Here is a 187,595-nt window from a genome sequence, read left to right as displayed (position 1 = left end):
GGTGGAGTGCGGAATCAACAGGCTCAAACGTCACCGCAGGGTAGCCACTCGGTACGACAAGGTCGCCGCGGCGATCAACGCATGGCTACCCCGCTTCTGAGCCCAACCAACGCGTCGGTGGGGCTGGCCACCGGGTGCTCGTCTTGGTCCTTCGAATCCGTGATGCCTGGGTGTGACTGCGGGGTCTTGTTCGTCGGTCGTATCGGTTTCAATGGACATGTGCCGTCGTCCCGTGATCGGTCGAATGCTGGAAATCGTCAACGCGTGCGCACTAAGCGGCGACCGAGAGCCAGGGGTCAGTCCGCGACCGAGCACCCTCGGTCGACGGTTCGGCTGGAGTTGGTCCCGGTGGGGCCGATCGACGTCAAGCCCGACCCCTGGCAGCGACTCGTGGCCATCGGCAGCATCCTGTCGGTGCTGTTCGTGGCTATCGGCCTGTACATCACCAACGAGGCCAACCGTCAGACCAGCGAGGCCAACCGTGAACAGCAGCGGCTTACCGCGCAGGGGCAGATCACCGACCGGTTCACCAAGGCGGTCGAGCAGCTCGGCCAGTCCAGTCCGGAGAAGGTAGACGTGCGGCTCGGGGCAATCTACGCCTTGGAGCGCATCATGCGCGACTCGGCCGACGATCAGCCCGCCGTCGTCGACATCCTCACCGCGTTCGTCCGGGTCCACTCTCCCGCACCCAAACGGCTCACGCCGCCGTCTCCCTTGACGATCGACATCCAGGCCGCGCTGACTGTACTGGGGCGCCGCGACAGCACCCACGACAACAAGGGTGGTCCGAAAGGACCACTCCGCCGCGTACTCGACCTCGCCAAAACCGATCTGCACAGCGCGAGCCTGGCCGGCGCGAACCTGGCCGACGCGAACCTGACCCGCGCGGACCTGGCCACCGTGAATCTGACCGACGCGTACCTGCACGGCGCGGACCTGCGCGGCGCGGACCTGCGCGGCGCGGACCTGAGAAGTGCGGACCTGAGCGACGCGAACTTGACGTACGCCCGGACCAATGACCGCACCCGGTTGCCCGAAGGGGTGGCGCGGCCGGCACCGTGTGACTGACGACGACCACGGCGTCTCCATATCAGCGGCACGAGCCGGGGCCCACACCAGGGCCGTCAGGCCGGTGCGGAGCCGCCTGGTCGTCCGACATCGCCCTACGCGGCGGCGGGACGCTCCCGGCGGGCAACCTGGGCCAGCGCGCGGACGACGTCGGCGGGTCGCACGGTGACCGGCTCGTCGCCGGCGGCATCGAGCGTGGCGTAGTGCGCCTCCACCATCTTCCGCAGGATCGCTCCCGGCTTCACCGGCCACCCTGCGGCCACCATCCGAGCCGCCCTGGCCCACCTCGCCAGCCACCAGATGGCCGCCCTGCAACGGTACAGCCGGCCCGTCGACGACGTCGCCGCCCTGGCCGAGCACGCCCGCTTCCAACTGTGGCCACCCGCCACCGATCAGACGTCGACGTAGTCCTCGGCGCCGGTCAACCGCAGTGCCCGCTCGTCATGCTCCCGGCACAGGTCGATGTCCTCACCAGCGATCCACCGGTCGCCGAAGATGACCCCGGACCGTGCCACCTGCCAGGTCACCATCGCCGCCTGCGGGCATCCGGCGGCATCGCAGACGGCTTCCGGACCGGGTACACGGCCAGCGGCGAGAGTGATGACCGGAACGGGCGGCATACGCGGCGGCACCTCCGAGCTCTGACGATCGAGCCTCCGAGAATACGAACCGGCCCCGTGATCTTGCCACCCGTCTCTTCGCTGCTCATGGCACGTTGGCAATCGTCACTGCCCGCCTATGCGGCCTCCAGACGTGACCACGGCGCGGTCTATCGAGGACATCACACAAGTTCGCCGCAACCGAGCGGTTAGATCTGCAGCGCGAGCCAAGATCGACTGCACTCGACTGCCGCGACGCGAGCGCTGCCGTGACGACGACGGATGTCCGGGCTTGGGCTTTCGAGGAGGCTGCTCCTATCCTCTCTGTTCACCAATCCGCCGCGGCAGGGAGGCGGCGGTCGTCCCCGCGACGCTGCCGGAGGGCAGGTCGAAGGCCAGCGGGAGGAACAAGTCCCACCGGGGGCGGCCGGAATGCGCCAGAAGGGGGCCGCGGCAACGATCGGCGCGTGGTCCACGCGCAGCTCGCCGGCCCCGCCCCTCGGTACTCGGCGGCAGGACAAAAATGGGTGGCCTCGCCGTCCCGTCCCGCCCTACCTTGTAACTGGATCTTCTTCTCCGACCCACTCACGAGAGGACTTCACTCCGCGTGACGCCGCCTGCTCTTTAGACCTGACACCTTCCCCGTGCATCGGTCGCCGACGTTGCCGTCGGCTCTTTTTCCCATGCCTTCCGTCAGGTCTTCAGAGAGATCATGTCTACGCGTCCTCATATCGTGCTGCCCTGGACCGTTCGGCCCGCGCGCCTTCCCCTGCTCGCGTTCCGTTGCGTCCACTGCCCTTCCGGCCTCGCCGGCACCGGCGACGGGAAGTTCCGCGTCAATGCCAACGGCAAACTCCTCGACATCTGGCTCCTGGTCGTCTGCGTTTCCGGCGACCGCACCAGCACAATCACCGTTCATGATCGCATCCCGGTCCGGTGCCTGGATCCGATCCCGCTGGAGGGCCACTCCGGCAACTCCTCTGCCCTCGTCGCCCGCGTCCTCCTCGACCCGCTGATCACCCGGCGCAACCGGTTCGCCCTGAAGTGGGACTCATGCGGGAAACTGCTCACCCCGCCCCCTCCCGAAAGCCCCTGGTCTGCCCAGGTTTCGGTCACCTTGGACGACCCCGTGCCCCTTCGCCCCGAACGGCTCATCGCCGAAGGGGATGGGCATCAGCCGCGGGGAGATCGCTTGCCGCGTCAAGATCGGCATTCCGCGGAACCGCAGAACTCACCGGGACTTCTCGTGCGTCCTGCTATGAGCCGCCGCCGTGGGCCTGAGCCGCGGCGGGAGGCAAGGTGGCCTTGCCCCGGACTGCATCACGCGGCGGTCCGCGCGCGGTCGCTCATGACCGGCGAACGAAGGTCAGGGCCGGCCCGAAACCGGCGACGAAGGTGAACGCCCGGGTGCATGCATCCGGACGTGCCGAGATGTGCGCACCCGATCACGGCGGCAGCGATGCCGACGACAGCGCGTGAGGGCCGTGGGGCACCGGTCGCCGGGCTCGCTCTCGTGGCACCATGTTGCGCTATGGATCATCAGGGGCAGCTTCGGCGTGCAGCGCTCGCGTTGGGTATCCCGGACGACGAGGTCAGCCGGTTCATCCAGCACCTCCGTTTGTCGATCCGGTTGAGCGGAGGATCCAGCGGTGTTCCGGTCGGGCAGTTCGGTGGGTTGCCCCGGCTGCCGGTGGGCATGGACTGGCCGTCTGACGGGGTCAGTCCGTTGCCGTTCATCTTCTCGGTCGACTGTGCGGCGCTGCCAAGAGTCGACGGCTTCGGCCTGCCGGCAGACGGCTCGCTGCTGTTCTTCATGGACCACGAGCAGGCCGCTGCCACCGGGGAGCGGAGGTACGGGCGAGTCGTGTATGTGCCGGCCGGCACCGATACCGAGGTGGCGGCAGGATCCACCGACGACGCGTTCGTCGACAAGCAGTACGACGTCGGCGCCACGCTGCGCGCGGAGTTCCCCGATTGGTTCGGGGCGGACGAGGACGAGGACGACGAGGACGAGGACGACCTGTCGCCCTTCCAGCAGCAGTTGGCCCGTGACCTCGAGCGTGACCTGCCGCACCTTGACGAACTCTGTGCTCTGGCCAACGATCTCTGGCCGCCTGACAACGGGTACGCCAGCGCCTATATCGGCGGGTATGCCGACGAGGAGGTAATCAAGAGTATTGCGGAGCAGACCCTCGCGTGGCGCGAGAAGACCGGCGAGATCGTCATCCCGGCCGCGAGATGGTATTTCCATGTGGAGAAGGAGACGCACCGGCTGACGATTGAGTGGGTGTCGCTCGCCCGCTTTCCCGTAGATAACGAGTTCTATTACCGGAGTGACGGGAGTTTCGTGATCCGTCATGACGACCTGGCCGCTGGTCGGCTGGACGAGGCGCTTTCCGTGGCTGAGTTGATCCCATAGAACACCGGCGGCGCCGGATGCGGCCACGATCTGCGTTGCCGGCGATGCCGACGTCAGATGCTGGGCATCCGCTATTGCCGAGATGAGTGCGCTGTTCGGGACGTTGCGATAGGGGGGTTGCCCGGCGATGCAGTGGCCGTTGGTGCTCCCTCCGGCCACCGGAGAGTGCTCGTGTGGCTTGTTCGGGTCTGCCGGTTCGCGGGGCGTGGCCCGGGACTGCAAGCGGGCGATGTAAGCGCCCCAGCCGGCGCGGCACCAGTGCCGGTGCAACATAGTCAGATAATCTTTATATTGACGGCTATGTCGAAAGCCATGCGAGAACCGACGTTCTGGATCCTGACCGCGCTGGTCGATCAACCACGGCACGGGTACGGCGTGATCCAGGCGGTCGAGTTACTCTCCGAAGGCCAGGTCAGGTTGCAGGCCGGCACCCTCTACGCGGCGCTGGACCGGTTAGCCGCCCAAGGACTGGTCGCGATCGACAGAGAGGAGATCGTTGAAGGGCGTCCTCGGCGCTACTACCGCCTCACTGACGGCGGCGCGGCGGCACTCGCTGAGGAGACAGCGCGACTGGCCCGCAACGCTAGCATCGCATCGCGGCTGCTGAACGCCTCGCGGCCTGGCCCGGCGTTCGCATGAGCCGCCGCCTCGCCACCCCATATCGTCTGCTGCTGCGCGTCTACCCGAAGGGCTTACGTCGCGGAGAACTGGCAGACACGCTGCTCATGGCTGCCGAGGCCGGACACGTCCGGCCTGGCCCTATTGAGACGCTCAACCTGCTTCGGCAAGGCATGCGGGCCCGACTCGGTCGCCCACTCAGCAGGGGCGTGGTCGTGCTGGCTATCTTCGCCTCAATCTTCTCCGGCTTTCTGAGCGCGTCGCTGGCGAACCGTATTGGTTGGGAGGCGGCGCCGGCGCTACCAAGCGGCGCGGCGTGGACTCAGCTCGCCGAGATGCTCACCCCAGGCTTATCGGCACGATGGTACGAAAGGTCGGACGGCCCCTTCCGCAACAACGGTGGTGAGACCGATGCGGCGTCGGTCAGCTACAGCACCGATCGAACGCCTGCGACCGAGGACGTCGACGCCTATCTAGCCGGCCTGCAGCAACGCCTGGAGGCGGCCGGCTGGACCGTCACCGACACCTACTCGACCAGCCCGACCGACATCGAAACCGGCGCCCGGCGCAACAACTCGCAGGCGTTGATCGCACGCAACGACGCACTCGTGCTGTCGTTCGAGGACTACTTCGACGCAGCGTACGCCGAAGGCGGGCTCAGGGTCTCGATCTACCGGGCGGAACCACGCTGGCTCACCGGTTCGACGCTCGCCGTCGGCCTGCTCGGCATGCTGGCTGGATGGCTGCTAGCCGGCTGGGCCAGCCGCCGTCTCGAGCACCGTCCGTGGGCAGCCCCTCTCGCTGCCACCACCGCCATCGTCGGTCTCGTCTTGCTGATCCCCGCCTGGCTGCTCGGTAGTCTGCAATACCTGGGCATACTGTCAGGCGCGGCCGTGCCTGACTCGCCGTTCTGGCGTGGCCTGGTGCCCACCGACGAATTTGGCGGCATGGCCTACCCCGCCGGGGCGGCGATAACAGCAGCCATCGCCGTGGCCGCGCTCTGCCCGCCCCGGCCTGCACCCGCCACCGACCCCGGCTCAGCAGGCACGGCGAAGACATGACAAAACGTAGCTGCCATCGGACTGTCCCGACGCCGCTCCACAACCGTCCTCGGACCATCGCAATAGTCCACCTTCGGCCAGCTCGCCGACATAATAGGCCGGGCTCCAACTCCGGCAGCACAGACGTGGCGCATCGATTCACCGCACAGTAGACCTGACGCCGACCCCGCCCGGTCTACTACAAAACCAGCGCTGTCACCGCATTCGCAATCTGACCCACGAGGCCAACCTCGACCAAGATCAGGCGTACTGATCCGTCGAGATGCGGATGGGTAGTCACCTGCCGGAGCTTTGCGCGATGCAGCCAAGCGGCCAACGCCAAGACCCAGTCCATATTCAGGCCGGCTGCATATAAAGATGGTCTACCATGTTGCCGTGACGATGCAGGAACCGACGTTCTTCATCCTGACCGCGCTGGTGCGCGCCACCCCGCTGCACGGCTACGGGATCATCCAGGCCGTCGAGCAGTTGTCCGGCGGGCGGGTCAAGCTCAAGGCCGGGACGCTGTACGCGGCGCTCGACCGGCTCAGCACGGAGGGCCTGATCATCGTCGACCGGGAAGAGGCCGTGGGTGGCCGACTGCGCCGCTACTACACGCTGTCCGGCGACGGCCGCGCTGCGCTCGAAGCCGCGGTGGAACGACTCCAGTCGAACGCCCAGGTGGCCGCCTCCCGGCTGCGCGAGGCTTGCGGCTTCATCGGGGGAGTTCAGCGTGCCTGACCTGGAGCACTCTTACCGCCGTCTGCTTCGCGCGTACCCCGGCTTCTACCGTCGCGAACGCGGACTGGAAATCCTCACCACCCTGCTCGACGCGGCCGAGCCGGGGCAGGTCCGGCCGTCGCGCGGCGAGGCGGCCCACCTGCTGGTGAACGGTCTCCGGTACCGGTTCGTGCCACCCACCTGGACCGGCAGGCTCGCGGCCGGCCTCGTGGCAATCTGGGCGGCGGTGGTGCTCAGCGGGGCCGGCGCTCTGGCCGTCTGGGCGTTCGCCAACCCCGAAGCACCCGATCTTGCCGCCTTCAGCGACGATCTGGCCGGCCGGCCGGCCTCGTTCGCCTACGAACTCCCGGGCGACAACCTCCTCGACATGGCCCACGCCTACCGGACGTATGGCGAGTTCCAGAATTTCGCTAAGGAGGGCTGGGACGGCGGGCGGCCGGCGCCAATGGGCCAGAGCCGGGTCTACGAGCAGGTCGCCGAGACACCAACCGTCTTGGCCGAGGCCCACGAGCACATGACGAGTGCGGGCTGGCGAACCGGCGCCCTGAGCCAGGGCGGCGTCAACAGCCAGGCCCGCGTGAACAGCCCGAACGGGGTGTTCTGGGCGTACCAGGACCGGGTGCTGTTGCGCGTGTCCGTTTACGACAACCAGACCGGCATCAAAGTCAGCGCCTATCCGATCGAGCCGAGCGGCGTGCTCGCCGGCACGGTCACCGGGTTCGTCATCGGGCTGATCGTGGCGTGGCAGGGGATGACCTGGATGGCTCACCAGGTCGCCCGGACCCCACGGCCAACCCGGCGGCTGATCCTGCTGCTCGGCCTACCGGCTCTCATCGCCTGCGGCGTGAACACCCTGGACAACGTGCTGAGCATGATCCCGGACCCGAACACCGCCAGTGTGCTGTTCGCCGCCGACTACATGTATCCGCTGGCCAACCAGATCGCCAACCCGCTGGCGGTCAGCATCATCGCGCTCGCGCTGACCGGCAGCCTAAGCCTGATCGCCGGGGCGGCCCGGATGAGCCGGCTTCGACCCATGAACGCAACAGCGTCGACCGGTGAAGTCGCCGAGAACTGAGCCGGATTTCCCGCGGCCCAAGCCGCCGGGAACCTCAGCCAACCGTTTCAACCTGGGTCGCCGTGTGCCCGAGCCGGCAGGCGGTTCAGCCACGGGACGGGCAGATCGATCGATCCCCAATTAATCACGCGAGCCTTCTCGATGCCGCACCTTTCTACTCCAGGCCGGCCGCCCCTCGCACGGGGCTTCACCCAGCCATAGGCGGCCCCGGACAGGTGCCCGCGGTGCCGGCGGGCAGCCTTGGTGAACCCGCGAACGCACCACGTCCGGATCTGCCGCGATGAGGCGCGGTTGCCGCCTGCGCACCCGTTACCGGGCGGGGCCGGTGATCCTGGGCGACATCGGCTGAGCAGGTCCGGATGGATACTCGGATGCGTTGGTCGGCTGTTTAGCTGATCGTTGTTGGATGATGTTGCTGGTGCCCGCCGATGTGTTGCGCCCCCGCCGGCCAGACGAGCACTTCGCCGACGAGGCCGAAGCGGCCCGCCAGGCCGGAATCGATGTCGCGGTGATCGACCACGACGCCTTCGTTCGCGGACAGGCGGACGGGGGCGGCAGTCGACAGGGTTCCCAAGAGTGCGGACGCGGTTTACCGGGGGTGGATGCTGCGAAGTGAGCAGTACGCAGCATTGGTGCGGGCCCTCGCGGGTCGCGGTGTGACCGTGCGGACCAGCCCCGAGCACTACCGGCGGGCACATGAGCTTCCCGGGTGGTACCCGGCGGTCGAAGGCCACACTCCAAGGTCGGTCTGGACTTCCGGCGACGATCGCCGCGGCTTCCTTCACGCGTGCGCGGCCCTTGGCTGCGGACCTGCGTGACTACAGCAAGTCGATGAAGCACTACTGGCATGAGGCGTCGTTCATTCCGGACGTGGCCGATCGCGATGCGGCATGGCGGGTGGCCAGCCGGTTTCGGCAGTTGCGCGGTGACGACTTCGCCGGCGGCTTTGTGCTGCGCCAGTTCGAGTCGTTCGTCGGGGCGGAGGTGCGGACCTGGTGGGTCGAGGGTTCCTGCCGCCTGGTCACCGCGCACCCCGATACCCCGGAGCACCAGCCACCCACAAAACTCGACCTGGCGGCCGTGGAAGCTTCGATGCGGGCCTTGGACCTGCCGTTCGTGACTGCGGATCTCGCGTTACGCGATGATGGTCGGTGGCGAATCGTCGAGATCGGCGACGGCCAGGTCAGCGACCGGCCGCGTAGCACGGCCGCTGCCGAGCTGATCGCGGCCCTGAACACCGAGGACCGCGCGCAGCCGACCCGATCCGGCGGCAACGTCCTCGACGGCGACGTCGGCCTGCATGCCTGGAAGCGGATGCTGGCCCGGCGGGAGTCCACGTGAGCGAACCAACCGCTGTTCCGTCAGTACCAGGTTCGCACATACACCTGCTCACTGACGCACACGACCCAGATCGCAACCAGCGCGACAGGGTCCCGTCGATAGTTTTGGCGGCGACCTGCAGTTCGTCGGTAGAACCGATTCGTCGTATGTCGTCCGGAGCCCAGATAGCAGCCATGATGCGAAGTTCCCCTCATTCGTTCGCGTCCGTTGCGCGACACCCAGTCGAGGTCTTTGACAGCCTGGAGACCTCGTGGGGCGTCTCAACGGTGGGTGAGCAAGGAGGGGCTCGTCACCAGGGCACATTCCCGGCGTCATCGAACAGCCCTCCGGTCGGGCCGTCGTCGGGCAGCGTGGCGAGCCGAATGGCGATCTTGGCGCCTTCTGCGGGCGTACTGGTTCCGTGGAAGCCGTTGAGATCGGTAGCGACGTAGCCGGGGCAGGCGTTGTTGATTTTGATATTGGTGTCACTCAGCTCCTTGGCGTACTGGATGGTGACCGCGTTGAGGAACGTCTTCGACGGTGAGTACGCCCCGCTGATCCCGCCGAGGTCGACACCCGGCGTGGTCTGCAAGGCCAGAGAAGCGACGTGGCTGGACTGGTTGACGATCCGCGGGCGATCGGAGCGGCGCAGCAGCGGCAGCATCGCGTTGATGACCCGGACGACGCCGATCACGTTGGTCTCCACCACCGCCCGCATACTCTCCGGCGTAACGGTCGAGGGCTCCTCCGGCCATACCCCGGCGACGCCGGCATTGTTGACCAGCACGTCAAGCCGCCCGGCACGCTCCTCGATCAGTGCAGCGGCGGCCACAACGCTCGCGTCGTCGGTCACATCGAGGAGCACACCGAACGCATCGACGCCGGCCGCACGCAGCTTCGCCACGGCGTCCTTCCGGCGCTGCTCGTCCCGGGCCCCGATTCCGACGCTCCAGCCCAGCGCGCCGAGCCCGGCCGCGATCTCGTATCCGATTCCCTTGTTCGCGCCGGTGATCAGCGCAATCGTCTGTTCGCTCATGCCGTTGATCGTGACCGGACACCGGCGGGGCACCAACACCGTCTGAGTCACGCAACGATACCCAGCCGATATTGATCCGCCGGTAGTCTGAACGGGTGGAGACGCGGGAGTTGCGGTACTTCGTTGCGGTCGCCGAGGAGTTGCACTTCGGCCGGGCCGCCCGGCGCCTGGGTATCGCCCAGCCGCCGCTGTCGCGGGCGATCACTCAGCTCGAGCAACGACTCGGAGTCGCGTTGCTGGAACGCACCAGCCGCAAAGTCACCCTCACCGAAGCCGGATCAGTGCTGCTGGCCGAAGGCCGGGCGATCCTCGGCGCGCTGGCCGCAGCCGAGCGGCGCACCCAACGTGCCGCGACGAGTCAGCCCTCGCTCGTCCTGGCCACCAAGGCCGGCGCCTCCGGCGAACTGCTGGCAAAGTTGCTCGACGCGTACGCCGCCGAGCCGGGTGCCATCGCCGTCGACCTGCTGCTCTGCGAATCCCAGCCCCAGCAAATGCTGCATGATGGCCAGGCCGACGTGGCACTGCTGCATCAACCCTTCGACTCGACGGCCGAACTCGACACCGAAATTCTGAACACCGAGGGACAGGTCGCCATCCTTCCTGCCTCGCATCCGCTCGCCGACAGATCCCACGTCCGGACGGCGGATGTCAGTTCACTGCCGGACCTCCCGCTTGCCCGCTGGCCCGGCCCCGGCGGCGCCTATCCCGAAGGCCCCGGAGCGGAAGTACGCAACCAGACACAGCTCTTCCAGCTGATCGCGCTTGGCCGCACCACCGTGGTCCTGCCCGAATCCTGCCGCGCCAACCTGCTCGAAGGCCTAGCCGCCGTGCCGGTTCTCGACGCGCCGACCGTGACGACCGTCATCGCCTGGCCGCCACACAGCCGCTCCCGAGCACTCGCCGACCTCGTTCGCGTAGCCACACGCCTCTGAGCCTCTTCAGCAGGCACGACATGGGGGCAAGACCGGTGGCCCGGTCGGAGATGATGTACATCGTCGAGGACGACCAACAGATGTCCTTGGTGCTCGCTAGTGCTGTGTCCACAAACGTTTGCCGGGTCGACGGCGATGAAAAATGTCGTACGGGTGGTGTTGGCTTCGGTTTGTGCCTCGTCGTCGGGATCCCGCCGCGCCTGCGGTGGTGTATCGCACCGCTCGTGTCGCGGTGCGGGTGACGGCGGGGCAGCGGCGGCGGTGTTTCGGGCTGCTGCGCTCGGCCGGTGACGTGTGGGCGTGCGTGGTGGAGGTCAACGCATGGCGGCGTCGCCGTCGGGACGCGCCGCTGGCCGGTTATCAGGAGTTGTGTCGGGAGTTGTCGGCGTCGGGTCCGGGCACGTTCGCGGAGTTGGACTCGACTGGGGCGCGGTCGGTGTTGCGGCGGTTTTCGGATGCGTGGTTCGCGGCGGCGAAACGCCGTAAGGCCGGTGACCTGTCGGCGCGGTCCCCCAGGCGGCGGCGGGGGTTGGTGCCGGTGCGCTGGTACCACGGCACCTTTACCCTCGACGGCCACCGGGTGCGCATCCCCACCGCACGAGGCATCGAGCCGTTGTGGGTGCGCCTGGCCCGTCAGGTGCCGTATCCGGTGGAGCAGGTCCGCTCGATCACCCTGCTGTGCGAGGGCGGCCGGTTGTTCCTCGACGTCACCGCCGAGATTCCGGTCGCGGTGTATCCGGCGGGTGAGGGGCCGGACCCTGCGAGGGCGGCGGGTGTGGACGTGGGAATCATCCACCCCTACGCCGTCGCTGGGCCCGGTGGGGAGGCGCTGTTGGTGTCGGGGCGGGCGATCCGCGCCGAGCACCGCATGCACCTGGCCGACACCAAAGCCCGCCAACGGACCGTCGCCCGACGGGCACCGAAGCCGGGTCAGCGGGGGTCACGGCGGTGGCGCCAGTACCGGGCCCGGGCCCGTCGGGTGGAGGGTCGGCATCGGCGGCGGGTGCGGCAGGCCCAACACGAAGCCGCCCGCACCGTCGTCACCTGGGCCGTCGGCCAGCGGGTCGGGGTGCTGCACGTCGGCGACCCCCGTGGGGTCCTGGACCTGCCGGCGGGGCGGCGGCACAACCTGCGGCTGCGGCAGTGGCAAATCGGCCGGCTTCTGCAGATCCTCACTGACAAGGCCACCCTCGCCGGCATCACCGTCCACCTCGTCGACGAACGCGGGACCTCGTCGACCTGCCCGACATGCCGGCGACGCGTGCCGAAGCCGCGCGGGCGGACCCTGACCTGCCCACACTGCAGATTCTCGGGCCACCGCGATGTGGTCGCGGCGGCCAGCATCGCCACCCGCACCCCGGGCGGCGGACCCACCACCCCCACAGCCGTGCCCGTGCTGCCTGGGGTGGTCACGCACCGTCGAGTCGGCCGGCACCTCCCCGGCGCCGGCCGGTCCCGACGTGACCCCCGCCGCCCACCGGGCGGCGCGAGGGTCGGTTTGGCCCGCTGTGGCCCGCCCCACCAACCATCGATGGGGAGTCGCTCGCCTCTACAGGGAGGATCCACAACAAGCCACTGGAAACCCGGTGAACGTTAGTGGACACAGCACTAGCCAAGTGAGAAGCCGGTCGGCCGCCTGCTCAACGTCTTCTTGTGGGCCGAGAACTGCCCGAGCCGCTTCCGCGTAGGTCGCCAGGACCCAAGTCCCGCGGCGATGCCGTCACCCAGATGACCACTGTGGCAGCTGTTCCTTGGCTGCGGATGAAGTTGACTGCGAGCTGTGTTTTGCCGACGCCGCCGAGACCGGTCAGGACGACTGTCTCCCCGAGCGAAAGTCCTCGAAGAACCCGCTGCGGTCCTCGACGCGGCCCGGTGACCCGGCCCGGGGCCGGCCGAACCGCGCCACGCCCGCTCTGTCGTCCGCCAGCGCTGCCGCGCGGTATCGCTCCTCCCGGGCGGTGCGCACCCGGGAGGCCGGTCATCCGACGGCCGTCGCCTCGTCGCCTCGGACCGCAGCGGCGAGGGCTCCCCGCCTGCGCAGCTGCTCAGGGGCGTCATCGGCGACGACCCGCCCGCCGTCGAGGACGATGACCCGGGCGGCGCGCATGATGGTGGCGAGGCGGTGGGCGATCACCAGGGTGGCCCGGTGGTCTCCGGTGGCTTCCAGGGCGGCGGCCAGGTCGGCCTCGGTGGCGGCGTCCAGGTTGGCGGCGGCCTCGTCGAGGACGAGCACCGGTGCGCCGGTGAGCAGGGCTCGGGCGACGGCGACCCGGGCCCGTTGACCGCCGGACAGTGCCGTTCCCCGCTCGCCGGCCGGCGTGTCCAGACCAACCGGTAGCGCGTCCAGGAACGGTGTGAGCTGCGCGGCGTCGGCGGCGGCACGCACCTCGGCGTCGGTGGCGTCCGGCCGGCCCAGGCGGATGTTGTCGGCGATCGAGCCGGGGAACAGATGGACGTCCTGGGGCACCACGGTGACCGTGCGGCGCAGCTCGGCGTCGCCGAGGTCCCGCAGGTCCACCCCACCGACGGTGATCCGTCCGGCGCTCGGGTCGTGGAAGCGCAGCAGCAGGTGCACGCAGGTCGACTTGCCCACCCCGGAGGCACCCACGAGCGCAACCGTCTCACCGGGCCGGACGGTGAACGAGACGCCCCTCAGCACCGGCCGGTCCGGCAGGTACCCGAAGTGCACGTCATCGAAGACCACCTCGCCCCCGGTCGGTGCGGGTACGGGCCGAGCCGGTGCCGGGACCGGGGAGGGTGCCTGGAGCAGGGCGTCGATCCGGTCGGCTGCGGCGCGCAGGGTTCCGGCTTCCTTCAGCAGCCCGGCCACCTGGCTGGCCGGACCGAGGACCGCCCCGGCGAGGACCAGTGCCACCGGGCCGGCGGCGACGTCGAGCCGCCCCGTGCGGATGCCGTCGAGGACCACCAGCACCGCGCCGACACCGGCGGCGGCGACCAGCGCGTCGATCAGCGCGGTCTCCACGCCGGCTCGGGCGGCGTTGCGCCGCTGGACCCGCCCGAGCCGTCGGGTACGGGCGGCAAGGTGGGCGCGGCGGCGTTCCAACGCCCCGAAAACGGTCAGCTCGCGCAGGCCGTGCACGGTGTCGACGATGTCGGCGGTCAGGTCGGCGGTGGCGGCGCGGACCTGGGTCCCGTGTCCGTCGGCGTGCCGGCGCAGCAGCCAGGGGGTGACCGTGATCAGGGCCGCGGCGGGCAGCACCACGGCGGGCAGCCACGGATCGATCCAGGCCGCCAGGGCGGTGCCCGTGGTGAGGACCACGGTGGCCGTGAGCAGTTGCGCGATGGTGTGCGCGAACAGCCACTCCAGGGTTTCGATGTCGGACAGCGCGACGGTCGCCAGGTCGCCGGAGCGACGTCCGCCGAGGCCGCCCGGGGCGATCCGGGTGATCGCGTCGTACACCCGGGTGCGCAGGTCGGCGAGGACGCGGTAGGCCAGGTCGTGGGAGACGTACATTTCCCACCATGTCGCCACGGTGACGATCGCGACCAGCGCGCCGAGTGCCGCCGTGACCACACCGACCGGGGTGGGGACGCCCGCCACGGCCCGGCCCACCAGGGCGGCGCCGGTCACCGCTGCGGTCAGCCCGGCGAGCTGCCCGAGGAGGTTCGCTGCCAGGGTGCCCCGGAAGGCACGGGGATGCCCGGCGATCGCCGGCAGCAGCCGGCGTAGCGCTCCGGTGCGGCGGCCGTCGGCTGGCCGGTCCGGCGCGGTCATTCGGCCACCTCCTGTGCGGCGACCAGCTCGGCGTACTCGGGGCAGGACGTCAGCAGGATCTCGTGGCGGCCGGCGGCGACGATCCGGCCGCGTTCCAGCAGCACGATCCGGTCGGCGTGCCGCACCGCGGTGAGCCGGTGGGCGATGACCAGGCAGGTCTTTCCGCGGGCGGCAGTGGCCAGGGCGTCGAGGATCTCGGTCTCCTGCTGGACGTCGATGGCGGAGGTCGCCTCGTCGAGGATGAGCACCGGCGTGTCGGCGAGCAGCGCCCGGGCGATGGCCAGGCGTTGCCGCTGCCCGCCGGAGAGGGATCCGCCGCGTTCGCCGACTTGGCTCGCGTACCCCTGCGGCAGTGCCTGGATAAAGTCGTGCGCGCCGGCGGCGCGGGCGGCGGCAACCAGGTCGGCGTCGGTGGCGTCCGGGCGGGCCAGCCGCAGGTTGTCGGCCACCGAACCGTGGAACAGGTACGTCTCCTGCGCCACCACGGTGACCGTGCGGCGCAGCGCCGCCGGGGTCAGGTCGCGCAGGTCGGTCCCGTCGACGGTGATCCGGCCGGCGTCCGGGTCCAGGTGGCGCAGCAGCACGTTGGCCAGGGTGGACTTGCCGGCGCCGGAGCGGCCGACCACCGCGACGGTCTCGCCGGGGTCGAGCCGCAGGGTCACGTCCCGCAGCGCCGGGTCGGGCCGGCCGGGGTAGTGGTGGCCGACCGCGTCGAAGACCACGGCCAGGGCGTGGTCGAACCGGCGGTCGACCTGTCCGGTGTGCACGACGCCGGGCGGGGCGTGCAGCAGCTCGATCAGGCCGTCGACGGCGGTGACGCCGAGGTAGCCGGCGTGCCAGTGCGCGCCCAGGTCGCGTACGGGTCGGAAGCACTCCACCGAGACCAGGAGCACCAGGAACACGGTCGCCGCGTCGGCCCGGCCCGCGTAGGCGGCGACGGCCGCGGCGACGGCCGCGGCGGCGAGACCGGCCTGGATCAGCAGGGCGCTGATCCCGCTCTCGATCAGCGACAGGCGTAGCTGCGCCATCGTGGTGGTGTGCAGGTCGTGGGTGCGTACCAGAATGCGGTCCCGCATCCGGCCGACCGCGCCGAACGCGCGCAGCGTGGCCGCGCCCTGGAGGGTGTCGAGGAAGTCGGCGGCGAGCGCGGTGAACGCCGCCCACCGGCCGTGCCCCCGGCGCAGCAGGGTGGCGTCCCAGATACGGGGGACGGTCAGCACCAGCACCACGGCCGCGCCGAGCAGCCCGGCCGCGACCGGCTCCACGGTGGCGAGCCAGACCACCAGGAGGGCCGGCACGGTGATGGTGACCAGCACCTGCGGCAGGTACCGGCGGTAGTAGGCGTCCAGCCCCTCCACGCCGTCGACGAGGGTGGCCTGCGTGCGGCCGGTGCGCGATCCGGCGAGCCAGGCGGGGCCCAGCTCGGCGAGCCGTGCGACCAGCCGGTCGCGCAGCCGCGCCCGGATCCGGGCACCCGCGGCCGCGCCGGCGACCTCGCGGCACCAGAGCAGCACGGCCCGCGCCGCGATCGTCCCGAGCGCACCGGCCAGCAGCGCGGCGGCGGCGTCGAGGTCCCGGCGGGCCGTCGCCGCCAGCGCGCCGGCGACCAGCAGCGCCTGACCGACGTACGCGGCCGACACGGCCATGCCCAGCGCCGCGCACCCGACGACCGGCCCGGTGACGGCACCGGCCAGCCGGACCAGTTCCCGGTGGGCGATCACCGTTGCTCCAGCGGCTCGTCGGCCAGCGCGCGCACCGTGCCGGTGTGCGCGTCGGCGAGCACCCGCCCGCGTACGCCGAACACGTCGGCGAGCAGCGCCGGCGTGACCACCTCGGCGGGCGGCCCGTCGGCGGCGACCCGGCCGTCGGCGAGCGCCACCACTCGGTCGGTGAACCGGGCGGCGTGGTCCAGCTCGTGCAGCACGGTCACCAAGGTCAGTCCCCGTTCGGCGTGCAGCCGCCGTACCAGGGTCAGCACCTCCAACTGGTGGCGCACGTCGAGGAAGGTGGTCGGCTCGTCGAGCAGCAGCACCGGGGTCCGTTGGGCCAGGGCCAGCGCCAGCCGGACCCGCTGCCGCTCCCCGCCGCTGAGCGTGTCGACCTGCCGGTCGGCCAACCCGGTCACGCCGGTAGCCGCGAGCGCGGCGGACGCTTCGGCGTCCTCCGGTCGCCAGAGCATGCCCAGCGGCCCCCGGTGTGGGTAGCGGCCCTGTGCGACGAGCTGCCGGACGGTTAGCCCGGGCACCGGCGGCAACTGCTGGTGCAGCACCGCCACCTGCCGGGCGACGTCCCGCCGCCGCTGCGCGTACGTCGGGCGGCCGCGCAGCAGCACCCGGCCGCTCTCGGGCCGGTCGGCGCCGGTGAGCAGCCGCAGCAGGGTGGACTTGCCGCAGCCGTTGCGCCCGACGAGCGCGACGGACTCGCCGGCCCGTACGGTCAGCGACACCCCGTCGAGCACCATCCGGTCCCGGTAGCGGTAGCGGGCCTGCTCGACGGTGAAGACCGGCTCGGTCACGACACCTCCACGTGCGGGGAACGACGGGCGACGACGACCAGCGCTGCCGCCCCGAGTAGGGCGGTCACCGCCCCGGCGGGCACCCCGAGCCGCTGCCCCGCCGACCCGGACTGCACCAGCACGGTGAGCGCCTGGGCCACCGCGTCCGCGCCGACGACGGCGGTGGCCCCGAGCAGGGCGGCGGCCGGAAGCGCCCGGCGCAGGTCCGCCCCGCACAGGGCACGGGCGACGTGCGGAACGACCAGCCCGACGAAGGCCAGCGCACCGGCCAGCGCCACCGCACCGGCCGCCAGCGCCACCGCCAGAGCCAGACCGAGCGCGCGCACCGGCCGGGGTGAGAGCCCGAGCGCGGCGGCGTGCCCGTCACCGGCCGCGAGCATGCCCAGCACGGCGGAGCAGAGCCAGGCCAGCAGCAGCGCCGTGACCAGCCACGGCCAGGCGACCCGCACGTGCGCCCAGACCCGCCCGTCGACCGAGCCGACCAGCCAGCGCATCGCGTTGCCGAACCGGCTCGGCTGGCACGCGAGCAGCAGCGTGGTGAGACCGGCAAGCGCCGCCGAGCCGAGCAGCCCGTACGCCGCGACCTGGGCCGGGGAGCCGTCGCGGGCCAACAGCCACATCAGCGAGCCGCCGGCGGCCCCGCCGAGAAGCGCCGCCACCAGCGCCCCGGCGGCCGAGTCGGCGGGGACCAGGCCGAGCTGGAGGCCGCCGAGCACGCCCAGCACCGCGCCGGGGTTGACCCCGGCCAGCTCGGGCGCGGCGAGCGGGTTGCGCAGCACCGCCTGCAGCAACAGTCCGGCCGCGCCGAGGCCGGCACCAGCGAGCAGCGCGGTGACCAGGCGGGGCAGCCGCAACTCGACGAGGATCCGCTGCTCCAGCGGATCCAGCTGTGGCCAGTCGATGCCCCGCCCGACGGCGATCTCGGCGGTGACGGCGAGGACCAGTGCCGAGACCGCCCACCACCACCTCACGACGTGCTCCGGCTACGGACCAGGACCAGGCCGGAGAGGATGCCGACGGCGGCCGTCCACGCACCCAGCGGGGTCTCGGCCGGCGCGAACACGTGCCGAGCGGCCAGGTCGGCGACGGTGGTGAACAGCGCGCCGAACGCCGCCGCCCAGGGCAGCAGGGCCCGGGCATCGGCGTGTGGGCGTACCCGCCGGGCCACGTGCGGGGCGACGAACCCGATCCAGGCGATCGGGCCGCACGGGCCGACGACGACGGCGACCAGGACGGCGGCGAGCCCGAGCACCGCGACGCGTGCCCGCCCGACGCGCAACCCGAGCGCGGCGGCGGCCTCGTCGCCGAGGCGCAGCACACCGAGGGCGGGAAGGACCGCCACGACCAGCGGCGCGCAGAGCAGCAGCCACGGCAGGGTCAGCCGGGCATGGTCCCAGGTGATCCCGGTGAGGCTGCCCACCAGGTAGCGGAAGAGCGTGTCGTACTGCAGCCGGTCGGCGGCGGCCATCACCGCCAGCAGCACCGCCTGCAACGCAGTCGACATCGCCGCGCCGATCAGCAGGACCGCGCCCGGCCCACGGCCGGTCCCGGCCGCGGCCAGGCAGAGCGCGCCGCCGCCGAGGGCCCCGGCCAGCGCCACCACGGGCTGCGCCGCCGCCGGGACCGGAAGCGCCCACACCACCACCACGGCAGCCGCGAGCGCACCGCCGGTGGAGACACCGAGCAACTCGGGTACGGCCAGCGGGTTGCGCAGCGCGGCCTGCATCAGCAGCCCGGCCACCCCGACCGCCGCTCCGCCGAGCAGCGCCAGCAGCAGCCGGGGTACCCGGAGTTCCCAGAGCACCACCCGGGCGACCTCGCCATCGGCGGGCAGGGCGAGGCCGAGGGTCAGCAGGACCGCCGCGGCCAGGCCGATCGGCAACGCGACCACCGCCGACCACCGGCGAACCGTCCCGGTCGGCGTGAGCGCCGTCCCGACCGTGCCGCCGGTGGCCGATGTCGGTGCGGTCACGCCGTGGCCTTGGTGACTGCCTCGTCGAGGATCAGGCCCAACGCCCGGGTGCCACGGCCCGATGCCCACAGCTCCGCGGGCACCTCGTGGGCGCGGCCCTCACGGACCGCGGTGATCCGCTTCCACACCGGGTTCTCGGCGTACTGCGCGCTGACCGTCTTGGCGTCCGGGCCGAAGGTGAACGACTGGATGAACACGATGTCCGGGTCGCGCGTGAGGATCTCCTCGACGCTGTACGCCTGGGCGGTGTCGAAACCACCGCCCTTGCTCGGCCACGGGTAGTCGAAGACCTGGGAGAGCAGGTGACCGAGCAGGTCGTCGGAGGTGTTCACACCGATCGACGTGCCGCCGTACATCGCCAGCGCGGTCGTCTTCCGCAAGCCGCGCTGGTCGGCGGCGGCCCGGGCTGCGGCGAGCCGGTCCCGGAACTTCTGCTCGGCACTCGCCTGCTGTGCGCCCCGGTCGGTGAGCGTGGCGATGTCGCGCAGGTAGCGCACCGAGTCCTCGTAGGTCTTGACCTCCACCAGCCACAGCGGCGCGAACTTCTCGATCGCCGGCCGCAGTTGGTCATGCACCCCGGCCAAGCCGATCACGAGGTCCGGCTTGGTGGTGGCGATCGAAGCGACGTCCTCGTTGCCGAACATGCCGGGCAGCGCCGGCACCGCCGTTCCGGCCGGGCCGAGGTAGTCGGGGCGGGTGAGGAGCTTGGGCGTGGTGGTCGCCGCCGGGGTGAGGCCGAGTTCGACCAGGGCGTCGTCGCACAACCCCGTGAGGCACACGATCCGCTCCGGCTTCGCCTTGAGCGTGACGTTGGTGCCGCGCACGTCGGTGACGCTCAGCCGGTGCGTGACCGGTTCGACGGGCGGGGCGGAAGGAACGTCCGGCGTGGTGGCGGGAGCGGGGTCGGCGCTGCCGCAGCCGGTCAGGACGGCTGCGGCGACGAGGAGAGCGGCGACGGCGTTGCGATGACGTGTCACGGCCTGTACTTCCGATAGCGGATGGACCGACAGACGATAATGGTTTTCATTAATTTTGAGCAAGGCTGCTCCTGTGATCCGCCTGACCGCGGCGGGCGCGGCGGCGGGGTCGGGGTGCGATGGCCATGTCTCTGACGTGTCGGCCGGCTTGTCGGGGCAGCGGTTGACGGGCCGCCCTGGGCGGGGGCGGCCCGCCGCCTCGGGAGCGGTGGATCCGCCCGGCGGCGCCTCAGGTTCGGCGTACGGCCCGGACGACGTCCAGTGGTCCGACCTCGCCGGTCAGGCCCGCCTCGGTCAGCTCGGTGAGCAAGGCATCGGCCGGGATGACGTGCCAGCGGTAGTCGGCGTGGTCCTCGCGCAGCGCGGTGCCGTCGGCGTCGAGGACCCGGTAACGCATCCGCCAGGTCACCGCGTCGGGGCCGGACGGCTCGGCGGAGCCGCCGCCCTCGTAGGTGTGGTGGCCGACCGGAACGGTGCCGAAGACCGAGAACGGGACCGGTGTCGGTTCCGTCGGCGGTTGCAGGTTGAGCACCAGTGGCGCGCCGGGGGCGAGGCGCTCGGCCACCCGGCGCAGGAACGCCCGGCGCCCGTCGGGGTCGAGGTGGCCGATCATGTTCATCGCCAGCACGGCGCCGAGGCGGGCGGGTAGGTCGACACCGAGCGCATCACCGGCGACCACGGTGACCCGGCGCCGCAGGTCGGGTCGGGCGGCCAGGCGGGACAGCAGCACCGCCCGCAGCACCGGTGACGGCTCCACCGCGACCACGTCGCCGTCCGGGACGGCCGCGGCGAGCACCTCCGTGCCGAGGCCAGTGCCGGCGCCCACGTCGAGCAGCGTCGCGTCACCTGCCGCGTCGCGCAGCGCCAGCGCCACCGGCGTACGCAGGGCCTGCCAGGCCGGTTCGCTGAGCAGGTGCAGGTACTCCCCGGAGGTCTGGTACTCGTCGCTCATCCCGCCACCATAGTGGAAACCGTTCCCGTTTCCGTTGTCGGTTGGGGGGCTTGAGGCCCGGGGCGGGTTCCGAGGGCGAAGGCGGTTTAGAAAACGAAAATCAGTGCCGTTAAGCTGTGGCGCGACCCCTCGACGAAGGAGACTCTGATGGCCGTTCCGAAGCGGAAGATGTCGCGGTCGAACACGCGGCACCGACGGGCGCAGTGGAAGGCGAACGTGCCGCAGCTGACGCCGTGTCCGTGCCCGCGCAAGGAGATGGTGGTGCCGCACCGGGCGTGCGTGCACTGCGGGTTGTACAAGGGGCGTCAGGTGGTGGATCAGCCATGACCGGTCGCCTGCCGGTGACGGTGCTGTCCGGGTTCCTCGGCGCGGGCAAGACCAGTCTGCTCAACCACGTGCTGGCCAATCGGGACGGGCTTCGGGTGGCGGTGATCGTCAACGACATGAGCGAGGTGAACATCGACGCCGCGCTGGTGCGCGACGGTGGGTCGTTGTCGCGCACGGAGGAGCGGCTGGTCGAGCTGACCAACGGCTGCATCTGCTGCACGTTGCGCGACGATCTGCTCGACGAGGTTGCCCGGCTGGCGCGACAGGGCCGCTTCGACTATCTGCTGATCGAGTCCAGCGGCATATCCGAGCCGATGCCGGTGGCCGCGACGTTCGCCTTCGGTATGGAGGGCGGGCAGGTCCTCGACGATCTGGCCCGCTTGGACACCACGGTCACGGTGGTCGACGCGGCGGGCGTGCGGGGCATGATCGAGGCGGGGGAGAGCCTGGAGGCCCGTGGGCTGGCCGCCTACGAGGGCGACGATCGTGGCATCGCCGATCTGCTGGTCGACCAGATCGAGTTCGCCGACGTGCTGGTGGTCAACAAGACCGACCTGGTGGCCGCGGACGATCTGGCGGTGGTGCAGGCGCTGCTGACCCGGCTGAACCCGGCCGCCCGGCAGGTGCCCGCCGTGCACGGGCGGGTGCCGCCGCGGGAGATCCTGCACACCGGTCGGTTCGACCTGGAGCGGGCGGAGACCGCACCCGGGTGGGTGGCCGAGCTCAACGGCGGGCACGTGCCGGAGACGGAGGAGTACGGCATCTCCAGCATCGTGTTCCGCGACCACCGGCCGTTTCATCCGCAGCGGCTGTGGGACCTCCTGGCCAGTGGACTGGACGGCTACGGTGTGGTCCGGTCGAAGGGGTTCCTGTGGCTGGCCAGCCGCCCGGACGTCCAGGCGCTGTGGTCGCAGGCCGGGCCGTCCGGGCGGTGCGACCCGGTCGGCGTCCCGGTGGTGGTGTCCGGCGAGTGGCCGGATGATCCCGACGAGCGGGCCGAGGTGGAGTCGCGCTGGCATCCGGTCTTCGGTGACCGGCAGCAGGAACTGGTCCTCATCGGCGTCGGCCTGGACGGCGAGCGCCTGCGGGCGGCGCTGACCGCCTGCCTGCTCACCGACACCGAGATCACCGCCGGACAGGACACCTGGCGGGCCCTTGCCGACCCGTTCCCCGAATGGGACCTGGGCGACCTGCACGACCACGACCATGCCGAACCGGTCCCGGCCTGACGATGCCGAGCACCCTCGACCCGGACGATGTCGCCCGGTGGCGGCGCGACTGGGAAACCATGATGCGCCACTACCAGCCCGGCCGCGACGACCTCCTCGCCGCCGGTCTCACCGCCGTCGAACAGATCCACGGGCGCCCACCGGAGCGGGTGCTCGACGTCGGGGGCGGGCCGGGCACCACCGCCGAGGCGGTCCTGGGACGGTGGCCCGACGCGCACGTCACCGTGCTCGACGTCGACCCGGCCCTCCTGGCCCTGGCCGATGCGGCCCTGCCCCAGGTGCGTACCGTCCGGGCCGACATCAGCTCAGCACGCTGGCTCCCGCCCGCCGGCGGCCCGTACGACCTGGTGCTGGCCCTGATGACCGTGCACTACCTCCCCGAACAGCGGATACACGACTGGTACGCCGAGGCCCGACACCTGTTGCGCCCGGACGGGCTGCTCCTTGTCGCCGACGCCATGCCCGAAGCCCCGGTGTCCCCGCGGCGCCAGGGCTGCGGCACCGACCCGTGGATTGCGTGGTGGACCAGGCTGGCCGAGGAACCGGTGATGGCACCGCTGCTGAACGAGCGGAGGGCCGCGCTGAGCGGCTTGGACCCGGCCGAATTCGTCGCGCCGGCCGACTGGCACGGCGAGACGGCCCGTCGGGCCGGATTCACCCACGCGACGGCGCTCCACCAGCGCGCCGGTCATGCCCTCATGGCGTTCCGCCGATGAGCAGCCCGCCGCCGGAGGGCGCCAACGTGACCGTCGCCTACTGCGACGGACACCGCTGCCGCGCGCTACGCCACCGCAGCCATCTGCGTGTGTCCGAGGGCGAGCCGGAGAATCTCACCGAGGTCCTCCGGCAGGCGGTCCGGGCCAGTCACGGTGGTGTCCTGATCCGGGCCGAGTGCCTCGGCGTCTGTCACCGCGCGCCCGCTCTGCTCCTGCTCGCCGGCAGCCGATCCGCGCAACGGCGCGGACTGCTGATCGGTCCCGTACAGGAGCCCCAGCACATCGATGCGGTCGTCGAACTCATCCGGCGGGCGGACAGTTCCGAGCCCTGATGGGACCGGTGGTCGAAGGTGACCGTTGAGGTGTTCGAGCTCATTCCGGCCGAACGTGCCGGCGCCGCGACCACCGACGCTGCGCGGACGATCGAACCTGCCCGACCAGCCAGCGGCGGCCCGACCTTGACCACCGCAATCCGGGTCGCCGTCGCGATGCCACAGCCCGCCGCCGCGCGTCCGGAAGAAGCGTCGTCGCGATGCCGTGCGGCGAGCGTACGGGCGAGGCAGGGCGTCGATCGCAGCGACGCATAATGGTGGCATCGCAGTCAGAAGGCGAGCGCCAAGGCGCCGCGCAGACGACGGCTGCCAGTACAGGAGGATCCGATCACGGTGACCCAGGCGATGCCGAACGTGACCCGCAACACCCGCCAACGTGGCGAGGTGCTGGCGCTGCTGCGCGAGGTCGAGGGATTCCATTCGGCGCAGCACCTGCATCAGATGCTGCTCGCCCGGAAGGCGCGGGTCGGCCTCACCACCGTGTACCGGACGCTGCAGCTGCTGGTCGAGGCCGGCGAGGTCGACTCCACTCGGCTGCCCGGCGGCGAGCAGTTGTTCCGCCGGTGCAGCCAGAGCAAACACCATCACCACCTGGTCTGCCGCCAGTGCGGACGCACGGTGGAGGTCGCCGGGCCCGCCGTGGAGCGATGGGCCGATCAGTTGGCCGCCCAGCACGGCTTCACCGACGTCGGCCACATGCTGGAGATCTTCGGCCGCTGCGTGGAGTGCTCCCGCTGATCGTTGCCATCATTCGTGAGGCGGCCCGTAGCTCGACCGGATCGGTGCCGTGCGGCTGCCCGCGTTCGGCGGCACGGTCGTGGCCTCGTGCCGAAGCCATCGAGCCGCGGTTCTCATCAGGTCGTCGCGGTGACCCGGCCACTCCTCGTCAGTCGGATCGAGGAGCCGGTCCCACGCGTCGAGGTCGGCGGCGGTGAGCAGGCCGGTGAGCCGCAATCGGCCGACCCGCCTGCCGAGGGCTTCCAGGATGGCCCGCCGGTGCGGGTCCACCGCGACGACCGGCCGCAGACCAACATCCGGGCGATGGCCAGCGCCATCCCGGCGGCGCCGCAGCCGACGTCGCCCGCGAGCCGGTCGCCGGGGGCGACCAGCTCGCGGGCGACCGTCAGGGACCAGGCCCGGTCCCGCCGGACGGCGTCGACCAAGTGCGGTGCCAGCTCGGTCCAGTCGACCGGCGCAACGGTGCTCATCTGCCCTGGGGTCCGCGGCGGGCGTACTTCTGGCGGAACTTCTCGACCCGGCCGGCCGTGTCGAGCAGGCGCTGCTTGCCGGTCCAGAAGGGGTGGCTGGCCGAGGAGATCTGGACGTCGATGACGGGGTAGGTGTTGCCGTCGGTCCACTCGATCGTCTGGTCGCTGGTGGCGGTGGAGCGGGTGAGGAAGGCGAAGTCGGCGCCCTTGTCGCGGTAGACGACGGGGCGGTACTCGGGGTGGATGCCGGGCTTCATGCGGGCTGTACTCCTTCGGTGTCGGTGTCGGTGTCGGTGTCGGTGTCGGTCAGCTCCTCCGCCCCGAGGGGGAAGCAGCCGGCGAAGGGGTCGTGGTAGGTGCGCCAGGTCTCCTCGCCGTCGGCGAGTTCGGCGTCGGTGAGCAGGCATCCGGTGAGGGTGCGGTGCAGGTCGACGGGGTCGATGTCGAGGCCGATGAAGACCAGGTGCTGGTGCCGGTCGCCGTAGTAGGGGTCCCAGTCGAGGGCGGCGGCGAGGCGGCGCTGGTCCTCGACGTGGTCCCAGCGGTCCTCGGGCAGGCTCACCAGCCAGTGCCCGAGGGATCCCATGGCCAGGCCGCCGCCGGCGAACTCCCAGGCCACCACCGTGTCGGGTTGGCTGGCCAGCCAGAAGTGGCCCCGGGAGCGGATGACCTCGGCGTTGACCTCTTCGAGGACGTCGTGCAGGCGCTGCGGGTGGAACGGGCGGCGGGCCCGGAAGACGGCGGAGACGACTCCGCAGTCGGGCTCCGGCTCGTGCGCGCCGAGGAGGTAGCCCTGCAGACCACGGGCAAGCACCCCGGGGGTCTCCGGACGGTGCCGATGGGTGTGGCGCAGCTGGCGGGTCAGCGTGCCGGCGTCGACGAGGTCGCCGTCGACGCGGAGGTGGGTCGCCCATGGTGCCATCCGCTGCAGCAGGATCGACATCCGGCCGGTGTCGAATTCCCCCTCCCGGGACTGTCCCCAGAGCACCAGGGTGTCGGCGTACTCAATCTGGCGGACCACGACGTCGGCCAGCGCGCGGTGGTCGTTCTCGGCGGCCTGGATGCCGAGCGTCGTGAGGTCCTCGGTGCTGGCCAGGCCGTCGAGCAGGTGTTCGGCGTCGAGGACGGTGACGTAGGAGTCGACCCGGATGAGATCGGTGATCGGTGCGCCGTCGACGAGGCAGTGGGCGCAGGCGGCGGCGACCGCCTCTGGCTCCACCACCTCGGGCAGCATCAGCACCAGGTCCCGGCCGGGGTGCGTACGGGTGAGCCGGACGAGGGTGGGCAGCACGTCCTCACGCAGGGTGCAGGAGACGCATCCGTGCCGCAGCGCAACCTGCTCGTCCTCGACGATGCCGGTGCCGGAACGGACGACCCGGCGGACGACGCCGTCACGGATCCCGGTGAGGTCGTGCCGCACCAGCAACAGCGACTCATCGGCGGCGAGGAGCGCGCGGGCGACGGCGAAGGTCACTGCCGGCCAGAACCCGGACAGCACGGTCAGCGACGGGCGGGTGTCCGCGCCGGCCGTCGGCGTGTGGGTCGGGGCCTGTGGTGACGACGACATCGGATTCCTCTCGACTTACTTGAAAACGATTGTCATTCTAAGCGCATGGAAGCCGCCGGAGCGAACGGTGATGTGCGGACTCAGGTGGTCGAGGCGCGGCGCGCAGGCGACGTCCTCAGCGTGGATGTCCACATCCGGCGATTGCGCGCCAAGATCGGCACCGATCTGCCGGTGGTGACGACGCTGCGCGGTGTCGGCTACCGCTTGAGCGCCCACTGCGCCGTCGAGATCGTCGACGACCCGGCGTGGACATGGCCGAACGGCTGATGTAAGACTGAAAATCATTGTCGTTATCGTTACGGCTCAGATCAAGGAGCGACCACTGTGTCCAGACGCTGTGACGTCACCGGCGCGAAGCCCAGCTTCGGCAACGCCGTGTCCCACTCCCACCGGCGCACCCGCCGCCGGTGGAACCCCAACCTGCAGAACCACCGCTACTGGCTGCCCTCGGAGCGGCGTTGGGTCAGCCTCACCCTGACGGCGAAGGCGCTCAAGACCGTGGACCGTAAGGGCATCGAGACTGTCGTCGCCGAGCTGCGCGCCCGGGGAGTGAAGCTCTGATGGCCCGCCAGACCGATGTCCGCCCGATCGTGCGGCTGCGCAGCACCGCCGGTACCGGCTACACGTACGTCACCCGCAAGAACCGCCGCAACGATCCCGACCGCCTGGTCCTGCGCAAGTACGACCCCGTCGTGCGCCGGCACGTCGAGTTCCGCGAGGCCCGCTGATGGCCAAAAAGAGCCTGGTCAACCGGCAGGCGCGCCGGCAGGAACTGGTAGCGAGGCACGCGCAGGCGCGGGCGGAGCTGAAGCGGCTGGTCGCTCACCCGGATACCGACCCGGACGTACGCGCCGAGGCGGTCCGCCGGCTCAGCCGGCTGCCGCGTGACTCCAGTCCGGTGCGGCTGCGGTCCCGGGACCAGATCGACGGCCGCCCGCGTGGGGTGCTGACCCGGTTCGGGCTCTCCCGGGTCCGGTTCCGAGAGTGGCCCTGCGCGGCGAGATGCCGGGAGTGCGCAAGGCGTCGTGGTGATGTCACCACGTGTACCACCGCGTGCAGGTGCGCGATGTGAAAGGGGAGGAATGAATGCGACGGTGAGGGCTCGCGGCTTCGCGGCCCTGGTCGCCGGGGCGGTGGTGGTCGCCGGCACGGTGCTGGCGCCCATGGCTGCGTCGGCGGCGGAGAAGGTGGTGCTGTCCAAGGGGCACACCGACGCGGTCGACGTGCACTACGAGGGTGGGGCACTGTCGTTGAGGGTCAACGACGACACGGTCAGCCCCGCGGTGAAGCGGACCCGGCGGACGTGACGTTCCAGGTCCTGCCGGAGGCGGCCATTGCCGTTCCGGACGATCCCCGTTTCGCCTTCCTCGGGCCGGCCGGCAGCCAGGTCTGGCTGCTGCCGATGACCCAGGACCCGGACCTGCTCTGGCCGGGCTGGAACACCACGACGCTCGACTCCGGGGTGTTCGAGGGAAACACGGTGCGGCTCAGCCTGGTCGACGTGCAGGGACCGGGCGACGTCACGCTGTTCACCCAGGACTCCTTCGGCGGTCCCATCATCAAGTTCCGCGGCGACGACGGGCTGCCCGACGCGATCGACGTCCCGGTGAAGACCCACGCGCACTCGAACTGGGCGTTCAGCGCGCTGGGCAGCTACACGCTGACGTTCCAGGCCGACGCGACACTCACCAACGGCACGACGGTCAGCACCGGGCCGGGCGACTACTCGTTCCTCGTCGGCGAGCTGCCCGGTAACGAACCCGAGGTCAGCCTGTCGATCAGCGGCATGGCCGACGAGTACCAGCCCAACGACACCGTCACGCTCACCGCCGTGCAGACCCCGCAGACCGAGCTGGACCACTACCACTGGTTCAGCAAGTGCCCCGGCGCGGACGACTGGACCGTCATTCCGGGTGAGGCGGGCGCCAGCTACTCGTTCACCGCGACCCGGGAGCTGAACGCCTGCGAGTACGTGGCCAAGCTCCACGACGACGACCACGCGGTCGTCGCGACCAGCGAACCGGCGACCCTGTGGGTGGCGTTCCCGCCGCTGGAGCCGGGCACCTCGCAGACGATCACCGCGTCGATCGACGAGACGCAGGGCTCGCTGGTGATCAGCGTCGACCCGGACGACCGGGCCGTGGTGCTACCACCCGCGCAGCTCAACACCGCCGGCGACCGGTGGGAGAGCAACGGCGAGCTGCGGCCGGTCACGGTGACCGACACCCGCGCCGGTCAGCCGGGATGGAGCGCCTCCGGGCAGATCCCGGCCGACTTCACCGGTCCGGACGGAGCCACGTTCAGCGCCGGCTACCTCGGCTGGACCCCACAGGTCCTGACCCAGGGTGCCGGGCAGGGCGTGGTCGCCGGCCCGGAGGTGGCACCGTACGTCGTCGGCAGCGGCGGCGGCCTCGGCAACAGCGCGGTGCTGGGATCGGCGCCGGGCGGTGCCGGGCGGGGTACCGCACAGCTGGGTGCGGGGCTGCGGCTGAGCCTGCCCACCGAGACGGCCGCGGGAACCTACACCGCAACCCTCACCCTCACCGCGATCTGATCGCCCGAACCCGTCCGGTGGCCGTAAGCCGGCCGCCGGACGGTCGCGGGGCGGTCGGGCCGTTGTCGCGACCCGCCCGCCCCGCCTCTCGTACTTTCACGAACGGAAACCGTCTCCCCCATGCGCCTGCTCGCCGCCATCGCCACCGGCATCGCCCTGCTCGGCGCTGCCCCGGCACCGCCCGCTCCGACGCCTGGCGCATCGTCGGCTCCGTCGGCCGTGACCTGGGGTGCGGCACCGTCGACCGCGAAGGGCCCGAACGGCCGGCCGGCGTTCACCTACAAGCTCGACCCCGGCGCCACCCTGACCGACTACGTCGCGGTCACCAACCACTCGACGCGCCCGCTCACCCTGAACCTCTACGCCAGTGGCGCGTTCACCACCACACAGGGTGGCTTCGACCTCCTGGCTGGTGGCCAGCAACCCACCGATGTCGGCGCCTGGGTCCGCCTGGCTCAACGCAGCGTGGCTATCCCGTCGACGTCCCGCCTGAACGTCCCGTTCACCCCTGACCGTGCCGGCCAACGCCACGGTCACCGAGTTACGAGACGTCCCTTACGACCTTTGTCTGGAGTCGCCGTCTTCTCGTGGATTGGCCGCTTCATCGGTGGTGGGCTGTGGCTGGTAGGGCCTTCGGTCGCTTGGTGGTGTGTTCGGTGCGGTCGGTGTGTTGGTGGTCGGACAGCAGGCCTGCGATGGCGCGGATGGAGGCGTCGAAGTGTTCGCGTCGGCCGTGGTAGCGGGCCAGGATCCGCCAGTTCTTGAGGTGGCCGATGACGTGCTCGACTCGGATGCGCTGTGAGGAGTGCCGTTTTCGAGCCGCGTCGTGGGCGGCGATGACGCTCGGTGGCAGCGACTTCTGGCCTTTCCGTGGTTTGGGTTTTGGGGTGATCACCGCGCCGGCGGTGTCTGTACCGAGTCCTTGGTAGCCGGCGTCGGCGAGGACCTGAACCCCGATCGGCGTGTGGAGAAGCAGGTCGACGAGGCCTGCGGTCCGTGCCTGGGTGATGTCGTGCATAGAGCCCGGCCGGGTCTCGCCGCAGAAGAGCAGCCGACCGGCCGGATCGCAGATCACCAGGGCTTTCATCGTGTTCAGCCGGGCCTTGCCGGATACGAAGCGGTCCCGGCCTGCCCGGCCCTCGACCGGTCGGCGGACCCGCACCTCGGTGGCGTCCATCAACGCCTGCGGGTGGTGGCCCAGGTAGGCCACCACGTCCGCGAGGGTGCGTAGCCGCACGCCGTCGGGCACCCGGCAGCCACGCTCGGCCAGCAGCGGCCGCACCTCGGCGACACTGCGGGTGATCGTCGAGCGGTGCACTCCGAACCAGGCGGCCACCACGTCATGGGTCAACCCGTGCCGTAGATGCACCAGCGTGGCCAACAGGCGATCCCTGAACGCGAACCGGTGTTTCGCCCCAGCGCCAATCCCGCGCCGACGCGCCCGCGCGGCAAGCCGATCGCGGTGCCGGGCCTGCCAGCGCGGCGCCAGCTCCACAACCAGGCCCTCGATCACCAGCCGGGACAGCCCCGTCATCCGACGATTCATCATGATCGCAGCACCAACCATGCCAGGAACAACGACCATCGATACTTAAAGATCCGCAACCGTGCACGAGGTCGTTAGAGCGTGTCCTGCGAATCAACGTAGCCAGAGCATGATCGCGGCGATGACAACCAAGGACCGGTAGTAGACGGCCCGTTTCGCATACCTGGTGGCCAGGTCCCGGAACTGCTTGAGCCGATTAAAGCACCGCTCCACGACGTTCCTGCCCTTGTATGCCTCGGCGTCGAACCCGACAGGGGCGCCCGCCCCGGGAGCCCCGGCGAAGCCGGTGGGCGGCGTGGTCCTTTTTTCAGGAGAGACCAGTCGGATCCCGCGCTTCCTGAGGGCACGGCGGGTGGCGGGGCTGGAGTAAGCCTTGTCGGCCAGCACGCAGTCTGGTCTCTTCCTCGGTCGCCCGGGGCCGGAGGTCTTGACCCTGAACTGGTCAAGCAGTGGCAAGAGCTGGGGGTTGTCCCCGGCCTGCCCGGGCGTGAGCAGCACGACCACGGGCAGACCTCGGGTGTCGGTGGCCAGATGGATCTTGGTGCTCAGTCCGCCGCGCGAGCGGCCGAGGGCCTCCCCGGGTTGCGCGAGACCCTCGATCTCGGCTGCGTGGCAGGCCCCCGTTTTCCGGGCGCCGGCCGCGTGCTGGTGTGCACGCACCACGGTGGAGTCGATCGAGAAGATCCATTCGATCTTCCCGGCGTCGCCCTCACGGGTCTGGACGTGGGCGAGGATGCGGTCCCAGGTTCCGTCGGTGGTCCACCGCCGCAAGCGTTCGTGCAAGGTCTTCCAGGGCCCGTAGCGTTCCGGGACGTCCCTCCAAGGTGCGCCGGTGCGCAGCTGCCATCGGATGCCGTCGACGACCTGCCGGTGGTCGCGCCACTGCCCGCCCTTGCCGGAGGAAGGCAGGAGGGGGCCGATCAGGTCCCACTATTCGTCGGTGAGGTCGTCACGCCCAGTCATGTCGTGCTCTTCCTCAGGAACTGGTGCGTGCGCCTTTTGCCACGGTCCCGCGCTGTACCCGCCAACGCTCCTGCCCCGCGATGGCCTTGTCGCGGGCCTTCCAGGCCCACAGTGCCCCGCCTGCTGCGGCCAGCACCTGGGCGAGGCCGGTAGCGACCAGGGCAGGGCCGGTCCCGGCCCACCCGATGAGCGCGCCGCCGACGAGCAGGCCCAGGGAGGACCCGCCCGAGTGCAGGACGGTCTGCACGGTAAACGCCGCCCTGCGTTCCGCCCCGGTGGTCTGCTCGCTGATCAGAGCGTTCAGGGCCGCGATCCCCCACGGCATGGCCACCCCACCCACCGCTGCCAGTGCGGCGATGACGGCCAGGCTCGGCGCCGCCGTGGGGAGTAGGACGAACGTGGCCCCGAGCACGACCCAGGAGACCACCATCAGCGGCACCCGTGGCAAGCGGTCGATGACCAGCGGGACCAGGAGCGAGGTGATCACGGAGGCGGTCCCGTACCCGCTCATCCCGGCAGCGATCAACGCGCCGGGCTGGCCGTGCTCGACGCCGAGAACGGCCAGGCCCAGGCTGAACCCGAACCAGCAGACCCCGCCGACCCCGGCCATGAGGACCCCTGCGGCGACCTGAGGGTAAGACCGCACCACGTCCAGCGCAGAAACACCCTCGGGCGTCTCGCCCTCCGGGGTCGGCTCGTGCCGGTGGGCTGCGGGTACTGCGAGCATCACCACGGCCGCCAGAGCGACGACGAGGGCCTCGCACCACAGCAGAGGCTGCGCGCCCCACGCGACGACGAGCCAGGCCCCGGCGGGCGGGGCGAGGATCATTGAGACCCGGTGGGCCAGGTCCTGCCAGGCCAACCACCGAGCCGAACCTGTCTGGCCGCCCTGGGCCACGTGCACGTCGGCAAGGTCGGCAACCAAGGCCCGCTGTGCCGGCCCCAGCAGCGCGCCCGCTGCTCCGGTCACCAACCCGGAGGCGCACAACGCGAACACGCCGACCTGCCCAGCCAGTGCCGCCACCGGCACGACGGCCAGACCGGCAGCGTTCACGGCCATCACCGCTGCCAGGGCCCGTCCGGAGATCAGCCGGTCGCGCAGTCCTCGGCCCCACCACCCCACCGTCAGCAGGGGCAGGCCGGCCATCCCACCGACCAGCCCGGTGGCCCAGACCTCGCCAGTCTCGGCCAGTGCGACCAGGGGCAGGGCAACCGCGGTCATGCGGGTCCCGATCCAGGTCACGAACGTGATCACGGTCAGCAGCAGCAGAGATCTTCTCACGTCCTCGATCCTGCGTGGGCAACGTCACCGCAGGTAGAGAACACTCGGCGAAGCCTGCTCATACACTGTGGGCATGACCTCCCGCCTGAGCATCGAGGACCTGACGCTGGCTGAGGCCGTCGCCCGCCACGGCTCGGTCGGTGCGGCCGCGAAGGAGTTGCTGACCACCCAGCCGTCGGCGTCCCGTCGGTTGGCGGCCCTGGAACGCCGACTCGGGACCCGGTTGTTCGACCGTGACACGACAGGGGCTCGGCCTACCCCGGTCGGGAGGGAACTGGCCCGTCAGGCTGCCCGCCTGCTGGCCGAGATCGATGCGCTGCCCGACCAGGTCCTGGCGGCCACCACCGACGCGCCCTCTCTGGCCGTCGGCACGATCCAGGCCCTTGCTCCGATCGTGTTCACCGCCCTGGACGTCGAGCTGCCCGGCGTGACGGTCCATCCCGAGGTCGACCACGGGCCGGTGCTGGTTCAGCAGATCCATGACGGCCTGCTGGACGCCGCGATCATCTCGATCGCCGAGCAGACCAGCCTGCCCCGCGGGCTGCAGCGCACGCTCCTTGGGGTCTCGCCCCTGGTCCTGGTCCTGCCCGAAGGAGCAGCACCCCCGCGGGAAGGAAAGCGGCCGCTGGCAGGTCAAACGGTGCTCTATTCCACGATCAACCTGGCCGGTGAGATTGTCCGAGCCAAGCTCTCCGCCCTCGGAGCCGCTCCACAGCTCGGCCCCACCATCGAGGCCACCCTCCGTATCGCCTGCCACCGCCAGACTCCGGCTCTCGTGCCGCTCCTGGCAGCCCGCTGGTGGGCCAATCCCGGCGATCAGCTATTGCCCTCCCCAGTACCGGGCCAGGTCACGATCTCTCTGATCACCCGGCCACCCCAGCCCGCTGTCCTAACCCAAGCTCTGCCGGGCATCACCGAGGGGATTCTCGGAGCCAGCCCTGATTCACAGGACACGCCCTAGTCGCGGTGCAGGCTACCCGTCAGCCCTCACGCTGGCACGCCCGACACGACGTCCGCGACGTTGCCCTGGTAGCAGGTGGTGGTGGAAATGCTGGGGGCGTTCACCGTCGGGCCGTAGACGATGTACCGCTGGCCCGTCTGCACGTTGCGGCACTGGATCTGGACCCGGTAGCGGCCGGTGTCGCACTGGGCGGTACCCCGGCCGTAGTAGTGGTTGCTCCCCTCGTGGACCCACTCCGCCCACGAGACGCAACCGGTGACACCGACTGTGGGCAGCGGGTCCTCGACGGGGTACACGCCCTCGGCGACGTTGCCGCTGTAGCACTGGGTAGTGGCCGTGCCGGGAGCGTTCACCGCGTAGCCGCCGTAGACGACGTATCCCACGCCTGTCTGCAGGTTGCGGCACTGGAGCTTGACCTTGTAGCGGCCGGTGGCGCACTGCACGTTGCCGCGGCCGTAGTAGTAGCTGTTGCTGCCCTCCTGGACCCACTCCACCCACGTCGTGCAACCGGTGGGGGCGACCTGGACGCCCAGGTCGGAGTGCGCCACCGTGCGGGCCTGGGCCGGGGCGGCCTGGATGGGAGCGGCCTGGACGGGGGAGGCCTGGGCGGGAGTGGCCACGGCGGAAAGGCCGAGAACAGCCGCCGCGACCAGCGGAAGTGAATGCCTGAACAAGTCTGTCTCCTGACGGGGGGCGGGGAATTCGCCGAACGGCAGGGATCATATTAAGAAGCGCTTTGAAGGACGTCTATAGAGCGGCGGAAAAACGCGCTTTTGTCGGCCCACCCCGAACACCGACTGCACACCTTGACGACGGCACTGCGCCGGCTGTCAGCGAGTGCGTCGATACGAATGCCTCCAGGAGACTCCACACGCACATAATCACGATCACGCTGGCCGCGTTGCTGGTGCTTGCCGGCCGTCGTCGCCGACGGGTCGCCTTACCCGAGAACACCGGACCTGCACCGTCCGCCGCGCTCCCCGACGGGACTGACGACGACGCGTACACCGGTCCCGGCCTGATCGGCCGGACGACCGACGACTGGGAAGTCACCGTCGTCAGCGACGATCTCGTACCCGTGGGAAGTCAGGATCTCCGATCAAACCATCATCGTGACCGAACTCGACGGCACCATCGCCATGATCGGGCCCAACGGCACCCTCACCCGCCACCGCGTGCAGACTTCCGACCTGGTCGTACGCAACGGCGGCAGTGGACCGATGGGCCTCGCCCTCGCCGACGACTTCGCCGACACCGGGACCGCCTACGTCTACTACACCTACGATCCGGGCACCGGCCTGACCAACCGCACCGCCGAACTCGCCTTCGACGGCAACGCCTGGGACCGAGCGACGTGTACTTCTCGACCGCATCCCGGGCCACGAGCTCTACAACGGCGGCCGCCTGGCCGTCGGAGTCGATGGCCACCTCTACGCCACGACCGGATGGCGGCACGACAATGACGCAACGCAAGATCTCGACAGCCTCGCCGGGAAGACCTTGCGTTTGACCACCGACGGCCGGGTCCCGGCCGACAACCCCTTCGACGATTCGTACGTGTACTCCTACGGGCACCTCAACCCGCAAGGCCTCGCCGGGGACCCGGCCGGCCAGCACTGGTCGTCCGAACACGGCGAATCCGGCCACGACGAGATCAACCGGATCGTCGCCGACGGCAACTACGGCTGGCCGCTGGTGCAGGGCGACGAACAGCGCGACGGCATGCACGCACCTCATGTCCAATCCGGCAGCAACACCTGGGCGTCCTCCGGCATCGCCTTCGCCGGCGACGACCTGTTCATCGCCGCGCTCAGCGAGCAGATCCTCTACGTTCTGAACAACGCCACCGGCACGCTCGAACCCACCTTCAGCTCCGGAGAACGCGCACGAGCGGTCCTGCCGTACCAAGACGGCGTCTATGTCACCTCGACCAGCACGTCGCCGCGGCCAGACAGCCAGTCCGACGACGCCGACAGGCTGCTCTGGATCCGGCCACGCGGATGAACATCTGGTCGTCGACAGCGCCATGCCCGCCGTCGAACAACGGGGCCCAAGCGTCCCACCGGGCTGATCAAGCACCGGGGTTCCTTACATGACCGACCGGGCTTCCCGTGATACGCGCAAGCGGAGGATCGGGCACCTCGGGACCTTGCCGTGACCGGCCAATCTGACTCGCCCAGGCGGCGGTGGGGGAGTGGCGGCGACACCAGCCACATCATCTGCATGCCCGGCATTACCCGCGGCCAGATCGACGCGTTCGTCGCCGACGTGGCCGTCGTCGCACCACCGAAGTCGATCCCGCAGCCCCGGCTCTCGCCCGAATCGCCCACCAGCATCACTGGGGCACTGACAGTTTCATCTGCCGGCACCGTCCACCGATCCACGGAGCCCGGACCTGCCGCGAGGTGAACGAGATGCCCGACCGCGAGCTGATGCCCGACAGCGCGTCAGCAAGCCGTCCGCTTGACTGGAGCTGCGCATACTGAGAGCAGCGATAGGTGCACGGGCTGTCAATCGGGCTTATGGTCGCTCAACAGACGGAGGTCGACATGCGTTGGCTCATGGTTCTGATCATCGTGTTGGCGGTCGTTGCAGCGGTCTGGCTGTGGCGTCGTTCCCAGCAGAAGGCATCACTCGACGATGGCCAGATTCGTAACCTGCAGGCGTCGACTGAAGCCCGCAGACGACTTGACGAACACCGGAACCCGAGTGACGGCAGCGCAGGCAGCGGCGCGGGCGGGGTCGGTGGTATCTGAGGCATGTAAGGCATCTCCTCGATCAGCAACCCAGGCGGCGGCGATGAGGACCAGGCCGACCCAGTAGGGTCGGACACCGGATCACTGGCGTGCGTCCGCGGGGCGCCCAGGTGTGGGCCTTGGGCGGCCGAAGCGTGTGACCTGCCTCGTCCTGGAAGCAGATCCACGCTCCACGCTCGGCCGCCGCTGTTTTTGCCTGCGGCCACACCTCCCGCCGCCTCGTCGCGTTCGACCGGTCGATGCTTCGGGATCTGCGGGCTGAACCCGATGCGGTGCAACAACAACGACACCCCGCAGGGGGTACCGCTGCCGGAACAGCCGGGCGATCAGCTCCCGCCACCCGGCCCAGGGCCCAGCGCTGGTCCTCGACCCAGCCGTGCGCGGCCGGCCCCTCCTCCAACGCGGTGGCAAGCTGACCCAGTTGCTCTAAGGAACGTCTCGTAGCTTGGTGAACGCGTTGCCCGTGGCCGGGTCGGTGCTCACTCGGGACATCGGCACGACCTGGTGTCCTCTCTCAACCAGGACGTCGACGACGTGGCGGCCCAGCCGCCCGGTTGCTCCCGCCGCCGCGAACCTGGTGATGCTCATGCTGTGTGCCTCTCTTACTCGCTGTAGTCCTGGCCGGGCGGCATGCCGGGGATCGGCTCGGCGATGAGAGCGCCGGGGGTGAAGAAGCCGATGTGGGCGATCGCGATGATGAGCGACCCCATCGCCGTGCCGAGGATCTGCCCGGCGCGCAGCTGTAGCAGGCTGATGGTCGACGGGTGGATCGAACCGTTCTTGAGACCTTGTGCAGGCCTGCGCCGACTTCCGCCATCTCGGGGCCGAACGGGAGAGGGTTGGGCATGCGCGACCGGAGGTTGGTCGTCGTGGGTGTGGACATGCTGTGACTTCCTTGCTCGTGGTGTTGCGTCGTTACGTGCAAGAGATCCCGGCGGCCCGCTTTTTGTGACAGCGGGACCTATGTGACGTAGCCCACCGATCGTCGGTGTCACAAAGCGGCGGGGACCGGGATCGCAGGGGAATCGGCACGGTCGCGAACGAAACAGGCAGGAACCAGCGATGAGCGAACGAAGTGAGCAACCGACGGCCGCAGCTCGTGGCAGTCGCATGGACGCGGCCACCGAGGCGTTCGTCGCTCACCGTAACCTGCTGTTCACTCCCGCCTACGAGATGCTCGGCTCCGCCGTCGCCGAAGACGTCCTGCAGGAGACCTGGCTGCTGTGGGTGGGCGTCGACCTCGGCACGGTGCTGGACCAGCGCGCGTGCCTGATCCGGATCGCCACCAGGCAGGCGCTGAAACGGCTGCGGACGCCGGGCCGGCGCAAGGAGAGTCCCATGCAGCCTGCCCCGTCTGCCGCCAGCAAATCTCAGCGCTGTGGTGGCGGGGTGCGGCTACGGTGTCGGCGTGCGCATCACCGGCCGTGGCGTCGAACCGGTCACCGAGGTGACCTACCAGCGGGCGCGGTCCGGCGGCGGCACCGAGGCGGCCCGGCTAGCGGTCGGACGCCTGGGCGTCGAGGCGTTACCCTCCGGCTGCGACGCGGTGCTGGTCACCGGGGATCTGCAGGGCGTGGCGCCGTCGCCGTGGGGCGGCCCGCCCGTGCTGCTGGGCGTCGCGCTGGCTGACTATCTGCCGGTGTGGGCCGAGCAGGGGCTCATCCCACCGTCGGAGCGCCTCGCCGTGGTCCTCGTCGGGGACCTGTACTCCACCACCCACGCCGACCGGCGCGGCGCCTCCGGCGAGGTCGCCGACGTGTGGTGGGCGCTGGTCGCGGTCGGCTGCCGGCTGGTCGTCGGGGTGGCCGGCAACCACGACGTCATCGCCAGCGACCAGCTGGCCGAACTCGGCCCAGCCGCGGCGCTGCTGGACGGAGGCTGGATCGACCACGGCGGGGTGCGCTTCGCCGGCGTCGGGAGCATCATCGGCGACCCGCGCCGGTCTGGCCGCCGCAGCGAACCCACCCAGCTGGCCCGCATCGGCGCCGCGCTCGCCGCCGATCCCGCCGTGCTCGTCCTGCACGAAGGCCCCCAGGGTGAGGGCAACGACCAGCCCGGCCATCCCGCCATCGGCGCCCATCTGCGCACCCAGGCGCCGGCCCTGACCGTGTGCGGGCACGTGCACTGGGAAACGCCCCTGGCCCGCCTCGGCGCCGGGCACGTGCTCAACGTCGACGGCCGGGCCATCGTGTTGACGCGTGAACCTGACTGACGACCGATCGCAGGTGACACGGCTACCAACGACCGTTTGCCTATTCACAAAGATCCGCACATCGGACCCGGCCTGGGCCTACTCGGCATCACGAGTTCTGTGGGATCTGGCCGGCGGATCGGCGCGGAGCACGTCGACGGCCAGGGCTCGTACTGCGGCTTCGTCCACGTCGACGCCCAGGCCGGGGCCGGTGGGTACTGCGGCCTCCCCGTCGCGTACCTCGACCGTGTGCCCGCCGACGTAGGCGGACTCGATGAACTGTCGGCCGTTGAGGTCGACGGGCGTGTCGATGCCGAACGCCGAGAACAGGTGCAGCGAGGCGGCGAAGCCGAGGTCGGAGTCGGTGAGGCCGGAGCCCATCAGGCGTACCCCGCTGTCCTCGGCGAGGGCGCACATCCGCCGGGACAGGGTGAGGCCGCCGCTGCGCTGCACCTTGGCGATCGCGACATCGACCGCGTCCAGGCGTACGAAGGTGGCGAGGTCGCTGGGGTGGCGCAGGCTCTCGTCGAGCGCGACCGGCACGGGGGAGTGGTCCCGCAGCCGTTGTAGCCCGGTGATCTGGTTGGCCGGCAGCGGCTGCTCGAACGCGGCGACGTCGAGTTCGGCGAGCCGGCGGGCCACCTGTAGTGCCTGGTCGACCTGGTACGCCTGGTTGGCGTCCACCCAGATCGCCGCCTTCGGCGCCGCTCGGCGTACCGCCTCGACGAACGCGAGGTCCTGGTCGATCTCGGCCAGCCCGATCTTGACTTTGAAGGCCGTGTACCCGAGGGCGTGGCCCTCCGTGACGCTGTCGGCGACCGCCTCGGGGGTCTTGGCGGAGATGATCCAGCCGAGTGGGATCCGTCCGACGCGACGTTGCCCCCAGAGCACTCCGAGCGGGACGCCGACCGCCCGTCCGACGAGGTCGTGTAGCGCGATGTCGATCGCGGACTTCGCGATCGGCGCACCGATCGTGAAGCCGCGGTTGATGACCCGGTCGAAGGTTGCCGTGACCGCGTCGAGGTTCCACGCCGGTGCGCCGAGGATCGCGGGCGCGAGGTAGCGATCGATGGTGGTGACGATGCTCTCGGTGGTTTCGTAGGTCCAGGACGGCGTCGGGGTGGCTTCGCCCCAGCCGACGACTCCGTCCGCGGTCACCTTCACCAGCACCCGCCGGCTGGGCTGCCCGACGGTCGCGACGGTCCCTCCGGCGATCTCGAACGAACGGATCGTCGGGAGTTCGACCACAAAGGTCTCCACCCGCTCCACGACGAGACCGTTCAGTGCCCCGGTGTGCTCGGGCCCAAGAGCCGGCATGCCGAATCCCACCTTCCGTGGCATCTATTTGGGAATGAATTCATTCCCACTAGTCGATGGCAATCCGGAGCATACCTGCCCGGCGAGCCGCGTCAAGCAGGGAAAATTCTTGCCGGGAGGGATTGACGGAGGTTTGTCTGCTGCTCAAGAATCCTCAGCCATGACCGACATTGATGGTTTGGATTCATTCCCTCAGGGGACGAAATTCCGAGCCCTGGCGGCCTACCTTCGGCAACAGATCGCCGAAGGTCGGTGGTCGGTCGACGCACGCCTGCCCACCGAGCAGGAGTTCGCCCACACCCACGAGGTGGGGATCAACACGGTCCGCCGCGCGATCAACCTGCTGGTGGACGAGGGGCTGGTACGTCGTCGCCAGGGCTCCGGCACCTACGTGGTGGCGATACCAGCGCAGGTCGGGCGTAGCGCCCGCTTCGTCGGGGTGCTCGTACCGTCCACCTCGTACTTCTACCCACGGGTGATCGAGGGCATCGAGCGGGTGATGACCAGCGCCGGCGTCCGGATCATCCTTTCCAGCTCCGAGTACGACCCGGATCTGGAGGCGCAGCAGATCAACCAACTGCTCGCCGCAGACGTCGACGGCCTGCTGCTCGTGCCCAACCTGCACCTGATCGAGAAGCCCCAGCAGTACGTCGACCAACTGCACCGGCTACCGGTCCCGTACGTGCTCGTGGAACGGAGGCCGCCGGCTCCCGCGCCGGACGACGCGACGCCGTACGTCTGCACCAACCATCTCGGCGGGGGCTACGCCGCGGTACGGCACTTCGTCGAGCTGGGGCACAAGCGGATCGGCCACCTCGGCCGGATCCGGACCGCGACCGCCGACATGGTGGCGGAGGGCTTCGACCGCGCGGTCGCAGACTTCGGCCTGCCTCATCTCCCGGCGGCCGCGGTCCGACGTGAGGAATGGACGTCCGACCAGCTCGCGGCGTACGCACAGATCTGCCGGGACAACGAGATCACCGCGGTGTTCTGCCTCGGCGACCGGGACGCCGCGGGACTGCTGCCCCACGCGCGCCGGCTCGGGCTGACCGTGCCGGACCGGCTGGCGGTGATCGCCTACGACGACGAGGTGGCCGACCTCGGCGAGGTGCCGCTCACCGCCATCTCCCCGCCGAAGACCGAGGTGGGCAAGCTCGCCGCCGAGGTCCTGCTGCGACGCATCGAGCAGGGAGCCTCGGCCCCCGTGCACCAGACCCAACTGCAACCACGCCTGGCGATCCGGGCCTCGTGCGGCGCCGCCCGCGACCGGTAGTCCGTGACCGGCCGAGGGCCAGGCGCACCGTCGAGGCGGTGACCCGAGACCGCTGCCCGCCGGGCGACCAACACAAGGAGATCCACGATGAGGATGCAACGCTTCTCGCCAGGCCGGCGTCTCGTCGCCCTGGCAGGCGTCGCGGCGCTCGCCGCGACGATGATCGGCTGCGGCGCGAGCGACGAGGAGAGCGGCGGCCGGGTGACCATCAGGCTGGGCTACTACGCGGAAGCGGGCGGCCCGGCTGACAAGACGATGCGCTCGCTCGCCGACGAGTTCATGAAGGCGAACTCCGGCATCAAGCTGGAGCTGGAGTCGGCGCCGTACACGGACTTCTTCAAGCGGCTGCGCACCCAACTCGCCGGCGGCAAGGGTCCTGACGTGTGGCTCTCCGACGGGGTGCTGGTGCAGGAGTACGCCGGCCGCAACAGCCTGCGTGACCTCAGCGACTTCGTGAAGACCGTCAACACCGACGACTACTACGGCGTGGACCTCAACCGCGACTCCGACGGCCACATCTACGGCTTCCCGCAGGGCGCGCAGACCCCGGTGCTCTTCTACAACAAGAAGATGTTCGCCGACGCGGGCGTCGCCGAGCCGACCGGAGACTGGACGTACGACGACCTCACCGCGGCCGCGAAGAAGCTGACCCGGGACACCAACGGTGACGGCAAGCCCGACGTGTGGGGGATGCGCGTCTACTCGCCCGGCTTCACCGAGAGTTGGTGGCCGATGGTCAAGGCGTTCGGCGGGGACGTCGTCGCCGACGGGGGGCGGAAGGTCGTCGTCGACAGCCCGCAGAGCCGTGCGGCGCTGGACTGGATGCTGAACGCGATGTACACCGAGAAGGCCGGCCCCGACGTGGTCACGACCAAGGCGCTGGGCAGCCCGCACACGATGTTCGCCAGCAACCGGGTGGCGATGCAGTTCGGCATCTACGCCCGCACCATCCCGGCGAACGCGGCGAAGATCGACCTCGGCGTGGCACCGATGCCGAAGGGCCCGGCGGGCCGCGGCCACGTGGCGATCGCGAACTCCTGGGTGATCAACAAGGCCGCGAACCAGCGGAAGGCCGAGGCCGCCTGGAAATGGATTACCTACTTTGCCTCGGAGAAACCACAGACCACCTGGGCCGGGATCGGCGAGGCGATCCCGATCAACAAGAAGGTGGCCGCGTCCGACGTGTTCCTGAAGCCGGGTACCCCGCCGGCCGACCGGCAGGCATTCCTCGACGCCCTCGCCGACGCCGACGACCTCGGCCTCAACCCGGTGTGGACCGAGTACACCACGGCCGTGGCGAACCAGGTCGACCGGGCGCTCGCCAAGGAGCGGCCCGTCGGTGACGCGCTGACCGAGGCGCAACGGGATGCGCAGCAGATCATCGACCGTTTCTACGCGAAGAAGTGAGTCAGCCCCGCCAGACGGAGGGAGGAGGTGGCGCTGTGACGACCATCGAGGACCGGGTGGAACAGGGGCGTCGCCCCTCCCCCCGGGACGGAAGGAGAACCGGGGATGAACGGCCGGGCTTCGGTCAGCGGGCGTGGGCGACCGTGTTCGCCTTCCCGTACCTGGCACACCTGGTGGTGCTGACCGCGTGGCCCGTACTCGCCCTGCTCTACTTCAGCCTTACCGACTACGACACGCTCTCCCCACCGAGGTGGGTCGGGCTGGACAACTTCCGCCGCCTGCTCGGTGACGAGGCGTTCTGGCGGAGCCTGCTCAACACCGCCTACTTCGCGGTGCTGTTCGTACCCACCCAGACGATCCTCGCGCTGCTGCTCGCGGTCGCGCTGAACCAACGCCTGCGATGGATCTCGCTACTGCGCAGTGCGTACTTCGTGCCGGTCATCTCGTCGTGGGTCGTCGTGGCGTACGTCGCCGACGCGGTCTTCAACCCGCAGTTCGGGATGGCCAACACCGTACTGGGGTGGCTCGGCCTGCCCCAGGCGACCTGGCTGCAGAGTCCGGTGCTCGTCATCCCGACGCTCGCCCTGGTCGCGGTCTGGAAGGGCGTCGGCTACATGATGGTGCTCTTCCTCGCCGGGCTGCAGAACATCCCGGAGGAGCTGTACGAGGCCGCCAAGATCGACGGCGCGTCGGCCTGGCAACGGTTCCGCCGCGTCACCCTCCCCGGGATATCGGGGACGACGTTCCTCGTCCTGGTCCTTTCGACGATCACCACCCTGCAGGCCTTCGAGCAGGTCTACGTGATGACCGGACCGATGCGGGGCCAACCGGCCGGCCAGCCGAACGGGGCGAGCGAGATGACGGTGCTCTTCATGTACCAGCAGGGCTTCGAGTTCTTCAACATGGGCTACGCGTCGGCAGTCGCGTGGGTGCTGTTCGCGCTGATCTTCCTCCTGACGCTGGTCCAGCTCCGCCTGCAGAAGAAGTGGGTGCACTATGCCTGAGACCGGTCGGCGCGGCCGGGTCCGGCGCCGCCAGGACCGACGTGGACACCCGGCCGCGTACCTGTTCGTCGGCCTCGGTGCGGCGATCATGGTCGTTCCGTTCGTCGCCTCCGTGGCCAACTCGCTGAAGAGCTTCGCGCAGTACGTCGCGGTGCCGCCGGTCTGGCTCCCGCACCCGCCCGAGTGGTCCAACTACACGCAGGTGTGGGAACGCGCCCCCTTCGGCCTGTACGCCTGGAACAGCTTCCTCATCGCGAGCCTTTCCGTGGTCGGCAACGTGGTCACCAGCGCGATGGTGGGCCACGCGCTGGCCCGGATGAAACTGCCGGGCAAGGACGTGCTGCTCGCCGCGGCGCTCGGCACCCTGATGCTGCCCACCGTCGTGACGATCATCCCCAACTTCATCCTGTACAAGCACCTCGGTTGGCTCGACACCATGCTGCCGCTGGTGGTGCCGTACTGGCTGGCGACGCCGTTCGGGATCTTCCTGATGCGCCAGACGTTCCTCGCGATCCCCCGCGACTTCGAGGAGGCGGCGGCGCTCGACGGAGCCAACCCGTGGCAGGTGTTCTGGCGGGTCCACATGCCGCTCGCCAAGCCGGCACTCGCGACACTCGGCGTATTCACCTTCATGGCGTCCTGGGGCGCCGTGCTCGAGCCCACGATCTACCTCACCTCGCCGGAGAACTACACCCTGCCCATCGGGGTGATGAGCCTGCAGGGCCAGTTCATGGGCAACGACCAGCTCGTCACCGCCGCCGCGCTGATGTCGCTCCTGCCCATGCTGCTGTTGTTCCTGCTCGCCCAGCGCTACTTCGTTCGCGGCGCGATGGCCAGCGGTCTCAAGGGCTGATCAGCGCTCGCCTGCCGCCCCGTCACCACGAGCGTGGGGACGGTCCGCCCCCGAGCGCCCCTGGCCACCCTCGCCCTACCGACACACCTGTCCTGATCGAAAGGAACGTGCAGTGACCGAAACATGGGGGAATCGACCATTCCGCGTCGGCGTGATCGGGGCGGGCAGCGTCGCCGCCCTGCACCTCGACGCGGCCGCCGGCCTGCCCGAGGTCGAGGTCGCCGCGGTCTGCGACGTACGGCTGCCGGCCGCCGAGCAGCTCGCGGCCCGGTTCGGCGCCCGCGCGTATGCCGACCACGCCGTGATGTTCGCCGCCGGCGGGCTGGACGGAGTGCTGATCACCGCGCCGCACACGCTGCACGCACCGATCACCGTGGACGCCGCCGCAGCCGGACTGCACGTCCTGGTGGAGAAGCCGATGGCCACCAGCGTCGAGGACACCCAGCGGATGATCGACGCCTGCGCGACCCACGGGGTACGCCTTGCCGTGGGCCACGTGCTGCACTTCCTGCCGACGGTCCGCGAGGCGTGGCGGACCCTGCGGTCGGGAAGCCTCGGCCGGCCCGTAGTGATCACCGAGCGGCGTACCGCGCGGTACGAGCGGGGTTCCCGGCCGGACTGGTTCTTCGACCCGACGCTCGCCGGCGGCGGCATCGTGATGAACGTCGGCACACACAGTATCGACAAGGCTCACTGGCTCGGCGACGCGCCCGCCGTCAGCGTGCACGGGTACGTCTGGCACCAGCCGGGCGTCGAGGTCGAAACCGAGTCGGTCGGCCTGCTGGAACTGGCGAACGGGGTACGGGTCATGCTCTCGGTCACCGGGACCGGCCTGCCGTTCCAGGACGAGACCGAGGTGGTGTGCGAGCACGGCGCGCTGCGGTTGTCCCGGCGCGACGGGCTGTGGACGTACCAGGGGGACGACGCGGTGCAGGTGGTCACGCCCGAGCAGGACGACATCGTGGCGGCGTTCCGGGAGCAGTTGGCGGACTTCGTCGCGAGCTGCCGCGACGGGCGGGTGCCGGCGGTCGACGCGGCGTACGGGCAGTCGGTCGTGGCCACCGCGCTCGCGCTGTACGAGTCGGCCGAGCGTGCCGACACCGTGCGGATCCCCGGTCCGACCGTGGAGGTGGCGGCGTGAGCGAGCGGAGCGAGCGAACCATTCGGCTCAGCGGCGTGAGCGGCGTCGACACGGTACCGGCGTGGGCAGCGGGCCGACTCGCGTTCAGCACCCTCGGCTGCTCGGCCGAGCCGGTCGAATCGGTGCTGGAGCTGGCCCGGCGTACCGGCTGCCACGGCGTGGAGCTTCGCTGCGCCGAGGGTGAGCCGGTCGCGCCCGACACCCCGGCCGGCACGCTGCGAGAGACCGGGAAGCGGTTCGCGGACGCGGGTGTCGAGCCGATCTGCGTCGCCTCGTACGTGCGTGTCGCGGCACCGGACGGTGACCCGGTCACCGACCTGCTGCACCACGTCGAGATCGCCGAGCACCTGGGCGCCCGCTACGTGCGGGTCTTCGGCGGCCGGGACGGCCAGGCCGACCCGCATCCGGTGGCGGTGCAGCGGCTCGGCGAGGTGGCCCGGAGGATCGAGGGCGGGCCGGTGACGGTCCTGCTGGAGACCCACGACGTGTTCTGCTCGGCACGCGCCGTCGCGGCGGTGCTCGCCGAGGTCGACTCGCCCGTGGTGGCCGCCCTGTGGGACGCGGTTAACCCGTGGCGGGTGGGGGAGAGCGCCCGCGAGGCGGCCGACGCGCTGGCGCCGTGGCTGCGACACGTACAGCTCAAGGACGTCCGGGCGACCGACGACCTGGCTCCGGTGCTGCCGGGGCATGGCGCGGTCCCGCTGGGCCAGATCCTCAGCGAGCTGGACCGCCTCGACTACCGGGCCTGGCTGTCCCTGGAGTGGGAACGGGCCTGGTTCCCCGAGGCGCCGCCGCTGGCCGACGCGCTCGGCGCGTTCCGGGCGGTACTCGCTGCGCACCGGGCGGCGTGATGACCTCGTTGATCCCGTATCCCGCGGCGGTTCGCCGGCACTCCGGTGCGCTGCGTGTCGCCGGGCCGGTGCCGGTCGTGGCCGTGCCCGAGGCCGAGGGGGTCGCCGACTGGCTCGCGGAGGTGCCCGGGTTCACCCGCGCCGTGCTGTCCGACGCCCCGGTGCGCCTGACCCTCGACGATCGCCTGGCACCGGAGGGCTACCGGCTCACCGTCGACGAGCGCGGTGTGGAGATCACCGGAGGCGCGCCTGCCGGGGTGTTCTACGGCGCCCAGACGCTGCGCCAGCTGCTGCCGGACGGCGCGTCCGGCCGGACCGTCAGCCTTCCGCACCTCGAGGTGGCCGACGCCCCCCGGTTCGGCTGGCGCGGCGTGATGCTCGACGTGGCGCGGCACTTCATGCCCAAGGAGTTCGTGCTGCGCTTCATCGACCTGCTCGCGCTGCACAAGCTCAACGTGCTGCACCTGCACCTCACCGACGACCAGGGCTGGCGGCTGGAGATCCCGCGCTACCCGCGGTTGACCGAGATCGGGGCGTGGCGCGCCGAGACCCTGGTCGGACACGCCCGCCAGACCCCCCGCCGGTACGACGGGCTGCGGCATGGCGGCTACCGGAATGCGGGCCAGTGCTCCGCCCTTCAGGGCGGGGGTGAAGGCCCGCGCTGGGAGGGCCGCCAAGGCCCGAGCAGTGCCTTAACCTGCAGCTTGCTCGCTCTGCTCAGCCACGGGAACCGGCACGATGGCGGCGATCCGACGGCCGTTACGGGTCACGTAGATCGTCCGGTTGCGGACGGCGGTGTCGTTCAGGATCTCGGCCAGGTTTTTCCGCAGGTCGGCCACGCTGATGTCGTTCGTGTCGGTCATGGCGCTGATCGTACTCCGTTGTACACTGCTGTACGTGCAGCTCCGTTACAACTACCGGCTCTACCCGGACGCCGCCCAGCGCGAAGCGCTGGCACGGTCGTTTGGGTGCGCCCGGGTGGTGTTCAACGACGGGCTGCGCCTGCGCCAGCAGGTCCGCGAGGCGGGCGGGAAGTACGTCTCCGACGCCGACCTGTCAAAGCTGGTCATCACCCAGGCCAAGGACACCCCGCAACGGGCGTGGCTGGGCGAGGTGTCCGCCGTGGTGTTGCAGCAGGCCCTGGCGGATCTGAACACCGCGTACCGCAACTTCTTCGCCTCGATCACGGGCAAGCGCAAGGGGCGCACGGTCGCGCCACCACGGTTCCGGTCACGCAAGGACAACCGGCAGGCGATCCGTTTCACCAAGAACTCCCGGTTCAAGGTCCTCGACAACGGCCGCCTGCGCCTGCCAAAGATCGGCGACGTGCATGTGCGCTGGTCGCGGGACCTGCCGTCCGAGCCGTCGTCCGTGACGGTGATCAAGGATGCGGCGGGCCGATACGTCGCCTCGTTCGTCGTGCAGACCAACACGGAGGAGACACTGCCGCCGGTCGACTCCGAGGTGGGTATCGACCTGGGCCTGACGCACTTCGCGGTGCTGTCGGACGGCACGAAGGTCGCCGCGCCGAAGTTCCTGCGTCGCGCCGCGCGCAAACTCAAGCGATTGCAGCAGGACCTCTCCCGCAAGCAGCGCGGGAGTCAGAACCGCAAGAAGGCCGTCGTCAAGGTCGCCCGCGCGCATGCGCGGGTGGCCGACACCCGGCGGGACTGGCAGCACAAGCTCTCGACACGGATCATCCGCGACAACCAAGCGGTGTACGTCGAGGACCTGTGCGTGACCAGTCTCGGCCGCACCAGGCTCGCCAAGTCGGTCCACGACGCCAGGTGGGCCAGCTTCACCGCCATGCTGGAGTACAAGGCCGCCCGGTACGGGCGCGTGTTCGCCAAGGTCGACCGGTTCGCGCCCACGTCGCAGACATGCTCTGCGTGCAGCCGGATCGACGGACCGAAACCGCTGTCCGTCCGGTCGTGGACCCGCCCGTGCGGCGCGGCCCACGACCGGGACATCAACGCGGCCATCAACGTGCTCGCGGCGGGACGCGCCGAGAGCCTAAACGCCTGTGGAGCGCAGGTAAGACCAGCACGGGTGCTGGCACCGCGCCGGGAAGCAGGAATCCGCCCGGACGCCGCGTGTTCCACGCGAAGCGTGGAGGGAATCCCCGTCCTTTAGGGCGGGGAGATCGTCAACACCTCGCCATGGTGATCCTGCGCGGGTTGGCGGAGCTGACGGACGACGAGCTCATCGCGCACATCGAGGCGGTCGGCGAGGTGCTCCCGGTGTTCGGCTTCTACCTTCAGCCCGCGGTCGGCGGTCGGACGCTCGGGTTCGACTTCTGGGCCCGGCTCGCCGAACTGCCCTGCCTGGCGGCGATCAAGATCGCGCCGTTCGACCGGTACCGCACCCTCGACGTGGTCCGGGCGGTCTGCGAGTCCGCACGGGCGGCGGAGATCGCGCTCTACACCGGCAACGACGACAACATCATCGTCGACCTGCTCACCACGTACCGCTTCCCGGTGAGTGGCGGCCAGGTCAGCAAGCGGATCGTGGGTGGGCTGCTCGGCCAGTACGCCGTGTGGACCCGCCGCGCCGTGGAACTGTTCGAGCGGGCCCGCGAGGCGGCACGGACCGGACAGCTCGACGAGGAGCTGCTCACGACGGCCGCGAGGTTGACCGACGCCAACGCGGCCGTCTTCGACGTCGCCAACGGCTTCGCCGGCTGTGTCGCCGGAATCCACGAGGTGCTGCGGCGCCAGGGCCTGCTGGACAAAGTACGGCTGCTCGACGAGCGGGAGCGGCTCTCGCCCGGGCAGGCGGCGGAGCTCGACCGGGTGATCCGGGCGTACCCCGATCTGCAGGACGACGCGTTCGTCGCCGCGCACCTGGACCGCTGGCTCGACACATGGCAGGAGGAGCCGTGAACGTCCCCCACGCCGTCCGCGTGCTCACCGTCGACAGTTGGTCGGAGCCCACGATCACGTGGAACAACCGGCCCACCGCGGGAGCGACCCCGCTAGGCACCCTGCCGGTGACGACACCGGGTGGTAGGCGATCGACGTCACCGGTGCCGTGAACAGCAATCTCAACGACGGCCAGATCACCTTCCGACTCGCCGACGACTCGGTCGCCGACCGGCTGGTGGTCATCGATTCCCGCGAGTACGCCGCGGGCACCGAGCCGTACCTCCTCATCTCCTGAACCCCCCGAGAGGAGCACCCCCGTGTCCCTGATCCGAAGCAAGTCCTGGCGCTCGCGGCTGACGCTGTCTGCCGCCGTGCTGGCCGCTCTGCTGCTGCCGCCCGGGCAGCCCGCCTCCGCCGCCGCGCCCTCGGTCACCATCGATTCGCACACCAGCGGTGCCGCGGTGCCGGCCGGGACCGTCCGCCTGTCGGGCAGCTACACCGACGCGTACGAACTGACCGTCGTGCTCGACGGCCGCAGCACTCCCCGCGTACACACCGTGGACCCGGACGGCGACGACACCGGCACCTGGTACTACGACCTGGACACGACCGGCGTGGACGGTGAGATCGAGGTCGCGGTGCGCGCCAAGCGGACCGACAACCGTTACGGTGTCTGGTCCCCGTTCGTCACCCTGCGGGTGGACAACCCGGCCGCCAACGTCCCGGTCGTGACGGTGACCAGTCCCGATGACGGCGGTACGGTGCGGCAGCCGACACCGGTCCGCGTCTCGGTCGCCGCGCACAACACCGTGCGTGAGGTGTCGGTACGCGTCAACGGCGGAGCCTGGCTGCGGGCGCTCGGGGAGAAGGGCACCTACACCCATCTGTGGGATCCCCGCGAACTCGGTGACGCCATGGTGAGCATCGAGGCCAGGGCGGTCGACGCGTACGGCAACACCGGGTACAGCCCGACCGTCTACGTCGCGGTCGGCGCGGGCGCTGCCGAGCCGGTACGGGTCGGCCCGCAGGACCGGGCGATGTGGATCTGGGAGCGGGCGTCGTACGGCCTGGTCCTGAACCCCGGATCCCGCCGGCTGCTCGCGACGACGGCGCGCGACGCCGACACCTTCGGCTCGCGGCCGATCGCCACGCTCTATGTCGGCGTGGACCGGTACGGCGACCTGGACATGCTCTACGACAAGCGCGCCGAGGTGCGGGACTTCGTGAGCTGGGCCCACGCGCAGGGTTTCACGGTGTACGCCACGATCGCCGGCGGGACCCAACCGCCGTTCCTCGGCGGGCTGGAGCGCTACCACCCCCGCGCGGTCCGGGAGATGGAGAAGATCCTCAACTACAACCTCGCCTCGCGGCCGGCGGAGCGGTTCGACGGGGTCAACGTGGACATCGAGCCCTACATCTATCCCGGGTTCGCGGCTGAGAAGCCGGCGCTGCAACTGCAGTGGCTCGAGATTCTGGAGAAGCTGATCCAGCGCAGGAACGCGGCGGGTTCGCCACTGGCGTTCGGCCCGGCGATCCCGCGCTGGCTGGACGTCAACCCGTGCTGCACCGGCATCACCTGGAAGGGCGCCACCAAACCGCTCAGCGAACACATCCAGGACCTGAGCGACTACATCTCGATCATGGACTACCGGGACACCGCGGAGGGGTCGGTCGGCATCATCGCCCAGGCCCAGTCCGAGATCGCGTACGCCGAGGCGATCGGCAAGCCGAACTCGGTGGTGATCGGGGTGGAAACGCTGGACATCGCCTGGAGCGGCGACCCGGAGACCATCACCTTCCGCGAGGAGGGGCGCGCCGTCGCCGAGCGCGAACTGCGGAAGGTGTACGACGCTTTCGCCGGCAGTCCGGCATTCGGCGGCATCGCGATGCACCACTACGACTCCATCCGCTGGCTCCCGTCGGTGTGGGGGCCCAACGCCGTGTACGCGCCGCTGCCGGCCGACACCGGCCCGCCCGGCGTGGTGAGCTCGCCGCCGACGGCGAACGCCTTCGACCACCAGAGCATCGATCTCGTCTACGGCCGGGCCTTCGACGACACCGAGGTGGAGCACTACAACATCTACCGGTCCACCGATCCGGGCTTCACGCCCGACCCGAAGAACCTCGCCGGGCAGTCGCGCGGCCTGACCTTCACCGACTCCGGCCTGCTGCCGGACACCACCCACCACTACCGGGTCGCCGCCGTGGACGTACACGGCAACGTCGGGCCGGCCTCGCCGGCTGTCTCCGCCACCACCGCCGGCACCCACCTGCGGCCACTGATCGTCTCCGAGCTGACGGTGAGCGCCGCGGGCGGTCCGGCGACCGTGCGGCTCCGGGTGACCGATCTGGTCACCGGGGAGCCGGTGGCGGCGGCCGTGCACGGCCGGTTCACCAAGATGGCGGGCCGGTACGTGACGATGAGCGCGAACTCGGACGGCCAGGCGTCGGGCGTCTCGGAAACGATCGGCTTCCGGGCCGGTGAGGTGGGCTTCCAACCACTGCGGATCACCGCACCCGGCTACTACTGGGCATCCGCCCACGACCGGGCCCGGAACGTGGAGACCAGGTGGCAGACCACGACGCCGTTGGTCGCCGACACCTTCGTACGCGCCGGTGCGTACGCGGACACCGCCTACGGCTCAGCGAGCGAGTTGGAGATCGCCGACCTCCCCGACACGCAGAGTCCGGACGGCGACCGGATGGCCTACCTGAAGGCCGGACTCGGCGGCTACCCGGGCACTGCGACTGTCTCCGCCCGGCTGTACTTCCATGTCGGTTCGGTGTCGCCGGGCGTCGGCGCCGTACCGGTGACGGTGCGGGCGCTGGCCGACGACTCATGGTCGGAGAGCGGCGTGAGCTGGAACAGCCGCCCGTCCAGCGTGGGCGGAAGCGTGCTCGGGACCGTCCGGGTGGATCGCCCCGGCTGGTACTCGGTCGACGTCACCGGCGCGGTCAACGCCAACCTGGCCGACGGAGCCCTGACGCTTCGACTCTCCGACGACCCGACCGCTGGGCGACTGGTCGCCATCGACAGTCGGGAGAGCGACCGGCAGCCGTACCTGATCATCTACTGACACCGGTGGCTCTGGCGCCCATCAACGGTGGACCGTCGTTCCGCGGGCCTCCAAGCGGGTCAGGACATCGGGGTCGTCGAGGTGCGCCAGCGAGACGTCGAGGGTGTGTAGCGCAGGCAGCGACTCCAGCGCCGCCGCTCCCGTGCATTTCCCGGTCAGTACCAGTTCCGACAGGGCCGGGTGGCCGGTCAGCGGGGTCAGCTCCAACGGCCCTCGACGGTAGCCGTGGCCGTCCAGGTCCAGGGACCGCAGGCTGGACAGTGCGTGAAGGCCCTCCAGCGACGTCACGTTGTAGTCGTCGGACTCGCCGCCGGTGTCGATGTCCAGGGTCTGCTCGATCAGCATGTAGATGTCGCTGCCGCCGTCGAACTGCAAGTGGGTGATCGCTGCAGCCTCGGCCGACGGCACCGCGACGGCATGTAACAGCTTCAGTGACGCCTCCAGGCGCGGGCCTGGACCTGGGTAGCCGTCCTCGGGGCCATCGGGGCCGGTCGAATCGATGAGCGCCTTGAGGTCGTCGGCAGCGATCGCGTCATCCAGCAGGGCGTCCAGGACGCCCAGGTGCAGGCCGAGGTCGGCGAAGATGAGGGTCATGATCCCGACCGTATCTTGTTACCCGGCTTGGCTTAGGACGGGGAGCGGGTCGTCGTTCGAGTCAGGCGGGGCTGGTGACGGTTCGGAGGCGGCCGGTGCGGTGGAAGCGGACCAGCCGTCGGGTCAGGACGACGACCATGGCCCACTGCGCCGGCGGGGGCGTATCTGGCTGTCGCGGCGGCTGCCCACCGCCCTGCTGATCGGGGTGCGCATCAACGCGCGCCGGCCGCGCCGCGCCCGGCTGGTCACCGTGAACACGCTGATCACCACGACCGCGCTCGTCGCCATGCTCATCGTCAACACCCGTGTGGAGCACTTCGACCTCGGCTACACGGAGCTCGCCAACCCCCGCAGCGAGCGAATGGACCAGGCCTTGCTCGTTGTCATCGTCGTGCTGTTCATTCTTGCGCTCATCAATGCCGTCGTGAGCAGCTGGACCGCGGTCCTCGATGCCCGGCAGCCGCTGGCCGTCGCGCGGACGCTCGGCGCCACGCCCGCTCAGGCCGGCGTGGGCCTGGCGGTAGCGCAACTGCTTCCCGCCATACCCGGCGTCATCGCGGGGATACCAGCCGGCATCGGTCTTGTCGCGTTCGTCAGCACCGGCGAGGTCCAGTACCCACCCGGTTCCTGGCTGCTCGCCACCGTGCTCGGAGTCCTGCTCGCCTTCGCCGCGCTCACCGCCGTCCCCGCGATGGTTGCCACACGGCGCCCGGTCGTGGACGTACTCCGGTCCGCACCGACCTGACAGCCGTCGACGGCTGTAGTGCCGCTCGCGGCCCTACAGCCGAGCGGAGCAAGACCGCCGTCGGGAGCTTGGCCCCGATGGTGGCCACGACCCGGTCGAACTGGGCTCGGACGGCGTCGGCGTCGGGTTGGTCGAAGATCGTGCCCGTGCAGACCATTCACGTCTCCGAAGCGAAGGCCTCGATGACGCCTTCCGCTGTCTGACGCCCGTCGGAGTCAGCCCAGCAGGTGCATCCCGGTCGCCCAGCACACTCTTGGCATCTGGGGCACCGGAACCGCGATCCGGGAGCGGTTTCCGTGGCGGTGCACGGCATTGCCAGCACATCCGCACCGGCTGTCCGGTCGATTCGATCCCCGTCGGCGGTGTCGATGATGGCGTTGTGCGGCCACAGCACCGGGTACCGGGCACCACACGAACAGACCCGGCTGCCCCAGACGGCCTCGCAGGTGCTGCACCGCGCCTGAAAGGTGTCGCGGTCCCGCACGTGCAGCCGCGCCCCGGGCTCCTGGCAGATCGGGCAGGTGTCGAACCGGCAGAAGGCCACCCCCGCCGCGTCCAGGGCGGCCGTCAGCGCTGCCGGCAGACTCTGACTTTCCCGGCTTCGACTTTGGTGCCCGTCCACCGCCTGCCGGATCAGGTGCGACCGCTCCTCGGGGGTGGGTCGGCGGAGCAGCAGCACCCGCCGGCCGCCCACCGGGCGCAGCCAGTCTGCGGCCGGCAACTCCGGCACCGGACCGGGAAGTGTCACCGGTAGCGGGTATCCGTGGCTGAACCACCGGCCCTGCAGCGTCCACCGGAGGGCCCGCCCCAGCCGCTCCTCGCCCTCGACCTCCAACGGGCTGATCGGCACGAGGCAGGCCGTCGTCCCGAAACCCGCCGGATGCAGCCCCCGACGTACCGGGCGGGGCAGCGACGACCGGGTGGTCCGGAGGCCGGGATAGACGACGACGACCGGACCGGGCAGTGCCGCCAGATCGGCGAGCCAGCCCTGCCGGACAGGTTCGGGGACCCTCGCGCCGAGGTCTCGCGGGTCGGTCACGATTCGGGTCACTTCCGTCCCGCCGGCGTGTACGCCGACCGTGCCGTCCTCGCTCATCGACCACGTCAACTCCTCCGCCGGGCCGCGCAGCCGGAGCCGGGTGCCCGCTGCCGGAGCGGGGGCGTCCGGGTCGTCCGGCCGGTACCCGAGCAGCGCCAGGGCCCGCAGCGACAGTGCGGCGACGTACGTTCGGTAGGCGGCGGGGAAGTCCCGGCTGTCGGCCCGTGCCTGGTCCGTCTCCGCCGCCTGCTGCACCGCCCAACGCTCCCAGAGCTTCCCGACCCGCCGGTACCGGCGATCGTTGGTGAACAGGTTCGTCCACCTGAGCCGCATCGGTAACCGCGCCCGCCGGTCGGCGTGGGTGAGTGCGGGGGAGTGGCGCAGGGCCCGTAGCCGGCCCCGCGCGTTCGCCAGTTCCGCGTGGGTCGCCTCGATGGCGGCGGCCGACGCCGCCTTGTCCGACACCGCCACCGCCACCAGTTCGGCGATCCGTTCCCGCCGCCGCCAGGAGCTGGTGCCGTGCAGCGCGCCCACGAACGCGCTCATGTCGGCGAGGCCCGCGCCGAGCAGGGCCAGTTCGTGGATCCGCCTGGTCAGGTACTCGTCCAACCGGTCCACCAGCTGCGCCGCCACCCGGTTCTCGTAGAAGTCGACGTCCTCGACGTAGCGCAGCGACAGCACTCGCAGCGGATGGATGCGTCCGTGCTCGACCCCGGCCCATTCCTCCGGATGGCCGGCGAGTCGGGCCAGGCCGGCTGGTGGGACCCGGCGGGCGACATCCGCCCGGACCACCTCCTCCGTCCGCGCGAGGCGGTCGTGCGGGCGGAGGCAGACGTGCGCGAGGTTGTCCAGGCCGCGCTGGATCTCCCGGTCGAAGTCGCGCAGCGAGGCCCGCTCGAAGGTGTCCGGGACGAACATGTTCGTCGTCATCCAGGCGCCGACGTCGCCGGCCCGGGTGAGAACCCGCGAGGTGTCGATGACCGAGCCCACCACCAGGGGGTCGGCGGCACCCGTCCGATCGGCCACGTCAGCTCTCCCGGCGGTGCACTTCGTCGTCGAGCAACCGGACGCAGCGAACCGGTTCACCCGCCATCTTGTGCAGGTCCCACGCCGTCCGGATTGCCTCCCGCAGCTTGCCGAGGCCCGTCACGGTGACGTCGTACCGGCCTCGGACGGTACGGAGCACCTTCGTCGCCAGGAAGTGGTCGGCCGCCAGGGACCGCCCGTCCTGGTCGGCGTCGCCGTACTCGGGCTGCTCGCCGGTCGGGTCGCCCTGTCGGGCCGCCACGACCACCGGCGTGAACGTGCGCAGCTGCTTCTCCACGCGGGGGCCGAGGACGGCCCGGCCGTGCTCGTGAAGGTCGCCGGCGAGGTCCGCGACGAACGCCAGGACGGCCTTCTCCTCTTCCCGATGGGTCCGCCTCGCCTGCTTGAAGGCCCGCCGCAGGGCGTCCGTCCCGTACGGCGGCAGGGCGGGCACCGGCCTGCGGTCCAGGCTCAGCCAGGGGCGCTGCGCCGGCAACTCCATCAGGTGCGCCCGGTTGTACGTCTTGTCGGCGAACTCCAACGTGGACTCGTCCTGGTTGGCGGTGCCGATGAACCACACGTTGGGCGGCAGGGCGATGCTCGTGCCGTCGACCAGTTGGCGCGGCGCCCGCCCGTCCCCGCGGGTCACCAGTTGGATCGGCACCCCGTCGTCGTTCTCCAGCTTCGACAGGAGCACGGAGAAGTACTGCTCGGGCCGGGACAGGTTCATCTCGTCCAGCACGATGAAGAACGGCCGGTTCCGGTGCCGTGGTGTCTGGGCCCGATAGAGCGCCTGCAGGAACTCCGTCTCCTCGAACCGTCGCTCGAAGGTGTTGTGGTGGCCGAAGAGGTCGGTGCGGTCACGCCAGCCGGCCTGCACCTCGATCACCGCGCAGTCGGTGCCGAGCGCGCCGGCCAGCGCCCTCGGCAGGGACGTCTTGCCGATGCCGCTCATCCCCTCCAGCAGGTGCAGGCGGCTCATCGCCAGTCCGCCGAGCAGCACGCAGATGTCGTTCAGGCGGTACGCGCGGTCGTGTTCGGCGAACATCGTCGTCTGCAGCGAGCGGGCGAGCACTGCCAGGTCCGGTAGGTCGCCGGACACCTCGCCGGGCTCGTCGAGCGCGGGGTCGTCGTCCATCGCCACGCATCGGGGGAAGAGCGGCGTACCCGGGTCGGGGCGGTCCTGGTACAGGGTGTCGATTGCCGACCGCAACTCCGCGATCCGCCCCTCGTACCCGCGGGTGAGGACCTCGAAGTGCCGTTCGGCGTCCGCGAGCTGCTTCACCTGAAGGTTGTTGATCCGGTCGGCGAGGGCCGCGCCCCGGAGTTCCTGGAGTTCGTAGCTGAGCTGCTCGCGTGCGCTGTTCAACTCGCGATTCTGCTGCTCCAGCCAGCGGAGCCGATCCAGGTCCTCGTCGCCGATCCGGGCGGCGAGCTTGTCCCGCAGCTCGGCATTCCGGACGCGGAGCCGCTCCAGCTCGTCCAGCACGTGCGCGGGATCCGAAGAGCCGATTTTGAGTAGCGCCTGCTCCCGTTCGGCCAGCTGACGATGCAGGTCGGCGACCGCCTCCTGGGCCGCCGCGTACTGGATCCGGAGGATCTGGACCTCCCGGTCGAGCGCGGTCACCTCTGCGGCGGCCCGCGCGGTCACCTCCCTCTCCAGGTCGCGCTCCCGCCGCTCGAGCTGGATCTCCTGTCCCCGCAGGGCGCCCTGGTCGTGCTCGAGCTGCTGCGCCCGGGTCGCGAGCCGCTGGTGTTCCCGGGCGAGTTCGGCGTGGACGCGTTCCGCATCGGCGAGCTGTTCCCGCCGGGTCCGCTCGATCTCGGCGAGAGCCTCGGTCCGCTCCGTCACCCACCGCTCACGCTCGGCGGCCACCTCCGCCGACACGCCCCGACGCAGCTCCGCCAGTTCCGCGTCGAGCGCCGCGCGGGCCCGCTTCGCCTCCGCCACGAAGCCCGCCTCGGCCGCCTTCTCCCGGTCCCGCAGCTGCGCATCCCGTTCGTCGAGCCGCGCCTCCGCCCGGGCCAGCCGGCCACGAATCTCCTCCGCCTCGGCCTGGGCCTGTGCCGCCAGGTCCAGGTCCGTCCGGATGCGCTGCCGGTCCGCCTCGGCCGCCTCCTCCCGTGTCCGCGCCGCTTCCTCCCGTGTCCGTGCCGCCTCCTCCCGCGCCGCGGCGGCCAGGGCACAGCGCCGGTACTCGTCGATCTGCGCAGTGAGTTTGTCGTAGGTGGTCAGCACCGCCTCCGGGGACCGCTGCGCGGGCGTCAGGGCCTCGGTGGCCAGCGCGTCGACGAGCTCGGCGTCGTCCTCCGCGCGGCGCGCGGCGAGCGCCAGATCGGCCTGGACCTCGTCAGCGCGGGGCCGGGACCGGGCCCCGAGGTTGCGGTGCTGCGGCGACCGGGGCTTCTTCCCCATGGGTGTGGTTGTCCTTTCGCGGAGGCCGGGACAGATCGGGCAGGGCGACGCCCAGGTACGCGGCCGAGGTGTGCTGGGCGAGCCCCCAGGCCGCCTCGCCGGTGTCGAGGTTGAGCGGCACCACCTCGGCGTGCGCGCCGCCCCTGTTCCGGTCGGCCGACAGGCGGGTCAGCTCTGTGAGCAGGTTCGGGCGGGCCTCGGCCAGTCGTCGGACGGGATGGTCCGGCCCACCGTGAGCGCCCGAGACCAGCACCGCGGCGAGCAACGCGGGCGTGTTGGCCCGCTCTGGCCTACGGACCGCGTTGCGGAGGTCGTCCGGCTTGATCCTGCTCACCCGGAGGTGCTCACCGAAGGGCATTCCGAGCCGCCGGCAGCAGCGTCCGAGCTGACCGGAGAACTGGGACAGGGACCGGTCCAGCTCGGGTGCGTTCGCCGGTGGCGGATGCCGGGCCACGATGTCGCGCAGGACGACCTCGTGCAGGCGCCAGGCATTGCGGACGGCATCCCCCAGCTCGGTGCAGCCGTCCCCGGCCAGCCGGGCCCGGCCGATGTCCCGCTCCAGCAGGGTCAGCAGTTCGAAGAGATCGCGGTGCTCCCGGACCAGACCGGTGAAGCGGTCCTCCAGGAGTTCGCCGATCCGCCGGCGCAGGGCGATGTCGAGCCGGTCGTACTCCAGCACCACCGCTTCGCTGCGCCGGCCGACGAACCGTTCGACCTGCTCGCGCAGCGCCGGGACCTGTTGCAACCTGGTCGCCACCAGGCGTCGCAGGTAGGTGCTGGACCGGCCGGTGAACGGGCTGAACGCGTCCCAGCTCACGGTCTCCGTACTTGCCGCGTCGTGCTGGTGCGACACGAGTGGAACCGGGATCCACACCGGCACTCCCGAGGTCATCAACGCCACGCGGGAGACCACCCGCTCCGGTGCGGCACGGTCCCACCGCCGGGCCCGACCCCGCGCCTGCTTGGCCCGCTCACCACGCGAGACAGCCTCGACGACCTCCTCGTGGCTGGGCGGGTCGGTGTCCGTCCAGCCCTCCGGCGGCACCGGGAAGGCGGTCACCCGCAACGGCGCGCCGGCGGTCCGTAGCTGCAGGGAGACCTGATGTCGGGCCCGCCAGTCGGCCTGCGCCAGCCGGGGTTGCAGGGTCGACGCCGGCCAGAGCGATCCGGTGGTGGCGTCCTGGTAGACGTACGTGGTGATGGTCCGGGTCGGGTCGGGGAAGCCGTCCCGCAACGCCTGCAGGCCAGTGCCGGTCACCGCGCCGTACCGGTCCAGGTAGGACAGCGCACGCAGGTCCGACCGGACCATCTCCACCAGGTCACCCTGCAGACCGAGCAGCGCCGCCATCTCGCCCACCTCCCGGTAGCCGGACCGGGCCAGCCCGAGCACCGCCGACTGGAAGACGTTCAGCCGCTCCTCGTGCACGAGTGGCGCGACCACCCGGTACCGCAGGGCCGGCCACAGCAGCCAGAGCTGGTCGCCCCGGTACCGGACGTGGTCCGGCAGGACCACCGGGCTGTCAACGCCGAATCCCACCACCGTCCACCCCCTCGCAGAGTTCCCGGAACGCCACCAGCCCCTCGGCCACCGACCGGCCGGGACGTCCTGGCACCTCCGGCGTCGACGAACGTTCCGCCATCGCGGAGTCACCCACCGCGATGAGCAGCCGGCGCTGCCGGCTCATTGCCACGCACATGCGGCTGTCGCTGAGTAGGTGCCCGTACCGCCGGACGGCCTCGGCGGGGTCGGGGGCGGACCTCGGTGGGGGGCTGCTCCGGGTCACCGACAGCAGAACAACGTCGAACTCCATGCCCTGGAAGGCGTCGACGGTGCCCACCCGGAGCCGCTGACGGGGGACGGGCTCGGCGGTGTAGGCCATCGCCGGTACCGGTGCGAACCCTCCCTCGTCGTCCAGGACGGCCAGGCCCGCGTCGACCAGTTCGGTCTCCAGCAGGACCTGCTGCTCACGGTAGAACGTGATCACGCCGAAGGTGAGCTGCCGGGCCTGGTCCCGCCGGGCCAGCTCCCGCAGCTCCCGCACCAGCCGGATCGCCTCCACCCGCCGGGTCCGGCTGAACCCGGTCCGTTCCTCGGCACCCGCCCCCAGCGGGACGTCGATCCAGCCCGCGACCTTCCCGGCCCAGGGGCTCAGGTCGTGGGTCAGCTCATGGGTGGAGGGGTGGGACCGGACCACGTCCGGGCCGCCGTAGAACACCGAGCTGACGAACCGCCCCAGGGCGGGGTGCATGCGGAACTGGGTGTCGAGCCGGATCGTCCGCACCGCGGGTCGCTCGCTCGCGAAGAGGTCGAACCACCGTTCGAAGAGGCTCTGGGACAGCTCGGACCCGTCGAGTGAACGATTGCGGCGCAGCTCCCGCTCCACCTTCTGCTCCAGCATGTGCGGGAGCTGCTTGTGGTCGCCGACCAGGATGATCCGCCGGCGGGCGAAGGCCATCGGGATCATCAGGTCGAGCGGGTTGGCGCGGGCCGCCTCGTCGACGACGACGGTGTCGAAGACCGGCAACGGCGCGTCGAGCACCCGGGACATCTCGCGGGAGTCGGCGTGCTGCACGGTCGAGGCGAGCACCGCGTTGTACCGGGCCAGGGTCCGCTCCACCAGGTCGAGGTCCTCCCGCAGGTCGTCCTGGTACGCGCGAAGCACCTCGGCGGTGCTGTCGGTGGACGCGGCGTGGACCTGGTGCACCGCGTCCGCGACCTCGATCAGCAGGTCCTCGACAGCCGGATCGTGCTGTGGGGCGTGGAGCAGTCCGGTGGCCGCTGCCAGCCGGTCGAGCAGCGCCAACCGCAGGTCCGCCAGGTTGGGGAGGAGGGCCTCCTGGTTCGCGTCCCCGGTGGCGGCCCGCGCCAGCAGGACCCGGGCCGGTTCGTCCAGCACGTCGGTCAGCAGCCGGAGCGCGCTGCGCGCGCGCTCCGGGCCGTCGTCGGCGAAGGAGACCGGGGTGACCCGGATCGACCGGACGACCCGAGCCACCGCGGCCCGTTCCTCGTCCGTCAGTGTCCGGCCGAGCGTGCCGGTCACCTGCAGCTCCGCCAGCGTCCGGTCCAGCCGGCTCCGCAGGCGGGCCGGCAGCTCCGCCCCGGCCAGCCGCTTCGTCTCCGTCAGCAGGTTGGTCAGATCGGGCCCGGCGACGGGCTGCCGGCTGTAGGCGGCCGCGAGCTGACGCAGCCGCACGACCCGGTCCCAGCCGGCCACCTCGGGGCGGTGCCGGTCGAGATGGCGGTCGACCGCGGCCACCGTCTCGTCCCGCCACTGGCGGGTGTTCTGCCGGTCCCGTTCCGGCTTGTTGCTCACCCGGGTCGGCGGCAGGCCGAGCCGCCGGGCCCGGCGCGCCACGTTGTCCACCGCGTCGTGTTGAACGCTGGACAGCAGCGTCCGGTTCACCGCCACCGCCCGGTCACCCAGTTCGTCGAGGCAGCGCAGGAGGTCGGTGATGAAGCGCGTCTTGCCGGTGCCGGGTGGTCCCTGCACGAGCAGGACGTCCGGGGTGCGCAGCGCCATCCGGAGAGCGGCCCGCTGCACCTCCGTCGGTCTCTCGCCGGCAGCCGCGCCGATGACCCGGTTCACCGCCCGGTCGTGTGCCGGGTCGACGCGCGGCTGCGCGCCGGGCCGCGGGCGTCCCTCGATGAGCAGTCGCAGGCCGGGCAGTTCGGCCTGGTCGTTCTCGATCCGCTCGCGTGCGGTGTCCCGCCGCCGTAACCGGGACCGGTCTCCGGACAGCGAGCGGAAGAGGTAGCCCGTCACGGGGGGCGGCTCGTCCCCGGTGACGGTGAGGTCCACGGTCCAGTTTCCCGCCGCCACGCCACGGACCTCGCCGTGCACCCCCACGGTGGCCCGGCCGCGCCCCTCCGCCAGCTCCGGGGGAAGGTCGCCCGCCGCTTCCAGTTCCAGCCGCCCCGGGTACGCGGCCACCGCGCCGAGGAACCGTGCGGCCCGGTCGCCGGGCTGGAGCTCGAACCGCCAGTCGCCTCGGGCGGTCACCTTGCACGACTGGAACTTCGCCCACCGCAGCCGAGTGGCCTCCTCGACCAGGGCCTCCCGCTCGATGTTGTTGTACGCCTGCCACAGGTCGAGGTAGGTGCGTCCGTCGGACTCGAGGCCGAGCAGGGCGGCCCGGATCGCCTCCGACGCGTCCGCCTCCGCGCCACGGTCGACGAACCGTACGTCCACCTCGCTCAGCCGGTGCCAGCGGCCTCGCCCCCGAGCGTCCGCGCCGGTCATGCGGGTGATCCGGAGCACGTTCCCGACCAGCGCGACGTCGGCGACCCAGCGGGTGCCGTGCAGTGTGAACGCGCTCCCGGCGGGCTGGTCCCGGGGCCCGCCGCTGTGCACGATCCGGTCCCGCGCGCCCCCGGCCGTCGGGGGCAGGCAGAACTCCCGTCGCAGCCAGTCCCGCACCTCGTCGAAGCCTGCGGTGCGCGCCCGGGCGGCGACGCGGACCTGCCCGGCGACCCGGTCGTCGACACCGATCTCCAACCGCGGGCCGAGGTCGGCACCGGCGAAGCCGTGGCACTGGAGGTGCGCCTCGCGGTCGGTCGCGTGGGCGACCCAGGCCACGACGGTCTGTCCGGCCGCGGAGATCCAGTCCCGCGCGTCCGGATCCGTCACTTGGGTTCGGAGGGGGCCGTACTGGCGGCCCTGGTGCACCGCCAGGTCGTACGCGGCCGTCGCCGCGGGCAGCCGCACCTCGATCTCGCGGTCCTGGCGATCCTTCTCCGCGAGCGCCTTCAGCCACGGCGGTACCACCGCTCCCATCACCGGGTGGACGCGGATCAGTCGGGTGTCGCCCACCGTCAGTTCGTCAGCGCGCATCGGGCGCCCCGACCGACTGCAGGACCAGGATCCGGTGCGGCCGCAACTCGGTGTCGAAGTGGATCCACCACGGCGCCCGCAGGTGCTCGACCGTGGCGGAGCCGGGAATGAGCTGGAGTCCGTTGCCGCCCTGCGGCGGCACGCGGCGCACCATCGACCGTCCGCAGTTGCGCACCTGGACCTCGGCGCCGCCCTCCCACTCCATCCTGAGCAGCGCCACGGTCGGGTCCTCCGCGTGTCGGACCGCCGTGCGGTTCGTGACCAGGAGCGGCCGGTGCGCCTGCAGCACCAGCGTCAGGTCGTCCTGGGCGAGCAACGGTGGTGGCCCCTCACCCAGGCGGGGAAACTGTTCGAGCACGGTGACCGTCAGCGCGGGCGGGCGGGTGGCCCGGCACCACGGGCAGGTGGGGTGCGCGGCGAGGAAGCTCTGACCGCACGGGCAGACCAGGCAGCGGTCGGCGGCGGCGTGCAGGGCCGCCGACCACTCCCCGGCGCCGGGGCGCGCCCACGGGTCGGTCATCCCCTCCTCGAAGGTACGTCGGAACAGATCCCGCAGGCGCCGGGTGAGCACCCGGTCGGCCGGGTAGCCGAACCGGGTCCGGTTACGATCGTCCGTGGAGTGATCGATCCACGGCACCAGCCCACGCTGGGCGTCGTCCTCCAGCTCGACCTCGCCCTCGTTGACGTAGTCGCCGATCAGCGGGTGATTCATGGTCAGGACCTCGTACGCGAGCACGGCGAACGAGTAGACGTCGCTGAAGACGGTGTTGCCGCTCTGCCCGCGCAGGAGCTCCGGTGCGGTGTAGAAGGGCGTTCCGAGCCGACGGGCCGCCGTACTGCTCTCGGTCTGCAGGTTGTCGGCGTCGATCAGCCGGACTTCGTCGTATCCGAGGTCGGCGGAGACCAGCACGTTACCCGGAGAGACGTCGCTGTAGACGATTCCCCGGTCGTGCAGGGTGGCGAGGACACCGGCGCACCGGGCGAGCAGGACGAGCCGGCGACGTAGGCCACCACCGCCGAGATACCACGCGTCCTCGTCCTGCTGGGGCGGGTCGCACAGCTCCCGCAGCGGAACCATGTCCTCCAACAGTTCCATGACGTAGCCGACATGCGGCGGCGCCAGTTGCTCCAGCGGGCGGCAGAGGGGAATGCCGTCCAGTGGCAGCCACCGAAGGCGGGCGAAGAGCTCGGCCATCCGGTCCCGGCTGGAATCGTCGGGGGCGCACAGCTTCACAGCCAGGCCGCCGTACCGGGTGCGGAAGACCGCCCCTTCGCCGCCGCTTCCCAACTGGTTGTCGAGCAGGAGATCGAGGTGCAGGTTGTTGCTCGCGGCCCGGACACTGCTCGGCCACGCAGCGCCTTGCATGCTCAATCCAGATCCTCCAACCGGACGGCTCTCGGTGCGGTGCGCTGGTGCAGCTGTTCGGTCACCGTCGCGGTCACCCACCGGAACTGCGCCGGGATCTCGTGCACCTGGTCGCTCCGAAGCACGTCGGTGCCGGGAGTGCTGAACTGCGTCAGCACCTCGTCGGCCTCCGAGGTCCGATCGACGCCGATCCCGATGGCCAGCCGCAGTGCCCGGGCACCCCAACGGGTGCCGAGCAGCGCGGTCAGCGGACCCTGCCAGTCGTCTGTGGGCAGCCCGTCGGAGACCAGGACCAGGGTGGGTGGGAAGGCCCGCTTCGGCACGGCGGTCGGGTCATCGAGCAGCGCCCGGGCCAGGTTGAACGCACCACCCATCGGGGTCCTGCCCCGCGGTGTCAACTCGGCCCACTGTGCCTGTGAGGCGCGGACCAGCGGCTGGTGCACGACGGCCTCGTCCCCGCCGAAAGCGATCACCGCGACGTGGATCTCTCCCCGCGCGGAGTTCTCCATGGCGAACGCGTGCAGCATGCTCCGGATACTGCGATTGAGCACGTGGATCTTCTCGCCGTCCATGCTTCCGCTGATGTCGGCGAGGACGATCACTGGCATCGGCCGGGGCGGACGTCGCGACTGGTTCGCCAACACCTGCTGGTCGGCGTCGAGGGTTGAGCCATATGCCGTCAGGTTCTCCGGCGCCACTCCACCGGCTCCTCTCCAAACCGCTCTGTACGTGTGCTCGTCACGCGACCGAGCCAGTCAGGCTCTCAGGCACCTTCCGACAGGTCAATATCTCTTTCCGACCAGAATGGACTGTGTCGGTATCCCGACAGCCAACGGGCTATCTCGAGCGCCTTGGGCGTGCTGCCGCCACGCTGATCCAGGCAGCCAGGGAGCTGGCCCTTTGGCGGTCTTCACCTGTTGCTCGTTCCACATCGCCCTTCCATACTCGGTCGCTTTCCTTTGTTAGCTGGCGACACGATCGTGGGATGCTGTCGTGTGCCGTGGCTGCGGCATGGAGCCGATGACAGGGACGAGTGAACTCTGGTGATCCATCCCGACGACCTGCCCCGGTGGCGGCGCAAGCTCGATCAGATCGAGGCGGCCGTGGACCTCGACGAGGAAGTGAAGCAGCGCTGGGCGGAGGCGGACGAGCTGCGGCCCACCCGGGACGCCGAGGCCCGTGATCTGGTTGCGGAGCTCGTCGCCACCCGGGATTTCGCGGCGTTCCGGGCAGGTTCGGACAAGTGGTCGCGTCGGGAAGGCCCGTACATCGCCTTCTCCGGTTTCGGCCAGATGTGGCTCAACCAGGTCGCCAACAACCTGCCCGATGACCCCGAGGCGCTGGACGTGCTGGTGCGCGCGTTCACCACGCCGGCGACCGTGGATGAGGCGCGCTCCCGGCTCGCCGAGGTCGAGCGGGTGACCCGGGACCTGGCGAGCAAGGGGCAACCGGCCGTCGGGCGGATCCCGTACGTCTTGTCGGTGTTCTGGTCGACGGACGATGTGCAGCCGGGCTGGCCGGTGATGTGGAAGAGCGCGCCGGAGCGGATGTGGGCGCTGGGTTGGCTGCGGACATGGGAGAACGCCGACCGCTACCTGGCGGTGGTTGAAGCGGCACGCGCGTTCTGTCCCGACGATGTCCACCGGTTCGAGCGATTGATGTGGTTCCTGGCCGAGCGCCAGGGGTTCGTGGGAGTCAACCCCGCCGTGCGCGAGATGTGCGACGAGGCCGCCGGCATCATGGCCACCTACGAGGTGGGCGCGCGCTATCCGGACGAGGAACGTTCGAGTCGAGCAGCCGCTCTCGCCGCCCAACTCAAGGGCGAGCTGCACATCGCCGCCAAGGGGCTGCTGGCGGACTTGCGGGCCGCCACGGGACTCGAGCTGGAGACCTCGCAACCGCAGGACCGAATCGCCTCGGACAAGGCGGCTGCGTATCGCGCGGACGCCTACGCCACCTGGTCGCTGCCCGGGGCGGTGTCTGCGGCCGGCCTACGGCTGTGGGCCACGCGCTCGGGGCTTGCGCTCGGCCTGTATGACTGGCGGAACCCGGTCGCCGGCGCGGCGCTTGCCACAGGTCCGCTCCCCTCGGGTCACCGGTTCTTCGAGATCCGGCCCCACCTCACCGGAGACCGGCTCGTTCCGGTCGACGCCGATCCGGGTGGGAGCACGCTCGTGGGGAAGTGGTGGCCCTGGTCCGAGGTTCCCCGGGGCGTCGCCCTGAGGGACGCGATACTCGAGGAGGTGGGTCGGCTCAAGCCGCTGGTGAGGCTGGTCGCCGGTCAGGGAGAGGCCGGGCCGGCGACAACCTCCGAAGGGGAGGACCTGGCGGCGGCGCTCGCCAGGTTCAAGGCTGAGCGCCCCTACCCGAACGACAAGGACGAGTGGCATGCCGAACAGCGACAGCAGTTCGCTGAGGCCCTCTCACCCGAGAACCTGACCATCTTCGACCTGGACCAGTTCCGGCTGCTCGTGAACGGCAAGCGCTACGGCAACCCGGGTCCCCAGTCGGTGCTCAACGCCAGCCTTTCGGGCATGGACTCGGTCGCCCTCGACGCCTTCGCCAACAAACTTCGTGAGATCCTCTTCGGCGACGGGGAGGTCGCCACCCGCATCGACCGAGGCCTGGATTGGACAGACCTCGGCACGAAAGGGCTGGGCGAGAGCGTGCTGCTGAAGCTGTTCGCCGTCACCGACCCCCGGCGCTTCTTGCCGATCTTCCCGCTGACGGGCCCGATGGGGAAGATCGCCATGCTTCGCCGGTTCGGGCTTGCGGAGCCGAACGGCGCGCTGAGCCGCGGCCAGCAGCACGTCGAGGCGAACGACCGGCTGCGGGCAACCCTCGAGCAGTTGCTGCCCGGCGATCCCTGGGGGCAGGGCCAGTTCGCCTACTGGATGCTCAACCACGACGCCGTGGAGCCGGTCGAGGAGGAGGACCGCATCGCCCGGACCGCGCAGGATCTCCTCTTGCCCGAACCGTTCCTGCGCGAGCTCGCTGAACTGCTCCACGAGAAGGGACAACTCATTTTCTACGGCCCTCCGGGCACCGGCAAGACCTACCTGGCGGACCGGCTCGCCGGCGCCTTGCAACAGGACCCGGAAAGGCGGATGCTCGTCCAGTTTCATCCGTCCACCTCGTACGAGGACTTCTTCGAGGGCTACCGGCCCCGCACCGATGACCGGGGACAGTTGACCTACGAGCTTCGCTCCGGGCCGCTTGCGCTGATGGCGGAGAAGGCGGAGAACAACCCCGGCGTGCCGCACTACCTGATCATCGACGAGATCAATCGCGCCAACCTGCCGCGCGTCTTCGGCGAACTGCTGTTCCTGCTGGAGTACCGGAACAAGGCCGTACGCACCGCCTATCGACCCGACGAACCATTCGAGCTGCCGCGCAACCTCTTCTTCATCGGCACCATGAACACCGCTGACAGGTCGATCGCGATGGTGGATGCGGCCCTGCGCCGACGGTTCCATTTCATCCCGTTCATGCCGCACGAGGGAGCGATGCGGTCGGTGCTCGCCGCCTGGTTGAAGAAGAACGGGGAACCGGTGTGGGTCGCCGGACTGGTGGATCAGGTGAACGAGCGGCTCCGGGTCCTGCTGAAGGGGCCGCACCTGCAGGTCGGTCACAGCCACTTCATGAGACAGGGCCTCACCGACGAGCGGCTCGCACGCATCTGGGAGTACGATGTCTACCCCTTCATCGAGGACCAGTTGTACGGCCGGCCCGACCAACTGGAGCAGTTCGCCTGGGCGAAGGTGCACGCCGCGTACGGGCCGTCCTCCGCTTCGGGGAGCGCGGCCGTGGATGCCGCCTCGGACGATTCCGATGAGTCTTCCTTCTGAATCCCAGGTCGCCGGCGTGGTGAGGCTTCGCGAGTACGAGGCCTCGCCGCGGCCCGTGGCTCTCGACGTCGCGGAGGTGTCCCTGCTCCGCGGCCTCCCCGGCGGCCGCCTCGAACTCACCCCGTCGGACGAGCCCGGTTCGTACTTCCTCCAGGCCACCTCCTGGGTGGGCGCCGTGGTCTTGCCTCGGCTGGCCATCCAGATCCTGCCCAAGGTGCGGGACCTGCGGACCGTTCTGACCATGTTCACCTCCGGCGCGGGCCTGGTCGAGTGGGGAACCGACGCGGCGGCGTACGACCGGAGTGACTTCGTCGAAGGCGTCGCGGAACTGGTGCTACGGGCGATCAACGGGGCGACCCGCCGAGGGCTCGTCCACGGCTACCGTGCTGTCGACCAGCGACTCCCGGTGATCCGCGGACGCATGGACGTCCAGCAGTTGGCCGCACGGCCGTGGGACTCCTGGCCGGTGCCGTGCCGCTTCGACGACTTCACCGCGGACATCCCCGAGAACCGGATTCTGCTGGCGGCCGTCCGGCATGTCGTGCGGTGGCCAGTGGGCTCCGTCCTGCGTCGCATGGCTGGTGAGCTGCTCCAGCGCCTCGAAGGAGTGGGTGACTCGCCGGTCGCGCTGACCGAGTACGACCTGATCCGGCGCACACCGCTCAATGAGCACTACCAACCGGCTCTTGCCCTTGCGCGGCTGGTCCTCGAGGGCTTCGGCCTCACCCAGGGCGCGGGTGGACTGACGGCGCAGAGCTTCCTGGTCGACATGAACAGGCTATTCGAGAAGTGGATCGGGGACGAGCTACGCGCAAGGCTCTACCCCACGATCGAGGTCCTCGATCAGATGGACGTTTCCCTGAGCGTCTCCCCACCCGTCACCATGAACCCCGACCTGCTCTTCCTGCGGGGCGCGGAGGTCGTCTTCGTTGCGGACGTCAAGTACAAACTGACCGGGGGCGGTCTGGCACGTACCAGCGACTATTACCAACTGCTGGCCTACACCACGGCCCTGCGACTACCGCGCGGGATGCTCATCTACTGCCGTGCCGACCTCGCTCCGGACCGAGTCATCACAGTGGTCGGGGGAAACCAGCGCCTGCACACCCGTCCCGTGGATCTGAGTGGGTCGCCGGAAATGGTGGCCGAGGCGCTTGACGCGGTCGCGGAGTCGATCAGGAAGCTGGCCTGACGGCCCTTCACGGAACTCGAGATGGCCGTTGACGGCCTGCGTGCGGAGACGAGCCGCCGGTCACGTCTTGGGCCGCAGTGCTCGAAGGATGCCGGATGTTCGTCCAAGCGGGTCGGGCCCACATCTGAATAGGACCGGATCGCGGGGTGGGCGGGCGTCGTCTAGGCTACGCACGTCTATCCCGGCCTCTTCGAGGGAGTCGACCGTGACGCGTTCCGCCGGAAGTCGGACCGAGGAGATCCCGCCCACCGGTGTGGACGTCTCCGTACCGCATTCGGCCCGGGTCTACGACTGGTGGCTCGGTGGAAAGGACAATTTCGCTGTCGACCGGGCGGTGGGCGCCGCGTTGATCGAGGCGATCCCCACCCTGCGGATGATGGCCGCCGAGAACCGGCGGTTCGTCCACCGGGTGGCCCGCTACCTGGTGGCCGAGGCCGGAATCCGCCAGTTTCTCGACATCGGCACCGGCATCCCCACCCGGCCCAACCTGCATGAGGTCGCCCAGGCGCTGGCGCCCGAGACCCGGGTGGTGTACGTGGACAACGATCCCATCGTGCTGGCGCACGCCCGGGCGCTGATGATTAGCAGCGAGGAGGGGCGCAGTGAGTACATCCACGCCGACCTGCGCCGGCCGGAGACGATCCTCGCCGACCGCCTCACTGGCACGCTAGACCTGAGCCGGCCCGTGGCGCTTACGCTCATCGCGGTGCTCATGCTGTTGCGCGACGAGGACGAGCCGGGGGAGAGGCTGCGTACCATAATGCGGGCCTTGCCTTCTGGCAGCTACCTGGCCATCACCCATCCGACGCAGGACTTCAACCCCTCAGAGATGGGCGCGGCGGTGGCCGCCGCCAATCAGGGCCACATGACGCTGGTGCCGCGCACGCGCGCCGAGGTGGAGCGGTTCTTCGACGGGTGGGAGTTGATCGAGCCGGGCATCGTGCCCGTCATGGCGTGGCGGCCCGATGAGGCCAGCTCGGACGACCCGCATGCGGCCTACTATTGGGCCGGCGTCGCCCGCAAGCCCTGACCCTCTGCGTCGGTGGACCCGTTTCGACCACCGTCCCCCACTCACCCCGTGGTCGGCGGTCGGTCGACAGGACGATCGCCGCGGCAGGGCACAGGTCGACAACGGCACCACACTGGCACCGGAGGCGGGCGGTCGCCTTCGACTTCCGCTACCCGTACGGGGCAGCGGTCGCCGGTCGACTTCGCCGCCAGTGAGTAGCGCATCGCGTGGTAGGCGCAGGTGTCCAGCATGTTCTGCGACCGGCACGCGGCGGTCTACGGCAGACGCGCGAGGTACGCGAGCAGCGCCTCACGGCTGTCCGGCAGCCCGTACTCGTCAACGAGCTCGGCGACGTTGCCGAAGTCCTGCCCGTCGATCAGCCAGGGAACGGGTGACCGGCTCAGCACCTCGGCGAGTCGTCGTTGTCGTGGCGTCAACGCCGCAGGGGGCGTCGCCGCCGGCAGCGGCCCATCCGGGAACGCGAGGCGCAACGCCTCTCCCAGCACGGTCAACGACTGGTCGCCGCTGACGGTGTGCAGCCGGCGGAGCAGCGCGTCGAAGGCGCGGTCCGTGTGCTGGGGGCCGAGCTGCCGCAGGGCGAGTCCGGCGTACCCGCCCAGCTCTCCATTGAGGAACGGCACCCACCCCGCGTCCGCCGGCGGGTTCGCCGTGTCATCGGGCGGGGCGGCTGCCCAGGCCAACAGCTCGTCAACGGTCGCCTCGTCGGCCTCCGCACCCAGTACCCGGGCCCGCCCGATCGCGGCGGCCCAGCGGACCAGCGGGTGCGGGTCGGCCAGAAACCGGATGTCCGGCGCGGCGCCGAGCAACCCGGTGGCCACCAGCATGGTGGCCACCGCATCGGGCTCCGGTACGACCTCCGCCCGGTCGGGCTCCAGTCTGGCCGCGGTCGCGTGGGTCAGCGTGGGCAGGCTACCGGTGGCCTCCTCCGGGAACCAGGCGAGGGCGTGCGCCGCCCCGATTCGCACCCCTGGATCAGGGTGGCCCAGCAGGCTACGGAACAGCGGCACCCCGGCCCGTACCGCGTCGTACACCGCCAGTTCGATGTACGACCACAGCCGGTTCTGCTCCTTTGCGGTCAGGGACTGGACGTACGCGTACTCGACGTACTCCTTCTTCGCCTCGTCCTCGCCGGTCCAGGGGGGCGGCTTCGCGGCGAGCAGCTCTCGCCCGCCTTCGGCGGCCCGGCGCTGGTCGGTCACCGGGAAACCGTCCGGCAGGAAGTTCTCGTCGTAGCCGACCGCCAGGGAGGTCAGCAGGGCGAGTATCGCCGCCGGGTCCGGAGTGGCGGGGTCGGCGAGCAGTTCCAGCAGGAACGGCACTGCGTAGGCGCTCGCCTGGAACCGGCTGCCCTGGTGGAAGATGTTGGTGTAGAGGGTACCGAGGGCCTCGTCTCGTTCAGCAGGATCGGGCGATCGCAGGGCGCGGATCTGGCCGGGCAGGTCGTCGGCTGCCCCGTAGGCGTGGCCGAGCCGCCGCCACTCGATGTCGTCAAGGCCTTCGAGCATGCCCTATGTTCCCCGTCGCCCATACCGGCGTGCGGGTGGGGTGTCGCCTCGGACGCCGGGGCAGGTGGGGACGTTCACGGGCGTCGGCCAGGGCGGGCGAACCGGGTATGGCGATGAGAGGCCATCCATTCATCACCACCTGGGCGTCGAGGTGTTCGGCACCGACGAGGTCAACGCCGCCACCACGCGCCTCACAGACGCCGGTCTGATCACTCTGGGGGAGAACAACACCGAGTGCTGCTACGCCCTCCGGGACAAGGTCCGGGTACGCGGCCCTGGCAACGAGCCCTGGGAGGTCCACACCGTCAAGGCCGACTCCCCGCAGTTGGAGAAGACCGCCGGTGCCGGGGATCGAGCGGGAGGTGAGCGCACACAGTCACGGTGGCGGGCATACGGGGTCGAGTGGTTTGCCGTAGTTGTCGCTGAGGTGGGAGCGGAGCGCGTCGCCGAAACCGGTGATGTCACCGGTGCGCAGGGATGCGAGCAGGTGTTGGTGCTCGGCGATGATGGCCTGACACCGTGCGAGTAGGCGTTCTCCGTGGCTGAACAGGAGGAACCGTTGTCGGTCGGCGAGGCGGTCGTTGAGTTCCAGCATGACCTCGTTGCGGCTGGACTCCACGAACGATCGGTGGAACGCGATCGTCAGTTCGATGAAGCGTTCCAGATCGCGTTCCCGGAACGCGCGTTCCTGTTCGACGACCGCCTGCTCGAGACGGTCCGCGAGCATCTCACGCGCTTGGCTTGAGGCGCGTCGAACGGAGGTGACCTCGAGGATGAGACGGGTGTCGGCCAGGTCTTTGATCGCGCGGTCGCTGAGCCCTTGGACCAGGGCGCCGCGCTTGGGGTAGATCGTGATCCACCCTTCGTCCTGCAGCCGGGCCAGGGCGGTGCGGACGGGGGTGCGGCTCACGCCGATCTGTGCGGCCAGCGCCGCCTCCCCGAGCATGGTGCCGCTGGGAAACACGCCGCCGAGAATGTCATCGCGAATCCTGCGGTACGCCTGGTCGGTGGCTGACTCGCCAGCAGCGGACGTCACGTGCGGCCCCTCCCCTCGGAACATCTTGTTTCCGTTTCAGTGCAACTGGCATTCAACCGGCCCAGCATACCGGGCCGCCACCCGACTGGCGGGAACGAGCCTCGGTATCTAGGATACAAGTTGCGTCCTGCTGGAATCCAACGCTGGTGACAGGCGTTGTTCGGGAAGCACCCATCGGACGGGCGCGAGAGGAAGGAGTGCCCGTGAGGCAGCTCATCATCATCGGTTCAGGGCCGGCCGGCTACACCGCTGCGGTCTACGCGGCCCGCGCGAACCTTCACCCGCTGGTCGTCGCCTCCTCGGTCGAGGCGGGCGGTGAGCTGATGAACACCACCGACACCGAACAGGGCACGATCGCCGTCGAGGGGCGCAGCTCCCGGACCGGGCTGCCCGGGGTCTTCGCCGCCGGGGACGTCATCGACCCGCACTATCGGCAGGCGATCACGGCCGCCGGTTCCGGCGCGACAGCAGCACTGGACGCCGAACACTTCCTGGCCTCTTTGCCCGATGCCGTTCTCTCGCGTGCCGTGGAGGCGCATGCGGATGCCTCCAGCCGAGATGAACCGAGCCCGACTCGCGAAACCGCAGTCGTCTAAAGGAAGAGGGAACACCCATGTCCACTGCGCGTCCCGTCACCGACGCATCCTTCCAGGCGGATGTCCTTGCCGCCGACAAGCCGGTCCTGGTCCAGTTCTGGGCCGCATGGTGTCCGCCCTGCCGTGCACTGAGCCCGATCGTGGAGCAGATCGCCGATGAGCACGTCGACAAGCTGCGCGTGTTCAAGCTGAACGTCGACGAGAACCCTGCGACCGCCGCGAAGTACGGCATCACCTCGGTCCCCGTGTTGAAGGTGTTCTCCGCCGGGATGGTCACCAAGGAGATGGTGGGAGCGGCACCGAAGCGGGTCATCGAATCGCAGCTGCTGGGCGACGTTCTCGCCTGATACGTCACGCAGACAAGGAATCACGTGCTAGAACCCCAATGCTCGGCCCGCGCCGACAGCGCCTCCCTCACCCCGGCGGGTCCGACCATCGACGCCGTCCAACGACGCACGATGACAGTGCTCGTCATCGCGCAGATCATCGGCACCGTCGGCGTCGGCGTCGCACCCTCGATCGGCGTGCTGCTGGCAGGAGAGGTTACCGACAACGAAGCCTGGGCAGGACTGGCCCGTACCGCCAGCACACTCGGTGCGGCGCTCCTGGGCCTGCCACTGGGGAACCTCGCCGCGCGCCGCGGACGTCGCGTCGCCCTCAGCGGCGGTTGGTGGATGGCCGCCGCCGGCGCAGCGCTGCTGGTCGCCGCCGCACAGTGGAGCATGGTCGTGCCGCTCTTCATCGGCCTCCTCCTGATCGGGGCCGGCTCCGCGGTGAGCCTCCAATCACGATTCGCTGCGACAGACCTCGCCGAACCCCGACACAAAGCCCGCTCACTCGCCCTGGTCGTCTGGGTGGGGACACTCGGCTCCGTCCTCGGCCCGAACCTCGGCGTGCCCGGCGAACTCGTCGGTGCCGCCACTGGGCTCACCGTCTTCGCCAGCGCGTTCCTCATCGCCGCGGTCTGCCTCGCCCTCGCCGGCGTCGTCGTGTTCGTGTGGCTGCGCCCCGACCCTCTCCTCCTGCTCGAACCGTCTGCGCAGACGCCACGAAGCACTCCCGCGGGCAAGCGCCCCGGCCGCATCCGCCAGGTGCTCATCGAGCTGCGCACGAACCGGCGGGCCCGGGTGGCGATGATCGCGATCCTCACCGCCCAGGTGGTGATGGTCTCGATCATGACCATGACCCCGGTTCACGTCGCCCACCAAGGCGGCTCGATCAGCATCATCGGGATCACGATCAGCCTGCACATCGCCGGAATGTATGCCCTCTCCCCGCTCGTGGGCCTGATCGCCGACCGGCGCGGTCACCGGCTCACGATCAGCACTGGCATCGTCATCTTCCTCGCCTCGCTCGTGATCGGCGCCGTGAAACCCGACGACACCGGGTGGATCATCGTGTCGCTGATCCTGCTCGGCATCGGCTGGTCGTTCGTCAACGTCGCCGGATCCGCACTGTTCAGCACCGCCGTCGCCACCCAGACACGAGCCGCTTCCCAAGGAGGCGTTGACGCGCTCTCGAACCTCTGCGGCGCAACCGCAGCATTCGCCGCCGGCCCCCTGCTCGCTCTCACCAGCTTCTCGGCGCTGTCCATCCTCGCGATGATCACGCTCATCCCACTCACCGTCCTCATGGTCACCCGCGCACTCACCCCGCAGGCATCGTGAGCCCGGCGGTCGCGTGCTGTCGCCAGTCATGAGGTACCGTTGCCAGGCCGCCCTTTGGATTCATCTTGTATCCTAGCGGGGTGACCTCTTCGACAAAGGCCTCACTGCAAGTGATGGAGGCGAAGTATCGCCGTTCACGACGGCTGAACGTCGTGCTGGGCGTGATCGCCGCGTTCCTCGGGGTAGTGGTGGCAGCTCAGTCGCTGCCCGGGCAGAGCCCGACCAGCGCATCGGCACCTGCGACGTCGGCGTCATCGGAACGGTCCGAGGAAGCGACAGACGACCCAGTTTTTGTACGCCGGGACGCCGACGATCCGATGGCGATCGGCGACATCGACGCACCCGTCGTGCTCACCCAGTGGACTGACCTGCGATGCCCGTACTGCGCGGTGTTCAGCAGGGACACCCTGCCCACGCTGATCAAGGAGTACGTCGACACGGGCAAGGTGCGCATCGAGTTCCACGACGTGGCGTTCTTCGGCGAGCAGTCCGAGGACGCGGCGATCGCTGCGCGCGCGGCGGCGAAGCAAGGCAAGTTCATGGAGTTCGTGACGGCCGTGTACGACGCCGCACCGGAGCGCGGGCACCCGGATCTGCCCAGGGAGAAGCTGATCGCGTTCGCCAAGAAGGCGGGTGTGCCCGACATCGACCGGTACGCCGCCGACCTCGACGACCCGAAGCTTCGCGCGGCCGGGCAGGAGAGCACCCGTTCGGCGCAACAGCTTGGCGTCAACAGCGTGCCGTTCTTCGTCGCCGGGACCACCGCGCTGTCGGGTGCGCAGCCACTCGGCGCGTTCCGCGAGTTCCTCGACACGGCGCTGGCGCAGGCGGAGTAGATCTCCATGGAGCTCGGCCTTCTGGGCGCCTTCCTCGGCGGCGTGCTCACGCTGCTGAGCCCGTGCTCGGCGATGTTGCTACCGGCGTTCTTCTCCTATGCGTTCAGCAGCCCCGCCGCGCTTGTCGCCCGCACCGGTGTGTTCTATCTCGGGCTGATCACCACCCTGGTCCCGCTCGGGGTGCTCGCCGGGACCCTCGGAGCGCTCGTGAACCAGCACCGCTTCGTCCTGGTCACCGTCGCCGCGATCGTCGTGATCGTCCTCGGAGTGATCATGCTGCTGAATATCCCGATGCCGTTTGTGCCCGGTCGGAAGGCCGCTGAGGGCACGTCGGTCGCCGCCGTGTACGCGCTCGGAACCGTCTACGGCCTGGCCGGGGTGTGCGCCGGGCCGCTGCTGGGCGCTGTGCTGACCTTCGCCGCCGTCGCCGGTAACGCGCTGTCCGGCGGAATCGTCCTGCTGATCTTCGCCGCGGGCATGGCGCTGCCCCTGTTTGTTCTCGCCCTGCTGTGGGGGCGGCTGCCGTTCGTGAAACGCCTCGTCCGCCCGCGCGCCGTCACCATCGGCCGGTGGTGGAACACCTGGACCGGCATCATCGGCGGCGCGCTCACGGTCGCCGTCGGAATTCTGCTGCTGGCCACCGGCGGCACCACTCTCCTCGGCGGCGTCCTCGGCGCCGCCGACCAGGCCCGCATCGAGGGCGCCGTTCTGCAAGGCGCCAACAGGGTCCCCGACCTCCTCGTCGTCGCCATCGTCATCGCCGCCGCCCTGGCCGCGTGGAGCCTTATGCAGGTGCGCCGCAGACGCGCCAGTACCCGCGACGCCGCCACCACCGTGTCCAGTGCTCGAAAGCACGAGGTGCACGAGGCGTGACTGGCTCTGCGATCCCAGCAACGAGGTGCTGCACGTGTCCGAGAGCGCTGGCGCTTCCCGAGGGAGCTTGAGCTCGGGGGAGAGCTCGTCGGTGCGGGTGTCAACGCTGAGGGTCACCTGCTCAATGCCAAGCGTCGGCCCTCAGCGTCGTTCTCCGCGCATTGTTCGTGCGATCGTCTTGGCGGCGCTCAAGCCGGCGCGGACCGCTCCTTCGATGTGTCCGGCATAAGCGGTCGCGGTCTCCGTCGAGGCCCAGTGGACCCGATCGTGTACCGGCTGCTGGAACACCGCCGCCCCGAACGTGTCCGTCGACGTCCGGTACGCGGGGTGTCGTGGGACCGTGAACCGCTCGCGGCTCCAGTCGACGACGTGGATCTCACGCGCATGGTCTGCCTGCCGCCCGAGCATGCGCGTGAGCTGGTCGCGGAACGCCCGCTCGACAGCAGACCCGTCGGAGCGCGCAAACCGTTGGGCCGGGGCGAACGCGAAGATCGCCGCGGGCGCCGCCTCGGGTCCGCTGTGATCGTGGAACTCGCGGAACGGACCGGCGTAGCTGATCGCTGATCCCGACAGACCCGCGGCCCGCCAGAACGCGTCGTCGTAGACGGCGACGGCTTTGACCGTCCCACCCATCCACACGGCGGTCCGTTCGGCCGTGCCCCGCAGGTCGGCCGGCAGCTCCGGGGTGAAGGTGATCTGCTCCACGGCCAGCGCGGGCGGCACCGCGATGACGACGTGATCGCCGAGCGTGCTACCGCCACGCGCGTCCACCCGAACCCCAGCCGATGTCACCGCCACGGCGGTCACGGGGTCTTCCAGGCGCAGCGTTCCCGGGGGCAGTTGGTCGGCCAGGCGCTGCGCGAGGGCCTGGGCGCCACCTGCGAAACGGAACGCGGCCACATCGATCGGGTTTCCATCCAGGCGCTGCACCCCCGGTTGCATGGTTTCGAACAACGCATCACCGTCCCGGTGCTGCGCGAAGACACCGAGCCCGAGCTGCTCGGCGAGGGACTCGACGAGGGGTTCGTCGGGCCAGAACCAGGTCGCCCCGACATCCACCGTTCCTCGCGAGGTGGCGACACTGCGGACACGCCCGCCTACCCGGTCACGCGCCTCATGGACCAGCACCGTCCGCCCCGCGCGTGACAACGCGTTCGCCGCGGTGAGACCGGCGGCACCAGCGCCAATGACGATCACATCCCGGCGCCCGGGCTCCGCGCTCATCGGTTCTCGCTCGCGTCGAGGACGATGCGGAAGCGCGCCGCTCCCGCACTGATGCGTGCGACCGCTTCGCCGGCCTGCTCCAACGTCATCCGCTCGATCACGGGCCGCACCCCTGTCGTCGTGGCAAACCGCATGGCTTCCTCGGTGTCACGGGCGCTACCGGTGAGGTGGCCGGTGAGGACCTGCCCCTTCAGGACCAGTTGAGCGGCGGGGACGTGGACCGCGCCGCTGTCGACGCCGACGAGGGTGAGCCTGCCGTGGACACGTAACCCGTTCAGCAGCTCTGCGACAGGCTCGGTCGTCGGAGCGGTGCTCACGATGAGGTCCGCGCCACCCAGCTCGGCCAGCGCCGCCCCGGGGGCCTGCGCAGTGCTGTCGATGTAGTGGTGCGCGCCGAGCTGGCGCGCCAGTTCTGCGCGTTCTGCCCCGCGTGCAATCGCGATCGTCCGATATCCCATCTTCGCGGCAAACTGAATCGCGAGGTGCCCGAGGCCGCCGAGACCGAACACGGCAACTGTCCCACCGGCCCGCACGTGGGCATGGCGGACCGCGTTGAAGGTCGTCACGCCAGCGCAGCCCATCGGTGCGGCATCGAAGAGATCCATGCCCTCGGGTACCCGCGCGAGAGCGTCGGCCGGAACGGTGATGCTCTCCGACCATCCGCCGGGGTAAGCCAGGCCGGGTACCTTGCGTCGGGCGCAGTGGACCACGTCGCCGACTCGGCAGAACTCGCAGTGGCCACAGCTGCCGCCGAACCAGCCGACCACGACCCGGTCACCAACGCTCCATCCCTCGACGTCGTCGCCGAGTTCGGCGATCACCCCGGCCACTTCATGGCCGGGCGTGACAGGGAACAGCGTCGAAAATCCCTGCGCCGCCGCTGTACTGATGTCGGCGTGGCACACCCCGCTCGCTGACACCGCCACTCGGACCCAGCCCCGCTCCGGCGACACGGTCTCGATAGCTTCGGGCGTGAGCGCCGCCCCAGCTGCGGCGACCCTCATGGTGATGGCGATGCTGGACAAAATAGTTGCTCCGCTCTCCGCCTCATGCATGTAGAGGGGATTCATGATCCGGGGTTGAAGCCTCATCGACCCTATGCACGCTGAAGCGGTACGGGTAGGTGAGCTGAAGGAATCTGCCCATAATCAAACGCTATGGCCGAAGAGCCTGGAATGGCTGCGGGGTGCGAACCGCAGCGTCATCTCCGGAGCACGACGCTGATCGAGCCCGGCACCAGAGCCCTCACCTGGGCTTTTCTCTCCCGATCAGCCCCCAGTTGGTGGCTCGCGCGCCCGGGCCGGTAGAACAGGGGAGAGTGAAGCGCCTCGGCGAACCCTTGCGTGTAATTGGCACGCACCCCGTTCAAGCATGTCTTAATGCTCGGCGACGACCGCCGCGCAGCGGGCCGAAAGAATGTCCCGTAGCTGAACAACAGGAATCGTTGGCGGTCGGCGAGATTGCCGTTCAGTTCCAGCATGACGAGGCGCCCCGGATCGACGGAAGAACCATGGAAAGCGATTGTCAACTCGACGAAGCCCGTTAGAGCCTCGGCCGATCCCGCCCACGACGCTCCATTCCTCGACCCCCACACAGAGCCCGGCGACGTCAACGTCGCAGGCTCCCGCTCGCCGAGACAGTGATACGCGCCCACCCGCGTTCGGGCGTGGTGGCCGCGACCTGCTCGGGAAGCAGCGGCGCTCCCGCGACGTTGACGTGCACCGTGGTCGGCGGCGCTGGTCATGGTTGCTCCGCTCTCGTACCACGCGGACAACAGGCAGGTCATGGGCTCGACCTGATATAAGCCGAGCGCATGTGTCACGACGACGTCCCGTAGAAGTGACCAGTAAACTGGCGATAAGATGGGGTTATGGCCGAACGTTTGAGCGTCGAGGGTCTGCGATACGCGCAGGCGGTGGCGGAGACGGGCTCGTTCAGTGCGGCCGCGCGCGCGTACGGGGTGACGCAGCCAGCGCTGTCGAACGGTATCGCCAAGCTGGAGGAACGGCTGGGTGAGCGTCTGTTCGAGCGGTCGCCGCGCGGGGTCACCCAGACCCCGTTCGGGTCCCAGATCCTTCCTCTGGTCGAGCGGGCGCTGACGGCGCTCGACGGCATCGCCGCGGAGGCGAAAAGGTGGAACGCACGCGGTGACGAGAGCATCCGCATGGGCGTGTCGCCGCTGATCAACCCGAAGCTCGTCGCCAGCGCCTACAGCGCGGTGTGCTGCCAGGCCGCGTTTCCGAACCCGCGGCAGCTGGTGCTGCGCGAGGCGAACATGGCCGAGCTGAAGGGCGCACTGGTGGCTGGCGAGCTCGATCTCATTTTGGTCCCGTCGGTGGCGCCGCTGCCGCGCTACGAGCACCACATCATCGACTCCGAGCCGGTCGTGCTCGTGGAGTCGATGCCAACCGGTGATGCGCCGGTCGACCTGAAGGAAACTGGAGGCAAGCAACTCATCCTGATGCCGGACACGTGCGGGCTGACCACCTTCACGCGCGACCTGCTCCAGTCGCACGACCTCCCCGTGCATGCCTACCCCGGCGAGGCGTCGAGCTACCGGGTCCTGGAGGAGTGGGCGAACCTCGGCCTGGGTTCGGCGATGATCCCGCAGTCGAAACTGGCCACCCCCGACGCGCGGCATCGGCCGCTGCTGGACGAGGGGACCGAGGTCGAGATCTTCTACGAGGCGGTGTGGGACCCGAACTCCGCTCTGGCCCCGGACCTTCGGATCCTCGCCGACCGGCTGGCGAAGCAGTAGTAGCCATACACATGCGCTATGCCCCCATTCACCGCCGCTCCCTACCGGCACAGCCACGCTGTCCATAACGTGGGGTTGTGGCAGACAGGCTGCCGCACGAACACACGGAGGAGATCGATCGTGGCTTACCTGGAGATCACGCTGAAGATCGACGAGGCGGACCGATCGGCGGCTGCGGGCGTCTACCAGCAGTACAAGCAGCCGTTCCTGGACACCGTCACCGGTGCAACCAGCAAGGAGCTGCTCGTGCGCGACGAGGACGTTCAGGTGCTGCACGGATTCGCCACGACCGCCAACGCGCAGGCCTACCTGTCGACGGAGCTGTTCACCAAGGATGTCGTCGAAGCGCTCTCACCGCTGCTGAAGGCCGAGCCTGAGGTCCGCATCTACGAGACCGCCTGAAAAGGCCACCATGGGAACTCCGGACATGAACTTCACCGGACGCAAGCTGATCGTCGTCGGCGGCAGCAGCGGCATGGGGTACGCCACCGCCGCTCGTGTCGCCGCAGCCGGCGGCGAGGTGGTCGTAATAGGCCGCAACGAGAACAAGCTCGCCACCGCGAAGGAGTCCCTCGCTACGCACGGCGGAGCAGTCCACACCCTCACGGTGGACCTGACCGACACCGCGGCGGTGGAAGGCCTGCGCGAGCAGATCAGTGCTGAGCACGCGGACGCGACGCTGCTGGTGAACGCCGCAGGGGTGTTCGTGCCCAAGCCGTTCCTGGAGCACACCGCCGCGGACTACGACAGCTACCTCGACCTGAACCGCTCGACGTTCTTCATCACCCAGACGGTGGCGGCGAACATGGTCGCCGGTGGCAAGGGCGGGGCGATCGTCAACCTCGGGTCGATGTGGGCGCACCAGGCGGTCGCGGCGACCCCGTCCTCGGCCTACTCGATGGCCAAGGCCGGACTGCACTCCCTGACCCAGCACCTGGGCATGGAGCTGGCACCGCACAAGATCCGCGTGAACGCGATCGCCCCTGCGGTCGTACGCACCCCGATCTACGAGGGCTTCATCCCCAAGGAGGAGGTCGACGAAGCCATCAGCGGCTTCGACTCGTTCCATCCGATCGGCCGCGTCGGAACCCCAGGGGAGATCGCGGACATCGCCGCGTTCCTCCTCTCCGACCGGGCCGGATGGGTGACCGGAGCGGTATGGGACGCCGACGGTGGCGTCATGGCCGGGCGGAACTGACCACGATGGCCAACACCGGGCTGCCGGAGCAGAGCCCGCAGTCATGCTCGCCCCAGAGGTCTCTGCCCCCCTCACCGAGCAGGACTTCACCCTGGTCCGGCAACCGGTGCGCAAACGTGTTCTGAGCTGAGCCATGACGGAGCCGGGCCCGACGATAATCGGAGCCCCGGCCGCGTGGGTTTGCGCTGTTGTCGCTGGTACGGCTACAGGTTCAATGTCCAGCTGTTGATGTAGCCGGTGTCGCGGTAGGCCCAATCCCGCACCTCCAGCCTCCACCAGCCGGCGGCCACCTCCCTGGACAGGTTGACGGTGTAGGTGTGCACGATGTTCACTGCCAGGGTGCTGGCCGCGGAGGCGTTGCCGGGGCAGCCCGAGATGAACATCGTGCTGCTTGCCTCCCCCGGGTTGGGGATGGGCATGTTCGTGCCGTTGGTCTGCGAGCAGCCGAGCGGGCCGTTGACCGTCAGCGCGTACGTCGCGCTCTGCGTGGTCACCGTGCCCGTACCGGTGAGGGTCACGTAGTAGATGCCCGGCGGCTGCCGGCGGTGACCGTCGACGGGCTGATGGTCGCCGTCGCGCCGCTGGGCAGGCCGCTGACGCTGAGGACGACTGTCTGCGCGCCGACGCCTGCATCGGGTCCGTCAGCTCCGGCCCGCGGTGAGCTTCGGTGCCGAGCCGTCTACGACGACGTCGTGAGCGTCGAGCTGGACGCTCCGGCCAAACGCGTGACGGTCGGCTCGGGGACCACCCGCGAAGCGCGGACCCACACGCCGTCGCTGACGCACTGTCGGCGATGACCGGCCAACCACACCCGCTCGTCACGGCGCGCGAGACCTCACCCGGTCCGGCGACAGGGGCCTGCCCTGACCGGCCAATCTGACTCGCCCAGGCGGCGCGATGGGGGAGTGGCCCCATCGCGCCGCAGTGCGGCACGGCAGGTGAACATTCCGCGTCGATGTCCATCCCGTCCAGCGAGACCCTGCGCATCAACGCCTTGTGTCGTAAAGGAAGGGTCACCGGCTCGTGTTCCGGTTGCTCGGCCGACGGACCGACGTGGCAGATGACGGCGAGAAGGGGCTCCCGGCCGTGGCCGGGAGCCCCTGCTGGTCGCTCGCTGGTGGATCAGTAGAGGGTCACGCCATACGCGTTGGCTGCTTCCCGTACGGGCTGGTAGAAGGTGGTGCCGCCGGAGCGGCAGTCACCGCTGCCACCAGAGGTGATGCCGAGCGCCTTGGAGCCGTCGTAGAGCGGGCCGCCGGAGTCGCCCGGCTCGGCGCAGACGGTGGTCTGGATCATGCCACTAACGGTGCCGCCGCCCTTGCCGACGTAGCGGACCGAAACGTTCAACGCGGTGACGGTACCCCTGTGGGTGCCGGTGGTCGACCCGGTGCGCGTGACGGACTCACCGACGAAGGCGTCCGCGACGGCGAACCCGCCGGGGTGGGTGAGCGAGGTGTTGTCGTAGCGCACCAGCGCGTAGTCGTTGCCCGGGAAGCTGGAACCGATGGTCGGGCCGATCAGCGTGGTCTGGCTGGAGTTGGTGTACCAGGTGTTGGCCACGTCCCCGCAGTGCCCGGCGGTCAGGAAGTAGTAGGTGCTGCCGCTGACGACGTTGAAGCCGAGTGAGCAGCGGTACCCGCCGCCGTAGATGGCGTCACCGGCGGACAGCAGGGGGGTGAAGACGCCGGAGGCACGCTCGATCCGGATCGCACCAGCCTTGTCCCCGGCGCTCTGCTTGATCTTCGCGATCTCGGCACGGGAGACGGTGCTGTCGGCGGTCACGACGACGCGGCCGGACGCCTCGTCCACATGCCAGGCGATGCCTTCGACTCCCGACCGTTGCACTGCGTCGTTCACGGCGGCGAGCTGGCTGGCGCTGTAGTCCTAGGGGGAGGCCGCTGCGGCCGTCGCCGGCGCGAAGGCGGCGGTGGCGAGCAGACCGACGCTTACGGCGAGCAGCTTGGATCGGAGGATGTGGCGGCGGGATGGCGAGGGTTTGAGGCTCACTGTCTCCTCCTCGGAGGTGATAGGACCAGGTGGGTGGTGGCCCCGTGATGTGCCGTTAGGTGACGCATCGGCTGGTCACTCGATGTCGTCCTCCTGACACGCCTTCGTCAGTATCGGCGTGCATCAATCAATCCGCAAGATGCATCATCACGAATGAACAAGGTCAAGGCCACCTTCGGTGCCAGGACCAGAATCTGCGGCGCGACCGGGATGAGGGCGGTCGGTGAACTCGTTTACTACGGCGACCAGTCGCGGGCGGAGCGAGATCCGGCCGGAAGTGGTGGCGCGCCTGTGGCGCCTTCGCCGACTTCGTCCGCCTCACCAGGTGACCGATCCTCTGTTGCCCTGCCGGCTTTGCCTGGCTGACCCAAGGGGATGACCAGCACCAGGGTCTGTTGCGAAAGTGGATCTTGGTTGTAGATGATCACATGCTGTGGCGCGTGGAGACCTGACGGATGCGCAGTGGTCGCGGCTGGAGCCGCTGCTGCCGCGCGGTAAGAAGCCGGGGCGGCCGCCGATATGGACCAGGCGGCAGCTGATCGACGGCTTACGGTGGCGTACCCGCGCCAGAACGCCCTGGCGGGACGTGCCCGAGCGATACGGCCCGTGGGACCGGGTGTACGAGCTGTTCAGGCGATGGCAGCGCAACGGGACATGGAAGCGGATGCTGGAACAGCTCCAGACCGAGGCCGACGCGAAGGGCCTGATCACCTGGGACGTCAGCGTGGACTCCACCGTCCCCCGCACCAGGCAGGGCCGACCCCGCAGCAGACCTCACAGGGTGCGCGCCGACGAAGCCTACGGCTCCCGCGCCAACCGCTCCTACCTACGCAGACGCCGGATCGGCTGCACTATTCCCGAGAAGGCCGACCAGGTCCGCAACCGCAAGAAGCGCGGCTCCCACGGCGGGCGACCACCGAAGTTCGACAAGAACGACTACAAAGAGCGCCATGCGGTAGAGTGCGGCATCAACTGGCTGAAACGCCACCGGGCGGTGGCCACGCGATACGACAAACTCGCCGTCCGTTGCGAGGCCACCGTGCTGGTCGCGGCCATCAACGAGTGGCTGTGACCAGCATGGTCGCAACAGACCCTAGTAGACCCACGCCTGCGTCTTCGCCCAGCGGCCCCCGTCAACGGCAGGAATGACAGTGGCGTCCGCCGTGAACACCAACGGTCCGTCGCCCCAGCGGGCGTAGAGGGCGAGCAGTGAGTCGCTCGCCCAGGAGCAGGGGCCGTCCTCGTCGGAATAGCCGGGGACGTCGGAAGGGGCGGAGCGGCCGCACGGGCATGCTCCCCCCGGTGGCGGACAGGGGGTGGGGCGTCCCAGGAGCATGGCCTCCCTTGGCCTGTCTCCCACCGCTGCCCGATTCAGGAGATCCTGGATGTCCGCGAACAGTTCGAAGCCGGCGCAGTCCTCATCGAGCTGCTCGTCCAGGGCCTCTGCGAGCACGCGGTAGCCCTGGCTCTGCCAGTCGGCCTTGTAGTTCGCCGTCAGGAACAGCGTCCGGTGCAGGCTCATGGGCAGCGGCCGGTCGGGGGCGAAGCCGGTGTCACCATCGCTGAGATAGTCCAGATCGGCTGGCGGGTGTGTGGTCCGCAGCTCGTGCAGGGGGACGTCGGCGTGCAGGACGACGTGGTCGGGTTCGGTCTCGATGGACCAGTTCTCGTTACGGAAGAACCACAGCCAGCCGCTTGACGCCAGCCACCCCGCGTCCGCCGCGCCGGGCACTTCGGCGAGATTGATCTGTGCGGTGAATGCCAGCGCGGCTTCCGTGGGACCTGGCGTGTCGCCTGGGCAGGGCTTGAGCCGAGCGGTGGGCCACTGCCATGTCTGAGGCAGGTCCGGCAGACCGCCGATGCGCGAGCTGCCTATGTCTCCAGGCTCCCCTGGGTCGCGGTCGGCAGCCGGGCTGAGCAACCAAGCCGGCCGGACCAGCCCTCGAAGCTTGTCGGTGAGCTGGTCGGCGTCGGCGTCTGACATGTCGGACGCCTCCTGCACGGCTGTGGTCAGCATCGCGTCCAGATCTTCCGGAAGCAGGTGGCGGTTGCCATGCGGACGGGGCGAGGAAGTTGCGGGTCGCGAAACGGGCATGGCATGCAGGCTATAGCCGTCGCCTGCCCCGCCGCGATCGCGATCCACCTCATCACATCGCCGTCTCGCGCCTCCCAACGAGCCCCCGCGACCTGCACTTTCACAACACGCCCTAACCCACGCCCGAACGTCGTCCGCTGCCCCAGCGGTCTCGCCGCTGGCGAGTTCCTCCTCGCCCGGGCGACGGTCGCTGCCGCCAGCTGCCACCCGGAGTGGCGGGCGGTGGTCATGCTGGGAGACATGATCCGGTTCGTGCTCAACGTGCTGTGGCTTGTCTTTGGCGGTGGCTTCGTGCTCGCCGCCGGCTACGGTATCGCCGCGCTGATCTGCTTCGTGCTGGTCATCACGATCCCGTTCGGCGTCGCTTCCCTGCGCCTGGCCGTCTACTCCCTGTGGCCCTTCGGCCGCACCGTCGTGCCCAAGCCAGGCGCTGGGATCGCCTCCGGGCTGGCCAACGTCCTCTGGGTGGTGCTCGCTGGCTGGTGGCTGGCCCTGGCCCACATCATCGCCGGCATCGCGCTCTGCCTCACGATCATCGGCATCCCGTTCGGCATCGCCAACTTCAAGCTCGTCCCGGCCGCGTTCTGGCCCCTTGGCCGCGAGGTTGTCGACGCACCATAGAAGCGGCGACTCTGATCCACGGGGATGGCGGGAACCTGGCAGGGCAAGGGTCCGGCTCGAGCGGTCATGGGGAGAGCCACTCGAGCCGGACGCTGCCAACCTGCACCACGGCACGACCCCGCTGCCAGCGGCAGCGGGGTCGCGTTCCAGGTGGCCAAGCCGCAGCGTCACGCGCAGGAGGTGCGGGCCTCACGAGGCTGCCTCGGTTGCCTGGGGTCAAGGAGTCACCCGGGCGCACGCGGTGCCCCGTGGATGCCGCCGGGTGTTCCTGGTGGTCAGTACAGCGGGCGGAAATCCGGGCCGCTGGCGGTTGTGACCAGCTCCCAGCCAAAGGCTTCCAATGTGAGGTCTGTCCGGGCACCGAAGGCCTTGAACAGTTTGGCGACCGGGCCATCCGGAAGACTGTCGCCGACGGTGGCGAACACCGTGGCTGGGGATGCCCCGAGCTGCTGTGCCACGATCCACGGCAATGCCAAACCCACCAGGAGGTCCCGGCCGTCATTCGGCTCCAAACACCCGGCGAGCCCTGTTGCCAGCAGTGAACGGCGTAGTAGGTCGGAAGAGTTTTGCCTCAGTGCCAGTGTGGCGAGGCGGACGCCGTATCGCCCGAGGGCGAGTGCAGCAGAGGGATCAAGGGAACGGACGAACCCTTGATCCATGCGTCGCGGCGCGCGCGAGAGGATCGCCTCCGCCAGCCGGTCCTGCGTCCCCGGGATCCTCTCCAGGTTGGGCCTCACCGGGCCAGGATGGCAGAACCCGGTCAGTCCGACCACCCCGACGTGACGTGGGCCTGCTCCACAACGTCGGTGAGCATCTCGCCGCCGGAAGCGCTCATCGCTCCCACATCCCCTGACGAAGCAAGGAGACCTCGTCAGTGCTGTCGACAGCAACGCTGACAGCAACCGGCGCGGACGAAATTACCCGGTAAGGGCCGACGCAGGACGCCGGCCTCGAGGCCAGTGACGCCGACGGACCCCGCCCGCCGGACGAAGCGCCCAGAACTCAGACGAGACTCAAGAGGTCGCGCCGGGCTCAGGCGGCGAGCGCCCGCCTCCCCAACGCAAGATCAGTTGGAAGTCCGGACTTTCCTAACGACCTCGTGCGCGCGATCGGCTGGAGTCGCCTCCGCGGGGAATGGCCGCTTCATCGGTGGTGGGCTGTGGCTGGTAGGGCTTTCAGTGGCCTGGCGGTCGGTGGGTCGGTTGTTGCAGCGGAACGCTGGACACCTCGTTGAGGATGTCAGTTCCTCGCCGCGTTTCCATTCGATCAGGGCCGCCGACGATTCCGCGTAGCTGATCGAGCGGCGTCGTTGAGGGGAGGCGGCGGCGTTTCCTACCGGCCCTGAACGGCCGGGTTTCCACGCCGCAACTCTGATGAGGGACCTGTCGCCCAGTGACAAAATGCTACCCGCCCTGACCGATTGGGAGGCCGCCCAGCAGGCGTGGAAGGTCCTGAGCAAGCAGCGCCGCTGCCCGCCGCACCACCCGGATCGTGCAGGCCATCCTCGTCCTCCAAGCCGCCGAAGGCGTCCGCTACCCACGATGACAAGGGCTCATGGTTTCGTGGTCCGGCAATCTCTCCGTAAGGGTTCGCTCAGTTCCCGTGACCTCGTTGGTCATGTGCGGCCACAACAGTCATTGCGTTTCCGGTCGGTCTCCGAGCGAGTGAGAGTCTGTTGTGTCTGCCCTGTGCCGTGCCCTGCGCCACGTCTGGCGTTGCTTCTGCGGCGTACTCGTACTGGTGCTGATGGGGGTGTTGGTTCCGGATTCGGCCTCGGCGCATCCGTTCGGTGCCCCACAGCAGATCGTGGTCGCAGGCGAGGGCGATCACGGTGTGCGGGTCCGCTGGCTTGTTGGCGGTACCGATGACCTGACCCTGCTCGGCATCGCCCTCGGCGTGCTCCCCGAGGACCGGGTGATGCTGGACGGCGCGGTGATCTACGAGGCCTCCGACGCTGAGGCATTGGCTGGGGCTCCCGAGTTCGCCGGGTACCTGACCGAGCGGATCACCGTGACCCAGGACGGGCGGCCCTGCGAGGGCGAGGCCAGCGTGAGTGGCGACCCGGCCTCGGGCGGCGCCGATGTGCTGTTCACCTGCCCCGAACCGGTGAGCACGGTGACCGTGACGTCGCGGATGCTCACCGACCTGCACGAGGCCTACCGGACCCTCGCCAGGGGCCCTGATGGGCAGAAAGCGGTGTACGACGCCACGCACGAGTCGGCGGACTGGGCCATCAGCGCCGGCACGGGCACCGGTTCCCGCCCCGCGTCCGCCCGGACCGTCGCCGCGGTGTCTTCGGGCGGGAGTGCCCTGCAACTGTCGGTCGTCGGGGGCGTCCTGCTGGCCGCCGGAGCGGCCGGGACTTTCTGGTACCGCCGGCGCGGACGAAAGGCCTGAACCATGAACACCACCACCAGCGTCGGCGCCGCAGCGGCACCCCTCGGCTCCGGCCCCGTGGCCCTTCTCGAGGTCGACTTCTTCGGAGCCGCTGACCTCGGCGATCGGCTGATCGAGACGGTGCAGTCGCCGGGTTTCGTGCCGATGGCACTGGTGATCGCCTTCGTGGCTGGGGCTGCGCACGGGCTCGCTCCCGGCCACGGCAAGAGTCTCGCGGCGGCGTACCTGATCGGCTCCCGGGGCCGGGTCCGCGACGCTGCCTGGCTGGGCTTCTCGGTGGCCGTGATGCACTCGGTCTCGGTGCTGGCCATCGCGGTCGCCTGGACCTTCTTCTCCCTCTCCGACCTGGTCAGCCTTGAGCGACTGACCAACGGACTGCAGTTGGCGGCTGGCCTGACCGTCGTCGCCGTCGGGCTCTGGCTGCTGCGACGCCACCTGCGTGGACGCGGCCACAGGCACGGTCACGCGCACGACCACGGACATGGCCACGCGCACGACCACGGACATGGCCACACCAGCACGTCCCGCCCGGGTCTCCTCCTCCTCGGCGTGTCCGGCGGCCTGACGCCCTCGCCGGCGGCCTTCCTCGTGCTGGTGACCGGCATCTTCGCCGGGCGGGCCGGGTTCGCTCTCGTCCTCGTGGTCTGTTTCGGCCTCGGGCTCGCCGCGGTGCTCTTCACCGTCGGCCTCATGGCTCTCACCGGCCGCTCCCTCGTGACGCGTGCCGCCAAGTCCCACGTCCTCCTGCAGTTGGCCACCCGGGTGGCCCCGGTGCTGGCCGCCTGCGGGATCACCCTCATCGGCGTCGGCATCTCCGCCGCCGCCGTAGCCGGCCTACCCGGCACCTGACCTGCTCCCTCGGCCTCCCGGCCAGCTGCCCACCCAACACCAACAGATGACCCCCGAAAAGGAGATGTCGTGACCACACGACTCCATCCGTACGCCCGGAGGTGGCGCCGTCTGACCGCGGCCGCCCTCGGGCTCGCGGTGGCCGGCGGTGCGCTGATGTCGCCCGCCCAGGCCGCTCCGGCCCTGCTCGGCACCAGCAAGGCTGCCACGGTACCGGCGGCCGACGTGCTCGACGTCGCCTTCACCGGCGGCGCCACCACCGACCGCGCCCAGGGCCGCGCCCCCACCACCTGGGGCGCTCCGAGCTACGCCACCGACGCGGCGTTCGGCCACGACCTGCTCAAGGTGGACGGTGTCGACGACGCGGTCTCCTTCGACTTCACCGACCAGTGGAGCAAGTTCTCCACCGGCTTCACCATCGAGTGCGTCTTCCGGGTCGACACCACCATGCCGGTGAGCCCCGAGAGGGACCTCTGCTCCGACAAGGAGGCCGGCGGCTTCTCGATCTACGTCAACGGCGGCAACCTCGGCACGATGGCCCACATCGGCGGCGGCTACAAGTCGCTGCTGGCCCCGATCAGCGGTAACCGCTGGTTCCACGCCGTCTCGGTCTGGGACGGCCGGACCCTGAGCCTCTACCTGAACGGGCAGCTGGCCGGCTCGACCGCGGCCACCGGTGCGCTCACCCCGCCGGCGTCCACCGCGCGCCGATTCGTGATCGGCGCCGACGCCGCCCCGACCGGAGTCGGCCAGTTTGCCCCGCCCGCCTCGTTCGCCGCGAGCAAGGTCTGGAGCACGGGACTGACCAGCGCTCAGGTTGCCGAGCTGGCGTCGGCCTACAACACCAAGCCGCCCGTCCCGGTGGCCGACGTCCTCGACGTCGACTTCGACGACGGCACCCCGAAGGACGACGCGCAGAACCTCGCCGTCACCATCCACGGCAACCCGGTGATCGCGCAGGACACCGCGGTGAAGGCGCGGGTCGCCTCCTTCGACGGCTCCGACGACGCCTACTCCTACGCCTTCGGCGACCAGTGGAGCAAGATCAGCACCAAGGTCTCCATCGAGTGCACCCTGAAGTCCAACGGCACCCTGCCCAACAGCGGTGAGCACTCCGTCTGCTCCGAGAAGGAGGGCGGCGGCTACTCGATCGTGATCTACGGCGACAAGCTGACCTTCACCGCGCACGTCGGTGGCGGCTACAAGTCGGCGCAGACCCAGATCGCCTCCGGCCGTTGGTACCACGCGGTCGGCACCTGGGACGGGCAGACGATCCGGCTGTACGTCGACGGCGTCCTCGCGGCCGAGGCACCGGCCGCCGGCGCGCTCGGGCTGCCCGGTGGCGCCGCCCGCAACGCCTTCTACATCGGCGCCGACGCGGTCAACCAGTTCTGGGCCCCGGCCTCGGTGCTCAACACCCGGATCTACTCCAAGGTGCTGACCCTCGACGAGGTCAAGGCGCTCAACATCGCCGCCTTCGGCGACGTCCGTGACGCGGGTGTTGCCGTCACCTCGACCGTCCCGGCCGAGGGTGCCCACCTCCGCAGCCCGACCGAGTTCAAGATCACCGTCGCCAACCAGGGCAACGCCACCGGCTGGCGGTACCTGCTCGACGGCGCGCCGGTGCAGGTCGGCCAGGAGATCGGCGCCGGCCTGAAGTCCGGCAGCCACACCCTGCAGATCTCGGCGACGGACGTCTTCGGCAAGCCGATCAGCAAGACCGTGAGCTTTACCTCCGACGCCATTCCGACCAGCGGCGGCACCGACGTCGGTCAGGGCAGCGGCCGGGTGACCCTCTCCGCGATCGCCCACAACCCCGACGGCGGCGAGGTCACCACCACCTTCAAGCAGGCCACCCCGAGCGTCCCGACCGGGGGCATCCAGGGTGTCGTCCCGGTGATGCCTTCGACGCTGGACTTCTCCTACAGCGAGGGCAGCCAGATCGGCACCGCACCGCGCCCCGACGGCAAGGCCATCGACAGCCCCTCCACGGGCGACATCCCCTTCCAGCGGTACGACGTCCAGGTGCCGGCGTCGGCCGAGCGCCGCCAGATCCTGTGGAACGGTGTGGTCGACCCCGAGCGCGCGGTCTCGCTGCACGCCTGGAACAGCACCACCCAGGCGTGGACCGAGCTCGCCACCGCCCGTGGCCAGGCCGAGGGTGAGACCGGGCTGAAGGCCGTCGTCCGGCCGGAACTGGTCGACAACGGCGTGATCCACGTCCTGGTCACCGGCCAGGACCCGTTCGCCGACGACCTGGCGCCGCGCGACGCCACCGCCGGCGCCCCGGTCAACCGGGACCACTTCGGGGACCCGTCGACCTACGACTTCTCGCTGGCCCACTTCACCGACACGCAGTACCTCGCCGAGGGCGCTGTCGGTGGCACGTACGACGACTTCGACGGCATCGACGAGCTCAGCGACAAGATGACCATGGAGGAGCAGGCGCTCTGGGCGAAGTCCTACCGGGACACCACCCAGTGGCTGGCCGACAACGCCGCCAAGCGGAAGATCGCCTACACCGCGCACACCGGTGACATCACGGAGAACGACTACTACGACCCGCTGGCCACCGATGCCAACGGCAACCTGCTCCGCCCCGGTCTGGACGAGCAGGTGACCAAGGAGTTCCAGTTCACTGCCGAGGCGCAGCGCACCCTGGACGCGGCTGGACTGGTCAACCAGGTCGTCGCGGGCAACCACGACAACCAGGGCGGTGCCGAGACCGGCCCGGACTCGCGGTTCAACCGGTACTACGGCCCGGAGCGCTACTACGAGGGGTCCAAGCTGTGGCCGGCCGAGTACAGGGCGTCGTACCACGCCTGGGACGAGACCACCGACGCCTCTGGCGCCGTGGTCACCCGCGGCAAGGACAACCAGAACAACTACGTCCTCTTCTCCGCGGGCGGTCTGGACTTCGTCGCGGTGGGCCTCTCCTACGGTGTCACCCAGGCCGAGGCCGACTGGGCCAGCTCGATCTTCCGGCGCTACCACGACCGTAACGGCATCCTGCTGACGCACGCCTACATCGCCCCGTCGGGTAAGCCGGACGGCCGAGGCGCCAACTTCTCCACCGACGGGTCGCGGGCGTTCTCGAGCATCGTCGCGGCCAACCCGAACGTGTTCCTGGTCCTCGCCGGCCACGAGCACGGCGTCGGCACCAACCTCAAGACCGGGGTCGGCGTCACGGTCGAGCACAACGTGGTCGAGCTGCTCGCGGACTACCAGTTCTACAAGATGACCGCCGGCGAGCTGTGGCCGGAGAAGGTCGACGCCAACGGCAACCTCGACCTCGACGGCGACGGCACCGTCGACCACAGGAAGGACGACCTGCTGCAGTTCGGCGCCAGCTTCCTGCGGCTGCTGCAGATCGACGTCGACCGGGCCCAGATGAGCATCGACACCTACTCGCCGATGCTCGACAACTTCGGTGCCACCGAGTACGACGACCGCAAGCGCTACAACGGCGCGGAGGACAATATGGTGCTGCCGATCGACCTGTCGTCACGGAAGACCAGCTTCAGCACCGACGGTCTCGTTCTGGTCACGCCGACCGACACGGTGATCGGTCAGGACACGGTCAAGTCGGGCTGGCCGGCCACGGTGGAGTGGAGCGGCCTGACCGAGCGCGAGCTCTACGCCTGGACCACCACCAGCCGCACCGGCGACGGTGACCAGGTGGGCTCGGTCGACCAGTTCGGCGGCATCTTCATCGCCACCGCCGCCGGCACGGACGCCACCGCGCCAGTGCTGACCGTCCCGGCCTCGACCTCGGTCAAGCAGGGCCAGGCCTTCGATCCGCTGGCCGGGGTCACCGCGGTGGACAACACCGACGGCGACGTGACCGACCGGATCCAGGTGATCGGCACCGTCGACACCGCCACCCCGGGTAGCTACCCGCTGACCTACCTGGTTTCCGACACCAACGGCAACCAGGCGGTCGCCAACCGGGTCGTCACCGTCACCCCGGCCCCGATCGTGGAACTCACCCCGACCTCGGTCCGGGCCAACGACGTGCAGGTCAACTGGAAGCAGACCTTGAAACTGACCGCAGCCGTCACGCCGACCACGGCGACCGGCCCGGTGCAGTTCATGATCGGTGAGGACGTGCTCTGCGAGGCCCCGGTCAAGAAGGGCACCGCCTCCTGCACGGTCAAAATGCTGCCCGGCCCCGGCACGCACAAGGTGCGGGCGGTCTACGGCGGCGACAAGACCCACGCGGCGTCGTACGACGAATTCACCCTGACGGTGGTCGATCCCAAGCGCTGATCGAGGGGTTCAACGGGGGGCACCCCGGAGCGGGGCCGGTCCCATCGGGCCGGCCCCGCTTCACGTCGTACGCCCGGTACTCCGACTTTCTGGCGGGCTCACCCCTCCAGCATGGCGGCAAGTCTCGGTGGTTCGCGGCTCGGCGTCGGGAACGGCGACCCATGCTGCCCAGTGGCTGCTCGGGCGTCGGGGAACTGGTCCGGACGGGCAGGGACCCGCTCGAATTCTGGTGCATCTCCCGGCGGCGAGCAGTGATCGACGACTGGGCCGACCGTGCCGTGCTCACCGCCCTGATCAGGAGTCGGGCGTCTCCTGCTGGCGGACCGCCCGGTCGATGCGGCGGTCGGGTACAACCCACATGATCGCCACGACGACGAAACACGCCAGGGCTAGCCCAACTCCGACATGTCCGCTCCTGTCGATCAGCAGAGCGCTGAGGATCCCCGCGACGTAGAGAACGGGCGAGGCCTTGCCCTTGATGTCAGTGCCGATGGCCCGCCTCAGCACCGACGCCGGTCCCTGCTGCCGAATGATCACCGTCTGGAGCACGAAATATGCGATGGCCGCGCTGAGCAGGTTCAGACCGTAGATGACGACTGGGATCGGCTCGAACCTTGAGTCGTCGACCCAGGCCGTCGTTAACGGGAACAGCGACAGGCAGAACAGTAGCGCCAGGTTCGCCCACAGTGCTCCGCCACTGACCTGCCGTACCAGATGGAACATATGGTGATGGTTGTTCCAGTAGATGCCGACATAGACGAAGGTGAGGAGATACGTCAGCAGCCCGACGCCGGTCGTGCGGACAAGGTCAGAGAGGTCGTGACCTGCCGGGACTTTGAGCTCCAGCACCATGATCGTGATGATGATGGCAAGGACGCCATCACTGAACGCCTCCAGCCGGTTGGTCGGCACCGCACGACCCTCCTTCTTCCTCAGTCACGCGGTCGTGCACCGCGACCTGGTAGGGGACAAGCACAATCACGGCAGGCCCATGAGGCTAGGGCGACCGGCTCGGGGCCGAGCATGCTCGAACTGCCGGACGACCTGTCACGGTTGCAGCCCGGTCAGATCGTCCATCTGTCACCGCCGCGGTCGGCCCGGCTGCCGATGCCTGGGCGATCACGCTACCGCCCGTGCCGTTCTTTGCAGCCGACCGCTTCGATCGCACGGTCTTCTGCCCCGGCACTGACGGACTCGGGATCACCAGAACGGCGATCCGCGGCGAGATCGTCAATCTACCTGGAAACGACCTGTCCGCACTGACCAACCGAACCTTCGACCTCCCGATCAACCCGTACGCTGGCTACATCGATGCGAGCTTCTACCAGCCGGCCCCGACTCGACACGAGCGAGCGGCGTCGCCCGCCAGGTACCGCGTGGAAGATCGGTGACGGGGTCGGTGCGGCGCCCGCCTTCGCCGACCTGTGCCGGTTCTACCGGATGGCCGCCGCCCGTGGCAGCGGTGTTACTCGCCATCACCTGACGCTGCCCTGTAATGCCACCGGTCGGGTGGGCCGGCAGCATCGCTGGCAGGTCGCCATGGAGCACATACCGGTGACCGTGGCCGACCCATCGGAAGGCAGGGAGTCGGCTCGCCGGCCCAGCCGGCGGTCGGGGTGCGGAGAACTTTGCCAACGCCTGCCGTCGATCGGTCCCGTCTCGCTATCCGGGCACCACCCAGACGGCCGTGTCCGGCGGCAGCCAGCCCTCGTCCAACGGGCCGCTGCCGAGCACGACCGTCCCGGCGACCGGAGACTCGATCGGGCGGCCCGACAGGTTGACCACACAGGCGAACGCTCGATGAGACCCCCGGGTGAAGGCGAGGACCCCATCGGGTGCGGGCAGCCACGCGAACGGGCCGTCGCCGAGCGCCGACTGCCCGCGCCGGCAGGCCAACGCGCGACGGTACAGCTCCAGCATGGAGTCGGGGTCGCCGGTCTGCGCCTCGACGGTATGGTCACGCCACCCGCGCGGCTGCGGCAACCACGGCTCGCGCGCCGCATCGGCCGGACTGAAGCCGAACGGCGGCTCCTGGCCCGACCACGGGAGGGGTACCCGGCACCCGTCCCGTCCGAGGTTCTCGCCGTGGGTGCGGAAGAACATCGGGTCTTGGCGCAGCGCGGCGGGAATGTCCTCCACCTCCTCGAGGCCGAGTTCCTCACCCTGGTAGAGGTAAACCGAGCCGGGCAGCGCCAGATTGAGCAGCAGGGCAGCGCGGGCCCGACGCCGGCCGAGCGCCCGATCGGTGGGTGCGCCGAGCTGGCGGTATTGAAGGGTGAACGACGTGTCGGCGCGGCCGTAGCGAGTCACGTGCCGAGGCACGTCGTGATTGGACAGCACCCAGGTGGCCGGGGCGTTGACCGGGGCGTGCAGCGCAAGGGTCTCGTCGATGACCTGGCGCAGCGCGGTCGCGTCCCATGGGCAGCCGAGAAAGGCGAAGTTGAACGCGGTGTGCAGTTCGTCCGGGCTCAGGTACGCGGCGAGCCGTTCGGCGTCCGGCAGCCAGAGTTCACCGATCAGCGCGCGCGGCTCCGGGTAGCTGTCGGCGATCGCGCGCCACGCCCGGTACACGTCGTGCACCTCGTCCCGGTCGGTGTACGGGTGCGGGACCGGAAGGTCGTCCGGGTCGAAGTCGGCGAGCTCGCCGTCCTTCATCAGCAGCGCGGCCGAGTCGATCCGGATGCCGTCCACCCCGCGGTCGAGCCAGAACCGCAGCACGTCCTCGAACTCCTCGCGGACCTTCGGATGCTCCCAGTTGAGGTCGGGCTGCTCGGGTGCGAACAGGTGCAGATACCACTCGCCGGGGCGGCCGTCAGGGTTGACTGTCCGGGTCCAAGCCGGACCTCCGAAGATGGACTGCCAGTCGTTGGGCGGCAGTTCCCCGTCCGCGCCCCGCCCCTCGCGGAACCAGAACAGGTCGCGCGCGGCCGAACCCGGCCCGCTGTGCAGCGCCTCCACGAACCACGGATGCGCGTTCGAGCAGTGGTTCGGCACCACGTCGACGACGATCCGGATACCGAGCGCATGCGCCTCGCGGATCAGGTCCTCGGCCTCGGTCAGGGTGCCGAACACCGGGTCGATGGCCCGGTAGTCGGCGACGTCGTAGCCGGCGTCCGCCTGCGGCGAGGCGTACCAGGGGTTGAACCAGATCGCATCGACGCCGAGGCCGGCCAGGTGGCCCAGGCGCGCGCGGACGCCCGCCAGATCTCCGATGCCGTCACCGTTGCCGTCGGCGAAACTACGCGGGTAGATCTGGTAGATGACGGCGGAACGCCACCATTCGGCGGGCACCGAGCGCGCCTTGTCCGGCTCAGGGGTTTCGATCTCATCCACGGAACGACCTGCTTTCTCGTGCATCCGCCATCCCGTCAGCCCTTCAGCCCGGAGTGCGCGATGCCTTCGACGAAGTGCCGCTGCGCTGCGACGAAGACGATGAGCATGGGCACCACCGACAACGTGGCTGCCGCGAGCTGGGTGCTCCACATCTCTCCGCCGTAGGGGTCCGTGTAGCGGGGCAGGGCCTGGGGCAGGGTGAACAGCTCCGGTGACGTGAGGTACACCGTGGGCTCGAGGTAGAGGTTCCACGAGGCGAGGAACGTGAGGATGGCGACGGCGGACAGGGCGGGCCGCGCGAGGGGCAGGCTGATGCGCCACCAGATCCCCGTATGCCGTAAGCCGTCGAGGCGGGCGGCCTCCTCGAGCTCGACCGGCAGGGCGATGAAGAACTGCCTCATGATGAAGGTCGCCAGGACGCAGGGTGCCGCCAGAGCGGTCACGAGGATCAGCGGCCAGTGGGTGTTGACGAGGCCGGCCTGCTTGAACATCTGGAACAGCGGCACGATGGTGACCTCGCTCGGGACGAGGAGGCCGGTGAGGACGACGATGAACAGGACGTTGCGTCCGGCGAACCGGATTCTGGCGAAGGCGTAGCCCGCGAGACTCGAGACCAGAAGCGTGATGAGGGTTACCGCGGTCGCGATGTAGAGGCTGTTGAAGTACTGCCTCGCGAAGGGCTGGAAGGTGAAGACCTCCGCGTACGCGGCGGTCGTCGGCGAGGCGGTGAACATCGTCGGTGGTGCCTTGAATATCTCGCTCAATGGCTTGAACGACGACGTGACCATCCACACGGTGGGGATGACGAACGGGGTGGCGAGCAGGGCGAGCGAGCCGATGAGGACGGCGCGGCGGACCACGCGGGCGCCGCGGCCGGGTCGGGCGGTGGCGGTGTCAGGCCTCATAGAAGACCCACTTCCGGCGAAGCTGCCACTGGAGCAGCGTGAGGAGCATGACGAAGGTGACGAGCATGAGCGCGAGCGTCGACCCGTAGCCGATGTTGTTGAACTCGAAGGCCTGCTGGAAGACGTAGTAGACGAGCACGGTGGTCGACAGGCCGGGGCCGCCCTCGGTGAGCACCGCGACCTGAGCGAACGCCTGGAGGGCGCCGACGACTGTGATGATCGCGGTGAGCAGGAGGGTCGGCGAGATGAGGGGCAGGGTGATCCGCCGGAAGATCGTCCGGTTCGAGGCTCCGTCGATACGGGCCGCTTCGTGGAGTTCTGACGGCACCCCTTGGAGCGCGGACAGGAACAGGACCATGTTGACGCCGACGCTGCGGATGACCTGCGTGACGATGACGGATGCCATGGCGGTGTCGCCCTGCTGGAGCCAGTTCGGGCCGTCGACGCCGACGAGCGCGAGCAACCCGTTGACCCCACCGTTGTCCTGGAGGAGGAATCCCCACACGAGCGTCCAGGCGACGACCGAGACGACGACTGGGGAGAAGAACATGGTTCGGAAGAGCGCAGCGCCGCGGAAGCGCCGGTTGAGCAGGACCGCGAGGAGGAGCCCGAGGGTGATGTTGAGGACAACGACGCCGAGGGAGAAGACGGCGGTCGCGCCGAGCACGCGGGGTAGCTGCGGGTCCCGGAACAGTTCCGCGTAGTTGTCTCCCCCTACGAACGTGAGCTGACCGGTGAAGATGTTCCACTTGTTGAGGCTGTAGTACACGGCGAGACCGACGGGAACGATGACGAAGGCGAGCACGCCGAGCAACTGCGGTGCGATGAAGAGGTAGCCGACGAGGCCCTCACCTCGCCGGGTGCGCTTGGGACGGCGCCGTGGCGGTGGCCCTGCGGCCGGGGCGGCGTCGTGCTCCGCCCCGGCCGTGAGAAGCGGTCCGGTCGTCACTTGGCGAGGACGGGGTCGAGGGTGGCGCAGACTGATCCGAGCACGGCGGGCACGTCGGCCTTCTCGGTCCAGAGAGCGTCGAGGGCAGCCTTGCCCCTCTTGGCGACCTCGGCCGGGTTCGTGTGGTTCGGCAGGGTGACGGCCCCGCGCAGTTGGTCGACGACGACGGATTGCAGTTGGGCGGCGGAGAGCTTCTTGTTGTTCTCCGCGAGCTTGTCGCCGGTGAGCAGTGAGGCGCGCGGCGGCGGGAAGTACTGCGCGAGGAGGCGGGCGTTCTCGGGGTTGGTCAGGTATGCGAGGAAGTTCGTCGCCTCCTCCACGTGACGGCTGGAGGCGAGGACTCCGACGCCGGCCTGCCCGATCACCGAGTAGGCGCCGGCCGGGCCCTTCGGCAGGGGGAGTACGTCGAAGGCGAAGGAGCCGTCGAGCAGTGACGCGCGGGAAACCTGGGCGACGGTGAAGGCGGCGTCGCCGGCGAAGAAGTCGACCTTCGTCCCCGGCCCCGGCATCGACTTGTCGACGAAGGCCGCGTTGTGGAGGAAGCGCATGGCGTCGGTCATCTGCGGGCTGTCGAAGGTGCACGTCTTTCCGTCCGGCGACCATGCCGAGGCGCCCCAGCCCGTCCAGACGGTCGCCAACATGTTCCACGACGAGTAGTCGAAGTCGCGCACGACGAAGCCCGCCTTGCCGGTCGCCGAATGGACCGCGGCCCCGATCGTCGAGACCCGATCCCACGTGAGGCCCGCGGGGTCGAGCTTCTGCCCTGCGCGGGCGAGAAGGTCCTTGTTGACGTAGAGCGCGAAGGGCGAGTTCGAGAACGGGTAGGCGAACAGCTGACCGTCGGCCGAGAACTCGGCGGTGACGCTGTTGAGGAGGTCGTCGTAGCCCCACTCCGGTGTTGCCTTGAGGTGGTCAGTCAGCGGGACGAGCGCCTTGGCGGAGATGAGGTCCTTCGACAGGTCACCCATCCAGACAAGGTCGGGGGAGTTGCCGCCGGCAATCTGTGTCGTCAGCGTCGAGTTGTAGTCGGCGAAGGGGAGGCTGTCGAAGGTGATCGACTTGATGGCCGGCCGGGAGGCCTTGTAGGACTGCGCGATCGAGTCGAGCAGTGCCAGCTGGTCCTTGTTCGACGTCCAGACCGTCATGCGGAGGTCGACGCTGCCGGGGGCGGCCGACGAGGCCTGCGGCGATGCGGCGGAGCAGCCCGACGCGGCGAGCCCGACGGCTGTCGCGAGTGTGAGGGCGGTGAGAAGCTTCCTTCGGGTGAACATGGTCTTTCTCTTCTCTAGTAGCCGGTGATGTGGGGCCAGTGGATCTCGACGCCCGCCTTGACGAGGCGGGCCTGGAACTCGGCGACGAGGGCCTGGTCGGCGAGGACGGCGGCCGGCAGCACGGATCGTTCGATGCAGAAGGCCGCGAGCTCGCCGGCGGCCTCGCCGACGTTCCACTCGACCGGGTGCAGCCGGTACGCGCCGTTGGTGATGTGCGTCGTGCCGATGTTCTTCGCTGCGGGCAGGAGGTTGGTGGTGCGCAGGGGTACGAGCGCCCCGAGGGGGATCTCGAAGGGCGCGCACTCGACGTCGATGTAGTTGTCGCCCCCGGTGGAGGGGTGAAGGTCGATCCGGTACATCCCGACGCCGACGGACGCCTCGAAGCGCGCGGGATCCGCGTGACCGCGGGCGGCGACGGAGATGTCCTGCTCGACGATGGTCCGGTGGGCGCGGATCCGTCGTGACTCGCGGATGTACGGGGCCTGGGCGAAGCCGTCGTCGGTGCCCACGACGTCGCCGCGAAGGCGCAGACCCGGCCAGCCACGGCCCCCGTCGGGTCGCGGTGCCTCGGTCTGCAGCCAGTAGAAGTACGCCCGGGATTGGGCCTTCGCGGCGGCGAGGTGCTTTTCCCGGTCGGCGACGTCGATGATCGAGCCGCCGACGTAGTCGAGCTGCGGCCAGTTGGCCAGGACGATGTCGCTCTCGTAGAAGCCGGGTCGGAAGTTGCGCCGACAGGCGATCCTGCGGAACTGCCACAGGTCGCGGTCGCCCGGGTCGACGCGCGGGTCGCCGGTCGGGTCCTGCTCGGGGTTGACGTGGAGCGTACGTGCCTCCGGCTCCAGGGTTCGCGGATTCGGGGCGGTGAACGACAGCATCGGCGCTCCCCAGAAGGGCAGCTCGTGCTGGCGCCACTCGTCGTAGTTGGCCGGGCGCTCGATCGTGTGGTCGCCGGGCGCGTGGTCGAACGCGAAGCACCAGGCAATGGCCTGCACGTTGCTCACATCGGCCAGCTCCGGCGCGCTCGGCTCGCCGGTCTCGGTCCGTGACTCGGTGCCGACGACGTACTCGGTGTTGGTCAGTGGGAGCAGATCGCCGGTCTCCGTCGCGTCGAGCACGAAGGGCGCCGCTACGGTGGTGAGCTCTCCGGACCGAAGGTCCTCGACCACGACGGAGCGGACCGCGTCGTCGACGACGACCGCGTCGACCGGGCGTGCCTGCTGCACCAGCACGAGCCGTCCGCTGGAGCGATAGGGCGCGAGCATCTGGTCGATGATCGCGACAGCGACTCTCGGCTCATGGCACAGCGCGCTGACGCGTCCCCGGCCGGGGTTGAGCGCGCGGTCCGTGCGAGCCTCCTCCGACAGGGGGTAGAAGGACCGGTAGTAGGAGCGGATCCCCTCCCGAAGCGAGCGATAGCGGGCGGTGACGCCGAACTGCTCGACCCACACGTGCTCGTCGGGCGGAACGGCCTGGGACGTCAACTGGCCGCCGAGCCACTCATGCTCCTCGGTCAGCACGACGCGCATGCCGCGCTCGAGGGCGGCGAGGGCGGCCGCGACGCCGCCGAGCCCGCCGCCGATGACCGCGACGTCGGCGGTGATGGTCCTCATGCCGGCCGCCGTTCGACGACGGTCTCGCCGGCCTCGAGATCCGCGCTGAGGAGGCGCTGGGTGTCGAGGGCTTCCCACTCCTCAGGCGTTGTTGTGATGAGCTGCTGGAGCAGGGCGAGCGCCTCCGCGGCGACCTGCCTGCGTCGCACGTGGAAACCGGTGAGGGCGCGCTCGCCGATGCGGTGCCCTCGTACTTCGGCGAGAGCGGCGACGGAGACAGCGTTCGGCACGTCGAAGCCCTCGGTGTGCAGGACGTGGACGACGTCCTCGGCGAGGAAGGCGTCCTCGGCGAGGACGAGCGTCGCCCCCGCGTCGCGCACGGTCCCGGCCACGGCGGTCAGGTCCTCGTCGGTGACGAGGGTCGTCCGGAGCCGGCGCGTGGCGGCGGGGGACTGCACGGCCCCGCGCCGGTCGCGCGCCGTGGCGGTCTCGCGGCCGCGGTGGACGTAGACGGCCCGTTCGTGGCCCAGCCCGACCGCCCGGTCAATGAGGTCCACGGTCGGGGCCGCGTAGTCGATCCCGACGTACGGGACCCGAGCGTCTGTCTCGTCCCGGCGTCCCACCGCCACGAAGGGGAAGCGCTCGTCGACGAGTCGATCGAGATCGGCCCCGTCCATCTCCTGGCCGAGGAGGATGCAGCCGTCCGCGAGCCCCAGGCGAGTCCTGCGGTGGAAGAGTTTGCGCCTCCCGTCTTGGACCGGGGAACTGGTGAAGAAGAGGAGGTCGCAGCCGAGCGTCTCGGCGCTGCGCTCGATGCCGTTGAGCAGCGGCCCGTAGAAGTCCATGCTCTCCGGGGAGAGGGCGGGCTCGTACGTGAAAACGCCGATGATCTGGTTGTCCAGGCCCGCGAGGCGCCGCGCCGCCGGGTCGGCGACGTAGGCCGATCGCTCGATCGCCTCCATGACCCGCGCGCGTGTCGCCGCAGGGATGCGCGCGGTGGACCCTTCCCGGTCGTTGAGGACCGTCGACACGGTTGTCTGGCTCACGCCGGCGATGCGGGCGATCTCGCGTTGAGTGATCTTGCGGGACTTGGACGTCATGTGGTCTCCACCGTGATAATCCGTATCTGCACCCAGGGATGGTGAAGATAATCCGTATCAGCGGTGTCGCGCAAGAGTCTTGACGGCGCCATCGCCGGCAGTCCACGATGGCGCCGACTCATCCGCAGATACGCATTATCACTCGGCGTCCGCCGGGGAGAGGAAGGTCGCCATGGCGTCACCACGGCCCCAACAGCCCAGCCTGACCCGGCGCGGGTTCCTCGGAGCGACCCTCGTCGGGGGAGTGCTCCTCATGGTCGAGCCGAGCCCGGTGAGCGCCGCCGCCACCGCGGGTGACATCGTGCTGTCGGCGGCGGGGATCAGCGTCGTCGGGAGTGTCGGTGGGCGGCTCGCGATCCGGGACGGGGCTGGCACCATCCGATCGCAGGGGTCGCGGTTCCAGGTCAAGGACCGGATCACGGGGATCCACACGTCGACCGGCGGCCTCCCGAGCCTCGTCGAAGGCGCGGACGGATCGCCGATGATCCGCATGGACTACACCTTCGGCCCGGCGGCGGGCGGGGTCGCCGTCCACGCCCTCGTGTCGGTGTCGACCGACCGCGCGCACATCGAATGGCACGTCTCGGGCCCCGAGACCCTCGTGCCCGAGGGGTTCCTCTTCAGCCGGGCGATCCTCAGCCCGACGGAGCCGGACGACTACGTCGCGGTGACCGAGTGGGTGCGAGACGGCGGGGGCGGCATCCCCTTCGAGGTGACCTCGGGCGTCGCGCACGTGTCGACGTGGGCGACCCTCCACGGCATGTTTCTCCTCCAGCGGTCCCGACAGGCCTGGACGAACTCGACGTGGATCCACGCGCCAGGAGTCCTCCAGAATGACGGGACATACCGGAGCGAAGCAGACTTCTTCTTCAGTGCGACCCGACCATCGGCGACGGCGACCATCGGTCGTGGTCGCGACCTCGGCATCGAGCTGTGGACAAACCGCGACTTCAACATCTGGCAGGCCGGAGGCGAACCGATGGAGGTGACGGCCCTGGTCGCGAACGGCGGCGCCAGCGACCGGGTCGTCAACCTGATGTGGTGGGTCCGGGACTTCGACGGCGCGCAGCTCGCCACGGATGTCGCGCAGATCACCGTCCCAGCGCGGGCCGCACGGGAGCACACGTTCAGCCTCCCGGCCCCGCCCGCAGGCATCTGCGTCTGTGAGGTCACGGCGTCGTCAGGAGGGGACGAGGCCTTCGCCCGTACGAATCTCGCCGTGCTCGAACCGCACACGTACGAGGCGGGTGCATCGAGCATGTTCGGCATGGCCAACTATCCGTGGCTGCAGCGGCCGTCCGCCGACGCGCTGCTCGACCTGTGGCAAGCCGTCGGGGTCAGTGTCGTCCGCATCTCGTATGCCGGGGGACCGGGCCTGCCGCCGAGCGCCTTCGACGAGCGGGGCATGCGCCACAACATCGAGCTCCAGCCATCCCTGCAGGTCACCGACGAGCAGGCCGCCGCCTGGGCCGCGTCGAGCCTGGCGACGGCGCTCGATGCGGGGGCAGGTTACTTCGAGGTTGGCAACGAGCTCAATCGCCCGTTCAACACCGGGCTGGCGGCGCAGGCCTACATCGACAAGGCGCTACGCCCGGTGGCGGATCGTGCCGCCGCGATCGGGGCGCCGATCAAAATCATGAACAACGGCCTGGCGGGCATGGACAAGCCGTGGCTCGAAAACTTCTACGCAGGCGGTGGCTGGGACCTCATCGACGCCTTCGCCTACCACCCGGGGCGGGGCAACTTCACCCCCGACTACGTGCCGGACGGTGACGACTGGGACGCGGGAAGCACGGGAACCTACTGGAACTTCCTCGGCGGCCTGCGGCAACTCAAGGCACTCATGGCCGAGTACGGCGAGAAGGAGATCTGGCTGACCGAGGCGTACGCGTGCACCCGGCCGAACGCCTGGTGGAACGACACCTACCGGCACGCGGCGGAAAACGTCTTCCTCACCCTCGCGCTCGCCAAGGCGGAAGGGGTACGCGGGGTCTGCTGGTACCAGTTCCACGACAGCGTCCTCGGCAACCCGCAGGTGGCCGATCCGGGCAACGTCGAGTACCACTTCGGCCTGATGAACCGTGACCTCAGCGCAAAGCCGTCGCTCCTGGCCTACGCGAACGCGGCGCGGCTGCTCGACCGGGCCGACTTCATCGGGTGGCTCACGTTCGCCGACCCGAAGACCAAGGGGCTGCTCTTCGACACCCCGGACGGCGAGGCGGCGGTGCTGTGGAACCGCGCCGACGGCTACCTGCTCAACCCCGATCACGACCCGAGCGGGTGGTACTTCCCGGCCCCGGAGGTCTGGGTCGACCCGTGGCCGACAAAGACCGAGATCACGGCCGTCACGAAGGCTGACTCAGTGCGCCAGGTCGACTCCATCGGGCAGGTCACCGAACTGCCGGCGACCGGCCGCACCGTGTCTCTCGTCCTGGATGGCGCACCGCGCGTCTTCTACGGGCTCGCCCTCGTCGGCGCCCGTGACGATGCGGGCACCTGGGTCGCGCCGGGCGTGCTCCGCGTTCCCGAGGAAAGGGCGCGGTGGCGCCGGCAGTTGCGGGGCCAGCCCGGCTGAGGCTGTCCCGGGCTTGCGCGACGCCAGCGGCACCCGCGACAACCCGACGGCCCGGACCGCGAAGGTTCGGGCCGTCGGCCCCTCGGCCAGCGTCCATCCGACCACTTCGCCGGCAACGGCCCGGGTACCCCGCGCGGCCCATCCAGTTTCCGTTCGCCCTGGTCATCCAGGCCGCGCTGGTCCGCTACCAGACCCGCTACCGCCGGCCGGTCGCCGTCTACTACTGCCTCGACGGCAGCGGCTCGATGGGCGACAACGACGGGTGGACCGGGCGCCAACGACGTGCTGTCCGCGTACGCGGCGGCGTCGAGGACGGCCGTGCCGCAGATCGCCCGGGTGATCCAGACCCCTACCGTCCGCCCGGAAACCATCCTCGAGGTGGCCGAGTCGATCGACGCCCAGGCCGGGGCATCGAGGAGGCCGTCCGCTACGGCCAGCAGAAGCGGGCCGAGGTGGTCACCGCCATCGTCACCGCCAACCAGTCGATGTCGGAGTCCTCGCAGAGACTCAGCCGAACCGTGGTCGACCTGGTCACCCGCGCCAAGGAACCGGTGGCGCTGCCCGCCGGGCCCCAGCTTCCGGCGGCGCTGCTGGAACAGGCCCCGGCCGTCGTCCCCGCCCCGCGCTGACCAACGCGTCACCGGCGATCGTCGCAGCCGGCCGAGACCGGTACAACGTCACCGCGTCGGCCTTGAACTGCGCGGGGTAGTGCTTCATCAGCATCTGTCAGTGGGGGGTGATGCCCCAGGAAGCGCTCCACGGCTCGTCCGGCTTGAGCACGATCAGGTCGCGACCTGACCGCAGGGCATCCGGCGGGCAGGTCATCGGCTCCACCGCGATCGACCGCCGGTGGCGGGGCGACGGCACGCTGTCGGCCGTGTACACCTGCCACCAGGCGAACGCAGCGTCGGCCCACACGCTGGTGACCGGCGCGTCTGGGGTGCCGAGCGTGACGGTGTGCCGATCTCGGCTGGCCAGGATGACGTCGCCGAAGGCGGTGCCCAGGCGGGCGGTCCCGATCTGCTTCGGGACGGTGTAGTCGAACTCCGAGCCGGCGACCTTCGCCTCCCCGATCGGCAGATGGCGCGCGTCGAAGAGCAGCCGTGACCGGGCCGGGATGCGTAGCCAGGTCTCGTCGACCGAGACCGGCGGCAGCAGGTAGGGGTGGACGCCCAAGCCGAATGGCGCCGGCTCCGCGGCGTCGTTGGTCGCGGTGTGGGTCACCGTCAGGCCGTCGCCCGCCAGTTCCCACCGGGTGGTCAGGCTGAGGCTCCACGGGTACCCCGGTTGTGCCGGAAGGTCGAAGCCGAGCGTGACGGCGGACGGGGTCTGCTCCAGCAGCCGCCAGGGGGCCCAGCGGACCAGGCCGTGGACGGCGTTGTGGGTCGCCGGTTCGGACAGCGGTAGCCGGTAGGTGTGCCCGCCGAAGGTGTACTGCCCGTCGCGCAGCCGGTTGGGCCAGGGCGCGAGGACTTGACCGGCGCCGGCCGGGCAGATCTCGTCCTCGGCGTACCCGTCGACGACCTCGCGGTCTCCGGCCTGGTAGGTCCGCAGGCCTCCGCCGACCTCCACGATGACGGCGGTCTGGTTGCCGAAGCTGATCGTCCATTGCGATCCCGATGGCGCTTTAGGCATGCGCGAACCTTAACTGACCGGCACTGGTTCGATCATGGCGTCTCGCCTCCGGGGACGGCCATCGGGGCCGGGGTGAAGGGCGCGGTGGCCGCGCTGGTCGGCGGCCGTCCGGTGGGGTCGGTTCCACATTCGACCCTGGTGCGACGGTGGCGTCCCAACTCCTCGTCGTCGGAAATCTCGGGCCGTGAGGTTGTGAACTGGGACACAGCTGCCTATGGTGCTGCTGTAACCGGTTTCAGGGATCGAAGACGTAACGGGTCGGTGGTGGCATGAGCAACAGTCGGCTGACGGTCCGGGAGATCGCTCGGTTGGCCGGGGTCTCGGTCGCGACGGTGTCCCGGGTCTCCAACGGCACCGGGCAGGTGTCCGAGGAGACCCGCCGCCGGGTGCTGCGGGCCATCGAAGAGCACGGCTATCGGCCGGACCATCTCGGCCGGGCCCTGGCGGCACGCCGGCACGGCGCGGTCGGCCTGGTCTTTCCGGGGTTGTCCGGGCCCTACTTCTCCGAGCTGATCCAGGGCTTCGAGTCGGAGGCGGTGAAGACCAGAACCAGCGTCCACATTCTCTGCACCCATCTGCGCGCCGACTCGAAGGCCGAGGTCATCGAGATGGCCCACCGGGTCGACGGCCTGGCGGTGCTCGGCGGAACCGTCTCCCACGACACGATCGAGGAGCTCGCCACCATGCGTCCGATCGTCGTCCTGGCCGGCGACGGGCCCGCCCGAGTGCCGGCCGTGCGGGTGGACAACACCGCTGCGACGGCCGCGCTGACCCGGCACCTGCTTGCCGACCACAGCTTGCGCCGGCTGGAGTTCGTCGGCGACCCGAACGGCTCGCCCGACGTGACCGAGCGCTGGGCGGGATTCCGCCAGGCCCATCGCGACCTGGGGCTGCCGCTGCCCCGGGCTCCTCGTCATCCGCGGCAGCTGCGGCTGCCCCACGAGCACCACACCCACACCCACCGGTTGACGCCACACCCCCAGATCGCGCCACAGCGGCACGAGCCGAGCGGCGTCGGCGACCACCCCAAGGAAGGGAAAGCCATGAAGAAACACTGGAGGTACGCCACAGCCCTGGTGGCTGCCCTTGCGCTGGGCGTGACCGGCTGTGGCCGGGACGACGGCGGCTCGGGTTCCGGTGGCCAGCCCGCCGGCAAGGAGATTGCCGAAGGCAAGGCCAAGGGCGAGATCACGGTCTGGGCCATGGGCGCCGAGGGCGAGAAGCTGACCGCGCTCGCCGCCGAATTCACGAAGGAGAACCCGGAGGCCAAGGTCAACGTCACGTCGTTCCCCTTCGACGCGGCGCACGACAAGATCGCCACCGCCATCGCGGGTCGGCAGACGCCGGACGTCAGCATGATGGGTACGACGTGGATGGGGGAGTTCGCCAAGACGGGTGCGCTCGACCCCACCCCCGACGGGATTGTCGACAAGAGCAAGTTCTTCGAGGGCGCGTGGAACACCACGGTCGTCAACAGCACCTCCTACGGCGTCCCGTGGTATGTCGAGACGCGGCTGATCTTCCACCGCAGCGACCTCGCCGCGAAGGCGGGCGTGCAGAAGCCGACCAACTGGCAGGGGCTCACCGACTTCGCCAAGGGCATGAAGGACAGGGGCGGCGCCAAGTGGGGCATCTACCTGCAACCGGGCGGGACCGGCTCGTGGCAGACGTTCATGCCCTTTGCCTGGCAGGCCGGCGCCGACATCATGCGGGACGGCACGTTCACCCTCGACACCCCGGAGATGCAGAAGGCGCTGGAGTGCTACTCCTCGTTCTTCAAGCAGGGACTCGCGTCGGCGCAGCTCGCCCCCGAAGCCGTGGGACCCGGCTTCATCAAGGGTGAGGTGGGTGCCTTCGTGTCCGGCCCGTGGCACATGGGCATCCTGCGTGAGGACGGCGGCGCGGCGCTCGAGGGCAAGTGGGACGTCGCGCAGATGCCCCGCGAGAAGGCCGGCACCTCCTTCATCGGCGGCTCCGACCTGGTGGTCTACAAGGACTCCAAGAACCGCGACACGGCCTGGAAGTTCGTCCAGTTCCTCACCACGCCCGCGGCGCAGCAGAAGCTGTACGACCTGGTCGGCAGCCTCCCGTCGGTGCAGGAGGCCTGGCAGTCCGGCAAGCTGGCCGACGACCCGCTCCTGAAGGCGTTCGGCCAGCAGCTCAAGGACGCGAAGTCGGCCCCGGCGATCGCCACCTGGGAGCAGGTCGCCGACGTCATCGACGACGGCATCGAGCGGGTGGTCCGCGGTGTCTCCGATCCCGCCACCGCCACCAAGGAGATGCAGGCCAAGGCGTCCTCGATCGGCACCGGGAGCTGAGATGACCTCCGCCACCGCGCGACCCGCGTGCACCGGCGGCAACCGGACGACCACGGGCAGGCGCCGGGAGGGCATCGCGGGTTGGGGCTTCGCGCTCCCGTTCCTGCTCGTGTTCGTGGTGTTCATGGCGGGCCCGGTGCTGGCCTCGCTCGCCATGAGCTTCACCGACCTGCGCAGCGCCGACCTGCGCGACCCCCTCGGGGTCAACCCGGTCGGCCTGGACAACTACGTCAAGCTGTTCGGTGACGACACGTTCCGGCAGGCCGCCATCAACACGGCGTACTTCGTGCTGGTCGGGGTCCCGCTGACGATGGTGCTCGGGCTCGCGGCCGCGGTCGGCCTGGACGCGGGGATCACCAGGTTCCGGACGTTCTTCCGGGTCGGCTACTACCTGCCCGTCGTCACCAGCATCGTGGCCGTTGCCGTCGTCTGGCGCTTCGTGCTCGAGCCGGACGGCGGGCTGGTCAACACGCTGCTGGGCTACGTCGGCATCGACGGCCCGAGCTGGCTGACCGACCCGACGACGGCGATGCCCGCGCTCATCCTGATGGCGGCCTGGCGGAACCTGGGGTACCTGATGGTGATCTTCCTGGCCGGCCTGCAGGCGATTCCCGGGGAGCTGTACGAGGCGGCGGCCATGGACGGCAGCGGCGCGTGGTCGCGGTTCCGCCATGTCACGCTGCCGCTGATGCGGCCCACGCTGCTGTTCGGCGGCGTCATCACCGGCATCGGCTACCTGCAGTTCTTCGAGGAGCCGTTCGTGATGACGCAGGGCGGGCCCCTGGACCGGACGCTGTCGGTGGCCTTCTACGTCTACAACCAGTTCGGCTTCGGCAATTACAGCTACGCCGCGGCCATCAGCTATGTCCTCTTCATCGCCATCCTCGTCCTCACTCTGGTGCAGTTCCGGCTGCTCCGGTCGAAGACGTGAGGGAGCCGTCATGACCACGTCCGTGCACACACCAGCCCCGCCCGCACCGCGCCGTACCGGCAGAAGGCGCCGGGTCGTGGGTGGCGCGCCGGAGGCCCGGGGCCACCTGTGGGTGTACGCCGTCCTCGCCGGTGGGCTCGTACTCCTGGTCGGTCCGTTCGTCTGGATGCTGCTCGGCTCGTTCAAGACCAACGCCGAGGTCCGCCGGGTGCCACCCACCTGGCTGCCCGAGTCCGCAACGCTGGAGAACTACCGGCACCTGTTCACGCAGTTGGACTTCCCGCAGTTCTTCTTCAACAGCACCCTGGTGGCCGTCGCCATCACCCTGGGCAATCTCGTCTTCTGCTCGATGCTCGGCTACGCCCTGGCGAAGCTCCGTTTCCCCGGCAGGCGGGCGGTGTTCGCGCTCGTGCTCGGGATGCTGATGGTGCCGGGCATGGTCACCTTCGTCCCGCTGTTCATGCTGGTCAGCAAGCTCGGCATGGTGAACAGCTATGCCGGGCTCATCCTGCCGTGGCTGGCCCAGCCACTCGGGGTGTTCCTGATGCGACAGTTCATCCTGGGCCTGCCCGACGACCTGATCCAGGCGGCGCGGGTGGACGGTGCCGGGGAGTTCCGGATCTTCGCCCGAGTCATCCTGCCGCTGTGCGGACCGGCCCTGGCCACGCTCGGGATCCTGCAGTTCCTGGCCACCTGGAACAACTTCCTCTGGCCGCTGGTCGTCGCCCAGTCCGAGGAGAAGTACACCCTCCCCGTGGCCCTCGCGCTCTACGCCATCGGGGAGAACAACACCCGCTACGGCCTGCTGATGGCGGGCGCGGTGGTGACCATCCTGCCGATCCTGCTCATCTTCGTGTTGCTGCAGCGCTACTTCGTGCAAGGCATCGCCATGACCGGCCTCAAGTGAGGAGTCTTCCGTGCGACCCAGAAATCGTCTGACCGTCGCCGCGGGGGTGATCATGTCCGTCGGACTGGTCGTCGCCGCCGCCCCCGCGGCCACCGCCGCCCCCTCTCCGGCCACCCGGTCCACCACGGGCCACAACGCTCTCCTGCACCAGTACGCCGCGGACACGTGGCGCTCGTTCGCCGCCCTGGTCGATCCGGCCACCGGCCTGGTCGCCGACAACATCGGCGGTGGCCTCGACCCGGCCGACCGCTCGGCGTACACCTCACCGACCAACATCGGCGCCTACCTGTGGAGCAGCGTTGTCGCCCGGGAGACCCGGCTGATCCCGGCCGACGAGGCACGGGCCCGCATCGCCCAGACCCTGGCCACGCTGGCCCGGCTGGAGATCCATGAGGCATCGGGCATGTACTACAACTGGTACCACCCGTCGACCGGGGCGAAGCTCACCACCTGGCCGGCCGACGGCAGCACCCTGCACCCGTTCCTGTCCAGCGTCGACAACGGCTGGATCGCCACCGCCCTGACGATCGTCAAGGACCAGGTGCCGGAGCTGGCGGCGCCGGCCGACGCGCTGCTGCGCCGGATGGACTTCGGCTACTACTACAACCCGGCCGAGCGGCAGATCCGCGGCGGCTTCTGGGCGGAGCCGCCGCCCGGCTGCTCCGTCGCCGGCAACTACCGCGGCGGCCCCGACGTGTACTACACCTGCCACCACTACGGCGCCTTCAACACCGAGCCGCGCATCGCCAGCTACCTGGGCATCGCCGCCGGCCAGATCCCGCCCCAGCACTACTTCGGCATGTGGCGGACCTTCCCGCCGGAGGGCTGTGACTGGTCGTGGTCCGAGCAGCGGGCGGTCGGCGAGTGGCGCACCTACCTCGGGGTGCGGCTGTTCGAGGGCGCCTACCGCTACCGCGGGATGCAACTGGTGCCCACCTGGGGCGGCTCGATGTTCGAGGCGCTGATGGTGCCGCTGTTCGTGCCCGAGGAGCAGTGGGGCAAGGACAGCTGGGCGATCAACCACCCGACGTACGTCCGGGCGCAGATCGAGCACGGGCTGCGCGAGGCCGGCTACGGCTACTGGGGCTTCTCGCCGTCGAACAACCCGGCCGGCGGGTACCGGGAGTACGGCGTGGACCCGATCGGGATGGACGCCGGCGGGTACAGCTCCGACCAGGAGCGCACCACCGTCGACTACGGGTACGGCGAATGCCGGCCGGCGCAGCCGCTGCCCACGGCGTACGGGCAGGGTGTGGTGACCCCCCACGCCTCGTTCCTCGCGCTGCGCTACGCCGAGGACGACGCCCTGCGGAACCTGGCCAACCTGCGGCGGGACTTCGACGCGTACGGCCCTGGCGGCTTCTACGACGCCGTCAACGTGACCAGTGGGCAGGTGTCGAAGCGCTACCTGGCGCTGGACCAGGGCATGGTCATGGCGGCGCTGGGCAACGCGCTCGCCCAGGACCTGCTTCGTAAGCCGTTCAGCGAGGGCGCCATGAAGCAGCGTGTCGCGCCGCTGATGCGGATGGAGCAGTTCTCCCTGCCGCGCCCGGAGACCCCCTGACGCCGCAGCGAGGCCGTTGACCATCCTGCGGCGCAGGCCGATGCCTGCGCCGCAGGATCGGCCAGCCCGCTTCCCCGTCGGTCGCCTCCGTGCCGGAGGTGACGGTCACCGGTCCGCTCTCCGCGCCGGTCACCGCCGCCGCGCTCCCCGCGACCGGCGAACCCCCGACCGTGCGCCTGCGGGTGGACACGGCCGCCCCCGGCGTACCGCTGCACCGCCCGTGGCAGCCGATGATCGGCAGCGAACGACTGTCCCAGCTGCTCTGCCCCGACCGCTCCGGCGGCCGGGAGATCGGCACCGAACTGCTCGCGGCGCTGCGCCGGGTCCGCGACGAGATCGGCGTCGAGACGCCGGCGTCGATGGATGGATCGGCTGACCTGGCTTAATTGGACGGCAACGCTGTCCCGTGCTCGTGGCCGTACGCCGCCTGTCAGCGCTCGGCCCCACTGCCGCCGACGCGGTGCCTGGCCGGGCGATGCCGCGCCAGTGCTGACGCTTCGGACCTCGACCAGGGTGTTGTGGTCAGAACATCAGTTCCTCGGCCACCAGTGAGCATTCGCGGAGCAGTTCGTCGTCCCGGTGCGGCACGGTGTAGCGGCGTTCGCGGATCAGCGCCAGGAAGTCCTCGGGGAGGGCCACCCGGTGCCGGTGGACGTAGTACGCCAGATCGTCGCGCCACAGCCAGTCGCCGTCGGTGCGGATCGTCGACCCGTTCATGACCTGTCGCGCCGAGTCGAACGGGTCGTCGGCCAGGTCCATCATGTCGATGAGGACGTACCCCGCTCTCAGGTAACGGACGACCTCGTCGACATCCGGCATCTCCTCGGCGGAGACGTTGTCGAAGATGCTCTCCTGAACCAGGCCCAGGCCGACGGGTCCCAGTTCGCGGAACATCCCGGCGAACCGCAACGCCGGCTTACCCATCGGTCCCCCCGCCGGGATAGAAGGTCACCCACTGGCCGCCGGGCCTGATCCGAGGAACCTGCCCCACCGGACCATACCGGTTCACACCGACCGCGTCGGTAGGCGCCATGACCGTCACCCCCAGCGCGTCCGCGACCTGCTGGGCCGGCGGCGGGACACCCGCGTCGGGCCTCACGGTGCCCGAGTGGCAGGACACCAGACGCACCGGCCCGCCGTCGTAGTGCGGATTGCCGCGGATCGCCTCGGCGATCTGGGCCGGGTGGGTGTAGTTCGACGGATGGTCGGCACCGTCTGCCCCGATCAGGCCCGGCAGGAACAGCCCGTTGCGCTCACCATGGACCACGACGTCGTGGTAACCCGGCTCGGGTGCGACGGCGTCGAAGTTCCGCATGGTCCGCTCGTCGTAGCCGATCGCCGTGGCGCCCGGGCGGTGGTAGACCGGGTCGCCACCGGCGAGTTGCGAGTCCGGTGGCCGGGTCGGCTGGTGCGGATGTGTGCCGGGATCTTTCCAGTCCGACCTGCGGCCCATCGAGTCCGTCGTCGCCGGTATTCCCATCAGGGCATCGAGCACCTGTGGAAAGAACACGGCGAACGCCGTGTAACCGGCGAGGGCGGCGCCACCCAGCACCGCGATCGCTGCGATGCCGACGGCGGGGACCGCTCCGTAACAGCCGGCGAGGCCGTCGGCCATGCCGCCACAATCGATGGGTACGCCCTCGGCCAGCACGTTGACAGACACCGCCGCAGACATAGCCTCCCAATCCGAGCGTCGGGATTGAGCCATGCGCATGCGTGTCCACGTACGCTTGTACGACCGCCGCTACGGGTTAGGCTAGGGTAACCCACCACCGTGGACGGAGGGAGCCGTGCCAGACGGGACCGAGCCCACGGAAGCTCGCCTTCCGGTACGCGTGATGACTGTCCTCGGTCTGATCGCGGTGGTCGTCGTCCTCGCCTCGGCTGTCGTCCTGGCCGTGTCCTGGCCGACCACCCCACAACGTTCTCCGGCCCTGCCGATCCGGCTCTACGCATTCGACTCGGCCACCGCGAGCATTGGCGATCTGCCGCAGGAGAGATTCCGGCAGGGACAGATCCCGGCCGCCACGATCGACGAGGGTGTGGCCGCGTCCGTAGCCGCGGAACCCGCGCGGGCGAGTTGGTACGACGCGTTCGGCCACCGGACCAACAGCGTGGACCTGCCGGATCTCGACGGCCTGCGGGCCAGTCCCGTGCCGTTGAGCGCCACCTCCGCGGTACCCGCTGGGACATACCAGTTTGTGTTGGCCACCGTCCGAGGAAACCGGGCGGAGGAGGTGCTCGCCTGGGTGCACGTGGAAATCGAGCGATGACGGAGGAGACGCCGCAGCCGACCAGCGCACCGCCGGAGGGATCCGGGCTCGGCCTCGCACCGCCGCCCCGCCCGGTGGTGCCGGATCCGACCGTGCCGGCGGCGTACCGGCTCGACCGGCTCGGCGCCGCGCTCACGACGGGTGAGGCGCTGCTGGTGATGATCGCCGTAGCGTCGCTGGTCGGCGTCATCCGCGATGACGGCACGGGGGTACGCGTCCTCGGCATGGTCAGCCTCGGGGTTGCCGGCATCTCACTGTTCACCGCCTGCATCGCCGCTGTCGTCGTCGCCGTAACCTCAGCCGCGGGTGGCTCGCCGCGTCGCCGCTTCATGACCTGGGCCATCTGCGGTGGACTGGTGTTCGCCGTGCCCGCCCTCCTGGTTGTGTTCCTCACCCTCCTACAGGTGGGAATCGCCTGGCGGGGCGCGCTGCTGAGCATTCCAACGACCCTTTTCGCGCTGTGGACATTCCGCCGGATGCAGCGCAACCGCAAGCCACCGTGGCGACTGGTCGTGGTCGCCTTCGCCTGGGGCCTGTTCGTCGCCGCGTACTTCGCCCAGATGGTCGAGGGCATCCTGCACGTCGTCATCACGGCAGAGCTTCTGCCGGGCACCGCGGCGATCCTCAGTCACGCGGCCGCCGCCGCGGTCCCGGAGGAGTTGGGCAAGGGTGCGGGGGTCCTCGTGATCGTGCTGCTCGCCTGGCGGCGCGTCGACGGCATGCTCGGTGGCATCGTCATCGGCGCCTGCGTCGGAATCGGCTTCCAGTTCGCCGAGTCGATGTCCTACATGACGGGAGATTTCGGCACCGTGCTCTACCAGCACTGGTACCGGCAGGTCACCGGGCTCCTGGTCAGCCACGCCACCTACACGGGGATCATCGGCGCCGGCATCGGACTCGCCACACAGTTCAACGACTGGCGGCGGCGGGCGGTCTGCGTTGGTAGCGGCTTCCTCGTCGCCATCGCGGCCCACCTGATCTGGGACGTCTTCGCGATGGGGGGCCTGTACTGGGAGTCTGACAATTCCCTGCTTCAGCTGTTCGTGGTGCAGCCGCTGAACCTCGTCGTCCTCAAGGGACCGGCGTTCGCCATCCTGCTGTTTCTCATCATCATCGCGTTGCGTCAAGAAACCAGGTCGCTGCACCAGCACCTCCGGAGGGAGGCCCGCGATTCGCGCGGCGCGATCATCCCGGCCGAGGTGCCCGTACTGGTGAATCCGCCACTGCGCTTCCGGATGCGGCTACAGGCACTCCTGCGTGGCGACCGTCCGGCCTACACCCGGATGAGGCGTCTGCACTCCGCGCAACTGGACCTGGCGTTCGCCCGATTGCGCCGCGACCGGGGTGAACCGCAGCCGCCGGGAGTCGAAGAATCGCTGCGGCAGCGGATTCACGATCTCAAGGCGGAATCCCCTCTGCTCCCGGCCGCCGTCGCGGGCCAGCGGTGACGATCGCATGGCGTGAGCCTTCCCGCATCGGCTGATCTACCGAGCCAGCGCGGTACGGTGCCCGCTGAAGACCAGCCTGCTGGCCGCTGATCTGGCCCGGGCCGGGAGTCTGGCCGTCCTTAGTGGATCTATGTCACACTCCTCGGGTGACGCTGCCTCCGCCGTCTGACGTGCCCCACAACCAGGGTGTGACCCCACCGGAACCCGGCATGGCCGCGCCGCCGTCGGCGCCGCCGAAGCGCAACGGGCTCATCATCGGCGTCATCGCCGGGGTGCTGGCGTTGTGCCTGCTCGGGACCTGCGTGGTCGCGGCCGGCGCGCTCGTCGTCTCCAACATGGGCGACGATGGCCGGCCCACAAACGTCGCGGACGGATCCTCTCCCGTGCCGTCGCCGACGACACCCTCACCGCCGTCCACCGAGGAGACGTATTCCCCGCCTGAGGAGGAGGACCGGACGACCGAGGCGGCTCCGCCACCGCCGCCCGCGAAGATCGGGCAGTGCATCGTCGTCAGCGAAGACGGTGACTTCCTGGGGATTGGCAACTGTAACGGCACGCGTGGCACCTATCGGGTGGTTTCGGTGGACTATGACCGGGGTGCGTGCGCCGATCCCGAGTCTGCGTACATTACGGAAGACGGCTACCGCCTGTGCCTGGAGCTTCACCTGGTGCGCAATTACTGTTACAAATTCCCAAAGGATGATGGCTGGATCGTCGGCGCGTCGAAGTGTAAGGCAAAGGGCACGGTTCACGTTGTCGACATCGTCCCAGGGGCGTCCAACGGCGACAGGTGCACGCGGGACTACCGGTGGAACCACTGGTACCGGTTCACGCACCCCACTGTTGTTTACTGTGTTCTGAAGTATTAGAGGGCGTCCGGTCGCACTTGAAACGCAGCATCGGCAACTTGCTGTTACGGCGTCGACCACCTTTTCGCGAGGATCGAGAACCGGCTCAAGCGCATCCAGTACCGCCCCGACCTGCTCGACTGATTCCTCGCCCGAACCAGCCTGACGCCACCGCTGTTCTCCGTGAGGTCTGGGTCCCTCGGGGGTCTTATCTGGTCTTGGTAGAGAGGGTAGGGTGCGCTTAGTGGGAGACCTGTACGAAATTGTGTTGAGTATCGACTTGCGTGGCGACGTCCCCGACGGGGAGCTTGCCGAGCTGCGGTGGCACGTGGGACAGGGGCCCAGGCCTGGGCAGCTGCTGATCGGCGCGGACGCCTATCTGGAGACCTATCCGCTGGGGGATCCCGACGATCCCGATTGCGAGTGGGAGACCGCCGAACCAGCGCCGATGTTCGGGCAACGGGGCGTGGCCTGGCGAGCGGGAGGCGCGCTCATCGCCGAGTTGGTCAGGCGGGAGCAGCCGGACGGCTGGGCGTTGACTGTGCGCCAGGAACTGCATCCTGACATGTTTTACCAGCTTCGGGCGCTGCTGGAGTGGCTGGGCTTGCGCGCTGTCGATTGCGGTGACGGTGTCGAGTGCTTCGTCGGCTACCTGCGCTTTTGCGAGACGACGGAGATCACGCCTCTTGTTCTGACGAATGGGCGAATCGGCATCCCGGCGGATGTCCAGTCCCATACCCCAGACTGGCAGGGGACCTGAGTGCAAGGTGGGGCGAAAATTCGGGAAGGATTCGTTCGTTGATGAGTGCTCACGGGTGATCTCCCTGGAGACCACCTACTTGTCGCAGGCGTTCCAGCGCATGACGCCGGTGGTCCATCGCCACGTCCTCGACGTCCAGTAGTACCTCGTCGGCGCGTTGCTTGGTTCCACGCCTGCCACCCCGCTGTAGCGAGGGTTGGTGAGGATGACGCGACCGCGCTCTTGGATGTCCTCGGCCCGGTGGCGCTGCCCGGCCGTGCTGCCGGCAGGGGCCTGGGCGGCGGCCCGCGTGCGCCGAGGGTGTAGATCGCGGTCTCGGCTTCGAGGGTCCATGCGCGGTGGTCGCACACAATGATCATGTTGTTGGTGCGCGGGCAGGCGTGGCTGAGTGGGGCGAACCCGCGTCGGGATCGCGGGGGCGATTCGAGACCAACTGTGCGTTGGCGGCGTCAGTGGTCAGGCGGCAGGGGCGTCAGGAGTTGAGGGCTGGCCCATCTGACATTTTACTGTAATGTCAGCCCGCCGGCCGAGGTGCCCAGATCTGGGTAAGCCTCGGCGGGCATCACCAACCGCGCCCACCCGCCGGTCCGGCCTCAGTTGGACCGTGGATTCCGTCGATGCGAGGAGGACAAGAGTGGATGCCGTTACGAGTCCGCCGTCCCCGGTCAACGAAGCGACCCTGAGCTACGCCCCCGGCAGCCCCGAGCGGGCAGAGCTGGAGCGGGAGCTGGCGCGGCAGGAGAGCCGAGCGGTGGAGTTGACCGCCGCGATCGGTGGCCGCCGCCGGATGGGTGGGGGAGCGGAGATCGCGGTGGTGCAGCCGCACGACCACCGCCACGTGCTCGGGGTGCTGCGTAACTCCACCCGGACCGACGCCGAGGACGCCATCGCGGCGGCGGGGGAGGCGGCGCCCGGCTGGCGCGAGCTGTCCCTCGACGACCGCGCCGCGATCCTGCTCAAGGCTGCCGATCTGCTGGCCGGCCCGTGGCGGCAGCGACTGAACGCCGCGACGATGCTGGGCCAGTCGAAGACCGCTGTCCAAGCCGAGATCGACTCCGCGTGCGAGCTGGCCGACTTCTGGCGGTTCAACGTCCACTACGCCCGGCAGATCATGGGCGAACAGCCGGTGGCGAACTCCCGTGGGGTGTGGAACCGCACCGACCATCGCCCCCTGGAGGGCTTCGTCTACGCCGTCACCCCGTTCAACTTCACCGCGATCGCGGGAAACCTGCCGACCGCGCCGGCGCTGATGGGCAACACGGTGCTCTGGAAGCCCGCGCCGACCCAGCAGCTCGCCGCGAGCCTGATCATGGAGTTGCTGGAGGAGGCCGGCCTGCCGCCCGGCGTGATCAACATGTTGCCGGGCGACGGCCTCGACGTCTCGGCAGTGGCGCTCGCCCACCGCGACCTGGCCGGTATCCACTTCACCGGCTCCACCGCGACGTTCCAGCATTTGTGGTCGACGGTGGGGGCGAACCTCGGGGGCTACCGGTCGTACCCCCGGATCGTCGGAGAGACCGGCGGGAAGGGTTTCGTGCTCGCGCACGGCTCGGCCGATCCGGACGTGCTGCGGGTGGCGCTGCTGCGGGGCGCGTTCGAGTACCAGGGGCAGAAGTGCTCGGCTGCCTGCCGGGCGTACGTGGCCCGGTCGGTGTGGGACAGGGTGCGCGAACCGCTGCTCGCCGAGGTGGAGGCACTGACGATGGGCGACGTCACCGACCTCTCCCACTTCATGGGGGCGGTGATCGACGCCCGGGCGTTGAGCCGGCACCGGGCCGCGATCGACCGGGCCCACCGGCGGGACTCGCTGACGGTGCTCGCCGGTGGCGAGGTCGACGATTCGACCGGTTATTTCGTCCGCCCCACCGTCGTGCACAGCGCCGACCCCACCGACGAGATGTTCCGCACGGAGTACTTCGGGCCGATCCTGGCCGTGCACGTCTTCGACGACGACGCTTTCACCGACGCGGTCGACCAGATGGAGTCATTCTCGTCGTACGCGCTGACCGGCGCGGTCGTTGCCCGCGACCGCGCGGCGATCGCCTGGGCCAGCCAACGGCTGCGGTTCGCCGCCGGCAACTTCTACGTCAACGACAAGCCGACCGGGGCGGTGGTCGGGCAGCAGCCGTTCGGCGGCTCCCGTGCCTCGGGCACCAACGACAAGGCGGGCGCGGCGTCGAACCTGACCCGCTGGATCTCGCCGCGGTCGATCAAGGAGACCTTCGACCCGCCGCGCGACCATCGTTACCCCCACATGGGCTCCCGCTGACGGGCCCTACCAGCTGAAAGCCCTCTGGACTGACCTGCTGATCAGGTGTAGCGTCTTTCACACTTCACTAACATGTCACTGACATTCCATTCTCCCCCATTGCGTCATGACCATCGACACGGAGGTGTCAGATGAAGAGGTCACTCCGCTCCCTCGGCGTTGCCACGGCCATCACCGGGATGCTCGCCCTGGCCGCGTGCGGCACGGACACCTCGTCCGCCGGCTCCGGGGCAACCGGCTTCGGCGACTGTGAGGTGACAGCGAACCCCACGGTCCACGAGTTGAAGACCATGACCGAGGGCACCCTCACCGTCGCCGCCTCGCTGCCCTACCCGGCCGGCTACCGGGGCAACACCCTCGAATCGGTCAACGGCGGCTACATGTACTGCCTCGACGCCGAGATCGCCAACCGCGCCGGACTGAGCAAGATCAAGCTGGTGAATGCCTCGTTCGAGGCCCTCGTCACCGCCAAGACCTCGAACTTCGACTTCGCGGTCTGGGACATCTACGACACACCCGAACGGCGCAAGGCCGTCGACTTCTCCACGCCCTACAACACCTATCGCACCGGTGTCCTCGTCAAGACCGGATCCAACCTGACCAAGGAGAGCATCAGGACGGCCACCGTCGGCGTGCTCGCCGGATCCGTTCAGCTCACGTACGTCAACGAGACGCTCAAGCCCAAGCAGGTGCGGGTCTTCGCCTCCAACGACGACCTCTTCAACGCCGTACTGGCCGGGCAGGTCGACGCCGCGCTCAACGACACCGCCACCGTCATGCCCCGGGCGGCCAGCTCGGACGGCAAGCTCGAGGTCATCGGACAGTACCCGGTCGGCGGCGACGTGGCAGCGCTGTTCCCCAAGGGCTCGCAGAACGTCACGGCGGTCAACCAGATCCTCGCCGACATGGAGAAGGACGGCACGCTCGCCGCCATCATGGACAAGTGGCTGAACCCGATCCTCGGCGGCGACCCTGACAAACTGGCCGACTGGAGTGTCTGACCATGAAGGTACAGTCACCCGAGACACGTGACGCCCCGCCGACAACGTCCGGTACCGGCCTCACTCCGACCAGGCCACTGTCGACGACGGCCTACCTCACCGCCGCCGCCGTCCTCACCGTCCTGGCCGCGACCCTGTGCTACCAGCTCGCCACCATGCTGGTCGACGCACCCGCCACCCGGATCCTGCTCGGTGCCGCGCTCCCGGTCGCCGCGCTCGGTTGGCCCCTCTCGCTGGCCTACCGGCGCAGCCGCCGGTCCCGGCAGGACTGGGGGGCCGGTCGGTACGTCGAGGCCCGCCGGGCGGCGGCACATTCCCGCAACGCCGCCATCTCGTCCCTCGGACTCAGCGGCTGCCTGGCCATCGTGGCCGTGCTCGCCCTGATGGTCTTCACCAACGACGGGGCGGTGCAGAAGACGTTCTTCAACGGCGAGTACATGTCGCGCAGCTTCCTCGACATCCTCCGCGCCCTGTGGATCAACATCCAGATCGCGCTCGGCGCCCAGGTCCTCGCCATGGTCTTCGGGCTCGTGCTCGCCATCGGCCGGCAACTGCCGGGCCGGGGCTTCCGCCCGGTCAGGGCGCTGTCCATCGCCTACATCGACGTGTTCCGCGGCATCCCGTCGGTCGTCCTGATCTACCTCGTCTGCTACGGCCTACCGCTGACCGAGGTGCCGTTCCTCAGCGGCGGATCGCTGGTCGTCTACGCCATCGTGGCGTTGGCCATGACGTACAGCGCCTACAACGCGGAGCTGTACCGCGCCGGGATCGAGTCGATCAACCCCGGCCAGAGCTCCGCAGCCCTCTCCATGGGCCTGACCCAGACCGACGTCCAGCGGTTCGTCATCCTGCCGCAGATGGCCCGCAACATCGCCGCGCCCATGCTCAGCACCTTCATCGGCTTGCAGAAGGACACCGCGCTGGTGATCGTCGTCGGCATCATCGACGCGTTCAGCCAGGCCAAGATCTACTCGGCGAACGATTTCAACCTCTCCGCGGTGACCGCCGTGTGCATCGTCTTCGTTCTCATCACCATCCCGCAGACCCGGTTCGTCGACTACCTGCTCGCCCGTACCGGGGCCAGGAAGACAGGGGCGTGAGTCATGTCCCGAGCGTTTATCGAGTTCGACAAGGTGACCAAGCGGTACGGCGACCTCACCGTGCTGGACAAGGTCGACCTCACCGTCGGCCGGCACGAGGTCGTCACGCTCATCGGCGCCTCCGGTTCCGGCAAGTCGACGCTGCTGCGCTGCGTCAACGGGCTGGAGGACGTCCAGGGCGGGCAGATCCTCCTCGATGGTGACGTCGTCTCCGGCGAGGGCGTCGACCTGGTCGGGCTGCGCCGCCGGGTCGGGATCGTCTTCCAGAGCTACAACCTGTTCCCGCACATGACGGTGCTGCGGAACTGCACGCTCACCCCGATCCGCGCCGGCGTGGCGAGCAAGGTCGAGGCCGAGGCCAACGCGCGGGCGATGCTCGACCGCGTGGGCCTGCGCGACAAGGCCGACGCCTATCCCTCGCAGCTCTCCGGCGGCCAGCAGCAGCGCGTCGCCATCGCCCGGGCGATGCTCATGCGCCCGCAGGCCCTGCTGCTGGACGAGATCACCTCAGCCCTCGACCCGGAACTCGTGATCGAGGTGCTGAACCTGGTCCGGGAACTCGCCTCCGACGGCATCACCATGATGATGACGACCCACGAGATGCCCTTCGCCCGCGAGATCTCATCGAAGGTCTGCTTCCTGCACCGGGGCGTGATCCTCGAGCAGGGCCCGCCCGAGCAGATCTTCGAATCACCCACCGCGCCCGAACTCCGGTCGTTCCTCCGCAAGATCCACGAAGCCGGCCGGGACTAGGCCCACCCTCGATAAGACAAGGTCAGGGAAACCAACCGATGAGCAAGACGTACGACACCAGGGACTTCTTCACCTACCTCGGGTACCCGAGCGGCGACCGGCCCTACTGGTGCAAGGACCTGCGCAGCCTCTCCGTCTACTGCCGAGGCGACCGGGCGAACCTGGAGGCGCTCCTCGCGCCAACCCCGTTCGAGCTCGCCGACGACCGGTTCGTCGTGCAGATCGCGGACTTCGGCAACGCCACCCCCGGCCCCTTCTACGACTCGGGCGTCGTCATTCCCGTCCGCTACGGCGATCACCGGGGAGTCAACTACTTCTTCGAGTACGAGGACCAGCCCTGGAGCGTCGCCTTCGGCCGGGAGGTCTGGGGCTATCCCAAGCAGTACGCGGACATCGCGCTGACCGACACCGCCGACGCGGTCTCCGGCGCCGTGCACCGCTCCGGCAAGCTGATCTTCGGTATCTCGATGACCCCCGGGGACGGGCACGACAACGCGGCCTGGGCCGACATGTCCCTCTACCCGCACCTTCAGGTCCACGCCCTGCCGGAAGCCGACGGGCCGGGGTTCCGGATCTTCGAGATCGTCTCCCGGGACACCTCGAAGGACTTCGTTCTCAAGCACCGGAGCTTCGGACCCGCAGCCGTCGAGCTCACCGACTCGCTCTCGGTCAACGGCGTCGGGTTGAAGGTGGTCGAGGTGCTCGGTGGGGAGTTCTCCGTCGGGGACTATGCCTGCACGGTGGAGAACGGCATCTCGACGGTGATCGACGACCTTCTCGGCGACCCGTCCCGCGCCGGAGCGTCGAAGCGCCCGTAACCGTCCGGTAGCTTGCCAGAGTGCGGGGCCGCTGCGCAGAAGCGGCGCACGACGTGGGGAAGGAATCGCGATGTTGTCGGAGTACGTCGGAAAGGGCGCGCTCGTCGGCATTGACCAGACGGGTAACGCCCTGCTGAGCCAATCGGCCTACGCCAGCCTGTGCTCTCGACTCGTCCGCGCCGAGATCATGCCCGGGGACCGGCTCGTCGAGAACGACCTGCGGGCCGACCTCGGCGTGGGCCTCTCCCCGGTGCGTGAGGCCATCAGGCGGCTGGAGTTCGAGAAGCTGGTGGTCATCTACCCGCGCAGCGGCACCTACGCCACCGAGATCGCGCTCAAGGACTCCCGCTCGGTCATGGAACTGCGACTGGAACTGGAGTCCCTGGCCACGACGCTGGCCTGCCGCCGCGGCTCGAAAGCGGAGAAGGAACAACTCGTCGCGCTCGCCGAGGAGCAGGCCCGCACCACCGACCTGCAACGGTGCATCGACCTGGACGCCGCGTTCCACAAGGGCATCTACCTGATGAGCCGCAACGAGTACCTCAAGACGACCGCCCGGATCCACTTCAACCTGGCCCTGCGGCAGTGGTACTTCTGCTCCAAGGTGGTCACCACCCCGGACTGGACCGCGGTGGACCACCGCCCCCTCGCGGCGGCCATCGCCGACGATGACGCCGCCACCGCCGCCGAGCAGATGCGCGAGCACGTCCGCCACGACTCCCAGCAGGTGTTCGAGATCCTCACCAACTACGGCCTGTAGCCGCCCGAGGGGCGTGCCCGAGCCGCCGGAAAGGACAGCGCCGTGCCACCGGCCGCACTGACATCCCTGTTCACCCTCGACGGAGCACGCGCCCTGGTCACCGGCGCCCACGGCGGTCTCGGCCGCGCCCAGGCCCTGGCCCTCGGCCACGCCGGCGCCGAGATCATCGCGACCGACCTGACGGCGGACCGCGCCGAGCAGGCCTGCGACTACCTGCGCCAGCAGGGCGTCCGCGCGCTTCCGCTGGCGCTGGAGGTCACCTCCCTCGACAGTATCGAGGCCGCGTTCGGCGCCCTCGAACAGCAAGGCCGCGTCCCCGACGTGGTGGTGAACAACGCCGGTGTGTCGCTGCGCAACAGCGCGTTGGACGCCACCGCCGCCGAGTTCGACCTGACCCTGGGGGTCAACCTGCGCGGCACGTACTTCGTGGCCCAGCGCGCCGCGCGGGCCATGCGGCCGCGCGGCGGGGGCCGGATCATCAACCTCGCCTCCATCGGCGGTTTGGTCGTCGACGGCGAGCGGTCCTCGGTGTACGACGCGTCGAAGGCCGCCGTGGTGCAGCTGACGAAGAACCTCGCCTACGAGTGGGGCAGGCATGGCATCCGGGTGAATGCCATCGCCCCGGGCTACATGCGCACGGAGATGACCGCCGACCTCATGCCCACCAGGGAAGTCGAGGACGAACTGGTGGCAAGGCACATCCCCCTGGGCCGGGTCGGCGAGGCGGGGGACCTGGCCGGCGCCGTGGTGTTCCTCGCCTCGAACGCGTCCGCGTACGTCACCGGGCACACGCTCACCGTCGACGGCGGTTGGGTCGTGTCGCTCTGATGCTCTCCGCTGCGGGTCTCATGGTCGGCTCCACGTCCTGGCGAAGTACGGCGTGTCGGGCTGCTCCTCGAACGCGGACAACTCGCTGTACCGGAACTCGTGCATGATCTTTCCCGGCTCCTCGTCGCGGAAGTCGTCTTGGGCAGCAGCCTGATCGAGACCGAGTAGGCGCAAGGTGGCCACGGCTTGGTCCGGCACCACGGGCAGCGCCTGTAGACCGGTAAGGATCGAGTCACGGCCGGTGGCGGTTGCAGCCCTCGTCGACCCGCGCCGGCTCGTTGGTGGAGTTGATCGTCTCCCGCCGGAACTGGTCGCGCTCGTACCCGAGATCCAGGTATCCGTCCGCGGGCGTGGGCGAAGGCGCGTACGTTCCCGGGGCGCACGCGATCGAGGCGGCAGCCGTCGGGCGTACCCGGTGGGCAGGCCGACCGGGGCGGACCTGGCGGGCAGTTGCTCCCCGCGGGCCGGCGGCACCGCGCGGGCCCGCGGACGCCCGCCAGGTTCATCCGATCCGGGTGAGGTGGCCCCACCCTGGTCCGAATGATGCTGCCCGTGGTCCGGCGGATTCTGCGGGAGGTGGTGCCATGTCGGAGGCGACCAGGACGTTCTTCGAGGCGCTCGAACGCCACGGCCACGAACGCCTGCTGAAGAAGACGAACGGCACCATACGCTTCGACCTCGCGCACGACCACGAGGTCGACCACTGGTTGGTGGAGATCCGCGGTGGCACCGTTCGGGTGTCGCAGCAGAACAGCGACGCCGACGCGGTCGTCCGCGCCGACAGCGCGTTCTTCGACCGGTTGGCGCGTGGCGAGGCCAAACCGCTCGCGGCGTGGCTGCGGAACGACATAACCTCCGAAGGACAGTTCCGGTTCGTCCTCCTGTTGGAGCGGCTTTTCGCGCCTCCGCCCGGCGCGCGTCACCCGCGGTTCGCCGCCCGTGACGTTCGGAGGCAGGGATGAAGAGCGACCTCGTCAGAGTCCTGGACGGCAACGTCTTCGTGTTGAGCGACGGCAGTGGCGACATAGACGCCGGCCCCACCGTCCCGTTGGGATTCTTCTCGTTCGACACCCGGTTCCTGTCGCGGTGGCGGCTGACCGTCAACGGCGAACGGGTGAGCGCGCTGGCCGTGGACGACCCGTCGTACTTCGAGGTGCGGTTCTTCCTGGTGCCGGGGGCCCCGACGCACTACGTGGACGCCAAGGTGTCGGTGATCCGGGAACGGTCGGTGGTCGGCAGCAGCTTCGAGGAGCGGTTGACGGTGCTCAACCATTCCGGGGAACCGGCTGATTTCACGGTCCGCGTGGACGCGGCCGGTGACTTCGTCTCGGTGCTCGCGATCGGACAGGAATGGGTGAGACCCGGTCGGCTCTACCAGCACGTCGAGGACGGGCGCCTGCACCTCGGCTACGTGCGGGAGAAGTTCCGGCGGGAGACGGTGATCTCCACGACTGAGCCGGCGCAGGTCGACGAACAGGGGCTGACCTACCACATCCGGATCGAACCCCACGGGCAGTGGAGCACCAAGCTGCACGTCCAGGGGCTGGTGCTGCGCCCCGACGGTCAGGATGTCCGAGAGCACATTTCTCCCGCCCGCGAACGACGCGACGCCGCGCGGCTGCAGGACGACCTGCGGCAGTGGCTCGACAAGGCTCCGCGGTTGGGCTGCGACTGGAAGCCGGTGGAGCGGGCCTACGAGCGCAGCCTGGTCGATCTCGCCGCGCTCCGGTTCGCGCCGCTGACGCTGCCGACCGAGCCGTTGCCGGCGGCGGGGCTGCCGTGGAACGCGACTCTCACCGGCCGCGACGCCATCCTCACCAGCCTGCAGGTGTTGCCGTTCACGCCGGAGTTGGCCGTCCACACCCTGCGGATGCTCGGCATCGACCAGGGCTCCGTGCTCGACGACTTCCTCGACGAGGAGCCGGGCAAGGTCGCGCGCGAGGTCCGCTACAGCGAGCTGGTCGCGTTCGAGGAACGCCCCCAGTCGGAGTATTTCGGTGCTGCCGACAGCACCCCGCTCTACGTGATTCTGCTCGACGAGTACGAGCGGTGGACGGGGGACGCCACACTCGTGCGCGAATTCGAGGACGAGGCGCGCGCGGCGCTGCACTGGATCGACGAGTACGGCGACATCATGGGCGACGGCTACGTCTGGTACCAGCGCCGCAACGAGCGGACCGGGCTGGAGAACCAGTGCTGGAAGGAATCCCCGAACGCCATCTCGTTCCGCGACGGCCGGCTGCCGAGCCAGCCCCGGGCGACCTGCGAACTGCAGGGCTACGCCTACGACGCCAAGGTCCGCGGCGCCCGACTCGCCCGCCAGTTCTGGCGCGACCCCGCGTACGCCGATCGGCTGGAAAGCGAGGCCGCCGAACTCAAGGACCGCTTCAACCGCGACTTCTGGATCGACGACGGCGAGTACTACGCGCTCGCCCTCGACGGCGACGGCCGTCAGGTCGACGCCCTCTCCTCCAACATCGGCCACCTCCTGTGGAGCGGCATCGTCGACGAATCCCGAGCCGCGAAGATCGCCGAGCACCTGCTCGGCCCCCGCCTCTTCTCCGGCTGGGGGGTACGCACCCTCGCGCACGGCGAGGGGCGGTACAACCCGCTCGGCTACCACGTCGGCACCGTCTGGCCGTTCGACAACTCCTTCATTGCCTGGGGCCTGCGCCGCTACGGATTCCACCAGGAGGCCGGGCGCATCGCCGAGGGAATCCTCGACGCGTCCCGGCATTTCCAGGGGCGCCTTCCGGAGGCCTTCGGCGGCTACGACCGCGAGTTGACCCGGCACCCCGTCCAGTATCCGCCGGCGAACAGCCCGCAGGCCCTGGCCACCGCGGCCCCCCTGCTGCTGGTGCGCACGCTGCTCGGCCTTGAGCCGTACGGCGAGGATCTGGTGGTCGCGCCGGCACTGCCCGAACGGTTCGGTCGGATCGAACTGCTCGACATTCCAGGGCGGTGGGGCCGCATCGACGCCATCGGCACCGTCGCACGCCAGGAGGCGCCGCTCGGCAGATGAGCCGGTCGTGCCGCGATCTCGACCCGTCGGGTGCGTCCGGGAGCCCGTTGCGGGGTCACCCACGAGACGCAGCTTGACCAGGGCATTGTCATTGGGCGGTCATTGGTCTACGGTTCAGGACCAATAGCCGCCCAATGTTCGAGGTGATCATGTACGAGCCCGCCGACATCAGCGATGTCGTCGTCGACGAGACCCGGCCGGTACCCGCGTACTACCAGGTCTACGAGGCGTTGCGGCAGCGGCTCGGCGGCTCCGACCTCCCCCCGGGCAGCCGGCTGCCCACCGAACGGGCCATGGCCGAGCAGTTGGGCGTGAGCCGGGCGACGGTCCGCGAGGCGCTGACCCGCCTCGAACGCGATGGGCTCGTCAACCGGCGGCAGGGCGACGGCACGTACGTGGCCGAACCCCGGGTCGAGCACGACATGCGGTTCCTGCACGGGTTCTCCGCCGAGCTGGCCCGGCGCGGGCACCGAGTCCGCTCGAACGTCCTCGCCATGGGCGCCGTCCGTCCCTCCGCCCGGCTCTGCGAGGTCCTCCGGGTCGCCGACGGCCCGGACACGGTGATCGAGCTGCGCCGGGTCCGTTCCCTCGACGGCAGCCCGGTGTCGCTGGAGACGGTGTGGCTCCCCGCCGACCGGTGCGCCCCCCTGCTCGGCGTCGACCTGAACGACCGGTCGCTCTACGACTCGCTGCGCGCCTTCGGCATCCAGCCGGTACGCGGGCACGAGCAGCTCACCGCCACCGTCCTCGACGACTTCGAGGCGACCTGCCTCGACCAGCGGGTCGGCGCCCCCGCCTTCCTGGTCGAACGGGTCACCTACGACGCCGCCGACCGCGCAGTCGAGTACGTCAAGAGCGTCCTGCGCGCCGATCGGTTCACCATCCGCACCGACCTCGACCTCGAGGCGGCCCGTTCCCCGCACACACCCCCCACCCCCGAAAGCTGACCGGAGGTTCCCCATGAGCGAGCCCAGCGAGCGAAACATCAAGCACGGTCCGGACGAACCTCGTGACGGTCTCCGAGCGCCGGAAAGAACCGGCCCGAGCAATGGCGAAGCCCGGAGGGTCGAACGCCGTCGCGGTGCCGCGCGCTTCTTCACCCCCCGCCGGATCGCCCGCATCGCCATCCTCGTCGCGCTCAGCGCCGTCGGCGCGTTCATCAAGCTGCCCAGCCCGACCGGCACGGTGGCGCTCGACTCCGCGCCCGCCTTCCTCGCCGGCGCCGCGTTCAGCCCGCTCGAAGGGTCCATCGTCGGGGCGCTCGGGCACCTGCTCTCCGCCCTGACCACCGGTTTCCCGCTCGGCCTCCCCGTCCACCTGCTGGTCGCGGCCGAGATGGCCGTCTTCGTGGCGATCTTCGGCCTGCTGGCCCGCCGGGTGAACATCTGGCTCGCGATCGTCGTCGGCATCGTGCTCAACGGGGTCGGCGGCGCCGCCATCATGATCCCGATCGGCGGCGTCGGACTCTTCGCCGCGCTCGTGCTGCCACTCACCGTCGGGTCGGCGATCAACATCCTGGTCGCTGCCGCCGCGACCCGGGCCCTGCGCTCCGCCGGCCTCGCAGAGGAGGAGACCAGATGACCGGCGCGGTACGCGGCGTCCGGCGAATCCGGGACCTCACCGTACTCGACCTCACCGACAGCTGCCTCGTCGTCGCCTGCGACTCCGTGGGCGGCATCGGCCCGAAGCCGCACGACACGGTGGCCGTACCGGCGTCGACCGTCGCGCACTTCGCCACCCGCGTGCCGCTGCTGGAGGTGCTCTGCGCCGGAGCCACTCCGACCCTCGTGGTCAACACGCTCTGCGTGGAGGCCGACCCGCAGGGCCGGGAGATGATCGCCGCGGTCGTCGCGCTCGCCGCCGAGGTCGGCCTCGACGCCGACCGGGTCACCGGTACGACCGAGGACAACGTCCCCACCGTCGCCACCGGCATCGGGGTGACCGTCCTCGGCGAGGCGGCTCACGGGGCGCTGCGCCCCGGGGCCTCCCGCCCGGGGGACGTGGTGGTCTGCCTGGGTCTGCCCCGCTCGGCACCCCGGGACCGGGTCGTCCCCGGCCACCCCGACTTCGTCGGTCTCGCCGACCTGCGGGCCCTGCTCGACAGCGGCGTCGTCCACGACGCGCTCCCGGTGGGCTCCAAGGGCCTGGCCTGGGAGGTGCCGCAGCTCGCGGCCAGCGCCGGGCTCACCGTCGACTGGCGGAGCGACCATCCCGTACCGGTCGACCGCTCCGCCGGCCCGTCGGCCTGCGTCCTGGTGAGCTGCCGCCCGACCGACCTGACCGCGGTCCGTGCCGCCTTCCCCGATCCGCTGCCGGTGAGCGTGGTCGCCGACCTGACCGAGGAGGCACCATGACCACCCGAGGACTGACCCGAGCCGCCGGCGGCGAGTCGCGGGGCACCGGCGACCCGGACGCCGTGCTGCGCGCCGACGGCGTCGGCTTCCGGTACCGGTCGGCCACCGAGCGCCAGCTCACCGACGTCTCCTTCCAGATCCGGCGCGGCGAGCGGGTCGCCGTCATGGGCGCCACCGGGGCCGGGAAGACCACCTTGTTGATGATGTTCAACGGGCTCATCCCGCACCACCACGACGGTGAGATGCACGGGTACCTGACCGCGGTCGGCCTGGACACCGTCGAACACGACGTGGTCGACCTGGTCCGGCACGTCGGCCTGGTCATGCAGGACCCGGAGTCGCAGATCACCGGCCGGCTCGCGCTGGACGACGCGGCGGTCGGCCCGGCAAACCTCGGGCTGCCCCGCGCCGAGGTGCTCGACCGGGCCCGCCGGGCCCTCGACGCGGTCGGCCTCGGCGAGCTGGCCGACCGGGACACCGGGCAGATGTCCGGTGGGCAGCAGCAGCGGCTGGCCATCGCCGGGATCCTGGCCATGGCTCCGGAGATCCTCGTGCTCGACGAGCCGACCAGCGAACTGGACCCGGCCGGTACGGCCCAGGTGTTCGCGGTGGTGGAGCAGGCCGCCGCCGACCGCCACCGGACCGTGGTCCTGGTCGAGCACGAGCCGGAACTCGTGGCGCAGTGGGCCGACCGGCTGATCGTCCTGCACGACGGTGCCCTCGTACACGACGGCCCACCGGCGGAGTTCTTCGCCGCCGCGGAGCGGGCCGAGGCGGTGGGACTGCGACCACCGCAGGTGACCACCGTCTGCCACGCGCTCCAGCGGGCCAACCGGCTGCCCGCCGACCGGACGGCGGTGACCCTGGACGAGGCGGTCGCCGTGCTCCAGGACCGGCTACCGGTCACCGCCCGGGCACGCGCCAGCGCCCGAGCCCCGCAGCCGGCGGTCGCGGCGGACGCGGCCGTCGTGATCGAGGCGACCGGCCTCGGCCACCGCTACCCCTCCGGGGTCCAGGCCCTGTCCGACGTGGACGTCCGGGTCCGCGAGGGCGAGTTCGTCGCCCTGCTCGGCCGTAACGGCGCCGGGAAGACAACCTTCGCCCGGCACCTCAACGGCCTGCTCCGTCCCACTGCCGGCCAGTTGCGGGTGTACGGCCGCCCCACCGGCGACCGCTCGGTCAGCGACCTGGCCACCGACGTCGGGTACGTCTTCCAGAATCCGGATCACCAGATCTTCGCCCCGACCGTCCGCGACGAGGTCGCGTTCGGGCTGCGCAACGCGGGCTGGGCGGACGACCGGATCGAGGAGAAGGTACGCGAGGTGCTCGACCTGGTGGGCATGCGCGCCCACCTCGACCACCACCCGTTCCGGCTCGGTAAGGGGCAGCGGCAGCGGCTGGCGGTGGCCAGCGTCCTGGCCCTGGAACCCCGGATCCTCATCGTCGACGAGCCGACGACCGGCCAGGACTGGCGCGGCGCGCGGGCGATCATGGACCTGGTCCGCGAGTTGAACCGGGCCGGCCGGACCATCCTGATGGTCACTCACGACATGCCCCTGGTCGCCGAGTACGCACATCGGGCGCTGGTGTTCGATGCCGGTCGGCTGCGCGCCGACCTTCCGGTGGCCGACCTCTTCGCCGACGAGGACCTGCTCGCCGGGACCCAACTCGTCGCACCCCAGGTGACCCGCCTGGCCCGGCGGCTCGGGCTGCCCCCGGTCACCACCGTGGAAGCGTTCGTCGAACTGTGGGAGGAAGCCTGATGTTCCTCGAGTACCGGCACGGCACGAGCTTCTTTCACCGGATGGACGTCCGCACCAAGCTCCTCGTCTTCGTGGTCGCGGTGGTGTTGACCTTCCAGTTCGCCCACCCGCTGCCCAACGCGCTGCTGGCCGTCGGCTCGCTGCTGCTCCTGCCCGCGCTTGGCGTGCCGGGGCGGCAGGTGGGCAAGCTACTGGCGCCCCTGGCCCCGGTCGTCGTCCTGATTCTGGTCTTCGCGGCGCTCAGTCGGGGCCCCGGCGATTTCGGCTCGTCCTCCTCCGCCCGGGTGCTGGTGCACCTCTGGTTCGGTGACGGCCTGCCGCTGACCGTCGGCGGCCTGGCCCACGGCGCCAACCTGGGCCTGCGGATCCTCACCATGGTGTGCCTGACCGCCGCGCTGATCGTCAGTACGCCGGTGGAGCACTTCGTCGCCCTGATGCGCATGGCCCGGCTGCCGTTTCCGGTGGTCTTCATCGTGATGACCGCCCTGCGGTTCGTCCCGACCATGCAGCACCGGGCCAATCAGGTACTGGACGCCCAGCGGGCCCGGGGCGCAAGGATCGACGGCGGGATGATCGGTGCGATTCGCGCCTACACCACCATCATGGTGCCGCTCTTCTCCACCGGCATCCGGATGTCCGAGGAGTTGGCCGCCGCGATGCTCAACCGTGGCTACGGCATCACCCGGCAACCCACGGCGCTGACCATCCTGCGTCCGACCTGGCGTGATCCCGCCATAGCCGTGGTGACCGCCGTGGTGGTCGGCGTGGTCGTCTGGGCCCGGCTGACGGGGTGGGGATCGTTGTGACCACTGTAGAACCGATGAATGGAGTACCCGACATGACCGACCGAGCGACGCTGGACACCGTGACCACGGCGGATCGGGCACGGGGCTGCCTGGCCGGGGTCGCGCTCGGCGACGCCATGGGCATGCCCGGCGAGCTGTGGCCACGCCAGCGGGTCGTGTCGACCTTCGGCTGGATCGACCGCTTCCTGCCCGGCCCGGACGGCCACTTCGTGGTGGACGGCTTCGTCGCCGGCCAGGTCACCGACGACACGCAGCAGACGTACATGCTCGCCGGGGCGATCCTCGCCGCGGGCGGCACGGTGGACACCGCCGTGGTCGCCCGGCACCTCGTCGAGTGGGCCGACCGGGTGGGGGCGAGCGAGGGCAACTTCCTCGGCCCCAGTTCGGCGCAGGCGATCCGGCGGCTCCGGGAGGGGGCCGACCCGGCGGAGACCGGCAAGGGCGGGGAGACCAACGGCGCCGCGATGCGGATCGCCCCGGTCGGCCTGCTGCACCGCAGCGACCGACTCGACGCGCTGGTCGACGGGGTGGTGGCCGCCTCGTTGATGTCCCACCACACCAGCGTGGCAATCAGCGGTGCCAGCCTCGTCGCGGGCACCATCAGCGCCGCTGTCGAGGCGCCTGGCTCGGCCGACCGGCCCACCCGGCTGGCCGGGGCGCTGGAGGTCGGGTACGAGGCGGGCCGGCTCGGCGCGACCCGGGGCGAGCAGGTGGTCAGCCCCTCGGTGGTCCGCCGCGCCCAGTGGGCCGCCGACCTGGCGCGGCAGCCCGGGGACGACGTCGACTTCCTCGCGGACCTCTACGACCTGGTCGGTGGTGGCGTGGCGACCGCCGAGACGGTGCCCGCCGCGATCGGTCTGCTGGTCCGCTCGGACGCGGACCCGTTGCGCTGCGCCGTGCTGGCGGCGAACCTCGGCGGGGACACCGACACCATCGGCGCGATCGCGACCGGGATGGCCGGCGCGGTCAGCGGGCTCTCCGCCATCCCCCGGGACCTGTTCGACCAGCTCCGGGCGGTCAACGGGATCGACCCCGAAAAGCTCGCCGACGCGCTGCTCGACCACCGTCACTGACCTGCACCGGGTGTGATCCTCGGCGACCCGCACGGGTGACTCGCCGTACTCGTACCTCGGCAACGGTCACCGGCCGCCGTGGACGTCGGAGGTCACGTGGGGGTGCCGTTCGCGCGGCACCGTCCGTGACGTCCCCGTCCACGGGCGGTCGCCGCCCGACCGCTCCGGGCGCTCGTGATCGAGTTCGGCGTCTGTCAGAAGCTCGGATGACCTCTTGGTCGATGGGAGTCAGGGCAGGATCTCGACGTACCCGTCGGTTCCGTGCACGCGAATCCGCTGCCCGTCCCGGATCAGCCTGGTCGCATGCTCCACGCCGACGACGGCGGGCAGGCCGTACTCCCGGGCGACCACCGCCCCGTGGGTCATGAGGCCGCCCGCCTCCGTCACCAACCCCTCGATCGCGACGAACAGGGGCGACCAGCTCGGGTCGGTGTAGGCGGTGACCAGGATGTCGCCTGGTGCGAGATCGGCCTCGGAGATGTCCAGGATGACGCGAGCTCGCCCCTCGACGGTTCCACCGGAAACCGGGAGGCCGACCAGCGCGTCGTGCGGCACATCGTCTCGTCGGTACGCCCCGGCGACACCTTCCCCTTCCGACGTGAGCACCCGGGGCGGTGTGAGCGCTTGGTACGACCTGAACGCGTCCTTGCGCTGCCGGATGAGCTGATCATCCGCCTGGTTCGTGCGCACGACGTCGTGAAGCTCCTGAAACGTCAGGTAGAAGATGTCCTCCTTCTCGCGAAGCACGTTGGCCTGCACGAGGCGCTCGGCCTCGTCGAGCAGGGCCTGTTTGTAGACGAAGTAGCGGCTGACAATGACGTACTTCGGGTACTCCCGGTACCCGATGAAGGTGCGGACCCGGTCGATCATCCGCTTGGTTTCTTCGGCTTTCCGTTCCCCGTCCGGCAGGGCCCGCAAGCGTTCCAGGACGTCGTGTTCCTTTTTCTCCGCCTCCTGGCGTCCTTGCTCGAAGCGCCGCTTGCGAGCGCCCGGCTCGAAGTTCCTGATGTTGTCGAGGATGAGGGACACCAGCGTGGTGGGGCGTTCGCTCCAGCGCGGCCTCGTGATGTCGATCTCGCCGACGCAGCGCATGCCGTACCTGTCGAGATAGGCCCTGATGGCGTCTCGCGCATCCTGGCCGCCCGGGAGCCCGGTCAGCTCATCCAGGAAGCCTTCGTCCTTGACCTGCCGCAGGAAGGTCACGACCTCCGGATGCGGGCGGATGACGTCGGCGACGTCCAGGAGCGCCAGCCCCATCTCCGACGTGACGTTGTGGGGCGCGGACAACGTGAGCGTGTCGGAAGCATTCTTTTCGCCCAGCCACGCCTGCAACTGCTCGTTGAGCCACCACGAGGCTTCCATCCCCGCCATGATCACCTGCATGCTCCGCGGATCGCCGATGAGCCGCTTGTGCTCCTCGAAGGACGCCAGGAGGAAGTCGAACAGCGCCGGCCCGGATTTCGTCGCGATGGCGCGCTGCAAGGTGGCGATGGAGGCCTGGCTGCGTTCGACCAGGTCGGTGACGATGGCCGGATCGGTCTCGACCGGTTCGGGGGCGCCGCCGCCAGCGGGCTGCCCTGGTGGACCCTGGTCGGGCAGCGACGGGATGAGGTCGCCGCGGTCGATGATGGTCTCCAGCGCGTCCCTGGTCAGCGGATCGGATCTTCCCACGAGCTCCAGGAGGCCGGCGCGGCTCGACGGCGACGCCAGAGCCCGGGTGACGTCGACGAACAGTCGACCACCGGCGTCGTGCATCGGCGCGAGGGCCGTCAGTTGCCACACGGAAAGCCCCAGAGGCTTCATGGGTCCGTCATCATCTGCTGGTGACCGACGGAGACGTAGACGTGGTTGGCCCCGTCGCGGGTCTCGGGGACGGGGAACAGCGTGGTGATCGGCCGGCTCTGGACGATCTGGAAGTCATCGTCGACCAGGCACCATTCGATGTCCTGCGGGTGGCCGAAGTGGGCTTCGATCCGCCGGCCCAGCTGCACCAGCCGCAGGACCTGTGCATCCGCCAGTGCCGGCTGCTCCTGCCGCTCCGAGTCGACCGGCTGTTCCTTCGTCCCGCCAGCCGGCAGGGCGTGGATGGCAAGCCGCTTGGTGGCGATCGCCTTGTCGATGATCTTACCGTCGCGCACCTTGTAGGCGTCCGCGTTCACCAACCCGGAGACCAGAGCCTCGCCGAGGCCGAAGCTGGCCTCCACAGCGGCGACCTTCCGGTTGGACGTGACGGGGTCGGCCGTGAACAGGACGCCGGCCACCTGCGGGAAAACCATCTTCTGTACGACAACGGCCATGTGGACCGCGCGGTGGTCGATGCCGTTGCGCTGACGGTAGGTCACGGCCCGCTCGGTGAACAGCGAGGCCCAGCACCGGCTGACGTGCTGGAGGATCGCCGCCTGCCCCATGATGTTCAGGTACGTGTCCTGCTGCCCTGCGAAGGAGGCCGTCGGCAGGTCCTCTGCCGTCGCGCTGGACCGGACGGCGTAGGCGGCTCGCTCGCCCAGCTGGGTGAGAGCCCGGGTGATGGCTGCCGCCACATCGTCGGGAAGGGCGATCGCCTCGATGGTCCGGCGGATCTCCGCACTGAGCGTGCGGATCGTCTCCCGGTCGTCCGGATTCAGGCGCGACAGCTGATCGAGCCGGCCGTCGATCGACGGCGCTTCGGCCATGATCCGCCGGAAGGCGTCCGTTGTCACGCAAAAGCCAGCCGGCACCCGGATGCCGTCGATCCGCGACAACGCCCCCAGGTGCGCGCCCTTGCCGCCAACGATTGCGGTTTGCATCTCGTCGACCTCTTGGAGACTCGTCACGTATTGCTCGATCATCGCGATACCTCCGAGGCGGCCGTCCTCCGCGGCACTCCACCGACCGGGCGGATCACCCGCGTCTCGAGCTCGGTCCGACCCGCTGGGTTTGCCCTCGTCTCTCCCTGCCTTCCCCTGTGGCGGTCGGCTGGCCGCTCCGCCCATTCGGGCGGTGCGCACACCCCCATCTCCGCGTCGATCGGCCGCAATCGCACCCGGAACGCGACCAGCGCTTCGACGTCACCGCGCCTCCCATAGGTCGTCAACAACGCACGCATGTCGTGCCCTCATTTTCTTCATCGGTTTTCTTGGGTCCGGCCGACGATTCTGCGGTAAGCCCCGGGTCTTGCGGCAAGCCCCCCGGTGCGATATACGTTAAAGTGGGATCGTTCACTTTGTTGTTGTTCGCTGCGGTCTGAAGCCCCTCCTCGGAAGCGGTGGCATGGCGCGAACGGCGGTACACATTGCCGGCCCGGCAGGATGTCGAATCGGAAGCCGTCCACTAGCTCATCGACAACGCCTTTTGGGACCAGCACCCCCCCCGCAACGACATCGACACCATCCTCGCCACCCCCGAAAAGACGAGCGGAGACTCAGCCCCTCTCGGCGGGACGCGACCCTGCGAAGGCGACGGAGGCCGCTACGAGGAGGAGAAAGCAATGACCAGCGGAATGGGCAGGGCGATCTGCGACATCACGATCTCGGCCGACGGATACTCGGCCGGGCTCAACCAGACCGAGGAATGCCCGTTCGGCGACGACGGCGGCGACGGCTCGGGCGGCAAGCTGCACGCCTGGATGTTCGACACTCCCTCCGAGAACCGGGCCGAGGTCGACCAGATGACCGCCGCCAACGCGTTCATCATGGGGCGCAACATGTTCGGCCCGGTGCGTGGCGAGTGGGATCGGCAGTGGAACGGCTGGTGGGGCGATGATCCGCCGTTCCACGCCCCGGTCTTCGTGCTCACCCACCACGGGCGCGACCCGCAGCCGATGGACGGCGGCACCACGTACTACTTCGTCACCGACGGAGTCGAGTCGGCGCTGGCACAGGCACGCGCGGTGGCCGGCGACGGCGATGCCGCGATCCTGGGCGGCGTGACCACCATCAACCAGTACCTCGCCGCCGGCCTGATCGACGAGCTGCGGCTGCACATCGTGCCGCTCACGCTCGGTGCCGGCACGCGGCTGTTCGAGGGTGTCCCGCCGCTGAAACTCGAGCAGGTGAAGTCGCGAGCCGCGACCTCGGTTACGCATGTGACCTACCGTGTGCTGTCCTGAGCTGGAGGGTGCCGTTTGCCCGGGACGGTCCGCTGCGCACCGGGCCCGACGTCGGCCCGGCTGAGCGGTTACCTCGTGTCTCGTCGCGAGTCATTGAGTATCGATGATCGTTATCCATGCCGCGGTGGGTGCTGCGATCATGACGGACTGGCGGTTGAAACGCCCGTCCCGCTCGACGATCGAGGGCCTGATCAACGAGCTGGGGGCCGCACTGGCGGGCGCGGCACCGTGACCGGCTCGCCGCGCGCACACGCCATCGCGGTATTCGAGCAGGAGCCAAGACGCGTACGCCCTACGCCTTGCTCGATCTGGTCTGCGCCGGCGGCCAGGTGACGCCATCAGCGCCGACGGGAACGGGTGACGCGGCCGGTCAGGCCGGCGCCGCTTCGCCGATCGCCTGGTCGAGGATTTCCAGACCGAGGGCCAGTTCCTCTCGGGTCGTGGTGAGGGGTGGTGCGATCCGGAAGGTGCTTCCCATGCCGGGCAGTTGCACGACGTTCATGTGGAGGCCAAGTTCGAGGCAGCGGCGGGTGACCTGGGCGCCGAGGACGTCCGAGCCTTCACGCGTTTCCCGGTCGATGACGAGTTCGATCCCCTGCATCAGGCCGCGCCCCCGTACGTCTCCCACCACGTCGTGCCGGTCTCTGATGTCAAGCAGGCCGGCGCGCAGGAACCCGCCCAGCTCCCGTGCCCGGATGTCCATCTGCTCCTGTTTGAGGACGTCGAGCACGGTATTGCCGACGGCGGCGACGAGAGGGTCGGACACGTGGGTGGTGTAGAAGAGATAACCCAGCTCGTGTGCCCGTTGTTCGATCTCTTCGGTCGTGATCACCGCGGCGAGTGGTAGGCCGGCGCCCAGCGTCTTGGACAGCGTGAGGATGTCGGGCACGATGCCGTCGCGTTGGAAGGCGTACCACGTGCCGGTGCGGCACAGGCCGGTCTGCGCCTCGTCGACGATCAGCAGCATGCCGCGCTCGCGGCACTTGCGGGCCAGGGCGGCGAAGTAGCCCGGCGGTGGCTCGATGACGCCGCCAGAGCTGAGGATCGGCTCGACGATGCACGCCGCGAGGCTCCCCGACGACTGGGCATCGACGAGGGTGAAGCCGTAGTCGAGCTGCCGCTGCCAGTCAAACTCGCCGTCCGAGGTGGTGAAGTCGGGGCGGTACGGGTTGGGCGTGGGGATCGCGAAGTTTCCCGGCGGCGTAGGCCCGTAACCCCGGTGGCCGGCGCTGTATGTTGCGGCGGCCGCCGCGTGCGTCATGCCGTGCCACGACTTGGCGAAGGCGACGATCTCGTGTTTGCCCGTCACGAGCTTGGCCATCCGAATGGCTGCCTCGTTCGACTCGGCGCCGGTCGTCAGCAGCAGCGCCTTCTCGAGTGGCGGGGGGAGGGACTCGGCGAGCCGGCGCGCGAGGTCGACCACCGAGCGCGACAGCATGCCGCTGAAGAGATGGTCCAGGCTGGCGATTTCCCGCTGCACCGTGTGGACGATCGCGGGATGACAGTGGCCGAGAATGGCGCTCATCTGACCTGAGGTGAAGTCCAGGATCTGCCGGCCGTCGGCGGTGTACACGAAGCTGCCGGCCGCGCGCTCGATGATCTCGGGCGTGAACGGACCGCCGTAGCGCACCAGATGGCGGTCGACGTCAGACCAGAACTGTTCGGCGGCGTTCTGCTCCGTAGTCAGCGTCATACGCCTCACGATAGGGCCGTTCGTTATGCACGAAAAGCCAAGGTTTCTGGCTACGCTGTGCGGAATTTATGCACAAGGAGTTTCCGATGCGGCTCAACACAGCACGCCTGGAGATGCTCAGCCTGCTGGACGGCCTCGGCACTATGCGGGCCGTCGCCGCGGCCCTGCACATGAGTCCGTCGGCAGTGTCGGCACAGCTGGCGGTCCTGGAGGCGGAGACCCACACCGAACTCCTGCGGCGCACCGGCCGCCGCGTACAGCTCACGCCTGCTGGGCGCACGCTCGCCCGGCACGCCCGTATCATCCTCGACCAGATCAAGGCCGCCGAGGTGGACTTACAGGGCCTCTCCGGACAACCAACGGGACCGGTCCGCCTCGCGGCTTTCTCCAGCGCCATCCGGGCCCTCGTCGTTCCGCTCGCCGTGCGGCTCCAGAAGGCGCATCCCAGGGTCGAGCTCGAGGTCGCCGAGCTCGATCCCCAGGCCAGCCAACCGGCCCTGCGCCGCGGCGACTACGACATCATCGTGACGGCGGACTTCATCGACGGGTCCATGCCGCTGCATCCTGACGTGCACACCATCCCTCTGCTCACCGATGCCATCGTGCTCGTGCTGCCACGGTCGCAGGTCGCGTCGGACGAATCGGCGGACCTGGCCGACTTCGCCGATGCGGCGTGGTCCGTCGACATGCCCGGCACGTACCTGTCCAACCTGGTGACGAGTACGTGCCGGCAGGCCGGCTTCGAGCCAGTGGTGGCTGGCCGCTTCGCCAGCTACGAACTGCTTTTGGCGCATGTCGAAGCCGGCCTGTCCGTGTCGCTCCTGCCCGAGCTTGCCGTCGACCGTCGCTACCACGTCGACACCCGCCCGCTGCGCCGACCGTTGAGCCGCCACGTCTATGCGGCGGTGCGCAGTCGGTCAACTCTCACCGCAGCGAGCCAGATCGTCCTGGACGAGCTATGCGGCCTTTCAAGGACGTCCTTCAATGTCTGGCGGGACGGGTTCGACCGCCAGCCGTCGGGGGCCGGCTGGTCGGCCGCGAGGGCGGCGGCGACGAGAAGCATGTGAGGCATCTGCCGGGTCGGTACCGCCGACTTGGTCGTCAGCCGACATGGCCTCCAGGTAGGACCCGGCGTGTCTGCGTCCGTCCCGACGACGCCGCCCCGGCGATCTCGGCGCGCTCAGTCGCCCGGGCCCGCGGGCGCCGCGCCGTTGTCGACGAAGTCGAAGGTGAGGCCTTTGCCGGTGTCGCCCTCGCCCATCCGTTGGGCGATCAGGCCCTGCTCGTCCGATGCGCGCAGGTGGACCTTGCCCTCGCCGCTGATGGTGTAGGTCGGGCGGCCTTGGCTCTTTTCCTGCGTCTTCTCGATGGTGAACATTTGGCCGGCTCGGCCGGCGTCGCAGGCAGCGGCCACGACCGTCGCCGGGGCGCTGCCGTTGTTGCGCAGGCCCATGCAGTCGGGCTCGCTGCCGTTGTGGGCCTTTGCGGTCCGGATCTGGTAGCGGTTGCCGCTGGCGGGCAACAACACGAACAGGCCCTTGTCCGTGTCGCCGTCGGTCAGGTTCAGTCGGCCCTTGGCGTCGACGGCCAGGATCGACTCGAACGACCCGACCGGCCGCAGAACGACCTGCCGCTCGCCCCGCATGATCGGGTCTGCGCTGCCGGCCGCCCCCGGGGCGGCCGGCTGCGACTCGTTGCCCGGGGTGGAGCCGGTGGCCGAGGGCGTGTCCACGGCCCCGCTGGCGGGTGCCGATGTCACCGGCGAGGCGGTGGCTTCCCCAGCCGTGGGAGCAGCCGAGGTGCAGGCTGGCATGGACGCGGCGACGCCAACGGCCAGCGCGGCCGCGACGGCGGCACGAAGGACAGTCGTGGAAGGGGACGACAGGCTCAGCATGGCCAACTCCTTAAAGTGGGTCATAACGAGCCTAAGCCGCTCCCGTCTCCCGCGCAGAAGTCGTACCGCCGCAAGGATGTGGTTGCCTGCCGCAGCCCTACGCCCGCGCCGAGCCGCGACGACCTGCCTGGATCACGAGTGGGGGGCGTCTCGAATCGCGAGTGCGGCTTGGACGAGCGCGGCGTGGGTCAGCGTCTGGGGGTAGTTGCCGAGGTGGGCGCCGGTCGCGGGGTCCAGCTCCTCGGCGTAGAGGCCGAGCGGGCTGGCGTGGCCGAGCATGGTCTCGAACAGCTCGAGCGCCTCGATGCGGCGCCCGGTGCGGGCGAGGGCTTGAACGAGCCAGAACGAGCAGGGCAGGAACGCGCCTTCGGTACCGGGGAAGCCGTCACGTCCCGGCGGGTAGCGGTAGAGGAGGGGACCACCAGCGGAAAGTCTGTCCCGAATGGCGTCGATGGTGCCATGCACACGGGGCGAGTCGACGCTGTCCATGCCCAGCAGCGGCAGGACGAGCAGGGCCGCGTCGAGGTCCCGGCAGCCGTAGCTGCGGAGGTAGCTGTTCGTCGTCGGGTCGAAGCCGTGTGTCCGGACCTCGTCGGCGATGGCATCTCGTGTTTTCTGCCAGCGTCGACGTTGGCGGTCTGGCAGTGGGTGGGTGTCAGCGATGCGCAGGGCCCGGTCCAGGGCGAGCCAGCCCATGAGCTTGGAATGTACGTGTTGGCCGGGTTCGCGGACCTCCCAGATGCCGGCGTCGGGCTCCTGCCAGCTAAGGGCGACCAGGTCGGCGAAGCCGCGCACCGCGCGCCACGTCTCCGTGTAGAGGCGGTGTCCGGACTGCGCGAACGCCCAGGCGGCGTCGATCACCCAGCCGTAGCCGTCGAGTTGGTGTTGCCCGGCAGCGCCGTTGCCGATCCGTACCGGAAGGCTGTCGAGATAGCCGGGCCAGCCGGGCAGTTCCCGTTCCGTAGGTACGTGACGGCCGTGGAGGGTGAGTAGGGCCGGTAGGCGTGGCCGCTGCAGCCGGCTGGCGTGCAACAGCCACGCGAGGAAACCGTGGGCTTCGGCTGCCTTGCCGACGCTGAGGAAGGCGCTCACGCCGATGCTGGCGTCACGGGGCCAGACATAGCGGTAGTCCCAGTTCCGCACCCCGCCGGGATCCTCGGGCAAGGACGTTGTGGGTGCCGCCACCGGCGCTTGCGAGGGCGAGTAGGTCAACAGCCGCAGGGTCAGCAGGCTTCGTACGACGTGCTCCCGGAACGGCAGCGACGCGTCGATTTCGGTGGTCCAGGCACGCCATCGGTTTTCGTCCTCGATGAGCAGTTCCCAGGCTGCCGCCGGTTCGACGTGGATCAGCGGCTCGCGGTGGGCCACGGCCAGTACGAGGGTGATCGGTCGGCCTGGCCTGACCGTGATCGAGGCAGGTCGACCTGGCTCGATGGTGAGGTCGGGTGCGGCGACCAGCGAGACCGCGAGCGACCCCCAATCACACACCAGTGCCCGGCGTCGGCGGTGGACCCGGGGCCTGCGGTGCCGTACGCCGAGGCGAGGGTCGAACTCGACGACGGCGTCCACCGTTGCCTCCTCGGTCGACAGGCGCCGGACGATCAGTGTCGTGGGCAGCAGGCGACCGCTGACCTCGGCCACCCTGGCCTCGGTGAGGGTGAGGCGGCTGCTGCCCACCGCCCAGGTCGTCGTGAGTGTGGCGGTGTGTTGCCGGTAACGTCGTTCGACGACCGTGGCCGGCCCGGCCGGGCCGAGCCGGAAGGTTCCCGCGTCCGGGCCGCCGACCAGCCGGCCGAACAGGGGCTCGCCGTCGAAGCGGGGCAGGCAGAGCCAGTCGATCCCGCCGTCAGAGGCGACGAGGGCAGCGGTGCGCGTGTCACCCAGCAGCCCATAGTCGCTGATGGGCGCTGGGGGCCGAGGCCACGTCACGTCGGCCCGCCAGTCATGGAGATAGCTTCCCAAGGAGTCGCGTGACGCCGGTCAATCGGCCTGAAGGAGCAGTCCGAGGACGCTTCCGTAGATGATGTGGACGACTGCCGCGACCGCGGGAGTTTGGACCCCGTAGTTGAGGGCGAACAGGCCAGGCGGCTCCAACACGGCTGTGCTGGCCGGGCCCGCCCGTTGCGAGGCCATGCGCGGGTGAAAACCCGGAAGCAGCGGCAGGAGCACCGTCAGCGCGATCCCGACGTGGAGGCTCCCGATCAGCGCCCCGATCCACCAGGTGGCGCGGTGCAGCAGGGCAAACATGGCCGCGTAGCCGAGGGCGAAGCCCTGACCGGCGCAGAGGTGGATGAAGAACCCGACGACCCGGGCCCGGTCGGGATCCTCGGTGACGAGGGTCCCGAGCACCAGAGGAATGTCGAGGCGGGTGAGGCCGGCCAGTTGTGCAGTGATCAGCGCTGCGGTGAGCGCCACGGTAGCGACCAACCCGAACAACGCCCATCCGGCCCAGTCCATCTCAGCAGCGGTCGACGTCGCGACTGTTCACAGTTGGCACGACGAGTGCTCCGGCCGGTTCAGGCCCACGTCTCGTCCTCCCCGGCAAGCACGTGCCGCAGGCTTGGGCGACGGCACGCCCGGTGGTGGCCAACCGCTGGGCTGTGCCCAACCCAGCTGGTTGCGGAGTTTCGTGTCTGCTTGCCATCAGCCCGGTCCACCCCTCGCTCGATCAGAGATTCAGGCGTGCTTGTGGGACAGCGAACTCGGCGCGTTCACGTCGGCGCCCTCGTCCATGCCGACCCTGAGCCGCTCGACCAGCTCGCCGCGAAGCCATCCGGTAACACCGGCTAGGGCCGCACCGGCGAAACTGAACACCAGGGCGAGGACCGCGCTGTCAGCCCACCGATGATCCCCGCCGCGATCATGTAACCCGCCGCCGCCAGGGCGAACCCCGGGCGGTCGGCGGCCAGTTACACGATGTCGAAGATCACCGTGGTGGCAAGCAGCCCCAAGGGGAACACGATCAACATTGGGTGGATCGCGTGCCCCATCGCCTTCGTGCGGCTCTGCACGTTGCCGCCAAGGTCGCGTCACCACCGTCGTGGCTGCCACGACAGCCCAGCACATCACCGATCGAGCGCCTACGTGCCTCAAACGCCACGAGCCACCACCGGGACGTAAGGCTGCCCCGGGCAACGGGGCTCCCACGGCGACCTCGCCCTGCCCTCAGCGGCAGTGCGGGTCCTGCCCGCACCCCGCGCGTCCGACGTGCGAGGACCGGGCAAGCACGGCGACGGGGAGCGGACCTACGCACCGCCGTCGCCGGGCTCGGGTAACTCGACGAGCGCTCGGGGCCTACGTCGCTGCCACCGCCCGTTGGAGAATACTGCGACCGCACTCCGTCTCCTGCTCTGCCGGCATTACTGACCCCGGCCACTGGCGGTTCTTCGCGGGCAGCCGACCGCTGCCCGCGAAGAACCCCTCAAGCCTTCGTCACCCCGACCACCCGTTTGCCGGCATGCTGGCCCACCGGCGAGCCGGACCCGCTGAAACCGGCATGCTGGAGCGACTCGAGCAGCTCCCGGTCCTACTCCACGTCGACGTCGACGTTGCCGATGCAGACGACGACGTTGTTGGGCTGAGTCCTGTTGTCGTTCGTCGTCTCGACCGCTGCGGACTGCTCGACGTTGACTTCGCTGTCCCGGATGGTGTTGTCCTTGATGATTTGGGCGACGATCACCTCGTTGCTCTGCTCGGTGTTCGCGCAGACAACCTCGGTGCGGTCCCAGGCCCCGGGCTCCGGGTGTCCGTAGGGCGCGGCGAGCGCGGCGGCGGGCGTACCGAGCAGCAGGGCGGCGCTGCCCAGCGCTACCCCGCCGGCGAGCCGGGTCAGAAACCTCTTGGACATGTCCCTCACTCCCTTCTGGTCGGCTCAGGAAGACGAGCCACGACGAACATAAGAAGGATTCATGTCCGGTCGGAGTGCTTTCCAGGTTTTTGAGGCGAACATGCCTTCGGCTGCTATAAGTAGTTGTTTCACATTCTGGGGCGGTTGGCCCGGTTCAGCTGGGCGCTCACCAGGTCGCCCGGTTCTCAGCGATGGCGACGATCCCTTCTTCGGTGGGGGCTGATGCCGTCCGGAGCCTTGGCGGCCGTCATGGCCTGCTCGCGTTTGCTCGGCGCGCTGTCGGCCGGGGTCGGCGATCCATCCGGCGGCGGCGAGGGCAACGGCCGCCTCGGTCCCGATTGCCAGTGGGGTCGGGGGAGTTGGGCGCCCGGCCGTACGCGGCTATCGCGGCTGCGACGGCGGGCGGCGGGCGGCGGCAGCAGTGTCCCTGTGCTTGCTGTCCCGTTTGCTGCTGGAGCCTCCTGGCTCGCCCTCGCTCCAGGTGTCTGCGACACGGCGAGGGCGTGCCCGCCTCTCCGGTCATGGTTCGATACGGCTGGGGGGTAGGGGTTGCGTCCCGTGCTGTCCGTCGGACTCCCGAACCATCGTTGTAGCAGGGGAGGGGTGGGTAATGGCCCGACGGTTGCCATATACCCCTAGGGGGTATATGGTTCCGGTTGGAGGTGGACGGCATGAGGCACGAACACGCGACTGACACCGATGCCATGGTCACCGTTGGGCATCACGGGCATCTGGTGCCGGTGGGCGAGCAGCCTGGCGGTGGACCCGATGGCGGGCATGGAAGCGGTGCTGGGGCTGCGGGTGGCCACCACGGCGGTCACCATGACCACGCGGGGCATGGATCTGCCGGTGGGCACGGCGGTCACGACAAGCACGCGGGGCACGACCCGGAGCAGTTCCGGCGCAAGTTCTGGCTGAGCTTGGCGCTGACGATTCCGATCGTGGCGACCAGTCACATGGTGATGGGCTGGTTCGGCTACACCCTCGACTTCCCGGGCATGAGCTGGGCGGGCCCGGTCCTCGGCTCGGTGGTCTTCTTCTACGGCGGCTGGCCGTTCCTGGTCGGCGGCGTCCGCGAGGTCCGCGACCGCGCTCCAGGGATGATGCTGCTGATCTCGATGGCGATCGCGGTGGCCTATGTCGCCTCGATGGCCACCAGTCTCGGTGCGTTCGATCTGGACTTCTGGTGGGAACTGGCGGCGCTGGTCACGATCATGCTGCTGGGGCACTGGCAGGAGATGAAGGCGATCGGCCAGGCGCAGGGCGCCCTCGCCGCGCTGGCGGCGTTGCTCCCGGATGACGCCGAACGGGTCCATGATGACGGCGCCGTGCACCGCGTGTCGGTGTCCGAGCTGCGGGTCGGCGACGTGGTGCTGGTCCGCTCCGGTGCCCGGGTGCCGGCCGACGGCCGGATCATCGACGGCTCCGCCGAGCTGGACGAGTCGATGATCACGGGGGAGTCGCGGCCGGTGCCGCGCGGCGTGGGGGACCGGGTGGTGGCCGGCACGGTGGCCACCGACTCCGCGTTGCGGGTCCGGGTCGACGCGGTGGGCGAGGACACGGCGCTGGCTGGCATCGGCCGGCTCGTCAGCCAGGCTCAGGCGTCCAGTGGCCGGGCGCAGGTCCTGGCTGACCGGTTCGCGGCGATGCTCTTCTACGTCGCCACTGCCGCGGCGCTGGTCACCTTTGCCGCCTGGTGGGCGCTGGGCGATGTTGACCAGTCCGTGGTCCGGACAGTGACGGTGTTGGTGATCGCCTGCCCGCACGCCCTCGGGCTGGCCATTCCGCTGGTGATCGCGCTGTCCACCGCGGTGTCGGCCAAGGCCGGCATCCTGGTCAAGGACCGCCTGGCGCTGGAGCGGATGCGCACCGTCGACGCGGTGCTGTTCGACAAGACCGGCACCCTGACCAAGGGCGCCCACACCGTCACCGCCACGGCCGCCGCCAGCGGCACCACCGAGGACGAGGTGCTGCGGATCGCCGGCGCGGTCGAGGCCGACAGCGAACACCCCCTCGCCAAGGCTCTCGTCAAGGTCGCGCAGGACCGGGGGCTGCGGGCGACCGCCCGGGACTTCCGGTCCCTGACCGGTCGAGGGGTCCGGGCGGTCGTCGACGGCACCACCTGGGCGGTGGGTGGCCCCGCCCTGCTGCGGGAACTCGGCGCGCAGGTTCCCGAGGAGCTGGACGCCGTTGCGCGGGGGTGGTCGGCCCGTGGTGCGGCGGTGCTGCATCTGGTTCGTCTGTCGGAGGCTGGCCAACCGGCTGCCGTCGGTGCGTTCGCTCTGGAGGACGAGGTTCGTCCGGAGGCCCGCCAGGCCATCGCCGACCTGCGTGAACAGGGCGTCAAGAAGATCGTGATGATTACCGGAGATGCCCGGCCGGTTGCCGAGGCGGTCGCCGCTGATCTGGGGTTCCGGTCGGGGGTGGACGAGGTCTTCGCCGAGGTGTTGCCCGCGGACAAGGACCGGGCGGTCGCCGAGTTGCAGGCCCGGGGATTGACCGTGGCGATGGTCGGTGACGGCGTGAACGACGCCCCGGCCCTGGCCCGTGCCGACGTCGGCCTGGCGATCGGCGCCGGCACCGATGTCGCGATCGAGTCCGCGGGGGTCATCCTGGCCTCGTCGGATCCGCGTGGTGTCACGGGCGTGATCCGGCTGTCCCGCGCGTCGTACCGGAAGATGATTCAGAATCTGGTCTGGGCCGCCGGCTACAACGTGGTGGCGATCCCACTTGCCGCTGGAGCGCTGGCCTGGGCCGGGTTCACCCTCAGCCCGGCGGTCGGTGCGGTGCTGATGTCGGCCTCCACCATCGTGGTGGCGCTGAACGCCCAACTGCTGCGCCGGGTCAAGCTCACCCCCGAAGCGCACTGACAGGCGCACGAACGGCGGCCCGGTCGGGATGATCCGACCGGGCCGCCGCGCGCCTGGACAGGTACAGGCGACTCGGGCACGTCGGCTCAGGCCGTCATCGGCTGCCACGTCACGCCCGAGTCGGCGCTGCGCAACACCCGGCCGTCCTCGGTGGCCAGGTAGATGAGGTTCTCGTGCACGGTGAGCGCGACCGGGGCGCCCGCTGCGCGGCCGGCGGTGGGCGACCAGGTCGCCGCCCCGTCGACGGATCGCACCAGTGCGCCATCCGCCGTGACCGCCACCAGTTCCCGCGCAGACCAGTGCAGTAGCACCGCTGGCGGGCCGCCGGCCGGTGCCCAGGTGCGGCCACCGTCAGTGGACCGGCGCGTGCCCTGTTCCGTGGTTGCCAGGAGGGTGTCCGGGCGGTGCGGGTCGACGGCCAGGTCGTAGGCCTCGATCGTGGAACGGGTCTGCCACGTGACCCGGTCAGTGCTGGCCATCAGGGCGCCGCTGGTCGAATCGACGCCGTAGACGACGCCGCCGGAAGAACGCAGCAGGTGAAAGTCGGCCTGCCCGGCCAGGGACAGGGTCCGCCAGGAGTGGCCGGCATCGGTGCTGTGGATCAGCCCCAGGTGCCTCGGCCCGTCCTCGCCGGGTGCCGGGTGCCCGGAGGCGAGGAACTCGTCGGGGCCGGTCACCGTGAAGCCCATCGTGTCCTGGCGGCTGTCCCCGACCCGGGTCGCCTCGGCACCGGAGAACCGGACCACTCCGTGGTGGGTGGCCACGTACAGCTGTCCGTCGGCGGGGTTCACGCCCAGGCCGTGCACGTGGCCCAGCCCGCCGCTGCCCAACCCCGACGAGCCGGTGGAGGTGGCGTCGCCACGCCAGCCGACGGCGGTGGCCGCGGCGGTGACCAGCAGGAGGACGCCGACCGCGACGCCGATCCATGCCAACCGATTCTGCCCCTTGTGGGCCACACCAAGCTCCCTTGCCTCGCCCTGCGACCTGCGGTGGCGGCACGGGATCATCCCGCGCCGCCCCCCGATCGTATGCCATCTACTATTGCCGGATAGTAGTAGTGTCGTCAGGCGTCACGGTGCGGACATGACGCGACGGCGAGTGTGCGCCCAGCGTTGGCGCAGCGAGGAGGTTGTCGGTGCGTCAGGTCATGGCGGCGCCTAACCGGGCGTTGCGACGCGCGGTATCGGTTGCCGGGGTTGCGGTACTGGCCGCGGCGGTGGGATTCGTGCTGCGATTCGATCCCACCGACCGGGTCGCCGACCCGACCGGCCCCTGCCTGTGGCACGCCCTGACCGGCATCAACGGGCCGGGCTGCGGCGGTACCCGCATGTTCTACTATCTGCTGCACGGCGACCTCGTCGAGGCCGCTCGCCACCACCTGGCCGCGCTGATCGCGGTGCCATTCGTGGCGTACCTCGGTGTGCGATTCCTCGCCTCGGCCTGGCTCGGCCGCGAACTACCCGCGTTGCGCCTGCCCGCCTGGGCCTACGGGGCGTACGTCACCGCCTTCCTGCTTTACAGCACGGTGCTGCGTAACCTGCCGTGGGCGCCGTTCTCCTGGTTCGACATCCCCAACCTGACGCCGTAGCACCGAGGTACGGCGCTGCGAGGTCAGCGTAGGCTGACCTGGATGTGGGAGGCGGTGTGCCGTTGAACGGCCTGGGTGAGTTGGAAGCCGCCGTCATGGACGTGCTGTGGCGGGCGGGCGAGCCCCTGCGGGTGCGTGAGGTGCTCGACCGGCTGACCGGACGCACCCTGGCCTACACCACCGTCATGACTGTGCTGGACAACCTGCACCGCAAGCAGTGGGTGCTGCGCGACAAGAGCGGCAAGGCCTACCACTACCGGCCCGCCGGGAGCCGGGAGGAACTCGTGGCGCGGACCTTGCGGCGCATGCTGGAGACCAGTCTCCAACCCGACGTGGTGCTGTTGCACTTCGCCCGTTCGGCCTCTGACCGGGAACTGGCGGTGCTGCGGCAGGTGCTCGACGAGCGGTCGGATCGCCGGTGAGCCCGGCCGTCGCCCTCATCGTCGGTGCGCTCGTCGTAGCCTGGGTCACCCCGGATCTGCTCGAGCGCGCCGTGGGCCGGGTCCGTGATCCGGTCGCCGTGCTGCTCGCCTGGTGGGGCAGCCTGGCCGCAGTGCTGCTGACCTTCACCGCCGGAGCGGCGCTGCTGCTCGCACCCGCCGACAGCATCGAGGACTGGGCAGAGTATCTCGCGCACCACTGTTGGCTTGCGGTGCGCCACGGCCGGCTGCCGGCGCAGGACGAGGTTCTCGGCGTGACCGGGATGGTGGCGGTCGCCGCGCTGGCCGCGTTGGCCGCGAGAAGCCTGGTCGTTGCTGTCCGGCAGTGGCGTTCGCAGCGCAAGTCTCGGCAGGCGCACCAGGATCTGGTGACTCTGGTCGGCGAAACCCTCACGCCGGAGCGTGTACCGGTGCTGCGGCTTCCGCATCGCGTGCCACTGGCCTACAGCGTCGGTGGCGGCCGGGGCCTGCTCGTCGTCAGCGCCGGCGTCCTGGGGCTGCCTGCGGCGCAACGCGCGGCGGTGCTGTCTCACGAGCGGGCACACCTGCGCGGCCGCCACCATCTGATCGTCGCCCTCGCCGAGGTCCTGGCCGCGGCCGCACCGTGGGTGCCGCTGACCCGCCGCGCCCCGCGCGCCATGCGCCTTCTGGTCGAGCTTTGCGCTGACGCGGCCGCCGTGCGCGCCTGCGGCGCACCCGCAGTTCGCGCAGCGCTGATCGCCCTCAACGATGCTCCACACCCCGCGCACGCCCTGTCGATGGCCGGAGCGGACGTGTCTACGCGGCTGCACCGCCTGCAGGCCGGGGAACCGGACTCCCGAACGTCGGCGCGTGTCGCTCTTCCGCTGGCCGCGGTGCTCGCGCCGGCACTGGTCGGCGTCGCCGCCACCATCCTCTTCTGCGCCTGAGATTCCTGTCAAAACGTCGACGCCGAGGTTGCCACCCCGTGCGCCGTGACGACCGCCCGTCAGCCCATACTCACCGATCGTTTCGCCGCCTCTCAGGGCAGGTCCTGGCGATGCTCGGATGCCGCAGTTGGACTGTGTGGCCGATCGTCAACCGGCGGCGCTCAGTGTAGTGAAAGGCTCTCCATCTGTAGTTTTGGCTGTTCAGCGGCTAGGCTGACGTCGGTGAATGTGGGCTATCGCCCAGGTTCGACGGTTATGTCTAGTGGGAGGACCTGTGGTGCGACGTCACTGGCTGCGCCCGGCGTCGCAGGCTCCTCTGGCCAGCCTCCTGGTCGTCCTGGCTGTGGCAGGGCTGGTCATGCTCGCCGGCTGGTGCGCACCCTCCGCCTCGGCCCATTCCATGCCGCTCGGCCACCATGACCATCCGGTCGAAGGCGCCTCGCCCGGCACGGATGACGCCGACTCGTCGCTCCCGAGCACTCCAACTCGCTCCGAGAGGTGCCCGCATCTGGCGACAGCGGCAATGGTCATGCCCTACAGGTCCGTCACCGAAGCAATCGGTTCCCCTGCCCTGCCCGTACACAGACACATGGACGGCGTCTCTTCATCCGTCCACCGATGGCCGTGCCACCTCACGCGTTCGTTGGTGCCGCTCACGATGGCAGGAGCATCTTCGTCGGTCCTTCGCATATAGCGGCGCCGGCAGCGCGGACCCCCACCCACAGGGTCTGCGCTTCCTGACGGTGACCGTAGGCGTAGACGAGACGACGAAAGGCATGTTGTGGCGAAGTACCTTGACGCCTCCCACGGCGTTGCAGATCAACCTGTCCCCAGTGCGGCGATGGCCGCAGCGACTCCCGAGCACCTGGTGGGAAACACCCCGGTTCTATGGATTCCCGACCTGACCGGGCAGAAAGAGACCGGCTTCTGGGCCAAACTGGAAGGCCACAATCCCGGCGGAATCAAGGACAGGCCAGGCCTTTACCTACTTGGTCAGGCACGAAGGAGAGGAGACCTGGCTCCGGGAGCACCAGTTGTCGAATCCACCTCGGGGACCCTCGGACTTGGACTGGCCCTGGCGGGGATGCTCTACGGGCATCCCGTCACGTTGGTCACCGACGCGGGGATGGAACCCCACATGCGGCACCTGCTGGCCGCCTACGGTGCCGAGGTCGACGTCGTCGACAGGCCGCACCCGCAGGGTGGCTGGCAGCAGGCACGCCGGGACCGGGTCGCCCAGCTGCTCGCGGAACGCCCGGGTGCCTGGTGCCCCGACCAGTACCACAACCCCGACAACGTGAGGGCCTACGAGGGACTGGCCCGGGAACTCGCAACGCAGCTCAAACACGTCGACGTGTTGGTGTGCAGCGTCGGCACCGGCGGCCACAGCGCCGGTGTCTCCCGAGTGCTGCGGGAGACGAACCCGGACCTGCGACTGGTCGGGGTCGACACCGTCGGGTCGACGATCTTCGGTCAACCCGACCGGCCACGCCTGATGCGAGGGCTGGGGAGCAGCATCTACCCCCGCAACGTCGACTACAGGGCCTTCGCGGAAGTGCATTGGGTCTCGCCGGCCGAAGCAGTATGGGCATGTCGGCGTCTGGCTGCCGCCCGCTACCTCACCGGCGGTTGGAGCGTGGGCGCCGTCGCGGTTGTCGCTTCCTGGGTCGCCCGCACCCACCCTCCGTCCACCCGGGTCGCGGCCATCTTTCCCGACGGGGCGGCTCGGTACGTCGACACCATCTTCAACGACGACTACTGCCGCCGCCACCGTCTGCTAGATCGGCCACCGGCCCCGCAACCCGAGCACCTCGGCCACCCGCAGGAGCGCGAGGTTACCCGCTGGACCCGGTGCGTCACCGTCATCGATCCCGCACCGCGCGGTGGTGCTGGTGCCGAAACGGCGCCGCCGGCCGGCGCAGGGGACGGCAGAGCCGGCAGCGGCCTTGGGGCACGCTGGGACGCCAGGAGGAGACCGTGGTGAAGGGCACCTGGCATCAGGTCGGCTCGTTCGACCGGCCCCTCCAACTGTTGATGGTCAATCAGTTCGGCATCAACCTCGGCTTTTACATGCTGATGCCGTACCTGGCCAACCATCTCGCTTCGGGTCTGGGCATGGCCGCCTGGACCGTGGGCCTGATCCTGGGGGTGCGCACACTCAGCCAGCAGGGCATGTTCTTCGTAGGCGGCATGCTCGCCGACCGGCTCGGCTACAAACCGATGATCGTCCTCGGCTGCGCCCTGCGGACCATGGGATTCGCGCTGCTCGGTCTTGGCTCCGACCTGCGTATGCTGCTGGTTGCGTCGGTGGCCACCGGGCTCGCCGGCGCGCTGTTCAATCCAGCGGTGCGGGCGTACGTCGCGGCGGAGGCCGGGGAACGCCGAGTCGAGGCGTTTGCCGCATTCAACGTCTTCTACCAAGCTGGCATCCTCATCGGGCCGGTCGTCGGGCTTGCCCTGATCAGCCAGGACTTCCGGCTCGTCTGTATGACCGCGGCGATGATCTTCCTGGTGCTCACCGTGGTGCAAGTCCGTGCCCTGCCGGCGCGGTCCGCGCCCACGGTCGACGGCCGGCCACACGGTGTCGGTGGGGTGCGAGCCGACTGGCGGCAGGTCGTCGGCAACCGCTCGTTCCTTCTGTTCTCCCTAGCCATGATCGGTTCCTACGTGCTGTCGTCGCAGCTCTACCTCGCCCTTCCGTTGCAGGCGGCCAAGGTGCTGGGGGAGAGCGGTGACATTGGCAGCAGTGTCCTGTTCGCCCTTTCCGCCGTGGTGGCGGTCATGGGGCAGGTCCGGACCACCGGTTGGGCGCGGCATCGCTGGGAATCCGGCAGGGCCGTCGCCGCCGGCCTGGCCCTGATGGCAGCGGCGTTCCTGCCGCTGGCGGCGACCGCCGGGCTGACCGCCCGCCAGAGTTCCTTGGGCGCGGCCACCCTGGCGATTCTTCCGACCCTGGCCGCCACGGTGCTGCTCACCCTGGGCGCCGTGGTGGCGTACCCGTTCGAGATGGACACCATCGTGGCGCTTGCCCAGGACCGGCTTGTCGCGACCCACTACGGCCTGTACAACACCTTCGCCGGCATCGGGATCACCGCCGGGAACCTCGCTACTGGCGCCGTCTGGGGGCTAGCTGAGCGTTGGGAGCTTCCCGCGCTGCCCTGGCTGGCGCTCTCCGCGACGGGGGCAGTCTGCGCCGGTGCTGTCGCTCTGCTGGCTCGCTCCGGTCGACTCGAGCCCGCCTCCGCGCCGCTCCCCGCCACAGCCGTCCCGCAAGGAGTCACCTCACGATGACGAATCGCCTCACTGTCACCGCTGACGACGTGCATGCCGCGGCCAAACGGCTATTCGGCGTCGCCCACCGCACACCCGTCCTCACTTCACGCACCTTGAACCAGCGAACCGGCGCCACGGCGTTCGTCAAATGTGAGAGCTTCCAACGCGTCGGTGCCTTCAAATTCCGGGGCGCCTACAACGCCGTCGCCCGGTTGAACGACGATGCCCGCCGCCGTGGCGTCATCGCTTTCTCCTCAGGCAACCACGCGCAGGCGGTCGCGCTGGCCGCGCATGTGCTCGGCTCCCACGCCGTCGTTGTCATGCCGCGTGACGCGCCGGCGTCCAAGGTGACTGCCACCGCCCACTACGGCGCCGAGGTGGTCACGTTCGACCGCTACACCGACAACCGGTTCGAGATCACCGACCGGCTCGCTGCCGAGCGCGGGTTGACCGTGATCCCACCGTATGACCATCCGGACGTGGTCGCCGGTGCGGGCACGACGGCGGTGGAGCTCTGGGACGACGTCGACGGTTTGGATGCGCTGGTCGTCCCGCTCGGCGGTGGCGGGCAGCTGGCCGGCTGTGCCACCGCCCTTCGGGCGATCGCACCCACCACGTACATCGTCGGGGTGGAGACCGAGGCCGGGGACAAGAACCGGCGATCTCTGCTGGCCGGTCAACCGGTCCGCATACCGGTGCCCCGCACCATCGCGGACGGTGTGACCGGGGAGCGGACCGGGGATGTCACGTTTCCCATCATTCAGCGGCTCGTGGACGACGTCGTCGTGGTCACCGACGAGGAAATTCTGACCGCGATGAAATTCCTGTTCGATCGGATGAAGCTCGTCGTTGAGCCGAGCGGCGCCCTTGCCGTAGCCGCGATGTTGGCAGGCCGGGTCCGAATGCCGCACCGCCGGGTCGGGTTGGTCGTCTCCGGCGGCAACATCAGCACCGACCTGTTCGGGCAGCTCATCACTGGAGGGGGTCCCAGCGACTGAAGGGTGGTCCGGGTGGCAGCCGCACGGGTGCCGCCCGGACGGTCCGGCAGCGCGTTCCGGAACGCCGGACCGCCGCCAGGCGGCCCCCAGATCTCCCGCTCCATCGGCTCGCGGCGAGATACCTCGGCCTCGCCATGTTCTTCTCGCTCCAGCGGCGGTGGTGGCCGGTAGGCCGTCACCGGTCACCGGTGCTGGATTCTGCTTCTCGCTGGTCGAGGTGAGTCCGCAGGTCCTCATCCGTGGGCTCGACCAGGCAGGTGCCGTCCGGCCACAGCAGCGTGGGGACGCGTCGACGTCCGTGCTGCAGCCGTCGGACGAGCCTGGTGGCGGCTTGGTCCCGGTCGAGGTCGACGTAGTGGTAGGCGACGCCGGCGGCGTCGAGCACGGCCCGGCTGCGCCGCACGTCGGGGCACCAGCCGGTGCCGTAGACCACGAGCCCAGGGCTGGTGGGGTAGTGGTCGGGATGATCTGCACCAGTCATGTCGACTCCTGTGACCGTGTTGTTGCGGCAGGGGCGCGGCCGGTCGTGCCCGTGCCTGGGACGGACACGACCGGCCAGGTGGTCAGCCGACGAGCTGATAGCCGGCCTGTTCGACCGCGGTGCGTACGTCGGCGGTCTCCAGGGCGGCGTCGCTGGTGACGGTGACCAGGCCGTCGGTCACATCGACCTCGACGCGCGTGACGCCAGCGACGGTGCTGAGGTGCTTGCGCACGGAGTTGGCGCAGCCCCCGCAGGTCATTCCGGACACGGTGTAGGTGGTCCGGACGCCGTCCTGGGTGGCGGTGGCTGCCGGGGCGGTGTCAACGGCAGTGGCGCAGCCGCAACCGGATTCGCTGTTGCACATGGACATCTCCTCTGGTGGGTGTGGGTGGGCAAGGCAGATCAGGATCTGACGGGGCCTCCTGGTCACCCGGAGTCCTCCCTCAGCCCGGCGGAGCTGCGGCGTGGTCCCGTCCTCTGTCTGGGTGCCGGTGTCCCGTCACGATCCGCCTTTTCTTGATAAGCGGAAGCTACCCCAGGGGGGTATATGGCGCAAGGGGTTCGCGTGATCGGGCGTCGTTGACGTGGATCACTTGACGTCCAATACCCCTAGGGGGTAAACATTCTCCACTTACCCGTACCCCCTAGGGGCATAAAGGAGTGGTTGTGATGTCACCCAGGACCAAGCGGTGGTGGGCGCTCGGCCTCATCGCGCTCGCCCAGTTCATGGTCATCATGGACACCTCGATCATCGGCGTCGCTCTACCTCGGATGCAGACGGACCTCGGCTTCTCGCCAGAGAACCTGTCCTGGGTGTTCAACGCCTACGTCGTCGCCTTCGGCGGCCTGCTGCTGCTCGGTGGCCGGTTGTCCGACCTGTTCGGCGCCCGCCGCATGTTCACCGCCGGCTGGCTGATCCTCCTGGCCGGGTCGGCCGCCGCCGGCCTGGCCGACAGCGTCGCCGTCGAACTGGCCGCCCGTGCCGTCCAGGGCGCTGGCGCCGCCCTGATCGCGCCCTCGGCGCTGACCCTGCTGATGATGCTCTTCGGCGCCGAGCCGCGGGAACTCACCAGAGCCCTTGCTCTCTACGGAGCCGCGGCACCCGCCGGCGGCACCGCCGGCGTCTTCCTCGGCGGCGTCATCACCGAGTACGTCAGCTGGCCCTGGGTCTTCTACATCAACATCCCGATCGCACTGGTCGCCGTCCTCGCCACCCCGGCGCTGATGCCGGCCGGCGGCGCCCGCCGAGGCTCCCTCGACGTCGCCGGAGCGCTCACCGTGACCCTCGGTCTCGGGGCCGCCGTCTACGCCATCGTGCGCGCCCCCGAGGTCGGCTGGTCCTCCGGGCAGACCTGGTTGGTCCTGGCCGGCGCCGTCGCCGCCCTGGCGGCGTTCCTCGCCATCCAGGCCGCGCGTCGGGAGCCGCTGATGCGCCTGTCCATCTTCCGCGCCACGAACCTCGCCGCCGCGAACATCGCCCAACTGCTGCTCGGCGCGGCCTGGATCCCGATGTGGTTCTACCTCAACCTGTACCTGCAGCAGGTCCTCGGCTACAGCGCCTTCCCCAGCGGTGCCGCGCTGCTGCCCATGACCGTCCTCATCATGGTCGGGATGATCGCCCTCGCACCGCGGGCCATCAACCGGTTCGGCCCCAAGCCCATGGTCGTGACCGGCCTCGCGGTCCTCGCCGCCGGCCTCGGATGGCTCGCTCTGATCCGCCCCGACGGCACCTTCGTCGCCGACGTCCTGCCCGCCTCGCTCGTCGCGGCGCTGGGCATGTCACTCGCCTTCATCCCGTCGCTGGGCACCGCGATCTCCAGCGCCCGCCCCGAGGAAGGCGGGCTGGCATCCGGCATCGTCAACACCAGCTACCAGGTCGGCTCCGCCCTCGGCCTGGCCGCCATGACCGCCGTCGCAGCGTCCTACGGCGCCGACCAACTCGGCGACCTGCCGGCCCTGACCGACGGCTACTCCGCCGCCTTCGTCGGCGCCGGGATCATCGCCGCCGCAGGAGCTGTCATCGCGGCGATCACCCTGCGCAGCACCGCGCCCCACCCGGAACAGACCACCGACGCCCAGCCCACCCAGGATCAGCTGACCTGACTCTCCGCCACTCGCGACGCCTCCGAACGACTCGCCGCGGAGACCGCTGCCGTCGCGGACAACGCTGGCCCCACCGCCGAGCGCCGATAGGGCGAGGAAATCGGAACCACTACTCGCGCGATCCGCCGCCTGGTGACGTCTTCGGGGCGGTCGGCCGTAACGGCCGACCGCCCCGAAAGCTCGGCAAGGGGAGGAAGGTCAGGTGATGTCGCGGCGCATGGGGATGATGACGGCGATCAGCGAGGCGGTGAGTGCGTACGCGGTGAGCAGTAGTGCGCCGGTGGCTGGTGGCAGTAGTTGGATGGCCGTGCTGCCGACCTGTTCGGACATGGCGTCGGCGAGGTAGGTGAAGTCGGTGAGGGAGGCGGTGGCGCCGCCGGGCAGGACTGGATAGAGCGCGTTGATGCCGGGGATCATCATGAGCAGCGTCTCGCCCAGGTACAGGTAGCCGATCACGACGCACAGGGCCACGACCTGGTGGCGGAGCAGGGCGCCCATGCCCACGCCGATCAGCAGGTACACGACCATGGCCAGGCCGATGCGGGCCAGCAACGCCAGCACCGTGCCGGCCGGCAGGCCGAGCGCGACGCCGCGGGCGGCGGCGACCGCGAAGAGGGCTGCGGCGGCGGTGCCGGCGAGGACCAGCCCGTACGCCAGTCCACCGACGCCGTACGTGGCGAGCTTGGCCGCCAACACCTGCCACCGGCGCGGCGCGAACAGGAACGTGACGGCGGCGGTGCGGTGCCGGTACTCGGACGTGACGGCGAGTGTGCCGACGGCGGCCGGCACGAATGCGGTGTAACCGAGGATGCCGAGGACCGAGCGGATGCCGGTTTCGGTGTCCAGTCCGGGCATGGGTGGGTCGAAGTTCTCCGGACCGACCAGCGCCATCGCGCCCGTCATGCCGCCGCCGATCAGCACGGCGGCGAGCAGCAGCCCGCTCCACGTGCGGGTGGCCAACAACCGGCGGAACTCGGCCTTGATCAGGTGGTTCATGCGGTGGTCGCCCTGTCGGTGGTCAGGTGGAGGAAGAGTTGTTCGAGGCTGGGGTTCTCGGTGACCAGCTCGTGTACCCGCAGCCGGCACGTGGCGGCCAGGTCGGCGACGTGCGGCGCGTCCAGCCCGTATACCCGTAGCCGCCCTGCCCCGACGGCTTCGATCCGCGGCGCGTCGCCGTCTGGCCGGCTGACTCGCAGGGCGGCGGCCAGCCGGTCGGCATCCGGCGAGCTCACCAGCACCGCTGGCGGTCCGGCGAGCCGTGACCACGGTCCAGCGGCGACGAGCTCGCCGTGGCGGACCACCACCACGTCGTCGACGAGCTGCTGGATCTCGCTGAGCACGTGGCTGGAGATCAGGATCGTGCGTCCCTCATCGGCCAGCCGGCGCAGGAAGCCACGCAACCACAGCATGCCTTCGGGGTCGAGGCCGTTGCTCGGCTCGTCCAGCAGCAGCACCGAGGGGTCGCCGAGCAGGGCGGTGGCGAGGCTGAGCCGTTGCCGCATGCCGGTGGAGAACCCGCGGGTGCGGCGGTCGGCGGCCTCGGCGAGGCCGAGCAGATCGAGCAGGTCGCTGACCCGGCTGTCCCGGTAGCCGCCCATCGCGGCGTAGACGCGCAGGTGGTCGCGGGCGGTGTGGCCGGGGTGGAACGCGCTCGCGTCGAACACCGCCCCGACGGTGCGCGACGGCCGTGGCAGCCGCCCGTACGGCTGGCCGCCGATCGTCGCGGTGCCGGAGGTGGGCGACACGAGGCCGGTCAGCATGCGCATCGTGGTGGTCTTGCCCGCGCCGTTCGGGCCCAGGAAACCAGTGACCACGCCCGGTTCGACCGTGAAGGTCAGATCACGTACGGCGGTGACCTCGCCGTACCGCTTGGTCAGGTGCGAGACCTCGATCGTCAGGCGGTCGCCGTTCATGCGCCGACCGCCGACGCGCGTCCGATCGCGTCCGCGATGTCCGGCGCAGCCGGATCGGAGAGCACGACCTCGTCGAACTGACCGCCGGCGGCCGCCCGGTCCAGGACGATATGCAGCCCCAGCTCGCCCCGGCGTGCCGCCACGAGCTGACGGGGACCAGCGAACAACCCCCAGACACCGATCTTGACGAAGCCGGACACCACCATTCCGCGCCGGGCGCCCCGCGCCAGGCGCAGCGGGTCGGCCACGATGGCCACACTCCGCACCGCGGTGACGGGGACGGTCAGCCGCTCACGCCCGATCCAGAGCCGCTCCCACCCGGTGAACCGGATGTCGACCAGCTCGACGGCAACCGTGACCGAGGCCATCAGCCATTCCCTTCCCTCGGGTCGGAGCCTTCGTCCCGCTCCGGCGTCTGTTGTGGGCTGTCGGTGGCTGTCGGCTGATCGGCCGGCAGCAGGATGGTGGCCAGTAGTCGAGGCACCCTGCCCTCGCCGGGCTCGTTGCCCAGCAGCGGGCCGATGACCTGGTTGAGGTCGGCGGCGAACTTTGCCAGCTCCGCGTCGGTCAGGTGGAGCACGAGCTGCTGGTATCCGACACCGTCGGCGGCGAAGTCGATCCGCTCACGGGCGAGGTAGCGGGAGAACTCCGACAGCAGGCTCGACACGAAGGCGGTGAAGTAGCGGGCGTGATCCTCGGGCGTCGCGGTGGCCAGGGCTGCGGCGTCCAAGGTCGCACCGTGGGCAGGCAGGGCGTAGACCCGCTCGACGGCCCCGCGGATCCTGCGCTCCTCCACCACCTCGATCAGGCCGGCCTTGACCAGCGTGGCCAGGTGCCGGTAGAGCGTGGCCTGCGGGATGTCCGGCAGCAGCGCCGCCAGGTCGTGCGTGGTCAGTCGCGCACCCGCCACTGCCCGCAGGATCCGGATGCGCACCGGGTGTAGCGCCAACTCCGCCCAACGTTCCCTCGACAACTCCACGGCTCAACGATATCACTATCGAGAATGATAATGGCAAGGGTGGGTGGTTCCGGAGGCGGACAGGTGTGCCCGGCGCCCGCGTGGGTACCCGTCCGGCCGACCCGGAGGAGACTGCGGTGACGGACGAGGCGCCCGACTACTTCCAGCCCGAGCACGGGCTGGTGCTCACCCACCTGCTGATCGTGCGGGACGTGGACCGTTCGCGGGAGTTCTACCGCAGCGTGCTGGGAGCGACGGTGGTGCGCGAGCGGCAACCGGCCATCCTCCGGCTGCACAACGGCTACATCGTGATCAACGACGAGGGCGGCCCGACCGACGACAAGCCGACCGTCCGGGCGCAGGCACCGGCGGACCCGAACGTGCTCAGCGGCGCGCTCAACATCCGGGTCACCGACGTCCGCGCCGTCTACGAGTTGTGGCGTTCCCGCGGCGGACAGTTCCTGACCGAACCGAAGGATCACGGGGTGGAGATCCGCTGCTACCTGCGTGATCCGGACGGCTACCTCATCGAACTCGGTCAGGGCACCGGAATCCTCGCCGAGATGGGACGACCGGCCCGCACCCCGCGGTGACCCCCCACACGTCGACTTCCCGGCGGATGGCCTGGGTCGAAACGCCGCTCGGTCGAGACAGCCCCGCGGACCTGGCCGTGGCGGTGTGCCGCCGGTGCGGGGAAGGTCATCCCATGGTCAGGCCGACGATGAACGGGAGCGTGGCGATCGAGAGTAGCGTCTGTGCGCCGGCGATGGACGCCGGCCCGGCGTGGGCGGGATCGGGACGGGTGAGATCGAGGCGGTCCTGCGTACGCACGAGATCCGCGACCGGCTCTCACGGCCCGGCAGGCAGAGATTCTGCGGATGTGGGGTGTGCGGCTGCGAGCCGTGTTCGAGGCGCCCGGGACCGACGAGCGCTGCGCGACGATCAACGCGCTGCTGGTCGAGGGGACTACCGGGGCGTTTCTGACCACCCACGACGGGCTGCGCCCGCACCTGCACTTCACGCCCGAGGACGATGATGTCGTCGGCCGGGTCCGAGCGGTCACGGCCGGCGGTCTGTCGATCTTCGCGGTTGAGGCGGAAGGCCGGCGGCTGGGCGTCTGCGCCCGGTCGACATGCGTGACGGTGTTCGTCGACACCAGCCGCAACGGGCGGCGCGAATACTGCTCGACCCGGTGCGGCAACCACGACGCTGTGCATCGCCACCGGACCCAGCACCGAGCAGGCAGGTGATCGACGATCAGACCACGCACCGGGTGGCAGGACGCCGCGTCGGCCGGAACCTGCCCTCGCATCGAGAAAAGCGCAGCTCTCTATTGCATCCGCCGTCCGCGCAGGTCAAGATCCTCGGAAGCAAGAGGTGGTCCGCTCCCCGAGCGTCACCAGCGCTCTTCTGCGCCCCGCTCGGTGGCCGGTGGATCCACGAGAGGAGTTACGCGTGCAGGTACACACGAAGTCGACAATCCGATCCCGCGGGGCCCTGGCCGCCGCCGTGACGGCCGCGCTGGCCGGTTCGATCCTCACCGCTCCGGCGGTCTCCGCCGCCGCTCCCGAGGGGCCGGGGCAGGGCAGCTGCAAGATCGCCGAGGACCCGTCCTGGTCGGGCTGGAGCAACCACGAGCAGGTCGGCGACCAGCTGGCGCAGATCGAGCGCAGCAGCGGCGGCCGGGTGGACGTCGAGGTGGTCGGGCGCTCGCCGGAGGGCCGGGAGCTGTACACGGCCCGGGTCGGCACCGGCGACAAGGTGCTGCTGGTCACCAGCGCGATCCACGGCAACGAGCGGACCGGCACCGAGGCGCTGCTCGGGATCCTCAAGCGCCTGGGCAGCGCCGGTGACGCGCAGACGCGACAGATCCTCACCGAGGTCACCTTCGTCGCCATGCCGATGGTCAACCCCGACGGCGGCGAGCTCAACCGGCGGATGAACGTACGGTCCTGGGACGCGACGGTCGCGGAGTTCCCGCAGCTGGCCGGCGCCCCGCGCGCCTGGTACCACCGGCTCAACGGGGACGGCATCAACCTGCCCGGCTACGACCTGAACCGCGACTTCAACCCCGACCTCGACTACGTGCCGCGCGCCACCGACCTTCCGGGCCGCGACACCGACGCCGGGTTCTTCCTCTCCCCCGAGTCGCGGGCAATCCGCGACGTATACGTGGGTCTGCGGGCGGAGAAGGGCGCCGTCGACGCGTACATCGACCTGCACCACATGGGGCCGTGCGACCGGATCACCGGCGGTGAGCAGGACGGCAACCTCATCTCCGTCTCGCTCGACTACCCGCCGCTCGGCGTGCAGGACGGCGCCGCGTACAAGGCGAAGTGGCCGGCGCTGGACCAGGACAAGTCCCGCCGCTACGCCCTCACCGTCGCCAACGGCATGACCGCGAAGTACGGTGACCAGTCGAAGCTCGCCGCCATCGGCCGGTACTACCACCCGGACAACCGGGAGTACGCGGGCCAGGGCCGCTCGGCGTTCGCCCTGAACGGCACCGGCACGGTGCTGTTCGAGGTGCGCGGCCAGCAGGACGACCTGGGCCAGAAGCAGCACGGCATGCTCGTGCAGAGCGTGCAGACCGGCGTGGAGTCGCTGCTCGACGGCCTGGCCGACGGCACCGTCGACCGGGTCGACGGTGACGACTTCTTCGACCTGCCCGACTACGGCTGGGACACCACCAACGACTGACGATCATTGACGGCTGGCGGCCCCGGGGCAGGAGCTCCGGGGCCGCTGGCGTCGGCTGGATGGTGCCCCGTTCCAGGCCGAGCTGCTCGTGTGGCCGGTGACGGGGAGGTATTGCTAGTGCTGTGACCGGGAAGGTTCACCGTGATCGGAAGGCGGCTCGTGGGACGAGCGCACGCGAAACGGCTGGTATTACTGGGGCATGCAGGAAGAGACCGCACGCTCCGCGATCGACACGTTCATTTCCGCGTTCAACGCCTCGGACGACAGCTATGTGACTGCCCTGCTCTCCCAGGCCCTGACCTCAGACGTGGTCTTCTGGGGGCCGTTGGGTCGCAGCGAAGGAATCGGGGCGGTCGAGCGGTTCGTGCTGGACATCCGACGCCACCCGGCGGGAACCGGCACGATGGTGCGCTGCTCAGCGGTGGACATGCCTGACGAATGGGCCCGGTACCGGTGGGTCTTCACCACGCCTGATGGAGGCCCCCGCCTGGCGGGAACGGATGTCGTCCATCTGCGACGGAGCCTCATCGACCAGGTCATCGTCTTCGCGGGGGAGATCGAGCCGTTCGCCTCCTGAGTCATCCTTCTGTCGCTGTCCTTCTCCTGAACTTGCCCCGTCGGCGTTCGGGGGCTGCTGTTCGCGGTTGGCCAGGCCGCGGTGTTGAGGGGGGCGTCCGCCCCAGCGAATGCCCTTTTCGCTGCGGGTGCGGGGGCGTTCCTTGCGTTGGGCGGCGAGTACGTCGGGGTGGCGGGCGTTGGTGTTGCGCCAGCGCAGGTAGCGGTGCAGTGCCTGGGTTTGCGCAGGGTGGCTGCGGTGGTGGGAGTTGGCCAGGGTGAACTGCCGCAGCGGGCCGAAGTGGGCCTCGATCGGGTTGGCCCAGGAAGCGTAGGTCGGGGTGAAGCACAGCTCGACCTTGTTCTTCTTCGCCCAGCGGCGGATGCCCGCGCCGGTGTGGGCGGAGAGGTTGTCCAGGATGATGTAGATCGGGGCGCCGTCGGGTCGGGCGGCGCGGATCGACTTGAGCGCGGTCAGGGTGTTGGCGGTGCCCTTGCAGCGGCGGTTGACGCCCCACAGGCGGTCGTCGCCCACGGAGTAGCAGCCGTGGAAGTAGGTGACGCCGTGGGTGCGGCGGTAGGCCGCCGGAAGCCGGTTTGGCTTGCCCTGCTTCGCCCAGCAGGAGCCTGCGGTGGGCCGGATCCCCAGGGGCCCGAACTCGTCGAAGGCGAAAGCCCGGTCCGGGAAGCGTTCCAGCACCTGCTCGATCCGGTCGAGCTTGGCGTCGCGATCAGGGTCGGGTGAATCCTTCCAGCTTGGCGTCGCGATCAGGGTCGGGTGACTCCTTCCAGGTCTTGGTGCGCTGGAAGGTGATGCCGCGGCGCCGGAGCAGGCACCGTAAGGCTTCACGGCCGATGCGGATGACACGTCCGTGCACTTTCCGCAGGTAGGCGGCGAGCTTGCGCATCGACCAGCGGGTGAAGGGCTGGCCGAGCTTGGTGGGGCGGGTGGTGGCCGTCTGGATGACGAAGTCTTCCTCGTCAGGGCTGAGTCGGCGGGGACGGCCTCCCGCTCAGCGAGGGTCCAGGCAGGCCAGGCCGATCTCGTTGAACCGGTGGATCACGTCCCGGACGGTGTCCTCGTCGGCTTGGACCAGCTGGGCGATCACAGGCACCCGGTTCCCGCCGGCCGAGGCCAGCAGCATCATCGCGCGCCGGTAGCGCACCGAGTTGGTGCTGCCCCGGCGCACGGTCTGCTGCAGCTTTTGCCCCTCCTGGTCGGTCCGCCTGCGTACACGGACAGGCTCAGCCACCGCGCCTCCAGCGCTCGGATCGGACGTCACCGCACATCCAACCGTCACGACCACCAACCCGGTGAACCTTCCCGGTCAGAGCACTAGACCGCGCGGGCCACGCAGATCCTGGCGTCGAGGCGGGGCCCGGCCTCGTAGAGCATGTAGCTCACGCCGCCGTCGGTGCCGAACGTGGGTGCCGCGACCCGGCCGTTGTCCGACGCGATTGGTCGGTGGAACACTCCGAGGTGGATTTCGCGGTCGAAGTTGTTGCCGATTTCGGTCAGATACATGTTGCCGCTGTTGCCGTGATACGCGAGATAGGCGGTGCCGTTGCGCTTCAACAGGTGCGGCGCGGAGATGTCGGTTAGCCCGTCGCCTGATGGTGACACCAGCGGGTTCGGGTCGAACTGCCAGCCGCTCCAGCCGTTCGGCGACCAGCCCCAGAAGATCTTTCGGGTGCCCGGTCCGATTGTGTGGTAGCCCATGAACACCATCACGTAGCGGTTGCCCTTGCCGGCCACGGAGTGTTCGAAGACTCGTGCGTACGAGGTTTCGGTGGTGTTGGGTACCAGTCTCGTCGACAGGATCGGGGTCTCGTCGGTGAAGTGGATGCCGTCGGTCGAGCGGGCGACTCGGGTCGTGTAGTTCTCGCCGTGGAAGTACAGGTAGAACTGCCGGGTCGGCGCGTCCCACACCACGTGGGGGGACGACACGTGGCTCACCGTGGTGGTCGGCAGATACCGGTCGATGATGGGGTTGTTCGGGTATTCGGTGTAGGGGCCCTCGAGTCGGTCGGCGTAGGCGAGGCAGATCCCGCCGGGTGCGTCGTGTGGCGCGTAGTAGAGGTAGTAGCGGCCGAGATAGCCGCTGATCTTGTCGTAGACTCCGCGCACGCACGGGAAGATGAACTCGCCGGTCGGGTTGTAGCGCAACGGGGCGGCGAACGCGTCGCGCACGTATTGATAGTTGGGGAAGCCAGCCGGTGCGGCGAGCGCGGGCGTGGGCGTCGCGGCAAGGCCGGCGCCGGTGATCGCGACGCCGGCGGCCGCCGTACCACGCAGCAGCGTGCGTCGGGAGATGGAGCCTTCAGGGGTACGCGTCATCGCGTTTCTCCGTTCGTGAGGTGGGCCGACCGGGGCAGCGGGAGCGGGGGCGGCCGTGACGAGTCAGCGGGTGTCATTCACCTTCGCTGAGCGGCCGTACGGTGTGGACGGTCGTCGCGGATGGGTGCGTTGGTTGACGAGTCTGCGCGCGCCGTCTCGGCGGCGTCAAGATGCTAATGCGAATTAGCAAGGTGGGTTCGGCGGGCTTCGGCCGGTGCTGCCGCCAGCATCGTCGGCCTGTCGGCTGAACCCGGTTCGCTCGCCGTGACCGGGACCCGCGTCCCTACGTGCAGGGAGCGTAGCTCGATGACGACACAGGCATGTGCTCACAAGGCGGGAGCTGAATGTGGTGTTCGCACGTTCTGGCCGGATCACCCAGCCTCCATCCCGATGGCAGATCTCGCGGCGCGGCGTCGCGAGGGTGGCGGCGGTCGCGGTGGTCGCCGCGGCCGGCCGTTGCGTCCGGCCTGATTATTGTCAGGGGGCGCGGAAAATGTCTGAGGGACGTCTCGTAACCCCGACAGGTGTCTGTTAGGGACGGTCGTCGGAAGATGCCTGGGTGCAGGTGATCCCGACCCGGGACCACCGCCTCGCCGCGGGGCGAGAATTACCGGTACTCGACGAACCTGCAGGTCGCCATCGACGCCAGCATCCGCCTGGTCATCGCCGTCGGCGCCCCTCAGCCGGGCAGGCAGCAGCTCCGGACAAGGGCCCTGCCACGGCGGCAACCAGGTGCTCGGCGACCACGCCGGCTCGGCGCCGTGGTCAAGCCCTCCCTGCCCCGGTCTTCCGCCGCCACCCGGCATTACGAGCGGCGATCCGTCCTGAGTCAAAGATGTGAACTCCCGTCCGGTGCCGGCCGTATGGCACAGACCAGAGGCGAAACATGAACGGGATGGGAGAGACGTGGCACTGCGACGACGCCCGCCCGCACGGAGGATCACGCGGGGGACACGCGGGGAACGTGCCGGAACCGGCCCGATGATCGGGAACGAGCCAGCATCGACGACCGGCAGCGCTGGCCGGCCCGGCCACGGCGACTGGCCGTGGATCAACGGGTCGGTCGGATGGGCCGCCCTACACGCCGAGCACCACAGCTACTACGACACCCGGGCGCCTAACCCGAGTTTCTGGCCAGGTGTTCACACGCCGTACTTTCCCGAGCCGACTCTGCGTGAGCGCCACTACCTCGCCTCCCGGCAGGAGGGCTGACACATGGACGTCACTGCGCTGCGTCGGAGCTGGAACCAGCTCGCCGTCGCCGGCCCCGAAGCAGCAAAATACTTCTACGCGACTCTGTTCCTTATCGCTCCTGAGACGCGGACCATGTTCCCAGCCGACATGCGGTATCAGGAGGACAAGCTACTCGCCTCGCTCGGGCACATCATCACGAACATCGACGACCCGGATGCGCTCACGACGTTCGCGCAGCGTCTCGGCGCTGATCACAGGCGGTTCCACGGATCAGACCACGAGGGTCGACCGGTGCAGCTGGCGGAGCGGCACTACATCTGGGTAGGCCAGGCACTCGTGGCAACGCTGGAGCACTTCGTCGGACCAGGGTGGACACCAAGCTTAAGGGCTGACTGGGCTGCGGCGTACGAGGCGGTAGCGAAGTTGATGCTCGCCGGCGCCGCCAGATCCGAACGGGTCGCGCCCTCGTTCTGGCGGGCAGAGGTAACCAGCACGGAGCGCCGCCGCGCCGACATCTGCGTGTTCACCGTCCGACCGAACTACCTGTGCAACTACCTGCCGGGGCAGTCTCTGCCGACACAGGTGCCGGCAATGCGCACCTGGCGGTACCTGTCACCCGCCAACGCTCCCCGCCCCGACGGAACGCTCGAGTTCCACGTGAGGGCGACGGGCCGGTTCTCCACCCATTTGGTGCGCCGGACGGCACTCGGCGACACACTCCTGCTGGGGCACCCCGTGGGCACCGCGTTGTCGTCGTACGACCGCGCACCCCACCGACGGCTTCTGCTGATCGCTGGCGGTACCGGCGTAGCGCCGCTGCGAGCCATCCTCGAGCAGATCCAGCAAGGCTCCGGCCGTCCCACCACCCTGGTGGTGGGGGGAAAAACACCCGACGACCTGTACGACCACCAAGCGCTCCTGAAACTGGCCGCGACGGCGCCGGAAGCAGCGTGGTCTGACACCTTGGGCGAGCCGTGGCTCCGCTACGTGCCAACCGTAGAAATTGGGTGGGGGTGGGACGGCGAGGTGGGGCGCGCCGTCGACACCGCCCTGCGGCTCGGCCCGTGGGCAGACGCAGACATCCTCGTCTGCGGGTCTCCTGTGATGACCCGGGCCACGATCGCTGCCCTTACCGCCTCTGGTGTAGACCCTGCCCGGATTCTGACCGAAAGCTACGACCACTCGCTCTACCCACCTCTGTCGGCGCCGGCTGGATCGACGCCGCGTGACCTCACCTGGACAGGAGTCCGATGACTGACCACGGTGCTCGACACCTTGCACCGGACGCGGAGCGGCCGCTGCCCGGCGAGGTCACCCAGCGCCTCAGCCTGGTAGCCACCCGCCGCTCACGCCGCACGCATTGGTACCCGGCAGTTGACGTTGCCGCGGTGGTCCGCTTCGCGGACGATCGGATCGCGCTGCTGCGCGGCGAAATCGATCGTAGGGGACGAGAGGTGGCCAGCCTGCTCAACCAGGTCGAGATGCTCCGCCACGGAACCCTGCCGAGCGCCGTACCGCAAGCAGCTGACCCATTGGCTGTCGAGCTGACGATGCGCGCTCAGGAGGAAGCCAACCGCACAATCGGCGACGCCAGCGTGGAGGGCGCGGAGATCCTCGCCGAAGCGCGGCGGCAGGCCGAGGACATCATCGTCCACGCCTATCAGCAGGCCGCCCAGAGCACCGGATACGCCGGCCCGCAGGTCACCGAACTGCAGCGTCATCTACAGGACCTGCAAGAGAGGTATGACGCTCTGTTAACCGCCAGTCGGGCCGCGCACGAATACCTGTCCCAGTGGCAGTCGTACCTGGCCGATCAGTCTGAGCAGATGCTGGCCAGCGCAGGGGCCGCTGGTGAGGTCAGCGAACAGCTGAAACTGGCGATCAAGGAGTAGCAGGGTGCTCTTCGCGGTTTCCTGGCTCGACCGGAAGGTGATGACAGGGGCTCCCCACGCCTGTCGCGCCAAACCGCACGGTTTCTCGGCGCCCCGCGCTACCCGTCACGCACGAGTGCCGACTCGTCCGAACTGCTCAACCGGAGTTCCAACCCTATGTGCCCCGATTTTCAAGGAGACACATCCTCATGCTGACCCTGGTCCCCGGACCGCTTACTGCCTCCCCACCGCGAACGCTCGATGCCGGGCAGCGGTTGCCGGCACGGCCGCACGCCGCCGGCACCGGTGCCGCGGTCACGGACGTGGCAAACGCGACGGCCGCGAAGTACGCATGGAGGTACGCGATTCGGCGGGAGTGGCCGGACGGACACCACGACCTGTTCAGGTTCACGCCCGACGCGGACACCACGCAGCGGCGGCTCGGCCGTGACCAGGGCTACTGGCGCGCCGGCCCGGTACGGCCGGCGACGGTGCACCTGATGGCGGCCAACGCCCTCACCGGGGACCGACATCCAGCGGATGACTGCCAGCGCTCGTCGTGCCCAATCTTTCCGGAGCGGGGGGAGCTGCGGTGAAGTCAACGCATGTGCAGGTAGCTCTCGCGCGGCGGACGCTGACTCCGTTCGGGTTGTGGGTGATCGGGGCTGCGGCGTCGGCGCCCATGGTGGTGCTCGCCGGAGGCATCGTCGCGACGTACGCGACCACCAAGGTGACGGCTCTGCCCCTGACCTTCGTGCTCGTCGCGGGTACGGTGGCGGTGCTCGCGGTCGGGTACACGGCGATGGCACGCCAGGTCCGGCACCCGGCGGCCTACTACGGCATCCTCGCGAAGGGGTTGGGCCGTGGCTGGGGCGTCGCCGCCGGCCTGGTCGCCTTGGTGGCCTACAACGCCATCCAGACCAGCCTGTACGGGCTGTTCGGGGCGACGATCGCCGCGCAGCTCGGCGGCACGTGGTGGGTGTGGGCGGGCCTCGCCCTGGCCGGCGTCGGGGTGTTGGGTCTGCGGGCGATCGTGTTGTCCACCCGGGTCCTGGCCGCCGTGCTGGTCGTCTCGCTGCTGGTCGTCACGGCGTTCGTGCTGGCCGGTATGGGAGAACCGGCGGACGGTGGGCTGTCCTGGGCGGGCTTCGACGCCTCCGGGTTGGCGGTTAGCGGCCTTGGCGGCGCGGTTGCCTTCTGCGTGGCCGCGTTCATGGGCATAGACGCGCCGGGATCGTTCGTCGAGGAGGCCATCGACCGCAGGTCGGTCAGCCGGGCCACCACGGCAGGAGTGGTGGTGCTCGGTGGGGTGTATGCGGTGGCCGCGTGGGCGATGGGGGTGGCGGTCGGCCCCGGAGCCGTCGCCGAGGTCGCCGCTGACCCTGCCGGCGGGCTGCCGTTCTCGGTCCTGGAGCGTCTTGGCGGTGGGTGGGTTGTCCTCGCGGAGCTGATGCTGGTCTTCGCGATCGTCACGTCGATGCTGGCGTTCCACGCCGTGCTCGCACGGTATGTGTTCGCGATGGCCCGCGAGGGCGTCCTGCCTGTTGGGCTCGCGCGAGGCGGCAGCGCGACTCGGGTCAGCGCGCCGCGCGGCGGGTCACTGGCGCAGACCGGTGTCGCCACGGTGGTAGTGGGCGCGTTCGCGTTCAGCGGCGCTGACCCCGTCGCGGCGATGTTCACCTGGCTGTCGACGCTGGGTGCGATGGGGCTGCTGTGTCTGCTGTTGGCCGCGTCGGTGGCCGCGTTGCGGGCACCGGACAGCGTGCGCGGGCTACGGCCGGGGGTGTGGGAGTGGCGGCTCGCGCCCGCCCTGGGCGTGCTCGGCGGGCTGGTGGTGCTGGCCTTGATGCTCGGTAACGTCAGCTCGCTGCTCGGGGCCGCGCCCGGGTCGCTGTACCCCATCCTGCTGCCCGCGATCCTCGTCGCCACCGCCGTTGCGGGCGGGGTGTGGGCCGGGAGCCTGCGGCGAGCCCGTCCTGAGGTCTACGCCGGCATTGGCCGCGGTACCCCGACGGCGCACGCCGTTCCCGACGCCATCAACGTCTCGATCTGAGAAGGAGGATCGCGACGATGAGCAATCATACTGCCGCACGCGGCGGGCATTACGGTGTCGATCCCTTTCACCCCGGCTGGCGACCAGAGCGCCCACCGGCGGCACCGCCCGCTGCCTCCCGGAGGCCAGCCGACTACGCACCACCACCACCCGGCTACGGCGCGGTCCCAGTGCCCGGCGATTACCACCGACCGGCTGGCACCACGTTTCCCCCCACACCACCCCCGCCTGCGCCCTCGCAGAGGCAGGACGGTGACGGTGTGCCGGCTAGGGACCGCCGCTGGGCGGACCTGCGCAGGCAAGTCGCGTATCGCTCCAAGCGGGCCAACGCCGGCCACATGGTCGAGGCCGACCAGCGGTTCGGGCAGCGCGATGCGCTCGGTCCGCACGGGGTGATGCTGTTCTTTAGATCCGAGGCCCCGGCCGAGCCACACGGCTACCGGCTGCACATGGCCCACCGGCTGTGGCTGGCCTCGCCGGAATCCGATGACCTACCTCGGCTGCTCGGCGACCTGGCGGTCGTCGCCAGCGACAACATCTCACGTGCCGCCTCCGCCGGGCGCCGGTGGCATCCTCTCGGGCCGGATGGCTCGATGGTCAACGGCGGAGACATGGCCCTGCCCGACGACGCGACCTACGTCGGCATCGGCGTCACCACCCTCGACTCGGATCAGGGCCGCTGGTACCAGGTCGCCCGGACCCTGCGCGACGAATGGGCCAACGGCCGCTACCGGTCGGCGTTCGACCTCAAAGGCCAGTGCTACGCGCTGCTGACCGACGGCACCGCCCTGCACATCGACCGTGACCCCCACGCCCGCCTCGGCGTGGACGGGATCCGCTGCAACAGAACCCTCGACCCGGACCGGATCACCTACTACAACCCCCACCAGCACCTCACCGAAGAAGACGATGACGCCACCCGGGAGGTGTGGCGGCAACTCGGCGCGCTGCACGACATCCTCACCGCCTACCTCACCGTTAGGCGGCCGGCGTGACCCACACCTCCATCCTCAGTCTCCTCGGTGCCGCGGACCTCAGCCTCGCGCCGATCGATGTCACGGCCGTCCTCGACCGCCTGGTGCAGCAGGCCGACGCCGACGCGGCGACGAGTATCGGGTTTCCCGGGGCCGTGGACCTCGACCACAGCAAGGTCATGGCCCGCCTGGGCAGCCGGTTGTGGAACAACATCGGCGATCCGGCGGACCCGGGCGGGACAGCCCACACGCGGGTGCTGGAGCGGGCCGTCATCACCTGGGTCGCCGACATCCTGTCCATGCCGGCCGATGACCGGTGGGGCTACGTGACCACGGGCGGCACCGAAGGCAACCTGGCTGCCCTGCACGCCGCCTACCGCCGTTATCCCACCGCCCGGATCTACTACTCGACCGCCGCGCACTACTCGGTCTCCAAAACCGTGGCGTTACTGGGCGCGCGGAGCGTGGTCATCGAGGCGCGGCCGGACGGGGAGATGGACTATGCGCATCTCGCCGCGCAGGTCCGCAGACGGCGACGCTGGCCCGCCATCGTGGTGGCCACGGCCGGCACCACCATGACCGAGGCGGTGGACGACACCACCCGCATCCGCGCCGTCCTCGACGAGTACGGCGCGGGCGGGCACCTGCACGTCGACGCGGCACTGTCCGGCATCCCGCTCGCCCTCGACGGTCGGCTACGCCTCGATGACGCCGGTGGCATCGGCAGCATCGCCATGTCCGGTCACAAGTTTCTCGGTGTGCCGACTCCGTGCGGAGTCGTCCTCATCCGCGACGGCGTCCGCAGCCACAGCAGCCACGTCGCCTACACCGACACCGTCGACACCACCATCACCGGCTCCCGCTGCGGCCTGGCCGCCGCACTGCTGTGGCACGCCATCGCCACCCACGGCCGCGAAGGACACCGCCGGCGGGTCAGCGAAGCCCGAACCCTTGCCGCCTATGCCGTCAACCAGCTCACCGCCGCGGGATGGCCCGCGTGGCGGCATCCCCACGCCTTCACCGTCGTCCTTGCCACCCCACCGGAACAGGTGCGCAAGAAGTGGCTGCTGGCCACCGACGGGGACACCAGCCACATCATCTGCATGCCTGGCGTCAGCAAGGGCCAAGTCGACGCGTTCGTAGCCGACATCGCCGCCGCCGCACCGCCGAGGTCAATACCGCAATCCCGACTCTCGCCCGAATCGCCCACACCACCGCTGGGCACTGACTGTCTTCCGATGCCGTCTACCGACCGACACGGAGGCGAGTTCATTTGATCCCTCGCAGTGGCTGCGGCAGTTTCCTCCCGTTCGAGGGCGGCGATGCGGAACGCATCGCCGCGGGTGGTACCCGGCCCCCTCGCCGGCGTCGGTCTCGGTCCGCTTCACCCACGTACGCAACGCCTCGGGATGGATCCCGAGCGATCCACCGGATCGCTCCCACCGCACCGGCCGGATCCCGGCGGGCCTCGACCGTCAACCGGGTCGCACGCTCAGGCAGCTCATCGGGGTACTTCTTCGGTGCCGGCATCGCTGGTGTTCCTCCAAGGCTTCGATGCCTCTATCAAACCCGGTTCGGGGCAGCCCGCCACGACGTCCACATCGTCACCCAGCACAGACAAATGGCGAGACAAAGAACTCGAATGTTCCCGGAGCCACGCCGTACAGGTTAAGGATCAAGTTAGCTATCTAAGAGGTCGCGCGGAATGGTTGGTGATCATCGGCGGTGGGTGGGGCGGCTGTCCCACCGGTAGAGGGTCCATGCGCGTCGGATGAGACTACGGATGGTGCTGATCGAGGCTCGCCTCGGCGATCGAACTCCAACGAAGTTGGGCTGGCACGTCGGTCACGAGTCCCGCCTTCGGGTCGGCTACCGTCCTGCGCCATGACGCAATTTCGTGTGCGATCCCGGTACCGGGATGGGCTTGTGCTGGCCTACGAGATTCCTGTCGGCTCAGCGCCGGTGTCGGACGTGGTGCCCGCAGCGACCTTTCCCGTTGGGGCGCACATGGAGTTGGACGACCATGCCGTAGCACCCGACCTGAGCCGCGCGGTGTACGCGATGCCCGACCACGTGACGTGTATCGACCGTACCGGACGGCGGCTGTGGCAGCTCGACTTCATCCCCGCTGCGGCACCGTGGCCCATCGTCCATAGCTGCTGCGCCTACTCCTTGGACGGAATGATCGTGTGGGTGTTCCGACCTGACGCGATGGCGCGCGGTACCGGCGCCGATCAGTGGTTGGCCGTCGACGCGGGTACCGGCCGGGTGATGGCGCAGGTGGACTTGTGTTCGGCCGGTCACGGGGGCAAACACTTCGCCCATCCAGACGGCAGGCACATGCTGCTGAACGTGGGGGAAGGACAGGATGGCTCGCTGGTCTACCGGGGTCGCTTCGAGAACGGTCGGATCGAGCTGACCGAGTATCCGTGGCCGGATCGGGTCCTTGTCGACGTAGCGCCGGGCGGCCGCCAGTTCATGACCGTGGACCACGATCAGCATGACGCCGCTTTCCATGCGTATCCCGACGGCGCAGTCGTCGCGCGAGTAACGGCGGAGTCGCTCGGCCATGATCCCGCCGGCGTGGTCGTCGAGTGGGTTGGCGGCTACCTCGGCGACGACACCGCCGTTGTGACCGTCATCGGCGAGGCCGACGATGAGGAGGAGTGGTTCGAGCGGTACATCGTCGATCCGCGAACCGGCGAGGTCCGAGGGCAGATGGCACCGTTCTCTGCTGAACAGTACGACTTCGAACCGCTCGGCGACGGCTCATGGCTCACCACCGTCGACGACCATCGGCTTCAGCGCCAAGCCCGTTGACGGAGCGCGCCGGTCGGTAGGGCTTCGTAGTCGCGGGCCACCCGAGCGTGAAGGGCTCGCAGCCCATCGGTGATCGTCTGAGTGTCTAAGAGGTCGCGCAGATAGGCGCGGAGGCTGGTGTTGGTCATGCACGACAACGACACAACAACGGGTCCGCCGCCCGGCAGTTGATAGCGTGATCGTCGTGGCAGAGCTGGAAGAGCTGGTCCTGACCCCGGGTGAGCGGGCGCGGGGGGTTCGAGTCGACAGTGTGATGTTCAGGATGGACTGGACTGGTGAGGATTACCCAGGCCAGCTGGCGGCGTTCGTGGCTGGTCGGGTACGGGCCTTCGGGGCAGAGCCGACAGACGTCGACACCAACGTCCTCTACGATGCGGCCGAGGCCGACCCGACTCTGCGCCGCGGTGATTTCCCGGTCCGCCAGCTCGATCATCTGTCCGGTGTGCTGGTAGATCTCGGCTGCACGCTTGTGGTGCGGGACAACGGCACCGACACCTACGAGGTACTGGTCGCGCTGACCGGTGAGCGTGAGCTGACCGGGCTGATGCACCAGGGCCTCCCGGTGCGGGCCTGGGACTCGGAACCCGAAGAGACCCTGGTCAGCCTGGACTGCCCGAACTGCTCGGAGATGCTGGTCTGGCAGCTGTCGGCGACCCAGACCCTGGCCGACGAGCGCTGCGACTGTGGAGCCGCGTTGTTCGACGCTACGGGCCGCCCACTGCCCAACGTCACTCTCCACTGAGAGGTTGCGCGTAATGGTGGGCTTGATCGGCGCGTCTGAACGGATGCAGGCACAGAACGACTGAGCATGAAGTTGCTGACGCTTAAAGGGCCATTATTCCTCAGCCGCGCCAGTGCCCGATGTCGCAGGTCGCCGACGCAAAGGTGGATGCCGAAGCGGGCGCCTTCGGGTGCCTACCGAGCAAGACCCGCGATCCCGCGTGCCAGGTAGCCCGCCACAACCGACTGACTGAAGCGCGGGACACTCGCCACGAAAACCAACTCGGCCGGTACCTCGATCTGGAACACCACCTGGTCCCCAGCCTCGGATCTCCTGGGCGCAGTTCGTGCCGTTCCTCGACTACGAGCACGAGGTCTGTAAGGTCCTCCACACCACCAACATCATCGAGAGCCTCAACGCCAGGTTCTGGCAGGCCGCCCGACGCCGCGGGCACTTCCCGACCGAGCAGGCCGCGATGAAGATCCTCTACCTCGTCGTTCAGCAGAAACACCGAGGTGGCGGGAGCATCACCGGCCGGGTCTACGGTCGGGCCAAGGCCCTCAACGCCCTGGTCCTCGCCTACGGCGACCGGATCACCATCTAACAACCTCGATCACGCCAAGGCCCAAACACGGAAATCGACACACTCCCCGGTAGGAGGCGGCCGGCAGGACGGCCGGTTGGCACAAACTACCCAATCCTCGGGCTATTCGGGCTGGCGCTTCACGGTGGCGCCCATGGCGGCGCGCAGCGACCGGAGTGCGTGGTAGGTGCGTGACTTGACCGTCCCCTCCGGAATGCCGAGCACTGCGGCTGCCTCGGCGGCTGACCGCTCACGGAAGTAGACTTCGATGATCACGTTCCGGTGGTCTGGGGTCAGCCGAGCCATCGCCCGCTTGATGGTCTGAACGGCGAGCATCCGTTCGATGGCGTCATCGCCGGATGGCAGGACCGTCATGTCGACCAGCCCGACTTCCGCCGGCCGGGCCCGCTTCGCTCGACCGGCGTCGATGGCCACTCGTCGCGCGACGGTGAGCAACCAGGGGCGTAGCGTTGCGATGTCCGTGTTCAAGGCCTCGATTTTGCGCCAGGCCCGCACCATCGTCTCCTGCAGCAGGTCCTCGGCCGCTTGGCGCTCGCCGAAAGTGAGCCGCAGGAGGAATGAATAGACCGGCTTGGCATGGGTGTCATACAGGGCTTGCATCCGCTCCTCGGCGGATAGGTCCCTGACCGCGACGGTTCCGGTCGCAAGCGCCATGGCTGCCCTCCTCCATACCTGGTTGTCCCAAGGCAAGGCTCGTTCGTCGGGCGCTGAGAGACATCGGGTAGCTCACGGATGTTTGGGGGCGTACCCGTACCGCACCGGGTTGCTGCGTAGTCATCGAGCCAGCTGCGTCGACCCGGCCGCGACACCAGCCGCGGACGAGCGGCAACGTTCTGGGCCGTCGTCACGGGGCCGGGGCGGAGCGGTGCTAGCCCGGTCATGGGTGATCGAAAGCCGTATCCCAGCGACGTCAGCGACGAGCAGTGGGCCGTTCCTGGACGCGTGGAGGGCCAGACGCGTGTCGGTCTCGGTGTCGGGTCGTCAGGGTGACTACGACCTGCGGAAGATCGTGAACGCGATCTTTTACCAGAACCGGACCGGCTGTCAGTGGTATGGGCCCACCGGGTGACGCACCGACGGCCAGATTACCTCGCAGAGAGTGACGAGAGCCCGATGGCACCCGGTCACGTCCGCGCCAAGCCGGCAGCATCCCCGCAGATCCGGCTGCATGCCGGCCGACTTGCAGCACAACAGGTCACGGATCACCTGGTGGGTGCCGTCGTCCCGCCACAACGCGAAGTAGTAGTACGTCGCACGCCACGGCCCAAACACGGAAATCGACACGCTCCCAAACCTGGAAAATCCTGGCCAAGCTGCGTTGCTGTCCCCGCCGCGCGACCGCGATCGTGCAGGCCATCCTCGTCCTGCACCGCGTCGAGACCAGCCGATACCCAGGATTAAAAAGGCTCGTTGTGTTCGTCGGGAAGACCCGGGACGGCATCGCTGGCCTATAGAAATCCCGGCGGGCGCCGGTAGCCTGCCGATGCTGAATCAGCCAGCGCGCGACCGGCAGAAGCACCCTTGGGCTGAACCGTCCACGCCGACGGTACGTAATCTGGGCTTGGAAAGCCAGCACCGTCAACGGTCAGGAAGAGTGAATGAGCCAGCCTGGAAGTTCGAATGACCCGTTCAAGCTGGCGCTCGGAGTCTTCGCGTTGGACGCTCTGTCCGACGACGAGCATCGGATGATGGAGGCTCATATCGCGCGATGCCAGCGGTGCCGCGCGGAGTACGACGGGTTCCGGGACGTGGTTGCTGGCTTGGCCCTGCTCTCCGAGGACGACATACGCCACCTCGGGTCCGAATAGCACGGCGCGGCGCATGATGAGCGCGGGACGTGGACAGTCGAATGGTGACGGCGGCGAGGTCTAGCCTAGGCCGAGGGCGAAGCTGCGAATGGCCGCAGCCGTGCTGGCCTCGGCTTTGTCGAGCCAGCCCGGCAGGTCATGGCCTCGAAGGTTGACGATGATTACGGCGAAGGAGCTGACGATGTCAGCGGCTTCGCGTAGCGGTGGGCAGCGGTCGAGGATCGTGTGTCGCTTGGCCTGGTGCTCGTCGGTGAGGGTGTCCGGGGCACGGGTGATCCAGTTCGTCGCTTGCCACACGGTCACGCAGGGGGTCGGGGCTGGAGTGCCGGACTCGCGTAGGGGCTGCAGGTGGCGGCGGACAATGCGTGCGCTGCCGCGGTAGCCCTGCTGACGGATCTCGGTGTAGATGAGGGCGGCGTCGGCGCAGCCGGCGTTCCACCGCTGGTAGATGTGGGTCAGGTAAGGGCGCAGGGCTCGTCCGGTGCGGCCGCAGCGGCCGTGGCTGAGCAGGTCGTCAGCGGTTTCGGCTTGAGCGTAGCGGCGTAGCTGCGTACGGTCTTGCGGTCCAGGCCCAGGGCCTCGGCGATCGCGTTGATGCTCACGCCGGTAAGGCGTAGTTCGTGGATGGCGACGTGTCGGTCACGGGTCGTGCGGTCAGCGGGCCTTCGAGTTGTTCAGGGATCGGCGTCGCCCGCACTTGCGGCGGCTCATCGTCGACTTCCGCCTCCCCGGGCACCTGTTCCCTGGTGCCCCAGTCGATGCCCCGCCGCGATCGTTGACGCCCGCAACCCCGAAGCGCCGCGCCAGTACACCGCCCTAACAAGGGCGAGGCGCCGTCGAAACTGGACGGCTTTCGACCAGTTCGCCACCGTCCTCACCGGACGTGGGTGCGCGTTCCGGCTGATGCTCCAGCAGGACGGAAGGGCCGGTCGGGCCGATCGTGGAATTTCGATCAACGAGTCTTGTGAACAACTTCGAGGGCGGTGTACGGTGAAATCCAACATGAAGGACCAAGTGATTTGGTGTCCATGACGAATGGCGACCAAGACGCGCTGCTGCGCAGCTTTTACCGACCGCCAAGCTGCTCGTTACCATTTACTGCTCCGGACTGTTGGCGGCCAGTCGCCAACTCGGTGGGGCTTGGTATTTGGCCTCTATTCCAACACGACTGTCGGAATTAAAACTCACCCTGGCCTTGAACGCTCCCTCTCGTCGCGATTGACTGCACTGTCGTTCCGTCCGCCGAAATGCGCCCCTTCCGTGGGGAGGTCGCGGCTCGTGCGCCAACTACTCATCCCGACCCCGTCCCCTGGCGAGATGGAATAGAAGAAGCCCGAAGGGGTCTTCAAGGAAAGTGGCGATAATTGTCGGTGGCGGCCGCAGTGTTGGCGCGGTTGTCGCGCCTCGATTCGCCAGCGGAGGGGTGCTCGATCGTAATCGAAGGCCGCTGCGCAGCCGATGCCGCCTAAGCGGGCGGTTGCGCTTTCGTCGGTCAAGAAGCGCGGTCGCGACCTGGGCGCCGGCACCCGGCCGGGCGCGTGGACACCTGGTTCAACGCGTTGGGCCACAAGGCGCTGTCCGACTTCCGTAGGCGGCACGGCGTGGCGGCCAAAGGGGAATCGGCGCGCCACGTGCGGAAATCAGTACGAGCGGTATCCGAAAGGAGGAGGGGTGCGGACCAGCAAGTGCCGCGCTCCAGACGGAAATGAAAGTAGAGAATGAAATGACGCTAACTCCCCTGCCGCTGATGCAGCTGAGTTCCGGATTCTCGAGCTTCAAGACCTTCGCCGCTGCAGTGGAGTTGAGTCTGTTCACCCGGCTTGCCGATGGTCGGACGATGAGCGTGGCGGAGGCGTCTGCCGAGTTCGGACTGCCGTCTCGTCCGGCGGATCTACTGCTCACCGCTTGCGCCTCGCTGGGATTGCTGGAGAGGCGTGGTGACGGGTACGGAAATACCGCACTCGCCGAGAAGTTCTTGGTCGAAGGGCGCCCCTACTATTTCGGCGGATTGGTGCGGTTCTACGACAAGCGCGAGTACCCGGCATGGGATCGTGTTGTCGAGGCGCTTCGGACGGACAAGCCGACCGCCTGGGACCCGGATGTCCAAGACTCTCCGTTCGTGGCCGAGGACTCGCAGATGCTGCAGTTGTTCTGGGACGCGATGCACTGCATCTCGACATTCACCGCCCGCGCTCTCGGCGAGGTCTACGATTTTGGCCAGCACGCCCGTCTGCTGGATGTGGGGGGCGGCTCCGGAGCGTTCCCGATCGAACTGTGCCGCCATTACGCGAATCTGTCGGCGACGGTATACGACCTGCCCCACGTATGTCCCATCGCCGATTCCAAGATCGCCGATGCTGGATTGAGCGAGCGAATCACCACGGTGGCCGGGGACTTCCTGCGTGACGTCGAACTGCCAGCAGGCCACGATGTGATCCTGTACAGCATGATCATGCACGACTGGGGTGAGGACACCGACCGGGAACTGCTCCGACGCGCCTACGAGGCGCTGGCACCCGGCGGTGTGGTCATCATCAGCGAACTGATGCTCAATGCCGACCGCACCGGCCCCGCCGAGGCCGCCCTGATGGGTATGAACATGCTCATCGAGACTACGGCCGGTAAGAACTACTCCGAAACCGAGTACATGACCTGGCTACAGGATGCCAAGTTCTCCGACATCCGCACCCTGCCGTTCGTCGCGGCCGGCGCAAACGGGGTCGTCATCGGAGTCAAACACTGACCGGACCGTGGCGACAGTCGTGGAGGGCCCCAGGGTCTCGCCCTCGGGTCCTCCCCGAACCGCCTGTCAGGATGGTCCCGGCCGCCCTCGGACCGGGACGGTCTGGCGAGGGAATGATCAACCTTGAATCCGACTCTCGTGTTCTACCGGCAACGATCCAGGGCTCCAGCCCTACCCCTCGCGTCAAGCTTCAACGCGGACTCCACCGCACCTAGATCCTACGAGTGACCCAGACCGACCCGCTGCACCAATTTCCACCGTCCGGGGCGCCGTCGCGACGGCGTGCAGCTTCCAGCCCATGAGGGTGGCGACGGCGCGCTCGCCGACGGCGCGGATCTTGGCGTGGTGCCGGTTGACGGTCCAGTGCCGGCGGGACAGTCGCGGCCGGTGACGGCGGCACTCGAAGGGCGTGCGGATGCTGCCGCCGGCGCCTTGGTATGCCTTGTCGGCGAAGGTCGTCGTGTTGATGCTGCTCAGCGCGTCGATCAGGCCGTGGGTGCGGGCGGCGGTCAGGTCGTGCACGGCGCCGGGCAGCGCGGGCGAGGCCCAGATGAGGCATCCCTTGCAGTCCGCGATGACCTGCACGTTGACTCCGTGGCGCTTGTGCTTTCCGGAGTAGTACGGCCTCTGGGTCGCCGTCTTGGACGCGACGGGGATCAGGGTGCCGTCGAGGATCGCGCACGCGAGCCGGGCGATGCGCCGCATGGCCGCGGTCAGGTCCTCGGCGTGCGTGGCGAGCAGGTCGATGGCTTCCCGGACGTACCGTCAGGCGGTCGTGACGCTGACCGCGATGCCGCAGGCCGGACGGGTGATGGGCTACCCGATAGGGAGATGGGCCAGGGCGAGTAGGGCTTGCCGACGGGCGTCGAGGCGCCGCCACCGGCCCCGGCGCCGGATGCGTTCGGCGCGGATGAGGTCGGCCAGGTGATTCAGGGTGCGGCCGGACAGCGCGACCGCGGACGGGTAAGACAGCACAGCGAGGCTCCCGGTTGGGGCATCGGGCTCTGGTTGACTGCTGTCTTACCGGGAGTTTCCCCCTATGTCCACAGACCCTTCCCGCACCCACCGTGACCGGGCCCATCACGATGAAGAGACCTCAGTCCCTGATCACGATGGAAAGCCTCCGAGTCGGATCGGGTGTTCGGGCTCGTTCCCACCATCGGTGAGAGTGCGTGGGCGTTCAGGTGAAATCCTGCGTCCAGGGCTGCTCCTCGGGGGCACGTTGCGCCACTGGTCGCCCTATCGTGACGGCATGCGTTCACCTGCCTCGGCAATGGTCGGTCGGGATGTCGAGTTGGCGGTCTTGCGAGAGCTGATTGCGGGGGTGGCTGAGGGCCGAGGCGGGATGGTGTGGGTGGACGGCGAACCTGGGATCGGGAAGTCGACACTGATCTCGGCGGCGATGGATGAGGCAGCGCGGTTGGGGTGTGTGGTGTACGCGGGGTCTGCGCCGGAGTTGCTGCCGCCGTTTCCGTTGCAGGTGTTGCTGGATGCGCTGCTGGTGGGGCGGGATTCGGTGGATCCGTTGCGGGCGCCGTTGGTGAGGTTGTTGCGGGGGGAGGGAAGGACGGAGCTGGTGACGCCGCGAGATGTGGCGGCGTTGTTGGCCGAGCAGGTCCTGGCGTTGGTGGATCGGTTGTGTTCGGCGGCGCCGGTGGTGTTGGTGCTGGATGACGTGCAGTGGGCGGACGAGGCGAGCCTGTCGGTGTGGTCGCGGTTGGGTCGGACCGCCGCCCAGGCGCCGTTGCTGCTGGTGGCGGCGTGCCGGCCGCTGCCACGCCGGCCGGAAGTGGCCGCAACGCGGCGGGACCTCGTGGAGCAGGGGGCGACGGTGCTGCCGCTGGGAGCGTTGTCGGCACCTCAGGTGATCGAGGTGGTGGGCGAATTGGTGGGCGCGGTGCCGAGCGGGGCGTTGGGTGCGCTGACGGGGCAGGCGGGGGGAAATCCGCTTTATGCCCGCGAGGCGGTCGATGCGTTGATCCGGGAGTCCCGAATCACCGTGGTGGCGGGAGTGGCCGAGTTGACGGGTGCGGGGGAGTGGCCGGGGTCGTTGCCGGAGGCGATCGGGCGGCGGTTGGGGTTCTTGCCGGAGCGGCCCCGGTCGGTGCTGGGGCTGGCGGCGGTGTTGGGTTCCGCGTTCACGGCCGATGACCTGGCGGTGGTCTCCGGGCAGCCGGCGACCGAGTTGATGGCCGTGGTGGATGAGGCGGTGGCGGGCGGGGTATTGGCGCCGTCAGGGAATCGGCTGGTGTTCCGGCACGGACTGATCCGGCAGGCGCTGTACGAGGCGATGCCGGCGAGTCTGCGGGCGGCGTTGCATCGGCAGGCGGCTCAGGCGCTGGCCGGCGCGGGGGCGCCGGTGGAGCGGGTGGCCGAGCAGTTGCTCGCCGGTCCTGTGACAGCCGACGAGTGGATGATCGATTGGGTGGCCCGGGAAGCCGCAGCCTTGACCTACCGGGCGCCGCGGGTGGCAGCCGACCTGTTGACCCGGGTCCGCGGGGCGGTTGACGACGATCCGCGCCGGGAACGGCTGGATGCCGACCTGTCGGTCGCACTGTCGCAGCTTGGCGACAATAAGCGGGTCGAGCAGCTCGCCCGTCCGGTGCTGGCCTTCAGCCGCGATCCCGTGGTGGCCGCTCGGGTGGCCTGGACTCTTGGGTACGCGCTGATGCGCATGGGGCGGTACGAGCAGGCCGTTGAGGTCGCCGAGCACACGCTGAAGCGGCCGGAACTGCCAGCGGTCTGGACCGCCCGGCTGTACGCCCTGCGCGCCCTTGCGCTCATCGGCGTCGGGCGTTTCGACGAGGCTCGGGCGGCCGCCGCACGAGCCGAGGTCGAGGGGCACCAGGCCGGTGACCGGCTGGCGGTCGGATACGCCCTGCACGCCCTGGCCCTCGTCGAGCACAACCAGCGGCGGGACGTGGCGGCGCAGGTGGCGCTCATCGATCGCGCGTTGGCGGTGTTGGGGGACGACCTGCCGGTCGCCGACCTGCGGCTGCTGTTGATGATCAACCGCGCGGGTGGCTTGGACAACCTGGGACGGCCCGCCGAGGCCGACGACGCCTTCGGCCAGGCCATGGTGTTCGCCGAACGTGCCGGCACTCCGCCCCGGCTGGCGCATCTGCGGGCGAAGATCGCAGACTACAGCTTCTACCGGGGGCGGTGGGACGAGGCGCTGGCGGAGCTGCAGGCTGCTACCGACCTGCCGATGGACATGACGTATCGGCTGGCCGGCCGCGGGGTGCGGGCGTTGATCGCGGTTCACCGCGACGACCTGCCGGCGGCCGAGCGGGAGTTCCTCGGCGTCGAGGAGCTGACAAGCCCCGGGAACGGCTTGCGTCTGTACGCCGACCTCCTGCTGGTTGCCTGGGCGTTGGCGGCCGAGCGCGAGGGCCGGCCCGCCGAGGCGCTGGTTCGCCTGCTGGCCGTGTTCGATCCCGAGGGGGACCGCGAGTTTCCGCAACTGACCCCGGACACGCCGATGTGGTTGGCCGAGGTGGTCCGCCTCGCGCTGATCTGCGGCGACCGTACCATCGCCACCGCCGCGGCCCGGGCAACCGGCGCCGCCCAGGGGCAGGCGCATCCCGCCACCACCGCTGCGGCCGGCTACTGCGCCGGCCTGCTGGCGGCCGACCCCGCAGGGATTCTTGCCGCCGCCGACACCTTCCACCGCATCGGCTACCCCCTGTTCGGCGCGCAGGCACTGGAAGACGCCGCCGTGCTGTACGCCGAACGCGGCGACGCGCTTGCGGCGCGGGCCGCGTACGTGCGGGCGGTCGAGGTCTACACGTCGCTCGAGGCGGCCTGGGACACCATGCGCACCGACGCCCGCCTACGGCCGTACGGCATCCGCCGCGGCCGCCGCGGACCGCGCCGCCGGCCCACCATCGGCCGGGAAGCCCTCACCGCCACGGAAAGGAAGATCGCCGACCTCGTCACCGCGGGACAGTCCAACCCTGACATCGCCGCCCAACTGTTCCTGTCCCGCCGTACCGTGGAAACCCACGTCTCCCATATCCTGGCGAAGCTCGGGGCCCATTCGCGGGTCGACATCGCCCGTGAGCTGGCGAGTTCGCAGTAGGACATGTACCACTGGTGTCCTGTGGGTGGCTGAAGCGCCCAGCGACGGGCAGTTGGCTGGGGTGTACTGCTTGTGGGTGAATGGGTGGCGGCGACCCGGGTCCTGTCTCATACGGCCGATCGTGGGTCACGATGCGGGACGAGGGCTCACCAGCAGGCGCGGGATCGTCCACGAGTCGCCCGCGGTCTCGCGGAGTACCTTCCCGTCGTGGTCGAGTTGAACGTCGTCCGGCAGTCGGGTCAGCATTGCCACCAACACATCCTCCACGAACTATTCGGCGACCACCTCTCCTTGACAGCGATGCGGCCCTTGGCCAAACGCGAGGTGCGTAGGCCCGCAGCAGTGGGGACGGAGGGGGCGATGCCGTCCGACTGGGCTCAGCTTTCCGCGGTCATCTGTTTCTGAGTTCTTCCCCAAAAGCGTCCACATGGTTCGTCCAGATCCGATATGACCTGACAGCCCCGCGAAGCAGCCCGGTCCGGTAAGGGGCGTTCAGTAACCTTGTGACGGAATCATCATCCCTGAGCGGTTAGGAGCGTGATGTAGCCGGTGGAGTACACGGTTGTCGCTGCGTTTGGTCCGAGCGTGACGCGTCCCGCCGGCACCTTTTTGGCGAACACGACGAAGTGGCGCTGGTCCTTGTCGTTGGTTGGGATGGTCATGTCAGTGCGTTTGAAGCCCTGCTGGTTCAGCCATGCCGGCCACCAGTTGGCCACCTCCGGTGC

General features: G+C 69.6%; 172 protein-coding genes and 13 pseudogenes. 113 read left to right on the top strand and 72 right to left on the bottom strand.

The window, feature by feature from the left end; translation table 11 throughout:
* The first annotated feature begins 348 nt into the window (after nt 1-348).
* Entirely contained in the window at nt 349-1,068 is a 720-nt protein-coding gene (locus ACZ6Q9_RS24805) for a pentapeptide repeat-containing protein (protein ID WP_396829709.1), read from the top strand.
* A gap of 95 nt (nt 1,069-1,163) precedes the next feature.
* Here ACZ6Q9_RS24805 and ACZ6Q9_RS24800 read toward each other — a convergent pair whose 3' ends face one another.
* From ACZ6Q9_RS24800 to ACZ6Q9_RS24790, 3 genes are all read right to left on the bottom strand, one after another.
* Nucleotides 1,164-1,313, bottom strand: coding sequence for a hypothetical protein (locus ACZ6Q9_RS24800; protein ID WP_396829707.1), 150 nt, complete (start codon nt 1,311-1,313; stop codon nt 1,164-1,166).
* A gap of 147 nt (nt 1,314-1,460) precedes the next feature.
* On the bottom strand, nt 1,461-1,595 hold the full coding sequence (locus tag ACZ6Q9_RS24795) for a hypothetical protein (RefSeq protein ID WP_466021433.1): 135 nt from the start codon (nt 1,593-1,595) through the stop codon (nt 1,461-1,463).
* Between the two features lie 670 nt (nt 1,596-2,265).
* Nucleotides 2,266-2,634, bottom strand: coding sequence for a hypothetical protein (locus ACZ6Q9_RS24790; protein WP_396829726.1), 369 nt, complete (start codon nt 2,632-2,634; stop codon nt 2,266-2,268).
* Between ACZ6Q9_RS24790 and ACZ6Q9_RS24785 the strand changes: the two genes are divergently transcribed.
* The 8 genes from ACZ6Q9_RS24785 (at nt 2,530) to ACZ6Q9_RS24750 (ending at nt 8,904) form a co-directional block, all read left to right on the top strand.
* Complete coding sequence (locus ACZ6Q9_RS24785; RefSeq protein ID WP_396829725.1) at nt 2,530-3,066, top strand: DUF1062 domain-containing protein; 537 nt, start codon at nt 2,530-2,532, stop codon at nt 3,064-3,066. The genes ACZ6Q9_RS24790 and ACZ6Q9_RS24785 overlap by 105 nt on opposite strands.
* Before the next feature lie 132 nt (nt 3,067-3,198).
* Nucleotides 3,199-4,086, top strand: coding sequence for a DUF1963 domain-containing protein (locus ACZ6Q9_RS24780; protein WP_396829704.1), 888 nt, complete (start codon nt 3,199-3,201; stop codon nt 4,084-4,086).
* A 300-nt stretch (nt 4,087-4,386) separates the two neighbouring features.
* Complete coding sequence (locus ACZ6Q9_RS24775) at nt 4,387-4,725, top strand: PadR family transcriptional regulator (protein WP_396829702.1); 339 nt, start codon at nt 4,387-4,389, stop codon at nt 4,723-4,725.
* A complete protein-coding gene (locus ACZ6Q9_RS24770; RefSeq protein ID WP_396829701.1) occupies nt 4,722-5,765 on the top strand; it encodes a hypothetical protein in 1,044 nt (347 codons plus the stop codon). Before ACZ6Q9_RS24775 ends, ACZ6Q9_RS24770 begins: the two co-directional genes overlap by 4 nt.
* 381 nt (nt 5,766-6,146) lie before the next feature.
* Complete coding sequence (locus ACZ6Q9_RS24765; RefSeq protein WP_396829723.1) at nt 6,147-6,485, top strand: PadR family transcriptional regulator; 339 nt, start codon at nt 6,147-6,149, stop codon at nt 6,483-6,485.
* The gene (locus ACZ6Q9_RS24760) at nt 6,478-7,563 is read left to right on the top strand and encodes a hypothetical protein (RefSeq protein ID WP_396829700.1); all 1,086 of its coding nucleotides are present in this window, start codon (nt 6,478-6,480) and stop codon (nt 7,561-7,563) included. The genes ACZ6Q9_RS24765 and ACZ6Q9_RS24760 overlap by 8 nt, the downstream gene beginning before the upstream one ends.
* Nucleotides 7,564-7,969: 406 nt before the next feature.
* Entirely contained in the window at nt 7,970-8,179 is a 210-nt protein-coding gene (locus ACZ6Q9_RS24755) for a hypothetical protein (RefSeq protein WP_396829698.1), read from the top strand.
* A gap of 215 nt (nt 8,180-8,394) precedes the next feature.
* The gene (locus ACZ6Q9_RS24750) at nt 8,395-8,904 is read left to right on the top strand and encodes an ATP-grasp domain-containing protein (protein ID WP_396829696.1); all 510 of its coding nucleotides are present in this window, start codon (nt 8,395-8,397) and stop codon (nt 8,902-8,904) included.
* Nucleotides 8,905-9,193: 289 nt separating this feature from the next.
* On the opposite strand, the gene ACZ6Q9_RS24745 is transcribed toward ACZ6Q9_RS24750, so the two are convergent.
* Nucleotides 9,194-9,919, bottom strand: a complete 726-nt coding sequence (locus ACZ6Q9_RS24745; protein ID WP_396829695.1) for an SDR family NAD(P)-dependent oxidoreductase — start codon at nt 9,917-9,919, stop codon at nt 9,194-9,196.
* A 95-nt stretch (nt 9,920-10,014) separates the two neighbouring features.
* On the opposite strand from ACZ6Q9_RS24745, the gene ACZ6Q9_RS24740 reads away from it, so the two are divergent.
* Together ACZ6Q9_RS24740 and ACZ6Q9_RS24735 are read left to right on the top strand one after the other, a co-directional pair.
* The gene (locus tag ACZ6Q9_RS24740) at nt 10,015-10,851 is read left to right on the top strand and encodes a LysR family transcriptional regulator (RefSeq protein WP_396829694.1); all 837 of its coding nucleotides are present in this window, start codon (nt 10,015-10,017) and stop codon (nt 10,849-10,851) included.
* 142 nt (nt 10,852-10,993) lie between these two features.
* Nucleotides 10,994-12,448, top strand: coding sequence for an RNA-guided endonuclease InsQ/TnpB family protein (locus ACZ6Q9_RS24735; RefSeq protein ID WP_396829692.1), 1,455 nt, complete (start codon nt 10,994-10,996; stop codon nt 12,446-12,448).
* Between the two features lie 381 nt (nt 12,449-12,829).
* Here the strand turns inward: ACZ6Q9_RS24735 and cydC are convergent, their stop codons facing one another.
* The 7 genes from cydC to ACZ6Q9_RS24700 all read right to left on the bottom strand — a co-directional run bounded on the left by cydC (nt 12,830) and on the right by ACZ6Q9_RS24700 (nt 21,003).
* The gene (cydC, locus tag ACZ6Q9_RS24730; protein WP_396829691.1) at nt 12,830-14,587 is read right to left on the bottom strand and encodes a thiol reductant ABC exporter subunit CydC; all 1,758 of its coding nucleotides are present in this window, start codon (nt 14,585-14,587) and stop codon (nt 12,830-12,832) included.
* Entirely contained in the window at nt 14,584-16,308 is a 1,725-nt protein-coding gene (locus ACZ6Q9_RS24725) for an ABC transporter ATP-binding protein/permease (protein WP_396829689.1), read from the bottom strand. Before ACZ6Q9_RS24725 ends, cydC begins: the two co-directional genes overlap by 4 nt.
* Complete coding sequence (locus tag ACZ6Q9_RS24720; protein WP_396829688.1) at nt 16,305-17,102, bottom strand: ABC transporter ATP-binding protein; 798 nt, start codon at nt 17,100-17,102, stop codon at nt 16,305-16,307. Before ACZ6Q9_RS24720 ends, ACZ6Q9_RS24725 begins: the two co-directional genes overlap by 4 nt.
* Complete coding sequence (locus tag ACZ6Q9_RS24715) at nt 17,099-18,073, bottom strand: iron chelate uptake ABC transporter family permease subunit (protein WP_396829687.1); 975 nt, start codon at nt 18,071-18,073, stop codon at nt 17,099-17,101. The genes ACZ6Q9_RS24720 and ACZ6Q9_RS24715 overlap by 4 nt, the downstream gene beginning before the upstream one ends.
* Nucleotides 18,070-19,074: a FecCD family ABC transporter permease gene (locus tag ACZ6Q9_RS24710; protein WP_396829686.1), complete on the bottom strand. Its 1,005-nt coding sequence runs from the start codon at nt 19,072-19,074 to the stop codon at nt 18,070-18,072. The genes ACZ6Q9_RS24715 and ACZ6Q9_RS24710 overlap by 4 nt, the downstream gene beginning before the upstream one ends.
* Nucleotides 19,071-20,051 carry an ABC transporter substrate-binding protein gene (locus ACZ6Q9_RS24705; RefSeq protein ID WP_396829685.1) on the bottom strand — a complete coding sequence of 327 codons (981 nt, stop codon included), beginning with the start codon at nt 20,049-20,051 and terminating at the stop codon, nt 19,071-19,073. The genes ACZ6Q9_RS24710 and ACZ6Q9_RS24705 overlap by 4 nt, the downstream gene beginning before the upstream one ends.
* 229 nt (nt 20,052-20,280) lie before the next feature.
* The gene (locus ACZ6Q9_RS24700) at nt 20,281-21,003 is read right to left on the bottom strand and encodes a class I SAM-dependent methyltransferase (protein ID WP_396829683.1); all 723 of its coding nucleotides are present in this window, start codon (nt 21,001-21,003) and stop codon (nt 20,281-20,283) included.
* Between the two features lie 147 nt (nt 21,004-21,150).
* Here ACZ6Q9_RS24700 and rpmF point away from each other — a divergent pair, with 147 nt between their 5' ends.
* From rpmF to ACZ6Q9_RS24670, 6 genes are all read left to right on the top strand, one after another.
* The gene (gene rpmF / locus ACZ6Q9_RS24695; RefSeq protein ID WP_393271089.1) at nt 21,151-21,330 is read left to right on the top strand and encodes a 50S ribosomal protein L32; all 180 of its coding nucleotides are present in this window, start codon (nt 21,151-21,153) and stop codon (nt 21,328-21,330) included.
* A complete protein-coding gene (locus ACZ6Q9_RS24690; RefSeq protein ID WP_396829682.1) occupies nt 21,327-22,559 on the top strand; it encodes a GTP-binding protein in 1,233 nt (410 codons plus the stop codon). The genes rpmF and ACZ6Q9_RS24690 overlap by 4 nt, the downstream gene beginning before the upstream one ends.
* Nucleotides 22,560-22,561: 2 nt before the next feature.
* Entirely contained in the window at nt 22,562-23,275 is a 714-nt protein-coding gene (locus tag ACZ6Q9_RS24685; RefSeq protein ID WP_396829681.1) for a class I SAM-dependent methyltransferase, read from the top strand.
* Between the two features lie 26 nt (nt 23,276-23,301).
* Nucleotides 23,302-23,607, top strand: coding sequence for a hypothetical protein (locus ACZ6Q9_RS24680; RefSeq protein ID WP_466021432.1), 306 nt, complete (start codon nt 23,302-23,304; stop codon nt 23,605-23,607).
* Nucleotides 23,608-23,625: 18 nt separating this feature from the next.
* The gene (locus ACZ6Q9_RS24675) at nt 23,626-23,862 is read left to right on the top strand and encodes a hypothetical protein (RefSeq protein ID WP_396829678.1); all 237 of its coding nucleotides are present in this window, start codon (nt 23,626-23,628) and stop codon (nt 23,860-23,862) included.
* A 90-nt stretch (nt 23,863-23,952) separates the two neighbouring features.
* Complete coding sequence (locus ACZ6Q9_RS24670; RefSeq protein ID WP_393271117.1) at nt 23,953-24,345, top strand: Fur family transcriptional regulator; 393 nt, start codon at nt 23,953-23,955, stop codon at nt 24,343-24,345.
* 116 nt (nt 24,346-24,461) lie between these two features.
* Here ACZ6Q9_RS24670 and ACZ6Q9_RS24665 read toward each other — a convergent pair whose 3' ends face one another.
* Genes ACZ6Q9_RS24665 through ACZ6Q9_RS24655 form a run of 3 tightly spaced genes read right to left on the bottom strand, consistent with a single transcriptional unit; the run spans nt 24,462 to nt 26,382 of the window.
* The gene (locus ACZ6Q9_RS24665; RefSeq protein ID WP_393455321.1) at nt 24,462-24,815 is read right to left on the bottom strand and encodes a hypothetical protein; all 354 of its coding nucleotides are present in this window, start codon (nt 24,813-24,815) and stop codon (nt 24,462-24,464) included.
* Nucleotides 24,812-25,072 (bottom strand): type B 50S ribosomal protein L31, encoded by a 261-nt coding sequence (locus ACZ6Q9_RS24660; protein WP_393271098.1) that lies wholly within the window; start codon nt 25,070-25,072, stop codon nt 24,812-24,814. Before ACZ6Q9_RS24660 ends, ACZ6Q9_RS24665 begins: the two co-directional genes overlap by 4 nt.
* Nucleotides 25,069-26,382 (bottom strand): CobW family GTP-binding protein, encoded by a 1,314-nt coding sequence (locus tag ACZ6Q9_RS24655; protein ID WP_396829676.1) that lies wholly within the window; start codon nt 26,380-26,382, stop codon nt 25,069-25,071. Before ACZ6Q9_RS24655 ends, ACZ6Q9_RS24660 begins: the two co-directional genes overlap by 4 nt.
* Nucleotides 26,383-26,427: 45 nt before the next feature.
* Between ACZ6Q9_RS24655 and ACZ6Q9_RS24650 the strand changes: the two genes are divergently transcribed.
* From ACZ6Q9_RS24650 to ACZ6Q9_RS24625, 6 genes and pseudogenes are all read left to right on the top strand, one after another.
* The gene (locus ACZ6Q9_RS24650; RefSeq protein ID WP_396829675.1) at nt 26,428-26,649 is read left to right on the top strand and encodes a helix-turn-helix domain-containing protein; all 222 of its coding nucleotides are present in this window, start codon (nt 26,428-26,430) and stop codon (nt 26,647-26,649) included.
* Nucleotides 26,650-26,706: 57 nt separating this feature from the next.
* The gene (rpmB, locus tag ACZ6Q9_RS24645; RefSeq protein ID WP_393271103.1) at nt 26,707-26,943 is read left to right on the top strand and encodes a 50S ribosomal protein L28; all 237 of its coding nucleotides are present in this window, start codon (nt 26,707-26,709) and stop codon (nt 26,941-26,943) included.
* Nucleotides 26,943-27,110: a 50S ribosomal protein L33 gene (gene rpmG, locus ACZ6Q9_RS24640; protein WP_013287204.1), complete on the top strand. Its 168-nt coding sequence runs from the start codon at nt 26,943-26,945 to the stop codon at nt 27,108-27,110. Before rpmB ends, rpmG begins: the two co-directional genes overlap by 1 nt.
* Nucleotides 27,110-27,414, top strand: a pseudogene (gene rpsN, locus ACZ6Q9_RS24635) (30S ribosomal protein S14). The gene rpmG and the pseudogene rpsN overlap by 1 nt, the downstream one beginning before the upstream one ends.
* A gap of 50 nt (nt 27,415-27,464) precedes the next feature.
* Nucleotides 27,465-28,936 (top strand): annotated as a pseudogene (locus tag ACZ6Q9_RS24630) (choice-of-anchor M domain-containing protein).
* Nucleotides 28,937-29,056: 120 nt separating this feature from the next.
* Nucleotides 29,057-29,468 (top strand): annotated as a pseudogene (locus ACZ6Q9_RS24625) (WxL protein peptidoglycan domain-containing protein); the annotation flags it as partial.
* A gap of 69 nt (nt 29,469-29,537) precedes the next feature.
* Here ACZ6Q9_RS24625 and ACZ6Q9_RS24620 read toward each other — a convergent pair.
* The 3 genes from ACZ6Q9_RS24620 to ACZ6Q9_RS24610 form a co-directional block, all read right to left on the bottom strand.
* Nucleotides 29,538-30,449, bottom strand: coding sequence for a transposase family protein (locus ACZ6Q9_RS24620; RefSeq protein ID WP_396829674.1), 912 nt, complete (start codon nt 30,447-30,449; stop codon nt 29,538-29,540).
* Nucleotides 30,450-30,575: 126 nt separating this feature from the next.
* Nucleotides 30,576-31,403 (bottom strand): IS5 family transposase, encoded by an 828-nt coding sequence (locus ACZ6Q9_RS24615; RefSeq protein WP_396829720.1) that lies wholly within the window; start codon nt 31,401-31,403, stop codon nt 30,576-30,578.
* Nucleotides 31,404-31,458: 55 nt separating this feature from the next.
* Nucleotides 31,459-32,727, bottom strand: a complete 1,269-nt coding sequence (locus tag ACZ6Q9_RS24610; protein WP_396829672.1) for an MFS transporter — start codon at nt 32,725-32,727, stop codon at nt 31,459-31,461.
* 73 nt (nt 32,728-32,800) lie between these two features.
* On the opposite strand from ACZ6Q9_RS24610, the gene ACZ6Q9_RS24605 reads away from it, so the two are divergent.
* Entirely contained in the window at nt 32,801-33,688 is an 888-nt protein-coding gene (locus ACZ6Q9_RS24605; RefSeq protein WP_393271109.1) for a LysR family transcriptional regulator, read from the top strand.
* Nucleotides 33,689-33,714: 26 nt separating this feature from the next.
* On the opposite strand, the gene ACZ6Q9_RS24600 is transcribed toward ACZ6Q9_RS24605, so the two are convergent.
* A complete protein-coding gene (locus ACZ6Q9_RS24600; protein ID WP_393455307.1) occupies nt 33,715-34,362 on the bottom strand; it encodes a hypothetical protein in 648 nt (215 codons plus the stop codon).
* Between the two features lie 393 nt (nt 34,363-34,755).
* Here ACZ6Q9_RS24600 and ACZ6Q9_RS24595 point away from each other — a divergent pair, with 393 nt between their 5' ends.
* From ACZ6Q9_RS24595 to ACZ6Q9_RS24585, 3 genes are all read left to right on the top strand, one after another.
* Entirely contained in the window at nt 34,756-35,151 is a 396-nt protein-coding gene (locus ACZ6Q9_RS24595) for a PQQ-dependent sugar dehydrogenase (RefSeq protein WP_396829719.1), read from the top strand.
* Nucleotides 35,060-35,692: a PQQ-dependent sugar dehydrogenase gene (locus ACZ6Q9_RS24590; RefSeq protein WP_396829717.1), complete on the top strand. Its 633-nt coding sequence runs from the start codon at nt 35,060-35,062 to the stop codon at nt 35,690-35,692. The genes ACZ6Q9_RS24595 and ACZ6Q9_RS24590 overlap by 92 nt, the downstream gene beginning before the upstream one ends.
* 545 nt (nt 35,693-36,237) lie before the next feature.
* Complete coding sequence (locus ACZ6Q9_RS24585) at nt 36,238-36,444, top strand: hypothetical protein (protein ID WP_393271113.1); 207 nt, start codon at nt 36,238-36,240, stop codon at nt 36,442-36,444.
* Nucleotides 36,445-36,668: 224 nt separating this feature from the next.
* Here ACZ6Q9_RS24585 and ACZ6Q9_RS24580 read toward each other — a convergent pair.
* Nucleotides 36,669-36,734 (bottom strand): annotated as a pseudogene (locus ACZ6Q9_RS24580) (winged helix-turn-helix domain-containing protein); the annotation flags it as partial.
* 136 nt (nt 36,735-36,870) lie between these two features.
* The gene (locus tag ACZ6Q9_RS24575) at nt 36,871-37,032 is read right to left on the bottom strand and encodes a hypothetical protein (RefSeq protein WP_396829671.1); all 162 of its coding nucleotides are present in this window, start codon (nt 37,030-37,032) and stop codon (nt 36,871-36,873) included.
* Nucleotides 37,033-37,852: 820 nt separating this feature from the next.
* On the opposite strand from ACZ6Q9_RS24575, the gene ACZ6Q9_RS24570 reads away from it, so the two are divergent.
* Nucleotides 37,853-38,656, top strand: coding sequence for a metallophosphoesterase family protein (locus ACZ6Q9_RS24570; RefSeq protein WP_396829670.1), 804 nt, complete (start codon nt 37,853-37,855; stop codon nt 38,654-38,656).
* A gap of 78 nt (nt 38,657-38,734) precedes the next feature.
* Here the strand turns inward: ACZ6Q9_RS24570 and ACZ6Q9_RS24565 are convergent, their stop codons facing one another.
* Nucleotides 38,735-39,952, bottom strand: a complete 1,218-nt coding sequence (locus ACZ6Q9_RS24565; RefSeq protein WP_393455289.1) for a mandelate racemase/muconate lactonizing enzyme family protein — start codon at nt 39,950-39,952, stop codon at nt 38,735-38,737.
* Nucleotides 39,953-40,112: 160 nt separating this feature from the next.
* Here ACZ6Q9_RS24565 and ACZ6Q9_RS24560 point away from each other — a divergent pair, with 160 nt between their 5' ends.
* The 7 genes and pseudogenes from ACZ6Q9_RS24560 to ACZ6Q9_RS24530 form a co-directional block, all read left to right on the top strand.
* Nucleotides 40,113-41,225, top strand: coding sequence for a substrate-binding domain-containing protein (locus tag ACZ6Q9_RS24560; RefSeq protein ID WP_393455286.1), 1,113 nt, complete (start codon nt 40,113-40,115; stop codon nt 41,223-41,225).
* Between the two features lie 87 nt (nt 41,226-41,312).
* Entirely contained in the window at nt 41,313-42,632 is a 1,320-nt protein-coding gene (locus ACZ6Q9_RS24555) for an ABC transporter substrate-binding protein (RefSeq protein ID WP_393455283.1), read from the top strand.
* 35 nt (nt 42,633-42,667) lie between these two features.
* Entirely contained in the window at nt 42,668-43,636 is a 969-nt protein-coding gene (locus ACZ6Q9_RS24550) for a carbohydrate ABC transporter permease (RefSeq protein ID WP_350705220.1), read from the top strand.
* A complete protein-coding gene (locus ACZ6Q9_RS24545; protein ID WP_393455280.1) occupies nt 43,629-44,489 on the top strand; it encodes a carbohydrate ABC transporter permease in 861 nt (286 codons plus the stop codon). The genes ACZ6Q9_RS24550 and ACZ6Q9_RS24545 overlap by 8 nt, the downstream gene beginning before the upstream one ends.
* A 112-nt stretch (nt 44,490-44,601) precedes the next feature.
* Entirely contained in the window at nt 44,602-45,630 is a 1,029-nt protein-coding gene (locus ACZ6Q9_RS24540) for a Gfo/Idh/MocA family protein (protein WP_393268801.1), read from the top strand.
* Nucleotides 45,627-46,481, top strand: a complete 855-nt coding sequence (locus ACZ6Q9_RS24535; RefSeq protein WP_393455277.1) for a sugar phosphate isomerase/epimerase family protein — start codon at nt 45,627-45,629, stop codon at nt 46,479-46,481. Before ACZ6Q9_RS24540 ends, ACZ6Q9_RS24535 begins: the two co-directional genes overlap by 4 nt.
* Nucleotides 46,481-47,026 (top strand): annotated as a pseudogene (locus ACZ6Q9_RS24530) (family 20 glycosylhydrolase); the annotation flags it as partial. The gene ACZ6Q9_RS24535 and the pseudogene ACZ6Q9_RS24530, both read left to right, overlap by 1 nt.
* 147 nt (nt 47,027-47,173) lie before the next feature.
* Here ACZ6Q9_RS24530 and ACZ6Q9_RS24525 read toward each other — a convergent pair.
* A complete protein-coding gene (locus tag ACZ6Q9_RS24525) occupies nt 47,174-47,344 on the bottom strand; it encodes a type II toxin-antitoxin system Phd/YefM family antitoxin (protein ID WP_393268795.1) in 171 nt (56 codons plus the stop codon).
* Between the two features lie 34 nt (nt 47,345-47,378).
* Here ACZ6Q9_RS24525 and ACZ6Q9_RS24520 point away from each other — a divergent pair, with 34 nt between their 5' ends.
* The 4 genes from ACZ6Q9_RS24520 (at nt 47,379) to ACZ6Q9_RS24505 (ending at nt 52,422) form a co-directional block, all read left to right on the top strand.
* Nucleotides 47,379-48,614: an RNA-guided endonuclease InsQ/TnpB family protein gene (locus tag ACZ6Q9_RS24520; protein WP_396829669.1), complete on the top strand. Its 1,236-nt coding sequence runs from the start codon at nt 47,379-47,381 to the stop codon at nt 48,612-48,614.
* 26 nt (nt 48,615-48,640) lie between these two features.
* Nucleotides 48,641-49,363 carry a dihydrodipicolinate synthase family protein gene (locus tag ACZ6Q9_RS24515; protein WP_393455629.1) on the top strand — a complete coding sequence of 241 codons (723 nt, stop codon included), beginning with the start codon at nt 48,641-48,643 and terminating at the stop codon, nt 49,361-49,363.
* Nucleotides 49,364-49,511: 148 nt separating this feature from the next.
* On the top strand, nt 49,512-49,640 hold the full coding sequence (locus ACZ6Q9_RS24510; protein ID WP_393268789.1) for a hypothetical protein: 129 nt from the start codon (nt 49,512-49,514) through the stop codon (nt 49,638-49,640).
* A gap of 22 nt (nt 49,641-49,662) precedes the next feature.
* Nucleotides 49,663-52,422 carry a CBM96 family carbohydrate-binding protein gene (locus tag ACZ6Q9_RS24505; RefSeq protein WP_396829668.1) on the top strand — a complete coding sequence of 920 codons (2,760 nt, stop codon included), beginning with the start codon at nt 49,663-49,665 and terminating at the stop codon, nt 52,420-52,422.
* 21 nt (nt 52,423-52,443) lie between these two features.
* On the opposite strand, the gene ACZ6Q9_RS24500 is transcribed toward ACZ6Q9_RS24505, so the two are convergent.
* Nucleotides 52,444-53,016, bottom strand: coding sequence for a DUF6892 domain-containing protein (locus ACZ6Q9_RS24500; RefSeq protein WP_396829667.1), 573 nt, complete (start codon nt 53,014-53,016; stop codon nt 52,444-52,446).
* Here ACZ6Q9_RS24500 and ACZ6Q9_RS24495 point away from each other — a divergent pair.
* The gene (locus ACZ6Q9_RS24495; protein ID WP_396829666.1) at nt 53,015-53,761 is read left to right on the top strand and encodes an FtsX-like permease family protein; all 747 of its coding nucleotides are present in this window, start codon (nt 53,015-53,017) and stop codon (nt 53,759-53,761) included. The genes ACZ6Q9_RS24500 and ACZ6Q9_RS24495 overlap by 2 nt on opposite strands.
* Before the next feature lie 157 nt (nt 53,762-53,918).
* Here the strand turns inward: ACZ6Q9_RS24495 and ACZ6Q9_RS24490 are convergent, their stop codons facing one another.
* From ACZ6Q9_RS24490 to ACZ6Q9_RS24465, 6 genes are read right to left on the bottom strand one after another with little or no spacing between them, the layout of a single operon-like run.
* Complete coding sequence (locus tag ACZ6Q9_RS24490; protein WP_396829665.1) at nt 53,919-55,826, bottom strand: DUF2357 domain-containing protein; 1,908 nt, start codon at nt 55,824-55,826, stop codon at nt 53,919-53,921.
* A 1-nt stretch (nt 55,827) separates the two neighbouring features.
* Nucleotides 55,828-58,242, bottom strand: coding sequence for an AAA family ATPase (locus ACZ6Q9_RS24485; RefSeq protein ID WP_396829664.1), 2,415 nt, complete (start codon nt 58,240-58,242; stop codon nt 55,828-55,830).
* Nucleotides 58,178-59,779, bottom strand: coding sequence for a hypothetical protein (locus ACZ6Q9_RS24480; RefSeq protein ID WP_396829663.1), 1,602 nt, complete (start codon nt 59,777-59,779; stop codon nt 58,178-58,180). Before ACZ6Q9_RS24480 ends, ACZ6Q9_RS24485 begins: the two co-directional genes overlap by 65 nt.
* Entirely contained in the window at nt 59,763-63,074 is a 3,312-nt protein-coding gene (locus tag ACZ6Q9_RS24475; RefSeq protein WP_396829662.1) for a DEAD/DEAH box helicase, read from the bottom strand. The genes ACZ6Q9_RS24480 and ACZ6Q9_RS24475 overlap by 17 nt, the downstream gene beginning before the upstream one ends.
* Nucleotides 63,064-64,440, bottom strand: a complete 1,377-nt coding sequence (locus ACZ6Q9_RS24470; protein ID WP_396829716.1) for a protein kinase domain-containing protein — start codon at nt 64,438-64,440, stop codon at nt 63,064-63,066. Before ACZ6Q9_RS24470 ends, ACZ6Q9_RS24475 begins: the two co-directional genes overlap by 11 nt.
* A gap of 2 nt (nt 64,441-64,442) precedes the next feature.
* The gene (locus ACZ6Q9_RS24465; RefSeq protein ID WP_396829661.1) at nt 64,443-65,138 is read right to left on the bottom strand and encodes a vWA domain-containing protein; all 696 of its coding nucleotides are present in this window, start codon (nt 65,136-65,138) and stop codon (nt 64,443-64,445) included.
* 345 nt (nt 65,139-65,483) lie between these two features.
* Between ACZ6Q9_RS24465 and ACZ6Q9_RS24460 the strand changes: the two genes are divergently transcribed.
* From ACZ6Q9_RS24460 to ACZ6Q9_RS24450, 3 genes are all read left to right on the top strand, one after another.
* Nucleotides 65,484-68,288 carry an McrB family protein gene (locus tag ACZ6Q9_RS24460; RefSeq protein ID WP_396829660.1) on the top strand — a complete coding sequence of 935 codons (2,805 nt, stop codon included), beginning with the start codon at nt 65,484-65,486 and terminating at the stop codon, nt 68,286-68,288.
* Entirely contained in the window at nt 68,272-69,480 is a 1,209-nt protein-coding gene (locus ACZ6Q9_RS24455; RefSeq protein ID WP_396829659.1) for an McrC family protein, read from the top strand. Before ACZ6Q9_RS24460 ends, ACZ6Q9_RS24455 begins: the two co-directional genes overlap by 17 nt.
* A 205-nt stretch (nt 69,481-69,685) precedes the next feature.
* Nucleotides 69,686-70,510, top strand: coding sequence for an SAM-dependent methyltransferase (locus ACZ6Q9_RS24450; RefSeq protein ID WP_396829658.1), 825 nt, complete (start codon nt 69,686-69,688; stop codon nt 70,508-70,510).
* Nucleotides 70,511-70,764: 254 nt separating this feature from the next.
* Here ACZ6Q9_RS24450 and ACZ6Q9_RS24445 read toward each other — a convergent pair whose 3' ends face one another.
* Nucleotides 70,765-72,015 (bottom strand): hypothetical protein, encoded by a 1,251-nt coding sequence (locus ACZ6Q9_RS24445; protein WP_396829657.1) that lies wholly within the window; start codon nt 72,013-72,015, stop codon nt 70,765-70,767.
* 130 nt (nt 72,016-72,145) lie between these two features.
* Here ACZ6Q9_RS24445 and ACZ6Q9_RS24440 point away from each other — a divergent pair.
* A pseudogene (locus ACZ6Q9_RS24440) lies at nt 72,146-72,361 on the top strand (glyoxalase/bleomycin resistance/dioxygenase family protein); the annotation flags it as partial.
* Nucleotides 72,362-72,391: 30 nt separating this feature from the next.
* Here ACZ6Q9_RS24440 and ACZ6Q9_RS24435 read toward each other — a convergent pair.
* Nucleotides 72,392-73,051, bottom strand: coding sequence for a GntR family transcriptional regulator (locus tag ACZ6Q9_RS24435; protein WP_393268756.1), 660 nt, complete (start codon nt 73,049-73,051; stop codon nt 72,392-72,394).
* 197 nt (nt 73,052-73,248) lie between these two features.
* Here ACZ6Q9_RS24435 and ACZ6Q9_RS24430 point away from each other — a divergent pair, with 197 nt between their 5' ends.
* From ACZ6Q9_RS24430 to ACZ6Q9_RS24410, 5 genes are all read left to right on the top strand, one after another.
* Entirely contained in the window at nt 73,249-73,647 is a 399-nt protein-coding gene (locus ACZ6Q9_RS24430; RefSeq protein WP_393268754.1) for an FAD-binding protein, read from the top strand.
* A gap of 17 nt (nt 73,648-73,664) precedes the next feature.
* A complete protein-coding gene (gene trxA, locus ACZ6Q9_RS24425) occupies nt 73,665-73,994 on the top strand; it encodes a thioredoxin (RefSeq protein ID WP_396829656.1) in 330 nt (109 codons plus the stop codon).
* A 111-nt stretch (nt 73,995-74,105) separates the two neighbouring features.
* Entirely contained in the window at nt 74,106-75,314 is a 1,209-nt protein-coding gene (locus ACZ6Q9_RS24420) for an MFS transporter (RefSeq protein ID WP_396829655.1), read from the top strand.
* Nucleotides 75,315-75,427: 113 nt separating this feature from the next.
* Nucleotides 75,428-76,150, top strand: coding sequence for a DsbA family protein (locus ACZ6Q9_RS24415; RefSeq protein ID WP_396829714.1), 723 nt, complete (start codon nt 75,428-75,430; stop codon nt 76,148-76,150).
* Between the two features lie 6 nt (nt 76,151-76,156).
* Nucleotides 76,157-77,023: a cytochrome c biogenesis CcdA family protein gene (locus ACZ6Q9_RS24410; protein WP_396829654.1), complete on the top strand. Its 867-nt coding sequence runs from the start codon at nt 76,157-76,159 to the stop codon at nt 77,021-77,023.
* A 141-nt stretch (nt 77,024-77,164) separates the two neighbouring features.
* Here ACZ6Q9_RS24410 and ACZ6Q9_RS24405 read toward each other — a convergent pair whose 3' ends face one another.
* Both ACZ6Q9_RS24405 and ACZ6Q9_RS24400 read right to left on the bottom strand, forming a co-directional pair.
* A complete protein-coding gene (locus ACZ6Q9_RS24405; protein ID WP_393268747.1) occupies nt 77,165-78,247 on the bottom strand; it encodes a flavin monoamine oxidase family protein in 1,083 nt (360 codons plus the stop codon).
* Entirely contained in the window at nt 78,244-79,317 is a 1,074-nt protein-coding gene (locus ACZ6Q9_RS24400; RefSeq protein WP_396829653.1) for an alcohol dehydrogenase catalytic domain-containing protein, read from the bottom strand. The genes ACZ6Q9_RS24405 and ACZ6Q9_RS24400 overlap by 4 nt, the downstream gene beginning before the upstream one ends.
* An 800-nt stretch (nt 79,318-80,117) precedes the next feature.
* On the opposite strand from ACZ6Q9_RS24400, the gene ACZ6Q9_RS24395 reads away from it, so the two are divergent.
* From ACZ6Q9_RS24395 to ACZ6Q9_RS24385, 3 genes are all read left to right on the top strand, one after another.
* Complete coding sequence (locus ACZ6Q9_RS24395; RefSeq protein ID WP_393268742.1) at nt 80,118-81,005, top strand: LysR family transcriptional regulator; 888 nt, start codon at nt 80,118-80,120, stop codon at nt 81,003-81,005.
* 120 nt (nt 81,006-81,125) lie between these two features.
* Nucleotides 81,126-81,407, top strand: a complete 282-nt coding sequence (locus tag ACZ6Q9_RS24390; protein WP_393268739.1) for a hypothetical protein — start codon at nt 81,126-81,128, stop codon at nt 81,405-81,407.
* A gap of 10 nt (nt 81,408-81,417) precedes the next feature.
* Nucleotides 81,418-82,203 (top strand): SDR family NAD(P)-dependent oxidoreductase, encoded by a 786-nt coding sequence (locus tag ACZ6Q9_RS24385; protein ID WP_396829652.1) that lies wholly within the window; start codon nt 81,418-81,420, stop codon nt 82,201-82,203.
* Between the two features lie 203 nt (nt 82,204-82,406).
* Here ACZ6Q9_RS24385 and ACZ6Q9_RS24380 read toward each other — a convergent pair whose 3' ends face one another.
* From ACZ6Q9_RS24380 to ACZ6Q9_RS24370, 3 genes and pseudogenes are all read right to left on the bottom strand, one after another.
* On the bottom strand, nt 82,407-82,721 hold the full coding sequence (locus tag ACZ6Q9_RS24380; protein ID WP_393268733.1) for a proprotein convertase P-domain-containing protein: 315 nt from the start codon (nt 82,719-82,721) through the stop codon (nt 82,407-82,409).
* Between the two features lie 604 nt (nt 82,722-83,325).
* The gene (locus tag ACZ6Q9_RS24375) at nt 83,326-83,853 is read right to left on the bottom strand and encodes a S1 family peptidase (protein ID WP_396829712.1); all 528 of its coding nucleotides are present in this window, start codon (nt 83,851-83,853) and stop codon (nt 83,326-83,328) included.
* 78 nt (nt 83,854-83,931) lie between these two features.
* Nucleotides 83,932-84,072: pseudogene (locus ACZ6Q9_RS24370) on the bottom strand (alpha-lytic protease prodomain-containing protein); the annotation flags it as partial.
* Nucleotides 84,073-84,643: 571 nt separating this feature from the next.
* Between ACZ6Q9_RS24370 and ACZ6Q9_RS24365 the strand changes: the two are divergent.
* Entirely contained in the window at nt 84,644-85,282 is a 639-nt protein-coding gene (locus ACZ6Q9_RS24365) for a transposase (protein ID WP_393268727.1), read from the top strand.
* Between the two features lie 21 nt (nt 85,283-85,303).
* On the opposite strand, the gene ACZ6Q9_RS24360 is transcribed toward ACZ6Q9_RS24365, so the two are convergent.
* Nucleotides 85,304-86,353 carry a DUF1963 domain-containing protein gene (locus ACZ6Q9_RS24360; RefSeq protein WP_396829651.1) on the bottom strand — a complete coding sequence of 350 codons (1,050 nt, stop codon included), beginning with the start codon at nt 86,351-86,353 and terminating at the stop codon, nt 85,304-85,306.
* A gap of 192 nt (nt 86,354-86,545) precedes the next feature.
* On the opposite strand from ACZ6Q9_RS24360, the gene ACZ6Q9_RS24355 reads away from it, so the two are divergent.
* Nucleotides 86,546-86,926 (top strand): YccF domain-containing protein, encoded by a 381-nt coding sequence (locus tag ACZ6Q9_RS24355; RefSeq protein ID WP_393268724.1) that lies wholly within the window; start codon nt 86,546-86,548, stop codon nt 86,924-86,926.
* 275 nt (nt 86,927-87,201) lie between these two features.
* On the opposite strand, the gene ACZ6Q9_RS24350 is transcribed toward ACZ6Q9_RS24355, so the two are convergent.
* Complete coding sequence (locus ACZ6Q9_RS24350) at nt 87,202-87,663, bottom strand: hypothetical protein (protein WP_393268721.1); 462 nt, start codon at nt 87,661-87,663, stop codon at nt 87,202-87,204.
* A 1,003-nt stretch (nt 87,664-88,666) separates the two neighbouring features.
* Between ACZ6Q9_RS24350 and ACZ6Q9_RS24345 the strand changes: the two genes are divergently transcribed.
* The 3 genes from ACZ6Q9_RS24345 (at nt 88,667) to ACZ6Q9_RS24335 (ending at nt 94,441) form a co-directional block, all read left to right on the top strand.
* Entirely contained in the window at nt 88,667-89,323 is a 657-nt protein-coding gene (locus ACZ6Q9_RS24345) for a hypothetical protein (protein WP_393268720.1), read from the top strand.
* A 3-nt stretch (nt 89,324-89,326) separates the two neighbouring features.
* A complete protein-coding gene (locus ACZ6Q9_RS24340) occupies nt 89,327-90,172 on the top strand; it encodes a cobalt transporter (RefSeq protein WP_396829650.1) in 846 nt (281 codons plus the stop codon).
* Nucleotides 90,173-90,241: 69 nt separating this feature from the next.
* A complete protein-coding gene (locus ACZ6Q9_RS24335; protein ID WP_396829649.1) occupies nt 90,242-94,441 on the top strand; it encodes a LamG-like jellyroll fold domain-containing protein in 4,200 nt (1,399 codons plus the stop codon).
* A 294-nt stretch (nt 94,442-94,735) separates the two neighbouring features.
* Here ACZ6Q9_RS24335 and ACZ6Q9_RS24330 read toward each other — a convergent pair whose 3' ends face one another.
* Nucleotides 94,736-95,353 carry a TMEM175 family protein gene (locus ACZ6Q9_RS24330; RefSeq protein WP_396829648.1) on the bottom strand — a complete coding sequence of 206 codons (618 nt, stop codon included), beginning with the start codon at nt 95,351-95,353 and terminating at the stop codon, nt 94,736-94,738.
* Between the two features lie 221 nt (nt 95,354-95,574).
* Here ACZ6Q9_RS24330 and ACZ6Q9_RS24325 point away from each other — a divergent pair, with 221 nt between their 5' ends.
* On the top strand, nt 95,575-95,832 hold the full coding sequence (locus ACZ6Q9_RS24325) for a hypothetical protein (RefSeq protein WP_396829647.1): 258 nt from the start codon (nt 95,575-95,577) through the stop codon (nt 95,830-95,832).
* Between the two features lie 271 nt (nt 95,833-96,103).
* On the opposite strand, the gene ACZ6Q9_RS24320 is transcribed toward ACZ6Q9_RS24325, so the two are convergent.
* From ACZ6Q9_RS24320 to ACZ6Q9_RS24295, 6 genes are read right to left on the bottom strand one after another with little or no spacing between them, the layout of a single operon-like run.
* The gene (locus tag ACZ6Q9_RS24320) at nt 96,104-97,774 is read right to left on the bottom strand and encodes a glycoside hydrolase family 13 protein (protein ID WP_396829646.1); all 1,671 of its coding nucleotides are present in this window, start codon (nt 97,772-97,774) and stop codon (nt 96,104-96,106) included.
* Between the two features lie 35 nt (nt 97,775-97,809).
* Nucleotides 97,810-98,679: a carbohydrate ABC transporter permease gene (locus ACZ6Q9_RS24315; protein WP_393268709.1), complete on the bottom strand. Its 870-nt coding sequence runs from the start codon at nt 98,677-98,679 to the stop codon at nt 97,810-97,812.
* Nucleotides 98,669-99,628, bottom strand: coding sequence for a carbohydrate ABC transporter permease (locus ACZ6Q9_RS24310; protein ID WP_396829645.1), 960 nt, complete (start codon nt 99,626-99,628; stop codon nt 98,669-98,671). Before ACZ6Q9_RS24310 ends, ACZ6Q9_RS24315 begins: the two co-directional genes overlap by 11 nt.
* Nucleotides 99,625-100,899, bottom strand: a complete 1,275-nt coding sequence (locus ACZ6Q9_RS24305; protein ID WP_396829644.1) for an ABC transporter substrate-binding protein — start codon at nt 100,897-100,899, stop codon at nt 99,625-99,627. Before ACZ6Q9_RS24305 ends, ACZ6Q9_RS24310 begins: the two co-directional genes overlap by 4 nt.
* A 14-nt stretch (nt 100,900-100,913) precedes the next feature.
* Entirely contained in the window at nt 100,914-102,509 is a 1,596-nt protein-coding gene (locus ACZ6Q9_RS24300; RefSeq protein WP_396829643.1) for an FAD-dependent oxidoreductase, read from the bottom strand.
* Nucleotides 102,506-103,549: a LacI family DNA-binding transcriptional regulator gene (locus ACZ6Q9_RS24295; protein ID WP_396829642.1), complete on the bottom strand. Its 1,044-nt coding sequence runs from the start codon at nt 103,547-103,549 to the stop codon at nt 102,506-102,508. The genes ACZ6Q9_RS24300 and ACZ6Q9_RS24295 overlap by 4 nt, the downstream gene beginning before the upstream one ends.
* 172 nt (nt 103,550-103,721) lie before the next feature.
* Here ACZ6Q9_RS24295 and ACZ6Q9_RS24290 point away from each other — a divergent pair, with 172 nt between their 5' ends.
* Together ACZ6Q9_RS24290 and ACZ6Q9_RS24285 are read left to right on the top strand one after the other, a co-directional pair.
* Nucleotides 103,722-106,124, top strand: coding sequence for a hypothetical protein (locus ACZ6Q9_RS24290; protein ID WP_396829641.1), 2,403 nt, complete (start codon nt 103,722-103,724; stop codon nt 106,122-106,124).
* A gap of 452 nt (nt 106,125-106,576) precedes the next feature.
* Entirely contained in the window at nt 106,577-106,753 is a 177-nt protein-coding gene (locus tag ACZ6Q9_RS24285; RefSeq protein WP_396829640.1) for a hypothetical protein, read from the top strand.
* Nucleotides 106,754-106,850: 97 nt separating this feature from the next.
* Here the strand turns inward: ACZ6Q9_RS24285 and ACZ6Q9_RS24280 are convergent, their stop codons facing one another.
* Nucleotides 106,851-107,759, bottom strand: a complete 909-nt coding sequence (locus ACZ6Q9_RS24280; RefSeq protein ID WP_393455181.1) for an aldose 1-epimerase family protein — start codon at nt 107,757-107,759, stop codon at nt 106,851-106,853.
* A gap of 269 nt (nt 107,760-108,028) precedes the next feature.
* Here ACZ6Q9_RS24280 and ACZ6Q9_RS24275 point away from each other — a divergent pair, with 269 nt between their 5' ends.
* The 5 genes from ACZ6Q9_RS24275 to ACZ6Q9_RS24255 all read left to right on the top strand — a co-directional run bounded on the left by ACZ6Q9_RS24275 (nt 108,029) and on the right by ACZ6Q9_RS24255 (nt 113,865).
* Nucleotides 108,029-110,077 carry an extracellular solute-binding protein gene (locus ACZ6Q9_RS24275; protein ID WP_396829639.1) on the top strand — a complete coding sequence of 683 codons (2,049 nt, stop codon included), beginning with the start codon at nt 108,029-108,031 and terminating at the stop codon, nt 110,075-110,077.
* 1 nt (nt 110,078) lies between these two features.
* Nucleotides 110,079-111,008 (top strand): carbohydrate ABC transporter permease, encoded by a 930-nt coding sequence (locus tag ACZ6Q9_RS24270; protein WP_396829638.1) that lies wholly within the window; start codon nt 110,079-110,081, stop codon nt 111,006-111,008.
* Between the two features lie 76 nt (nt 111,009-111,084).
* The gene (locus ACZ6Q9_RS24265; protein WP_466021431.1) at nt 111,085-111,915 is read left to right on the top strand and encodes a carbohydrate ABC transporter permease; all 831 of its coding nucleotides are present in this window, start codon (nt 111,085-111,087) and stop codon (nt 111,913-111,915) included.
* Nucleotides 111,916-111,925: 10 nt separating this feature from the next.
* Nucleotides 111,926-113,479 (top strand): glucoamylase family protein, encoded by a 1,554-nt coding sequence (locus tag ACZ6Q9_RS24260; RefSeq protein ID WP_396829637.1) that lies wholly within the window; start codon nt 111,926-111,928, stop codon nt 113,477-113,479.
* 89 nt (nt 113,480-113,568) lie between these two features.
* Nucleotides 113,569-113,865: a hypothetical protein gene (locus ACZ6Q9_RS24255; RefSeq protein ID WP_396829636.1), complete on the top strand. Its 297-nt coding sequence runs from the start codon at nt 113,569-113,571 to the stop codon at nt 113,863-113,865.
* Nucleotides 113,866-114,001: 136 nt separating this feature from the next.
* On the opposite strand, the gene ACZ6Q9_RS24250 is transcribed toward ACZ6Q9_RS24255, so the two are convergent.
* Together ACZ6Q9_RS24250 and ACZ6Q9_RS24245 are read right to left on the bottom strand one after the other, a co-directional pair.
* A complete protein-coding gene (locus ACZ6Q9_RS24250; protein WP_393268684.1) occupies nt 114,002-114,403 on the bottom strand; it encodes a hypothetical protein in 402 nt (133 codons plus the stop codon).
* On the bottom strand, nt 114,396-115,142 hold the full coding sequence (locus tag ACZ6Q9_RS24245; RefSeq protein ID WP_393268682.1) for a hypothetical protein: 747 nt from the start codon (nt 115,140-115,142) through the stop codon (nt 114,396-114,398). Before ACZ6Q9_RS24245 ends, ACZ6Q9_RS24250 begins: the two co-directional genes overlap by 8 nt.
* Nucleotides 115,143-115,317: 175 nt before the next feature.
* Between ACZ6Q9_RS24245 and ACZ6Q9_RS24240 the strand changes: the two genes are divergently transcribed.
* The 11 genes from ACZ6Q9_RS24240 to ACZ6Q9_RS24190 all read left to right on the top strand — a co-directional run bounded on the left by ACZ6Q9_RS24240 (nt 115,318) and on the right by ACZ6Q9_RS24190 (nt 126,337).
* Complete coding sequence (locus ACZ6Q9_RS24240) at nt 115,318-115,752, top strand: hypothetical protein (protein WP_396829635.1); 435 nt, start codon at nt 115,318-115,320, stop codon at nt 115,750-115,752.
* Nucleotides 115,753-115,844: 92 nt separating this feature from the next.
* Nucleotides 115,845-117,200 (top strand): PrsW family intramembrane metalloprotease, encoded by a 1,356-nt coding sequence (locus tag ACZ6Q9_RS24235; RefSeq protein WP_396829634.1) that lies wholly within the window; start codon nt 115,845-115,847, stop codon nt 117,198-117,200.
* Between the two features lie 146 nt (nt 117,201-117,346).
* Nucleotides 117,347-118,069 (top strand): hypothetical protein, encoded by a 723-nt coding sequence (locus ACZ6Q9_RS24230; RefSeq protein WP_393455151.1) that lies wholly within the window; start codon nt 117,347-117,349, stop codon nt 118,067-118,069.
* A 223-nt stretch (nt 118,070-118,292) separates the two neighbouring features.
* Nucleotides 118,293-118,808, top strand: a complete 516-nt coding sequence (locus ACZ6Q9_RS24225) for a hypothetical protein (protein ID WP_393455148.1) — start codon at nt 118,293-118,295, stop codon at nt 118,806-118,808.
* 634 nt (nt 118,809-119,442) lie between these two features.
* On the top strand, nt 119,443-121,077 hold the full coding sequence (gene pruA / locus ACZ6Q9_RS24220) for an L-glutamate gamma-semialdehyde dehydrogenase (protein WP_396829633.1): 1,635 nt from the start codon (nt 119,443-119,445) through the stop codon (nt 121,075-121,077).
* A gap of 131 nt (nt 121,078-121,208) precedes the next feature.
* Nucleotides 121,209-122,078, top strand: coding sequence for an ABC transporter substrate-binding protein (locus ACZ6Q9_RS24215; RefSeq protein WP_396829632.1), 870 nt, complete (start codon nt 121,209-121,211; stop codon nt 122,076-122,078).
* Nucleotides 122,079-122,080: 2 nt separating this feature from the next.
* A complete protein-coding gene (locus ACZ6Q9_RS24210; protein WP_393268664.1) occupies nt 122,081-123,178 on the top strand; it encodes an amino acid ABC transporter permease in 1,098 nt (365 codons plus the stop codon).
* Nucleotides 123,179-123,181: 3 nt separating this feature from the next.
* A complete protein-coding gene (locus ACZ6Q9_RS24205) occupies nt 123,182-123,931 on the top strand; it encodes an amino acid ABC transporter ATP-binding protein (RefSeq protein ID WP_393268661.1) in 750 nt (249 codons plus the stop codon).
* A 38-nt stretch (nt 123,932-123,969) separates the two neighbouring features.
* Complete coding sequence (locus tag ACZ6Q9_RS24200; RefSeq protein ID WP_396829631.1) at nt 123,970-124,749, top strand: acetoacetate decarboxylase family protein; 780 nt, start codon at nt 123,970-123,972, stop codon at nt 124,747-124,749.
* Nucleotides 124,750-124,819: 70 nt separating this feature from the next.
* On the top strand, nt 124,820-125,509 hold the full coding sequence (locus ACZ6Q9_RS24195; protein WP_393268655.1) for a GntR family transcriptional regulator: 690 nt from the start codon (nt 124,820-124,822) through the stop codon (nt 125,507-125,509).
* Between the two features lie 42 nt (nt 125,510-125,551).
* Nucleotides 125,552-126,337: an SDR family NAD(P)-dependent oxidoreductase gene (locus tag ACZ6Q9_RS24190; RefSeq protein WP_396829630.1), complete on the top strand. Its 786-nt coding sequence runs from the start codon at nt 125,552-125,554 to the stop codon at nt 126,335-126,337.
* Nucleotides 126,338-126,355: 18 nt separating this feature from the next.
* Here ACZ6Q9_RS24190 and ACZ6Q9_RS24185 read toward each other — a convergent pair whose 3' ends face one another.
* Nucleotides 126,356-126,520: a type 1 glutamine amidotransferase family protein gene (locus ACZ6Q9_RS24185; protein ID WP_393268650.1), complete on the bottom strand. Its 165-nt coding sequence runs from the start codon at nt 126,518-126,520 to the stop codon at nt 126,356-126,358.
* A 401-nt stretch (nt 126,521-126,921) separates the two neighbouring features.
* Between ACZ6Q9_RS24185 and ACZ6Q9_RS24180 the strand changes: the two genes are divergently transcribed.
* The 8 genes from ACZ6Q9_RS24180 (at nt 126,922) to ACZ6Q9_RS24145 (ending at nt 135,355) form a co-directional block, all read left to right on the top strand.
* Complete coding sequence (locus ACZ6Q9_RS24180) at nt 126,922-127,299, top strand: SCP2 sterol-binding domain-containing protein (protein ID WP_393268647.1); 378 nt, start codon at nt 126,922-126,924, stop codon at nt 127,297-127,299.
* Complete coding sequence (locus tag ACZ6Q9_RS24175) at nt 127,296-129,359, top strand: amylo-alpha-1,6-glucosidase (RefSeq protein WP_393455130.1); 2,064 nt, start codon at nt 127,296-127,298, stop codon at nt 129,357-129,359. Before ACZ6Q9_RS24180 ends, ACZ6Q9_RS24175 begins: the two co-directional genes overlap by 4 nt.
* 134 nt (nt 129,360-129,493) lie before the next feature.
* Nucleotides 129,494-130,306 carry a GntR family transcriptional regulator gene (locus ACZ6Q9_RS24170; RefSeq protein WP_396829629.1) on the top strand — a complete coding sequence of 271 codons (813 nt, stop codon included), beginning with the start codon at nt 129,494-129,496 and terminating at the stop codon, nt 130,304-130,306.
* A 13-nt stretch (nt 130,307-130,319) separates the two neighbouring features.
* Nucleotides 130,320-130,940 carry an ECF transporter S component gene (locus ACZ6Q9_RS24165; protein ID WP_393268639.1) on the top strand — a complete coding sequence of 207 codons (621 nt, stop codon included), beginning with the start codon at nt 130,320-130,322 and terminating at the stop codon, nt 130,938-130,940.
* Nucleotides 130,937-131,713: a hypothetical protein gene (locus ACZ6Q9_RS24160; RefSeq protein ID WP_393455124.1), complete on the top strand. Its 777-nt coding sequence runs from the start codon at nt 130,937-130,939 to the stop codon at nt 131,711-131,713. Before ACZ6Q9_RS24165 ends, ACZ6Q9_RS24160 begins: the two co-directional genes overlap by 4 nt.
* Nucleotides 131,710-133,476: an ABC transporter ATP-binding protein gene (locus ACZ6Q9_RS24155; RefSeq protein WP_393455121.1), complete on the top strand. Its 1,767-nt coding sequence runs from the start codon at nt 131,710-131,712 to the stop codon at nt 133,474-133,476. The genes ACZ6Q9_RS24160 and ACZ6Q9_RS24155 overlap by 4 nt, the downstream gene beginning before the upstream one ends.
* Nucleotides 133,476-134,282, top strand: a complete 807-nt coding sequence (locus ACZ6Q9_RS24150; protein WP_396829628.1) for an energy-coupling factor transporter transmembrane component T family protein — start codon at nt 133,476-133,478, stop codon at nt 134,280-134,282. The genes ACZ6Q9_RS24155 and ACZ6Q9_RS24150 overlap by 1 nt, the downstream gene beginning before the upstream one ends.
* Before the next feature lie 32 nt (nt 134,283-134,314).
* Complete coding sequence (locus ACZ6Q9_RS24145) at nt 134,315-135,355, top strand: ADP-ribosylglycohydrolase family protein (protein ID WP_393268631.1); 1,041 nt, start codon at nt 134,315-134,317, stop codon at nt 135,353-135,355.
* A gap of 228 nt (nt 135,356-135,583) precedes the next feature.
* Here ACZ6Q9_RS24145 and ACZ6Q9_RS24140 read toward each other — a convergent pair whose 3' ends face one another.
* Nucleotides 135,584-137,158, bottom strand: coding sequence for a phosphoenolpyruvate synthase (locus tag ACZ6Q9_RS24140; RefSeq protein ID WP_466021430.1), 1,575 nt, complete (start codon nt 137,156-137,158; stop codon nt 135,584-135,586).
* On the bottom strand, nt 137,155-138,183 hold the full coding sequence (locus tag ACZ6Q9_RS24135; protein WP_466021429.1) for a PEP/pyruvate-binding domain-containing protein: 1,029 nt from the start codon (nt 138,181-138,183) through the stop codon (nt 137,155-137,157). The genes ACZ6Q9_RS24140 and ACZ6Q9_RS24135 overlap by 4 nt, the downstream gene beginning before the upstream one ends.
* 638 nt (nt 138,184-138,821) lie before the next feature.
* On the opposite strand from ACZ6Q9_RS24135, the gene ACZ6Q9_RS24130 reads away from it, so the two are divergent.
* Entirely contained in the window at nt 138,822-139,442 is a 621-nt protein-coding gene (locus ACZ6Q9_RS24130; protein ID WP_396829627.1) for a dihydrofolate reductase family protein, read from the top strand.
* Nucleotides 139,443-139,812: 370 nt separating this feature from the next.
* Here the strand turns inward: ACZ6Q9_RS24130 and ACZ6Q9_RS24125 are convergent, their stop codons facing one another.
* Nucleotides 139,813-141,135, bottom strand: a complete 1,323-nt coding sequence (locus tag ACZ6Q9_RS24125) for an aspartate aminotransferase family protein (protein WP_396829626.1) — start codon at nt 141,133-141,135, stop codon at nt 139,813-139,815.
* An 86-nt stretch (nt 141,136-141,221) separates the two neighbouring features.
* Here ACZ6Q9_RS24125 and ACZ6Q9_RS24120 point away from each other — a divergent pair, with 86 nt between their 5' ends.
* Nucleotides 141,222-142,202 carry a LysR family transcriptional regulator gene (locus ACZ6Q9_RS24120; protein ID WP_396829625.1) on the top strand — a complete coding sequence of 327 codons (981 nt, stop codon included), beginning with the start codon at nt 141,222-141,224 and terminating at the stop codon, nt 142,200-142,202.
* Between the two features lie 113 nt (nt 142,203-142,315).
* Here the strand turns inward: ACZ6Q9_RS24120 and ACZ6Q9_RS24115 are convergent, their stop codons facing one another.
* From ACZ6Q9_RS24115 to ACZ6Q9_RS24095, 5 genes are all read right to left on the bottom strand, one after another.
* A complete protein-coding gene (locus ACZ6Q9_RS24115; protein WP_396829624.1) occupies nt 142,316-143,029 on the bottom strand; it encodes a hypothetical protein in 714 nt (237 codons plus the stop codon).
* 132 nt (nt 143,030-143,161) lie between these two features.
* On the bottom strand, nt 143,162-144,958 hold the full coding sequence (locus ACZ6Q9_RS24110; protein WP_396829623.1) for a glycoside hydrolase family 15 protein: 1,797 nt from the start codon (nt 144,956-144,958) through the stop codon (nt 143,162-143,164).
* 51 nt (nt 144,959-145,009) lie between these two features.
* On the bottom strand, nt 145,010-145,444 hold the full coding sequence (locus ACZ6Q9_RS24105) for a hypothetical protein (protein WP_393268612.1): 435 nt from the start codon (nt 145,442-145,444) through the stop codon (nt 145,010-145,012).
* Nucleotides 145,445-145,705: 261 nt separating this feature from the next.
* On the bottom strand, nt 145,706-145,843 hold the full coding sequence (locus tag ACZ6Q9_RS24100) for a hypothetical protein (protein WP_393268611.1): 138 nt from the start codon (nt 145,841-145,843) through the stop codon (nt 145,706-145,708).
* A gap of 712 nt (nt 145,844-146,555) precedes the next feature.
* Nucleotides 146,556-146,876: a hypothetical protein gene (locus tag ACZ6Q9_RS24095; protein WP_393268609.1), complete on the bottom strand. Its 321-nt coding sequence runs from the start codon at nt 146,874-146,876 to the stop codon at nt 146,556-146,558.
* A 768-nt stretch (nt 146,877-147,644) separates the two neighbouring features.
* On the opposite strand from ACZ6Q9_RS24095, the gene ACZ6Q9_RS24090 reads away from it, so the two are divergent.
* Together ACZ6Q9_RS24090 and ACZ6Q9_RS24085 are read left to right on the top strand one after the other, a co-directional pair.
* Nucleotides 147,645-147,794, top strand: coding sequence for a hypothetical protein (locus tag ACZ6Q9_RS24090; RefSeq protein WP_393268606.1), 150 nt, complete (start codon nt 147,645-147,647; stop codon nt 147,792-147,794).
* Nucleotides 147,795-147,817: 23 nt separating this feature from the next.
* Entirely contained in the window at nt 147,818-149,746 is a 1,929-nt protein-coding gene (locus tag ACZ6Q9_RS24085) for a heavy metal translocating P-type ATPase (protein ID WP_396829622.1), read from the top strand.
* A gap of 86 nt (nt 149,747-149,832) precedes the next feature.
* On the opposite strand, the gene ACZ6Q9_RS24080 is transcribed toward ACZ6Q9_RS24085, so the two are convergent.
* Nucleotides 149,833-150,702, bottom strand: a complete 870-nt coding sequence (locus tag ACZ6Q9_RS24080; RefSeq protein WP_393455097.1) for a F510_1955 family glycosylhydrolase — start codon at nt 150,700-150,702, stop codon at nt 149,833-149,835.
* A gap of 269 nt (nt 150,703-150,971) precedes the next feature.
* Between ACZ6Q9_RS24080 and ACZ6Q9_RS24075 the strand changes: the two genes are divergently transcribed.
* The 6 genes from ACZ6Q9_RS24075 to ACZ6Q9_RS24050 all read left to right on the top strand — a co-directional run bounded on the left by ACZ6Q9_RS24075 (nt 150,972) and on the right by ACZ6Q9_RS24050 (nt 156,953).
* The gene (locus ACZ6Q9_RS24075) at nt 150,972-151,334 is read left to right on the top strand and encodes a DUF2752 domain-containing protein (RefSeq protein WP_396829621.1); all 363 of its coding nucleotides are present in this window, start codon (nt 150,972-150,974) and stop codon (nt 151,332-151,334) included.
* 56 nt (nt 151,335-151,390) lie between these two features.
* Complete coding sequence (locus ACZ6Q9_RS24070) at nt 151,391-151,756, top strand: BlaI/MecI/CopY family transcriptional regulator (protein ID WP_466021428.1); 366 nt, start codon at nt 151,391-151,393, stop codon at nt 151,754-151,756.
* Nucleotides 151,753-152,682, top strand: coding sequence for a M56 family metallopeptidase (locus ACZ6Q9_RS24065; RefSeq protein ID WP_393455091.1), 930 nt, complete (start codon nt 151,753-151,755; stop codon nt 152,680-152,682). Before ACZ6Q9_RS24070 ends, ACZ6Q9_RS24065 begins: the two co-directional genes overlap by 4 nt.
* Before the next feature lie 841 nt (nt 152,683-153,523).
* Complete coding sequence (locus tag ACZ6Q9_RS24060; protein ID WP_393455088.1) at nt 153,524-154,666, top strand: PLP-dependent cysteine synthase family protein; 1,143 nt, start codon at nt 153,524-153,526, stop codon at nt 154,664-154,666.
* A gap of 50 nt (nt 154,667-154,716) precedes the next feature.
* Nucleotides 154,717-155,973 (top strand): MFS transporter, encoded by a 1,257-nt coding sequence (locus ACZ6Q9_RS24055; RefSeq protein ID WP_393455611.1) that lies wholly within the window; start codon nt 154,717-154,719, stop codon nt 155,971-155,973.
* Complete coding sequence (locus ACZ6Q9_RS24050; RefSeq protein WP_393455085.1) at nt 155,970-156,953, top strand: threo-3-hydroxy-L-aspartate ammonia-lyase; 984 nt, start codon at nt 155,970-155,972, stop codon at nt 156,951-156,953. Before ACZ6Q9_RS24055 ends, ACZ6Q9_RS24050 begins: the two co-directional genes overlap by 4 nt.
* A 175-nt stretch (nt 156,954-157,128) precedes the next feature.
* Here the strand turns inward: ACZ6Q9_RS24050 and ACZ6Q9_RS24045 are convergent, their stop codons facing one another.
* Together ACZ6Q9_RS24045 and ACZ6Q9_RS24040 are read right to left on the bottom strand one after the other, a co-directional pair.
* A complete protein-coding gene (locus ACZ6Q9_RS24045; protein WP_393268602.1) occupies nt 157,129-157,434 on the bottom strand; it encodes a glutaredoxin family protein in 306 nt (101 codons plus the stop codon).
* A gap of 82 nt (nt 157,435-157,516) precedes the next feature.
* Nucleotides 157,517-157,798 carry a heavy-metal-associated domain-containing protein gene (locus ACZ6Q9_RS24040; RefSeq protein WP_393455082.1) on the bottom strand — a complete coding sequence of 94 codons (282 nt, stop codon included), beginning with the start codon at nt 157,796-157,798 and terminating at the stop codon, nt 157,517-157,519.
* A 305-nt stretch (nt 157,799-158,103) separates the two neighbouring features.
* Between ACZ6Q9_RS24040 and ACZ6Q9_RS24035 the strand changes: the two genes are divergently transcribed.
* A complete protein-coding gene (locus ACZ6Q9_RS24035) occupies nt 158,104-159,537 on the top strand; it encodes an MFS transporter (protein WP_393455079.1) in 1,434 nt (477 codons plus the stop codon).
* Between the two features lie 198 nt (nt 159,538-159,735).
* On the opposite strand, the gene ACZ6Q9_RS24030 is transcribed toward ACZ6Q9_RS24035, so the two are convergent.
* From ACZ6Q9_RS24030 to ACZ6Q9_RS24015, 4 genes are read right to left on the bottom strand one after another with little or no spacing between them, the layout of a single operon-like run.
* Nucleotides 159,736-160,533 carry an ABC transporter permease gene (locus tag ACZ6Q9_RS24030; RefSeq protein ID WP_393271142.1) on the bottom strand — a complete coding sequence of 266 codons (798 nt, stop codon included), beginning with the start codon at nt 160,531-160,533 and terminating at the stop codon, nt 159,736-159,738.
* The gene (locus tag ACZ6Q9_RS24025; protein WP_393271140.1) at nt 160,530-161,450 is read right to left on the bottom strand and encodes an ABC transporter ATP-binding protein; all 921 of its coding nucleotides are present in this window, start codon (nt 161,448-161,450) and stop codon (nt 160,530-160,532) included. The genes ACZ6Q9_RS24030 and ACZ6Q9_RS24025 overlap by 4 nt, the downstream gene beginning before the upstream one ends.
* Nucleotides 161,447-161,818 carry a hypothetical protein gene (locus ACZ6Q9_RS24020; protein WP_393271139.1) on the bottom strand — a complete coding sequence of 124 codons (372 nt, stop codon included), beginning with the start codon at nt 161,816-161,818 and terminating at the stop codon, nt 161,447-161,449. Before ACZ6Q9_RS24020 ends, ACZ6Q9_RS24025 begins: the two co-directional genes overlap by 4 nt.
* Nucleotides 161,818-162,429: a helix-turn-helix domain-containing protein gene (locus ACZ6Q9_RS24015; RefSeq protein ID WP_393455076.1), complete on the bottom strand. Its 612-nt coding sequence runs from the start codon at nt 162,427-162,429 to the stop codon at nt 161,818-161,820. The genes ACZ6Q9_RS24020 and ACZ6Q9_RS24015 overlap by 1 nt, the downstream gene beginning before the upstream one ends.
* A 116-nt stretch (nt 162,430-162,545) precedes the next feature.
* On the opposite strand from ACZ6Q9_RS24015, the gene ACZ6Q9_RS24010 reads away from it, so the two are divergent.
* From ACZ6Q9_RS24010 to ACZ6Q9_RS24000, 3 genes are all read left to right on the top strand, one after another.
* Complete coding sequence (locus ACZ6Q9_RS24010; RefSeq protein WP_393271135.1) at nt 162,546-163,001, top strand: VOC family protein; 456 nt, start codon at nt 162,546-162,548, stop codon at nt 162,999-163,001.
* A 309-nt stretch (nt 163,002-163,310) separates the two neighbouring features.
* The gene (locus ACZ6Q9_RS24005) at nt 163,311-163,658 is read left to right on the top strand and encodes a CGNR zinc finger domain-containing protein (RefSeq protein WP_393455073.1); all 348 of its coding nucleotides are present in this window, start codon (nt 163,311-163,313) and stop codon (nt 163,656-163,658) included.
* 205 nt (nt 163,659-163,863) lie between these two features.
* Nucleotides 163,864-165,108, top strand: coding sequence for a M14 family zinc carboxypeptidase (locus ACZ6Q9_RS24000; protein WP_393455070.1), 1,245 nt, complete (start codon nt 163,864-163,866; stop codon nt 165,106-165,108).
* Nucleotides 165,109-165,784: 676 nt separating this feature from the next.
* Here ACZ6Q9_RS24000 and ACZ6Q9_RS23995 read toward each other — a convergent pair.
* Both ACZ6Q9_RS23995 and ACZ6Q9_RS23990 read right to left on the bottom strand, forming a co-directional pair.
* Nucleotides 165,785-166,916, bottom strand: a pseudogene (locus ACZ6Q9_RS23995) (IS630 family transposase); the annotation flags it as partial.
* Between the two features lie 83 nt (nt 166,917-166,999).
* Nucleotides 167,000-168,001, bottom strand: coding sequence for a glycoside hydrolase family protein (locus tag ACZ6Q9_RS23990; protein WP_393455068.1), 1,002 nt, complete (start codon nt 167,999-168,001; stop codon nt 167,000-167,002).
* A 565-nt stretch (nt 168,002-168,566) separates the two neighbouring features.
* On the opposite strand from ACZ6Q9_RS23990, the pseudogene ACZ6Q9_RS23985 reads away from it, so the two are divergent.
* The 11 genes and pseudogenes from ACZ6Q9_RS23985 to ACZ6Q9_RS23935 all read left to right on the top strand — a co-directional run.
* A pseudogene (locus tag ACZ6Q9_RS23985) lies at nt 168,567-168,696 on the top strand (IS5/IS1182 family transposase); the annotation flags it as partial.
* 322 nt (nt 168,697-169,018) lie between these two features.
* Nucleotides 169,019-169,213: pseudogene (locus ACZ6Q9_RS23980) on the top strand (nitric oxide synthase oxygenase); the annotation flags it as partial.
* A gap of 3 nt (nt 169,214-169,216) precedes the next feature.
* Entirely contained in the window at nt 169,217-170,449 is a 1,233-nt protein-coding gene (locus tag ACZ6Q9_RS23975; RefSeq protein WP_393271128.1) for a globin domain-containing protein, read from the top strand.
* The gene (locus ACZ6Q9_RS23970; RefSeq protein WP_396829620.1) at nt 170,446-171,087 is read left to right on the top strand and encodes a hypothetical protein; all 642 of its coding nucleotides are present in this window, start codon (nt 170,446-170,448) and stop codon (nt 171,085-171,087) included. Before ACZ6Q9_RS23975 ends, ACZ6Q9_RS23970 begins: the two co-directional genes overlap by 4 nt.
* Before the next feature lie 302 nt (nt 171,088-171,389).
* Nucleotides 171,390-171,662, top strand: a complete 273-nt coding sequence (locus tag ACZ6Q9_RS23965) for a hypothetical protein (RefSeq protein WP_393455059.1) — start codon at nt 171,390-171,392, stop codon at nt 171,660-171,662.
* An 11-nt stretch (nt 171,663-171,673) separates the two neighbouring features.
* Nucleotides 171,674-173,119, top strand: a complete 1,446-nt coding sequence (locus ACZ6Q9_RS23960) for an APC family permease (protein ID WP_393271146.1) — start codon at nt 171,674-171,676, stop codon at nt 173,117-173,119.
* A gap of 260 nt (nt 173,120-173,379) precedes the next feature.
* Nucleotides 173,380-174,114, top strand: a complete 735-nt coding sequence (locus ACZ6Q9_RS23955) for a hypothetical protein (RefSeq protein ID WP_396829619.1) — start codon at nt 173,380-173,382, stop codon at nt 174,112-174,114.
* Nucleotides 174,111-175,370: a histidine decarboxylase gene (locus ACZ6Q9_RS23950; RefSeq protein ID WP_396829618.1), complete on the top strand. Its 1,260-nt coding sequence runs from the start codon at nt 174,111-174,113 to the stop codon at nt 175,368-175,370. Before ACZ6Q9_RS23955 ends, ACZ6Q9_RS23950 begins: the two co-directional genes overlap by 4 nt.
* 649 nt (nt 175,371-176,019) lie before the next feature.
* Nucleotides 176,020-176,913, top strand: a complete 894-nt coding sequence (locus tag ACZ6Q9_RS23945) for a hypothetical protein (protein ID WP_396829617.1) — start codon at nt 176,020-176,022, stop codon at nt 176,911-176,913.
* Between the two features lie 184 nt (nt 176,914-177,097).
* Nucleotides 177,098-177,655 carry a hypothetical protein gene (locus tag ACZ6Q9_RS23940; protein ID WP_393271189.1) on the top strand — a complete coding sequence of 186 codons (558 nt, stop codon included), beginning with the start codon at nt 177,098-177,100 and terminating at the stop codon, nt 177,653-177,655.
* Nucleotides 177,656-177,980: 325 nt separating this feature from the next.
* Nucleotides 177,981-178,238: a transposase gene (locus tag ACZ6Q9_RS23935; protein ID WP_393271187.1), complete on the top strand. Its 258-nt coding sequence runs from the start codon at nt 177,981-177,983 to the stop codon at nt 178,236-178,238.
* A gap of 102 nt (nt 178,239-178,340) precedes the next feature.
* On the opposite strand, the gene ACZ6Q9_RS23930 is transcribed toward ACZ6Q9_RS23935, so the two are convergent.
* Nucleotides 178,341-178,892, bottom strand: a complete 552-nt coding sequence (locus ACZ6Q9_RS23930) for a sigma-70 family RNA polymerase sigma factor (RefSeq protein WP_396829616.1) — start codon at nt 178,890-178,892, stop codon at nt 178,341-178,343.
* Between the two features lie 225 nt (nt 178,893-179,117).
* On the opposite strand from ACZ6Q9_RS23930, the pseudogene ACZ6Q9_RS23925 reads away from it, so the two are divergent.
* Nucleotides 179,118-179,289: pseudogene (locus ACZ6Q9_RS23925) on the top strand (transposase); the annotation flags it as partial.
* A gap of 125 nt (nt 179,290-179,414) precedes the next feature.
* Here the strand turns inward: ACZ6Q9_RS23925 and ACZ6Q9_RS23920 are convergent.
* Nucleotides 179,415-179,501 (bottom strand): annotated as a pseudogene (locus ACZ6Q9_RS23920) (IS5 family transposase); the annotation flags it as partial.
* A gap of 335 nt (nt 179,502-179,836) precedes the next feature.
* Between ACZ6Q9_RS23920 and ACZ6Q9_RS23915 the strand changes: the two are divergent.
* Nucleotides 179,837-180,046: a zf-HC2 domain-containing protein gene (locus ACZ6Q9_RS23915; protein ID WP_396829615.1), complete on the top strand. Its 210-nt coding sequence runs from the start codon at nt 179,837-179,839 to the stop codon at nt 180,044-180,046.
* Between the two features lie 60 nt (nt 180,047-180,106).
* On the opposite strand, the gene ACZ6Q9_RS23910 is transcribed toward ACZ6Q9_RS23915, so the two are convergent.
* Nucleotides 180,107-180,349: a hypothetical protein gene (locus tag ACZ6Q9_RS23910; RefSeq protein ID WP_396829614.1), complete on the bottom strand. Its 243-nt coding sequence runs from the start codon at nt 180,347-180,349 to the stop codon at nt 180,107-180,109.
* Nucleotides 180,350-180,501: 152 nt separating this feature from the next.
* Nucleotides 180,502-180,648, bottom strand: coding sequence for a hypothetical protein (locus tag ACZ6Q9_RS23905; RefSeq protein ID WP_396829613.1), 147 nt, complete (start codon nt 180,646-180,648; stop codon nt 180,502-180,504).
* Nucleotides 180,649-181,793: 1,145 nt separating this feature from the next.
* On the opposite strand from ACZ6Q9_RS23905, the gene ACZ6Q9_RS23900 reads away from it, so the two are divergent.
* Entirely contained in the window at nt 181,794-182,789 is a 996-nt protein-coding gene (locus ACZ6Q9_RS23900) for a methyltransferase (protein ID WP_396829612.1), read from the top strand.
* A 285-nt stretch (nt 182,790-183,074) separates the two neighbouring features.
* On the opposite strand, the pseudogene ACZ6Q9_RS23895 reads toward ACZ6Q9_RS23900, so the two are convergent.
* A pseudogene (locus tag ACZ6Q9_RS23895) lies at nt 183,075-183,764 on the bottom strand (transposase family protein); the annotation flags it as partial.
* Between the two features lie 277 nt (nt 183,765-184,041).
* Between ACZ6Q9_RS23895 and ACZ6Q9_RS23890 the strand changes: the two are divergent.
* Entirely contained in the window at nt 184,042-186,870 is a 2,829-nt protein-coding gene (locus ACZ6Q9_RS23890; protein ID WP_396829611.1) for an AAA family ATPase, read from the top strand.
* A gap of 515 nt (nt 186,871-187,385) precedes the next feature.
* On the opposite strand, the gene ACZ6Q9_RS23885 is transcribed toward ACZ6Q9_RS23890, so the two are convergent.
* The coding region (locus ACZ6Q9_RS23885; protein ID WP_396829610.1) for a hypothetical protein at nt 187,386-187,595 on the bottom strand (210 nt) is incomplete at its 5' end.

This window comes from Micromonospora sp. NPDC049139 (assembly GCF_055586845.1).
The sequence above is the reverse complement of the archived record's forward strand: the minus strand, read 5'-3'. Positions and strand labels throughout refer to the sequence as shown.

Coding starts and splice junctions, on each gene's coding strand:
- ACZ6Q9_RS24780 (WP_396829704.1), top strand. CDS start 3,199: ATGGATCATCAGGGGCAGCTTCGGCGTGCAGCGCTCGCGTTGGGTATC.
- ACZ6Q9_RS24775 (WP_396829702.1), top strand. CDS start 4,387: ATGTCGAAAGCCATGCGAGAACCGACGTTCTGGATCCTGACCGCGCTG.
- ACZ6Q9_RS24770 (WP_396829701.1), top strand. CDS start 4,722: ATGAGCCGCCGCCTCGCCACCCCATATCGTCTGCTGCTGCGCGTCTAC.
- ACZ6Q9_RS24765 (WP_396829723.1), top strand. CDS start 6,147: ATGCAGGAACCGACGTTCTTCATCCTGACCGCGCTGGTGCGCGCCACC.
- ACZ6Q9_RS24755 (WP_396829698.1), top strand. CDS start 7,970: ATGATGTTGCTGGTGCCCGCCGATGTGTTGCGCCCCCGCCGGCCAGAC.
- ACZ6Q9_RS24750 (WP_396829696.1), top strand. CDS start 8,395: ATGAAGCACTACTGGCATGAGGCGTCGTTCATTCCGGACGTGGCCGAT.
- ACZ6Q9_RS24745 (WP_396829695.1), bottom strand. CDS start 9,919: ATGAGCGAACAGACGATTGCGCTGATCACCGGCGCGAACAAGGGAATC.
- ACZ6Q9_RS24735 (WP_396829692.1), top strand. CDS start 10,994: ATGTCGTACGGGTGGTGTTGGCTTCGGTTTGTGCCTCGTCGTCGGGAT.
- cydC (WP_396829691.1), bottom strand. CDS start 14,587: ATGACCGCGCCGGACCGGCCAGCCGACGGCCGCCGCACCGGAGCGCTA.
- ACZ6Q9_RS24700 (WP_396829683.1), bottom strand. CDS start 21,003: ATGAGCGACGAGTACCAGACCTCCGGGGAGTACCTGCACCTGCTCAGC.
- rpmF (WP_393271089.1), top strand. CDS start 21,151: ATGGCCGTTCCGAAGCGGAAGATGTCGCGGTCGAACACGCGGCACCGA.
- ACZ6Q9_RS24690 (WP_396829682.1), top strand. CDS start 21,327: ATGACCGGTCGCCTGCCGGTGACGGTGCTGTCCGGGTTCCTCGGCGCG.
- ACZ6Q9_RS24685 (WP_396829681.1), top strand. CDS start 22,562: ATGCCGAGCACCCTCGACCCGGACGATGTCGCCCGGTGGCGGCGCGAC.
- ACZ6Q9_RS24670 (WP_393271117.1), top strand. CDS start 23,953: ATGCCGAACGTGACCCGCAACACCCGCCAACGTGGCGAGGTGCTGGCG.
- ACZ6Q9_RS24665 (WP_393455321.1), bottom strand. CDS start 24,815: ATGAGCACCGTTGCGCCGGTCGACTGGACCGAGCTGGCACCGCACTTG.
- ACZ6Q9_RS24660 (WP_393271098.1), bottom strand. CDS start 25,072: ATGAAGCCCGGCATCCACCCCGAGTACCGCCCCGTCGTCTACCGCGAC.
- ACZ6Q9_RS24655 (WP_396829676.1), bottom strand. CDS start 26,382: ATGTCGTCGTCACCACAGGCCCCGACCCACACGCCGACGGCCGGCGCG.
- ACZ6Q9_RS24650 (WP_396829675.1), top strand. CDS start 26,428: ATGGAAGCCGCCGGAGCGAACGGTGATGTGCGGACTCAGGTGGTCGAG.
- rpmG (WP_013287204.1), top strand. CDS start 26,943: ATGGCCCGCCAGACCGATGTCCGCCCGATCGTGCGGCTGCGCAGCACC.
- ACZ6Q9_RS24605 (WP_393271109.1), top strand. CDS start 32,801: ATGACCTCCCGCCTGAGCATCGAGGACCTGACGCTGGCTGAGGCCGTC.
- ACZ6Q9_RS24585 (WP_393271113.1), top strand. CDS start 36,238: ATGCGTTGGCTCATGGTTCTGATCATCGTGTTGGCGGTCGTTGCAGCG.
- ACZ6Q9_RS24575 (WP_396829671.1), bottom strand. CDS start 37,032: ATGAGCATCACCAGGTTCGCGGCGGCGGGAGCAACCGGGCGGCTGGGC.
- ACZ6Q9_RS24565 (WP_393455289.1), bottom strand. CDS start 39,952: ATGCCGGCTCTTGGGCCCGAGCACACCGGGGCACTGAACGGTCTCGTC.
- ACZ6Q9_RS24560 (WP_393455286.1), top strand. CDS start 40,113: ATGACCGACATTGATGGTTTGGATTCATTCCCTCAGGGGACGAAATTC.
- ACZ6Q9_RS24555 (WP_393455283.1), top strand. CDS start 41,313: ATGAGGATGCAACGCTTCTCGCCAGGCCGGCGTCTCGTCGCCCTGGCA.
- ACZ6Q9_RS24545 (WP_393455280.1), top strand. CDS start 43,629: ATGCCTGAGACCGGTCGGCGCGGCCGGGTCCGGCGCCGCCAGGACCGA.
- ACZ6Q9_RS24525 (WP_393268795.1), bottom strand. CDS start 47,344: ATGACCGACACGAACGACATCAGCGTGGCCGACCTGCGGAAAAACCTG.
- ACZ6Q9_RS24515 (WP_393455629.1), top strand. CDS start 48,641: ATGGTGATCCTGCGCGGGTTGGCGGAGCTGACGGACGACGAGCTCATC.
- ACZ6Q9_RS24495 (WP_396829666.1), top strand. CDS start 53,015: ATGATCCCGACCGTATCTTGTTACCCGGCTTGGCTTAGGACGGGGAGC.
- ACZ6Q9_RS24500 (WP_396829667.1), bottom strand. CDS start 53,016: ATGACCCTCATCTTCGCCGACCTCGGCCTGCACCTGGGCGTCCTGGAC.
- ACZ6Q9_RS24485 (WP_396829664.1), bottom strand. CDS start 58,242: ATGGGGAAGAAGCCCCGGTCGCCGCAGCACCGCAACCTCGGGGCCCGG.
- ACZ6Q9_RS24475 (WP_396829662.1), bottom strand. CDS start 63,074: ATGCGCGCTGACGAACTGACGGTGGGCGACACCCGACTGATCCGCGTC.
- ACZ6Q9_RS24470 (WP_396829716.1), bottom strand. CDS start 64,440: ATGCAAGGCGCTGCGTGGCCGAGCAGTGTCCGGGCCGCGAGCAACAAC.
- ACZ6Q9_RS24455 (WP_396829659.1), top strand. CDS start 68,272: ATGAGTCTTCCTTCTGAATCCCAGGTCGCCGGCGTGGTGAGGCTTCGC.
- ACZ6Q9_RS24445 (WP_396829657.1), bottom strand. CDS start 72,015: ATGCTCGAAGGCCTTGACGACATCGAGTGGCGGCGGCTCGGCCACGCC.
- trxA (WP_396829656.1), top strand. CDS start 73,665: ATGTCCACTGCGCGTCCCGTCACCGACGCATCCTTCCAGGCGGATGTC.
- ACZ6Q9_RS24420 (WP_396829655.1), top strand. CDS start 74,106: ATGACAGTGCTCGTCATCGCGCAGATCATCGGCACCGTCGGCGTCGGC.
- ACZ6Q9_RS24415 (WP_396829714.1), top strand. CDS start 75,428: ATGGAGGCGAAGTATCGCCGTTCACGACGGCTGAACGTCGTGCTGGGC.
- ACZ6Q9_RS24410 (WP_396829654.1), top strand. CDS start 76,157: ATGGAGCTCGGCCTTCTGGGCGCCTTCCTCGGCGGCGTGCTCACGCTG.
- ACZ6Q9_RS24405 (WP_393268747.1), bottom strand. CDS start 78,247: ATGAGCGCGGAGCCCGGGCGCCGGGATGTGATCGTCATTGGCGCTGGT.
- ACZ6Q9_RS24400 (WP_396829653.1), bottom strand. CDS start 79,317: ATGAATCCCCTCTACATGCATGAGGCGGAGAGCGGAGCAACTATTTTG.
- ACZ6Q9_RS24395 (WP_393268742.1), top strand. CDS start 80,118: ATGGCCGAACGTTTGAGCGTCGAGGGTCTGCGATACGCGCAGGCGGTG.
- ACZ6Q9_RS24385 (WP_396829652.1), top strand. CDS start 81,418: ATGGGAACTCCGGACATGAACTTCACCGGACGCAAGCTGATCGTCGTC.
- ACZ6Q9_RS24355 (WP_393268724.1), top strand. CDS start 86,546: ATGATCCGGTTCGTGCTCAACGTGCTGTGGCTTGTCTTTGGCGGTGGC.
- ACZ6Q9_RS24340 (WP_396829650.1), top strand. CDS start 89,327: ATGAACACCACCACCAGCGTCGGCGCCGCAGCGGCACCCCTCGGCTCC.
- ACZ6Q9_RS24315 (WP_393268709.1), bottom strand. CDS start 98,679: ATGAGGCCTGACACCGCCACCGCCCGACCCGGCCGCGGCGCCCGCGTG.
- ACZ6Q9_RS24305 (WP_396829644.1), bottom strand. CDS start 100,899: ATGTTCACCCGAAGGAAGCTTCTCACCGCCCTCACACTCGCGACAGCC.
- ACZ6Q9_RS24300 (WP_396829643.1), bottom strand. CDS start 102,509: ATGAGGACCATCACCGCCGACGTCGCGGTCATCGGCGGCGGGCTCGGC.
- ACZ6Q9_RS24295 (WP_396829642.1), bottom strand. CDS start 103,549: ATGACGTCCAAGTCCCGCAAGATCACTCAACGCGAGATCGCCCGCATC.
- ACZ6Q9_RS24290 (WP_396829641.1), top strand. CDS start 103,722: ATGGCGTCACCACGGCCCCAACAGCCCAGCCTGACCCGGCGCGGGTTC.
- ACZ6Q9_RS24280 (WP_393455181.1), bottom strand. CDS start 107,759: ATGCCTAAAGCGCCATCGGGATCGCAATGGACGATCAGCTTCGGCAAC.
- ACZ6Q9_RS24275 (WP_396829639.1), top strand. CDS start 108,029: ATGAGCAACAGTCGGCTGACGGTCCGGGAGATCGCTCGGTTGGCCGGG.
- ACZ6Q9_RS24270 (WP_396829638.1), top strand. CDS start 110,079: ATGACCTCCGCCACCGCGCGACCCGCGTGCACCGGCGGCAACCGGACG.
- ACZ6Q9_RS24250 (WP_393268684.1), bottom strand. CDS start 114,403: ATGGGTAAGCCGGCGTTGCGGTTCGCCGGGATGTTCCGCGAACTGGGA.
- ACZ6Q9_RS24240 (WP_396829635.1), top strand. CDS start 115,318: ATGACTGTCCTCGGTCTGATCGCGGTGGTCGTCGTCCTCGCCTCGGCT.
- ACZ6Q9_RS24215 (WP_396829632.1), top strand. CDS start 121,209: ATGAAGAGGTCACTCCGCTCCCTCGGCGTTGCCACGGCCATCACCGGG.
- ACZ6Q9_RS24210 (WP_393268664.1), top strand. CDS start 122,081: ATGAAGGTACAGTCACCCGAGACACGTGACGCCCCGCCGACAACGTCC.
- ACZ6Q9_RS24205 (WP_393268661.1), top strand. CDS start 123,182: ATGTCCCGAGCGTTTATCGAGTTCGACAAGGTGACCAAGCGGTACGGC.
- ACZ6Q9_RS24200 (WP_396829631.1), top strand. CDS start 123,970: ATGAGCAAGACGTACGACACCAGGGACTTCTTCACCTACCTCGGGTAC.
- ACZ6Q9_RS24195 (WP_393268655.1), top strand. CDS start 124,820: ATGTTGTCGGAGTACGTCGGAAAGGGCGCGCTCGTCGGCATTGACCAG.
- ACZ6Q9_RS24180 (WP_393268647.1), top strand. CDS start 126,922: ATGTCGGAGGCGACCAGGACGTTCTTCGAGGCGCTCGAACGCCACGGC.
- ACZ6Q9_RS24175 (WP_393455130.1), top strand. CDS start 127,296: ATGAAGAGCGACCTCGTCAGAGTCCTGGACGGCAACGTCTTCGTGTTG.
- ACZ6Q9_RS24170 (WP_396829629.1), top strand. CDS start 129,494: ATGTTCGAGGTGATCATGTACGAGCCCGCCGACATCAGCGATGTCGTC.
- ACZ6Q9_RS24165 (WP_393268639.1), top strand. CDS start 130,320: ATGAGCGAGCCCAGCGAGCGAAACATCAAGCACGGTCCGGACGAACCT.
- ACZ6Q9_RS24160 (WP_393455124.1), top strand. CDS start 130,937: ATGACCGGCGCGGTACGCGGCGTCCGGCGAATCCGGGACCTCACCGTA.
- ACZ6Q9_RS24155 (WP_393455121.1), top strand. CDS start 131,710: ATGACCACCCGAGGACTGACCCGAGCCGCCGGCGGCGAGTCGCGGGGC.
- ACZ6Q9_RS24150 (WP_396829628.1), top strand. CDS start 133,476: ATGTTCCTCGAGTACCGGCACGGCACGAGCTTCTTTCACCGGATGGAC.
- ACZ6Q9_RS24145 (WP_393268631.1), top strand. CDS start 134,315: ATGACCGACCGAGCGACGCTGGACACCGTGACCACGGCGGATCGGGCA.
- ACZ6Q9_RS24140 (WP_466021430.1), bottom strand. CDS start 137,158: ATGAAGCCTCTGGGGCTTTCCGTGTGGCAACTGACGGCCCTCGCGCCG.
- ACZ6Q9_RS24135 (WP_466021429.1), bottom strand. CDS start 138,183: ATGATCGAGCAATACGTGACGAGTCTCCAAGAGGTCGACGAGATGCAA.
- ACZ6Q9_RS24130 (WP_396829627.1), top strand. CDS start 138,822: ATGACCAGCGGAATGGGCAGGGCGATCTGCGACATCACGATCTCGGCC.
- ACZ6Q9_RS24125 (WP_396829626.1), bottom strand. CDS start 141,135: ATGACGCTGACTACGGAGCAGAACGCCGCCGAACAGTTCTGGTCTGAC.
- ACZ6Q9_RS24120 (WP_396829625.1), top strand. CDS start 141,222: ATGCGGCTCAACACAGCACGCCTGGAGATGCTCAGCCTGCTGGACGGC.
- ACZ6Q9_RS24115 (WP_396829624.1), bottom strand. CDS start 143,029: ATGCTGAGCCTGTCGTCCCCTTCCACGACTGTCCTTCGTGCCGCCGTC.
- ACZ6Q9_RS24095 (WP_393268609.1), bottom strand. CDS start 146,876: ATGTCCAAGAGGTTTCTGACCCGGCTCGCCGGCGGGGTAGCGCTGGGC.
- ACZ6Q9_RS24090 (WP_393268606.1), top strand. CDS start 147,645: ATGGCGGGCATGGAAGCGGTGCTGGGGCTGCGGGTGGCCACCACGGCG.
- ACZ6Q9_RS24060 (WP_393455088.1), top strand. CDS start 153,524: ATGGCCGCAGCGACTCCCGAGCACCTGGTGGGAAACACCCCGGTTCTA.
- ACZ6Q9_RS24055 (WP_393455611.1), top strand. CDS start 154,717: ATGGTCAATCAGTTCGGCATCAACCTCGGCTTTTACATGCTGATGCCG.
- ACZ6Q9_RS24050 (WP_393455085.1), top strand. CDS start 155,970: ATGACGAATCGCCTCACTGTCACCGCTGACGACGTGCATGCCGCGGCC.
- ACZ6Q9_RS24045 (WP_393268602.1), bottom strand. CDS start 157,434: ATGACTGGTGCAGATCATCCCGACCACTACCCCACCAGCCCTGGGCTC.
- ACZ6Q9_RS24040 (WP_393455082.1), bottom strand. CDS start 157,798: ATGTGCAACAGCGAATCCGGTTGCGGCTGCGCCACTGCCGTTGACACC.
- ACZ6Q9_RS24035 (WP_393455079.1), top strand. CDS start 158,104: ATGTCACCCAGGACCAAGCGGTGGTGGGCGCTCGGCCTCATCGCGCTC.
- ACZ6Q9_RS24030 (WP_393271142.1), bottom strand. CDS start 160,533: ATGAACCACCTGATCAAGGCCGAGTTCCGCCGGTTGTTGGCCACCCGC.
- ACZ6Q9_RS24025 (WP_393271140.1), bottom strand. CDS start 161,450: ATGAACGGCGACCGCCTGACGATCGAGGTCTCGCACCTGACCAAGCGG.
- ACZ6Q9_RS24020 (WP_393271139.1), bottom strand. CDS start 161,818: ATGGCCTCGGTCACGGTTGCCGTCGAGCTGGTCGACATCCGGTTCACC.
- ACZ6Q9_RS23990 (WP_393455068.1), bottom strand. CDS start 168,001: ATGACGCGTACCCCTGAAGGCTCCATCTCCCGACGCACGCTGCTGCGT.
- ACZ6Q9_RS23975 (WP_393271128.1), top strand. CDS start 169,217: ATGGACGTCACTGCGCTGCGTCGGAGCTGGAACCAGCTCGCCGTCGCC.
- ACZ6Q9_RS23970 (WP_396829620.1), top strand. CDS start 170,446: ATGACTGACCACGGTGCTCGACACCTTGCACCGGACGCGGAGCGGCCG.
- ACZ6Q9_RS23930 (WP_396829616.1), bottom strand. CDS start 178,892: ATGGCGCTTGCGACCGGAACCGTCGCGGTCAGGGACCTATCCGCCGAG.
- ACZ6Q9_RS23915 (WP_396829615.1), top strand. CDS start 179,837: ATGAGCCAGCCTGGAAGTTCGAATGACCCGTTCAAGCTGGCGCTCGGA.
- ACZ6Q9_RS23900 (WP_396829612.1), top strand. CDS start 181,794: ATGCAGCTGAGTTCCGGATTCTCGAGCTTCAAGACCTTCGCCGCTGCA.
- ACZ6Q9_RS23890 (WP_396829611.1), top strand. CDS start 184,042: ATGCGTTCACCTGCCTCGGCAATGGTCGGTCGGGATGTCGAGTTGGCG.